The sequence below is a fragment of the Zobellia roscoffensis genome, assembly GCF_015330165.1.
Taxonomy (GTDB): domain Bacteria; phylum Bacteroidota; class Bacteroidia; order Flavobacteriales; family Flavobacteriaceae; genus Zobellia; species Zobellia roscoffensis.
In genome coordinates this window covers 4671695-4902380 of the sequence record NZ_JADDXT010000002.1, presented here as the reverse complement: position 1 = coordinate 4902380, position 230686 = coordinate 4671695, and the positions used below count along the sequence as shown (strand labels likewise).

Here is a 230686-nt window from a genome sequence, read left to right as displayed (position 1 = left end):
ATTCTGAACGATACCAGCTATACATTTTCTCAATACCTTCTTGAAGGTCTATACTATGTTTCCATCCTAGCCCGTGAAGTTTAGAGACATCCGTCAATTTCTTCATCGTTCCATCTGGTTTATCAGCGTTGAAATTTAAAGAACCTCCAAAACCGACCATGTCTTTAATCGACTCAGCTAGTTCTCGAATAGAAAGATCTATACCGGTACCAATGTTGATATGGGTATTTCTAATTTCTTTCTCTCCGGAAGCGTACGTATCTTCAAAATTTCTGCTTTTCATGATGAAAATACATGCATCCGCCATGTCTTCTGACCAAAGAAATTCACGCATTGGTTTTCCGCTGCCCCAAATCTCTACACTCATCTGTTCACCTGTCTTTTTAACACCGTATTTTTCAAGAATCGTATAGATGTCAGATTCACTGGAGTTTCCATCAACTCCTTCAATTGGGCGTTCGTTCAAATCTTTACGGACATTATCCCAATCTTGAGCTTCCAATGCTCTACCTAAATGCATTTTTCTAATTAGAGCAGGCAGTACATGTGACTTCTCTAAATCAAAATTATCATTAGGACCATAAAGGTTTGTTGGCATTACGGAAATAAAATTTGTTCCGTACTGTAAATTATAGCTTTCACATAATTTAATACCGGCAATCTTTGCAATGGCATAAGGCTCGTTTGTATATTCTAAAGTATCCGTAAGAAGATAATCTTCTTTCATGGGTTGCGGACACTCTTTTGGGTAAATACATGTGCTACCTAAAAACAAAAGCTTTTTTACATTGTTCGCATAACTATGATGAACAACGTTGTTTTGGATCATAAGGTTTGCATAAATGAAATCTGCCCTGTAGGTATTATTGGCTACAATACCGCCCACTTTTGCTGCAGCAAGAAAAACATATTCCGGTTTTTCTTCAGCAAAGAATGAAGCGACTGCGTTAGCATCAGTCAAATCAAGTTCAGAATGGGTTTTTAAAACAAAATTTGAAAACCCATCTGCTTTTAACTTTTTTAGAATGGCGCTACCAACAAGTCCTCTGTGGCCTGCAATATAAATTTTCGCGTCCTTGTTCATGCTATTCAAAATAGTTCATGATACGATAGCCACCATCTTTTAGGTAGGTGTCTTTCTTCATCAATTTTAAATCGCTTTGCATCATATCTTCAACCAAGTTTTTCAAATCATATTTAGGAATCCATCCTAATTTATTATTTGCTTTGCTTGGATCACCAATAAGTAAATCTACTTCAGTTGGTCTAAAGTACCTTGGATCAACAGAAACAACTTCTGTTCCTATTTCTACTTGATAATCAGGGTTACTACAAGAAACTACAGTTCCTTTTTCATCAACACCTTCACCTTTAAATTCAACTTCTATACCTGCATGAGCGAAACTCATTTTTACGAAATCACGAACAGTAGTGGTCTTACCAGTTGCAATTACCCAATCCTCAGCCTCATCTGCCTGAAGAATCATCCACATCATTCTAACGTAATCTTTAGCATGACCCCAGTCTCTTTTTGCATCAAGGTTACCCAAGTAAACTTTATCTTGAAGACCTAATGCAATTCTAGATGCAGCTCTTGTAATCTTACGAGTTACAAAAGTTTCTCCACGAATAGGAGATTCATGGTTGAAAAGTATACCGTTACAAGCGTACATTCCGTATGCTTCGCGATAGTTTACCGTAATCCAATACGCGTACATTTTAGCGACCGCATAAGGACTACGTGGATAAAACGGAGTGGTTTCCGATTGAGGTACTTCCTGTACCTTACCGTATAGCTCAGAAGTTGAAGCCTGATAAATTCTTGTTTTTTTCTCAAGACCTAAAAGACGTACAGCGTCTAGAATACGTAAAGTACCAATACCATCTGCATTAGCAGTATATTCTGGAGTTTCAAAAGAAACCGCTACGTGGCTCATTGCCGCCAAGTTGTAAATTTCGTCTGGTTCTATTTGCTTTATAAGGCGAATGAGGTTGGTACTATCCGTCATATCACCGTAGTGAAGATGAAGGTTTCTCCCTTCAACATGAGGGTCTTGATATAAATGATCAATTCTATCAGTATTAAAAAGAGAAGATCTCCTTTTAAGTCCGTGAACCTGATATCCTTTTTTTAATAAGAATTCCGCCAAGTATGCTCCATCTTGTCCGGTAATTCCTGTAATCAAACATTTTTTCATAATGTTGAGTTCTAATGGTTTTTATTTACTGGCGACAAAGATGTCGATTTAAATTCTTACAAGAGTAATATGAACGTCAAAATTATTTAGAAATGAGGATATTATGATTGTATTGGTTGTAGTTTGAGAATGTCTTATTATGAACGTGGTTTTTGTAAAAAAAAATGAAATAAATATAACTTTATGGTTTTCTAAGAGGTCTTTTACTATTCAAACATCTTAGGGTGGGGATGTTCCCAACCTTCTCTATAACCACGTTGAAGAAGTTTGGTAGCTTCCGGGTCATTCACTACAATTAACTGTTTTTGGTCATAGACCAACGGTCTATTGAGTTCCATGGCCATATTGGCTAGAATACAGCTGGCAGTAGAAATATGGGCTTCTTGAATATTGGCGATGGGCTGTGTTTTGTTTTCAATAGCCGCTAAGAAATCTAGCATATGAGCTCGGGTAGCAGGAGCAGCATGTAATTCAATGTCTTTTTCAGTAAGGTCTTCAGGAAATTTTTCTCTTTCATAAAGTACGTCACCATGTATTTTTTTACCATCGCCATGTGGTATAAAATCATATTTCTTGACATCGCCAGAAAGGGTTCCGTTTTCTCCGTATAACTTAAATGACCAAGGGTATTCTGGGTCCGCAGGAGTTCCCCATGACCTATGGTTCCAAACGCAGTCCAGTTCATCAAATTCAAAGATGGCGGTCTGCGTATCGGCAATATTAGATTTTCCATCCTTTTGAACATAAATGCCACCGGTAGAGCTGATTTTCTTTGGCCACCCCAGATCTAACATCCATCGTACGGTATCTAACATATGAACACACATATCTCCCATAATTCCGTTTCCATACTCCATGAAAGTTCGCCACCATCTTCTGTGGGGCAATCCATCATAAGGTCTTAAAGGAGCAGGACCGGTCCACATATCATAGTCGAAAAAATCAGGAACCGTTTCAATAGGTGGATTGCCATTCGCCCGCATGTGATAATAGCAACAAATTTCAACATGAGAGATTTTGCCCAATAGTCCGGCATCTACAATGTTTTTTTTGGCTTCCACCAAGTGTGGCGTGCTTTTTCGCTGTGTTCCTACTTGAACTACTTTTCCATATTTGTTAGCGGCAGCAATTAATGATTCGCCTTCCATTACATCAACACTTATGGGCTTTTGAAGGTAGAGGTGAGCTCCAGATTTCAATACATCTATTCCTTGAAGTGCATGCCAATGGTCTGGGCTTCCTACCAAAACAATATCTAAATCTTTTTCAGCAAGCATCTTTTTGTAGTTGCCGTAAAGACGGGGTGTTTTTTTAGATTTTTGTCTCAATGCGACTAAATTACCTGCTTCGGTTAGTAATTGTTTATCAACATCACATAAGGATACCACTTCAACATTGGCTACTTGCATGAGGCGAAAAAGGTCGCTTTTACCGTACCAACCCGTTCCTATTAGTCCAACTCTAAGCACCTTATCTTTTGAAGCGAAATCAAAACCATAGGCTCCAAAAGAGGATAACGCCATTAGACTAGAAGTACCTTTTATAAAGTTTCTTCTGCTTAAAACATCTTTTTTTTGGTGCATAGGTCTTTTGTTTGGTTCGCTTTCTAAAGATATTTAAATCATTACAATTATCATCATATTATGGAGGTACTTTAATAAAATGGTATATTTAAAACTTGATTAAAATAATATCGTTTTTATATGAAATCTAGATTTTTTATTGTTGCTTTTTTAATGATAATAGCCTATCAACCTATATGGGCAAAGATTGAGTTGCCTAACATCTTTTCAGATAATATGGTGATACAGCGAAATGAAAAAGTTTTGCTCTGGGGTTGGGCAAATACAGGTGAGGAAATTACAATTCATACCAGTTGGGATAACAAGGAGTACTTGGTAAAAACAACGATTGATGCCAAATGGAAACTTGAGATTGACACGCCAGGGGCTGGCGGACCATATAAAATTAGTTTTAAGGGAAATGAGAACGAGATTGCACTTAAAAATGTGATGTTAGGTGAAGTTTGGTTGGCATCGGGACAGTCAAATATGGAATGGAGTGCAACAACCAACAAGGGTATTGATAATGGCGAAGAAGAAATAGAAAATGCGAACTATCCCAATATTCGGTTTTTTACGGTGCCCAGGCGTACTTCAGATTTTCCACAGGAAAATATTCCTGGGTCTTGGGAGGTGTGTACTCCGGAAACGATGAAGGATTTTAGTGCCGTGGCCTACTTTTTTGCAAGGAGGTTACAAGGCGAACTAGATGTCCCCATTGGTCTAATAGATAATGCATGGGGCGGTTCTCCTGCTGAGGTGTGGACACCTAAATCGGTTTTTGACGCCCATGAGGATTTAAAGCTTTCCGCGGAGGGCCTTGAAGAAACTCCGTGGAGCCCCGTTTCTCCTTCGCAAGTTTACAATGGAATGGTACATGCCATAACTCCTTTTAAAATAGCGGGAACCATCTGGTACCAGGGAGAATCTAATAGGGGAAGAGCCAATATGTACGGCAAACTTTTTTCGGAAATGATACATTCTTGGCGAAATGCGTGGGACTCCCAATTCCCCTTTTATTATGTACAGATCGCACCTTTTAACTATAAGGAGCCGGAAGAAGGGGTTTTAATCAGAGATGTACAGAGACGAGTGATGCAAACCATACCAAATTCCGGAATGGTAGTAGTTAGCGATATTGCCACAATCGATAACATTCACCCTACAAATAAAAAAGATGTAGGTCTTCGTCTGGCAAATTTAGCGCTCAAAGAAACCTATGAAAGTTATGAAGGAGAGGTATATGGCCCCCTTTTTAAGGAAGTAAACCTGCAATGGAAAAAAATTGAAGTGATTTTTGACCACGCAGATGGACTCATGTTTACGGATAAAAAAGAAACTTATTTTGAAATTGCGGGAGCAGATGGGGTGTTTCACCCCGCGAAAGCGAAAATTAAAGAGGATACCGTTATTTTGACTTCCAAAGAGGTGAAAGCGCCCTTAAAAGTAAGGTTTGCATGGGATAATGTTGCAGAGCCAAATCTTTATAATGCTGCAGGTTTACCGGCTTCAGCTTTCATAAGTGAGTAGGCGGTAGACATTTTATCTTTAATTTCAACGCGCGGTATTAGGTTAATACCGTGGAGTAATAAGAGTACTATGATCCTAAGATTTTCAAGACTGATAACCAGTATTTCTATGCTGGCCTTTCTAATTATAATTTCCTGTAAAGAGCAAAAAACGAAGCAAGAAGTGGAAACCTATAAATACACAAATGCCCTTGCCCAAGAGACAAGCCCTTACTTGTTACAACATGCTCACAACCCTGTTAATTGGAGAGCGTGGAGCCAAGAGGCATTGGAAGATGCTAAAAAAGAAAACAAGTTGGTGTTGGTTAGTATTGGGTATTCCTCTTGCCATTGGTGCCACGTCATGGAAGATGAAACATTTGAAAACGAAGAGGTCGCGAAAGTTATGAACGAGAACTTCATTAATATTAAAGTTGATCGTGAAGAACGGCCGGATGTAGATCAAGTATATATGACTGCTCTGCAATTGATTTCTGGTAATGGAGGATGGCCTTTGAATGTGATTACATTACCCAACGGTAAACCACTCTATGGAGGAACGTACCATACTAAAGAACAGTGGGTCCAAGTGTTGACTAAAATAAGCGAGCTTTATAAAAACGACCCCAAAAAGGCCGAAGAATATTCGGATATGGTGGCAGCCGGTATTGCGGAAGCCAACCTAGTGGAGCCAGCAAAAGGGTTTGAATCTATAACCCAGGATGCCGTAAAAATCAGTGTTTTAAATTGGAGTCAGAATTGGGATTTGGAAGAAGGCGGAGAGAAAGGTGTTCAAAAATTTATGATTCCCGCCAATCTAAACTTTTTATTGAATTATGCAGATTTAACAAAGGACGATAAAGCAAAGAAGCATATTAAAACTACACTAGATAAAATGGCCTTGGGGGGCATTTATGATCAGATAGGTGGTGGTTTTTATAGATACAGTACAGATGCCTTTTGGAAAGTACCGCATTTTGAGAAAATGCTTTATGACAATGCTCAAGTACTTAGTCTTTATTCCAAAGCATACACCGTTTTTAAAGACGATGCATATAAAAATGTAGTTTGGGAAACTGTCGATTTTCTGGAAAGGGAAATGAAGGATGAAAATGGTGGGTACCATGCCGCTTTGGATGCGGATAGCGAAGGCGAAGAAGGTAAATTTTATGTATGGAAAGAAGACGAGCTTAAGTCGGTTTTAGGTGATGGTTTTGAACTTTTTGCTTCTTACTACAATATAAATAAAGAAGCGGTTTGGGAGCATGGTAATTATGTTTTACATCGAAAGATCAATGATGCTGAATTCATAAAAGAACATCAGCTTGAACAGAGCAAATTAAATTTCATAAAGTCCGAATGGAATAAAAAATTATTGGAAGCGAGAAGTAAAAGAGTACGCCCACGCAGCGATGATAAGATAATAACATCCTGGAACGCCCTTTTAATTAATGGGCTAGTGGACGCTTATAAAGCTTTTGGGCAAGATGATTTTTTAGAAAAGGCCAAAAGTGTATTCTCTTTCATAAAATCCAATTCTTATCAAAACGGCAAGCTTGTACATACCTTCAAAAAAGGGAGCCAACGTAAGGAAGGTTTTATTGAAGATTATGCATTTATGATAGATGCTTCACTGATGTTATACGGAGTAACTCTAAATACAGATTATCTAAATTTTGCCAAAGAATTGAACGGCATAGTTGAGTCAGAATTTGCGGATGAAACTTCAGGCATGTATCATTATAATGAAGGCAATGACCTTATTGCAAAAATCATTAAAACAAATGATGGCGTACTCCCTTCTCCAAATGCGGTAATGGCTCATAACCTTTTTCAATTGGGCCATTTGGAATATAATACCGATTACATAGAAAAGTCAAAGCGCATGCTTTCTACCATGGTTCCCGCCATAAAAGAAAGTGCGCCAAGCTACTCCAAGTGGAATGCACTTTTATTGAACAATACATATCCCTATTTTGAGATTGCCATAGTAGGTAAGGATGCAGGTATTTTGGTAAAAGCTTTAAACAAAATTCAATTATCAAATGCTTTGGTAGTAGGAAGTAAAATTGAGAGTGATGCTCCCCTTTTTAAAGATCGCTATGTTGATGAGGGTACTTTTATATATGTTTGTCAAAATACCACATGTAAGTTGCCTGTAAAGACTATAGACGAAGCTCTTAAGCAATTGAAAAACTTTTAGTTGCAGAAACGATAGTAAAACCCAGTGTTAAAAAAGTGGTAAACAAACACTTTTTATTTTTAAATTGTGCAAACAAACTAACAGACAACATATGCAGATTAAAGAAAACCCCGAGGAGTATGACGTTATCATTGTTGGCTCTGGGGCAGGTGGCGGTATGGCCACAAAACAGCTGGCAGATGCTGGTCTAAAGGTGGCTGTAGTAGAAGCCGGTCCTTTCTTCGATCCAGCGGACCCCAAGACCATGACTCAATTAAAGAACCCTTATGATTCCCCTCGTCGTGGCGCGGGTACCACGCGTGCCTTTGGGGAGTGGGATATGTCCTATGGCGATTGGAGTGTAGATGGAGAACCTTATACCGTAGAAGAAGGTACCAGTTTTAAATGGTGGCGTTCACGTATGCTTGGTGGGCGTACCAACCATTGGGGAAGAATTTCTCTCCGTTTTGGACCAAAAGATTTTAAAGGAAAAACCCGTGACGGTCACGGTGAGGATTGGCCAATTGGATATGATGATGTAAAGCCGTATTACGATAAAGTTGATAAACTAATTGGAGTATTCGGAACCAATGAAGGTTTGGAGAATGACCCAGATGGCTTTTTCCTTCCACCACCAAAACCAAGATTACATGAACTTTTTTATATAAAAGGAGCCAAGAAATCTGGGATACCCGTAATTCCGGGAAGGCTTTCCATGCTTACCAAGCGAATCAATAATGAACGAGGGGTTTGTTTCTATTGTGGTCAGTGTTCAAGGTCATGCTCCGTGTATGCAGATTTCTCCGCAGGAAGTTGTTTGATATTCCCAGCTCAGAAAAGCGGAGGACAAGTAAAGCTATACGTTAATGCTATGGTACGTGAGGTTACTACCAATGCAGAAGGCAAGGCTACGGGCGTATCTTACATTAACAAAGAAGATAGAAAAGAATACAAGTTAAAAGCTAAGGTGGTTGTACTGGCCGCTTCGGCCTGTAGTTCAGCACGAATTCTTTTAAATAGTAAAAGTAAACAACACCCAAACGGTCTTGGAAATAGCAGTGACCTAGTGGGTAAATATTTGCATGATTCAACAGGTAGTAGTGGTATGGCTTTCGTTCCAGATTTAATGGATCGTGATGTTTCTTATAATGAAGACGGTGTAGGTGGTATGCATGTTTATAGCCCTTGGTGGGGAGATAAAAAGAAACTTGACTTTCCAAGGGGATATCACATTGAAGTTTGGGGAGGAATGGGGCAACCCAACTACGGTTTCGGTTTTGACCAAGACAGTTTCAATAAACTGGTGGGGCAGCCTACTGGTGGTTATGGAGATAAGTTACGTGATGATGTAAAGAGATATTACGGGGCCGTTATAGGTTTCGGTGGTAGAGGAGAGGGTCTTGCGGTAAAGGAAAACTACTGCGAGATAGACCCTACTACGGTAGATGATTACGGAATACCGGTACTAAAGTTCAATTATAAATGGTCCGATATAGAAGTACGTCAGGCAAAACACATGCAGGATACTTTTGAGGAGATTTCGCATAATATGGGCGGAATCTATTTGAACAAACCGGGCAAGGACAAGGACTACGGCCTTCATGCGCCAGGCGAGATTATACATGAAGTAGGAACCACCCGAATGGGTAACGACCCAAAGACTTCGGTAACTAACAAATTCAATCAACTGCATGATGTTGACAATGTTTTTATTGTTGATGCAGGACCGTTTGTATCCCAGGCAGATAAGAACTGTACGTGGACCATCTTGGCTTTATCTTGGAGAGCATCGGATTACATTATTGAACAATTGAAACAACAAAATATCTAATGGGAATGGACAGAAGAAAAAGTATACAGACCATGATATTGGGTGCAGGAGCCAGTGCAATCGCTTTTCACGGATGTAAGACCGAAGGCGGAGAACCTGCAGTACCGGAAACAGCCGTTACCACGGATACCAATTATTTTGGAAGGACGCCCAAAGAATTGGAGCGCATAGAGAAATTGAATGCGGAAGAATTGTTCAATGCGCATGAAATGGAAACTATTGCTGTTCTGAGTACGGTAATCCTTCCTCCTAAAGAACCACATGGAGGCCCATTGGAGGCTAATGTTCCCGAATTTATAGAATTTATAGGAAAAGATATGCCCGATATGCAGAATACATTATTGGGTGGTTTAATGTGGTTGGACCACAAGTCGAACACGGATAACGGAATAGAGTTCAAAGGTGCTACTTTAGAGCAACAGAAGCAGATTCTAGACCAAATTTGTAACCAGGATTTGGAAGTGCCGTTAGATAACCAACCGCTGGAAATTCAATTTTTTGCGTTAATGCGCAATTTGGTGGTTACAGGTTACTATACCTCTAAAGTGGGCTTAGCAGATTTGGGTTACAAGGGCAATTCACCAAACGTTTGGGACGGTGTTCCTGATGATGTTCTCAAGAAACACGGAGTTGCTTATGACCCTGAGTGGATAGCAAAATGCGTGGACCAGAGCAAACGTAATGACATTGCCGAATGGGACGAGAACGGGAATTTACTAACATAGGCAGGCCTAGCTTAGAACAGCTATTGGCTTATAATTAATACATAAGAAAATGAGAAAAATTAATGTTTTTATCGCAACAGCTCTTTTTACGCTATCGCTATCGGCACAAGAAGTAGGTTTGCAACTTTATAGTTTACGTAATCAGTTTAAAACCGATGTACCAGGAACACTGGAGACCATAAAAGGTTGGGGCATTACAAAAATTGAAGGAGGAGAAACGTATGGTTTGTCTCTAGAGGAGTTCAAGAAGTTATTAAAAACCAATAGTCTTGACGTGGTGAGTGTTGGTGCTAAATTTGGTGATTTAGAAAACAACGCACAACAGGTTGTGGAAAATGCAAAAGCATATGGAGCAAAGTATGTAATGTGTGCATGGGTTCCTCATGACGACAATAAGTGGGATTTAGAAGAGACCAAGCATGCTTCTGAAGTATTTAATAAAGCTGGCAAACTTCTAAAAGAGAACGGTATTACATTGGCATATCACCCTCATGGATATGAATTTCGCCCGTATGAAGATGGAACTTTGTTTGATTATATGGTGAAAAACGCCACTGATTACACTTTTGAATTAGATGTTTTTTGGGCACAACACGGAGGAGCAGACCCATTGGCGTTGATGAAGAAGTACAAATCTAAATTCACTTTACTTCACCTTAAGGATATGGAAAAAGGTGTCAAAGGCAATAACACGGGACAGGAAGACCATGAGACAAATGTTGTTTTAGGTCAAGGTCAAGTAGATATTGCAGGAATTGTTGCTGAAGCTAAAGAGTTAGGTATTGAGTATATGTTTATTGAAGATGAATCTTCTAGCGTTGTAGAGCAAGTTCCTCAAAGTTTGAGTTATTTGAAGAGTCTGGATTAATATTTAAGATATTGTATAAACAAAGTCCCCTACCTGAAAAGATAGGGGACTTTGTTTTTGGCGAAGAAGTACAAATAATTTAAAAATGAAAGAAAATTAAACTTTATACATTCCGCGTCATGGAGGAAAGGTTTAGTTAATTATTTGGACAGAATATTACTAGTATGTTTATATAATCGATACTAAAAAATACTTACCTTATGGTCGCTTAAATCAAACAGCTACTTATGTGTTCCCACAGACCAATGAAGTTCTTTGTACTTATTAGCTCACTTGTATTTGTGCTAAGTTCGTGTACAAAAAAAGATAATAACAAGAACTATCTGCTAGAAGGCAGCCTAAAAAAATGGCAGCCACTAACTTTAACTTTTAATGGGCCAGAGGTATCGGAAATGGATTCTATAAATCCTTTTTTAGACTATTCCTTACTTGTTAATTTTTCAAATAAAGATACAACTTATACGGTTCACGGCTATTTTGCAACAGATGGTGATGCTGCCAATTCTAGCGCCGAAAATGGAAATAAGTGGCGAGCTAAATTTACTCCTGGTGAAACAGGGAAATGGAAGTTTAAAGCTTATTTGATGGAAGGTGAAAATATAGCCGTTAAACAATTCACTTTACCTAAGAAAAATAAAAGTATTTGGAATGTAAATGGAGAATTTCAGATTCAACCAGTAGACTCAACTGCAAATGGATTTTACCGTACAGGAATGTTGGTTTACGACAACGCGCATTATCTAAAGCAAAGTGAAACGGGAAAACCTTTTTTAAAAAATGGAGTAGGAAGTCCGGAGAATTTTTTAGCCTATTCTGAATTTGATGGTACTTACGATAATGGAGGTCCTGCCACACCAACATTGCATGAAGGTCTTCATGACTATTCGGCCCACGTTGATGATTGGAAAGATTCGGATCCGGTTTGGGGTTTTTACAATGGTAAAGGCATAATAGGGGCACTTAATTACTTGTCCGGAAAGGGAATGAATAGCCTTTATTTTCTTGCGATGAACGAAAATGGAGATGGTAATGATGTATGGCCATGGGTAGCACCCAATGAACAAACACGGTATGACGTGAGTAAATTAGATCAATGGGAAATGGTTTTAACCCATATGGATGAGTTGGGAATGGCCATGAATGTATTTACACAAGAAACGGAGAATGATACCATTTTAAACAAAGGAGAGCTAGGACTCGAAAGAAAACTTTTTTATAAAGAATTAGTAGCTCGTTTTGGTCATCATTTAGGTGTGGTCTGGAATTTAGGAGAAGAAACAAACCGTAGTCCTGAGCAGTTAAAAAGTTATGCCGATTACATTCGTAAAATTGATCCCTATAATCATCCCATTGCCGTTCATAATCATGTTAGGGTTACTGGTGAGCGTAGGGAAGGTAGACCTTTAGACCCTATAAAAGAAACATTTACGCCTATGTTGGGGTATCGTAATTTTGAAGTTCCTTCTTTACAAATGTACGATACTACAGAAGTGCATAAAGAAGTGAAAAAATGGTTGAATTTATCCGTACAGAAGAAGAAGCCGTGGATAGTTTATCTTGATGAAATTGGTCATTGGGATATTGGCGTTACGACAGATACGGCAGCAAATAATAATCATGACATGGTTATGCACAGCAGTCTTTGGGGTAGTTTAATGTCTGGTGCAGCAGGAACTTCGTGGTATTTTGGCGGTAAAGATGTTCCAAATAATGATATTTCGGCAGAGGATTTTAGGGCTCGTGATGCATGGTGGGATATTAGTAACAATGCCAAAAAATTCTTTGAAGACCATTTGCCGTATGAAACAATGCAGAATCATGACGAGTTGGTCAGTAATGATAAAGCATATTGTTTTGCTAAAAAGGATGAAATCTACGTAGTGTATCTACCAAAAAATCAAACCACTGATCTGACTATAGGCGATGGAGCTTTTACGATAGCTTTTTATGACCCTAAAGTAGGAGGTATGTTGTTTGATAAACAGAATGAGGGATGGAAAATTACCAAGCCCAACAGTGTTGAACTGTCTGCTTATAACGGTCAAAAAGAGAAAGATTGGGTTATTGTAATAGCAAGAAAGTAATAACTTGCATAAAACTTGAAAATCAGGTTGCTTACATCTTTATCAGAGATAGGTATTAAATTCATACTCTATCGATAAACTATTTTTATGAGGAATTTTTATAGTGCGATTGTTCTTTTAGTTTTTTTTATTTCGTGTGGTGAAAGTCCCAAGAATAAGAAGGATTTAGAGCAAAAAAAAGAGGTAGTTGTTCAGCAAGTTGATACGGTCGTAAATGAGAAAAGGCCAAAAAAAATATTCCGAACTTTTGATAAACTGACTGATACTACATTTGTGCGTTTAGCTGATTTTAGTGATGGCTTTGGGTATGAATTACGGTATGCCACTAAGAATAATTTTCTAAAAGAAAAAGTTTACGAATGTGCAGAATGTTATACCCGTGTAAAAACGGCAAAGGCATTATTAAAAGTTAATGAAGAGTTTAAAAAGAGTGGTGTACGGATTAAATTTTTTGATTGTTATAGACCAAATTCTGTTCAATATAAAATGTGGAAAATTGTCCCAAATCCTCAGTATGTAGCCAATCCAAAGAAAGGTTCTATTCATAATAAAGGTGGTGCGGTAGATATTACTTTAGAGTCATTGGATGGGGAGGAACTGGATATGGGAACGGATTTTGATTTCTTTGGAAAACGGGCTTACCATGATAATTTTGATCTGCCAAAAGAGATACTGGCTAATAGAAAACTTTTAAAGGAAACGATGGAAAAGTACGGCTTTTGGTCTACCAGAACAGAATGGTGGCATTATAATTTGGATGGAGCGCATAGGTATCCAATTGCTAATTTTAAGTGGAATTGTAACTAATGACAAAATTTAAGATGAATAAATTAATATTTCTTACCGTATTTGCAATGAGTATAAACGCTTTTTCACAAGACGTTATAATGCCGTTATGGCCAAAAGGTAAGATACCTAACCAGATAGTATCTAATGAAAAGGAGGTTCATGAGCAGAAAGACATTTTACGAATAAGTAAAGTACAAGAACCAACAATTGAAGTATACCTACCATCAAAAAAGAATGCCACGGGGCAGGCGGTATTGATTTTTCCTGGAGGAGGATATAGTATTTTGGCTTATGATTGGGAAGGAACCGATATTGCCAAATTTTTGAACAGTAAGGGTATAGCTGGTATTGTGGTTAAATACCGTTTACCATCATCTATTTCTCAGACGAACCAAGAGTATGTACCTTTGATTGATGTACAGCGGGCATTACGAATGGTCCGTAGTAAAGCCGAAGAGTTTCATATTGATGCGACTAAAATTGGTATAATGGGGTTTTCTGCGGGAGGACATTTAGCCTCTACTTTGGGTACCCACTTTGATGAAAAAATATACGACCCAATTGATGAGGTTGATAAGTTAAGCGCAAGACCAGATTTTATGGTATTGTGTTACCCAGTCATTAGTATGAATGAATCTTGGGCCCATAATGGTTCTCAGAATAATTTATTGACTAAAAAGCCAAGGTCAGGTTTGACTGATTATTTCAGTAATGAGAAGCAGGTAAATACTACCACACCTCCTACCTTTTTAGTGCATGCTTCTGATGATAAGGGCGTTCCTGTAGAAAACAGTTTGGTGTTTTACAGGGCGTTGATTAAAAATGAAGTTCCGGCGGCTATGCATATTTTTCCAAAAGGGGGTCATGGTTTTGGTTTGGGGTTAAAAGATAAGTATTTACGAACCTGGCCTGAACTGCTTTTCGGTTGGATGGAGAGTTTAGATTAGTTGGCTCTAGTATTTTTTATAAAAGATAGCAGAATATCTACCTAACTTTTATATTTTTGCAATCCAATTTCGGGATGTAGCGCAGTCCGGTAGCGTACACGGCTGGGGGTCGTGTGGTCGCAGGTTCAAATCCTGTCATCCCGACGAAATTATTTTAAATTATATTCTAACCTCATAGATCATTTGATGTATGAGGTTTTTTGTTTTTAAATAGTTAATTTAAGACATGGATTTATTTACTATTATTAGTGTACTTATGGTCTTGGTGGCGATTTTTGCATACCTCAATTCTCGGTTCTTAAAATTACAGACCACTATAGGAACTATGATTATCTCCATTGCTTTTTCTTTGGCAATATTAGGGTTGTCCAAGTTATTTCCAGAGCTAATCGAACTAGAAAAGAACATAGTGGGTTCCATCAATTTTAAAAAATTATTGATGGATGGACTATTGAGCTTTATGTTATTCGCAGGAGCAGTCCACGTAAATATTAATGAATTGAAATCCCAGAAATGGAAAATAGTTGCTTTTGCAAGTTTAGGCGTGTTGGTTTCCACAGCTTTTGTAGGAAGTATTTTTTTCTGGGTTTTACAGCAACTAGGCATGCCTTTACCTCTTGTACATTGCTTATTATTTGGAGCTCTTATTTCACCAACAGACCCAATATCTGTTTTAGGGATTTTAAAGAAAGTTGGTATTAAAAAATCTATGGAGACTACTATAGTAGGGGAAAGTCTTTTTAATGATGGAGTGGGAGTGGTTATATTTTTGACTTTGTTGCAATTTGCCAATGCCGGGAATTTAGACGGGATTGAACCGCTAAGCATAGCAGAGAATTTTCTGGTGGAAATTGGAGGAGGCCTGCTTTTTGGGTATGTTTTAGGACGTATTGCGCATAGGGCCATTTCAAAAATTAATTCCTACGAAACAGAGGTCCTTATTACCTTAGGCATGGTAATGGGCGGTTATGCTTTGGCGGGGAAAATTGGTGTTTCAGGCCCTATTAGTATGGTTGTAGCCGGACTTTTTATTGGGAACAAAACGTATCGTCAAGAGAAAAAAGAGACCACTGTAGATTATGTAGATAAATTTTGGCAGCTAATAGATATTTTAACTAATGCAGTGCTATTTGTTTTGATAGGTTTGGAAATAGTGTTAATTCCATTTACACAACAACTAATACTAGTTGGCATTTTGGCAGCTATTGTAGTTATAGTATCACGTTATTTATCTGTTAGTGCTTTAGTAATATTATTAAGAAAATGGTTGTCCTTTGATTCTAAAACATCTTTATTGATGACATGGGGTGGACTAAGGGGAGGAATATCAATAGCTATGGCTCTATCCTTACCGGTAGATGTTTCATGGGATTATATTGTACCAGTAACATATTTGGTGGTGATTTTTTCTATTATTGTACAGGGTTTGACTTTAGAGAAAGTAATTGTTCGTATAACAAAATAACCCTGGTTAGATTTCATAAATTGTTTAGCAAAAATCACAATTAGGAATTCTATTCTTTATCATTATTTTTAAAGTAAAATATGTCTGCAAATTTTTTTGTTGTTCTTCCTTTTCTTCTGTTGGTTACATTAATTGTTTGGCGAATTTGGTTCTATAAAAAAGAGATTGATTTAAAAGGTTTTACCCAAGATTGGCGAGATATACTGAATAAGAAAGTATCTTTTTATGCTGATTTGCCTCTTACGGATAAGTTTCGTTTTGAGGAGGAAATATTATATTTTTTTGATGATGTTACTATCACAGGTGTGAAGATTGAAATTAATGACCTAGATCGTTTATTAGTAGCTGCTAGTGCTGTCATACCTCTTTTCGGTTTCCCTGAATTACGCTACCGAAACATTAATGAAGTATTGCTTTATAAAGGTAGTTTTAATGAAGATAACCAGACGGAAGGAGAAGGACGTAATATTTTGGGTAAGGTGGGATCGGGAAATATGAATCGCCTGATGATTTTATCACTACCTGCACTTCGCGCGGGGTTTGAAAACGAAAACTCTAAATCTAATGTGGGCATTCATGAATTTGTTCATTTAATAGATAAGGCAGATGGTGCGGTAGACGGTATTCCTGAAAGTTTAATGCAAAAACAGTACGTTGCTCCTTGGTTAAAATTAATGCACAAAGAGATTGATAATATTAGAGAAAGAGAATCGGACATTAATCCTTATGGGGCTACCAATGAAGTAGAGTTTTTGAGTGTAGCTAGTGAGTATTTTTTTAACAACCCTAAGACCTTTCAAAAAAAGCACCCGGAACTTTATGACTTAATGAAGAAAATGTATCGGTTTACTCGATAATCGAGATTAAATGCTCCGAGGCTTGCCTCGAAATTAAGGTGTATTCCTTTTAATGTCTCGCGGGCTAGCCCCGAGGTAGTTTACTTCTTAATTTATAATTCCTATAGACGGGAACGTATAAAGTTGATTTTCAATATTTATATTTATAGTTCAAAGAAGATATATTAGTATGAAAACCACCAAACCACCATTAAATCAATACCTTTTTATTACACTTATTTTAATAAGTATTCTTCTCACGAGTTGTCAAACAAAAACTAAAAAAAACGAAAAAGAAGTTGCATTTTCTTCAGAAATAGAATTGCCCAAACGTCCTAATATTTTGTGGTTGGTTACGGAAGATATGGGTCCGTACATACCTTCTTTTGGAGACTCAACAATTGTAACACCTAATCTAAGTCGCCTAGCTAAAGAAGGTGTTGTATATCCTAATATGTATTCAATTTCTGGGGTTTGTGCCCCAAGTAGAGCAGCTATTACTACAGGAATGTATCCGTCTAGTATTGGAGCTAGTCATATGCGGACTACATCCTATACAGAGGAGACAGGTTTGCCATCTTACGGGGCGGTTCCTCCAGCAGAGGTTCGGATGGTTAGTGAGTTACTTCGTATAAATGGATACTACTGTACGAATAATGATAAAGAAGATTATCAATTTAAAGCTCCCAAAACGGCTTGGGATGAAAGTAGTCCTTACGCACATTGGCGAAATAAGGGTGAGGATCAGCCTTTCTTTTCAGTGTTCAATTTTACTGATACGCATGAATCCGGGTTATTTGAGCCTTATGGATTTAAACATATAGAAACAAGGCATTATCAATCAGGGAATAGAGATTATATTTGGGATTCGGGTAGGATGTCTGAAGAAGAAACTCCAGAACACTTGTCTAAAGACACGAAGTTTAATATTCCTCCGTATTTGCCGGATACGCCCAAGGTGCGTCGCGATATGTGGAAGATGTACAACAACATTGCAGAAATGGATAGGCAAGTTGGTGCGGTGTTAAAACAGTTGGAGGAAGATGGACTTTTAGAAAGTACCATTATCTTTTTCTATGGTGATCATGGAGGACCATTACCAAGGGAAAAACGTTTGGTTTATGATTCTGGATTAAATACACCTATGATTATAAGGTTTCCCGACAAACAGCATTCAGAAACTATAGATAAAGAACTGCTAAGTTTTGTGGATTTTGCGCCAACTTTACTGTCTTTAATAGGAATTGAACCGCCTAGTTATTTACAAGGTCAGGCTTTTTTAGGAGAATATAAGGCGAAAAAGGAACGTGAATATATCCATGGAGCAGCAGACCGTTTTGATGGATTTACGGACGCCATCCGTGCGGTACGCGATGGTCAATTTAAATATATAAGAAACTATAGACCTGATCAAGGTTATTACTTGCCTGTTGAATACCGGGAAAGGATTCCCACCATGCAAGAATTATTGCGATTACGGGATGAAGGAAATTTAGATAGTATTCAAGCCCTTTGGTTTAGAGAGCAAAAAGATGCTGAAGAATTATATGACTGTAAGACCGATCCGTACGAAGTGAACAATTTGGCAAAAGACCCTATTTATAAAAATAAGCTGGAAGAATTACGAATAGAAATGGACCAATGGCTCGCAATAATAGAAGATGAACCTAATCTTCCAGAAAGAGATTTGATTGCCAAATTATGGAAAGGTAAAGAAAACCAACCTGTAACAGCAGACCCGCAGATTGCAAATTCGAGTAATGAAATTACCCTTAAGTGTTCTACAAATGGAGCTTCATTAGGGTACAAAATTATAGACGCAGATGGAACTATCCCAAAAGTATGGTCCGTTTACCTAAAACCATTTAAAATTCCAGAAGGAAACAAAGTAATTGCGCAGGCCTATAGAATTGGTTTTGAGCCTAGTAAAGTGGTGGAGTAGGGAGAACATGGTACGGATAATATCTAGTCTTGAATGTATTGAGCTATCCATCATAATTTCTATCTGGCCGCTATTTTTTTGTAACCGTAAGTGAATCTGGTTTGATAAATCTTGTCAATCAGATTCGTAATATTTGAATTAGGGGATGATATTGGTGTATATCCTATAATGAAGTCCTTTTAAAACAACTGTTGGGAGTTACATGAATTTCTATAGATTTTCAAGTGCTAGGTGAAACAGCGGCCCGCTTGATTATGGGTAAGAAAAAATAGAAGGTAAAAAACCCATTTCACTTTATAGATAGGAATTCTATTTAATGAAATAGGTTTTAAATACTTTAAATAAATGTGTTTGGTGAAAGAATAATTATAAGTAACCTAAATACTCGATTTTGTCTAAATTTTTGTGAGTTTTTTGTTCATAGAGCTCATAGATTAAACCGTCTTTTAGTCCCACTTTGGGTACAAGAATTTGATCACTTGCCATTTCTTTTAGTACCCTCAAATAAATTTCGGAAGCAGGAATAATAACATCTGCGCGATCCGGATTCATTTTTAGAATGGACATTCGTTGCTCATATGTAAACTCGTTTACATATGCTCTTAACGCTTTCAATTCGGCAAAAGATATAGCCATATTAGAGGCTTTGTTGGCCAATCCGTAGAGTTTGTTAATATTTCCTCCGGTACCAATACCTACTATGTTTTTGGACTTGTAAAAGCTAGTAGAATGTATCCATTCTTTCATAGAAAGAAAAACGGCCGCACGTTCTTTAGTGGTTAACTGGCGGACCGATCCTATTTTAAAAGACCTACTTTGTAAAAGTTTTCCTCCTTCAAGTAAATTTAGTTCGGTACTACCACCACCCACATCAATATGCACGTATTTTCTATTTTGTAAAGTTGGTTTTATGGCTTTATTAAGAATAGTAGCTTCCTTCTTTCCGGTAATGATATTGATTTTCATTCCCACTTCTTTCATAATATGGCTACTAACTTCCTTTCCGTTGCTAGCTTCCCTCATGGCAGATGTAGCTACCGCGTAGTAATCTTCAACCTCATATAAATCAATGAGATGTTTAAAGGTGCTCATGAGCTTAATGAACTTTTCTTTTGTTGGTTCGGATATTTTTCCTTGAGAAAATACATCGTGACCTAAGCGTAAAGGGAAACGTAATAATTGTAGATTCTTAAAGCTGATTAAATCGGCTTCTTCATATACTTTTATGACTTGGAGCCGTATAGCGTTGGACCCTATATCTATTGATGCTAATTTCATATAGTTGTGTTTTATTTTTATGTCTTTTCCTAAACCATTAGACTAAACGGAATACAACAAGATGGTTTCTTAAAAGTACCTACTTACATTGAACATAGTTTAATAATTACAAATATGCAGAATCTAAAACATCCGTTTCTAAAATGTTCAACACTTTTTTGGAAGTTCAAGTACATATGGGACAGCCAATGAAAATGGAGGTTAGAAATATACGATTAAAGAATTTGTAGACGGTTTGTATTTTGTTTAAAATTATTGATCAATTAAGTCTCAGTTTTCCGTGAATTTGTAAATTCACGGAAATAGAGAATCTAAATTATCTTTAGGAAGATAAAAGAAACAAGAACAATGAGTGAATTACAAGATTTTCAAAAATTAGTAATAGCTAATGCTTCGCAAGTTAAAGGGTTAACCATAGGAGATAAGGCTCCTGACTTTACTTTGCCCAATGCAATGGGTAATGATGTTTCACTTTCTGAAATGCTTAAAACAGGTATTGTAATTATCAAATTCTACCGTGGTGAATGGTGTCCTATTTGCAATCTAGATTTAAGGGAAGTTCAAAATAACCTATCTGAAATAAAATCATTTGGGGCATCTTTTTTGGCAATAAGCCCACAAAAACCAGATGATGCATTAACAGCAAAGGAAAAGAATAACTTAGATTTTGAAGTTTTAAGTGATGCTTCTCAAAAAGTGATAAAAGCCTATAATCTTCAGTTTGATCCAGGAGAAGACTATCATAGCCGCAGAGACTTAACCCTTCTAAATGGAAATGGATTAAAAACCCTGCCCGTTCCAGCTACTTTTATAATCAATACGAGTCAAATAATTGAAGCCGCACATGTTGAAGCTAATTATACGGAAAGAATGGGTGTGTCTGAGATTTTAGAGACTCTTAAAGTATTGGTTAAAAAATCGTAGAATCATCAACTAGAATTAGTCGCATCAATTTGCAGGATAGAACAGGGTTTCAGAAGTCTATATACCGCAAATTTTAGAAATGTTTTAACCACTTAGTTTAATCTAAAAACCTAATTTAATTAGCTTACAGATAACCTGTGTATTTCTGTAATTTATTGTTCTGACTCTTTAGTTCTTCAATTTTAAACATTGTTATTGCCCACAGAGTATATTTTAGATTGCCCTTTACCTTCAAATTAACATTTGCATATAGCTACATAGAGGTGTTTTTTATTAACTTAACTTTTTTACAGTTAAGACATCTGTTCATATGCTGTTACTGTTTAGGGTTATTGACCAAACTTGAAACATGAAATCCGCGATACTCTTTATGAGAAAACTATTAGTATTGTATGTATGCCTTTTAAGCATATTAAATTGGCATGCTACCGCTCAAGAAATAAAGCAAAAATTAGATTTTTATAAGATTAAAGATGGTATATCTCAGGTAGGTGTACATACCATTACTCAAGATAAAGATGGTTTTGTTTGGATAGGCACCCATGGTTCGGGTGTTTATAGGTATGATGGAATGGATTATGTGTCGTATAAACCCAAAGATTATAAAAGCAAGACACTTACTAGTAACTTTGTGTACTGTAGTTATTTAGATGCTAAAAATAGGTTTTGGGTAGGTACAAATATAGGTCTTGCGCTCTATGATCGTGAAAATGATGAGTTTCGTCATATTCCTTTGGTAAATAAGGATAATATAAATCAAGGAAATATTGGTATAATAAGCCTGCAGGGAGATGGTAATGGAAACCTATATATGGGTACCGGAGAACAGGGTGTGTTTTTAATGGACTTAGATACGCTTATCCTTGAAAGGTTGCCGTTCAATAACCCTAGACCCGATAATTATCTTGCGGTTTCTGAAATAAAAATAACTGACCTTGGTACCATTTATGCAGCAACTAGTAGTGGTCTTTTAGAGGTAGATTCAAAAAATAAACGTGTTGATTTTGCCTTGTTTAGAGATGGGAACAGAGCACGTACCATTACTGCAGGTCTTCAATCGTTATTTATTGATACGGATGGAACTATATGGGCGGGATCTATTTCAAATGGAATTTACAAAGTAAAATTATCCAGTGAAAACCAAACGCCTACAGTTGAGAATTTTAAGGTCACAAGAAAAAACATCTTTGCTATTGCAGAATCTGCTGATGGCGAAATTTTACTTGGAACAGAGAATGACGGGCTCTACAATTTAAATAAAAATGGAGAAGTTGTTCGGCACTCTCTCTTTGACAAGAATGATGAGAAAAGTATTTTATCCAATTCCGTATGGTCATTATATCTCGATAAGGACTCAAGAATGTGGGTGGGTTTCTACAACAGAGGTATTGTGGTGTATGATAAATTTTACAATAAGTTTAGTGAAATTCAGAGTGTATATAATAAGCCAAATTCTTTGCAGATTAGTTCGGTTACGGCTATTGTTGAAGATGACCAAAATAGGATGTGGATAGCCATGGAAGGCGGAGGAATTGATGTCTGGGAAAGGTCAACCAACACTTTTACTCATATAAATACGGGTGATAGTTCTGAATATAATGGATTGACCAGTGATTATATTCAGACCTTGTTCATTGATAGTCAGTTTAATATTTGGGTAGGAAGTTGGGACCAAGGCTTGTTTTTTTTAAAGAAAGGTTCAAAACAATTCATCAATTATAAATTTCCGATTCTAAGCGATAGAAAAGGGTCTAGAGCTATCATGAGTTTCACGGAAGATGCAAAGGGCACAGTTTGGATCGGAACATTCAACCAGGGGTTATATTCTTTTCAGTTGAATGATGTAAGTGCCGCGAACTTTACGGATTCGTCTTTTGTATCACATCAATTGGTAAACAACTACATCAACAAGGTTGTGGTAGACAGGGAAAAAACAGTTTGGGTTGCAACTACCAACGGTCTGATAAAAATGAGAAAGGATAGCAGTGGTGCATACGAAGCCATTCTTATGAACCATTTTTTGCAGGACGACCCATCTATCAGTTCAAACCATTATGATATTGTATCGTTGTTTATTGATGATGATATATTATGGGCAGGCACTAGAGGCTTAGGCTTATTAAGGTTCGACACAGGAGAAAATACAGCTCTTTGGTATGGTCAATCCAACGGGTTAACCATGCCCAATATAATAGGCATAACAAATGACTCAAAAGGTAATTTATGGTTAGATGGTAATTCAGGCATAGTTATGTTTAATACAGCTACTAAAGAGTTTACCAATTATACCAAGAGAGATGGTCTTGTTTCCTATGATTATAACAAGAATGCCGTATACAAAGACAATAAAGGCAGATTGTATTTTGGAGGAAATGAGGGAGTTGATTATTTTAATCCGGATAACATCAATATTTTAGAAACACCGCCTTCGGTATATTTAAAAAACTTTAAACTGTTTAATGAAACCGTACTGCCGGACAATGATGACTCTCCTTTACACAAAGCATTTTCTCAAACCGACAGCCTTACGTTAAACAGTGAACAGTCTGTATTTACAATAGAATATTCAGGAATAAGTTTTACAAGGCCGGAAGAGAATCAATACGCATATTATCTAGATGGTTATGAAGAAGATTGGAATTATGTAGATGAAGCCCGTAGTGCAACCTATACAAACCTAGACGCGGGCCATTATATTTTTAAAGTGAAAGCGGCCAATAATGATGGTGTGTGGAGCAAGACCCCGGTAACCCTTCACATAGAAATCTTACCTCCTTGGTGGAGGAATAATTGGGCCTTGTTCGTTTATTTTCTAATTATTCTAGGATTTCTGAGTTTGTTGCGAAGGTTTGAGAAAAAACGAATTATAGATAAGCAGCAAGTTGAAAATGAACGGCAAAAAAGGGTTAGGGAAGAAGAGCTGCATAAAGAAAGAATACAATTCTTTACCAATGTAGCTCATGAATTTAGTTCTCCACTTACATTGATATTAAATCCGATAAAGGATATTTTGAGTGAGAAAGATGATAATTATTCAAACCGCCTAAGGCTAAAACATTTAACAATATATAAAAACACGGAACGCTTAATACGTTTAATAAACGAGTTACTGGATTTTAGTAAACTAGAGTCGGATAAGATTAAAGTTCAAGCAAGCAGGCTGAATATAGTTCCGTTCATAAAAGAGGTATCAAACCATTTTAAAGAAGAAGCACTTTCTAATCATATTGATTTGACAGTGAATACAGAAAATGAGGTGATATGGGTATGGGCGGATGAAGGAATGCTGGAAAAAATTGTTTTTAATTTACTATCTAATGCATTTAAAGTAACCCCTGACGGCGGAAAAATAGTAGTAGAGATAAAAGAAACTGACAATGGTATAGAATTTAAGGTAGCAGATACCGGTCCTGGATTAAAAGAAGGAGAGCTAGAGAAACTTTTTGAAAGGTTTTATCAAGGAGAACCTCTAAACAAAGGATATTATAGCGGAGCAGGAATTGGGTTGGAGCTCGTTCATAGTTTTGTAAAACTTCATAAGGGTAGTGTAGATGTAAAAAGTAAATTAGGTGAAGGGTCAACTTTTAGCGTAATTCTACCCGCTGGTAAGAATCATTTTAAAGCGTCCGAAATTAGTATTACAAACGGAAAGTTGTCATCAATAAAACCAGACCTTGTAAAAGCTACTAATGCGCAAGAATCTATATTTCCAACTAGAACGGAAAGAAAGGCAAAAACTCTATTAATTGTAGAAGATGATACAGAGCTAAGAAATTATTTAAAGAATGAGTTTAAAGGAGAGTATAAGGTTGTGGTGTCCAAAAATGGTGCCGATGGCTTAAAATTGGCACAGGAAATACTTCCGGATGTAATTATTACAGATGTAATAATGCCAGAAATGAACGGATACGATTTTTGTGAGGCCATAAGATCAGACATTAAAACCAGTCATATTCCAGTAATGATGCTTACGGCAAATGCGAAGATAGACGATAGAATTTCTGGGATAGAAAAAGGCGCAGACGTGTATTTAGTAAAGCCTTTTGATATGAAATTGGTAAGACATCATCTTAGTCAGCTTATTCATAGCAGAGAAGTGATTTATAAAAAGTACTTCAAATCTATGGGAGAGATTCAAGATGATGCCAGTATAACTTCCTTGGACAAAGCATTTATAGAAAAAGCCATTAATTATATTCATGAAAATATTACAAGTCCTTCCCTAGGGGTAGAATCTTTAGCTTCTCATTTAAACCTTAGTAGGAGTCAGTTGTATAGGAAAACAAAGGCACTTACCAATCAGACAGCAAATGAATTTATTAGGAACCAAAGGTTACAGAAAGCGAAGACGCTTCTAGAAAATGGGAATTCAGATTTGAACGATATTTGTAACCTTGTTGGTTTTTCATCTACTTCCTACTTCACACAAAGGTTTAAGGATTATTTTGGGGTTTCCCCAGCAGAAATAAAGCAGGAAAACGTTTAATAATCATTAGGAAGTCGCCTTAATTTACTTAGTTAAGAGTTAGGGTGTTTTCAGGTGCTTTTAAGTTATTGATTATTAAAATTTTGGCTTTTGTGTTCTTCTATTTTAACTTTTTGTTAGGTCCAACTGTCTTCTCCCTTTCTCCGGTTATATTTCTTAAAATAGCAAAGAAGAATGAGGTTGAATTGAGATATTGCTGTGCTACTAAATCAGGATTCAGTCTCAATAAGTGGTTATTTTTTAACAAAAACACATATTGATCATCTTATTTTTAGGAAATAGTGATCATAAACAGCCTACCTAACAATTCTATAAAATCACGAATGTTGCATAATTTTTCACAAATGTTGCGATCTGCATCAAATGAATAAAATTCGCAACAAATGAGAGTTAAGCGGCATCATTCCTGTTTTTGTTTATTTGATTTTTTTTTAACATTTACAACTCCAAATTCATAATTAACCAAAGTCGAAAATGGCATGTTCTAAATTTCACGGAATAGTCATGCATTTAAAACCCGTTTTAGGCTTAACGCTAACATCATGTTATTGTAATATTTATGGTTTGGAGAAGAGGAGTGATTGCTACATTCCTTTTTAATAAAGAGCATTTTTAAAAAATATCAACCCACACTACCGCGGTATGAAAAAACGGATTCCTTGTACAAAACAGTCTATATTGTGTTTTGATTTTTATATGAAAATCAAACTTCTGGTAATGGTTGTTTTGTTTTTCCCTATTGCACTTATAGCAAATGATCTTCCACAAGACCTTATAACAGTAACTGGAACAATTACCGAAGAAGATACAGGACAACCGATTATAGGTGCCAGTGTACTTTTACAAGGCACCACCAAAGGGGTTATGACCGATTTTGATGGTAACTATTCTATAGATGTTCCTGAGGATGGTACGTTAATAATCAGTTATATTGGTTACGCCAAGCAAATCATTAAGGTGGCGTCTCGAACCGGAATAGATGTGGTTATGGCATCAGAGGCTTCTGAGTTAGATGAGGTTATTGTGGTTGGTTATGGTACGCAAACCAAAGAAAGTGTAGTTGGCTCCATTGCGCAAGTTTCTGGTGCTGATCTTATGCAATCAGGTGGTGTGTCTACTGTTGGTCAGGCATTGACCGGTCGTTTGCCTGGTGTAACCACGGTGTCATCAACAGGCCGTCCGGGAGAAGAATCACCTCAGATATTCATTCGTGGGCAAAGTTCTTGGAACGGTGGAGGTCAACCGCTAATCTTGGTAGATGGTATAGAGCGTAGTATGAACGATATAGACTCTGGAGATATAGAAAGTCTATCCGTTTTAAAAGATGCTTCTGCAACGGCGGTGTATGGGGTAAAGGGTGCAAATGGAGTTATCCTTATCACAACAAAAAGGGGTAGACAAGGAAAGGCGCAACTATCGCTTACTGCAAGTTCAGCTATAAAAACACTTTCTAGAATCCCGGATAAATATGACTCTTACAACAGTTTGGTCGTTGCTAATGAAGCCATTGAGCGAACGGTGCCGGTGCGTGAAGAAGCATGGCGAAGTTATACGCCCGTGGATATCTTGGAGAAATACCGTAATCCTGCAAATGATTTAGAGCGGAGTATTTATCCAGATGTTGATTGGGTAGATGCCATGCAAAAAGATTTTGCCACTGATTATAGAGTAAACTTATCTGTTGCCGGTGGAACAAAATCAGTAAAATATTTTGGAGCTCTTTCCTATCAACACGTAGGTGATATTTTTGATGCGGGAGGTTTTGATAACGGAAGGGATTATAAAACAAACTTTAACTATAACCGTTTTAATTACAGAAGTAATATTGACTTTGATATTACGCCAACCACACGTTTATCGGTCAATCTTTCTGGTTACTACGGTTTACAAAATACAAACCAAGCGGATCCCCAATTACTATATAGTAGTATCTACTCGTTAGCGCCTAACTTATATACGCCTATTTATGAAGATGGTACCTACGGCAGGGCTATTACAGAGAATTTTGAATTGAGTAACCCTGCCGTAATACTAACCGCAAAGGGGTTTACTAAAAATCATAGAGTTCAAGTCAATAGTGACTTTATATTGGACCAAAAATTAGATTTTCTTTTAAAAGGTCTAAGCTTCACGGGGCGCTTGTCCTATGATAACAATTTTAGGGGAGAAGGCGGAATTGTAGAAGATAACCCAGGCGGATTGGATAACGTGGTTTATAAAATCTATGATCAAGATGGCACCGAGCAAATTGTTTCTCCAGTGGGTACAAATCAGTTTGACTTTGTTTTGAATCCTTGGGAACAGAACGGTCTTGCCATTCAAGACTGGGAAACTAGTAGACGTCTTTTCTATCAACTTTCCTTTAACTATAATAGAACTTTTGCCGAAAAGCATAATACTACGGTGTTAATGTTAATGAACAGGGAAGAGTATGCCATTGGTAGTATGTTTCCTAGATATCGTGAAGATTGGGTTGCTCGGGCAACATATAACTATGATAGTCGATATTTTATTGATGTAAACGGAGCTTATAACGGATCTGAGAAATATGGCCCTGGTTATAAATTCGAATTGTTTCCGTCAGTTGCATTAGGTTGGATGTTGAGTAACGAACCTTTTATGGAGTCGGTTTCCTGGTTGGATAAGTTTAAGATAAGAGGTTCCTATGGTGTTGTAGGAGATGATAGTGCTGGTGAAAGATGGGCTTACCTCTCACAATGGTCCAGTGGTGGTACGGCATTCCTAAATAACGTTAATCCATACGGTAATCAATCCCCGTATACTTTCCGCTCAGAGGATATTATCGGTAATCCTAATCTACAGTGGGAAACCTCGGAGAAAGCCAATATAGGTTTTGAATTATCCGTACTTAAAAATAGCCTTTCTCTAGAAGTGGATGTTTTTAAGGAAGATCGACATGACATCATCGTACCTGCCGATTCCCGTAGTGTTCCCAGTTTCTTTGGCTTCCAACCAGCAGATTTTAATATTGGGGAAACTACGGTAGAGGGAATTGAAATTTCATTGGATTATAAAAAGCAATTGACCCAAAATTGGGATGTCTGGTCAAATTTCGCTTTTACCAAAGCAAAGGATGAAATTATCTTTAAAGAAGATCCTTTATTAAAGCCCAGTTATCAAAAAGAAGAAGGTTTTGCAATTGGCCAGCCAAGAGTGAATATTAGGGGAGATATCTTAACATCTTGGGATGATGTGTATGGAGCAACCCCACAAGAGAATAGCCAGGAAACAAGAAGACCAGGGTATTATGATGAAATTGACTTTAATGGCGATGGGGTGATAAATGCAGATGATGCAGTGCCTTTTGGTTATACGGTAAGACCGCAAAACACCTATAATTTAACGCTGGGCACGGGATATAAGAACTTATCGTTTATGGTGCAGTTTTACGGGGTAAGCAATGCAACCAAAAACTATACGGATAGAACCTTTATGCTCGAAACCCCGTTATTCTTTGAAGAGAAATCTGATTATTGGAGTGTAGATAATCCAGATGGAGAAGAAGTGCTTCCGGCCTGGCTTGGAACTGGTGGTGGCACGGACCCGTATCGAAACTGGTACGATGCCTCTTTTGTGAGACTCAAAAATATAGAATTGGCCTATACCTTTAAAGCGAAAAATGGAAGTAATTATAGGGTTTACGTGAGTGGTAATGATTTGGCCTTCTGGTCAGATCTACCAGATGACAGGCAAGATAACACGGGGCCAACGGCATCGGAATATCGTGGTGACTACCCTACGTTCAAAAGATACAACATAGGTCTAAACATTAACTTTTAATATAGTAAACAATGCGTAAGATATTCAAACTGATATTTGGAATATGTTTTCTGGGAATATTCGCCTCTTGTGAAGATTACCTAGATAAATCCATAGAGACAGAGCTAACGGAAGAGGAAGTGTTTAAAAATTTTGATAGCGCTCAAGGTTTCGTGGAAGAAATGTATGCCATGATCGTAGATTACAGCACGGCGGCACACTGGCAACATTTTCACTGTTATGCAGAAGATGCAGTTGGTATTGATACATGGCAATTTGACTATGCCATAGACGAAGGACGGTACTGGGAATGGCAAAGAAGCGGTCCGGGAAGCATGTTTGACGGAAATACCAATACAAGTGCGGAATTACCTTTTGATAGGGCCAAGTTATGGCCAAGTAGTTGGGCCGGTCTTAGAAAATCAAATATTGTTATTGCCGATGCAGATAGTTTAATGACTGATGCCACGCAAATAGAGAAGGATGTGGTTTTAGGACAGGCTCACTTTTTTAGAGCGTTCTTTCATCATGAAATCATGAAGTTCTGGGGAAGCATTCCATACATTGATCGTGTGTTGGATGATGATTGGAAGATAGAAAGACCGGCAGATTGGTCGGAAACGGCACTAAAAATAGATGAAGATTTTCAAAAGGCCGTTGATTTACTTCCTGTTGATTGGGATGACCCAGACTTTGAGCCAGGCTTAAAATCAAGGGGAGAGAATATGTTCAGGCTCACTAAGGGTGCAGCGTTGTCTTTAAAAGCAAAGAATCTGTTATATGCGGCAAGTCCTTTAATGCAAAATAGCGCTAGTACGTATGATTATGATACAGAGTTGGCAAAACGCGCGGCGGATACGTTTGCCGAGGTATTAAAAATGTCTAGATATAGTCTAACGCCTTGGGATGAATATGAGAGTGTTTTCTATTCTACTCAAGGTAGATACCCATATTCCTCAGAATATATTTTTAGTCAAGCAGGGTCTGTGGGCTGGTTCCAAAATTTCCTGTCCACTAACTGGCAACTTGGGGCTATTGGTCAGAACAACCTAGCTTCATTCCCAACACACAATTACATTCAGGACAATTTTGGTATGAGTGACGGTTTGTCTATTGAGGATAGTCCGCTTTATGACCCTGCGAACCCTTGGGAGAATAGAGACCCTAGACTTTATAAATGGCTTGTTATAGATGGTGACCAAATGGTAGAAAATCTAGGTGCAGCTACAGGTGAAAATGAGGTACATCGGTACGCTCAATTCTATAAGGATGGTGCTCACCGTTACCCGAATAAAGGAAATGGCTCAAGAACGGGTTATGTAGCCAAAAAATGGTTCCCGGTTGGCTTCAACAATTTTGACAATCAAGGGGTTTTCGCATGGCGATTGCATGTACGGTTAACCGATGTATATCTCATGTATGCCGAGGCTGCTCTAGTTGCTTACGGAATTAATGGAAAACCGGCAGATTTTGATTTATCGGCGTTAGACGCTATTAATAAAATTAGGGAAAGAGCCGTACCGGACGGTAGTTTAAATGTAAAACCTGAATATCTAACAAGTGATACTGCATTTATGGACGAAATACGTCGCGAGCGTGCTGTAGAATTGTCGTATGAATCGCACCGTTGGATGGATATTAGAAGATGGAAGCTGGGTACTCAAGAAAAATATAAGCTTAAAACAGAGATAATTTTTGACCGTAATGCAGAAGGCAAACCTATAAATTTTGTCGAAAGGGTTCTAAGGACCAAAGTCTTTGAAGACAAGCACTATTGGCTGCCTTTCCCTAAAAATGATACTGAAATATATGAAGGTTTCCCACAAAACCCAGGTTGGTAATTAAAACTGTTTATACCACTAGTCAATAACCATACTTTATGATACAATTGAATATACTTACAAAACTTCTGCTCGGTGGATGCCTCTGTATGCTGTGCTGTCTATCGGTAACGGCACAAACTATAGATTCGACCAGTACGGTGGTTTTAGAGAACCAACCGGATGAGTTAGAGTCTAATTTGCAAGAAGAAGTACACTTAGGGTTCCAAACAACTACAAAACATGATATTATCGGTTCTTCCTCAACTGTTAAACCTGGTGATTTTCTAAAATTTGATACTACCCAATGGGTGCGTGATGCCTTAGGTGGTAGATTAACCGGATTAAGAGGAGGCAGCAGTATTCGCGGGCTGGGGGAAGCTTTAATAGTAGTAGATGGTATTCCTGGCCGTAGTATAGACCTTTTAAATATGGAAGAGATTGAGGAAATTACTATTTTAAAAGATGCTAACGTTTCCGCTCTCTATGGTGCAATGGCGCGTAATGGTGTTATAGTGGTAACGACCAAACGTGGTTCTACTGAAACACAATTTAATATTAGTGCCAGTACCGGGGTAAGATTACCTATTAGTATGCCCAATTATTTGAACTCGGCAGACTACATGGAGTATTTCAATGAAGCACGTGCCAATGATGGTTTAGGTGAAATATATAGTACTGAACAAATACAAAACCACAGAAGTGGTATCAACCCATACAGGTATCCAAATGTGGATTTTTATAATGACGGAAACTTTAATCCTCTTACACCATATTCAAATGTAACAGCGGATTTTTCGGGGGGTTCTGACAATACCAAATTTTATATTAACCTAGGTTTTAAATCTGATGGTAGTTTTCAATCGGTAAGCGAAGAAAATGATAAAGGGGCCAAACGGTTCAATGTTCGTGGTAATATAGATTTTAAAGTAAATGATTGGATTAAAAGTAGCTTAGATGTAGTTGCTATAATCGATAAGAAGAAAAGCTCACGTAGTAGTATTTATACTTTGGGTAGTATTATCAGACCTAATTTATATTCGCCATTATTACCTATTAGTGAGATAGATTATTCAGAAAATCCTGAGTTACGAGGTGTGGTTGATGCGGCCAATCAATATGACGGATTTCTTTTGGGAGGAACTCAGGTTTATAACGGAGGTGCCATCGCAGAAATTTACGCGGGCGGTTACCAAACGAACATGACACGTATGAGCCAAGTAAACAATGCTATAGATTTTGATTTAAGTGCAATCACTGAAGGGTTGTCGGCAAAAAGCTATGTGAGTTTTGATTTCTATAATGTGTACAATCTAAGTGTTCAGAATGAATATGCAGTTTATGAGCCTACCTGGAACGATGATAACAAAATCATCGATTTGGTCAATGTAAGAGATAACGATCTTAAAGACCAAGTGGAAAACGTGAATACAGATGTCTTTGCAATCAGGTACGGTTTTTATGGTTTGCTCAATTACGAAAAACAGTTAAATGAGGATCATGCCATAGATGCATCGCTAATCGGTTTTGCAAATAATACGTATGTGCGTGATGAGAAACAATCGGCTAAAAATAGTCATGTGGCTTTAAGCTTGAATTATGATTATAAGAAAAAGATTTACGCAAATTTTAGTGGAGCATATGTAAACTCGGTGAAATTGGCTGACGGTAATAGAGCAAAGCTTGCGCCTACAGTGGGTCTAGCCTATGTACTAACGGAAGAACCTTCTTTAAAAGACTCGTCTTGGTTGAATTATTTTAAATTGAGAACATCCATGGGTGTAGTGTACTCTGATTTAGGTATTCAAGACTATTTTCTTTATGATGCTATTTATCAGCAAGATGGTGGAGGCTACAGCTGGGGAGATACTAATGGTGCAGGGTACAACAATGCTTCTACAAAAATTTTACGGGGTCAAAATCCAAATTTAGACTTTGAAAAAAGAACCGACTATACTTTAGGTTTTGAGGCGTTGCTGTTCAATAAGATGTGGTTAGAGGGCAATGTTTTTCAATCTATTATAGGGGAGCAGGTGATAAGGGCTTCTACTTTGTATCCTGATTATTATAACTCGTTTAGACCCTACAGTAACTTTAATAAAGACCAGTACTCAGGTTTTGAAGTAGGGATGAATTATCGTACAAAAACAGAGAATTCTACTTTTGATATTGGAGCAAGGGCCTTATATACTACTTCAAAAAGAACTATAGTTGATGAGGTTTATGAAGATGAGTATCAGAATAGAAAAGGCACCCCTGTAGATGCCATTTGGGGGCTTGAATCCTTAGGCTTGTTCGGTGTTGATGAATTTAATGAAGACGGGAGTTTAACGGGAAATCTGCCCACACAATACGGAACGGTCAAACCCGGTGATATTAAATATAAAGACCAAAATGGGGATAATGTGGTCAATGATCAAGATATAGTCCAAATTGGGCGTTATGCAGCACCATGGAGCTTTGGGTCGGATATTACGTGGTCCTATAAAGCCTTTACCTTCTTTGCACTTTTAACTGCGGAAATTGGTGGTGACGGTATGTTGTCAGGAAATTATTATAGGCCACAGGGCGATGCAAAATATTCAGATGTAGTTGAAGGTAGATGGACGGAAGCAACTGCCGATACGGCAACCTTTCCTAGACTTTCTTCTACCGGAAACACCAACAATTTTGAAAAAAATTCTACCTATTGGATGTATAGCAACGATAATTTTAGAATACAGAGAGTTCAGTTAACTTTCGATCTACCTTCTCAATTGGTAGATAAATTGAAGATGAAGGATATTAATTTGTTTACTTCGGTCTCAAATCTTGCGGAGTTTTCTAAGAATAAGGATGTAAGACAATTGCAGCTCGGTTTTAATCCAATGTTCCGTTATTATTCCTTTGGGGCAAGAATGAAATTTTAATGTGAAAAATAATTTTCTAATGAAGAATATACTTAAAAATATAACCCTTTTCACGTTGTTTTCATCTATTGCGGCGTGTAGTTTGGTGGAACCTGTAGATGAAAATTTGTTAGGAGAGGAGCGTCTTAATTTTGACCCTGCTTTTGCAGAGGGGGTATTGCTCAATGCGTACGAGAATATGGTAGACCAGTTCGCTTTTACAGATGTAGCTACAGATGACGCCGTTCATAATTATTTAAGTGGTTATAGAAGAATGGCCACCGGTGAATGGAACGCCCAAAATGCTTTTACAAGCAGATGGTGGCAGTATGAACACGTGCTGTATGCCAATAAGTTTATAACATTAATAGATGAGGTAGTTTGGAAACGGGATGAAGAGACCAATGCACTTTTTAAAGAGCGATTATATGGCGAAGCAGTAGCATTGAGAGCGCTTAGACATTTTTGGATTTTACAGGAACACGGTGGGCGTGGCCAATCGGGCCAGCTTTTGGGAATCCCGTATATCACGGAATTTTATGAGTTTGATGCTGATTTCAACACCCCTAGATTAGGTTTTGAAGAAACGGTAACCCAGATTATTGCAGATTTTGATGAGGCTCTAGAATATTTACCAATGGATTATGATGGTGACTTGGCAAAGAGACCATCAAGATATAATGATTCCGATGACGACAAATATCAATTTGTATTCGGAAAAGACCAAGATGCGCGAATAAACGGTAGAATTATTAAAGCTTTTAAGGCAAAGTTGTATTTGTTGGCAGCAAGTCCGGCCTACATGAACGGACAGGGTGGATATTACCAAGATGCCGCAGATATTCTTGCTGAACTTTTGAACGATATTGGGGGAATAGGAGGTCTTGACCCTACGGGGCATTACAATTTTTATGAATTTCCAATTGGTACAAGAAATTTCCCTGAAGTATTGTGGCGAGGTAACGCTTCCGCTGGTATGACGTGGGTAGAAAGTCAACATTTCCCCCCTTCTTTAAACGGGAGTGGCCAACTAAATCCGTCTCAGAATTTAGTGGAAGCTTTTCCTATGTTAGACGGATTCCCATTTTCCGAATCACATCCTGATTACAATGCGACCAATCCTTTTGAAAATAGAGATACTAGACTACAGAGGTATATATTGTATAACGGTAATGATTTGAACGGAAGAGTAATAAATATTAATAGCGCAGGTGTTGACGGTATTGATCAGGTTTCTCAACGATCCACACGCTCAGGACACTATTTAAAAAAATTGCTTGACCAAAAAATCAATATTAGTGCAGATGGTAGTATTTCCGCTTCCGAAAAATTTAACGTTTATGTACGGTATACAGATTTATTTTTGATGCTTGCCGAAGCGGCCAATGAATTGGGTGGTCCTGATCAAATGGTAGGGGGAATGTCTGCAAGGAATATTTTGGCAGCCATTAGAGCACGAGCGGGTATCGGTCTTGAAAATTCAGATGCTTATTTAAGCAGTATAGCTTCCCAAGAAGACATGAGAAACTTAATTCGTAATGAACGTAGATTAGAACTTTGTTTTGAAGGACATCGTTTATATGACTTAAGAAGATGGAATATTTTTGATGAAACTCCAGATGCAATAGGCTTGCAGTTTAACGGCGGGGAGTATAATGAGTTTTCAGTAGAGCCAAGGCTGTACAATGCAAATGCCAATTATGCGCCAATACCTCAGAACGAGGTGGTAAGATTCAACCTTATTGAGCAGAACGAAGGCTGGTAGGGATACTTTAAAAGGATATAAATTTAAGCTTCGGCCAAGATGTTAATTTAATTTTTTCATTTTATGAACACAAGATATTTCATTGCCATACTTACAAGCCTGTTTATGGCGTCGTGTAGCAATACAGAACCTGAATTTGATGATTTTGAAACGCAATCGGTTTACTTTCCGTATCAAACTCCAGCTAGAACTTTGGTTTTAGGTAATTATGATCAGGGTATAAATGAAGGAGATAATGCGCACCGTTTTGAAATTACGGCTTTAATGACCGGTGTGTATTCCAACGATGAGGAAAGAAAGATTCATTTTGAAGTAGACAATAGCCTGTTGGCAAACGTTGCCAATGTTCAAGCCTTACCAGCGGATTATTATACTTTTGAGACTATTAGTCCGGTAAGTATTTCTTCAGGAGATACTAAAGCACGTATTCAGGTGCAGTTGTATGACGGATTTTTCAATGATACATTGTCTTTTGGCGAGGTGAATACCACTAACTACGTAATTCCGCTTAGAATTACACAAGCCGATAATATTGATAGTGTACACTCGGGCAGAAGCTTTGAGGGTATTCCGGATTTAGACAGGGTGAATGCGGCACATTGGGATATACTTCCCAAAGACTATACATTGTTCGGAATAAAATATATGAACAGGTTTCATGGCAACTACCTTAGAAGAGGAACCGACATGATTACTACCGGCAGCCCTATTTTAGGTAGGGAATACAATGCAGAATTTACGGTAGATGATGAAATAGCTTTTGTTGAAACTAGTGGGTTTAACAAAGTTCATGTTCAGAATATTATAGGAAGAGGAGAGAATTCTAGCCCTGGTAATGTAGATATGGAACTAACGTTTACAGATGACACTTGTATTATTTCTAGTTTCAAAGATGATCCTTATGGTATAAGTGGTACCGGTCAATTTGTGGAAGGTGGTGATACTTGGGGCGATAAGCCTAGGGATGTTATTTATCTAGATTATACCTACACGGATGCTGATAATTCAGAAACACATGCGGTTAAAGATACTTTGGTAATACGAGATAGAACTGCTGTTTTTGAAGAGTTTGAAATTGAACTAAAATAAAATTGGAAAATGAAATATATTCTAAATTTTACACTAGATAAAGTTGCGCTGCTGCTAATGGCATTGGTGATTTCTGTTTTTTCTTCCTGCGAAAGTGATGATGAAGGCGGCGAAGTAAATACAGCTTCCACAGTACGCATGAAAACGCTGCCTAAAGTAGCCTATGTATTAGGGGAAGCATTGGACCTTTCCGATATTGTGATTTCTATGGATAAGGATGGGGGGACGGTAGATGTTCCATTTTCCTCATTTTCCGCAGAAAACATTACAGTAGAACCCAATAATGGTACTGTACTAGACTTTGATCACCAACAGATTACCATAAAAATAGGAGATACCGGTAAAGGGTTGATACAGGCCATTAGCGTAACAAATAATGTGGTTGAATTAGAGGTGAAAACAAAAGCGACCGAGAACTACGTGGATGGTCAAAAGTTGGACCTTGCAGATATGGAGGTTACATTGGTTTATGAGGACGGAACTACAGAAGATGTAGTTTTTGATGAATTTGGTACGGAAATTCAAACTGTTCCCATGCATGGAGATATTCTGTCTACGGAAAACTCCGAAGTAACGGTGACGTATGTCTCTACAAAAGCAAAAGTAACACAGGACATACAGGTAGTACCGTTTGCTCCAGTAAGTGGTGTTTTGACAACAGAACCAGTTAAATCTGAATATGAAATAGGCGAAAGGTTAGAGTTGGCCGGTACTGTTTTGACCTATACCATGTCCTCTGGGGAAGAAGTAATTATTCCATTCGAAGATTTTGAAGCTTTTGGATTGACGGCATCCCCAGCAAATGAGGAAAAATTGAAGGCTACAGACGAAGAGGTGCAAATAATGCATGCATCTGGTGTTTCGGTTTCGGTTCCAATTACCGTCAATACCTTAGATGTTGCCGCAATGGTAATGGAAACCAAGCCAGAGAAGACTTTGTATGCAGCGGGCGAAACGATTGATTTAAAAGGGCTGACCCTGAGATTATCGTTGAATGGCAAAGATGATCTTATCGTTTCAAGTGAAGATTTTGATATCTACGGAATTATATCCACTCCTGCTCAAGGAGAAGTTTATGCCGAAGGTACTTCGGAGATTGTTATATCCTATCCTGATTTGGTGGATGCGGTTTCTATATCATTAGGTTCGGAAACTATCTATGAGTCGGATTTCTCAGGAGGTGAAGATGGTTGGGGTGCCAACCAAAACGGAGGAGGTTCAGTTAATTTCTTTGCAGAGGATAATGTATTAGTTGCTAAGGATATTGTTGTAGGGGCTAATCCTTGGGATGTGCAGCTATTCAGAGGAGGAATAGTTTTAGATAAAGATGCCAAGTATAAACTTACCGTAATTGTTAAAGCATATCCAGGACAAGGAGATTTCTGGTTCAGCCTCTCGGTCGGCGATGGCACAGGTAGGGATGGTTGGCAAGCGTATGGTGCAGCTGATGGCGTCTGGTTGGCCGGTGATACCGAGTACCAGACGTATGAGAGAGAATTTGTAATGGGGCAAGAAACTACGACCGGAGCCCGTATTTTATTGGATATTGGTAATCAAACGAACGGTATTATGGTACAGTACGTAAAGTTAGAGAAGTTATAGTTTAGAGTTGAGTAGTAGTTAGTGTAATCTTTTGACCCATTAGAATCAGTCATGGAGGTCAGAAGAGAAAAAAAGGCCGGTTTGTTTTGCAATTGACCGGCCTTACTATTGCCGTTTTATAATCCAGTGGATATTCGATAAGTAAAGAAGTAATTAAAGGCCGAAACTCGTCTACAGGGCGTTTTATATAACGCTAGTGCCGCAACACCCTAAAATTAGAATCAAATGAAAAATACAGTTTTACTATTTATAGCTTTTACCATAAACCTTGGTTTTTTTATTGGGTGCGCCCAGACAGACAACGTAGACAAGATAGCTGCGCCCGATACCGTAGAAAGTATAGATGATAGGGAAAACGAGGAAATGGGGCGTACTGAAGAAGATGATAATGAGGATATGCAAGAAATCACTCCCAAAGATTTTGTAATGGATATGGGTGCCGGTTGGAATTTGGGGAATGCTATGGATACCGAAGATGAAGATGAAACAGCGTGGGGTAATCCGTTGACTACTAAAGCCATGATTGATGAGATTGCTAAAAAAGGTTTTAAAACCTTACGGTTACCCGTTACATGGAGGTTTCATATGGGGTCCGCACCGGATTATGTAATAGAAAAAGAGTGGTTGGACAAGGTTGAGGCGATTGCCAATTTTGCTTTGGATAATGATATGTATGTCATCCTTAATATTCATCATGATGAAGCCTGGATTATCCCTACTTATGAAAAGGCACCGGCTGTAAAGGAGCAGTTGACAAAAGTTTGGAAACAAATAGCGCACAGATTTAAATCTTACAATGAACACCTCATTTTTGAGACTCTAAACGAGCCAAGGCATGAAGATACGCCTGAAGAATGGAATGGAGGAACTGCCGAAGGGCGTGATGCTGTTAATCAATATCATCAAGTTAGTTTGGATGCTATCCGTGCGACGGGTGGTAACAATGCAACCCGGAAAATTATGGTTTCCACTTATGCCGCAAGCACAAGTCAAAATGCCCTAGACGCCTATGCTGTTCCTAATAACGATGAAAATGTAATTGTTTCTGTGCACAGTTATTTTCCTTATTTGTTCGCTCTTGAAGGAAGTGACCCTACATGGGGCACCGAAGCGGATAAATCAGAACTCACCCAGGAGTTAAATAAAATTTACGAGAAATTTGAAAAAGAGGGTAGAGCGGTTGTAATGGGGGAATGGGGCTCTACATTTAGCGGTAATCCTGAAGATCGTTTGGCACACGCAGAATTCTATGCTAACGGCTGTGTTGAGAGGGGTATTTGCCCTGTTTGGTGGGACAACGGAAATCTTGATGAATTTGCAATATTTAATAGGAACACCTTGGAATGGAACTACCCGGAAATTGCAGATGCAATTGTTAATGCAGTTAAGGACCGTAACTCTATGGAGCAAACAGAGTAGTTACTTAAGCTTGCTAAATGATGTAATGTTCTGAGTTGCTATTAAGCTAAGCTTACGCACTAAAGACTCATCCCTTAAAAATTTGGTTTGTTGTGTGGGTTAGCATTCTTATTTGATTAATAACTAAACAATCAGAAAGGAGTGAGGTTGAAAATCAACTAAATTGTTTCTGCAAATACCTTCATCGGGTAGGAGGTCTATTGTATTAAACAATCTAAAAAAAAACTATTGATAGGCTTAGGTTATAAGAACTTTATAATTTGTACAGGGTGAGTTTCTTAATCTTGGAAAAGATATAATCTTGACCAAGATACGTTATCCGATTTGCTTTAAGAAGCCTTTTTAGCTTTGAGAAAAAGGGCTGTTCAGGGTAAAGTAGATACCATTAATTTTATAGTAGTTTTTAAGTATAGGTAATCAAAAGTTTAAGGGGAATTTTATATTTATGGATAATTTTTTTTATTTTTTTCTTGGTAGGTGTTAACCTTTTTTATCTACAGACATACAAAAGGGCAAACAATAAAAACTTTTACCAATTAAATTTTAGAATTATGAAAACTATGAAATTATTTACACTGTTATTTTTAGCAATGGGGATCGCTTTTACATCTTGTGAAGGCCCAGAAGGTCCGGAAGGAGAAATGGGGCTTACAGGTGCTGATGGTGCACAAGGTGAGGCTGGTGCCGTAGGTGAACAAGGGGATCAGGGTGAACCGGGTGAAGATGGCAATGCCAATGTTTTTGCATCAGATTGGATAGATACAGAATATGATGACGAAACGGTATCCTATACAAGTTTTGATTTTGAGATACCTGATTTTACAAGGTCTGAGATAGATGGGGCTGCATTCTTAGTTTACTTAACGGATGGCAGTATAATTTATCCGGAACCATACACAAGTAGATATCGAGCATTTTATTATTATTTGGTAAATAATAGTGATAACGGGTATGATATGGTGCAAGTTGGTACTTCTATGGACGGGAGCACCTATACTTGGGATTGGATGGAAGAATTTCGTTATGTAATTATACCGCAGGCGGCATCAGAGGCAGGTAAGGCAGCTGGGCTTAACTTTGAAAAGATGTCTTATGAAGAAGTAATGGATCATTTTGGTCTAGACTATTAAAACAAGAAAATTAAGTGTTGTTGAACCGGGGCAAAAGCTCCGGTTTTTTTGGTCTCAACTTAAAAAAATAATTCTCATGTTAACCTTTTCTAACCATATAGAAACAAAAGAGTGAACTTAAAAATATATATAATGCAACATTCAAAACAAAAATTAATTGGTGTACTCTTTTTTTTACTTGGGGTTACTCTATTAAACGCTCAAGAATTAAAGGAAAAACAATTACGTACCCTATCTAGTTTAGGAGTGCCTTATTTAAATTACGATAGGTCTAACGAGAATATCAATACCGATTTTCAAAACATACTAAAACTTGATAAAAAACAAAAAGTGCAAAGCATAGCTAGCAATATCTTAATTCCAATGGGCTTGGTAGCTGTAGGGTTTGGTGTTTCACTATTACCTAGAAAAACCAACGAAAGCGCAGATTACGAAGATGATATTGGGGGCCACGAAAGAGGACCGGGACTTTTAACTGGTCTTGCAAGTGTTAGTCTTTTAGCAATAGGGTCAGCTCAGATAGGCGTAGGTATTCCCTTATTCGTTTCGTCAAAATCTAAAAGAAAGAAGAGAGATATACTGTTGTCTAAATACAAGCAGATAAATAATTAAGAATATTGCTGAGCAAAATAAATGGACTTGTTATAATCTTTATAATCAAAAAGTTTAAAGTTATAGCTATGAGTGCTATTCTTGTAAGTTTTCTTCTTGCAGGACTGGAAGAAACTAGCAAATAGCAAGAGGGAATTAGAAATATGTAGAGGGAATTGAGATCAAGTTGAGCGGGAACTGTATATAGACAACAGAATGGTTCTGATTAAATAAAACAATACGAGATTATTTAAATATCAGAAATATAACTCTCTAAATTCTCGGATCGCTCCAGCCCCATTTTTTTACGAATTCTAGAACGGGAAACATGAACACTATGAGGTTCTATGTTCAGAATTCTCGCCATTTCCTTGGTGCTAAGATTTAACTTTATAAGGGCGCAGTGCTTCTGTTCAGTACTACTGAGTTTGGGGTGGAGTTCTTTGAGTTTGTCATAAAAAGCTGAGTTTACTTGGGTAAATTGTAGATTAAATTCGTTCCAAAGGTCTTTAGACCCTTTTTTGTATTTACTGAAAAGCGATTTGTATTTAGGTGAAGCTTCCGTTTTTAGCAGCTCTAAAAGTTCATCAATAGCACTGTCTTTATCTATTAATTGAAGCGCATAAGAAGTTAATTCCCTACTTTTTAGCTCTATTTGATTTTCGCTTCGTTCTTTTATGAGTTTGGAATTTAATTCTGCTTCTTTTTTATGGAGCATTGTCTTTTTTAATTTGAGTCGCATTTGGAATATTACCGCGACCACGAGCCCCAAAAGCACCAATAAGAATAAGATAACCTTTAGACGGAATTGAATAATGTTGTTCTTTTCTATAATTAGGTTTTTCTGTCCTAATTGCTCATTTTTTTCTGAAATAGACTTTAGATAAGTGTCTTTTATTTGAAAAAGATCACTGTTTGCTCTGTTTTTGGCCTGCAGCACACGGTTGGCGGTATTTGTAGATTCCACCAGATAATTATAAGCGCGTTTTGTTTGCCCGTTTGTAGCGTATACTTCGGATATTTTGCCAAGAACTTCTGCTTCCAAATCATTCCGAAGTCCGTGTTCACGGCTCAAGACCAAACTTTCATTGTAAAAATAGAGAGCACTATCATTTTGTTTTAAGTCCTTTTTTAAATCGCCCAAATACATAGATATATTGGGTCTGTAACTTATTTCTTTATGTAAAGTATGGATGCGGGCAAGGTGTAAGTAGGTGCTAGCTTCTTTAAATTCATGTAATTCTTGCATTATTTTTCCCTTTTCTGCATCCCAAAATGGCATTTCTACACTTTTCTCAATGTGAACCGATGGGTTTATAAAGCATGAATCTAAGTATTGGAGGGCTTTTTCATAGTTTCCAGATTTACGTTGTCTCACCGCCATATACATATAACCGGAAATGAGGTTTTGCACGCGGGTAGAATCCTGAAGGTATATTTTTTTCGATATTTTTAGGGCTTCCGTTAAATGTAGTACAGATTGTTCGGTCATATTAAACTCATCATACAAACGTGCCAAAGCAATACGGGTTTGCACTTTTTGAGTTTTGTTGGAGAAGTAATCGCCTAGATATTTTGCCTGCCAGAGGTGGTCAAAGGAAGTACTGAACCTCCCTTTTTTCTTTTCAATTTCTGCCATGCCCAACAGACAATTTACTATTTTATTGGTGTCCTTTTTTCTTTCAAAAAAGGCTTTGGAACGTTCAAAAATTAGATACGACTCATTGGGGAACTGATTAGAACCGGCCACCGCATTGCTTATTTCACTTGTATAATAGCTTGTGCTATCTTGTATATCTTTTTTACCTGCTCGTGGTTGCCCAAATGACGATGAGGAACATAGTATAAGTATAATCGATATATGTAAATAATTGTAAGACAGTAGTTTATTTCTTTTAGTGATTCTGTCATTCAAGATATTAAAATATAGGATGAATATAAGGCTAATGACCTAAAATTTCATGTTTGTATAATGTTTGTAAAGTGTCAATTTGGTGTTTTGTAGGTTTCAATACTTAGTTTTGAGGATGAGTGTGGTTAAAAGTCTCTCATGTAAAAATTGAGTAACTAATTATATAAATATGTTATCAAATAAAGTGTTTAAAAGTGTATTGAAAAGTATGCTTTTTATTTGGGTAGGGCTATTTGCTTTGGTCGCATTTTCTCAAGAGCAAAAACCAAATGTTATTTTGATTATGACCGATGATCAAGGTATTGGCGATTTGGCATGCCATGGTAATCCATGGATCAAGACTCCTAACATAGATAAGTTTTATAAGCAAGCGGTGCGTATGACAGATTTCCATGTCAGTCCTATGTGTACACCAACGCGTGCAGCTTTAATGACGGGAAGATATCCCATAAACAATGGAACTTGGGCTACATACAAAGGACGTGATGCTTTGGCTGAAGGCGCTCTTACCATGGCCGATGTTTTCAAACAAAATGGGTATAAAACAGCTATGTTCGGCAAGTGGCATTTGGGAGATAATTATCCTTCACGACCTACCGATAGTGGTTTTGATGTTGCCGTACACCATAAAGCAGGAGGTGTTGGGGAGCTATCTGATTATTGGGGAAATAGTTACAATGATGATGTATACTATGTAAACAATGAACCGCAACAGTTTTCAGGCTATTGTACTGATGTCTGGTTTCAAGAGGCTATGCAATTTATGGATAAGAACAAAGACGCTCCTTTCTTTTTGTACCTGCCCACGAATGCGCCTCATAGTCCGTTTATTGTTGATGAAAAGTATGCCGCTCCCTACCAACATTTGGTAGGTAATAAAATTGTGGGTGCCGAATTTTATGGAATGATTACCAATATTGATGAGAATTTTGGGAAGTTGGAGGCCTACCTTAAAGAGAAAAAATTAGCGGACAATACCATATTAATCTACATGACCGATAACGGTTCTGGCGGCGGTGTGAGTCCAGATGGTAAATTAGGTTTCAATAAAGGATTCAGAGGCAAAAAAGGGCAACGAACAGAAGGTGGTCACAGAGTTCCATTTTTCATTCGTTGGAAAGATGGAAGGATTAAAGGAGGAAAGGACCTGAACGAATTAACGGCACATGTGGATTTAATCCCTACGTTAGCCGGACTCTGTAATCTCAATATTCCTAAAGAGATGAGGTTGGATGGAATCGATTTTTCTCCCGTGTTGAAAAAAGAAGGAAAGCTTGAAGATGATAGAACTGTTTTTGTACATAACAGACAAGATTGGCGCACACCATACGATACGGATGAAATGGCTATACTTACCGAAAAATGGAGGTTAGTAAATGGTAAAGAATTGTATGACATTGAAGTTGATAAACATCAAGATACAGATGTTGCTGCCGCAAATAGAGATGTTGTAGAAGGTCTTTTATTGAAAAACAAGATGTTTCTAGATGTGGCAAAAGCTGGTTTTGAATATCAAGAATTTCCGGTGAGCATTGTCGGTAATGAGAACCAAAAAGAAATAAAACTAACCATTCAACATGCAATTGGGGAAGACGGTGGTATTTGGAAACCGGAGCAAGTTGCAGCGGGTATGAAAAATAGAAATAATACACATGCTATTAAAGTTGAAACAGCGGGCAAGTATAAGATTTCATGTATGCGTTGGCCTAAAGAATGTGCTGGCCCTATTTTAGGAATTCCAGGAGAGAACCCTAAAAATCAGTATGAATATAAAACCGTGCACCCCGAGAAAGTACGTATTCAGATAGCCAATCAAATTAAAGAACAAACCATTACTTGTGATATTGAAAGTGCAGATTTTATAGTGAATCTACAAAAAGGAAAGACCATGTTGGTTACTGATTTTATTGAGAAAGGAGAAGCCTTTGGCGTGTATTACACTTACATTAAATATTTAGGAAACTAGGAAAATTATAACCATAACAATTATGAGAAATATAGCAACAATAGTACTGTTACTTTTTGTGATAGGGGTGTGTAAATCGCAATCTCAAAAGGATGCAGTTTTAGAATCTAGTGAAGACCAAGGAGGTTTCCCTTTTATTTTGCCAAAGGAAAAACCAAATAGAAAGATGAGTGCAGCTATGGAACGTATCTATACGGACTATGAAGCACCGCAACCACAGCACAATGAACTTTTTAGTCAGTTTAAATATACAGAACTGAAGGGATTTGATTATAATGGAGGAGATGGGACAATCACTAGAAGAGATCCTTCAAAAACCATTATCCATAACGGAAAGTATTACGTATGGTACACTTATAGAAATACTTCTACACCACCAAGGGGAGCAGATAAAAGTAGTGACACGGTGCCGTCATCAGATTGGGACCTTTCTGAAATTTGGTACGCTACTTCTGTGGATGGGTTTACATGGGAAGAGCAAGGAGTTGCCATAAAAAGGCCGGAAAAACCTACGGTAGGCTGGCGGTCAGTAACTACAACAGATATTTTGGAGTGGAAGGGGAAATATTATCTCTATTACCAAGGATTTATGGAGGCAAGTGGAAAAAGAGGAGATGACTGTCCTGTAGCGGTTTCTTATGCAGATTCTCCAGAAGGTCCTTGGACACCATATAATAAGATTGTTATTCCAAATGGTAAAGAGGGGGAGTGGGATCAATATTCCATACATGATCCGTACCCGTTAGTTCATAATGGTAAAGTTTATATTTATTATAAATCTGATTTTGGAGAAAAGCCCGATAAGGTACGTATGCAAGGGCTAGCTATTGCGGATAACCCGTTGGGACCATTTACAAAACACCCGCTGAACCCCGTAATTACTTCTGGGCATGAAACTTCTTTATTCCCATTTCGGAAAGGTGTTGCAGCCTTGGTTTATAAAGACGGACCAGAGCATAACACCATTCAGTATGCAGAAGATTGGGTTAATTTTGAGATTGCTAGCATAACAGAATTGATGCCATATGCTGCGGCTCCTCATGTTCCAGATGCTTTTACAAATACTAAAGATGGAAGAGGAATTACTTGGGGACTTGCTCATTTTATTAGTTTAGGGGGAAAAGACCAATTCCATTCCAAACTAGTTCGTTTTGACTGTGATTTAAGCTTGGACCTTGATGACCCTGAAATGAAAGATCACCGGGTAAATCATAAACCTGATGTTTATTATAGCCAAGGACTGAGTAAGAAACAAATGAAGCGGTTAGAGTCGGGAAGCTTAGAGAAATAGTTTTTAAAACAATATATTTAGAAAGGAGCACCTAAGAGTGCTCTTTTTTATGCATAAACGTTAGAAAAAGTAGTGCGTCTGTTCAGATTTTATCCTATTTGTAGGTTTTTGAATGAAATTGATATGTTTTTTTGAAGGAAAAAACACTTCGTCTACTGATGATTGAAGTTCACATATAGATAAATGACGTCCACCGAAAGTGGACGTTTTTTTCTACATTGATGTAGTAATTTTGGAGTATACAAAACGAATAAACGGTTTCATATTTTAAGTTTTAGTTCATTGAAATGCGGACGATATATGTCTGATAGGAAGTTTAGGAAGGCCAATTACTGCTGTTCATGATAGAAATGATGATGACTATAGCCCCTTTGAGAACCAGTAATAGGCCTAGTTGAAAATATCGTTCGCATTTTATTATTTTATAGTGTAATTTCATGTACCTCCATCAGTCACAATTTACTACGGTGACCGTTATTTTTTAAATCCATCTTATATAGTAACTTTACCTTTATAACTTCATTATTTAGGTAATACATATGTCATTTTATAGCAATCTAGCTGATTATGGATCTCGTTTTATAGGTAAGCATAAGATATTTAAACACGGCTTTAACCTTTCTCCCATGTACCGGCGTAGTACAGCAAAAATAAAAAGTGTTTCCACGGACTTGAAGAAGGTTACCGTAAAACTACCTATTAGTTATAAAAACAGAAATTATGTTAATTCTATCTTTGGTGGAAGCCTCTTTTCTGCGGTAGACCCTATACCTATGGTTCAACTTATTAATATTCTTGGTGACGATTTTGTGGTATGGGATAAATCTGCTGAAATCTCTTTCAAAAGACCTGCTAAAGAAGATGTTTATGCAGATTTTGAATACAGCTCGGAAGAAATTGAAATTATAAAATCAAGAGTACAACAGGAAGCTGAGATAGATATCGTTAAAACTACATTTTTAATGAATGCAGAAAGAAATACCATTTTCTGCGAGGTAAAGAAAACCATCTACATAGCAGATAAGGAACATTACAAACGGAAACGCGCATTAGCAAAGGCTAAGAAAGCTCCTGTAAAGTAAGTATAGTAAATACTAACTATTGGTTTTCCTCAACATAAATATGAATACATCAACAGATTATTTTAAACTCCCACATGATTTACTAGGGCCATATTTCCTTTCCAACCTTTTTTGAATTGTAACATCAATTCTTTTACAAGCTCAGGATTATCTTTCGCAATATTTGTAGTTTCTGCAGGGTCTTTGACATGGTCATAGAGCTCTATGAAGATGGGCTCCGCATTTTTATCGGTATAGTCTTTCCAAACAATAAATCGGTAATCTTTGGTACGCATAGAATATCCCATCAATCGGTTTTCGAATAAATCACGATCCCATTTATCACCTTGTTGCTTTATAATACGTTCTTCAACTTCTTCTATTAACGGACCAAAAGAAGTTTCACGCATGCCTTTAGAAAGCGGATTGGCAGCCCATTCCCTAAGAGCCGGATTTGGAAATTGAGAAAAAACCGCTGTTTTCCATTCTTGTTCAGGATTAGAGAGAAGAGGAGCAAAGCTTTGACCTTCCAAAGTAGCTGGTTTTGATATATCTGCCAATTCGCATAACGTTGGATACATATCTACTAATTCAACCAAAGCATCGGTAGATTTACCCCTGTTTTCTTTTGCCATATCTGGAGTCCAAATAATTAAAGGAACTCTAGTGGCAATTTCGTAATTGGTAGCTTTTCCCCAAATACCCATATCGCCTAAATGCCAGCCGTGGTCACTCCACAAAATAACAATGGTATTGTCCTTAATTCCCGCATCATCAAGTGCAGTCAACATTCTACCAATTTGGGCATCAACATAACTCACACAGGCTAAATAGGCATGTTTAAGTTTTATAGCTTGTTCTGGAGAGATATCTCCTTTTTTAGGAATATCGGCTCTGGCCCTTAATTCAAAGGAAGCATGAAGTCCCATAGCGGCACCATCTTTGGGAGGTTGTTCGTGCTCAGCCAGTTTAATATCCGCTTCGTTGTACATGTCCCAATACTTTTTTGGTGCAACCCAATCTAGATGTGGTTTTTTCATTCCCATACCCAGGAAAAAAGGTTTATCAGGATTTTTCTGTAACATATCTTTCATGGTAGCGATGGCCAAATCTGTATTGAATCCGTCTTCATAAGCATTGTCCGGAAAATCAGCAAACTCATAAGAAGGGCCCTTACCAAGACCATTTCTCAATGCATTTTCTCCGTATTTAGCTACCATAGCGGCACTATTTTTCTTTTGCATTTTTATATTTTCCGGTAGTTTAAAACCGAACTTTACATCTGACTTTTCCATTTTAACTGGGGTTCTGCTCCAAGAAAGTTCAGGGTCGTTATACTTACCATGGTAAATTTTACCGGTATATACAGATTCATAACCATTGGCTTTAAAGTGCTGTGGTAATGTTGCTATATTGGGGTTTTTATCTCTGAAATAGGTGAAATTTTCAATTACCTGAATAGTTTCAGGCCGGGCACCAGTCATTAGACTAGCTCTAGAAGGGCTACAAATAGCTTGTTGGCAATAAGCATTGTTAAAGCGTAAACCGTCATTCGCTAAAGCATCAATGTTCGGTGTTATCGCAATATCAGAACCGTACACACCAAGTTCAGGTCTTAAATCGTCAATAGCCAGAAACAAGATATTGGGTTGCTTGGCTTTTTCCTTTTTCATGGTTTCCGTATTATTCTTACAGCTAAATAAAAGGCCAATGCAAAAAAGAGCGAGTAGACGAATGTTCATTTTAAGGTGGAGTTTAAAAGACAATTAAATATAAGTTGAAGAATTGCGAAAATTGACAATTCATATCATCTACAAATTAACCTTTAAAAATGGATTTTATAATTCTCGATTTTAACAAAGGTTAGCACTATTTTAACCTTACAGCAGAATAATTATTTTAAGGACAGTTATTAGGCGAAGCAAAATTTTTACCCGTTAAAAATAAAAATTAATTTACCTTTCCTTAGAATTGTTCTATTTTCAAAAACATGCTTAGAGCTCCTTCTTTTCTTTTCCTTTTTATTGCCGTTGTTAGAGTGGGTTTTCCTGCTCTAATCTATGGACAAGAGAATACTAATGATTTTGAAATCACCCATTTTCAGTTACCAATAGAGACCAGCACATCTCATATTCTGGAAGATCGCTATGGCTTCATTTGGATAGCCTCTACTAATGGATTGTGGCGTTTTGATGGCGGTAATTTTAAAAATTACAGCAAAAATGAGCACGAGCAAACCAGTATAACCGATAATCATATTTCCTATCTCTTTGAAGATAGTGCTGGTACATTGTGGATTGGTACTTACGGCGGCGGGCTTCTTAAATATGACCGTGAATATGACCGATTTCAACGATTTGTTCACGATGATAATAATCCAGAAAGTCTTAGCTTTAATGAGGTACGGGTTATTTATGAAACATCAGACCACTCCTTCTACATTGGTACGGATGGCGGTGGACTCAACCTAATGAATAGAGATACAGGTACTTTTAAAAGGTATCAACATGATGCAAGTGATAGGGGTAGTATCAGTCATAATAATGTGTTGGATATTCAGGAGGATGACAACGGGCGACTCTTTGTAGGTACTTGGATAGGACTGAATATTTTTGACCCAAATACAGGAAAGTTTAATCGCCTTACTCAAGATACACCAGGTGCTTTTCATGCGTATGCATTGTTGCAGTTTTATGAACAACTTTTGGTTTCTAATACCAAACTATATAGTGTTGATAAAAACAATCAATTTCATAATGTTGATTTCATTTTTAAACGTGCTAATGATATAGCTCCAGATAAGGAAAATAATTGTTGGCTAGTTAGAAATGATGAAATAGCAATAGTAGGGCCTGACTTTGACTTGAAAAAACGTATTTCATTAAATGATAGATTTTCAGAAGGACCATTTTCCTTAAATAGGATTTTTCACAGTACCTCAAAAGAAGATTCTTGGGTATTGGATTATGCGGGACATTTTTTTCACATTAAAAAATCAATTAAAATATTTGAGCCTTTTATGAGCTCAAACAATGGAAGTAAAATTTTACAAACGAAAGCTAACTATTGGATTTTTCAAGATGGCGATGTAAAAATATATTCAAAAAAAGACTTCACCTTCATAAAGGAACTTAAAGGGTTTGAACATAGAACTTATATGAGTTCCTATGATGAGGAGACCGTTTGGGTGGTAGATAATGATACCATTTATTCATTTACCGAAGACGGTGAGGTTTTAACAAAGGAACCAAGAAAACCCGCTGAACTTTTTGGTTTATTAGAAACCAGCGAAGGTCTTGTTTGGACGGGAGAAGTTCTTGGGGCACGTATATACAATCCAAAAACAAACGAAACGGTTTATTTTGACTGTGATCCAAACGACCCTGATGGTATTGGATATTTTCACAGGGCTAATGAGCTTTTTGAGGATTATAAAAACCAGATTTGGATAGGAACTAACGGAGACGGCGTAAAAAGATATGTGCCGAACGGCAATAAATTTGTTCATTATAGGCATGAAATAGGAAATACAGCTACCGTTAACAACAATTTTATAAATGTAATTTTTGAGGATAGAGATCGCAAACTATGGGTAGGCACAAATTCAGGGCTTTGTAGTTATGATGTGGAAAAGGATACCTTTATTCAGTATGATAATAGCCTTTTAAAAGATAGAATCATAAATAGAATAGAACAGGATTATGAAGGCAATTTGTGGTTAGGAACCAGAAACGGACTTATTAAACTAGATGCAAAGAATAATATAGTGCGTATTTTAAATGAGCAAGACGGACTCATATCGCAAAAAATAGGCGTCTCAAGTTTAATGACGGATGAGGGTCATTTGGTTTTTGCTACCAAAGAAGGGTTAATGACTTTTGACCCCAAAAAAGTTGTGCCTAGTAGCAAAACACCATCGGTTTATATTTCAAAATTATGGGTAAACAATGAATTGGTTTCGCCCAATAGTAGTTATATAGAAAAGAGCATTGAAGTAGAAGACCATTTACAACTGTCTTACAAAGATCAAAAGATAGAACTTGGTTTTCAAGCTATTCAGTATGAGAATGCACAACGTTGTCAGTACGCCTACAAACTAGAAGGATTTGATGAGGATTGGACCATTGCTAATGGAACTAGGGCCACCTATACCAATTTACCTTCTGGAAATTATAATTTTCTGCTAAAGGCAACCAACGAAGATGGTATTTGGACAGATAAATTAAAAAGTTTGAGCATTGCTGTAACGCCTCCATTTTGGGAACGCTTATGGGTGCAAATCCTTGCGGGCTTGTTGGTTTTATTAGTTGCATTTTGGGGTTTTAGGTTCTTCTTGTTACGGGAAAGAACAAAAAACATGTTTGAAATTGAAAAACAGCGAGTATATCAATTTGAAGAATTAGCACAGATGAAACTTCGGTTTTTTACGAATATCTCACACGAATTGCGAACGCCCTTAACACTAATTACTTCCCCGTTGGACAAGTACATTAGGAGAGGGGTAAAACCAGATACTAAGGTTTTGCAAATGATGCATAGGAACAGTAATCGTTTATTGGAACTGGTAAATCAGATTTTGGATTTTAGAAAACTGGAGGGAAATCAACAATTACGAATTAAACCACATGATGAACTTTTAGTCTGTACAAATATGAATACTGCCTATGAATATTGGGCAAAGGAGAAAAACATAGACTTTAATTGTGAAACCTCCGAGACGGATTGTACGTTATATTTTGATGAGGATATTATTGAAAAAATTGTCACTAATTTGGTTTCCAATGCGTTCAAGTTTACCGCGAAAAATGGAAGGATTAGTTTGAAAGCCACCTATGCTAATCTTGAAATTGATAAGGATGATAAAGTTCAAAATGGAGACCTTAAAATAGAAGTAATAGACAACGGAGCAGGCATTCCTAAAAAATACCAAGAGAAGGTTTTTGAGCGGTTTTATCAAATGGACGAAACCCCAAATAAAGGATATAGTAGTGGTATTGGGCTTTCCCTAATATCGGAATTGGTGAAATTGCATAAAGGTGATATACAGTTAGAAAGTGAAGAAGGGAAGGGTTCACATTTTACGATTACACTTCCTGTAGGGTATACTAATTATGAAGCGAATGTAGAGGAAGTGCCAGCTCCATCCGCTGAAATTGTATCTGGAGAAACGGTAATTTTAATAATTGAGGATAATGAGGATATCCGAAATTATTTGACAACAGAGCTATCTGATGACTATGTGATTCTTCAGGCAGATAATGGTAAAGACGGCTTTCAATTGGCTCTTGAACATATTCCTGATATTGTTATCAGTGATATTATGATGCCGGTTTTTGATGGAATTCAAGTAGCGAACCAATTAAAGTCCAATGAACTTACTGCACATATTCCATTAATGTTCTTAACAGCAAAAACTGGATTAGAAAATAAATTGAAAGGGTTGGAAACAGGAGCAGAGGATTATATAGAGAAGCCTTTTAATGTTTCCGAAATTAAGATGAAAATCCAAAATCGTCTAAAAACCAGGCACCGTCTAATAAAAAAATACCAAAAAGAGGAGTTGTTTGTTGAGCCGTCAACATCCGTAGACCAGTACTTGATAAAAGTAAACGAAGTTATAGATGAACATCTAGAAAACCCAGATTTTTCAATCGATTATTTGTGTGATCAACTAGCTATAGGTCGGTCGCAATTGTACCGAAAAATTCAAGCCCTCACCGGAAAAACTATTATAGAATATGTCAATTCGCACAAATTGTCTAAAGCTGTGCCAATGCTACAAGAAGGCACTCTTAGTATAAAAGAAATAGCGTTCAGGGTAGGGTATAATGACAACAGGTACTTCAGTCGTATATTTAAAAAAGAGTTCGGGCATCCGCCTTCATACTATGTGCCAAAAAAATAGGTTAAGTGTATTAGTTACACAAAAAGTACACCCTTTTGCACAATTAGTCTACATAAGGTTTTAAGTGGTTAGGTATTTTTGAGAAGCATATTTTATTGTGCATTTAAAATATATCTAATGATAAACTCCAGACGAAATTTTATTAAAAAATCAACTATTGCAGGTGCCGCCTTAACTGTTCCTACGTATAGTTTTGGGATTATAAATAGGCCAAAATTATCGGAGCAAATAATTGGTCACGGTAATTTTACGTATCGTGTTCATCAAGAGTGGGGTAATCTTAACCCTGCAACCACACCTATAAAGAATTGTCATGAAATGGTGATGGACTCCAAAGGCCGACTCATTATGGTTACCGATGAAGTTAAAAATAACGTCATTGTTTATGATAAATCCGGAAAGCTTTTAAAGACTTGGACGCATGATTTAAAATCAGCCCATGGCTTAACGCTTTTTAAGGAAGGCGAAGAAGACATGCTTTTTATAACCGATAATGATGGAGCTATTCTAAAAACGACTACGGATGGAAAAGTGTTGATGCAACTTTCCGATCCAAGAGAAACGGGAGTTTATAAGAAAGATCAAAAATACCGTCCTACAGAAACTGCAGTGGCTCCTAACGGTGATATTTATGTGGCCGATGGGTATGGTTCGGATTTTATTTTACAATACAATAAAGATGGAGAATTTATCAGAAAATTTGGCGGTCATGGGTTGGAAGACCATCTGTTCTCAACTGCTCATGGAGTAACCATTGATGATAGAGATCCTGATAATATTACGCTATTGTGCACCTCTCGAAAACATAACTCTTTTAAGCGTTACACCTTAGACGGGAAGTATTTATCCACTATTTTTCTTCCGGGTGCTTTTGTGTGCAGACCAGTAATAGATGGGGCTAACCTGTACTCAGGAGTATGTTGGTCTAGATTAAAATATTTAGAGCAAACGCCAGATTCAGGTTTCGTCACCATTTTAAATAAAGAGGATAAGGTAGTTTCCAATCCTGGCGGTACCGCTCCTGTTTATGAAAATGGTGAGTTACAACTTATGGTTCAAGACATACCTCTTTTTAATCACTGTCATGATGTGTGTATTGATAATGATAAGAATATCTACGTCTGCCAATGGAATGCCAATAAAACCTATCCTATAAAACTAGAAAGAGTATAGTTTATGAGAAAAGTTATTCTCCATATTGTCTTTCTATGTGTGCTTTTGATTTCTTGTAAAGAAGAAGGGCAGTACGCCTCTATTCCAGAGAAGAAAATTCCAGAATTGGTCGATTATAATTTTGATGTGCGTCCCATCCTTTCGGATAAGTGTTTTAATTGTCATGGTCCGGATGCGAATAAAAGGTCGGCAGAACTACGTTTAGATACTCCGGAAGGCGCGTACAAAGCATTGAAAGATTCGGAGAATGAATATGCTATAGTACCTAAGGATATTGAAAAATCGGTTGTTTATCAACGTATCATTGCCAAAGATAGCGCAGACTTGATGCCACCTTTAGACTCAAATTTAAAACTCTCTGAATATGAAATAAAGGTTTTAAAAAAGTGGATAGAGCAGGGTAGCGTTTACGAACCACATTGGGCATTTATTCCTGTTAAAAAACCTGAGGCTCCGCAAGTATCCTCTGATTGGGTAAACAATGAAATTGATCAGTTTGTTTTACGAAAGCTCAATGAGGTAGGTTTAGCTCCAAATGAAATAGCGGACAAGGAACGCTTACTAAAAAGGGTTTCTTTAGATATTACCGGGTTACCTCCATCGCCAGAAATGCGAGAAAAATTCATTCAAAATGATACTGACAACGCTTATGAACTCATTGTAGATGAACTATTGGCGAGCGACCATTATGGCGAAAAAATGGCGAGTCATTGGTTAGATGTGGCCCGCTATGCAGACTCACATGGTTTTCAGAATGATCAGTTACGAACCATGTGGCCGTGGAGAGATTGGGTAATTCATGCCTTTAATGAAAATTATAGTTACGAAAAGTTTGTTACCTATCAATTAGCAGGAGACTTGATGCCTCAGAAAAATATAGAGACTATTCTAGCAACTGGTTTTAATAGAAACCATAAGATCAATCAAGAAGCAGGTATTATTGAAGAAGAATTTAGAATTGAAAACGTAACGGATAGAACCAACACTTTTGGGAAGGCTTTTTTAGGATTGACCTTGGAGTGTGCTAAATGTCATGATCATAAGTACGATCCTATATGCCAGAAAGATTATTTCAGCACTTTTGCTTTTTTCGATAAAGTAGTACATCGCGAGAAGGCATTAGGAGAGGTCTTGGCAGAACCGCCCTTAATTACATTAACGGATGAGGTAATTGCGAAAGATCTTCCGTTTGTAAATAAAAAAGCACCAGAGAATGTAGATGTCATGGTTATAGAAGAGAAACCAGACATTAGAACTACGCATGTATTGAACAGGGGTGTTTATGATGATAAAGGAGAAATTGTTCAGCCAAGAACACCTGAATCGGTGTTGAAGTTTGATACGTTAGTTTTTGATAGCAATCGTCTTGGATTAACAAAATGGCTCTTTGATACTAAAAACCCATTGACCAGTAGGGTATTTGTGAATAGGGTTTGGCAGGAGATATTTGGGGAAGGAATAGTAAGGTCTTCCGGCGATTTTGGTATGCAGGGCGACTTACCTACACATATAGGTTTGCTGAACTGGCTTTCCGCAGATTTTATGGAGAATAATTGGGATATGAAACGATTGGTAAAACAAATCGTGATGTCTTCAACGTACAAACAATCTTCTGTGGTTACGAAAGAAAAATTAGCGGCTGATCCAGACAACAGGTATCTGTCTCATATGCCGCGTTTACGGTTTAGTGCGGAAACTATACGTGATCATGCTCTGGCCACAAGCGGATTATTGAATGATGAAATAGGAGGACGAAGTGTTAAGGTGTATCAACCAGATGGCATCTGGGAAGCGGCAAGCTCAGGCCGTGGTATTTTGGCAAACTATGTGCAGGATCATGGGAAAGACTTATACAGAAGAGGCATTTATATTTTTATAAAGCGAACGACATTACCTCCAGTGCAATTAACTTTTGATGCGGCTACAAGAGATCAATGCGAAGTGAAAAGGCAATCAACAATGACTCCATTACAAGCATTGATTGCTTTGAACGATCCTACTATTCTTGAGGCATCTAGAGTATTGTCAGAGAAGTTGGTAAAGGAAAAGGGCACGGTAGAGGAAAAAATAGAAAAAGCTTTTGGTAGAATATTATGCAGAAACATTAAACCGGAGGAAAAAGAAATGTTAGTGGATTACTACCATGATCAAGAAGCAGCGTTCAGTGCGGATAAGGATAAGGCCAGAAGTTTTATTGAAGTAGGGGAATACCCCATTCTAGAAGGTCGGGACGAGGTGAAAGTAGCCTCGTTAATGCAAATCATTCATACCATCTACAATCTAGAGGAAACAATTGTAAAAGGGTAAAGGTCAATCAAAAGATATGGATAAAGAAGTTTTTGAACATTATTTGAATACGAACCGAAGACACTTTTTGGGTAAAATGGCTATGGGAATGGGCGGTGTAGCATTGGGCTCACTTTTAATGCCTGATTTACTATCCAGTAAAAAAGCGGCTGAGGAGCAACTGCCTTTAGGGTTAAAACATTTTGCGGCTAAGGCAAAGCGTATTATACTTTTAGTACAAAACGGTGCTCCCTCGCAATTAGAGAGCTTTGACTACAAACCCAAGTTGAATGATATGTTTGGGCAGGAACTTCCACCTTCTATTAGGGGAGACCAAAAACTAACCGGTATGACCGCTGGCCAGGAATCCTTTCCGTTGGTGGGGTCAAAATTCGGTTTTAAACAATACGGTAAATCGGGTGCTTGGGTAAGTGACCTTTTTCCTCATATAGGTAAGATTACAGATGATATTTGTATCATTAAGAGTATGCATACAGATGCTATCAATCATGATCCGGCATTAACATTTATGCAAACAGGCGCACAAGTGGGGAATAGACCCAGTATTGGCTCGTGGTTTAGTTACGGCTTAGGTAGTGAGAACCAAAACTTACCGGCATATTGCGTTTTGCTTTCAAAAGGGAAAGGTAACGGGCAAGGGGTATACTCAAAATTATGGTCCAATGGATTTTTGGATAGTTCTCACCAAGGTGTGCAGTTAAGTGCAAGTGAAGATCCTATTTTGTATCTGAACGATCCAAAAGGGATGGACAGGGAAACACGTCGTAAGATGTTAGACCACCTGGCTTCTTTGAACCAGTTAGGGTATGATGAGTTTGGAGATCCGGAAATTCCAGCAAAAATTAAGCAGTACGAAATGGCATATAGAATGCAAACGGCTGTACCTGAAATTACGGATGTATCCAAAGAACCGGACCATATTAAGAAATTATACGGACCAGATTGTATGGTGCCCGGTACTTATGCCGCAAACTGCCTATTGGCTAGAAAACTGTCTGAATCCGGGGTGCGTTTTGTTCAACTATACCATCAAGGTTGGGATCAGCATAACAATTTGGTAGGAGAAATGAAGGGGCAAGCCAAAGATGTAGATACGGCATCTGCTGCATTGATAACCGATTTAAAACAACGTGGACTGTTAGACGAAACCTTGGTCATATGGAGTGGGGAGTTCGGTAGAACCAACTATTGCCAAGGTAAACTGACAAAGGATAATTACGGACGAGATCATCACCCACGCTGCTATAGTATTTTTATGGCCGGAGGAGGTGTAAAAGCCGGATTGTCCTATGGAAAAACAGATGAGCTTGGTTATAATATTGTAGAGAGTCCCGTTCATATTCATGACTTACATGCAACTATTATGCATTTAATGGGATTAGATCATGAAAAATTAACCCACAAACACCTAGGAAGAAGGTTTAGGTTGACCGATGTTCATGGTCATGTTGTTAAAGATATTCTGGCTTAGTTATATGAAAAAAGGAATCCCTATTTTTTTGAACTTATTGTTCTTTCTTCATGTACTATTAGCATTTTTGGTGCTTTTTGAAGGGTATCTTAAAATTCCATTTTGGTTGCAGCCGTTGGGAAGAATGCATCCATTGGTTTTACACTTTCCAGTGGCTTTTATCGTGCTTCTGGCTGTACTTAATTTGTTTGAAAAACAGCTAGACCCAGTTTCGTTTCAAAAGATAAACTTCACTTTAGTATTGGGAACTTCTTTTATGACAGTGCTGGCAACGCTCATGGGTCTCATGCTTTCACTGGAAGGGTACGACTCGGAAACAATGACATTTCATAAGTGGTTGGGTATTGCCCTTTGTTTTATTGTGTACGCGCTTGTTTGGTGCTACTCTTATCAAAAGGTATTTCAAGTAGTATTATATATCGGAGTAGTTGGAGTGGTTTTAGCAGGACATTATGGAGCGAGCCTTACCCATGGTTCGGATTTTATTATGCAGCCAATTACTGCAGCTAAGAAGGCTGTTGTAGATGAGGATACACCAATATACACGGCATACGTAGCTCCAATACTAAAGAAAAAATGTACTAGTTGCCATAATCCTCAGAAACATAAAGGCGATTTAGATTTGACTACTATTGAAGCAATAGTAAGAGGAGGTGAAAACGGAGATGTTTGGTTAGCACATAATGCCGATAAAAGTCTTTTCTTGAACAGAGTTGCATTACCGCTTGAAGATGAGGAGCACATGCCACCAGAAGGAAAACCGCAACTAACGAAAGAAGAAATAGAGTTGATGCAAACTTGGATTAATCACGGTGCGGATGCCCAGATTAGTTATGCTCAATTACAAGAGGTAGATACCTTAAAAATTTTAGTTGCTGAAAAATGGATAAAAGCTTTGGAAGAACCCAAATATACCTTCGGTTTTGCTTCCGCTGAAACTATAGGAAAGCTCAGTAACCCATACAGAACGGTAGTTCAAAAATCACCAACTTCACCGGCTATTGAAGTCGCTATTTTCGGTAGAGCTGCTTTCCAAGATCAATACTTGAGCGAACTTGAAAAAATTAAAGAGCAGGTAGTGTATTTGAATTTGGCAAATCTTCCTATTGAAAATAAGCATATGAATTCAATTGGAAAACTGTCTAATTTAGAACATCTGATACTTAACTTCACGAATATAGATAGCGGGGCTATTTCTTCCTTACAAAGTTGCAATCAGCTTAAAACACTTTCATTATCGGGTACGGCTATAAATTCTTCGGTGCTTGGGTCATTAAAAGGATTAAATGGTTTGAAGGAAGTATTTGTTTGGAATACTGAACTTAGTACGGAAGATATCCAGACTTTACGAAAGGAGTTGCCTCACGTTCTAATTAATGAAGGGTACATACCCAACCCAGAAGAAGTTTTGCCTTTAACGCCACCCGCTTTAGTGAATGACGGAAATATTATTAGTTCTGGAGATATGATTTCCTTAGGTCATAAAATGAGTGGGGTAACTATAAAATATACGGTGAATGGAAGTGAACCGGACTCTACTTCAACAATATTTGAACAATCGTTTCCTTTGGATTTAAAGGGAAAGAGAAAACAAACGGTCAAAGCTTTTGCATACAAAGAAGGATGGTTACCAAGCGAGCCAATTTCGTATGAGTTTTATGACAGAGGATTTGTGCCTGAAGCTGTACAGGTAGAACACCCTGGAGTCTTGAGCTCGTATACGGGAGAGGCGGCAAAAATATTGACAGATAATATTAGAAATAGCGAAAAAATAGGATACTCTAAGTTTTGGGCTACGTATAAAACAAGTCCCCTAATAGCTATTGTAGATTTTAGTAAAGATAATCCCAAAATAAGAGAAGTGGTCTTAAGTTGTGGTATTCACAATAAGCAGAAAAAATCCCCTCTTGAATTTGTTGAGGTTTGGACGTCTACCAACAAAGAAGACTGGCAACGTATTAAAAGAGAAAATTTTGAAGGTGAAACTGATATGGAGCAATTAAAAGAAATATCAATTCAATTACCGACGTCTTCAGAAAAGTATTTTAAAATTATTGCGCAACCGGTAAAAAAAGAAACCATAAGGGTTAACCAACTCTTCTTTTTTTAGTTGTCAGCCTTGTAATGGGGGGCTCTAAATAGTTTTTTGTTTAATGTGTGACTATCTTTGTTATTGCAAATATCTGCAGTAAACGCATTATCGTAAACACATATATGAAAATAAATATTGATGGATTTGTTCTGTCAGTTATCGCAATAATTGGCATTGCTTATGTATTCCCACAATGGGGAGTGCCCGGAAGTAATATTCCCATTAATACAATTAGTACAATAGGAGTTTCTCTTATTTTCTTTTTTTACGGACTTAAGTTGAGCCCTCAAAAATTAAAATCAGGGATTAAGAATTGGAAGCTACATCTATTGGTGCAGGCTTCTACTTTTGTGATATTTCCTTTATTGATATTAATTTTTAGACCATTGTTGCAAACCCAGGAGCAAGAAACCATTTGGTTGGCCTTCTTTTTTTTGGCAGCTCTACCATCAACCGTTTCTTCATCAGTGGTAATGGTTTCTATTGCGAAAGGTAATATTCCCGCAGCCATTTTTAATGCAAGTATTTCGGGAATCATTGGTGTTCTGATAACTCCTTTGTGGATGGGGCTATTTGTACAAAATGCACAATCCAACTTCGATTTTACGGACATTTATACCAAACTTATAGTGCAAATCATTTTACCGGTCATAGTTGGCTTTCTTTTGCAACGATTTCTGGGCGAATTTGCTCAGAAGTATGGTAAGCAGTTAACGTTGTTCGATAAATCCATTATCCTCCTTATTATTTACAAAAGTTTTGCAGAATCTTTTGAAGGGAGCGTATTTTCTTCAGTATCTATTTTGGATTTGGTATTTCTTTTATTGGGAGTGGTTATATTGTTTTGGGTTGTGTTTTTTTTGACGGGGTTTCTAGCTCGGAAAATGAGATTTTCTTTAGAAGACCAGATTACGGCACAGTTCTGTGGAACAAAAAAATCACTGGTACACGGAACCGTATTTTCTAAAATTCTTTTTAGCAATATGGTTTCTATAGGTATCATTCTGTTGCCTCTAATGTTATTTCATGCCACACAGCTATTGATTATAAGTGTGGTGGCTTCAAAAATGAGCAAGAAGGACGCTCTTGATTAGGACTTTGTATCCCTCTTGGAGAATTATAATTTGTTCACAATAAAGGCTATGATTAAGAGTTTTGCACTTCCTCTACACATTCTCGACATTCAACTACGGGTACTTGGTATCCATCGAATTTGCTCCTTGATTTATAGCTTGTTAGGGTAATTTTGGGGTATACAAAAGGACAAAGAATTAGGTCGCTTTGAAAATTTTGTTCATTGAAATGCGGACGGTATATGTCTGATAGAAAGTTTAGGAAGGCGTATTGCTACTGTTCATGATAGAAATGATGATGAATGTGCCCCCGGTAAAACAGTAGTTGGCCAAGTTGAAAATATCGTTCGCATTTTTTATTTTACAATATCCACTTTAAAATAAGGTTAACGTAGATTCTCGCTCAATCATTGTAGTTTTTATAACCTCGGTCTCAAAAGCTTTTCCCGTATCATTTTGCTCTATTCTGTTTACGAGTTGTTTTGCTGCTCTTTCACCCATATAATACCCATGCTGGCTAATAGAGGTTAAACTAGGAACCACATATTTTGGAAGAATTCCGTTGGTAAAACAAATGACGGATAGTTCTTCAGGAATTTTGATTCCCAAAGAATTAGCGGTAAGTAAAGAAGTAACACCTGCTTCTTCTTCTAAACCTAAAATGGCATCAACCTTTCCGGCGGATAGTAATTTTCTTATTTCAACCTCCATAAAAGACTTTTCTAGCTTTTCAAAAATCAGGCTTTGGTCCAATTCAATATCATGGTCTTGTAGGCATTGGTGATAACCGTTTATTCTTAAACGCGAAATCTCAAGATCTCCCAATAACGAAACTACGGCAATACGCTTGCATCCCGATTTTATGAGATGTTCCGTTGCATTATAAGCGGCTTTTGTATCGTCTATGGTTACTTTGTCGCAATGTAATTTTGAGGATACACGATCAAACATTACTACTGGGATACCTTTGTTTAAAAAAGGCTGAAAGTGCTCAATTTTATCTAATCGTCCGGTTTCTTCCGCAAGCGAAACTAGTAGTCCGGATATGGCGCCTTTGCGAAGCATTTCGGTAATAGCGACTTCCTTTTTATAGGATTCATTAGAGATACAGGCAATCATGTTATAACCACGGTCATTCAAAACTTTTTCAACGCCGCTAATGACTTGGGCAAAGAAATAATTTAAAATATTTGGAATAATAACACCTACTGATTGAGAAGGTTCTTTTCTAAGATTGATTGCGTTTAGATTCGGACGGTATTTATGCTCTCTAGCGTAAGCAATGATTTTCTCCTTGGTACGGGCGCTAATTTCATGGCTATCATTTAGTGCCTTGGATACGGTAGATTTGGATACCTTAAAATGCTTGGCGATATCGTCTAAACTGAGTTTTCGTTTCATAACCGTATCAAGATACTAAATATCATCAATAGTATTTTACCTCTTTTTTAACTTCCAGATTGCTAAAATAACATTTTGGTGCTACGCTTTTTACGAAACCCATTTCGAAAAATACAAATAATTGTAAATATCTGATTTTAAATAGGTTGTGGTTGTGAAATTTTGAATTTAAAAATGTTTCTATTTCGTATTTTTAGTACGGAAACGAATTATCTACAACTCGTTTTAAGTTATAGTTTAAATTTGACAAAAGGGCTTGGTTTTGAATTGAATAGGAACTGTTTAGGAAATTCGTTCAAAGAATAAAAGCACTTACAAACATCAAGAAATATGTATAGTATAGGTTATGATATTGGAAGTTCGTCTATAAAGGCTGCCTTGGTTGAGGTAAGTACAGGTAAACCTTTTGCTGTGGTGAGCGAACCCAAAAAGGAAATGGATATTCTTGCCATCAATAATGGTTGGGCAGAACAGGATCCTGATACTTGGTGGAAGCATGTTTGTACCGCAACAAAAACATTGCTGTCTGAAAATAACATTAAACCAGAAGAGGTTACCGGAGTTGGTATTTCATACCAAATGCATGGTTTGGTTGTGGTAGACCAGGACCTTAAACCGTTGCGTGATTCTATTATTTGGTGCGATAGTAGAGCGGTAGAAATTGGTCAAAAGGCATTTGATGCACTTGGCAATGACCGTTGCAGTGAGAATCTATTGAACTCACCTTCCAACTTTACAGCGTCAAAGTTGAAATGGGTAAAAGATAATGAGCCGGAGCTTTTTAAACGTATCCATAAGTTTATGTTACCTGGCGATTATATAGCGACTAGGTTAAGCGGTATTGCGAACACGACTTTATCCGGATTGTCAGAAGGAATTTTTTGGGATTTCAAAACCAATAGTCTAGCCACATGGTTATTGGATTATTACGGATTGAATGAATCTCACGTTCCCGAAATAGTAGATACCTTTTCTATACAAAGTAAAGTTTCGGAACAAGGGGCAAAGGAGTCAGGTTTAAATGTTGGTACGCCTATTTTATATAGAGCAGGAGACCAGCCCAATAATGCCTTGTCTCTAAATGTTTTTAACCCGGGAGAAGTTGCGGCTACGGGAGGAACATCTGGAGTAATTTACGCAGTAACTGATAATCTTTCGGTAAAGGAAAGCTCAAGAGTCAACAACTTTGCACACGTAAATTATAACCAGGATAATCGTTTTGTAGGGAAGCTACTTTGTATAAATGGAGCCGGTATTCAGTACCGTTGGATGTTGAATAACTTGGACGTTGCTTCGTATGATAAAATGAACGATTTGGCCAATTCGGTTCCACAAGGTTCCGATGGCGTAAAAATATTGCCTTTCGGTAATGGTGCCGAGCGTATGCTAAATAATAAAGATTTAGGTACGAATATTTTCGGCATTAATTTGAACAATCACACCAAAGCACATTTGTGCAGGGCTTCGTTGGAAGGTATTGCATTTTCATTCGTTTATGGAATGGAAATTCTAAGGTCTGACGGAATTACAGCGACTAAAATACGTGCGGGAAATGATAACCTTTTCCGTTCGGAGATTTTTTCAAATACAATAGCAACTCTTATTGATAGGGAAATTGAAATATATAATACCACAGGTGCCATTGGAGCAGCAAGGGCCTGTATTTTAAGTGATGGTGATTTTACAAGCTTTGGAGAGCAAATTATGGCTAATGATTATGTTATGAGCTATAAACCTTCCGAAGAAAAAGAAGCATTACAATCTGCATATTCTGCATGGAAAAAAGAATTAGAACAAGTATTAAAAAACAAGTAACATGGCATTATTAGGAGACAAAGAGTACTTTAAAGGAATTGGAGACATTAAGTTTGAAGGGAAAGAATCTGACAACCCTTTAGCGTTTAAATATTACAACCCAGACCAGGTTGTTGCAGGTAAGACTATGAGTGAACATTTTAAGTTTGCTATTGCTTACTGGCATACGTTCTGTGGACAAGGTTCCGACCCATTTGGTCCTGGTACGCAGAATTTTCTTTGGGATGCATCTTCAGATGCTGTTCAAGCGGCAAAAGATAAGGCAGATGCAGCCTTTGAATTTATCAGCAAAATGGGATTTGATTATTTCTGTTTCCATGATTTTGATTTGATTCAAGAAGGTCCAACTTTTACTGAATCAGAAAAAAGATTGGCTACTATTACTGAGTATATCAAAGAAAAGAAAGCTGCTTCAGGTATTAAGTTATTGTGGGGTACGGCTAACTGTTTCTCTAATCCGAGATACATGAACGGTGCTGCTACAAACCCAGATTTTGATGTGGTTGCTAGAGCAGGTGGTCAAGTAAAATTAGCGATGGATGCAACTATTGCGTTAGACGGTGAGAACTATGTTTTCTGGGGAGGTCGTGAAGGTTATATGTCTCTTTTGAACACCAATATGGGTCGTGAATTAGATCACATGGCACAATTCTTAACTATGGCTAGAGATTATGCTCGTAAGCAAGGATTTAAAGGTAATTTCTTTATTGAACCAAAACCAATGGAGCCAACCAAGCACCAGTATGATTTTGACTCGGCTACAGCAATTGGTTTCTTGAAAGAGTACGGATTGGATAAAGATTTCAAAATAAACATAGAGGTAAATCATGCAACTTTGGCTCAGCATACTTTCCAACATGAAATGGAAGTTGCAGCTAAAGCAGGAATGTTAGGTAGTTTAGATGCTAACCGTGGTGATTACCAAAATGGTTGGGATACGGATCAGTTCCCGAACAACATTCAGGAGACTACAGAGGCTATGTTGGTATTTTTACAAGCAGGTGGTCTACAAGGGGGTGGTGTAAACTTTGATGCTAAAATTAGAAGAAACTCAACTGATCTTGAAGATATTTTCTTAGCTCACATTGGAGGAGCGGATACTTTTGCCAGAGCATTGCTTACTGCAGATAAGATTATGACTTCTTCGGATTATACTAAACTACGCGAGAATCGGTACAGTTCTTTTGATTCTGGTAAAGGAAAAGACTTTGAAGCTGGTAAATTGAGTCTTGAAAACTTATACGATTTAGCAACTACAAACGGCGAGTTGCAGTTAAGAAGCGGTAAGCAAGAATTGTTTGAAAACATCATTAATCAACACATTTAAACTATATGAAGTTCTTTATAGATACAGCAAATTTAGACGACATTCAAAGCGCCTATGAGTTAGGTGTTTTGGATGGCGTAACTACAAACCCTTCTTTAATGGCTAAAGAAGGTATTACCGGAAAAGACAATATTTTAAAACACTACCTGGCAATTTGTGAAAAAGTTGAAGGTGATGTTTCTGCTGAGGTTATTGCAACCGATTATGCAGGTATGATCAAAGAAGGTGAAGAATTGGCCGCCTTACACCCTCAGATTGTGGTAAAATTACCAATGATAGCAGATGGTGTAAAAGCATGTAAATATTTCTCTGATAAAGGAATAAAAACAAACGTTACTCTAGTGTTTTCAGTAGGTCAGGCATTATTGGCGGCTAAAGCTGGCGCTACGTATGTATCTCCATTCTTAGGTAGATTAGATGATATTTCTACAGACGGTATGCGTTTGATCGAGGAGATACGTTTGATTTATGATAACTATGATTTTAATACACAAATTTTGTCCGCTTCTGTACGTCATACCATGCATGTTATCAACTGTGCAAAATTAGGTTCTGATGTTATGACCGGTCCATTATCTGCAATTGAAGGTTTACTAAAACACCCTTTAACGGATAGTGGTTTAGAGAAATTCTTAGCAGATTACCAAAAGGGAATAACTAAGTAAGTTCATTTCTGAGTTTAATTTAGAAATAATTTATTAAAATAAACTCTATTGCCGGTGGTATAACTACCGGCAATTTGGTTTAATCCCATTTCTATTTTTTTTACGTTAGGTGTATTTAATATGAAAGGAAAAATACTATTAGTTTTAGTAATGTGTGCTATAAGTTCATACGGACAAGAAACTAAATTAGACCAAGCTTCATGTTTAAAACGGTATGTGGGTGAATGGTTTAGTACCGCTTCAGCTGAATACAATCCTGTAGGAGATCGCTCAGAAATAAAAATGGTTAACGTTCCTAAAATGAATGGTAATTCAATTCAAGTTGAAGTATTTCAATTAGGAAATGAGGGATACGTTCCTATTTTGGTTGAATTGATAAGTTATGATGCAATAACCAATAAAATTGTTGCTCTTGGTCAAAATGAAAATGAAGTGTGTTTTTCAGGAGTGGGTAGTTTTTCGGACAAAAATAACTGGATTATGGTTGATTATGATTTTAGTGGGAACCATCAGCAAACGGTTTCTTTCCAGTTTCGGTCAGACAGGGAGGTGTATTTAGGAGGAAAAAATAATAGCGGTGAAATCCTTTGGAAAACTCGGTACATAAAAAAATGAATCCATATGGATCAGGATTAAGGTATTACTATATCATTTGCGTGAAATGAACAATTGAGCTATCTTCAAACGGGTTCAGAAATCAATTGTTTGCCTTTATATTATCCTAGTATAAAAATAAGATTTAACAATACACCTAGCAAAGTGGTGTAGGTATATGAAGAGTATTAAAATATTTTTAATTTTTGTTGTTTTTGTGTTTTCTACACAAGGTTATTTACATGCCCAAAATTCAAAATCCGAATATTCTTTCGTAAATATAGAACAAGAGAATACGCAAAGAGCTGTCTCTACCATAGTTCAAGACAGTATGGGGCTCATCTGGATGGGCACTAACGGAGTAGGGCTGAGGAAATATAATGGCATTGATATAACTACTTACACGCAAGATGTTAACGATTCAAAATCATTAAGTAATTCGTTAATATTCACTTCCTATATAGATAGTTCAGATAGATTGTGGGTGGGTACAGAGACAGGTTTAGATGTATATGATAGAGAGCTTGATATTTTCAATGCTGTACAATTAAAGGACGGAACAGCATTGGAGGGAGGTGTTCTTATTAATGCAATACAAGATGGTATTAACGGAGAGCTTTTAGTAGGTTCATATTATCATGGAGTGTTTAGAGTAGATCCAGAAACCTTAAGAAGTGAATCTATTCCTTTTCAGTCTACACTAGCAAAATCAGTAATTCAAGTTACTGGTATATTAAAAAGTGTTTCGGGTAAAATATTTATAGCTACCAATCATGGTCTTTTTGAATATGATGGGGTTAAGATTATGCCCTCCCAGATTCTGAATGATTATAATAAACGAATTAAAAACCCGAATAGAAACATTATAACAATGTTTCAAGATAAAGAAGGTGCAATTTGGTTGGGTACTTTTTCGGATGGGTTAATTAAGGTAAAACTGCAGCCTTCTGGCAACTACAAAATAAATAACTATCCTATCTCTCAGCAGCGGGTTTTAGCAATAGACCAGGCAGGTGATGGAAACATCATATGTGGTACAGAAAACGATGGGCTTTTTGTTTTAAGTACAGATGGAACCTTAATTAAGAACTACCGTTATGACAAGACAGATGTTCATAGTGTTAAGTCAAACTCCATATGGTCTGTGTTTGTAGACAATCAAGAACGTATTTGGATTGGATATTATAATAAAGGGGTAGGGGTATATGATAAGTTGTATGATAAATTCAATAATAACGAAAGCCTATATCATATTAACAATTCTCTTATTTTATCCTCAGTTACAGCTATTGTAAGTGATGAAGAGGGTAGGTTATGGTTTGGTTTAGATGGTGGTGGCATAGATGTATACGATTCTGTAGAAGAAAAAATTGTTCATTTAAAAGATAACCAAAACCCCATTGCAAAAAACCTTAATGCGGTAGCGGTTACGGGAATGTTTTTTGATAGTCAAAATAATCTTTGGGTAGGTACGTGGGATTCTGGTATTTATTTTCTTCCAAAAAACACATCAACTTTTATAAATTATACAACGTCAAATACAAACGGGGGGTTGACAAATAACCGTATAATGACATTTGATGAAGATAAAAATGGAATAATTTGGATTGGTTCATATGAAGAAGGGGTACATTCTTATGAACCAAAAACTAAAAAATTTACGTCTCATAATACTCAAATTTTCAATGACACACTTCCTAGCCATGGAGAAGTACGCAAATTGTTAGTAGATAGTAATGACTTTCTTTGGATAGGTACGACAGGAGGTCTTTTTAAAATACCTATTGATTTTTCTCCTGGGGAGAAGGTTATTTCTTTGGTAGAGCGTATGTACGCAGATACAGGACAACATCTACTTGTGGATAGGGTTGTATCATTATTTGAGGACAGTAGGAAGATAATATGGATAGGAACCAATGGTGGGGGAGTATGCAAATACAATTCGCAAGAAGATACATTTACATGGTATGGACAAAAAGATGGACTTGGCCAAGGGACTATAGCTTCAATTCAAGAAGATGATAATGGAGATATTTGGCTAAGCGGAAATAATGGGATTTCTAGATTGAACGTAGAAAAAGAAGATTTTAAGAATTTTAATGTACATGACGGCTTATTAGCTAATGATTTTAATTATAATTCTGCATATAAGGACGATTCTGGTATTTTATATTTTGGCAGTTATGAGGGTGTTAATTCTATAAATCCAAAAAAATTAAGTTTCAATAATATCTTACCACGAGTTTATTTTACGGACTTTAAGCTTTTTAATAAGTCGGTTATTCCAAATGTTGAAGAGTCGCCTCTAAAAAAAGTTATTGGCAAAACAGAAAGAATTACCCTAAACCATAAACAGTCTGTTTTTAGTATAGAATATGCAGGAATTAATTTCACAAGGCCCAAAAAGAATCAGTATGCTTATTTCTTACAAGGTTTTGATAACCGCTGGAATTATGTTGGGGAAAATAGAAGTGCTACCTATACGAATCTTCCACCGGGAGATTATGTTTTTAAAGTAAAGGCGGCCAATAATGATGGTGTGTGGAACGAAACACCAAAAACGTTAGGACTTACTATTTTGGCTCCGTGGTGGAGTACCAATCTGGCTATTCTAGGATATGTTTTGATACTGCTACTTATCACTTATTTTTTAGTAAATCTTACGAGCCAAAGAATACGCGAGAAAAGAATGGTTCAGTTTGAGCGAGAAAAACGATTACAAGAAGAAGTATTGAACGATAGGAAAATTCAGTTTTTCACCAATATTTCGCATGAGTTTAGAACGCCACTTACCCTTATTTTAAACCCTCTAGAAGATATTCTTGGTGAATCCGGACCTGCATTCTCTAAAAAGGTAATGGAGAAATTAGGAATCATCTACAAAAATACCAACAGGTTAAAACGGTTGATTGATGAGTTGATGGATTTTAGAAAACTAGATATCAATAAACTCAATGTTAAAGTGTCAGAATTGGAAGCCGTAGGTTTTGTAAAGGAAATCACCCATCACTTTGAAGAAGAGGCAATGCAAAAGAACATACAGCTTTTGGTGGAGTCAGAAGAACCGCCAATAACGCTGTGGAGTGACCCTTCTATGCTGGAAAAGGTTATTTTTAATATACTTTCTAATGCGTTTAAAATTACACCTGAACAAGGAGAAATAACGGTAAGTGTTTTTAAGACCATAAACAAAATTGTATTTCCTCACATAGATGAGAATGAGATGTACCAAGCCTTGGAAATAAGTGTCGAAGATACGGGGAGTGGTATTGGACAGGAAGACCTGAAAAAAGTTTTTGAACGTTTTTATCAAGTGGAAAAAATGAACAGCCAGTATTACGGTGGTACAGGTATTGGTTTGGAAGTGGTAAAAAGTTTTGTTGATCTTTTAAAAGGTAAAATAGAAGTAGAAAGTGAAGAAGGCGTGGGTACAAAGTTTGGGATTTTTCTTCCCATGGGCAATGCTCACTTTAAACCTAGTGAATTGTTTTTGAGCCCAAAACCCGTAAGTGAAACCATGCAACCAATCGTGGCAACAGAAGATATTGTTGACCGGTTTGTAAGTCCAGGTTCTGCTATCACACTGCTAATTGTTGAAGACAATGCAGAACTACGGACGTATTTAAGAAATGAGCTCAAAGAGTTTTATACTGTAATTGAGGCTGTAAATGGAACCGAAGGGGTAAAGGCCGCTGAAAAAAGAACTCCGGATATTATTCTTACAGACGTAGTTATGCCAGAAATGGATGGTTTTGAGTTTTGTAGGCGAATTAGAGAAGACCTTAAGACAAGCCATATACCCATTCTCATGTTAACGGCCAAAACAATGACAGATGATTGGGTTAAAGGAATAGATAGTGGGGCAGATATTTATTTGACCAAACCTTTTGAGATGACTGTACTAAAGGCACAATTAAAACAGATATTGAGCAGTAGACAGGTCTTGTTCAATAAGTATTTGAATGATTCAGGTAATGTAAAAGTACCGGAGAATACTTCAGAACTTGACAAAAGTTTTATTGCTAAGGTGTTAAAGTACATTACGGTTAACCTCTCTGATGAAAACCTAAATGTGGAACAATTGGCAGAAGAGGTAAATCTTAGTAGAAGCCAATTATATAGAAAAATAAAAGCACTTACTGGGTATTCCGCAAATGAATTCTTAAGGAATATTAGACTTGAAAAAGCAAAGCAGATGATAGAAACGGGGAACGAGTCTATTAGCGAAGTATGTTTTAAAGTCGGTTTTTCTTCACCTTCTTACTTCACAAAGTGTTTCAAGGCTCATTTTGGTTTTCTTCCTACCGAGGTTAAGTAATCATTTGATAATTTTTTATTGTAGTACAAACCCTAAGACTTCGGTAGATTTAATTAGATTACAGGAACACTAGAAGTATATGTACTGTTTTAGGTAAATCCATATCTTTATATGATTAAATATACTGGATTGGAAATAGTAGAAACACATAGAAATGATTATACCATTTCAACTGATAAGGATAAATTGGATATTCTTAGTATTCACAAATTCCTTTCAAAAGAAACTGATTGGGCTAAGGGAATTCCAATGAATACCGTAAAAACATCCATTGAAAACTCTTTGAATTTTGGACTGTATCATAATAACAAACAAATAGGCTACGCCAGAATAATTTCAGACTATTCCACAATTGCCTATTTAGGAGATGTATTTGTTCTTAAAGAATATAGAGGAAATGGATTAAGTAAATGGTTGATAAATGAAATCATGGAACATCCAAAGCTACAAGGATTAAGACGATGGATTTTACTAACTGACACTGCAGAATGGCTTTATAAGAAATTTGGATTTACAGAATTGCCCCATCCTGAATTTTACATGGAAAAGCATAATCCAAATGTATATAAAGGAATAGAAACTACTAAAGGCAATGCGGAAGAAACCTAAAATAGGGTGGTTTAGCAATGAATTGACCCTATTAAATCTTAATTAAAACCCCTCATTTTCTACATTTAAAAACTTGAGTTTTAATCACTCGCAATTTCTGCGTCATGCCCAATTACTTAAAGCTCATCGCTTTTATGAGGCAAAATGCCACAAATGTTCTATACAGCGCTTCATTTGTAATATAGGTAACCTAGTAATTTCACGACTTTTATCATATTCATAGTCAATACAATTGACTAGTTGTATTATAGATTTCTCTATTTAACCATTTTAATTTAATGATATGTTTAAAACTGTTGTGTTATTTTTTGTAATCCTGTTGTTTTTGTTCGGTTTTGGAAAAATTAAGGAAAGTGCATTTCAAACCGAAGACGATGCTGACAGTCTTAAAAAAGTTTACAAGAAAGAGTTTTATATAGGAGCAGCTATTAATGACAAGATTATTACTGGAAAAAATAAAAAAGCTCTTGAAGTTTTAAAGAGAGAATTCAATACTATTAGTCCAGAAAACGTCATGAAATGGGAAGAGGTTCATCCGTCTCCAGACACGTTTTATTTTGATATGGCCGACAAGTATGTGGCTCTTGGTAAAGAAAATAACATGTTCGTTATTGGTCATACACTTTTATGGCATAGCCAGATAGGGCCATGGATGAATACCGTAAATGATAGTGCTACCATGGCAAATTATATCCGTGATCATATTACGACAGTAGCAAGTAGGTATAGTGGTAAAATTGATGGTTGGGATGTGGTAAACGAGGCTTTAAATGAAGATGGTTCGCTAAGGGAATCTGTCTTTTTAAAGGTGATGGGAGAACGGTATTTAGAATTTGCATTTAAGCTTGCAGAAAAAGCAGACCCATCTGCAGAGTTATATTATAACGATTATAATATGTGGAAACCCAAAAAGCGGGAAGGGGCTATACGGCTTATAGAAAATCTTCAAAAAAGCGGAGCTAAGATTAACGGAGTAGGTATGCAGGCACATTGGGGTTTGACAGAACCTTCATTAGAAGAAGTAGAGAATAGTATTGTGGCCTATGCAAAACTGGGTTTAAAGGTTTCCATTACAGAATTGGATGTTACCGTTTTACCAAACCCTTGGGGATTGGAGGGCGCAGAAATTGGTCAAAACTATGAGGAGAGCGAAGAAATGAATCCTTACCCAAATGCTTTGCCAGATTCTGTAGAAGTGCAGTTAGCCCAGCGTTACAAGGATATTTTTAAACTCTTTTTAAAACACAGTGATAAGATTGATAGGGTTACTTTCTGGGGTGTGAATGACCAAAGTTCATGGCTTAACAATTGGCCAATTACTAATAGAACTAATTACCCTTTACTTTTTGATAGAAAATTTGAAGCGAAAAAAGCATATCAGGCGGTAATGGAACTTAAAACAGATTCAACCAACCAACAGTAATTCTTATGAATCTAGAATCTCAAAAATTATCTGTAAAGGAGAAAATCGGTTACAGCCTAGGTGATTTAGCGGCTAACTTGGTCTTTCAGACTTTAATGACTTATCTGGCCTATTTCTATACAGATATTTATGGTTTGGAAACTAGCCATGCATCGGCCATTATACTAACGGTTGGTCTTATTGCGGCATTCGGTTTCAACCCTATCATAGGTGCTCTTGCGGATCGTACGACTTCTAAATGGGGCAAGTTTAGACCTTGGATTTTATTTACGGCGGTTCCTCTGGGTGTTGTAGCTCTTTTGGCTTTCAGCACACCTGGTTTTAATTATAAGGGCAAGGTTATTTATGCGGTGGTTACGTATACATTTTTACTGCTTTTATATGCGGCTAATAATTTGCCGTACTCTGCATTAAGTGGCGTAATTACAGGCGATATGGGCGAAAGGAATAGCCTGTCCGCTTATCGCTTCGTAGGTGTGATGTTCGCACAGTTTTTTGTGCAGGTATTTATGCTGCCTATAATTGAATCTGCAGGTAATGGAGATAAAGCTATGGGTATAGAGGTTGTTATGACTTGGTTGGCTATTATTGGCACGGTCATGCTCATTATTACTTTTTTAACTACTAAAGAACGTATTGTTCCTACTGCGGAGCAGAAATCTACCTTAAAAGAAGATTTGGGTGATTTATTCAGTAATATACCATGGATTATTATGTTGGTGCTTACCACGCTCGTATTTGTGACCTTGGCAATGAAAGGTGGGTCTTATGTGTATTACTTTGAGAACTATGTGGATAAAGAAAGTTTGACGATTTTTATACAACCTATTTTAGATGCTCTAGCATCTATTGGTGTCAATTTTTTTGGTGAGAATCCGGTTTCTGCGGGTTTTGGACTTTTTAATGCCGGTGGTATTATTTTTATGATTTTTGGTATTACGCTATCAAAAAGATTTGCCGATAAATATGGAAAGCGAGATGTCTTTATGGTAGCGCTTTTTATATCAACGCTTTTTATTATTTTCTTTTACTTCTTTTTACCAACTTCGGTCGGGCTTATTTTTACTTCTCAGATTTTTCATGGCTTCTTTTATGGGTTGACCATACCCTTATTATGGGCTATGATTGCAGACGTAGCAGATTTCTCGGAATGGAAGAACAATAGAAGAGCCACAGCCATAATTTTCTCTGCTATGATGGTGGGATTAAAAGGAGGTCTAAGTATTGGGAGCTCATTGGTTACTGGTATTTTAGGAGCGTATGGTTATATTTCAAAAGAAGCCATGGTTGCGGGAGAAGCTATTGTGCAACCAGAAAGTGCAGTTCTAGGAACAAAAATGCTAGTTAGTATTTACCCGGCAATTCCGTTTTTATTGGGAATTGCTTTGCTATTTTTATATGAGATAAATAAAAAGATGGAAACTCAGATAGAGGTAGATTTAAAGAAACGAAGACTAAAATAAATAACGCATAACATAATACGAATATCACATGCCAGAAGAATCTATAGAAAATATCGATTTTGATAAGTTGAACGAAACAGCTATTTCTCAGCCGTTGGTAAAGAATATATACACTGCAGATCCCTCCGCTCATGTTTTTAATGGAAAAATATATATCTACCCGTCCCATGACATAGAAGCAGGGATTCCCTTTGATGATTTAGGGAGCCATTTTGCCATGGAGGATTATCATGTGATTTCTATGGATGGAGTACATAGTGAAGCAGTTGATAATGGTGTAGCGCTTCATGTTGATGATGTGCCGTGGGCAGAAAAACAAATGTGGGCACCAGATGCAGCACATAAAAATGGTAAGTATTATTTATATTTTCCTGCGCGAGGTTATGACGGAATTTTCAAAATAGGCGTAGCTGTAGGTGATGCTCCAGAAGGGCCTTTTGTGCCACAGCCTGAAGCAATACAAGGAAGTTACTCTATAGACCCTGCAGTTTTTGAAGATGAAGATGGTAGTTATTATATGTATTTTGGTGGAATTTGGGGCGGACAGCTTCAAAAATATCGTAATAATACATACGATAAAAGCAATGAAATGCCAGAACCAGAAGAAGTGGCGCTATTACCTATTGTAGCCAAATTAACGGACGATATGCTAGAGTTTGCAGAAGAGCCAAAAGAGGTGCAAATTTTAGATGCAGATGGGAAATTACTTTTAGAGGCCGATAATGATAGACGTTTCTTTGAAGCTTCTTGGATACATAAATATGATGGTAAATATTACTTTTCCTATTCTACGGGAGACACCCATTTTATCTGCTATGCGATAGGAGATAACCCATACGGACCATTTACCTATACTGGACGTATATTGAATCCTGTTGTAGGTTGGACCTCTCATCATTCCATTTGTGAGGTAGAAGGTAAGTGGTATTTATTCTATCATGATTCTAGCCTATCTAAAGGCGTAACTCATTTACGTTCTGTGAAGGTTGCAGAAATTACCTATAATTCAGATGGGAGCATAGTGACTTTAGATCCTTATACGCAAAAGTAAATTGAATATTAAAATAAGAAAAAGGGACTATTGAAATAATAGTCCCTTTTTCTTTTCTTATTTCTTTTTCAATTCAATGAATTGAAGGTGGTCATTATTTTTTGCAGCGATGATATAAGGCTGTGAGTTTAATTGTATGCTAGACATATTCTTCACATCACCAGAGACAAAAAAACCACTGTCTGATGCGGGAATTGCTGTGAACTCTCCTTTACCATTTCCTTCTAAAAATAATCCATGACCGGCATCGTTACGCGGGGTTTCAACTTCAGAAGCATAAAGGTTTCCTGCTACAAGGATATCCAGATTACCATCTAGGTTATAATCATCTATTAGTATCTCATTAATGCTAGAAGTTTGGGCTAAAATCGGAAGCTCGCGAACTATGAATTTTCCATCCCTATTTTCTAAATAGATACTGGCAAAAGATTTCACTTGATAATGAAGTGCGGACTCCAGAGATTTTTCGGTATACACATCTTCTAAAGTAGCTTCTGCAAAACTCTCGTAATTCTGAAATTTTTGTTTTATGGCAGGAATCTGCTGCGATGAACAGCCTCGGCCACGCACGGGATATTGCTTGCCGTCATTGTAATAACTTAGTACAATGTCTTGGTTGTTATCTTTGTCAAAATCACTTACGAAAATATCAAAAGTTTCTTCTTCGGTGGCTTTGTATTTGTAGTTTTGACCATTATTGCCAACTACATAATCCATATCGCCATCATTGTCAAAATCCCCCTGTTGTACGCTCCACCACCAGCCAGTGGTATCTTTTGTTAACCCTAAAGATTCAGAAACTTCTTCAAACCCTGTTTTGGTATTATGGAACATACGTATGGGCATCCATTCTCCAACAATCATAATATCCTGTCTGCCATCATTATCATAATCTGTAATTACGGCACTGGTAGCCATCCCTAGATTTTGAAATTCTTTGGGTTGTATTTCTTCAAAGATTTCAAAACTAACCTTGCCATTACTACTCATGTTTTTTAAAATGTGACTCGTAGCAGGGCTGGGAAAGTTTTTAGGAACTTGTCTACCTAATACCAAAAGGTCAGGTTTACCATCACCATTAAAATCGGATTGATAGACCTTGGAACCGCTTATTTTTAAATCAGGTAGAGCAGTAGCGTTTGCTTTAGTAAAATTTCCTTGACCATCATTTAGGTATAATCGGTCTTGGAGAGCTTCGGAATTATTTGAAAATTCATACCCACCGCTTACTACGTACAGGTCATTATCTCCATCACCATCGGCATCAAAAATTAAAGAGCCAGAATCTTCACTTTTAATATCGTCCTCTAAAAAGGTAGAAGGGTGTTTTTGAAACCCGGTTGAAGTTTGCATAAATAGACTACCTATATTACCGGAAGAACCTCCAACAAAATAATCTTCTAAGCTATCGTTATTAAGGTCTCCCACCGCTAAAGTTGGACCAAAAGATGACATTTTATGTGGAAGTAAAACCTGGTCCTCAAAATCATCGTACTCGTTTTCGGTATGTTTGTATGCAGGAAATTTTGAAGTTTTATCTGTGGCGAATATTTTGGATTTAGTGATGTTTTCATCGGTGTCTACAATAGCATTGTTAAAATCTAGAGTCAATGCTTGATTAGCCTCAACGGTATTTAATTTTTGGATTTTACCATTAGGCCATACTACTTTTAGCTCGTCTACTTTTGAAGCAACTCCCAATCCAAAATGAAGCATAGGAGCAACGGAAGATTGAAACCCTCTCGAAAGCGTCAATTCTTGCATTTGGGTTTTCCCGTCAACGGTAACATAAACGCGAGACCCAAGACCAAACTGGTTACTCTGATTACCTTTGAATTTTATCTGAATATAATTATTGGTTTCTGAAGCATTGTTTTTAAAGATTGAAGCTTCATCATCTATATTATTGGTAATAAGTTCTAGATCACCATCATTATCAAGATCGGCGTAAGCTACGCCATTGGAAAAACCTTTGAATTCAATGCCCCAATCTTTGTTGGCTCTTTTGAATTCTAGATTTCCCATATTTTTGAAAATGAAATTATCAATTTTCTCCGATGGTATTTTTTGACTTAACTCTAATAGCGTATCGCTTTTTATTTTGATAGATTTCAGCTTATTGAAATAATCATTATTGTTAATCTCACGACGCGTACCGTTAGATACGAAAAGGTCTTTGTGCCCGTCATTATCAAAATCTGCAAAAAGGGGTCCCCAGCTCCAGTCAGTTGAAGAAGTGCCGGTTATTCTGGAAACATTAGAAAAATGTGGAATACCATCTTCAAAAACTCCCGAGTTAACCTGCATACAGTTATGCATGTATTGGTAATGGAACCCGGCATTGACTACATCCCAAAAAAGTTTAGGATTCATGCTGGCCATATTGGCTTTCTTTCGTCGGTTTGATTTGGCATCCATATCTACCTGAAAAATATCTAGGTTGCCATCATCATTAAAATCGGCTATATCTGCACCCATACCATAAAATGCGGTTTGCGATGTGGCTTGTTTTACAACCTCTTTAAATGTGCCATCTTGGTTATTGATGTACATAAAATCAGGAGAATTAAAATCATTGGAAACATAAAGGTCAGGCCAAGAGTCATTATTGAGATCGCCTGCCGTGGCACTTAGTGAAAGTCCGTAAGCCTTTAAGCCAGAAGCTTCGGTAACATCTGTAAACGTATTTCCGTTATTTTGGTACAAATGCCCAGACTCATGGTCTTTGACATTTGCCATTTTATAAACATAGGCAAAAGTGGGAGAATCAAATTGAGTAGGAGGGTAGTTGGCTACAAATAGGTCTAGGTCACCATCTTTATCATAATCAAAAAAAGTAGCTTGCACACTATTTCCAATGTCATTTAGGCCATATTCTGCAGCCTTTTCAGAAAAGGTTTCATCTCCATTATTGATGTATAGTTCATTGTCTTTTGGTCCAAATTTACCACCTACGGAACAATAAATATCCAAAAGACCATCCGCATTTACATCTGCCATGGTTACGCCAGTATACCAGCGGTCATCTCCAGAAATACCTGCATTTTCTGTAATATCTTGAAATTTAAGCTCGCCTTTATTTAGGTATAGCTTATTGGAAACTTGGTTACCGGTAAAAAAGAGATCTACTAAGCCGTCATTATTGATGTCGCCACTTGCCACACCACCGCCCATATATAAATAGGAGTAGGTGAAATAATTTAAGGAATCATTTTCAGTAAGGGTATTGTTGAAATTAACACCTGTTTGGTCAGATTTTAAGCCAGTAAATATCTTACTATCCGTTTTGATTTGTTCTTCGGTACAACTTGCGAAGAGAAGAATAAAAAACGAGTATACTAAGGTTTTACTGTAAATATTTATATCCATTTGTTCGTGTTCAAAAATTTAAGATACAGTTTTTTAAAAATAGAATAGAAACAAAAAACAGTGTGTCGACCAAAACACACTGTTTTAAAATTACTAACTCAAAACTAACTAAAATTAAGCGTTTTAATACCCTGCATTCTGGTCAGATGCAGAGATGTTTATGTTTGCATCTATTTCAGGTTGAGGTATTGGTAAAAGCTCATGTTTACCAGCTTGAAATTGGGTGTTGGCTAATTCTGTACTAGCAATTCCCCATCGGATAATATCATTAAATCTGGTTTGCTCTCCTGCCAATTCCACTTTACGTTCGTGCACTAAAGCTTCAAATACTTCAGCTTGTGATAAGCCCGTAGCCAATGGAGCTAATGTAGCCCTTTCGCGGACTTCGTTAATATAGCCTACAGCAACATCTTGGTCACCACCTGGTCTCATGCTCTCGCACTCCGCCATCATTAACAATACATCTGCATATCTCAAATACTTAAAGTTAATACCTGAAGTTTGATCTTCGTTCGCATCTTTGTAGTAGTTGTTGTATTTAGCCCATCCGGCATTACCACCGCCATTACTTGGAAAAGCATCTACAGTTAATGAACCATCAGGCCCAAAAGTATCACCGTTTACATAGAAAGATTGCTCAAAACGAATGTCTCCAATTTCATACTCTTCTAATAAGTCATCTGAAGGAAAAACATTAAACCAATCATTAAAACCATATTCCTGACCTCTAAAGGTAGCCTCGTTAGGACCTTGACCGCTACGGTCAGAATTCCATTGTGCACTGGTACCAAAATCATCATTGTATTCAATTTCAAAGATAGACTCTTCACCATGTTCAGTTTCTTCCATGAAATTGTCAAAGTAATTGTCTTCTAAGCTATAACCGTTTAAAGCGGAGAATTGGGTTAAAGCATCATCATATTGCTCCAAGAATAAATAAACCTTACCCAGTAAGGCTTGTGCAGCTCCTTTAGTGGCACGTCCGTTCTCTTCATCGCCTTTTGATTTTAAAGTAGGTATAGCCTCTTGTAAGTCTTTAATGATTTGCGCATATATTTCAGAGCTAGGACTTTTACCAGGACCAGTGCCATCATCAGGTGGTAAGGTGGTAACAAGAGGGGCATCACCATATCTGGTTACGATAAAGAAATGAAATAATGCACGCAAGAATTTAGCCTCACCAATTGCCTTTTTCTTTAAGTCGTCGCTCATCTGAGAAGGTAAAATCTCATTAATTTTGGTCTCATTTTCTATAACGAAATTTGCTTTATTAATGCCTCTGTAGCAACTTTCCCAATAGGCTCCAATAGCACCATGGCTGGAGTCGAACGAGAAATCTAAATATTGACGTTTATCTGCTTCTAACTGGTTGTTCCCCCCATTTTCGTGGGACATATTATCCATCATAAAAAACATATGACGGCTATATAGACCTCTGGTTTGTAGGTTGGAGTATACGGCATTTACGGCAGACTGAACCTGAGTTTGGTTCGCAAAGAAAGTGTCTGGCGAAAGCTCGTTTGGATTCGTTAATTCTAATGAGTCTTCATTACACGAAAGCACAAGGCCGATCGTTGCTAAGACCGTTACTAGTATTTTAGTTTTTTTCATAATCTTTTTTTTTAAAATGATAGTTGTACTCCAAGTAATACTGATTTAGGCTGTGGATAGTTTCCTCTATCGATTCCTAATTCGTATTGGCTGTTTCCACCATTGTTTGTCAAAGGGTTCCCTATTTCTGGATCTAAACCAGAGTAGTCACTAATAGTAATCAAGTTCTGACCACTGATATATATTCTACATTTGGAGAAATATTCCTCTAAAGCTGGATTATCCAATGTATATCCCAATGTTATATTCTTAAGTCTAGCATATGAACCATCTTCTACAAAACGATCTGAAATAGAGTTAAAATTCTGATCATTTCCTCCTGCTGCAGGTACGCTGTTGGAAGTTCCTGGACCTGTCCATCTATTCAACACATTCGTTCCTGCGTTAAATAATCTAGGCATGCCTTCTAAGTCATAAATATTAGTATTGTAAACATCAACGCCAGATACACCAGATATAAATAGATTAAGATCTAACTGCTTGTAGTTTGCGTTTAAATTTAAACCGTATGTGAAGTCTGGATACGGATTTCCGATTTTTACTCGATCATCTGCGTTAATTTGGCCATCTCCATTTTGGTCCACAAATCTTATATCTCCAGGGTTTACAGGAAATACCCCGTCAACAGCTGTTTGAGTTAGATTAGCATCTACTTCGGCTCGTGTTTGGTATATACCATCTGTTTCATATCCGAAGAAAAAGAACAAAGGCTCGCCTACTTCAATTCTAGAAATATTCTGTGATTCAAACGTACCCCCAGAAAGTGATTCGTTTGACCCTAAAGACTTCACTTCATTGCTTGAGGTACCAAGGTTAAGGTTGGCCGACCATGTGAAATCTCCATCATAATCATTATAACCAAGACTAAATTCAACACCGCTGGTTTCAACAGAACCTACATTTTCTGTTACAGAACCTGAGTTAATACCTAGTGAGCCGGCCAATGGGCGACTCATTAATAGGTCATCACTTGTATTATTGAAATATTCAACGGCACCCGTCAATTTCCCATCAAAAAGCCCAAAGTCCAATCCAATATTTTTCATGGTGGTTTCTTCCCATTTTAAATCTGCGTTGGCAAGGCCTCCAGGTGTAGTACCTGTAGCGAGAACGTCTCCAAATGGATAGAAGAACTCGGAAAGCAACGTAGAACTGTATTGGTAATCACCAATTCTATCATTTCCTGTAATACCCCAGCTACCTCTTAGTTTTAGCGTGTTAAATGCGGTATCTGTTAGAAAGCTTTCTTTCGCAATATTCCATCCTAATGCAACAGAAGGAAAAGTACCCCATCGATTGTTTTCTCCAAAGCGTGAAGAAGCATCTCTACGAATAGAAGCAGCAAAAATATACTTTTGATCAAAGTTATAATTTAGTCTGCCCAAATAGCCAATACGATTGTATTCAAAAGTCTGAGACTGTAAAAACGATTTTTCATTTGATACTTGATTTAAATCGTCTGTAATGGGGTTTTCACTATTACTATTTAAAAGGTCGTTTTTAGTTTCTTGTTTTTCTGCAAGAACCAATAAATCAAAATTATGCTTATCACTTAAGGTGAATGAATAATTTAGACTGTTAGTAATTGTTATAGACTTCCTTATGCTAGAATTTTTTGTAATTGTAGCAAAGGTTGAACTGTGCGTAGCTCCTTCACTATCGTCGTTATACGAGGGTACAAAAATATCGGTATTAGAATTTCTATAATCTAGACCAACCTGGCTTTTAAACTTCAGCCCATCAATGATTTCAAATTCACCAAAAACACTTCCAATAATTGATGAAGATTTATTGATTTGTTCGCCAAGGGTTTGAACTCTAATTGGATTTTCGGCATCTTGACCATCTAAGGCACTGTTTGGCCCTTGAAATCCTTGTAAGTTATTAGGATTATATATTGGTAAATACGGAGCGGCTTTAATAGCATGCTCTAATAAAGAACGCGTGCCCAGGTTTCTTTCTGGATTTTGCGTTTGGAATGAAACTGCCATAGTTTCACCAAAATTGAATTTACCTACAGTAAAGTTGCTGTTAGCTCTAAATGAAAATCTTTCAAACCCAGTTTCTATTATAGCACCTTCTTGGTCCATATATCCAGCAGAAAATCTAAAATTATTGTTTTCGCCACCACCCGATAGAGCAAAATCCACTTTTTGCATAATACCTGTTCTAAAGAGAGCATCTTGAAAATCTGTAGTATTACTGTTGGATTGTGAAAGAGGAGAAGTTGGTGTAACACCAAATGCATCTTGAGCATACTGTAAATATTGCTGCGTATCTAATAAATCATACCGTTGGTTTGAATAATTAACACCTGTATAGGCATCAAGATTAATAATTGTCTTACCTGATCTATTTCCTTTTTTTGTAGTAACCATTACAACACCATTAGATCCTAAAGAACCATAAATGGCAGTTGTAGAAGCATCTTTTAGTATGTTTATGGATTCGATATCATTAGGATTTAAATCTCCTAAACCACCAGCAATGATACCATCAATAACATATAATGGGTCATTGTTGTTCATAGTACCTAGGCCACGAATACGGACTACTGGTGCACTACCAGGAGAACCAGTGTTCAAAACCGTTACACCGGCAGCTCTACCTTGTAAGGCTTGATCTGCACTAGCCACAGGTAATGCAGCTAATTCTTCAGAACCTACTGTTGCTATGGCACCAGTTACTTCTGCACGCGACTGCGTACCATAACCAACTACAACCACCTCATCTAAAGCTTCTGCGTCTTCTTGTAGACTAACATTTATAGAAGTTTGACTCCCTACTACGATAGTCTGAGTGGTCATCCCTATATAAGAGATCACTAACTTATCGGTAGAATTCACGTTAGAAAGAGCGTAATTACCATCAAAATCTGTAGTTGTACCATTAGTTGTACCTGCTACTATTATTGTAGCACCTGGCAAGGGAGTGCCGCTATCATCAGAAACTACACCACTTATTGTGGAAGTCTGTGAATAGGCAAACTGCCCAATCATTACAAGACATGCAATGACCGCATGTTTAAGTTTAATCATAATCTTTGAGTTTAGTTGGTTAATTATTAGATTACTGGCCTAGTGAAGACCCGACTCTAGCAAATGTATATGAAGGGCTGCATGAGCAATAGAAGATTTGATGCATATAGTGAAAATTATGTTGCAATACCATGTAAGTCTCAATATTTTGAGGTTAAAACAATGAATTTGATATTTTTAAACTATGAAATTTATCAATATAACATATGCGTTGTAAGGGTCAATATGAGGTAGAAAACCATATGTTACTCCAATTATTTGCTTTGAGTAATACATTTGTTGATTACCTTTTGGTTATTCTAAGATTACAAGAGTAGAGTGTTGGGATTTATGCTGTAATAAATACGTTTTAGTTTAAACTTAGAACACTTGGTATTTCATAACTAAACATTAGAACAAGCAGGAGGTAAAAGATAGCAGATCTTTAAGGAGGGATAGTTAATGAATTAGGGGCATAAAAAAGCCCGATATATACCGGGCTTTTTAATATCAAAATGTAATGCTTAAGTTTAAGCAACTTCAGCTTCCGGGTTTTCTTTTTTCTTTTTCATCCAGAAATAAAGTACTGTAAAAAGGACGATTAAAATACCGGGAAAGATGGTCATTGTAAGTAAGGTAGCTTGCCCAGATACTAAATCTAGTTCATCTCCTGTAAAACCTTCGGCAGCAGCTTTAGCTTTATCAGAATCAATCCATCCACCAATAATTGGTTGAAATATAGAGCTAGAGAACATACCCACCGCACCAACAATCGAAAGACCTAATGCACCACTTTTTGGAATTTTATCGGCAACAAAACCAATCATATTTGGCCAGAAATAGGCAACACCCAAAGCAAAGAAAATTGCAGCAACGTAAGCCATTGTTCCTGTTTGCGTACTGAACAAATATATACCTAATGTGGCAAGAACTGCAGAACCTAAAAGAACCCCGGTTTGGTTGAATTTTGCCACCATACTACCACCAAAGAATCTGGCTACGGCCATTAAACCTGCAGTTAAGGCTAGGATAATCATAGGATTAGCTCCGCTTTTAGATAAGATAAGGCCCACCCATTGGTTTGGTCCGAATTCTGAAATGGCGGTCAATGCCATACAAACAAGCATAAATATAAAAAGAGGAGAAAGCATCGCTTTAAAGTTTCCTCCAATAGTAGCAGCTTCTTCCACTTTGGCTTTTGGCCAAGATTGTCCAAAGAACAAATAAGCGTATACTAACGTTGGTATAAGAATCAACCAGATTTGACTTTCCCAGCTAAATGACATATCGGTCATAAAACCAGAAATAAGACTTCCTATAGCAATACCACCTGGGAACCACATATGAAAACGGTTCATCATGGTACTCATTTTGTTTCCTTGGTAAGCATCTGCAATCATAGGGTTACAAGCCGCTTCAGTACAGCCGTTACCCAATCCAATAAGAAGAGTAGAGATAAGAAGACCTACGTAGCTTCCTGAATAGATGGTTAATATAATACCAATGGCATGGGCAAAGAATGCAAATTGCATAATTGCCTTTCCACCTACTTTATGATAAACCAACCCGCCTACCACCATAGACAAAGGAAATCCTAAAAACCACATAGAGTTTATAAAGCCTAGTTGTTCACCACTTAAGCTTAACTCCTCTCCTAATTGAGGCAAAATACCTGCTCTAATACTAAAAGAGAATGCGGTAGTAATTAACGCAAAGCAACTTGCGTAAAAAAGTCTGTTGGCGTTTGAGGCCATTTCAGTTGTTTTTGTTTCCATAAAAAATTGGTTTGTTGTTTAAGCTGAAATTCGTAAAAGTAACTTTTGATAAATATTTATTGCGAAAATCGAAACGAAAGATAAATCAAAAATATGTAATTGATAAAAAAAATCAGAATTTAACAGCCCGGTACATCATAATAAAAAACCAGAAAAGGAACGGAAAATTTATTTTTTAACCTAATCATGTGTTAAATGTACACTTATTTAAATTAACTATACTACCTTCAAGGTGCCAAATGTCAGATGGTTAGGTGTTAAAAGGAGTGGGATTCTTCGGAAGGCCCTGCTAATTAATAAATCTAGGATATAAATATACAGTGGTAGGTTGGGAAGTATAAAAACTAACAATATTGTATTTCTTTGATAAAAATAGCTTTGTTAAAGTGAGAAAAACGCAATTTTTTACTTAATAAGTTGCCTTATTATTTTTATATTCACACCTGCTTTGTAGAAAGGTTATAACCTACAATTAATTTCAGAAATATTGAGAAAATGAAAGAAGACAAGACCAAAACCAGTATGATCAAAAAATCAAGAAGAGATTTTGTAAAGAACACCGCATTATTTACCGGTGGAGCTATGTTATTGCCAAACCTACATATGAGCGGTATGGCAAATGTGTTAGGAGATAAGAAATTAAAATTGGCGCTTGTAGGTTGTGGTGGTCGTGGTACTGGTGCAGCGGTACAGGCATTAACTGCAGATGAGAACATAGAGCTTGTAGCAATGGCAGATGCTTTTGAAGATCGTCTGAAAGGTAGCTTGGCCAATATTTCTAAAGCCATGGGTGAAACCAAAAAAATCAATGTAAAAGAGAAAAATCAATTTGTTGGTTTTGATGCTGCAACCAAAGCAATGGATTTGGCTGATGTGGTTATTCTGGCAACGCCACCAGGTTTTCGTCCGCAACATTTTGAGTATGCAGTAAACAATGGGAAACATGTGTTTATGGAGAAGCCGGTAGCAACAGATGTACCTGGTGTTCGTAAGGTTTTGGCAGCAGCAAAGAAAGCCAAAGAAAATAAATTGAATGTAGTAGTAGGTCTTCAAAGACATTATCAAGACAGTTATCTGGCGGCCATGGACCAGATTAAAAAAAATTCTATTGGGAAAATAGTTTCAGGACAAGTATACTGGAATAGTGGTGGAGTATGGGTCCGTGAGCGTCAAGCTGGACAAAGCGAGCTTGAATATCAAATGCGTAACTGGTATTATTTTAACTGGTTGTGTGGCGATCATATTTTAGAGCAACACATTCATAATATAGATGTAGCAAACTGGTTTGTTGGTGAGTACCCTATTTCTGCACAAGGTATGGGAGGTAGGCAAGTTCGTAAGGGAAAAGATCACGGTGAGATATATGACCATCATTTTGTTGAATACACTTATCCTAGTGGAGCTGTAATTGCTAGTCAGTGCCGTCATCAGCCAGAAACTATGAGTAAGGTTTCAGAATTCTTCCAAGGAACAAAAGGTACGGTGTACACTAAAGGTGATAATGCCACTTTAACAGATTGGAATGGTAATTCAATATTTGAACATAGAGGTAAAGATGATCCTAACCCATACCAAGTAGAGCACGTAAAGCTTTTTGAATCTATACGGAACGGAGGTGTAATTGCCGATGCCGAAAATGGAGCAAAAAGTACCATGAGTGCTATTATAGGTAGAATGGCTACATATTCAGGTAAAGTTATTAAGTGGGATGAAGCGATGCAATCTAATATAGACTTGGCACCAGATGAATTAACTTGGGATTCTCCTGCTCCTGTTCAACCAAATGCTGATGGTACGTATAACATACCAAAGCCAGGTGAAACAGTCGTAATTTAATTTATGGATATCAGAAAATAAAAGTGTCCCCGTGTTTTAGGGGACATTTTTTTGTTTCCGTTTTAAAAGAAACCTAGGGTTTCTAATATATGGTAAACCGGAAAATAGAATTAACTTTGTTTTCCATTTTTGAAATATAATTATGCATAATACGATTAAAATTTTTGCTTCTGCCGCACTTCTTTGTCTGTCAATAGCATGTAAGGAAGAGAAAGCGCAGAAGGCAGAAGTAGTTAAAACTGCTGAAAAGATAGGTGCCTCAAAGACCGTAGAAGTAGACACTACGGTTATAAAAGAAAAGCCAGAAGGTGTTACCGCTCCTAAGGGAATGGTTTGGGTACCTGGGGCTGTATTTTCTCAGGGAGCCGTACCTCAGGATAAAGGAGCAATGGAGCATGAGAAACCGGCACATAAGGTTGCTGTTGATGGGTTTTTTATGGATATCACTGAGGTTACTAATGATGACTTTAAGAAATTTGTAAAAGAAACAGGCTATGAAACTGTAGCAGAGCGTCAAATAGATTGGGAAGAGATGAAGAAACAACTTCCTGAAGGTACTCCAAAACCTCATGATAGTATCATGCAACCGGGCTCATTAACTTTTAAGCAAGCAAAAAGTGCGGTTCCCAATCTTTATGATTTTTCACAATGGTGGAGCTGGACTATAGGTGCCGATTGGCAACACCCTAATGGACCTAGTAGTTCTATAAAAGGAAAAGGAAATTATCCTGTGGTTCACATTGCATATGAAGATGCTTTAGCATATTGCGAATGGGCTAACAGGCGTTTACCTACAGAAGCGGAATGGGAACGTGCTGCTCGTGGTAACCATTTAACAACTACTTATTATTGGGGTGATGAGGACACCAAATTATCTGATAAGGCCAATACGTGGGAAGGAGAATTTCCGGTAACTAATGTGGAGACTGATGGTTTTGGACTCCGCGCACCGGTAAAATCATATCCTGCCAATGATTTTGGTTTGTATGACATGGCTGGTAATGTTTGGGAGTGGACAAATGATTGGTACAATACCAATTATTATAAAGAATTGAATGCGACTTATCCTGTAGCAAAAAATCCGGTAGGGGCAGATCAAGCCTATAATGAAAGAGATCCATACGCGAGAGAAAAAGTTATGAAAGGCGGGTCGTTTTTATGTAACGCCAGTTACTGTGCTAGTTATAGAGTTTCATCTCGCATGGCTACTAGTTTAGATTCATCGTTAGAACATTTAGGTTTTAGGACCGTTGCCACGCCAGAAATGGTTCGTAATTCAAAATAAATAATTTCTCTTATGCAGTTTTTAGAAAATTTTAAGCCAGAATTGGTCATATCATCCCCAGGTAGAATTAACCTTATAGGTGAGCATACCGATTATAATATGGGGTATGTATTGCCAACGGCTATAGAAAAGAACATCACTTTTAGTTTTAAAAAGAACGGTTCAGATAATCAATGCCATGTATATAGTAAAACATACGATACGGGTTTTGAAATAGATTTGAATACAATAGCCGTAAGTAAGGTAGAGTGGGAGAATTATATTCTTGGTGTATTAAATGAAATCTCAAAACGAACGGATAAGGTAAGAGGTTTTGATTGTATTGTAGAAAGTAACTTACCTACAGGGTCAGGACTAAGTTCTTCCGCGGCATTAGAGTGTGGATTGGCTTTTGGTCTTAATGAGATGTTTGATTTGGGCCTGTCCAAGATAGAAATGGTACAACTCTCACAAACTGCAGAGCACACCTACGTGGGTACGCAATGTGGTATTATGGATCAATTTGCTTCCGTTATGAGTGAGGCTGGAAATGTTATTCTTTTGGACTGCCGTTCTTTAGAATACAAGCATATTCCAATAGATTTAAATCCGTATAAAATAATACTTCTTAATACTAAAGTTTCCCATAATCTAGCTTCAAGTGAGTATAATACGCGTAAGCAAGAATGTGAGCAAGGTGTTGCTGTTATTCAAAAGAAAAATTCCAATGTAAAATCTTTGCGAGATGTTGATGAAGAAATGCTTCTTGCATTTAAGGATGATATGAATCCCATAGTTTACAATAGATGTTCTTTTATTGTAAAGGAAAATGATAGGGTGTTGGAAATGGTTGAGGCATTAAAGCAGAATAACCTTAAGGAGGTGGGTCAAATCCTTTATAAGGCCCATGATGGGATTAGTAAAGAGTATGAAGTAAGTTGCCCTGAATCTGATTTCTTGGTAGATTTCTCAAAAAATAATAATCAAGTTCTAGGAGCGCGACAGACCGGAGGAGGCTTTGGTGGATGTACATTGAACATCGTACACGAAAGTGCGGTAGGAGATTTTGTAAGCGCAGCTACAAAGGCGTACAAAGATAAGTTCGATATTACTCTGGAAGCTTTTGAGGTGCGGCCAAGTGGAGGCACAACAAAAATATAAGCTAAAAGGCCAATCTTAAGATTGGCCTTTTTGTTTTTTAGGAGAAGACTAGTGAGCTTGGGAGTTCAATAATGCGTCTTCTAATGCTAGTTTTTTATGTCTACTTAGCGGAATTGAATGTCCACATACTTCAACTTGAGATCCATTAAATTTCTCAACCTTATCAAGGTTAATAATATATGATTTATGAACCCTTAGGAACCTGTCTTCCGGAAGTTTTTCCGCAAAAGATTTCATGGTAGACAAGATTAAAATATTTTTTTCTTCCGTGATGACTTTAATATAATCACCAAGGCCTTCAACCCATTTTATGTCACCAAGAGGTAATTTTACTTTTTTGAGTTTGCTGTTTACAAAAATATAGTCGTCCTCATTTTCTTCAACTTCAATATTATTTTGAAGTGCTTTTTTAATGGCGGTGTTAAAACGATTTTGGCCAATAGGTTTTAGAAGATAATCCGTTACATCATAATCAAAAGCCTGCATGGCATACTGTTCTTTAGCAGATATAAGAATAATTTGCGGACGGTTTTTTAAAGAGTCTATAAATTGAAACCCATTTATTAGGGGCATTTCTATATCTAGAAAAACGAGGTCAACATTATTTTCTCCCATATGTTTTTGTGCATCCACAGCGTTCTTGTAGTCGGCAATAAAACGGAGATTGATATGATTTTTTATAAGTTTGGCAACTGCCGTGCGTTGCGTTTTAGAGTCGTCTATAACTACACACGTTAATTTTACAGAGTTCATAATAAGAGGATTTTTTAAAAAGTATATAACTTCTTAATGAGGTTAAATATTCATTAATTAATCACCTTCTTTTTACAGTTGTGGGGCCAGAAAAAAATAGGTTAGTGATTACAAATATATAGTTTAAAAATTTACTGGCTCAAAGGCATTCTTAAAATAAGGAATGATTTTAAAATTTGGTAATTTTTAAGTGTAAAACTGATAGATGTCATGTTTTCTCTCTTTAGAAGATTATAATTTTATAAAACAAATCAAAAGTCATGCTAAAAGTCCTTTTGCCCACCGATTTTTCTGAAAATTCTAGAAATGCCATAGATTATGCACTGCATTATTATAAAGATGATGAATGTGTTTTCTATATTTTACATACATATACTCCTATGGCTTATAGGGTAGATTATATATTGGGATCACCGGCGTACGTTGGGCTTGGCGATAACTGGCAATCAGAAACCGAAGCTCAAATAAATGAGTTCTGCAGTGAAATAGAGCATTTGAACCAAAACGAGAAGCATAAATTTGTAACGCATATAGCATTAGAATCTTTATTAGTTGAGGTGTTAAAAGTTACATCAAAAGAAGAGATAGACGTGATTGTAATGGGCACTCAAGGAGCAACTGGAGCAAAATCTATATTTTTAGGAACCAGGACAAGGAATGTTTTAAAAGTATCAAGGTGTCCCGTATTGGTGGTTCCTGAGGGTTGTTTTTATAAAAAACCTGAAAAATTGGCTTTGGTAACAAATTATAAAAGAAATTTCTCTGCAGATATTTTGGCACCCGTAAAACAAGTTCTTTCTCGTTTTAAATCATCAATGCATATTATGCATATAAATGAAGAAAAGCAATTAGATTCTATCCAGGCGTCTAATAAAAATACATTAGATGTTTACTTAAAAGTGTTTAAGCCAAACTATCATTGGATGCCAAACTTTACCAATAAAACAAAGAGCATACAGGTTTTTATAAAGGAGTTAGATGTAGATTTTTTGACAATGATTAAACATGAGCGAGATTTTTTTGGAAGTATAATGAGGGAGCCAGTTATTAAAAAAGTAAGCTTCTGTGTTGAAATCCCTTTTTTAGTAATACCCGTAAACGATTGAGGTAAGGCAAAATTTAAGAGGTCCCAATAGCGCTCATAAAAGAATCTCTCCTGCTTCTGCTTAAAGTTATTTTCTTACCTTCAACTTCCACCATAGTATTATTGAACTTCTCTATTCTTTTTAGGTTGATAATATATGATTTGTGAATACGTACAAATTGTGAATTGGGTAACCTTTCTTCAAAAGCTTTCATTGAAGATAGTACAATGTGGTTAGACTTTTCAGTAACTAATTTTACATAGTCTCCTAAGGCCTCTATCCATTTTATATCCTTATAATTTACTTTTACTTTCCTAGAGTTACTTTTAACAAAAAAATGCTCTTCATCTTTATTGTTTGTATTTAATTTCGCGTTACGCAGTACTTTATCTACTGATTTTTGAAACCTTGCGGGTAAAATGGGTTTTAATAAGTAATCTGTTATATCATAATCAAAAGCTCTAAAAGCATGGTCTGGTGTATTGCTCACTAGAATAATTTTGGGACTTTCTTTAAAAGTCTCAATTAAGTCAAAACCTGTAATTAAAGGGAGTTCTACAGTTAAAAAAAGAAGATCTACCTCCTCATTTGCTTTGTGATTTTTAGCATCTATTCCGTTTCTATATACATTTTTAAGACTTAAATTCGGGTTCTGGTCTATTAACTGTGCTAGCTGATTAGAGTGAAATGGAGAGTCTTCTATAATTGTACTTGTCAATACTAAATCATCCATAGTCTAGGTATTTTTCAATAAGTATTTACGAGAAGCTTGTACCAAGGGTTTGGTTTTTGAATAACTTTTTGTTGATAGTTATTTTGATTCACATGGAAAACCTCTTGTAAATGCCTGTTTATAGTAGGTTTGGACTGTTGTAAGTACTGGGGACAAATACGACCAAATGCTAAAAGTTTTAATAACTTTTAGAAGGGTCTTTTTACAAAAAGGCTATTTTTGTTTTTTAACTATTTAAAAAGAGTATTTGATTATGTCTGATAAAATAGAAAGGCTTAAAACGATGATTATAGGATCGGGACCTGCAGGTTATACAGCGGCAATTTATGCGGCTCGTGCAGATTTAAAACCGGTTGTATATACAGGAATGGAACCTGGAGGACAATTGACCACTACAACAGAGGTTGATAATTTCCCTGGCTATCCAGAAGGAATAGATGGCCCTAGTATGATGGTGCAGTTACAACAACAGGCAGAACGTTTTGGAACTGAAGTTCGTATTGGTATGGCAACGGCCGTTGAATTGAGTGATAAAGTTGGTGGCATTCATAAAGTAACTATAGACGATAATAAAACTATAGAAGCGGAAACTATAATTATTTCTACAGGTGCATCAGCAAAATATTTGAACATCCCTAGTGAACAACGTTTGCGTGGTGGTGGTGTTTCTGCATGTGCGGTTTGTGATGGATTCTTTTACAAAGGTCAAGATGTGGCTATTGTTGGTGCAGGAGATACTGCTGCAGAAGAGGCGTCTTATTTAGCTAATATCTGTAATAAAGTAACTATGTTAGTCCGTAAGGATCATATGCGTGCATCCAAAGCAATGCAACATCGCGTTGAAAGTCTAAGTAATATAGAGATTAGATATAATACGGAGGTAGATGAAGTTCTAGGCGAACAAGTTGTTGAAGGTCTGCGTATGGTCAATAACCAAACTGGGGCTAAGGAAGATATTGCCATAACAGGTCTTTTTATAGCTATTGGTCATAAACCAAGTACAGATATATTCAAAGGACAGTTAGATATGGACGATACAGGGTATATCATTACCAAAGGAAAGTCTACTAAAACTAACAAGCCTGGTGTTTTTGCAAGTGGAGACGCTCAAGATAGAGAATACCGCCAAGCGGTTACAGCTGCAGGTACGGGTTGTATGGCTGCGTTAGATGCAGAACGCTATTTGGCTACTGTAGAAACACCACAGGAAACGGTTTAAGTAAGCCATATAAGAGGACTAAAAAAAGCTGCATATAATGCAGCTTTTTTTAGTCCTCTTAATTAAATTTTCAATCCAAACGCCTGTAATTTTCAGAGTTGATTCTATTTCCTTCCTCGTCTCTAAAAATCTGACTATATCTATTCTTTTCCAATTGAAGTTCCATTTCCCATTTCATATCAGAATTGGCAATTTTCCTCATGGAGGCGGACATATATTCTAGTTTTTCAGTAAGAGTACGATCTGTAGTTTCATAAGAACCATATCCAAACCATTCCACAGAATCGTTGGGTACATAACGAGTCCACATAACTTTACCATTGTAATACATTTTAATTTGACGATACCCATCTGCAACCAATAATGTGTCTGATGGGTGAATACCATCGTTATAGTTATAATGGCTAACTAATTCCCATGTACCCTCAATAGTAGGATGGTAGGTAGCTTCCGGAGCTTCATATTTTGCAGCGGAGACAAGTAAGAAAGAAACACAGATTACGGTAATTATTTTTTTCATTGCCAAGTGTTTTTTAAGGTTATCATATAAGATTCTGTAACATCGGTCTAAAATAAACCGTTAGGAGCTTTTTTAATCAATACGATGATAGTTCTCAGAGGCAATACGTCCCCCATCTTCATCTAGTGAAATTTGGGTAAAAGTATTGTTGTCCAATTGTAGTTCCATGTTCCATTGCATATCTTCATTGGCAATTTTTCTCATGGAAGCAGACATGTATTCTAGCTTTTCTACTAAGGTATTATCCGTAGCTTCGTAAGAACCATATCCAAACCACTCTACAGTCTTATTGGGTGTGTATCGTGTCCACATAACTTTACCGTTATAGAACATTTTGATTTGGCTATATCCTTTTACAGGAGTAAGTGTGTCAGTAACATTTTCACCGTCATAGTTGTAGCGGCTAACAAGTTCCCAGGTTCCTTCTATTGAAGGGTGAAGTTCAGATTCAACAGATTTTGTTCCTGTTGCGGAGATGAGCAGAAGCATCAATAATGCCAATCCTAATAGTTTTTTCATAATAGTGTAGTTTAAGTGGATAAGCGGTTTTGCATCAATAAGTTACAACAAAATTTGTTAAAATAGTATTTTTTGTAACAATAAATTACGATATTCTTAGTGTAGGTAAAATCTTCATAATTGGGTATTTCAAAATCAAAAAAGGATAAAATAGAGAGATTGACAAAAAGAAGAATGTATTTTACGGATGTGTGATTTCTCTTCGCGAGCGCTGTGTTTTAGTTAATTATTTGCTAATTTTAGTAGATAAACTAACTCCAAATAAATATGAAGAATATTACACTCGTAATGTTTGCCCTACTTTGTTCGTATACATCGTTCGGTCAAACGATTTCAGGAAATGTCACTGATACAAAAGAGGTACCCTTACCAGGTGTTTCTATCGTAGTAGAAAGAACCAATAAAGGTGCTACAACGGATTTTGATGGCAATTATATCATATCAGCTTCCGAAGGTGATGTACTCAACTTTACTTATATAGGTATGAAAAGTAAGACCGTCACTATAGGTGGGGACCAAACCATTAATGTGGTTTTAGAAGAAGATGCCCAACAACTTAATGAGGTTGTGGTTACAGCTCTAGGTATTAAAAAGGAGAAGCGCTCTGTTGGTTATGCCATTCAAGAAATTGGCTCTGATGAGCTTAACCGAGATAACAACGGAGATGTTTTAAGTGGAATACAAGGTAAAGTTGCCGGGGTTAACATCAATTCTAGTAGTGGTGCTGCCGGCGCAGGTTCTAGTATTATCATTAGGGGAATCACCTCTTTAAATCCTTCGGCAAATAACCAGCCATTATTTGTTGTAGATGGTATACCTATAAGTAATGAAGCTACAACGGGTAACCTTTTACCGAGTACAGGGTCCAATGCACCCTCGTCTTCGGAGCAGTTTTCCTTCACTAACAGAGGGGCGGACATCAACCCTAATGATGTAGAAAGCGTTTCCATATTAAAGGGTCCCGCTGCTACCGCTTTGTACGGTGTAAGGGCTGCAAACGGGGTTGTTGTCATTACTACTAAGAAAGGAAAGAATGGCGAAACCAAGTTCAACCTTAGAACAAGTATTGGGTGGCAAGAGGTAAATAAAACACCTGATGTTCAAACAAAATGGAGAGAAGGTAGAGGCGGTGAAATCGTATCTACATCAAATAACAATGCTCCGGATGGTTATGATTTTGCTGATGACCGCACTTTTGGGTTTTGGACATTAGGACCTGAATATGGCCCGAACGACCAAAACTATGATAACTTCAAGAATTTTTTCAATAGGGCTTTTACTACGAATAACTCTTTAAATATAAGTGGAGGTGGTGAGAGCTACACCTATTTTGGTTCCATATCCCGGTCTGATGATGAAGGCTTGGTACCTAACACCTATTTTGACAGAACGTCACTTAAACTTTCAGGTACTTTTAACGTTACCGATAAATTTACGGTAGAACCCTCTATTTCATACATTGTATCAGATGGAAGATTACCAAATGGTGGAGATAAATCCATTATGAGTTCTCTTTCTTATTGGTCTCCAACTATAGATATAAATGATTATGTCTTACCTAATGGAAATGAAAAAAATTACACGGCAGGTGTTGTAGATAACCCTCGTTATTTTGCAGAAGTAAGCTATTTGGACAGTAGGGTCAATAGAATTTTGGCCAATACAAAATTCAATTATAAATTTAATGATTGGGCATCCGTGCAATACCAGTTGGGAGTGGATAATTATCATGATTCAAGACTCCGTTTTGTTCCACCAGATATTGACCCTGGTTCTGCAACCCAAGGTTTTATTGTTGATGAAGCTTTAAATTATAATGAGTTGACATCTAATTTGTTCGTTACCCTATCAAAAGATTTTAACGAAGATTTTTCTGCGTCTATCCTGGTAGGAAACCAAATATCGGATACAAAAACTAGAAGGCTTACTTTGCGTGCCGAAGGTCTTGATCCGAACAATCTAACGGCTTTTGGTCAAGCAAATAACTTCTTTGAGGATATTGGCGGAGCCGAACGTAAAATTGTTGGTTTGTTCGGAGATGCAAGGTTAGAGTACAAGAATACGTTATTTTTAAACGTAACAGGAAGAAATGACTGGTCATCCACACTGCCAAAAGAGAATAGAAGTTTCTTTTATCCGTCGTTCAATTTAAGCTACGTTCTATCTCAAACCCTTCAGGACGCAGGAAGCTTACCGGACTTTTTAACCTATGCCAAATTTAGGGCCTCTTATGCAGAAGTGGGTAAGGATGCCCCTGCCTATGTAGGAGTTTATTATGATCAACCTTCTAATTTTCCGTTTGGAACTGTAGATGGTCTTTCCCGGGATAGCTCAGGAGGGTCAAGTACATTAAGACCAGAACGTACAGCTTCAATTGAAGTTGGTGGGGAGCTCAAGTTTTTCAATAATCGTTTCGGAATAGATTTTACCTACTACAAACAAAATAGTAAGGACCAAATTTTGCCCGTACCGGTTGCTCAATCCTCTGGTTTTAATACGTTTGTTTTGAATGCAGGCGAAATTGAAAATAAAGGATTGGAAGCATTGGTAAACATTGTTCCTGTAAGGAACGATAACTTTCAATGGGATGTTACTTTGAACTGGTCGAAGGTTGAAGCGGAAGTTATTTCATTACCTAACGGAATAGATGAAATTATTTTTGCCGATAGTGGTTTTCCCGGGGTAGTTTCCAAACTGGAAGTTGGTGGAGCTCCCGGAGACCTTTTTGGATACGTTTATGCAACACATGAAAATGGTAGTCGGTTAATTGGTGATGACGGTTTTCCTATCATCGTGGCCAATAACCCTTCCGATCGGGTTAAAGTGGGGAACGCACTTCCAGATTGGTTAGGAAGTGTTAGTAGTACTGTTAAGTATAAAGGGTTGGCATTATCATTTTTGTTGGAAAGAAAAGAAGGTGGTGAACTTTATGACTCAGGACAACGAAATGGTATCCGTAACGGAGTTTTGGCTATTACAGAATTCCGTGATGCCGAAATTGTATTGGACGGAGTTCTGGCTGATGGTTCCCCAAATAACATTCCGGTGTTAATAGATGAAAATTACTATAGAAGTTCTTCCGTGTACAATCGTGCTTCGGAAATATTGGTTCAAGACGCTTCCTGGTGGCGTTTGCGGAATGTTACTTTGTCTTATGACCTTCCTAATAAACTGATAAAAAATACTCCTTTTACAACAATGGGTTTCAGTTTTACAGGTACTAATCTATGGTTAGATACGCCTTTCAGGGGGTATGATCCAGAGGGTAGTCAGTTTAGTGCCGGTACAAATGCTTATGGTTTTACCGGGCTTAACATACCTAATACAAAGTCGTTCATATTTGGTCTTAACCTTAATTTCTAGAAAAATGAAAGTTTTAAAATATATATTATCGATTACGGTAACGACCGCTTTTTTAATTGGTTGTGATGATTATTTGGGCGATAACGTAGATCCGAACAAAGAGCTTCCTGAAAATGTCACGGAAGCAGATTTATTGACTACGGCTATTTACAATTCATCCTCTGCACATTATAGTATAGCCTTAAGTATATGTCAATATTCGCAGCAATTGGCCTCTTATTTTGAGCCTGGGGCAGATACGCAAGAAGAAGTTCAGATCAGTGGGGGGTGGAGCAATATTTATTTGCAGGCATTGGCAGATTTGAGCCAAGTAGTTACAATTGCCGAAGAAAGTGGTGCTACTCATTACTTGGGTGTGGCAAAGGTGTTACAGGCATTTAATTTAGGGCTTGCCACGGATCAGTGGGGAGATGTACCTTTTTCTTCGGCCTTACAAGGTGAAGACGATTTTAAGCCTTCATATGATTCGCAAGAAAGCATTTACACTCAAATAAATAGTTTGTTGGATGAGGCAATTACTTTGTTGGAAACCTCGGATACCAGTACCATAGGTGAAGACGATTTGATTTACAACGGAGACCTCTCAAAATGGACTAAAACGGCTTATTTCTTAAAGGCTAAGTATGCGCTTCATTTATCTGAGGTAAACCAAACCGAAGCAATTGAGGGTGTATTGGCTAATGTATCTTCTAGCTTTTCAAGCAATGAAGATGATTTTCAGCTAATGTACAATGAAAGGAACTTCAACCCGTGGAACTCAGGGGTTGTTTTGCCTAACAATACCGGAAACTTTTCAGTTTTATTATCTGATCAATTGGTAAGCCTTATGGATGGTACCTCTATACCTTTTGCTGCTGTAGCACTTGATCCACGTTTACCTCTTATCACAACAATAGGTGATGATACGGAATATAGAGGAGCTATTAACGGTTCTGCGGGAAGTCATGAAATAGCAGAATCGGAAGAAGATGACGGGGTGAGTGCTAACACAGACCTTGGAGCGAATAATTTTTATTCTTCTCAAACAGCTCCGGTACTATTAGGAAGCTATTCTGAATTAAAATTTATGGAAGCGGAAGCCTTGTTCCTTCAGGATGGTGGTGACGCAACTTCTGTTGGTGGTTCCATCGAAGCTTATAATGCTTATTTGGAAGGAATTGAAGCGAATATGGACAAGCTTAGTGTTTTGCCAGCCGATAAAGCAACCTACTTAACCGATGCATCCGTTGCTGTTGGTGCCGATAACTTAACAATGGCTTTAATTATGCGTGAAAAGTTTATTGCTACTTTTTTAAATCCAGAATCATTTGTTGACCTAAGAAGATATGACTTTGACCCCAATGTGTTTATAGGCTTGGAATTGCCCGTGGGACATAACGAAATATTAAATGAAGAATGGGTAAGAAGAGCTCAGTACCCGGCATCGGAACAAACCAGAAACGGTGAACAGGTTGAGGCGGTAACCAAAGATATAGGAGACCCTGTTTGGTGGGATAGGGATTAAAAATTGACCAAAATTCCTAAGGAAGGATATTGATGCAATGTAATACGTGCTCAATATCCTTTTTTTTATGGGCAGCACTCAATACAATTCTGCTCATAAGCGGCGCACTTTCATCTGGATAAGGAAAGCTGGTAACAATAATTCGGTTGGCTTCAAGGTATTCGGTTAGTTGTATGTCCGAAAAGGAGTAGGCGGGATGGCCTTCCATAAAGTGGAATTTTTTTCGCTTTTTGAGATGACTAGAAAAATGATGCATATTTCGTTGCAGTCGTTTTCTTTTCACATCGTAAATAAAATTGGCTTGTAAAAGAGTGGCCATAGCAGCTGGCGTTGCAGGACTTGCGCCTCCATAGAAAGAAGTTTCGGTTAATGATTTGATGCGCTCACTTGTTCCAAAAATGGCCCCTGCTTGAATTCCGAAACCCTTACCCAATGATCCGCAAACTATGAGTTCTTTTATATTTAATTTTGATAAAATGGAATGCACACCGCCTCCGTTTTCGCCAACTACACCCAAACCATGGGAGTCATCTACTACTAAAACAATCTCTTCTAAAGGTAGTACTTGTAAAGCTTCAAAACTGGGGTAGTTGCATCCAGAAAAATCTATGCTGTCTAAAAATACTATTGGGGTAGTTTTGTTGGAGGTTAGATGTTCGCGAACGGCTATGTTCAATGCGGCAAAGGTCGTGAACGGTTTTCTCTTAATTTGGTACAGCGCGGAGTGTGTGTTGGGTGCATAGAAAAAATAATGTTCCTTGGAATTGAGTGCCTGAGCTAAAAACTGACCGGCCAAATACCCAGATGATAGGGTAATACATCCTTCGCTACCAATTAAATTAGCCAAATAATTCTCAGCTTTTTCAAATACCGATAGCCGGATGTTAGATTTTCTGGAAGCCCCGTAATTGGTGCCGTATTTTTTAATATTGTTAATGAACAGTTTTTGAAAATCATTGTCCATCTGCAGTGCAAGATATGAAGTGCCTCCAAAATAAAGGTGAGGTACTTCATTAATGATAATTTTTCTTCCAGGAAATGTATCTATATAATGGTTCATGACCTTAGGCTTACTCCGGTTCCATTCAGTTTTGGAAAAATGAGTTTTCCGTCCGCTAGTATTTTCACACCATCTGCAATATCATTTTTTAGTAATAGGGGGCCATCCATATCAACATAATCCAATTGAGGTACCAATTGCGCTATGGCAGAAATACCAACGGTAGATTCTGTCATACAACCTATCATTACTTTAATTCCCATTTCTTTGGCTTCGGCAATCATGCGTAGGGCAGGAGTAATGCCTCCACATTTTGTTAGTTTAATATTAATACCACTATAGTGCAATGCACACTTTTGAACATCACTTTCTACAATACAACTCTCATCTGCAATTACGGGAAGTACACTATGATGCATCACTTTTTCCATTCCCTCCCAATTATCGGCTTTAAGCGGTTGCTCTAAAAACTCAACACCCAATTCTTTTAGTAAAGGAGCGTTGGCAATAGTTTCTTCGGCAGACCATGCACAATTGGCGTCTATTCTAAAAATAGAATCTGTATGCTCACGGAGTTCTCTTACTATAGCAACATCATTTTCAGTGCCCAATTTTATTTTATAGATGGGCCATGGCATTTCTTTCATTTTCTCTACCATTTTTTCAATGGGAGCAATGCCTATAGTGTAATTGGTTATAGGATAAGAAGTGTTGCCGGTACGCCAAATATCGTAAAGCGGTTTTTTGTTGAGTTTTCCATAAAGGTCCCAAGCGGCAAGATCCAATGCACAAATGGCAAAATTAGATAAGTTTTTGGTCGTTAAAAAAGCATGGAATTTTTCAGGATGGTCTATGTGAAACGCTTCAATTTCACTCCTTATTTTTTCAATTTCAGCGGTTAAAGATTCAACTGTAATTTTATAATAAGGGTTTGATGTGGTTTCTCCATATCCTGTTTGTCCATCCAAAGAAAGACTAACAATAAGCGTATCTTGAAAATCGTGGGATTCACGACTAATACTAAAGGTATGTTTTAGGGCTAAAACATATTTTTTTAAATCTAACTGCATGTTCCAATTCTTTCTACTAATATAAAAAGAGAATAAGGGTTTGAGCTCATCTCTCCTCATTTTTTTCGAAAGGAGAAAAGATTAACACTAATATCTATTTAAACCAAAAACAAGCTGCCGAAAATTCGACAACTTGTATTTAGGATTGTTCGTTTTTTTGATTTTAATATTTGTGAACGTTACCCGAAACGGATTTTTTAGTTTTTACCGTAGCGTTACCGGAATAGGCAACATTACCACCACTACTGGCACCTGCCTCAAGATTTTCCGAAACAAGAACTTTTACGTTCCCGCCACTGCTGGCATCTGCTGTACAAGTTTTAAGAGAAAGCGTTTTTGCATTAATATTTCCACCGCTACTGGCGTCTATATTTCCACGGATGGCTTGTCCGGATATATTTATACCGGCACCACTGCTTACATCTATGTCAATGACATCTGCAACAACATCAACGTTAATTTGGCCTCCGCTACTACCGTCTAACTCAAGATAATCACTTTCAATAGTATTTTCAACATTTAAATGTGAACCGCTTGAAGCTCTTAAATCTGAAATAACAGGAAGGGAAACATAAATTTTCTTGGTGGCGTCACCTATATTTTTGGTGGCATGAATACGCAACTTTCCGTTTTTAATATCTGTGGCGATAAGGTCTATGATATTCTCATCTGCCTCAACTTTTATATTAAATTCATTTGATTGGGTTACATAAACGGATAGGCCTTCAGAAGCGGATACTTCTGTAAATTGGTCTGTAACTTCTCTATTGTCCGTAACTACAGTTCCGTTGCCTTTCTCACCGTTACCAAAGTCACCAATATTAATGTCAAAACCACAGGAGGATAAAAATAATGCTACTAAAAATGCTATTGCAATGCGAATTAATGTTGTCATGATTGTTGTTTTTTGATTGATGTAAAATTGCGCTATTAGTTGTTTTCTCGCCAGATTTTCAGACCCAAACGTCATATTTTGGTACTGAATTGATTACACGGGCAATACGTATTGAAAATGATTTGAATTATATGGTATCTTCTCGTTTTGAACGGTTGTCGTCAACATCGATATCTATACCATTTTCATCAATATTTATTCGGTTTTTACTATCAGCGCTGCGTTCGTCTGCGTTTATTTGAATCCCATCTTCACCTATTTTCATTTTAAAGGATTCACCGTCATCTTGAATATCAATATCAATTCCGTCTTCGTTAATTTTGATTTTGTTTCTTCCGTTATTGTCATTTTCAAAATCATCATCGTTCTCGTCAACTAAATCAGGACACTCTAGACATTTTAATTCTCCGTCAGAACCCATTTTCCAGGTATAATCGCTTATATCGCAAGCATCTAGATTTCTATCGTTTTGAATATGGAAGCGCCAGCATCTATAATCACTATCATTTACATAGTTTAAGACGGTACCCTCGGGAATGTAGAGGTTTATCCGAACCTCTTGGTTCATCATTTTATTCTTTCTAGCAGTTGTCAAAAAGTCTTGCAGATGCAAGGTGTTGTTTTCAACCTTGTAACTATAGTTAATAGCTTCGGCAAATTTTTCTGCTTCCTCAAAGGATGAACCATCGGATTCTTTTATAATCTCTATTCTAGTGATTGTATCTTTTGATTTTTCTAGATAGAAACTTACCTCGTCTAACACCAGTACCTCTTCACCAGATTCGTTTCTGCTAATCGTAACTCCGTTGCCCATTTCAACTTTACGCTTGTTACGGAACTTTCGGTTATAGGATTCCAAGTTGATTTCTAAGGTATCTACCGTGGTTGGGAAATGAATATTCTCAGTAGTTACAGTAGATTCAGAAAATGCCCGAGCAGAAGCTTGTTTTATCCCAAAGACAATCAATAGTATTATAGAAATCAGCCAAAGGCCTAATAATGAGAATTTAGCAATACTTCCAATAGATTTAAGGTTGTTGACCAAGATTTTCAGTCCTAAATAAAGAAGGAAGAAAAACGGAATCCCAATGGCAAAAAATCCAAGTAGGGAAATCAACCAAATAGACATATCACTGGCATCTACAATATGGTACATATTAATACCAGGTACATGAACCATATCTGCAATTCCTACGGTAATCATCCCTATAAAGAGACCAATAATGGTAGCAGCACCTATAATAATCAAGAGAATACCAATAAATTTTCCAAAGATTTTGAAGAAAAACATGATAATATCTCCCAAGGTGTCAAAAAATGACTTACCGCCACTTTTAACCTTGTTACCTACACCTTCATAATTGACGCTCTTAATTTTTTGGGCAACATCATCAAAGCCTTCCTTGACCTTGCGTTCTATATTGCTGATGTTGATGTCCTCCCCCCGCATATCCAATTTTTGCGACGTAGTAACGGCTTCAGGTATCAATAACCAAAGTAGGCCGTAGATTAAAATGAATCCACCCGAAGAACCAATGGTCAAAAGAATCCAGACCAAACGTACCCAAAGAGGGTCTATATTAAAGTAGTGCGCTAAACCAGAAGACACCCCGGCAACATATTTGTGTTCCGTATCCCGGTATAGCTTTTTGGATTTTCTAGGTTCGGAATAGTTCTTTTGAGTATTTGGCTCATCTTCAAAAATATCCTCATCCACCATATAATCTTCTGGCTGACCCATAATAGCAATGACTTCGTCTACCTGTTTTTGGGTAATGACCTGGCGTTCATTGTCCAGTTTTTCATGGAACAGTTCTGCAATACGCGCCTCAATATCTGCCAGTATCTCATCGCTACCGGGTGTGTTGGCAAAAGAGCGCTTTACGGACTCTAGGTAGCGCTGCATTTTGTTATATGCATCTTCATCCATATGGAAGAGCATATTCGCTAGATTAATATTTATAGTTTTGTTCATTTTAGTTGTTTTTGTTCTGTAATCACTTAATAAGGTTACAGGTAGTTTTTTAGGTTATTTATTGTTGGTTACCAAATTAGTTGCTGTTCTTAGTTCGTCCCAAGTACTGTCCAGTTCCTTTAGAAAAAGTTTTCCGGTTTCAGTCAATGCGTAATATTTTCTTGGGGGGCCAGAGGTTGATTCTTCCCAGCGATAGCTAAGTAATCCCGCATTTTTTAATCGGGTTAATAAAGGGTAAATAGTACCCTCTACCACAAGCATTTTCGCATCTTTTAGCGTTCCGAGAATTTCAGAGGCATATTTGTCTTTTCCGTTTAGGATAGACAGAATACAGTACTCCAAAACGCCCTTACGCATTTGTGCTTTTGTATTTTCTACATTCATAATTTCCTTTTGCTTTTTATGCAGTTCCTTTAAATTGGGGGAACGTGTCTGTTCGTAAATGGTACGCTGCATAGAGTGATTGTTCGTTTTTTTACTACCCCAAGCTTGTTATTGGTTATTGCCCCGTGATTAGTGAGACCCTTTTGCAAATCTGGAATAATTTGATTGATGAATAAACTCCTTTTTGACCAGGGTGTGATGAGTACCCGTTTCTATATTAATGAAGGCTGATGACCCTCGTGATTTTCCAATTAGATTCTGTTTTTTGCCATATCATAATAAATTTTCCAGGCTTTGAAATGGCATTGGGTTCTTGATTGTTGTGAAATTTGTGCAAACCTATTTCTACCGCGCCAAACCCGTTTATAGGGTAAACTTCAATACTACCTTCTACTAATTCTCTTGTTACCTTTCCGCAAATATTTTTCTCCAAACTTTCCAGTAAATCTTGTTTTGATGTGGATAATCCTCCCTTGTCATGATAGAATTCTAAATCTTCGGCATACATATCTGCCTGCTTTTCCATATCACAAGTATTATAAGCTTCAAAGTACTCAGTATCTAACTTAATAATGGTTTCCTTTAATTGGTCTTCACTAGTAACTTGTGCTGCCATTTCAAAAAAACTTGAAACGAAAACTATTGAGATGAAGAGGGTAGCGGATTTCATTATTTTAAAAATTTTATAGTAATAGGATAAGAAAACTCTTGCCCCTCGTTAGTGCGAATGGCTGCTTGAATAGTATAAACAATGTTTACTATAAATAATGCTCCGTGCGCAAGCCCCGCAATACTTAATGGAAACAACCAAGAGCTAAAGCTAAAAACATCACTAAAGTTGATATTCAAATTGTTATAATCGTTCAAATGGTTAAAACCAAAAAGACTGCTATTCAATAGTTCAGGAAAAAAACCTACAAATAATGGTATACTAATAGCCCCCAAAACAATAGAGTAGAGCAGTAGGCTAATCTGAAAGTTCAAAACCTGTTTTCCGTTGTAATCTACAAAAGCGTAATCCTTTTTATTAGCAGACCATAAGACCAACGGAATAATGAAATTCCCGAAGGGAATAATGAATTTTGAAAAGGCCGATGCATGTAGCATAGCTGCTAAATTTCGCTCGTGTTTTGTTAATGTACTTTCCATGGCTTAGTAATTTCTTATGCAAATATATGTCTAAAAGAAGGTACTATGCAAAACAAAGTACTAAATATTAACATTATATTAACAATTGTAAAAACGAAAAATTTCAATACATTTAAGGAAAATATATAAGACAATGGCAGTATCTGCGGGCAAATTCAACACATTTACATTCTTTAAATTACCATCTGCATGGTGGAGCGGCGTACGCTTACGTTCTATAGATGAAAAGAGGGCAGTGGTAACAGTAAAGCACAAATGGTTTAATCAAAATCCGTTTAAAAGCATGTTTTGGGCCGTACAAGGAATGGCCGCGGAGTTGAGTACGGGCGCTATGGTTATCACTCAGATTAAAGAAAGCGGAAAGAAAATATCTATGCTTGTGGCTAATAACAATGCCAATTTTTCTAAAAAGGCAACAGGAAAAATAACCTTTACTTGTGAGGATGGTCATCTTATAAAAGAGGCTATAGATAAAACCATAGCTACTGGAGAAGGGCAAGCTTTCTGGATGAAATCTGTTGGTGTGAACGAAGATGGAGTAGTGGTGTCTACTTTTAATTTTGAGTGGACGGTTCGGGTGAAGAAATAGTAATTTTTTAATTATTCTTGTAACATTTCTACACTAGAAGTCAACTAACAAGCATCAACAAAAAACGTAAAAAGATGAACGCACACGAAATAGATTATCAGATTTTTGGAGAAGAAATGCAGTATGTAGAAATAGAACTAGACCCGCAAGAGGCTGTTGTTGCCGAGGCCGGAAGTTTTATGATGATGGAATCTGATATTAAAATGGACACCATATTTGGTGATGGGTCTAACCAAGATACAGGAGTTTTGGGAAAGATTTTTTCCGCTGGAAAAAGAATTCTTACAGGAGAAAGCCTGTTTATGACCGCATTTTTGAATATAGGACAGGGGAAAAAGCTTGTCAGTTTTGCTTCGCCTTATCCAGGAAAAATTCTACCTATAGATTTATCCGAAAAGCAGGGCAAGTTCATTTGCCAAAAAGATGCTTTTTTATGCGCCGCTCAAGGAGTATCCGTTGGAATTGAATTTTCAAAGAAACTAGGGCGAGGCCTTTTTGGAGGTGAAGGCTTTATAATGCAGAAATTGGAAGGTGATGGTATGGCCTTTGTTCATGCGGGGGGTACTTTGGCGAAGAAGGAACTTGCCGCTGGTGAAGTCCTCAAAGTAGATACGGGGTGTATTGTTGGTTTTTCCCAAACCGTAGATTATGATATTGAATTTGTAGGAGGTATAAAAAATACGGTTTTTGGTGGCGAAGGTCTATTCTTTGCTACACTTAGGGGGCCAGGAACAGTTTATATTCAGTCCTTGCCATTCAGTAGACTTGCAGGAAGGGTGTTGGCTTCTATACCCAGAGGAGGTAAAGATAAAGGCGAGGGTAGTATTCTAGGTACTTTAGGTGATATTGTTGGCGGTGATAATCGCTTTTAAGAATAACATCTATATCAAATTATATAACGTACAATAGGGTACATATTGATGATAGTTTTTAAATGGATTTCAACAACCTTATAGAATTTTTAAAAGCACTCAATTCCAATAACTCTAAAGAGTGGATGGATGCGAATCGCAAATGGTACAAAGAGGTACGTAGTGAGTTTGTAGAATGGTTGGATCATATGAATGTCACCTTAGCCGGTATAGATGAGGAATACTATGATACACCGGGCAAAAAGGGAATAAACCGTATCAATAATAATTTAATGTTTCATCCAAATAAACCAATTTATAAGGACCATTTTGGGGCTGGGTTGGACAAACGGCCCTTTACAGGTGATTTTTATGTTGAAATAGGTATTGAGAGATGTATTATGGCAGGTGGTTTTTGGCGTCCGGATTCTACAACATTAAAAAGCATACGTGATGCCATAGATTATGATGGTGACGAACTTCAGAAAATAATTGACAGAAAATCGTTCAAAAAAGTTTTTGGAGGGCTTTATGAAGATTCTAAGCTTATAAAAGCACCCAAAGGCTTTTCTAATACGCACCAGCATATTGAACTTTTAAGAAATAAAACGTTTGCTGTTGCACACGAATTTTCTACAAATGAAGTGTTTATGGATAATTTTGACAGGAAAGTTATTGATGTGTACAGAAAAATGCTTCCTTTTAGAAGATATCTTAATAAAGCGGTAAGTGTAGCATGAAAATGAAGAGAAAATGAATATTTTATATATTTTTATTATATATTTAAGTTATTTTTTCTTTATTTGAAGGATTTTTCTTACTATATTTTGCGGCACTATGGAATTTGAAAATGTTACCCCACTGACGGTTTGGATTATAGATGATGACCTTGTGTCTTTGTTTGCAGCACGTTACGGAATAGTACAGTTGGGGAAACCCTATAATGTTATAGATTTTGATAGTGCAGAAGTTGCTCTTAAGGTTTTGGCGGATAGTGTTGAGGGTGACTCCAAATTACCAGATATTATACTTTTAGATTTAGTAATGCCTAAGATGGATGGATGGCAATTTTTAGAAAAACTAGAGGATATGCCAGGACATGTCAAAAACACCCATGTTTACATTCTTTCTGCATTTTTAAGTACCAAAGAGAGGCAACGGGCATCACAACATCCCGAAGTAAAAGGTTATTTTGATAAACCTATTTCAAAAAGGGCACTTAGTCGTATTTTTGGAGAAAAGGAAGAAGCTCAATAATAGTATTCTCTTAAATACTATTAGCTTTATGCCCATATAAATTTACGAACGAATCTTCTATAGTGAAAAACGGTAAAATAAAGAACATTAAAAAAGAGGTCTTATCTGATAATTGGTATACGCTTAACAAATACGTATATGAGTACCAGAAGGAAGATGATTCTTGGGAAACTCAAGAACGAGAAGCCTATGACCGTGGTAATGGTGCGGCAATTTTATTGTACAATCAGAAAAAAGGAACTGTAGTCCTCACGCGTCAATTTCGTATGCCTACCTATGTAAACGGAAATAGTGATGGAATGATGATCGAGGTCTGTGCCGGCTTATTAGATGGGGATAACCCTGAGGATTGTATTCGTAAAGAAGTGGAAGAAGAAACAGGGTATCAGATAGAAAACGTACAAAAGGTTTTTGAATCGTATATGTCACCGGGTTCGGTTACTGAAATACTTCACTTTTTTGTTGGGGTCTATGAGGAAAAAATGAAAATAGGAGATGGTGGAGGTGCAGAAGATGAGACCGAAAACATTGAAGTTTTGGAATATCCGTTTGATGTGGCTATGAGCATGATAGCTTCCGGTGCAATCAAAGATGCAAAAACCATTTTGTTGTTACAATATGCAGCGGTCCACAAGTTATTATTGCCTTAGTCCATTTCAGCTAAGTCTTAAATTATATTAATAGCTGTCTGCTATTTGCCTTAGAACTTGTTGTATTCTCTTTTTTACTTCTGAGGTAGATTGCTGGTAATGGTTGTTCATAAAACTAAATATCAATGTTTTTCCTGTTTTGGTGATGAGGTATCCGCTTAGGCAATAATTGTTGCTCAAGCTCCCGGATTTGGCGTAGAGTTTTGGATATCCTCCATCATAATCCCATGTTTCTAGCGTTCCTGAAACTCCACTTTCCGGAAAAATTGAGAACAGGCGCTGCTTTGGCACATTTCGGTATATTTTATTAAGCACAGCAACCATAGATTCCGGTGAGAATAAGTTGTAGCGTGAAAGTCCCGAACCATCAACCCATCTTGGCGGCTGTCTAAGATCTGCTAGTTTATTTTCAAGAATATATTTCCTTGTTTTTTTGCCGCTCAGTGTATCGGATAGGGTTGAGGATGATACAACCAGTAATTGTTCAGCTATGAAATTATCGCTTTCATGCATCATTCGCACATAAAGTGAGTCGGACAGTTGTCCATAGAGTATTTCCTTTTCACCAGGGATAAGTTGTTTGGACAAAGTAATTTTTTTGTTCAGTGCAGATTCTAATAATTGTCTGGTCAAAACAGAATCTGTTCGGTAGGGAATTTCAATAGTGTCCTTACGAGATGGTGAAAAGTAAAATGTATTATGTTTTAACTCTCGATTCTTTTTATACCACGTACGCACCACAGCTTCTTTAAATAGGTCTGGGGTAACGTTCAGTCCGTTTGTATTTGAGATACTTGTAACATTCCCGTAAAGTGGTAAAGGGGTTATTTCTGGTTGGTAGTAATATTGGTAATCGTCCCAAGCCCAACCTTGACCTAACTTTTCGTCTTCTAAATTATTTAGGTCAAAAACTATGGTGTTATATTTTTTTAAAAAATTGAAAGCTGTACGGTCTTCAAAGTGCGGGTGAAGCAAAGAAGGGTCTCCTGTTCCCTGTACATATAAGGTGTTATTTTCTACAGTGTATTTTAGAGCGGGAACATTTTCCGGCAATAATTGTAGAGAAGCAAAGAGCGTAAATATTTTGGTGTTGCTTGCAGGTGTAAAGTATTTCTCACTTTGGTGCGTGTACAGGGTGTCGTTAGTTTCTGGGTCCAAAACCAATAAACCCACGAATTGATTTTTATAAAAATCGGATGAAACAACACTGCTCGTAGATTTTTGTATGGTCTTTTTGGTTGAATTACAGCTAGTTGCAATAATAAGAATAACGAAGGCAAATAGAATTTTTTTCATCTTTTTTTAGTCTGGGACCGCCCGTTATACGGCTATTTAACAAGAATTTAGCTAAGATTTAACTACACGGATGCAATATAGTAAATGCATAATTGTTTAACTTTATGAAGAGAGAATATCTCTTAAGACAACTAATAACTTAAATATTTTGAAATATGGCTAGAGCTATGCTTGAATACTCTAAAACAGTATTGAGAAAAGTAAGTTTTGACTCAAGATTATTTATTAAAGAATTACAAAAAGCAATATCAATGCTACTTCCAGAAGAAGTAGATGAATTAAAACTCTGGTTACAGCAATTCATTACAGACAAACCAGAACTAAAACAAACACTTATTTATATTAAGTCATAACAAAAAAGCCCTCCATTAGGAGGGTTTTTTTAGTATTGGTGCTTTATCACACACTAGTATAGCACAAAAAGTGTGGCTAATAAAGGGAATAAAGTCTATTTATTAATAGGGCTTATAATCTGCACATCCTGAAAAGCGATAGCTCCTCTTACAATGCTAGAGATAACATCCCTTAAAGCATCCGTAATTTGAATTTTTAATTCACTTTTGTGATAAATTAAACTTATTTCACGTGCAGGTGAAGGAGCTTCAAAATACTTTAGTTTACTTTTCTTTTTCTCATCCAGTACCAATGTATTTAAATAGGGTAGAAGTGTCATCCCTAAATTTTCATCGGCTAAATTAATTAAGGTCTCAAAGCTGCCACTTTCTAAACGAAACTGCTTAGTATCTAAGTTTCTGGGTGCTTTACAAAGATTAATGACATTGTCTCTAAAGCAATGCCCATCTTGTAATAAGAGTACATCGCTAATATCTAAATCTTCGGGCTTTAGTTTATCGGCATTACCAAGTCTATGTTCTTTGGGAACATAGCCTACAAACGGTTCATAATATAACGGACGCTCTTTAATAAACTCAATCCCCAATGGTGTAGCTGCAATTGCCGCGTCTATATGCCCATCTTGAATGTTCCTAATAAGGGTTTCCGTGCTTTGTTCCTTTATTATTAAGTTCACTTTTGGATACTTATTAATAAAGGATTTGAGAAACATGGGCAGCAATGTGGGCATGATAGTGGGAATAATGCCTAAAGTAAAATCCCCTCCTATAAATCCTTTTTCTTGGTCTACAACATCTTTAATTCTACTGGCTTCATTTACAATGTTTTTGGCTTGGGCTACTATTTTCTCTCCAACCTCCGTAATTGAAATAGGTTTTTTACTCCGGTCGAAAATTAACACGTCTAGTTCGTCTTCTAACTTTTGCACTTGCATGCTTAAAGTAGGTTGCGTAACAAAGCTTTTTTCTGCTGCTAGGGTAAAGTTTTTATACTCGGCAACTGCCAGTACATATTGTAATTGAGTAATTGTCATTTGCTATAAGTTCGAATGATAAAAATATAAAAACTATCAATGATATCAATCATATAGCGGGGTCTAATATTCAGTACCTTTGTACTATATTTTAAACAACAAGAACCATGAAACTAAATAGTATAGGATTAAGCGAAAAAGATTCAAAATCACTAAGTGAAGATTTGAATGAATTATTAGCAAATTTTCAAAGATATTACCAAAATTTAAGAGGTATTCATTGGAATATAAAAGGGAAACGTTTTTTTGAACTTCACCCAAAATTTGAAGAGTTATATACAGAGGCAAATCTTAATGTAGATGAAATTGCTGAGCGTGTACTTACTCTAGGAGGAGTACCGTTACATACTTTTGAAGATTATATTAAAAATGCAAAAGTTCCCGTAGGTAAGAATATTACCCAAGACGAAGATGCTATTCGGTTGATAGTAGATTCATTAAAAGAACTTTTGGTAATCGAAAGACGTATTCTAGATGCTTCGGACAAATCTGGAGACGAAGGAACCAACTCTATGATGAGCGATTTTATCACAGGTCAAGAAAAGACCGTTTGGATGATGAAAGCTTGGTTGGCAGAAGAAATATAATTTTAGTGTTTTAAATGAAGAATCCCTGATGGACAATTGCGTTCGTCAGGGATTTTTTTATTTCTTGTTTTTCTTTTTGCTGCTTTTGGCCAAAGGATTGAAATCTAGGCAGAGTTGAATCCATTTTGCTAAATCTTCATCCGTATCCAATCCATCGGCAAAAACGTAGACATACCCTTTCATGGCACGACCGGTAAAGTTCATTGGCCCGCAATGGGGTTGTTGCAACGCCTTTTCGTAATTTTCTGTTCCTACCCTTGCCATCATACGAGACTCCCCGGATTTTTTATCGGAATCAAGTCCAAAACACATTTTTTCATCGACCATAAAACAAAGACCTCCCATCATTTTCTTTTCTTCAAAGAAGACATGCTTTTGTTTTAAGATTTGTCTGGATCGGTCGGCTAAATATTCATCGTAGGCCATAGTTTTAGTTTTTAAGCATTTTCCCCTTTAATCAAAAATACGCTTTAAAGAGTAACAGTTCATTTATTTCAGGATCTACCCGGCCTGATTATGATGGGTTATGTTTATATTCGAGCAACGAAAAAGCAATAGCGAAATGAAGGTTTTATTTATAGGAGGAACAGGGAATATCAGTACGGCATCTAGTCGTTTGGCCGTAGAGAAAGGTATTGAATTGTATCATTTAAACAGAGGTACGAATAAAGCAGGCATGGAAGGTGTCAATACTATTTTTGGTGATATCAATAAACCGGAAGAACTGTCCGAACTACAAAAACATTCTTGGGATGTGGTCGTAAACTGGATTGCTTTTACACCGGAAGATATAGAGCGTGATATTCAATTATTTCAAGGGAAAACCAAACAATATATTTTTATCAGTTCTGCATCATGTTACCAGACTCCCTTGCAATATCCTATTATCACGGAATCCACCCCACTTTGTAATAATTTATGGGATTATTCTCAAGAAAAAATTAGAAGTGAAGACCGTTTAATGCAAGCGTATAGGGAAACAGGTTTTCCTATAACCATTGTTCGCCCATCATTAACCTATGACACGGTAATTCCTATTGCCATAGGTGGTTTCAGAGAATGGACAACAGCCAAACGTATTATAAATGGCGAAGAAATTATTATTCATGGAGATGGCACCTCTTTATGGACGGTTACCCATGCAGATGATTTTGCAAAAGGGTTTGTAGGTCTTTTGGGATTAACAACTGCTATTGGTCATGCCTTTCATATTACGTCCGACGAAATATTGAGTTGGAATATGATTTACAAAATTTTTGCTGATGCGCTGGGGTTTGAGGCAAGGGTAGTACACATTGCATCCGACTTTATTTGTAAGATGGAGCCCTCTTTTACAGGTACTTTATTAGCAGATAAAGGTGAAAGTGTAATTTTTGACAATTCCAAAATCAAAACATTTGTGCCTGACTTTAAGGCAACCATTCCTTTTTCAGAAGGAATCAGAAGAACCTTAAAATGGTTTGATGAAACTCCTGAACGTAAAGTTGTAAATGAAGATAAAAACCAAAAAATAGAGCGTATTCTTAAGGCGTACAAATCGCTCTAAGAATTATTTTTTTTCATGGCTTTAGCAATTTCAATACGCATTGGAACTTTGGTATCCTCCAGTTCTTCAATGATTTTGGGGTGGTCTTGTTCTCGGTTTTTAGATAATTTGTACTGTGCTTGAATATCAGTTATTTCTATTTCAAACCCTACCACACCCTTAATTTGTTTCAGCGTGTGGGGTGACATATTATCAAGAGAAATGGGGTTTTTTGAATTCGCTTCGTACTTGTTTACCAATCTGCGCATAGAGGCCATAACTTCTTCTTCACTTAAAACCTTCAATTTTCCATATACATGAACTGCAATATAGTTCCATGTAGGAACTTCTTCCTTTTTATACCAAGATGAGGATACATAGGAATGCGGACCATTAAAGATACAGAGTACTTCTTCATTTTGGTCAAATTCTCGCCATTGTGGGTTGGCTTTGGCAATATGAGCGGTGAGTACTTCGTTTCCAACTTTGTTCACCTCTAGTTCTAACGGAATGTGTGTTGCCCATGGTTTGTTTTGATATTGGCTTACCAGAATGCCAAAACTGTTTGCTTTCAAAAAAGCTCTAATTTCTGAAAGATTTTCGTTGCGGTGGTTAGTAGGTATGAACATGAAATAAATACGTTTTTAATTATTTTAGAACGGCGAGTTAAAATATTGTAAAAAGCGAATTTTAATCGGAATGGAGCAACATCTATTGCGAACAATCTCGTAATTTTAAATTCACTTTAAAAATAAACATATGCCATTTATAAAGAACAATAAAGGAAAGGAATCTGTAGATATCTTTTATGAGGATTATGGTACGGGACAACCGGTAATTCTTATTCACGGTTGGCCCTTAAGTCATAAAGCTTGGGAGCAACAAGTCTGGAAAATTGTAGAAGAGGGGTATCGCTGTATAGCGTATGATAGAAGAGGTTTTGGTGCATCTTCAAAACCTTGGGAAGCTTATGATTATTCTGCTTTGGCTAGTGATTTGAATGCTATTATTGAAGGTTTAAGTTTAGAGAATGCTATTATTGTAGGCTTCTCTATGGGAGGAGGAGAAGTGGTACGCTATCTAACAGATTATGGAGACGATAAAATAGCCAAGGCTGCATTGATAAGTTCTATTATTCCTTTAGTAAAAAAGAAAGAAGATAATCCTGATGGGGTGCCGGAAGATATTTTAGATTGGATTAAAGACGCATTGCAGACTGATAGAGCGGGATTCTTAAAAGAAAAGTTCCTTACAGGATTTTATAATTACGAGGATAACAAGGATAAGGTTAGTGAGGCGCAACTGGATTATGATTTCAGTATAGCTTCACATGCTTCGCCAAGAGCGACTATTCAAGCTGCCTTGGCTTGGATGCACACCGACTTTAGACCTGAATTGAAAAATGTTACGGTACCAACGCTTATTGTTCATGGCGATGCGGATGCAACGGTGCCTCAGGCTACATCTGCGGATCAGGCGGCAAAAGGTATTGCTGAAAATCAATATGAAGTCATTAAAGGAGCACCGCATGGTTTAAACCTTACCCATGCTGATGAGTTGAATAAAATTTTAATTACCTTCTTAAAGAAATAAAGAGAATTAAAAAAAATCAAAAAGCCCAAACCTTTTAAGGTTTGGGCTTTTTTATGCATTGATGTTAGTTATTTTTTTAGTATAGCCATTACTGGAAGATGGTCGGAAATATGTTTGTTATTTTCCATTCGGTCGTCAATATGAATATAGTTCTGAACTTTGAAACCTTGCACAAAAATATAGTCAATACGATGGTCGAGTATTCGAGAGTGGTCAAAACCATTAAAAGTTCCAGTGGGGCCATAGAATGTAGATAATGAAGCTTCTCGTCCATCTATCATTTCTTTTTTTAGAAATTGAATCGGTTTAGTTTCTGGTGCTAAATTTAGGTCTCCCGTAAGAACAACCGGAATTGCATCGCTATTAATTTCTTTAATCTTCTCTATTATTAGCGCAGCTGATTTTTCACGAGCTTCCGTTCCTATATGGTCAAAATGGGTGTTAAACACCCAAAGCTTTTCTTTATTCTCTATGTTTTCAAACAGCCCGTACGTGCAAATACGCTCCATGGCAGCATCCCAACCCACACTGATTTTATCCGGCGTAGGTGATAACCAAAAGGTATTTGATTGTAGTACTTTAAACTTTTTGCTATTAAACAGAATAGGGGAGAACTCACCTTTTTTCTTTCCATCGTCTCTACCAACGCCAATGTAGTTGTAATTTTCAAGAGCGTCGTCCAAGTAAGTCAGTTGGTTGAAGACTACTTCTTGCATGCCAATAAACTCGGGGCTGTAGTGTTTTGTCAGTCTTACCATATCCGATTTCCGGTCGTTCCAATTATTGACCGTGTCGTTCACATTGTCATATTTAATATTGTAACTCATGACCTTTAGGTCTTGTGCTTGTGCGATATGCAGGGTTAGAAACAAGATTGAAGCAAGAATAGTTCTGAGAGCCATTTTGATTTGAAAATTAGTTCGAAAGGCAATTTAAGTATTTCACGACTCAATTCTTCGAATGGAAAATTATGAAATCATTATTTCTCAGAAAACTTTCACTTTTGAACAAAGAAAAACCGCCAATAGAAAAGAAGTCTTGTCTATTGGCGGCAAATCAGTTGAGTCGCTAGTATTTAATCCTCCCTACGAGATTTATTGGAATTATTACGATTTCGGTTTCCCGAATTTCGGTTACTTGAATTTCCCGAGTTGTTGTTTCTGTTCCTATTTCTATTGCGATTCCTGTTTCTATTATTGTTTCTGGAATTGTTGGAATTAGGTCTTTGCCGCGGTTTATTTTCTTCTGCAGATGCTTCACCTTCATCACCATCTACAAACGGATGCTCTGGCATACGAGGTACTTGTTGTTTAATGAGCTTTTCAATATCCTTCAAATAAGCGCGCTCTTCCTTATCGCAAAAAGATAATGCAATACCACTGGCACTGGCACGGCCTGTTCTCCCGATACGGTGTACATATGTTTCTGGTACATTTGGCAAATCGTAATTTACAACAAGAGAGAGTTCCTCTACGTCAATTCCCCTTGCTGCAATATCGGTCGCAATCAAAACACGGAGTTTTCCGTCCTTAAATTCGCCTAATGCTTTCTGTCTGGCAGTTTGCGACTTATTACCGTGTATGGCCGCGGATTTAATATCGGCCTGGGCTAATTTCTTTACAATTTTATTTGCGCCATGTTTGGTACGTGAAAACACCAAAACGGAATCCGTAGGACGCTCATTGATAAGGTGGACCAGTAATTTTGGTTTGTTAGGTTTCGTAACGAAATAAACCCCTTGTTCAACTTTTTCGGCCGTAGCCTGTTGAGGTTTAATGGTTACCCTTTCAAAATCACCCAATAACGTTTTTGAAAGTTCAACAATACTGGAAGGCATGGTAGCCGAAAAGAAAAGTGATTGTCTTTGTTTGGGCAGCTTCGCAATAATTTTCTTGATATCGTGAATAAAACCCATATCCAGCATTTGGTCGGCTTCGTCTAAAACCACAAATTCAATATCCCGCAAAGAGATAATGTTCTGGTTCATTAAATCCAACAACCTTCCTGGTGTTGCAATTAAGGCATCAACTCCATTACGCAATGCGTTTACTTGTCGTTGCTGTTTAACGCCACCAAAAATCACCGTGTTCTTAATACGGGTATGTTTGCTGTAAGCTGTAAAGTTATCGGCAATTTGAATGGCAAGTTCTCGAGTAGGGGTTACAATCAGCGTGCGTATGCGGCGCTTACCTCTAGTCTGCTCTTGATCCGTATGTAAATGATGAATAATAGGAATGCTGAAAGCCGCCGTTTTACCGGTTCCTGTTTGAGCAACTCCTAATAAGTCTTTTTTGTTAAGTAAAATGGGAATGGCTTGTTCCTGAATGGGGGTGGGATTTGTATATCCTTGTTCCTCAATAGCTTTGAGTATAGGCAAAGCAATACCTAAATCTTTAAATGTCATGTATTTTTAATATGCTGCAAAGATACGTCTAATGTTTGGATAACCACATAAGTAGGGGCTATAGCCCCGCAATCGCAGCCTCGGCACAACGCTCGCCATCCATAGCCGCAGAAACAATTCCACCGGCATAACCACCGCCTTCTCCACATGGAAAAAGACCTTCAATTTCCGGATGTTCCAGTTTTTCGGTTCTGGGGATGTTTACCGGTGAAGAAGTGCGGGATTCTACGCCTACGATATTCGCTTCGGCGGTGTAGTAACCTTTCATTTTATCGCCAAAAGCTTTAAAACCCTGACGTAGCCTTCCACCAATTAGCTTCGGTAATAGCGAATGCAAGGGAGCGGAATTCAACCCGGGTTGGTAGGAGGTAGGATTGAGGTCGGCTGAGAGCTTGCCTTCCACAAAATCCGTTAAACGTTGCGCTGGTGCGGTCTGGGTTCTTCCGCCTGAGGTAAAAGCCAATCGCTCTAAATCCTTTTGGTATTCCAATCCTTTTAAAACTCCAAAACGTTCGTATTTGTATAAGTCTTCATCGGCGTTGATTTCTACTACAATTCCAGAATTGGCAAACTTATTATTTCGTTTGGAAGGTGACATGCCGTTTACGACCACTTCACCAGGTGCAGTGGCTGCGGGAACGATAAAGCCACCCGGACACATACAAAATGAATACACACCTCTATTTTTTACTTGTTGGACCAAGCTATAGGCAGCTGCCGGAAGCAATTCGTTTCGCTCTCCCGAACAATGGTATTGAATGGAGTCTATAATATGTTGCGGATGTTCTACCCGAACGCCCATGGCAAAAGATTTTGCTTTTAGGCTGATTTTTTTGTCGTTCAATAAATAGTAAATATCACGTGCTGAATGTCCTGTAGCGAGAATTACCCTGTTCGCCTTCATTTCATTGCCGTTCTGCAATTGAAGGCTTTCAATCTTATTGTTTTTTACAGTAAAATTCGTCAGGCGCGTATTAAAGTGAACCTCGCCACCATGCTCAATAATTGTTTCCCGAATGTTTTGAACAATCTTAGGCAGCTTGTTTGTACCAATATGAGGGTGCGCGTCTACCAGAATTTCTTCCGTGGCGCCATGATGCACCAAACTTTCAAAAATACGGCGCACATCGCCTCTTTTTAAGCTTCGGGTGTATAGTTTACCATCGGAATAGGTTCCCGCACCGCCTTCGCCAAAACAATAGTTGGAATCTTCGTTTACGGTATGGTCTTGGTTAATGGCCTTTAAATCTCGTCTTCTATTTTGAACATTATTGCCACGCTCTAGAACAATTGGTTTAAACCCTAATTCCAGACAGCGCAATGCGGCCCACATTCCTGCAGGGCCGAAACCGACGATGTGGACTTCCTTCGCTTTTGAAACATCTTGGTATTTAAAAACGTAGTCGGCCTTTTTAGAAGGTTCTTCGTTGATGTAGACCTCCATTTTGTAATTGAAGTAAATAGCAGGTTTACGGGCGTCAATGGACTTTCTCAACACCTTAATAGTGATGTTGTTTTCGTCTTCGCTTAAATATTTAGCTGTTTTTTTTAAGAGGATGTTGGGTTGACTTTCCTCTTTTAGCGATACCCGTAACTGAATTCTTCTGACCATGGTGCAAAGCTACTGCGCTTTACGGTATAAAAAAATGCATCCCGAAAATTGTGGGATGCATTTTAAAAACTGATTTGGGTATCGTTAAGCTAGAACCGAACTTTTTTCACGGCATTCCCTGGCGGCTGCTACCATTTCTATAAGCGCCTCCCTGGTTTCTGGCCAATGTCTGGTTTTTAATCCACAATCCGGATTGATCCAAAGTTGCTCCACAGGAATCTGTTTGGCGGCTTTTTCCATTAAAGCGACCATTTCTGCTCTTTCTGGAACTCGTGGCGAGTGAATGTCATAAACACCTGGTCCAATTTCATTAGGGTATTTAAACGTTGCGAAAACGTCTAACAGTTCCATCTGGGACCGTGAGCATTCAATGGTGATAACATCGGCATCCATATCGGCAATGTTGGAAATAATATCATTGAATTCAGAATAGCACATGTGGGTATGAATCTGAGTTTCATCTTTTACTCCACTGGCGGAAATTCTAAAAGCTCTTATGGCCCAGTTCAAATAGGTATCCCACTCTTCTTTGCGTAGCGGAAGTCCTTCGCGAATAGCAGGTTCATCAATTTGTATCACCTGAAGTCCGGCAGCTTCTAGATTTACAACTTCATCTCGTATCGCCAATGCGATTTGGGTGCAGGTTTCTGAACGTGGTTGATCGTTTCGTACAAAGGACCATTGCAGGATAGTTACAGGTCCGGTGAGCATTCCTTTCACCGGTTTTTCCGTCAACGATTGTGCAAAAGCCGACCATTTAACCGTCATTGGAGTATCTCTTGAAACATCACCGAAAATGATGGGAGGTTTTACACATCTGCTGCCGTAACTCTGTACCCAGCCAAAGCTGGTAAAAGCGAATCCGTTTAGCTGTTCGCCAAAGTATTCTACCATGTCGTTTCTTTCGAATTCACCGTGAACCAGGACATCTAGTCCCGTACGTTCTTGGAATTCTATGGTTTCCTTGGTTTCTTTTTCAAGGAGAGCGTTGTATTCATCAATGGACAGATTGCCTTTTTTAAAATTGGCCCTCCAGCTTCGCACATCTTTTGTTTGGGGAAAAGAACCAATGGTTGTGGTTGGGAACAGCGGAAGGTCTAGTGCTTCTTTCTGAAGTTTCTGTCGTGTTGGGAATGTGCTTTCTCTTTGGTCATCTTTGGCAGATAGAGCACCAAGCCGTTGCTTTACTTGTTGATTATGTATTAATGCAGATGTTGCTCTGTTGGCATGCGCTTCACTGTTCTTTTTAAGTTTTTCTAAATTCTCGGAAAGGTTTTCTTTATTGGCCAACTTTTTAAGAGTAGCTACTTCTCCTAGTTTTTGTTTGGCGAAAGCGAGCCATTGCTTGAGTTCTGAGCTTAAGTTTTCTTTGTTAGTCTCCAAATTTAAATCGATTGGGGAGTGTAACAAAGAGCATGAAGGAGCAATAAGAATGCGCTCGGCACCTATAAAATCGATTGCTTTCTGAATCAATTTCAACGATTTTTCATAATCGTTTTTCCAGATATTTCTTCCATCAACTACCCCTAGAGATAAATGCGTGTAACTGTTTAATTTTCCAGATTCTATAATGTCATCTAATTGAGATGAGCAACGTACAAGGTCTAAGTGCAGGGTGTGTACGGGAAGGCTTAAAGCAGTCTCTATATTATCCCCAAAACAATCAAAATAATTGGCTACTGTAATTTTTAAATTCGGAAATTTTGTAGTGAAATAAGCATACGTTTGGTGTACGGCGCGTTGTTCTTTTTCGGTAAGATTAAGGGCTAAATATGGTTCATCCAATTGTACATGTTCCGCATCGATATCTGAGAGTTGTTGAAGTATTTCTTCATATGCAGGGAGCAACCGTTCTAGTAAGTCTATCCTGTGGAAATCCTCTTCTTTCTCTTTTCCAAGCAGAAGAAAAGAAACAGGGCCTATTAATACCGGTTTGGTTTTGATACCTAGCTCTAAAGCTTCTTTATATTCATTTACAATTTTATCCGAAGAAACATTAAATGTTTGGTTTTTAGTGAATTCCGGCACAATGTAATGGTAGTTGGTGTCAAACCATTTGGTCATTTCCATTGCTGTAATATCTACGCCTTCCTTTTGAATGCCTCTCGCCATGGCAAAATATAAATCGTGGCTAGAGAAAGCAGGGTTGTTGGTCAAGGCGGAATAACGTTCAGGGATACATCCCAGGGTTACGGATAAGTCCAATACCTGGTCGTAAAGGGAAAAATCATTACTGGGAATAAGGTCAATACCTTGTTCTTTTTGTAATAACCAATTTTCTTTCCGAATAGATTTTGCCGTATCTAATAGGGATTCAACGTTTATTTTGCCCGACCAGTACTGCTCTAGGGTTTTTTTCAATTCTCTTTTACTTCCAATTCTGGGATAGCCAAGGTTGGTAGTTTTCATGCTGTGTTTTTTGAATTAATATCTATGCAAAGCTATTGTAAAGGTTGTTTTATCCATAGTAAGGATATTAATTAAGAGTATTTAACTGAAAATTGGTATTTTTAAAGTTTTAATACAAAGTGAATGCTCTTTGGTGGGTGTTTTAAAGATGATTTATCTATGGAAAATTTAGATTTGACCGATTTAGAGTTGTTAAAGCAACTTCAAAAAAACTCGAATATTACTACAAAAGAGTTGGCAGCCACAGTTAATTTATCACCCACTCCGGTTTATGAAAGAGTCCGGAAACTGGAAAAAGAGGGGTATATTAAAAGATATTCGGCTTTGTTGGACGCCGAAAAAATGGGACTTGAGCTCATTGTTTTTTGCGACATCACCTTAAAACAACATACAAAAGATATTGGAAATCAATTTGTTAAAGATATTTGTGCGGTGGATGAGGTAACGGAATGCTACAATATATCCGGTGATTATGACTTTAGGTTAAAGGTCTTGGTACGGGACATGAAGCATTATCAAGACTTTGTAATCAATACTTTGGGAGCGGTGAATAATATAGGTAGTGCGCACAGCACTTTTGTTATCGGAACTATAAAACAGAGTTACGGCGTTCCGTTTTAGTGGTTGATGGATACAGTTTAGGACGGTTTATTTACAATTGGGTAGTATTGATTTTAAATATGGCGCTTTGTAAGGCATCTTTGTGTCAGTAAGAAGGGTAATACAAGTCTTTTTCGAAAACAGAAAAAATGGAAGGTAACAGAATTTTAAAAGACCTCTTTTGGGGTTTTATCATAGGAAACTTGGTCTTCTTTGGGTTTATCTCCTATAGCTATTTTTTAAATGAGCAGCACTTTGAATTGATTTATGAAGATATCTGGCGGGAGTATTTTACGAACATTGTGTTTTCAATACTCTTGTACTTTGTTAATATGTCTTGGCTGTATTTTCTTCTGAAAAAATTTCAAAGAAACATATATACTTTCAAGCGCATGGCTCTGGCAATTTTGGGTAATGTGGTAGTTACCTGCTTGGGCGTCTTTGTGGCTATTTCTGTGGTTTTGGTGGCACTTTATAATGTGCCAATTGAAGAGACTTTGGCATATCATACCACAATTAATTATGTACGTTCCATACTTATTTCGCTAGGTGTTTCTTTAGTTTTTTATGCTATCTTTTATTATAGGTATCGGCAGGAAAATAAAGTTAAAGAGCAGAAAATAATAGCCAATACGGCATCGGCAAAATTTGATGCTTTAAAGAATCAATTAGACCCTCACTTCTTGTTCAATAGTCTAAATGTGTTGTCTAGTCTAATTGAAGAAGACCCGTATCAAGCGCAGAAGTTTACGTCTTCCTTATCAAAGGTTTATCGTTATGTACTTGAACAAAAGAGTAAAGATTTAATAGGGCTTGATGAAGAGCTCCAATTTGCTAAAACCTACGTAAGGTTGTTAACTATGCGGTTTGAAAATAGTTTGGTTTTTGATATCCCGGAAGCAGCTTTAAATCCGGAGTCTAAGATTGTTCCTTTGTCGCTTCAGTTGCTTCTTGAAAACGCTGTAAAGCATAATGTGGTGGCTTCAGGAAAGCCGTTGCATTTAAAAGTTTATGAAGAGGCGGGGGAGTTGGTGGTGGTTAATAACCTTCAAGAGAAACAAGTGGTAAAGAAGAGTAGTGGTGTTGGTTTGCGTAATATTCGGGAACGCTATGCGCTTCTGACAGATAGAAGAGTTCAAATAGATAAAACGGCTTCCGAGTTCGTTGTAAGGTTACCTATACTTTTAAAACAAATTTCAACTATGGAAATACAACATGAATATATTGAGGATAAACGCTATAAGAAAGCAAAAGAACGGGTGGAGGCTATTAAGGGGTTTTATGGTAATTTGCTGGCATACTGTATTGTAATTCCTTGTCTAGCTTTTTTGAACTATAAAACTACAAGCTTTCCATGGGTTATTTTCCCTATTTTAGGTTGGGGCTTCGGGATTGCAATGCATGCTATGGAAGCTTTTGGGACTAATCCGCTTTGGGGGAAACGATGGGAGGAGAAAAAGATGCAAGAGTATATGGATGATGAGAACTTCTAAGTACGGTTTTGGGTAGTCGGTTGTAGTTTTGAATTGAGGTCTACGATTCAGCTGTAAAAAATTACAGTTCAGAAAGTAACATTTAGAAAATAGAACCCTTTTAATGAAATTTGACCTGTAATCAATAACTAATAAAGTAGTATAATTATGGAGCAAGAAAGCAAATATATCAGAGCGAAAGAAAGAGTTGAGAATGAGAAAAAGTTCTATAGTGGGTTAATTTCTTATGTGGTAACCATAAGCTTCTTGGCGGCTATTAACTATTATACGAATCACTTTGCGTACGCTTGGTTTTTGTGGGCTGCATTTGGTTGGGGAATAGGTATTATAGTTAGTGCTATAAAGACTTTTGGGTTTAATCCGCTTTTTGGCCGTGATTGGGAACAGCGAAAAATAAAGCAGTTTATGCAAGAAGATGAGGGGAGAGCCAAATGGCAATAACCTTTGTGTACGTTAGGTTTTAATAAAAAAGATAAAGAAATGGAAACATCAGGATTAGATAGAAGAAGTAAGCAGGTAAGGGCCAAGAAAAAAATAGAGCGGTTAAAAGGGTTTTACATTCACTTGGCAGTTTTTATAATAGTGAATATTATGGTTATTTCCGGGTCGGTTGTGGGGCATATGAACAATGGGGATAGTTTTGTGGAGGCGTTCTTTAATTTTGGGACCTTTTCAACTTTTATTTTTTGGGGAATAGGTGTGCTGTTTCATGGGACTAAAGTGTTTTCGTATAACCCGTTCTTTAGTAAGGCTTGGGAGGAACGTCAAATTCAAAAGTATATGGATTCGGACAGGGAAAACATGAAAAAATTCATGTAGCTTATCAACCATCAACCATCAACCATCAACCATCAACCATCAACCAACCTAGAGTATGAAAACCATAATTATAGAGGACGAGAAGCCTTCGGCAAGGCGCTTATCACGTTTATTATCAAATTTGGACGTAGAAGTGTCGGAAATGTTGCATTCTGTAGAAGAGGCGGTAGAATGGTTTTTGAACAATCCGCATCCAGACCTTATTTTTCTCGACATTCAGCTTTCAGATGGACTTTCGTTTGAGATTTTCGACGCTGTAGAGGTGAAAAGTGCCATAATTTTCACGACTGCTTTTGATGAGTATGCTTTGCAAGCTTTTAAGTTAAATAGTATTGATTATCTATTAAAGCCGATTGATGACGAAGAACTGGAAGCTGCGGTAAATAAATATCGGTCATTTAAGCCCGAGAAGCAAAACATGACCCTCAATTTTGACGATATTAAAAACCTTTTGGTTAACCCGTTGGAACGTGAGTATAAAAAACGATTTACCGCTAGAGTGGGGCAGCATCTAAAAATTATAAATGCAGATGAAGTAGAAAGTTTCTATAGTGAGAATAAGGGGACGTATGCGGCAACTTCGGATGGTAGAAATTACCTTTTAGATACGACTTTAGAAAACCTCGAAACGGAGCTGGAGCCACAAACTTTCTTTCGGGTAAGTCGCAAATTTTATATCAACATAAATCATATAAAAGATATCGTTTCGTACACTAATTCAAGGCTTCAAATCAAGCTAAATCATTTTAATGAGCAAGAAATAATTGTAAGTAGAGATCGTGTAAGAGACTTTAAGTTATGGTTAGAGTAAGGTTGTTTATTTAATTGACTTTACACTTATTAATTGGCACTATAGATTTTTCTTATAATGCTTATTTTAGTTAAAAACCTATTATTTTTCTATTCGGTTCTCATCAAAAGAGGAAGGAAGTAATTTTGGAATCAATTTTATGAAAATAGGCAGAAGAACCGCTCCACCAGGAAGAATGAAAATAGCTAATGAAGGGATGCTTTTAAAAATATCTATTAGTTGATTTTGCACCTTTTTCTTCTCTTCCGGAGTAAGGTCTTTTAAAGTGGATTTTGAAATGAGATAGACGAGTTCTTTACTTTCTGCAAGTTCTTTTTGTAGTCGTTTGCTATTTCTTAAAATTAGTTTATTTACCATTTTGGACATGTTATCATAAAACTGAATAGCTAAATTCGTGTCCTTTAAAAATGGAATTGTTTTGGAATTTTTAAGGAAGAATGCCTGAACATTTTCAAGAGAATCCTTAATGTAATCCGAGTGCAGTCCTAGGTCCTTTCCCAGTCCAAAAATGAATTCGGATTCTTGGTATTCCAAAGACTTATCTTCCCACACCGCCAGACATGCAACATCTAAAAAATATCTGTTTTCCATTTCTGACCGGTTCTCAAGTAGTTGTTGCCGATAAGAACCGTCAAAATCCTGAGCGTCACTTTCAATAAAGGTTAATGAAGAACCAAACAACAGCGCTAGGCGTTCATCATTTTTATTCTTTTCTTTAGAGCTCAGTGCATGGTAGGTGATATTTATAGTTAAATACTCTAGTAGTTGAGCTTGTTCTTTTATGTCTTTAGGGTCGTTCAGATAACATTTAAAGAGTAGTACATCTATAAATAATAAGGAGTTGGTAATGACGCTATTGAACGTCTTATTAATGAGTGTATCTCCTAATGATACTCTGGTTTCAATTAGTTTTTCTAGTTGCGCCGATGTTTTTGAGCCTGTGAGGATTTTGCTTAAGAGTGAAAAATGAGCTAGTTCCAGCACTTTGTAGAATTCAAATATCTTCTCTAGAAAAGTTACGAATTCATGGTCATTTGTCTCAAGAGTATATGTGCCATATAATGCATGAAGCAAATTTATTTTTGCCTTCTCATCTTCAGATAGTTTGTACTCGGGAGAAATGAAATCAGGTATCTCCATATTAATACCATATACAAACCCCGTATTACGTAAATCACGGTAATGCGACTTGAAATCGGTGTAAAGGCCCGGCTCTTTTTCTATAAGAGAACCGTATTTGTTAATCCAACCTGAGGCCGAAGGATTCATATAATATTGGTTTTGAAAGTTCAAAATTACGTTAAAAGGAGCAAACCAAAACGTCATTTTCATTAGAATTCTATTAAGAAATCCGTTTTTAAAAAGATTGAAATTTACAAGGTTCATTATTGTCATTTATTTAATAGTCAATAGGTTAAAGATGTTACTATGGGTTGATGTAGTGGTTATATAAGCGAGTGAGGCCTCATATTTTAGTTTAACATTTTTTTAACATTTTAAACCAAACCCTCGGATAAAAGTCCCGTAAGTAGGGGTGAATTAATAATCATTAAAAACTTAAAAATGAAAAAGACAAAACTTTTATTCGGCATGGGAATCCTTGCTGTGGTTGGTGCGGTTTTAGTGGCAGCGGATCATATTGATGCGCCAGGTACTACAGGCAATACTGCGGATATTGCTGATTTCTACGGATTTGAATCTCCATCCAATCCAGAGAACACCGTATTTATAGTAGACTTACAGACGGATGTGCTTCCCGATTTGGCATATGGTCCTTTTGACGAGAATGTATTGACTGAGATTAATATTGATACAAACGATGATTTAATTGAAGATTTGGTAATTCAGGCAATTCCAAGAAAAGATACTATGTATTTCTTTGGTCCTGTTATTCCTGCAGAGACAGGTAAGATGAGTGAAGTAATGGTAGGTTCTCCGTTAGGACAAGTTGCTATATCCGGAGAAAGTGCTTTAACAACAACCACTGAGGATGGTATTTCTCTTTTTGCGGGACCAAGACAAGATGCGTTCTTTTTTGATTTTGGACAGTTTAATAAAGTAATTGGTGGTACCGCTCCAGAAGGATTTTTACCAGAAGGTGAGGCCGTAGATACTTTTGATGGGGCCAATACTATGGCTTTGGTAATAGAAATCCCGAATAGCATTTTGGGCGAAACTACAGCTAAGAACGCTTTAGGTTTAACGGTTTATAAGACTTGGGTAACTACCAATAGAAAACAATAATAACTAATCTAAAAAATACAAAATAATGAAAATACATACTTTAAAATATATGTTCTTATCACTTTGTGCAGCTACTATGTTTGTTGCTTGTGATGATGATGACGCTTTGGAAATGGTAGAGACCACCTGTACTGATGGTATCATGAACGGTACGGAAACTGGTGTAGATTGCGGTGGAACTTCTTGTCAGCCATGTGAAGATGGTGGCGGAGATGCAGATGGAGATGGTGATGATATGATGGTAACTCCTCCTGATTTTTCAGGTACTTATGCTCAGGTAGATTTTATGGGTAGACCAGGAATTAATACAGTATTGAGTATTCCTGATTTTAAGGACCCGTATAACCAAGCTGTACCCTCTACAATTGCTGAATTTTATCAAAAAGATTTTGAAAATAGATTAGAAGGTTTACATGATGTTTATGCTGAGTTATTAGGTCTGAATCCTGAGGATGTAAATTACCAGCCTAATATTTTAGGAGATATTCTAAACGGACCTGAAAAAGATGGTTTTACGGATAACCCTGTGAGTGCTGAGCTGTTGACTACAATTTTGGCTAACGATGTTTTGGAGGTTGCTCCAGATTTGCCAACTACATATTTTAATCCGGGAACTGGTGCTCCAAATTACGAAGGAGCTATTGGTTTAACGGGTAGAACGCTACAAGATGATGTTATTGATGTTTCTCTAATTCTTCTTTTCGGAGGAGGGGACGGTGCACGTTTCAATGGTCAAGAAGTAGAAGGAGTAGGTACATTCCCAAGATTGGTTTCTGATGGTGTGGCTATTACTGCAGAGCCTACAAGTACATTCCCATATTTGGGAGCTCCTGAATAAGGCGCAAGTCTATGAAAAAGAAGGAGTGGGGGAGGATGGATTTCCCGTCCTCCCTTTTTTATCAAATAAAACAAACCGATTTCCAAACTTTAAAATTTTGAAGATGAGATACATTACTATTTGCATTGTGTTATTTTTTCTTTCCTCATGCAAAACAGAATCAGAACACCTATTGACCAATAAGGAGGATTATGATAAATATTTGGCCTCAGAGCCATCTCAAACCACTTCAAAATATTTTGAACTTTGGAATTCCAAGATAAAACCAGATAGTTCTCAGTTAATGAGCTTTGGTATAGTAGGTGGAGAGTACGACCGCTACTTTAAGAGCACTGGTGATATACAATATTTAAAAAAGGCAGAACAAGTCTTAAAAAAAGCGGTAGACATAGCTGCCATTGGTAAGGCAGGTTACTATAGGGCTTTAGCCAGAAATTATATTTCTCAGCACCGTTTTAGAGAAGCGGCGCAACTTGCAGATTCTGCCCGTACAATAAATAGTGGTATTGATCAAACACTAGGGCTTATGTTTGATGTAAATATGGAATTGGGGAACTATGATAAGGCCAAAACATATTTGGATAGCCTTAAAAATATGAATGATTTTGCATATTTGATTCGAGTATCAAAATGGAATGATCACAAAGGTGATTTGGATACTACCATACGTTTTATGGAAAAAGCAAAGAAGAAAGCCGAAGTTGCAAAAAGTGAAAGTTTAAGATTGTGGTCTTACACTAATCTTGCAGACTATTACGGTCATGCCGGAAGAATTAAAGATTCTTATGAGCATTATTTAAAAGCATTAGAACTAGATCCTGGAAACGCCTATGCAAAGAAGGGAATAGCATGGATAGTCTTCTCATACGAAAAGAAAGCAGGAGAGGCCATGCGCATCCTAGATTCTGTCACAAAAAATTATAAAGCTCCAGACTATTATTTGCTTAAAGCTGAAGTGGCGGACTTTATGGGCGATGATTTAAAAAGCCTATCAAATTTTGATACTTATTTTGAAATGGTTCAAAACCCTGCATATGGAGATATGTACAATACGTATAATGTTTCGCTTTATTTAGATAGAACGGATCAGTTTGACAAGGCGTTAAAACTGTCAAGAAAAGAAGTGGGTAATAGGCCAACACCAGAATCATATAGTTTGTTGGCGTATAGTCACTTTAAAAAAGGAGATAAAGAGAAGGCATTAGAAATTGTTCAAGAGTATATTGAGGGGAAAACATTTGAACCAGCTATACTACTCTATGCTGCTGAGATTTATAAGGCTACAGGGCAAATTGAGAAAGCTGAAGCCATTAAAACAGAATTAGCCGAAGCAATTTATGAATTGGGACCTTCCTCGGAAGGGAGTATCGCAAAATTATAGGTAAAGATGTGGTTCAAGTCTTACTGTGTAATGGTCTGATAATGATTTGGGTTTTAGATTAAGTTGTTCTTTAATGAGTCAAAACGTTAGTTTTGGCTCTTTTTTATTAATGGCAAAAACAAATTATTTGTGTTTTTTTTAACTTTAGTGTAGGAAAATCCAAAAGTAATTATTATGTTTATCTTCCAAATAGTACATATGCTATTCTATGTCACTGTAAATGTGGCTAGAATCAAAGAGATTTAACCTAACATAGTCCCCAAAATTAGTATCGTTATGGAGTACATTCTTTTCCTCGCTTGGCTTTCATTCATGTCCATTTTATTATATCGAGTTATAGTTGCTCGGAAAGAGCTTAGAAAATCCCTTAAAACAGAAAAGTAGACTTCAATTAGAAGTTTATAAAGAATAATGATAAGCCACTTGCTTATTGTTTTTCAATTGGTTGAAGTTTGTTTATGTGTAGACTTCGCCCTTTTGGGAAAATTCTATCTAAGCCATTTTCTAATAAGTACTGGTAGTAATAACAGGTCTAATACCAGAGCTGTTAAAAGGGTAATACTTACTAGTAATCCTATGGTTACACTAGGCGCATGCGCCGAAAAAAGTAGTATTAAAAATCCAAAGAACAGGGTTGTCGTGGTTATGATTAGAGCTCTACCCGTCTTTAAAAAGGTAACTTCTAGGGCAGCCTCCTTACTTAAGCCACCATCTCGGCTTAATTTGTATCTTCCTAAAAAGTGAATAGTGTCATCTACCGCAATGCCAAAAACAATGGCAAAAACAACTGAAATTGTTGATTCTAAAGGGATATTTAAATATCCTAACAATGCTCCCGCAAATAAAAGTGGAACCAAATTTGGTAGCAAGGAAATTAAAAGCAATTTCAGGTTTTTGAATAATAGTGCCATAATTAATGCTACCATTAATAAACCGGCCAGCAATCCAGAAATTAGGCTGTCTTGAATGTAATAGGAGTTTTTGTCTAGAAGTACACCACTTCCGGTTAGTTTAAATTTTACTTGACTAGAATCTGTTTGTGCTGCCGTAAATCTGTCAAACCTCTCATATAGTTGGTTTAAGGTGTCTGTGCCAACATCAAGTACCCTGGCTCTTATTCTAGATTTCGTTTCATTCTTATTTACAAATTTGGCGTATTGTTTACGGGCCATTTTATTAATATCTGCTTTATAACTTTCAAAAGTCACAGAGTCTTTAGGTAAAACAAAGAAATCTGATTTATTTAGGTTGTGTGCTTTGTGTAAGGTTTTGTAGAATGATGATATTGAATTTATGTTTTTAATAGGAGCTTCCGTTCTTAATTGTTGTTCAACTTTTTCAATTTGTTGAATTACGTCAAAGTCAGATATTTTGCTCTCGCCTTGAGTCATAACGGCAACTTCCAACGGTCTAAAACCCGAGTAATGGTCTTGAAAAAATTTGAAATCCGATGCAATAGTACTATTCGTGGGTAAACTCTCTTTTATTTGATAATTGGTATCTATTTTAGTGATTCCATAAGTACAAACCAAGGTAAATATAAGGCTACCATAGAGTATTGGGCGATGGTGTTTTTTGGTGTAGTTGTTTATGCCTGAAAGCAGTTTTGGCCATTTTTTTGAAGCCTCTCTTTTAGGTAATAAATATTCTTTCTTGGGGAGTAATATAAGTGCACTCGTCAGAAAAATAACGGTAACAAAAGCCGTTAGGACTCCAATAGCGGCGTTTAAACCAAAATCACTAATACTACTAGATTTGGAAGTTAAAAGCGAAGCGAAACCTATGGCAGTGGTTGCAGATGTTAAAAGGGTTGAAGTGCCTACTTCTTTAAGAGTAGACCAAAGTGCTTTCTCTTTGGGCAGTCCGGTTTTTAACTTGATTAGATAATCATCAACAATATGAATAACATCTGATGTTCCTACTATAAGCATTAAGATGGGGTAGAAAGCCGCCATGGCGTTCAGTTCCTTGCCCAATACAGATAACAGTCCTAAAAACAGTAATAGCGCAATGGTAATAGAGAATAGCGCAATAAAAACAATAAGTATTCTTCTATAAATAAGCAAAAGCACTAGAAATATAAGCAAAATTGAAGCGATGCTGGTTACTGTAACTTCATGTTTTTGCATAGCTACAAGGGCTTCATAGAAATACGTACGCCCAAGAAGATGATGGTTTTTAAGCCCATGTTTATTCAACAAAGACCTAACCTTGGTTAATAGGACAATACTTTGCTCATAATCAAGTTTATCTTCTGTTTCTAAGGCAAGGACTAGAGAAGTACCATTCTCATCTATTAAAGCATTTGTATAAAAGTTATCTTCTTTTAGTTTCTCAAAATCCGAAGCATATTTAGTGGAGTCGTTTATATGAATGATTGGTAGTTTTGTGTATCCAAAAGAGGTTTTCAACGGGTAAAAAAGAGTAGTAAGAGATTGAGATTGGGTTACGAACGGAAGTTTTTTAGCTTCTTTTGAAAGCGCATCAAACCGCTCTAAAAAAGCTTGGTCAAAAACCGTTGATTCATTCTCAATGGCAATAAGAAGAAAATTATCATCGGTTCCAAACTCTTCTATAAATTCATTATAAAATATAAGGTCAGGGTCGCCTTCTGGAAAAAACTGACTAAAATCAAAAGAGAATTTTAAGTTTCCTAAGGCTAGCACGGCAAAAACACTCAGAATACCAAAAATAACAAGTATGGTTTTCTTTAAGGCAAGTATTTTGTGCATATGAAATATTGAATAATTTATTATTGTGCTAAATTACCCATTCATAAATGATAATCAATTACTTTACTAAACATAAGGTAACTTAAAACCAAGAATGATCAACTTAAATAGAATAGTGCCATTCGTATTACTTTGCTTTTGTACAAATTTTATAATGGCGCAAAAAAAGACTAAGGTTAGTCAAGACTCCATTGTTGATCATTTAAAGATATCTGCTTTTCCTGTGGTATTTTACACGCCAGAAACTGCTTTTGGATTTGGAGGTATTGGTATCGCTAATTTCTGGTTGAAAGATGAAAAAAAGACAACAAGACCATCGTCTTTGCAATTAGGAGCTAGTTATACGACCAAAAATCAGATTTTGGTATATGCGCCTTTTGAATTTTATAAAGATGATGAGAAATGGCGTTTGTCCGGAGAGTTTGGCTTTTATAAATACTTCTATAATTTTTTTGGTGTTGGTATTGATAGTAGAGAAGAAGATGAAGAAACCTATGAAGTTACTTTTCCTAGAGTGCGGCTGGCTTTAATGCGAGAATTTTTACCTGATTTTTATTTAGGATTAGGCTATGAGTTTGATAGCTACAGTAGCCTTAGAATTGAGGAAAATGGAATTTTAGAAGCTTCAAACGTTCCGGGAAAGCAGGACGGTACCATTTCTAATGTGGGTTTGCAGGTATCCTATGACACTAGGGATAATAACTTTTTTCCCACCAAGGGATTTTATATTCAGGGTAACGTGTTTACTTCTAGTAAAATCTTGGGTTCTAGTTTTGACTATTCAAAGTTTGAGTTGGACAATCGTTTTTATCAGAAAGTAGGAGAGAAACAAGTTCTTGCTGCCAACGTGTTCGTAGGTAGCAGTAGTAAGAGTACCCCTTTTTATGATTTATTTTATTTAGGTTCCAAACGAACTAGAGGTATTAATAACAGAAGGTATCAGGATAATGCTGAGTTAAGTATGGCATTAGAGTACCGTTTTCCTATTGCAGGCAGATTTGGAGGTGCTGTGTTCGGTTCTTCAGGAACCGTTGCCCCAGCTTTAAATAAGTTACTTTCTTCGGCTTACAAGAATGCAGGAGGCATAGGGCTCCGTTATATTATAAATAAAAGAGATGGCGTTCGTATACGGGTAGATTATGGCATGTCTAATGAAGGAGGGAACTTTTATTTTACCATAAAAGAAGCATTTTAAAGGTCTATCCAGTTATCCAAATCTAGCGTCCAGTCATAATTGTTATACTTTAAATCAATTTTTTTGGTAGTAGAAATAATATCAAACTCTTTTAGAATATCCTTCACACCACTTTTACATCCAAAATCACCTCTAAACCAATTGAACAAAGAGGTTACGGCAACTTCTTTGGTTTGATCGTTGTAAATAGAAGTTTTCTTTAAGTATTTCTCTGTTCCCTTATCTAATTGTTCGTTTAAGTGCTCTGCACTATAGATAGCTACAGGCGGACAATCCTTTGCCCCACAATTCAACGCAAAATGCACTCTATAATCTCTGTCATCAACTCTTAGTTTACGCTCAAACTTATTCGGAAACCACTTTCTAACTAAGCCAAGACCTAATTTCCATTGAGATTTTCTAATAATACCGTGTTCTATTTTTTCAAAAGAAACCAGTCTACCTGCTATCGGAATCTGTTCAGCGCTAAAAAATGTTCTCCGGTCATTATATTTTTCTGGGTTTTCAGATAAAACAACTTGAATGTAGGCATTGTAAATATTTATCCAAAAAGCCAACTTTTTATCATCTGTGTTTAAACCTTCTTCAAGTTCTTCAAGTGTAGTGTTGTATAGTTGAGTCCGTATCTTATTAGTATCTTGATTGTTGCGAACTTTTATTAAAAATGATTCAGAGAAGGTGTTCAAATCCAAAATTTTAGAATTATCCACTTGTCCATATGAGGGAAAAACCCATATTACTAGTAAGAATAGAATAACAGGATATTTAAATGTGATTGCGCTCATGGGTTTTGCTTTAGAGTTGTAATATTGCTATATACGTAAAAGTTGAAGCGAGGGTTTGGTCGCATCTTTTTTTGAAACCTTTCTTTTAAAGTTACGTAGATGTGGTTACCAGGAGCAGCTTTATTGAATAATATATTAGCGCTTCAACAACCTATAAAACACTTTATGATATCTATTATTATACCTGCCCATAATGAAAGGCAGAATCTTTCAAAACTATTGCCATCACTTCTTGCGAATACCAGTAAGGTTGATGTTGAGGTAATTGTTGTGCTTTCTTGCGATAGTGAGGATGATGCAGAAAATTTAATTTCTGAATCATCTAACATAAATTTTATTAAATGCGAAAGAAAAGGCAGAGCCGTGCAAATGAATACAGGTGCTTCTTTAGCTTCTGGTAGTATTTTGGTCTTTCTGCACGCAGATGTGAAACCACCTGAGTCATTTTTGAAGGATATAGAATTTACTTTAAAGGATGATTATGAAGCTGGATTTTTTTCATACCGGTTTGATAAAAGAAGTTTTTGGTTGGATATAAATGCTTCTTTTACGGCTAAGGACGGTATTTTTACAGGAGGAGGAGATCAATGCCTTTTTATAAAAAAAGATACTTTTAATGCTTTAGGTGGGTTTGATGAAAATCAAGTTTTAATGGAAGATTTTGAATTCTTCAAGCGAATGAAAAAAAACAAAATACGCTATAAAATCATAAATAACGATTTAATTGTTTCGGCTAGAAAATATGAGAGTAATTCTTATTTGCGCGTAAACCTATCCAATTTATTACTTGTAGTTCTTTTTAAGTTGGGGTTTTCTTCGGAGAAACTTAAATCTATTCATAATAAACTTCTTAAAATGCCTTACCAGCATAACGCGTAATCACTTAAGAATGCAAAAAATTATAAACGGAATTCAACAGATAGGTATTGGTGTCACAGATGCAAATGCTGTTTTTAATTGGTATAGGGTGCATTTGGGTTTTGATATTATGGTATTCAATGATGTGGCTACCGCTAATCTAATGACCCGGTATACGGCAGGTACGCCAGAACAACGCCAAGCTATTTTGGCATTGAATATGACCGGTGGTGGCGGATTGGAGATTTGGCAGTTTAGAAATAGAAAGCCGCAGCCACCACAAAATTTAGTTCAATTTGGTGATTTAGGAATTAACGCTATAAAAATCAGATCAGCTAAAATAGAGCAGATACATAAGGCCCTGCAAAACTCTACCGTAACCGAGCTTTCTGAAATTTTAGAAGGAAATCATTTTTACTTCAAAGACCCTTGGGATAACTGGGTACAACTGGTTAATGAACATTATTATTTTGCTAATAAAGATAGCGATAGCGGAGGAGTTTTAGGGGTTATTATAGGAGTTTCCGATATGGATGCTTCGCTCTATTTTTATGATAAGTTACTTGGTTATGATACGGTTTCAAGCGATTTTTCCGGTGTTTTTGAAGAGTTTTCAAATAGAGGAGGAAATATATACAGGCGGGTTTTGCTTACACGAAGTAATAAACGCTCAGGCGGTTTTGGTGAATTATACGGTCCATCTCAAATTGAATTAATACAAGCATTAGATAGAGTTCCTGATATCATATTCAAAAATAGACTTTGGGGAGATTTAGGTTTTATTCATCTGTGTTTTGATGTATCTGGATTGGATGTTCTACGTCTTGAAGCAGAAAAAATAGGTCATTCGTTCACCGTAGATAGCGCCAATAGTTTTGATATGGGCGATGCAGCTGGCAGGTTTGCATATATGGAAGACCCAGATGGCACATTAATTGAACTGGTAGAGACCCATAAAGTTCCTGTATATAAGAAATGGGGAGTTTTTATCGACTTAAAAAAGAGAAACCCGCACAAACCTTTACCCAAGTGGATGGTGAAACTAATGGCTATACATAAGGTGAACAAAGATTTATAATTCCAGTTACGGAACTTTTATAATTTACTCGATAATTTAGATTAAATGCTCCTAGGTTTGCCTCGAAATAAAGGTGTATCCCTTCTAATGCTTCGTGGGCTTGCCCCGAGGTAGTTTGCTATCTACAAATAGAAAGAGCTTTACAAGTAAATGTAAAGCTCTTTTTAAGTTTAAGTGATACTACTTTAAGAAGATGCTACTGCCCCTAAAGTGTATAGCTGTTCTAAATTAGGTGATTCACTACCACCTGCGGGTTCAAGTGTAATACCAAACGCTTCCGTTTGGTTAGGATTGTCCAAAGTAAATACTTTGTTTTCGTCTTGAGCAAAATCCTCAAGAAGCCCCATACTTGTTGGTGTTAATGGATCTAATTTTAAAGACCATACTTGGTATACCATGCCATCTGGTGGTTCTGGCAATCCTTGAGCATCTATATATACTTTGTCTTCTGATTTATTCCAGTAGGCTTTGGCATACGATGTAGGTGAAACTTCTTGCCCTCCTAATGGAGTTAAGGTTACATCTTTATCTCTTAAGTTGTTCAATAGTTCGTTAGTACTGGCCAATGAGCCTCGCGCTTCAAAAATCTGTTGTTCCAGAAGTTGTTTTTCTTGCTCAACAACATTTATGTTAGATTTAAGTTCTGTGTTCTCATTATAGAACCATGCCAAACCAACGCCCAATAAAATAGCTGCAGCCCAACCTGTATACGTACTCCAATTCGATTTTTCTCTAGGAAATTGAACAACTTGGGTATCTTTTCTTTCTCCTATACGAACTTTAACGTCATCAAAACCTTTTCTTTTGGCAATTGATGGAGCTACCGATTTGGTCAGTTCTAATATAGAAGCTTCTATAGCCAATATCTCTTCTCGTATTTCTGTATACTCACGTGCATACTGAAATACTTCCATATTTTGTTCTTCCGTTAGCGTTCCCGCCACGTAAAGTTCCAAAATTCCCGATGCTATGTATTTGTCTACTTCCATTCTAATGTAACATTTTCCCGTAATTGAGAAATACAACTTCTATTTCTCGTTTTAACGGTACCTAGGGGAATATCTAATTCTTGAGAAGCTTCTGTTTGGGTATATCCCTTAAAATAAAGCATTTCAATGATTTCAAGACATTTTTCCTTTAGATTCAATACTAGTTTTTTAAGTGCGGAAGTGTCTATCTCCTCTTTATCTTCTTCAGGATTATCCGCTCTGTTCAAAATACCTACGAAGTAATCTGCGGACAGGTTCTTTTTTTGGTCTTTATAGGATTTTGAGCGCACTTTATCGATTGCCGCATTACGCGCAATGTTTAAAATCCAAGTAAAAAAGCGCCCTTTTGAAGCATTGTAGCTATCTGAGTTGTTCCAGACCTTTGCAAAAACGTCTTGAGAAATTTCTTCTGCTAAACCTTTGTCTTTTACGATGGTATGAACAACGCCGCATATATTTTCCCAATACATATCATACAGCTTCTCAAAAGCTAGAATATCCTTTTTTTGGAAGCGAACGACCAATGTATCTAAATCCATATATTTTATTAGTTGAGTTAAAGATAGAAAAAACCGCTCTTCATAGCGGTTTTTAATGTTAAAGTGTTGTTTAAGGTTATTTGGTAATGCTGGCACAACCAACTCTAGATCCAGCATCTCCACTTGGTTGAGATGTAAAATCATCTGAGCCTTGGTGTACAATTACCGATCTCCCTATAATGTTCTTAGTGTCATCATCGCAACCTATGCACCATTGGTCGGTAGAAAAATCTACCATGGCATTACCATTGGCATCGGCTTCAAAATTACCTATATCTCCTTTATGGTATCCTTTTTCATCTCCCCATTTACCATGGCGTTCGTCTACAGGGTTCCAATGACCACCGGCAGATTTTCCATCATTAGAAGAGCAATCGGCATTTTCATGAAGATGAATTGCGTGAGAGCCTTCTTCTAGTCCGGTGAATTCTGCTTTCATAACAACTTCATCATCGTTTTGAGTAAAGGTTATTTCACCTTTCATTTTGCTGTTATTTTTAGCGGTCATCAGTACGGTAAGAGATTCTCCCATAATATCTTCCTTCATTTCTCGGGCACTTGCTTCCATCTGGTCTACACTTTTGTCAAGTCCTTCTGTTGATGAATCTGCTGCATTTTTTTTAACTTCTTTGCAATTTACCATTGTCATGGCCAGTATAGCTATGGCTCCTATTTTTATATGTTTCATTGTTCTTGTATTTATGATTTGGTTGAAATGTAATAAGAAATTTGGGTGCTTTCAATCCTTACCATCGTATGCGGCATGATTCTAAGGTATTGAGTTAAAAAAAGGGAGTGCATTAAAAAATCCACTTATCAATATAATTTGATAAGTGGATTTTTTAAAGGAAGACTTAAATGTCTTTGTTCTGAAAGTCTAGTTTTTCTGAAGCAATACTTCTGCGTGAACCGCAACCTCGCTCCATGTTTTACTAACACCATCTTTACCCGTGTGCAAAGCTTCACAAGCTTTATTTATTGAAGCAACGGCATCAAGTGCGTCCCAGTTTTCAAGGTTCATAACACCATCAAAAGTAAGGGCGTTATCCGAAACAATTTTATGTGTAAGTGCTATATTTTCTGTATTTCCGTTTAACGTTACATCAATAGAACATGAGTTGTCCGCTGCAACTTTAAATACTCCAGAGATAAGCTCTGTGTTGTCCATTGCACCAAAGAAGAATTCCAAAATTTTTGGATCCCTTGTGCCCGTAGCGTCATTCGTAAACAAGCTACTTACAGGAATACTGAACTCAGTTCCGTTTAGAGCCTCAATAGCAGAACCGCCCTCACCAGCTTTGGTAATATTTATCTTTTTGAATTGACCACCAACCGGTAATTTATCAGAGGTTTTATAAGCGGTGAAACTAACCTTTGTAGAGTCTTGTACCAAGCTATAAGTTTCCGTTACAGCTTGTGCTTCTGTGCTTTGTTCAGTGCTTTCTTTTTTGGCGTCTTTACAGCTAAAAGCACCAACTAACAGTAGCCCAAGGGCTATAAGTTTAATTTTTTTCATGTTCACTGTGAATTTTTTAGGTTTGGCATCAAAGTTAAACATTCTTACAGCCAAATCAAGTTCGTTCTAAGACGATTTTAACACATAAAAACTTATATGCCCGTAGTTCTATTAATAAAGGCGAACAATGGGTTATTCCACTAATTTGGTAATGACCTGTGTTTCGTTGTGTAAGGTCTTGTGTACCGGACATTTATCGGCAATTTGAAGAATGCGTTTTTTCTGTTTTTCATCTAAATCTGCTGTAAGCCTTATATCTCTTTCAAAAGTATCTATTTTGGCTGCATCTGATTCACAGTCTGCACAATCTACTGCATGGCTTCTGCTATAGGAAGTATGAACCTCTATATTATCTATTTTCCAACCTTTTCTTTTGGCATACATCTGTACGGTCATAGCAGTACATGCAGATAGCCCTGCAGAAACAAATTCGTAAGGAGAAGGTCCAAAATCATTGCCTCCAACATCTTTAGGCTCGTCTGCGGTTAAGAAGTGATTGCCCACTTTCATTTGTGTAGTAAATCCTTCGGAATCATCTAGGCTTGCCACAACTTGATGTTTGGTTTTAGGTGTTTCCTGTTGTTCCGTATCTAGTGCTAAGTATCGCTTAGCCCACCCTGAGATAATCTCGCCAGCGTAAAAGGAGTCTTTTTTATCGGATAATAAATGGTCAGCATCATCTAGAGAGACAAAACTTTTTGGGTGATGTGCCGCTACATAAATTTCTTCGGCATTTTTAATTTCTACAGTGTTATCTTGTGGTGAGTGTAGAATTAGGATTGGTTTACGGAGTTTACCCAGTATTTGAGCGAGTGGCTTGTGTTGTAAATCATCTAAAAATTGTTTCTTAATGGTGAAATCCCTGCCACTAAGGTTAACTATCGCTTTTCCTGTCTCCTCAATCTCAGGAATTCCGCTTTGCAACAAATGTTCTATGTGAACAGGGTTAGATGGAGCACCTATGGTAGCTAGAGATTTTATAGAATCTATTTTTTCAGCAGCAAAAATTACGGCCGCACCACCAAGTGAATGTCCAACTAAAAGAGTAGGAGCTTTATAGTTTTCTTCTAAATAATGGGCAGCAGCGACTAAATCTTCAATATTACCGGAAAAATTGGTGTCAGCAAAATCGCCCTCACTTTCTCCTAAACCTGTAAAATCAAAACGTAATACGCCAAATCCGTTTGATGTTAACGCTTTACTGATATTACGAACAGCCGTGAGATTCTTATTACAAGTAAAACAATGGGCAAAAATGGCAAAATTGTGAGGATGTCTGTTAGCTGGTAATTCTAATCTGCCGACCAATTCTTGTCCGCTTTTGTTTTTAAAAGTAATTTTCTGAAGGTTCATGTTTGCCTATTTTTATTTTGACGGATAGAGAGGTTTGTATTAACTACCGTTATCGTCCTTTTTGAATATATCCCTTAAGTCGGGATTATATATGACACCTATCTGTAAACGGTCAAAATTTGCAGATGGAAAATGGTTTTTTAAATAGCCTGCCTGTACACTTAGATTATGGGTTACATTTACTCCTAGTGCCGCATACAAGCGGTTTTGGCCAAAAACATCATCTTGTAAGTTCAGAAAAATCTCATCATAAAAATTTAAGAAAAATACACTTGTTAACGGTAATGTTACTTGTAATCTATACCTAGCGCGGTGTTGCGTATCCGTTCTGTCTCCAAAATCTAGAAAGCGTTGTTCTAGCCTATATCTGTGTTCAAAAAGAAAGTCGCCAACTTTGTTTTTAAGGATAAGCTGTTCAAAAATACGATGTTCTTTGGAGTTGGTCTCGTCTGGAAATTCTTCAAAAGTACCATCTGTGGTTATGTAACCATATCCCATTGTAGCTATAGCATTAGGGTTTATATGATAGTTTAATCCGGTACGTAATAATAACTGATTAAAGTTTTTAGCATGTTCGTAATACCTTAATTGACCCTCTGTATGGATACTGAATTTATCAGAAACCTTATTGGTTCCAAAATACATATGCCACGTACCTAGGCTACTTTCTCCTGTTTCTTGGGCACTAGATAAAATTGTGCATACTAATGCTAAGCTGAGTAAAATTCGTTTCATTAAAGTTTAGGGATTGGGTTTTCCTGAGAAAACAAGTTGAGTTATTCGGAATAGCGATAAATATACCAAAACTTTAAATTATAATTCTTAAAAGCTTGTTAAGGACAAAGGGAGCATTTGTCCTCCAAGCAGAATTTTCGGTTTTTTAATCATGTCATAAAGCACTTTAATTTTTAGTAGTAATGAGATAAAAATTGATAAAAGAAAAGTCCTGCTTACCAATGACTATCAAACATTGAAAACAGGACTTTAAACAAAAAAAAGTACTTTCTATAAATTAATATTTACATAGACCGAAAGCCGGTTATGTAATTCCACCTTATCACTATTTAAGTTTTGACTAATTGGCAGCATTCCGGTTAAACCTAATGCGTATCTGTTATAGCTAGCCTCTACACTTAATTTTCCCAAGAAAATATCACCTTTTGTGTCGGCTACTTCAAAGCCTAATTCTTTATTGGTACCATAAATTTCTTCGGCAACGCCAATAATAGGAGTTAGGGAAACATCACCTACGTAATAAGTTTTAAATGCGTTGATGCCTAAATTTAATTGGTTTCCAAATTGATAATTCTTAGGGTTTTTAGTTTTTACGGTATAATTGACCATAGAGGTAATACCCCAGTTTCTATATGTAAAACCATAATTCATAGCAAGAATATAATCCCAACTACCATTACCTAATTGAAAACTAGGGTTTACACTTCCTTCGTTATTATCCTTGTCATATTTACCAGTTGGCATTTTAATTCCCCCTCCTAATTGTAGAAAATGTTGAGGTTTTATGGTTACAACGCTATCTGGTCTAGCTTTGATTAAATTATAGTAACCAAGTACACTAATATCACCTATACCATTAATGTTTTGCTCTGTATTATCCGGTAATATTCTGTTGTGAAATTGATAAGGAACTATAACATTTAGAATAACTCTTTTGGTAACCGGTATATTGGCCCAAGCCTGTACGGTATTGAAGTTTTCGGTTATCCAAGGAGAGTCTGCAAAAATACCATCACGGGAACGGTACTCTTGTCCAATATAACGTACACCTATAAAATTATTATTCAATCCGGTCCCGTAGCCCATACTGCCACCGCTACTTCCACAACCACACGTATCGCAAAAATCAAAATATTCACTATTGTAATACAGTAATTTTGCACAATCAATTGGGTCTGGGTCAATCGCTTTAGGATTGTCATTTCCATAAGAAAGCGTGGTGTTGAGACTTATACCTATTATGGTTATAAACCAAAACAGGATTCTAATATTCAGCAAATCGTTCGTCATTTATATAAGTTTCATCTGTTAATGTACCCAAAAAGGCCAGCAACGTAGTTTTTTCATTATCAGTTAGGGCAATTCCTAATTCACCGTCTTGTTTTAAAATGGGGTCCAAAGTAGGGGAGTCCGTTACTGAGTTACTATAAAAATCAAGTACCGCTTCTAAAGTGCCGAACCTACCATCATGCATATAGGGAGCGGTAAGTTCCACATTTCTTAGGCTAGGTACTTTAAATTTGTAACGATCAGTTGCATCTCCGCTTACTTCTTCTCTACCTATATCATTAAGAGAAGGGTTTGGTGCCAAACCATTGTTTCTAAAAGCGTCATCGCTAAAAAGATCTGAGGTATGGCAGGAGGCGCATTTGTTGGTAAAAACAGCAAAACCTTCTATTTCTTCATCGGTAAACGTTCCGCCTTCTTCTTGGCGTACATATTTATCGTATTTAGAATCTGCCGAAACCATCATTACCATAAATTGAGCAAGGGCTTTTAAAAAATTCTCGTTGTTTACTTCACCATCTTCAAAAGCCGAAGCAAATAGTTTTTGATACTCCTCATCACTTTTAATTTTAGTAAGAACACCACTTACCGTTTCCCCCATTTCTACTTCATTGGTAATAGGGATAATCGGAAATAAATCTAAATGATTGGTGGCGCCATCCCATGCAAATTCTTTCATGAATGCCGCGTTCTGAATGGCAGGTGTATTTCTAACTCCTTCTAAATCATCAATACCATGGCTAAATTGGTGACCATGATGGGTAAAGGCCGTTCGTTGTTCGTGACAAAACCCGCAAGAGATAAACCCGTTACTCGATAGTTGGCCATCATAAAAAAGTTTTTTACCTAGTTCAAAACCTATAGTTGTTGGCGGATTTGTCTCCAGGTTATAAACAGCATCTGGGAAATTAGAGGGCACAGAAAATTCTAAAGGTTCATTTATGGTCTCGTATGTATCATCAGAAGAATTACAAGACCAAAAAACCAGCGATAGAAGTGCCGTATATAGGGTTGCTTTAAGCATTTTAATCTAATTATGACAACCGGCTTTTGTGAAGCCGGTCGTCAATTATTGTAGACTTAATAGTCGGTCTAATTAGTGACCGTTACCATTGTGAATATGGTCAACTACGAACATTTCAGAAACATTAACTGCAATCTGAGGAGATTTTTCTGCATCTACCATGATTACAGACTTTTCAGTAAGTTCAATATCAGTAGTAGCACCTGCTAATATTTTTGAAGCATCGATTTTTAAGTGGATATTAGAGTCAATTCCATCTCCAACAACAACGTTTTCAGGTAGTGCTAAAGAAACCTCTTTGTAGTTATCAAGACTAGACCCATGACTACCCATATGAATTTTGAATTCGGTAGCTTCAGTTATTGTTTCTGAAGTAAATGTGCCTTCAAAGTTTAAAAACTTGTAACCTGCTTGCCATGACCACATCATGTTGTTTTCTTCGGCAACAGTTAGGAAGTCACCTTGACCTTCAGCTCCTTGTAGGTATTTTTCTTGATCAACACCAATTCCGAATTTTAAAGTAGTGTACTCACCAGCAGGAACATCTGCAAGGGCTACACGGTCTTCTTCATTTTCTTGGTTGATGATGAAATAGCTATCATCTTTAGCATAGGCAAACTCTTCTCCATCTTTGTTAACCAATCTAATATTACTTACAATATAATTAAAGCGGTTAACGGTAATGGATTCTCCGTTGGCATTCGCTGCATTTGCGGTACCTAAAACCAAGTCGTTACCATTAAAGCCATTGTCATAGGTTAGGGAAACTTCGCCACTTCCTGTTAGAGTTTCCTCACTGGTAGCATCGTCATCATTTGAACAAGAGGTCATAAAAAGAGCGAATACAGCAGAAAGAGTTAATAAAGAATTTTTCATCAGTAAATATTTTATAGATATGGATTATCTAAAGGCCTGTTATTTTAACCTATTTAAGGTAGGCTAGATAAATCCGTTTTTTAGAATTTTGTTTGTGAGACAATGTTTTACAACCGTAATTGGTTGAAACATGTCCATTTTGTCAATGACAGCATAGCTTCGGGTCTTTTTAGACTCAAATAAGCGTAGCTTGGATGTAGAAGGGTATTATGCCAATTCGGGCGGTTCAGAAATATCTGAAGTAAGAAGTGTGGATTTCAAATGGGAATCCATCTTAAAAATTTCTTTTTCTTGAAGGTCAATGACCAAATCAAAATTGATATTGAAAAGAGATTGAAAGTAAACTGTTTGCTGTATTTCTAATTTAGAACTTTTTTCTCCAAAAGGGTTTTTGCTGTTCTCTTCTGATTCTTTAGCAAGTTGCTTGGCGAGATAACATTTACCATCGCAATTAAGCATTGGCTTATCTTTATTTACACACAATACGTTTTTAATATAATCGTAGTTGGCAATATACTCGGCCACTGGCCAAAGTGGTTTGACCATCATTATAAAAGCTACGAAAAGTATTACGCATTGCTTCATTTGCCAAAAGTACTATCTTTTTTCTTTTAAGGAAATATAAACTCGTCAAAAATCTACAACCATCGCTTAATAAACCACTAGTTTTAAGTTGGTAAGAATCTAAAACTCGCAGGAACACTGAATCTCATTATATCTTTTGAAAAATTCCAAAAAGCTCATTCTCTTTTCTTGGAGGAATAGAATTGTAGCAACTTTCAAGAGTTATAGTTTTAAAAAACGGACTCAAATACTTCAAATAGATTTCTCTGTTGCCACCAAAAGGCCGTTTTTCCATATCGCCTGTTAAGGGAATATTAAACCAAACACCTACTAGTTTGCCTTTGGGTTTTAGAAGGGAGACCATTTTTTTGGCGTATGTATTTCGGTTTTGATCCGTGGGTACAAATGAGCAGAAGAATGTCTGTTCTAAAATAAGGTCATACTGCCCTTTATGTTCAAAGAAGTCTTCAAGTAGTAACTGCGTCTTGGGAAAATCAGGATTTCTTTCTCCAAACTTCTCCAAGGGAACTTCGGAAATATCCATCACGTAAATATTCTTGAATCCCTTTTTCCAAAGATACTCCGCTTCATAGGCATTACCTGCACCAGGTATTAAAATAGAAATACTCTTATCCGTTAGCTGATTTATGTATTCTTTAATGGGTGTAGAAGGATGGCCAATATCCCATCCCGTATTATTTTCTTCATAACGTTTGGTCCAATATGCACGCAAATTGTTCATCGTTTTTTTGCTGTGAAATTAATCCGAAATTTTCAATGACTATAAAATTTGGGTCAAAGTATATAAATTTTATCTCAAAATTGTATTTCTAACACTTCATTTTGGGCAATTCAATAGCTAATCATTACATTTAAAACTTGTTTCAAACTAAACCAAATATTTTCAAGCATTCCTTTATGAAAAAAGTAGTATTAATTATGGTCCTTGTTATGGGACTAGTCCTTGCCAGTTGTGGCGATGGTAGTCACAAGAGAGAAGGTAAACCTAAAGTTTTAGTTTTTTCCAAAACAGTGGGTTGGCAACACAAATCAATTCCAGCAGGTATTGCTGCTATCCAGAAACTAGGAAGCGAAAAAGGCTTTATGGTAGATACTACCAAAAATTCTGAACTTTTTAATGAAGACAATCTAAAACAATATTCTGCGATTATTTTTCTAAGTACTACGCTAAACGTTTTAGATGCCAAACAAGAGGCTGCTTTTGAAAGATACATTCAAGCTGGCGGTGGTTTTGTTGGCGTACACGCGGCGGCAGACACAGAATATGATTGGGGTTGGTATACTAAATTAGTGGGAGCTCAATTCAGAAGCCACCCAAAAGGTACGCCAGAAGCCGATTTTATAGTAACCGATAAAAACTTTGGTGCAACCGAATTTTTTACTGACTCCGTTTGGCATAGAAGTGATGAGATTTACAACTACAATAAATTAAACCCAGATGTTCATGTGGTGATGACCGTAGATGAATCTACTTATGAGGGAGGAACAAATGGAGATTACCACCCATTTGCTTGGTACCATGAGTTTGATGGTGGTAGGGCATTCTATACAGGTGCAGGTCATACAGACGAAACTTTCTCAGAAGACCTTTTCTTAAAACATTTGCTAGGAGGTATTAACTATGCGATTGGTAAGAATGAGGTTTTAGATTATTCCAAAGCTACTACACAAATTCCACCAGATGTGGATCGTTTCACAAAGAAACAGCTAAGCGTAGGTGAGTTTTTTGAACCTACGGAAATGGCGGTATTGCCAAATAATGATGTGCTAATTGCGCAACGTCGTGGTCAGATTGCCTTATATAGCGATGCTACTCAAGAACTTAAAGAAATTGCATCTTTAGATGTGTATTATAAGACTTTGAAGACACCGGGTGTTAATGCCGAGGAAGGTTTAATGGGGCTTCAGAAAGACCCTGATTTTGCAACGAATAACTGGATATATCTTTATTATTCCCCAACGGGAGATAAGTGGGTGAACCGTTTATCTCGTTTTCAATATAAGGATGGTGTTTTTGATTTGGCTTCTGAGCAAGTCATTTTAGATGTAGACTCACAACGAGAAATCTGTTGTCATACTGGTGGTTCTATCGCTTTTGGGCCAGATAAGTTGCTATACCTTTCAACAGGAGATAATTCTACTCCGTTTAATGAAAAAGGAGTGAAATATGTAAACAATGGGTACGCACCGTTAAATGATATTCCGAGTCGTGAGCAGTATGATGCTCGTAGATCTTCTGGTAATACTAATGACCTAAGAGGAAAAATTATCAGAATAAAAGTAAACGAAGACGGTAGCTATGATATTCCTGAAGGTAACTTATTTGCAGAGGGAACGGAGAAAGCACGCCCTGAGATTTATACTATGGGTCATAGAAACCCGTATCGTATATCGGTAGACCAAAAGAATAGTACATTGTATTGGGGTGAGGTAGGGCCTGATGCCCGTAATGATAAGTTTGAAACCCGTGGACCAAAAGGGTATGATGAAATGAACCGTGCTACCGAGGCAGGAAACTTTGGCTGGCCATTATTTATAGCGGATAATAAGCCGTATGTAGATTACGATTATAAAACAGGCGAAAGCGGAATTACTTTTGACCCGCAAAAACCCATCAACGACTCTAAAAACAACACAGGACTTCGTGAGCTTCCTCCTGCAAAAGAAGCTTATATCTATTATCCATATGTAGATTCTAAAGAATTTCCAGAAGTAGGTACAGGGGGTCGAAATGCTATGGCGGGGCCAACTTATTATTCAGATTTATACCCTAACGGAGGTGGTCTTCCTAATTATTTTGATGGTAAAACCATTATCTATGATTGGATGCGCGGATGGATGAAAGCGGTAACTTTCTTTGAAGATGGGACGTTCAACAAAATGGAACCTTTTGCTTCAGATATAGAAGTGAATAGTTTAATTGATATGGAGATGGGCCCTAATGGTAGAGTATACTTATTAGAGTACGGTAGTGGTTGGTTTACCCAAAATGAGAATTCGGCTTTAAGTTATATTGAATATAATGGAGGCAATCGCCCACCAGTTATAGATGATATGATTGTTGATCATACCTCAGGTAAATTACCACTTGCTGTTACTATTAAGGTTGATGCAAGAGATCGCGAAGAAGATGCTATTTCTTATGTATGGAACTTGGGCAATGGTGAAACCAAAGAAACTACTGAGCCACAGATTAGTCATACTTATGATACAGCGGGTCAATATAGAGTCTCTGTTGAAGTTAAAGATGCGCAAGGCGATGCGGCAACTAGTAATGTAATTTCTATTGTTGCAGGTAACTCCAGACCAGAAGTGGCTATTACTATAGATGGTAGCACCGTTTTTGAAAAAGGTGTTCCCGTAAAGTATGAGGTAAAAGCAACCGATGCTGATGGCGATGCTATTGATTCAAAAAATATTTTTGTGTCTGTAGATTATCTGGAAAGCTTTGATGAACAAAATATGTCATTGGGTCACCAACAAGTTTCTGCATCAGTTATGGGTAAAGCGTTAACGCAGGGAATGGATTGTAAAACCTGTCATAAAGAAGCAAGTCCATCTATTGGTCCAAATTATAAGGCTGTCGCCGATAAATATAAAAACGACAAGAAAGCAAAGTCTTATCTACAGAAGAAGATTGTTGCCGGTGGTGGTGGTGTTTGGGGTGAAGTTGTAATGCCAGCGCATCCTAATATTACAAAGGATGAAACCAGACAAGTTGTTGAGTACATCATGTCTTTGGCAGATACAGGAGAGAAGGCAAAATCGCTTCCAGCTTCTGGTAGTATAGTGCCTAAACCTACTAAAGATGATAAGGTAATGGTTATTACCGCAAGTTATACAGATGAAGGTCAAGAAGGAGCCATCCCGCTTACCGGAATGAAAACTGTTGTTCTGAAAGAAAAAGGAACGGATAAACCTGAGTAAAACGTTTCTTTACAATAGAAAAGCGGCCCACATGAAAATGTGGGCCGCTTTTTTTATAGAGTATACTCAATTATTTCATCTCTTTGTGGTCTACATAATAATTGCGATCTACTTCTAAAGTAGAGAGGTCGCCGTCTAGTTCTTGTGTTTTCCATTCTACTGTAGGGCTAAGAGTATGTGCCTTTTCATCAATCCAAATGCTAAGTGGCATGTGAAAACCATCAACGATATTTGAGTATCGGTATTTTACCTTATTTCCATCAATCTTATATTCAAAAACAGGAGTTTTGGTAGTGCGTAAATACTGGTCAAATACTTTGGAAAGGTCTATTTCAGTTTTCTCCGAGACATAATCTTCAATCTGCTTTGATGTCACAGTCTGAAGGTGAAAATCAATATTTAGTCCACGTAAAACCTGGCGCCATTTTTCGTCATCGTTTACCAACTGTCTTATGGTATGTAACATATTGGCACCCTTAAAGTACATGTCTCCAGAACCTCTACTATTAACGTTATACGTTCCTATAATAGGTTTGTCATTTTTTATATTCTTACGTAAACCGATTACATAATCGGCTGAAGCCTCTTTGCCATAGTAATAGTCTATAAAAATGTTTTCCGTATAGGTGGTAAAGCTTTCATGAATCCACATGTCCGCAATATCTTTATAGGTGATATTATTGGCGAACCACTCATGACCCGCTTCGTGAATGATAATATAGTCGAATTTTAATCCATGACCCGATCCGGAAAGGTCTCTTCCCATATACCCTTTCATATACTGGTTTCCGTAAGTAACAGAACTTTGGTGCTCCATTCCCAGATAGGGTACTTCCACCAATTTAAAACTATCTTCGTAAAAAGGGTAGGGGCCGAACCAATGCTCAAAAGCCTTCATCATTTTTGGAGCATCTTTAAAATGCTCTTTTGCCTTTTCTAGATTATCACGAAGCACATAGTAGTCCATATCCAGAGGGCCTTTTTCTCCCTCGAATTTTTCCCCAAAATGTACATAATCACCAATGTTGATGTTTACACCGTAGTTGTTTATGGGGTTGGCAACAAACCAGTGGTAGGTATTGGTGTCTTTATCTACTTTTCTCAATCTCCCGTTAGAGACATCCATTAACCCCTTTGGCGTTTTTATGCTGATGAGCATACTATCTACTTCGTCATACATATGGTCCTTGTTGGGCCACCAAACACTGGCACCCAGGCCTTGGTTGGAAGTAGCAACAAAGTCTTTTCCTTTGCTATCTTTTTTCCAAGAAAAACCACCGTCCCAAGGTGCGCGTACCGCTTCTTTTGGATGCCCGGAGTAGAACACTTTTATTTCATTGAAATCACCCTTTTTCTGTTTTTTCTTTAATTGTACAAAATGGGCATTTCCGTTATCTACAACCTCAAGTTTTTTTCCGTCTTGTGTCACCTTTTCAATAGTAAGAGGTGGTTGTAAGTCAACTTGCATTACCTGGTTTTTCTCCAACACTTTATAGCGAATAGTATTGCTACCTGAAATGAATTTTTTATCCGGGTCTACAGACACATAAAGATGATAATAGTTGAGGTCCCACCACTCGCGTTGAGGGGTGATGCTTCCACGTAGGGTATCTTGTTCTGTAAATTCTTGTGCAAAGGTTGAGGTGGCAACCATTAGGAGCGTTACTAGAGTTATCCGTTTCATTGTGATTTGATGTATGAAAATGAAAATAAGCTCAATATAGTAGTTTGTATAATTTTGAGGAACTTCTTTTAAGAAATTTTAATCTTAAAACCCTATAAGTTTAATACTTAAACGGTGTTTATAGAGCCGGAAATAGAGCAAGATTGTTTTAAGGTATTGTAAATGGTTCCAAATTTTTCAATATTCTTTTTTAGAAGCTCTGTATTTAACTTTTTGTCATTGCTGTAAATAGTTAATTTATATATTATTTTATCCATTCTAGGAGGGTTCTCAAGCCGACTAGCATTCACTTCAAGTAAAGTTTTGTCATAGCTAAACTTCATCATAACCGAAAACCGCTCTACGTTTTTAAGTATACAAGCGGCAAACGACGTCAAAAATAATTCGGCAGGATTTGGTAGGGTTTTAGACGTAGTCCCGAAATTTATATGCGATTCTCTTATATGAACCATGGCATCATCATTGGAAAAGGAAGAAGCTTTTATATGATAATTCATAACATTCTTTTGTTAATTTGTATCGTAAAAATAAGATGTAACTCTCTTGAAAAATGTGATAAAAGTCAGGTTTATCTTAAGTTTTAGACGTAATTACTTCTAATATGATTGCCATTGGGAGAATGAGATGGTTGGAAGTAGAGTTAATTTACTGAAGCTTATAAGAATAAGAATTTCATCAGATCAATAAAGTTAAGATCTCTACTCAGTTTTTTTTAGATGGTCTATAATACCACTTCTAAATACAGTCTTTAAAGTTCTTTCGGGTTTGTTTTCGTAACCGACTATAATGGAGCTGTGTACAATCATTTTTTTGAAATCAAAAACCAAGGTCAAATAGTCTTTTTTTCCAGCTTCATGCCAATTGATTAAGTAAAGGTCGTCACCAATTATACGGGATCGGTAAGGAATGTCCTGGTTTCCATTTCCTTTTGCAGGTCCGGCTACCCATTCATACTTTGCTTTACCATTGTTAAATTCCATATGAATGGCGGTTCCATTCTGATATTGAAAATTGAGCGAATACCCATCTATAAAGTGTTCCGGTACTCCAAATTCAAATTTATTCTCTACTGATGTGTTGTTTTGCGAAAAAGCAAATACAGTACCTAATAGGGCAAGACAAACGCATGTAATTAATTTCGTTTTCATTTTCTTTAATTAATATTTGCTGCAAATTTCGGTCTTTACTACCTGCTCCGGTAGGTTAATCTTTGGCAAATTTTGGTAAATTTGAGAACGAAGGGCTGTTACATTTTATATAAAATTTTTGATATTCTGGTTCTAACTCAAAAGGTCAATAACAACGTTCCCTCTTTTATGTCCTTGGTCTACGTAGGTATGTGCATCAACTATGTCATAAATAGAATAAACTTTGTCAATAAAAGGTTTTAGTTCTCCAGTTTCAGCTAGTTCTTTAATTTTTTTGAGATGCTCTGGTTTTTCTTTGGTTAGCATTTTAACGGAGATAAATTTTCCATCTTTTTTTAGGACTTTTTTAGCATGTGATTTAGAGGTTTTTCCAACGGCATCAAAAATAATATCGAATTTATCTTCTAGATTAGAATAGTCGGTTTTCTTGTAATCGATTAAATGGTCTGCACCAAGCGATTTTACCATTTCAAAATTTGAACCGCTACATACGCCCGTTACAGTGGCCCCGTGATATTTTGCTAATTGAGCGGCATAACTACCTACGCTACCAGAAGCGCCATAAATCAGTACCTTTTGATTTTTGGATAGATTTGCTTTTTCTAATAAAAACATAGCCGTCATAGCTCCAATTGGTAATGCGGCAGCTTCTTGGAAATTTATATTTTTAGGTTTGTGAGTAACCACACCGTGTTTCCACTCTTGGGGTAAACAAACATATTCTGCATAGGAACCACCAGAAAGCATGGTTGTAGTTCCAAAAACGTGGTCACCAACCTCAAACTTTGTTGCATTTTTTCCTTTGTCTTCGACCACTCCGGATAGTTCATGTCCTAATATGCTTTTTTTCGGTTTAAAGAGCCCAAAAATCAGTCTAGCCGGTAACCAAAAAAGTGCTGGAAAGTCGGAGCTACGAAGCCGTACATCTCCCGAGGTTACCGTTGCTGCATGTATTTTGATAAGAACTTCATTGTCTTTTGGAAGGGGTTTTTTTACCTCGGTGATTTTAAAAACTTCTGGTGGACCATATTTTGTATAAATGGCAGCTTTCATATGGTTTTTTGTTTGAATGATTTTTTTTGAATACCGTAGTAATTTATGAAAAAGGCTTGATATTTTGTTTGAACGGATATATTATTCCGCTTTAATTTTCATCATTCTATAGGGTTCTAGCTTGTTAAAGTATAGAATCTTATTGGTGCTACCGTTTAGATTATCTATTTGCGTATTCATAATAAAATAGATATAACCGTTACAAATATCAAAAGTGGTAGGAATTCTGAAACGCTCTGTGAACTCCATTAATTTTTTGCTCTTTAAAATTTCCGTTCCAGTAGAGTTAAGCTCAAATTTAAACAATCCGTTTTGTGTAGTATCTCCCCAACCGTTTACGATTCCGTATAATTTGTTTTCATAAAATTTTAGGCCATCTACACTGGAATATTCCTCTTTAGGTTTGTTGAGTACTTCTTTGGATGCAATGTCAACAACGGCAATTCCGTTATTCGATGCCAAGTATAAATAGTTGTCATTAGGAGAAATAGTAATCCCGTTGCAGTTTGGAATAGCTACAAATCATTCCAAAGTTAGAAAAATGCCGATAAGAACAGGTATCAAAAATAGCAAAAGAAATATGACGACAAATTTCAAAAACTTTAATAACAATTGGCCAAACGTTAGTCGATACAGCTTTTTGTAAGTATAACAATAATACAAAATCGGAAGCAGCATTATAAAGCTAAAATATAGGTTAACACCTATTGTGAGGCTTAGAATAAATAGCAAAAGGCCTAAAAAAGATAGTATGCTTTGTAGATATATATTAATTACTAAATGCTCACCAAAATTATACGGCTTACCAAAAGTAATACGTGCAATGAATGTGTAAATGGGTAAAAAAAGAAAAGCTAAAATATTGAAGTACTTTAATGTAATATCTAAGAAGGAATTATTGAAATCATCTTGATTTTTATACCCAAATATAGGTACGTCTTTATTTTTGTTTATATCATGTATAGGCTTTTCAGACTTCTCGATTTGTTCTGGACCTAGGTTCTTTGACATTAGCCGGTATTGATTCGAATACTGACTAAAAGCAAATAAAGAAAGAGCAGTAATTATGGCAAATAGAGAAAAAGGGTTTGCGAACTTCTTTCTTGTACCATTTAGGTATTCTTCAATAACTACTTGGGGTTTATATACTAAGTATCTTAACGTGACAACAAAGTTACTATCCCAACCTAATGCAATTAGTAAATTTGAGAACAGACTTTTTAGCGTTATTCTATCTTTAATAACTTGTGCCCCACATTGACTACAATAGTTGTTTTCTTCGTTTATCGTAAAGTTGCAATTTCTACAATTGGTCATGTATAATTTTTGTGCAGACCGTAGCTAAACTGAAATATTAATTAGTAAGCTATAATTTTTTTAGCAACTAAAATACAAATTTATTTTACTTGAGAAAGTGCTAAATTCTTACAGTTAATTTGAAGGTTAAGATTACTTACGACCAACTAAGCCCAGCAGACCGAAAGCTGGACCAACAGCCAAAATGATAAAGAGAAATCTAGCGTCTATATATACTACAAGTGCGGATAACAACTGAATACTAAAAATACTAACGGCAAAGCCAATACAGTTTACGAGTGTTAAGGCTGTACCTTTTAGTTCAGAAGGTACAGAGCCTGCCACCAAATTAGAAAATTGAGGAGAATCTGCTGTCACCGCCATACCCCAAAGTCCCCATCCTATTAAAAATAATTGCACAGGAAGTGAAAAGAGTAGGGGAGAAAGCAAGCAGAAAAGACCAGAAAGGAGTAATGATATCACCGCTACTTTACGGCTGCCAGTTCGCACGGATATTAATCCACCTAAAACACATGAGAGTCCGCCTAAGGCTATAATTATACCCGTAGACAAGGCAACGGAAAGCTCGGAGCCGCTAATTGCATTGTACGTCTGAACGGCAAGTGGGGTAAAGGCCCAAAAGGCGTAAAGTTCCCACATATGCCCAAAATAGCCAAAAGCGGCCTGTCTAAAACTATGGAGTTTAAAAAGCAAGGGGCCAGCCCCTAAAGAAAGTTTAGCACTAGGTTTACAAAATGGTCCATTAGGCACAAAAAACCACAAGACCAGACCGCCTGCAACAGTTAGTGCCGAAGTTATTTTTATCACTAAAGTAAAATCCCTTCCCAAACTCGTACCGCTTACAAAATACGGAAATGCAGTTCCTAAAACGAGTGCTCCTACCAAATATCCCAAAGCTTTACCTAGTCCTTTTTGGTAATAATCTGCTGCTATTTTCATCCCTACAGGATAAATGCCGGCAAGAAAAAATCCCGTACCAAAGCGAGCGAATAGGAGCGTCCATTTGGATAAGGTTTCGGCCAGTAGCAGAAAGTTGCAAAGAGCCGCCAAGATGGAGCAAATCATAAATACACGTGAAGGTGAAAACCTATCGGCAATCATAAAAAGGCCAAAAACCAGAGTACCAATGATAAAACCAAATTGTACAGAAGAAAGTACATAGCCAATAATTTCAGAACCTAATCCCGTTTTTAGGGTAAGCTCGTCTACAATAGCATTGCCAGCAAACCATAAAGACGTACAGGCAAATTGCGAGAGGATGATGATGGGGAGTATATGGATGCGTGGCTTCAATAGACTTTAACGAACAAAAGTTACCTTGGCAATTTTGCCGTTTTCAACTTCGTAAATGGCAACCACCCAATGAATTTCTCCATTAATAGTAACTTTTTCCTTGTCTATAATTTTATTACCAATGATAATGCGGTTTTTAATTTTGCAGTGTAGGTCCGGAGTCGATTCAAAAAGTTTTTTATAGCCGTTTCTTAAAGCATCTTTGCCCTCAAAGCTAAGCTCGTTCGGAAAATTAAACACTTGTATATCCTCAGAATATGTATTTACAAAAGCTTTTAGGTCTCTGGCATTATAGGCATCTAATTGATTCTGCACAATAGCTTCGGGAGTTTGCTCAACAACAAGAGATAGGTGGCTTCCGTTTGGACTTACGGCAATACGGCTAATGTTGTTCAATCCTTTTTTATCCAATCGTAAAAAGCGTTTCCATTCTTTACTTTCCTCCGGAGCTATCTCCATTAATGTTTTATTATCGGCGGCAATAATATGTCCGTTACTCAGCCAACATACATCATCAGTATTTTTGAACATATTGGTGATGGTTTTAATTTTACCCGTTTTTGGGTCTAGGGATTTTACCTCCCATTGGTCGCTATTTTTACTAATAAAACTGATAAGATTCTTACCGGGAATTTTATGTAGAGAACGGCCTACGTTATTGTAAATGGTGTCATGACTGCCATTCTTGATGTTCGAAACAACCAAGTTTAGACTTTCATTACCCAATGCTGCGGAAACAATTGTTTCTTCATCATACCAAACATGATATCCTATATTAAGGTCCTTAAGAATTTCTGTATAGGTACCGTCCCAAATACTGTACTCGTAGAGGCGTTGTAAACCCGTAGTATCCAATCGAATTGCCGATGTTGAATTTTTACCAGGAATTTTTAAAGGTGAATATTCACTGCCCTGTGGTGTATCGGAAATATAAGTTAGTGCGCCGGATTTAACGTCATATTTGGCTATATCCGTTTGGCCCCTCCTAGTAGATGAGAATAAAATAGTGTTCTCATTGTAGAATGAAGGTTGGTTGTCATACCCTTCATTATTGCTAATATTTCTTGGGTTGACCATTTCGGTCTTACCGTTTACTGTTTTTATATCCAAAAGATATACTTCCGTATTCTGTTGGGCATGAATATTTGGTAAAGAAAACAGCAAAGCTATTAGCGGAACGTATTGTATTCTCATCTGGTGGGTCGGCTTTTACAATTCTGCAAATTTCTGCAAAAGATCTCTAACTTTTAGGGTATTCTCCACGTAATATTTAGCAGAGGTTTTTTGGCGTCCCACTTTTACGGTAACTGTACTTTCTGGTAGTTCTTGGAACATGAACTCATCCGTCCAATCATCACCAATAGCAAAAACAAAATCATACTCGTCTTCACCAAGAATACGGGTAGAGGCACGGCCTTTGTTTACATTACTGCTTTTTACTTCAACAACCTTATTCCCGTTAAGCAAACTCAGATCGTCAGTTCCAATTAGGCTAGTAAGGGTTTCTGAAAGTTCCATTGCTCTTTTGTTTCCAAAATCAGGGTCTGTTTTTCTGTAGTGCCATGCTAAGCTATAGTTTTTTTCTTCAATAAAACTTCCTGGTGTACGGTCAACAAAAGACTCCAATACGGGGCGCACATGCTCCATCCAATCGTTCTTTACGTTTTCTAGCATCCTAAATGGCTCGCCCTCTTGGGAAATCCATACACCGTGCTCAACGATCATGTTGTACTTTTTTGGTAAGAACCATTTGGTGAAGGTGTCTTTGTCTCTTCCGCTGATTAAATAAAGTACGGTGTTGGGTTGATTGTGAAGTGTATCTAAAAGTTCGTAAAGCTGTTCATCCGGAGCCGCTTTTTGTGGGTCGTTGTGGAAGCCGGCAAGGGTTCCATCGTAATCTAGGAACAACAACCTTTTATTAGCATCTGTATATTTTTGTAATATGGAATCTAAACGTTTATCCGTTAACTTATGAGAAACATTGGCGGCTTCACGGTCATTTTGAGATTTTAAGGAAGTCATGAAATCGTTCGCCCATTTTTCAACATTGTATCTGGCCAACCTTTTCTGAAGTACTTCATTTCGCGATTTTTGTTCTTCAACGGGCATATTTATAGCCTCGTGCAAAGCATCTGCCGTTTGTTCAAAATTATTAGGGTTAATGAGTAGCGATTCGTTCATTTCGTTTGCAGAACCTGCCATTTCACTTAAAATTAGAACACCGGTCTTATCGGTTCGTGTGGCTATATATTCTTTAGCAACAAGGTTCATACCGTCACGTAGTGGTGTAAGCCAGGCAATATCACTAGAAGTATATAAATCAATAAGATTTTCAAACGGCATAGATCGGTAGAAGTACCAGATAGGCGTCCAGCTAACTGTTGAGAATTCACCATTAATACGACCAACTAATTCGTCTATTTCTCTTTTTAATAATTGGTATTGTGGTACATTAGAACGAGAAGGAACGGCTAGAATAATCAATCGTACTTTTTCTTTGTACTGCGGATATTTATTTAGGAAATACTCAAAAGCATAAAGGCGTTTAGCTATTCCTTTACTATAATCCAAGCGATCAATAGATAGGAAGAACTTTGCATCTAGGTCGGTTTTTTTATGTGTGTTTAATCGTTGTTGTAGCTCAGACTGTTCTCCTTCGGCTTTGTTGTAGTGTATTTTGGCGGCATCACTAAACTTCTTGTAATCGATACCCATAGGAAAAGAGTCTACCTTAATAACATGATCACCCATGGTAATATCATTAAAGCTTACTTCTAGTCCTAACAAACGTCTAACGGAACTAAGAAAGTGTCTTTCATAATCGTAGGTGTGAAAGCCAATTAAGTCAGAACCAAGAACACCTTCTAATAATTCTTTACGCCAAGGTAGTGTCCTGAAAATTTCAAAAGAGGGGAAAGGTATATGCAAAAAGAAACCGATAGAAACATTAGGTCTTTCTTTTCTTACCATTTGCGGAACTAACATGAGCTGGTAATCATGAACCCAAATAGTATCACCATCTTCGGCATTTGCTAAAATAGCGTCGGCAAATTTTTGGTTCACTTTCTTATAAGTGTTCCAATAATCCAATTGAAACTCAGAATACTCCAAGAAATAATGAAATAGAGGCCAAATGGTTCTATTACTAAACCCATAGTAAAAACCATCTACTTCTTCTTCTGTTAGCTTTACCTTTGAAGAACCATGCTCAGCAAGGGCTTCATCTATTTTAGGTTCCAATTCTGGAGAAATATCTTCCTCGGTGAGGCCACTCCAGCCTATCCATAGGCTGTCACCGCCTGAATGTACTGATTTCATACCTGTAGCTAACCCGCCAACACTTGGTATTGCAGTAATGGCTCCGTTGCTAATTTGCAACTGAACAGGTAGTCTATTTGAGATTATGATAGTTTTGCCCATAAATTGGATATTTTGCTGTGTTTTATATTTAATTTCTCTAAATTTCGTGAAAAAGAAGGGTAATTACAATATGTTACTCTATTGAATTAACAATTTTATTGAATGGATAATTTAGACTACGGAATAATAGGAAATTGCCGAAGCGCAGCGTTAATATCTAAAACAGGAAGCGTAGATTGGTGCTGTTTGCCAGAATTTGATTCTCCTTCAGTATTTGGAAAACTTCTGGATGAAGAAATAGGAGGTAGTTTTGAATTTTTGGTAGATGAAAGTTATACCACTAGCCAGAAGTATGAACCAAGGACCAGTATTTTAATAACTACGTTTACTGATGGTGAAAATAGTTTTGAAATTCACGATTTTATGCCACGTTACCACAAAGACGATGGTACATATGTGGCTCCCCCTGAATTTGTAAGATATATAAAATTGATTACAGGTGAACCCAAATTTAAGGTACTATACAATCCAAGGTTAGAGTATGCTGCTGGTGAGACCAAAAGTTATATCAAAGAGAATTTTATTGCCAGTTTAACCCATGAAGTTAAGTTTGATACTGTTTTTCTTTACACATGTTTTGATAAAGAAGCAGTACTTAATGGAAAGGAAATTACTTTAAACGAAGATGGATATTTCTTGTTGGGGTACAACGAAAAAATATTTTTACCTACCACGGCTAAAGCATATTTAGAGCTTGAAAAAACAAAAGTGTATTGGTTAAATTGGTCTGCCAAGACCCCAACATATAAGAAATTTAACGAAGAAATTACAAGAAGTGCTTTAACTCTAAAGCTTTTAAGTTATGATAAAACGGGAGCTGTATTAGCTGCAGCTACCACTTCATTACCTGAAACCATAGGAGAGGTAAGAAACTGGGATTACCGTTTTTGTTGGATTCGCGATGCATCTATGGTGATAAAAGTAGTATCAGAACTTGGGCATAAAAATATAGCAAGGAGGTACTTGAAATTTATAATTGATTTGATTCCTGATAAAGCAGAGAAGCTGCAAATCATGTATGGAATCAACAAAGAAAAAAAATTAACAGAGGAAACACTTGAGCACTTAAGTGGGTATAAAGGGTCTAAACCCGTCCGTATTGGTAATGCGGCGTATCATCAAAAGCAAAATGATATCTACGGAATATTGATGGATGTCATCTACGAACAAATGGTAAAGTTTAGCGTAGATATTGAAAACGGCGAAGATTTATGGTCCATTACAAAAGGTATTGTTTGGATTGTTGGAAATAATTGGAAAGAAGCCGATAAAGGGATATGGGAATTTAGAACGGAAGATAGACACTTTACCTTTTCAAAAGTGTTATGTTGGACGGCCTTAGATAGAGCTATTAAAGTAGCTGAAATGTTAGGTAAGAAGCATAAAATTGAAAAATGGAAGCCACTTCGTGAAGAAATTTGGAATGATATCTATGAGAATGCATGGAATGAAGAAGTGGGAGCATACACCCAATCCTATGGTTCCAAACACTTAGATGCATCTGTTTTACTTATGGAATCCTATGGTTGTGTAGATGCGTCTGATGAGCGTTACAAGAAAACAGTTAAGGCAATTGGTAAAGAGTTGAGCAACGATGGGTTGTTGTATCGTTATAAAAATGAAGACGATTTTGGTTTGCCTTCATCTTCCTTTACCGTCTGTACTTTTTGGTATGTAAACAGTTTGTTCAAGATAGGGGAGCATGACGAAGCCCTGAAGCAATTTGAAAAATTACTAAGCTACAGTAACCATTTGGGTCTTTTTAGTGAGGACTTAGACTTTAAGACGAAAAGATTATTAGGGAATTTCCCGCAGGCATATTCGCATTTAGCTTTAATTGAGTGTGCTGTGAATTTCTCTAAAAAAGAAAGCGCAGAGGGGATTAGAGAATCTATGCGTAGCTAACATTGTGCATAAGAGGATATAAAAAAACACCCCAATTGGGGTGTTTTTTAGTTATTCAAACACTTAGGTTATATACTAATCAAAGGTATATGCGTTATCAGCAGCAACTTTGTCCGCAATTTCTGTACGAAGTGCTACTACATTAGGGTTGTTTGTGTATTTGGTAAAGCGCTTCAAGCCCATTAACATCATACGTTGCTCATCGCCTTCAGCAAAAGAGATAATAGCTTCTTTTCCTTTTTGGATGATAGTTTCAGTAGCATTATATAAGTACAATTGAGACATTGCTATTTGGGTTTTTTGAGAGTCTTCGCCAGAACGCTTAGCATTCTTTTCAGTTCTCAAAATGGTACTTTCGGCCATATAGACCTCAATAAGAATATCTGAGGCAGCAAGCATTAGTTGTTGATGTTTCTCTAATTCAGGACCATATTTTTGAACTGCACTTCCTGCAACCATCAAAAACACTTTTTTCAATCTCTTAATCAAATCTTTTTCTTCGGCAAAGAGCTCAGAGAAATCGGGCGTATCAAAAGAAGGAATGCCCATTAACTCTTCTCCAACAGCTGTAGCGGGTCCTAATAAGTCTACATGACCTTTCATGGCTTTTTTAACCAGCATACCTACAACGAGCATTCGGTTAATTTCGTTAGTGCCTTCATATATTCTAGAGATTCTAGCATCTCTCCATGCTTTTTCCATAGGTGCATCGGCACTAAAGCCCATTCCACCAAAAATCTGAACACCTTCGTCTGTAGTGTTTTGAACATCTTCGGAAACAGCAACTTTTAAGATAGAACATTCTATAGCGTATTCTTCAACACCTTTCAATTCCGCTTCCTGATGCGAATTGCCTTCCGCCTCACGCATAGCAATACGGTCTTCAATATTTTTGGCTGCACGGTAACTAGCAGATTCACCAGCATAGGCATTGGTTGCCATGTTGGCAATCTTTGCTTTAATAGCACCAAAGTTTATAATAGGTGTTTTAAACTGAATACGCTCGTTAGCGTATACAACCGCCTCCTTGATTACTCTCCTTTGAGCATCTAAACAAGCTGCCGCCAATTTAATACGACCAATGTTTAGAGCGTTCATAGCAATTTTGAACCCGTTGCCACGCTCAGAAAGCATATTTTCTACAGGTACTTTTGTATCGCTAAAAAATACTTGGCGAGTAGAGGAGGAGTGAATACCCAATTTCTTCTCTTCATCACCTAATGAGATTCCGTTATCAGGTTTGTTCTCAACAATAAAACCTGTAATATTCTTATCATCTCCAATTCTTGCGAAAACAATGAACAAACTACAAAAACCGGCATTTGAAATCCACATTTTTTGTCCCGTGATACTGTAATGTTTTCCGTCATCGGATAGTACCGCTTTTGTTTTACCGGAATTAGCATCAGAACCTGCGCCAGGTTCCGTCAAACAATAAGCACCAAACCATTCGCCAGAAGCCAATTTAGGAACATATTTTTGTTTCTGCTCTTCGGTTCCGTACAATGTAATTGGCATAGTACCAATACCTGTATGCGCACCAAAAGCTGTACTAAATGAACCGGTAGCGCCAGAAATGTAATCACAAACTAACATGGTAGAGACAAAGCCCATACCCATTCCGCCATAAGATTCTGGAACGGCCACACTTAAAAGACCAAGTTCTCCGGCTTTGCGCATACATTCTTCGGTATAGGCATAGTCCTTTTTTTCAAAACGTTCCCAATGTGCCCAAAGTTCGCGATCAACAAATTCCTTGGTGCTGTCACGCATCATTTTTTGCTCTTCGTTTAAATCTTCTAAAGTGAAGATGTCTTCGCAATTGGTTTCCTTGACGAGGAATTGGCCACCGCGTAGAATTTCTTTGTCTGTTGTTTTTGTGCTCATGTTGTTAAGAGTATTTAGAATTCAGAAAATAGAATAAAGAGTAATGGAACTATTCGAGGCGATTTTGAAAACCCATGGTCATCCGTTGCCATTCTTCTATTTTATCCTCTAGTTTTTTTAATGTTTCAGTATTGATATATTTTCGATGATGTGCTACTAATAATTGTGTTCCTAATTCAAATAAAGAACCCAAAGAATATTTAATGAAGTTCTTAAAACTTTTATCGGTTCGTCCTGAACCCTCGGCAATATTACTTGGCATTGATACCGAGCAACGGCTTACCTGAGAACTTAAATCGTATATGTCATGCTTAGGGAAATCAATCAATATATCTGATACATCATTTACGATTTCCAAACCCAGTTTCCATATTTTTAAATTCTTATAATTGTGTTGCTTGGCCATTCAGTCCTTATTCTATTTTCTTTCCTCTTCTTAAGAAAGAAATTCAAAGATGCCCGCAGCTCCTTGCCCTGTACCTACACACATGGTTACCATGCCGTATTTGCCTTGCATATTTCGTTTTCTCATTTCATCAAAGAGTTGCACTGATAACTTACCTCCAGTACAACCTAACGGGTGACCAAGAGCAATAGCGCCTCCATTTACATTTACAATATCTTGGTTTAATCCAAGCTCACGCATTACAGCAAGTGATTGCGAGGCAAAAGCTTCGTTCAGCTCTATAAGTTCAATGTCGTTTTGTTTAAGACCCGCTTGTTTCAAGGCTTTTGGAATAGCGGCAACCGGACCAATACCCATAATTCTTGGAGGGACACCAGCGGCAGCATAATTTACCAAACGAGCAATTGGTTCAAGGTTGAGTTCTTTGACCATGTCTTCGCTCATTACCATTACGAATGCTGCTCCATCACTCATTTGCGATGAGTTACCTGCAGTAACACTTCCGCCAGCAGCAAAAACTGGGCGTAATTTGTTTAAAACTTCTATTGAAGTTCCTTTTCTAGGTCCCTCATCTTTGTTTACCGTATACTTTCTAGTGGCTTTTTTTCCATTTTCATCAATGTAAGTTTGCTCTACTTCAATAGGCACGATTTGATCTTGAAAACGGTCTTCCGCCTGAGCTTTTAAAGCCTTCATGTGAGAATTATAGGCAAACTCATCTTGATCTTCACGGGATATTTTGTACTCGTTCGCTACTGCTTCCGCAGTGTTTCCCATTCCCCAGTAATAATCCTCATGACCTTCACTTACTAAATCGTAGTTCAATTCAGTCTTGTATCCCGTCATAGGTACAGAACTCATACTCTCAGCACCACCGGCAATGATACAATCAGCCATTCCCGATTGAATTTTTGCAGTAGCAATACCAATAGTTTCTATACCTGAAGAACAAAATCGATTCACTGTAACCCCGGGAACATCAACAATGTCTAATCCCATTAATGAAATCAATCTAGCCATATTCAGACCTTGCGACCCTTCTGGCATGGCGTTACCAACGATAACATCATCAATCCGTTTTTTATCAAAATCGGGCAATTCTTTCATCATGTACTCTATGGTCTCTGCGGCGAGCTCATCTGTCCGCTTAAACCTAAAAACACCTTTCGGAGCTTTTCCGACAGCCGTTCTGTATGCTTTAACTATATATGCAGTTTTCATTTTAAATGGTATTGAGTATTGAGTTTATTGTATTGAGATCTATAATGTTTTTTGAAACGAATAATTCATTTTTTGAATTTCAACACAAACGTCAATTACTGGTTTTACTTTTTCTTTTTTTATTAAGTTTAATTCGATTAAGAGTATAAGCTGAGTTTGAAGTTCATAAGCTGAACTATTTGCAATACTCAAAAAATGTTTAAACTCTTTTTGCGAATTTCTACCAGTTCCTTCTGCTATATTTGAAGGAATTGATACAGAGCATCTTTTAATTTGAGAAACTAGCCCGTATTTTTCTTTGGAAGGCAAATCAGCTGCTAGTAGATAAATGGATTTAGCTAATTCAATAGCCTTCTTCCATATTTTTAAATTTTCTACTTTATGCATTATATCTAATTTCCCAATTCTAATATCTCAATACTTATTTATAATTAATTTCTTAAAGGTTTACCTGTCTTTAACATGTGTTGGATACGCTCGAGCGTTTTACGTTCGGTACAAAGCGATAAGAAAGCTTCTCGCTCTAAATCCAATAGATATTGTTCGTTTACCAAAGTAGGTTCCGATAAATCGCCACCGGCCATTACATAGGCCAATTTATTTGCGATTTTCTTGTCGTGCTCACTTATGTAGTGGCTAGCTTCCATAGAATCCGTACCTACTAGGAACATGCCCAAAGCTTGTTTACCAAGTACTTTAATATCTGTTCGTTTAACCGGTTGCGTATACCCAGATTCAGCCATTAATTTTGCGTGTGCTTTTGCAGTTGCGATCTGACGGTCCTTGTTTACTAATACGATATCTTTGCCATGTTGAAGAATACCTAAATCATAAGCTTCATAAGCCGAAGTAGAAACTTTGGCCATACCAATGGTCAAGAAGTATTCTTGTAAGACATTCAACTCAACATCGTTCTTTTTAAAAGTATCCTGTGCTCTAACGGCAAACTCTTTTGAGCCACCACCACCAGGGATAACACCAACACCAAATTCTACAAGACCAATATAAGTTTCAGCCGCAGCTACGACCATATCCGCATGAAGTGAAAGCTCACATCCGCCACCAAGGGTCATACCATGAGGAGCAGAAACAGTTGGAATTGATGAATAACGCATACGCATCATCGTATCTTGGAACATTTTAATAGCCATGTTAAGCTCATCATATTCTTGCTCAACGGCCATCATGAATATCATACCAATGTTGGCACCAACGGAGAAGTTAGCCGCTTGGTTACCAACAACCAAACCTTGAAAATCTTTTTCAGCAAGGTCAATGGCTTTATTAAGACCGGCAAGTACGTCACCGCCAATAGTGTTCATTTTCGACTGGAATTCAACATTTAAAATGCCATCACCCAAATCTTCTATAACAACACCACTATTTTTAAAGACCTCTTTGGATTTTCTGATGTTATCCAAAATGATAAAGGCATCTTGACCAGGGATTTTTTCTGCGGATTTTTTAGGAATATCATAGAAATAGGTAGCGCCATCTTTCACGGAATAGAACGAATCGTTTCCAGATGCTTTCATTTCAGTTACCCAAGAAGCAGCGTCTAAACCTTCTGCTTTAACGAACTCCAATCCTTTTTCTAAACCAACGGCATCCCAAATTTGGAAAGGCCCGTGTTCCCAGCCAAAACCGGCTTTCATGGCATCATCAATTTTATAAAGTTCTTCCGTTATTTCAGGAATTCTATGCGAAACATAGGCGAACAACTGTCCGAAGCTCTTTCTATAGAACTCGCCGGCTTTATCTTTTCCTCCAACTAATACGGCAAAGCGGTCCACCACCTTATCAATGGTTTTGGTAAGCTCTAGCGTGGCGAACTTGGCACTTTTCTTGGCACGATAGTCCATAGTGTCCAAATCCAACGTTAAGATTTCTGTCTTTCCGTCTTTGTCTTTTGATTTTTTGTAGAAACCTTGTCCGGTTTTGCTTCCCAACCATTTATTTTCCATCATGGTATTGATGAAATCAGGAAGCTCAAAAAGTGCTAATCGTTCATCATCCTTGCAATTTTCGTGGATACCATTAGCCACATGAACCAAAGTATCCAGACCTACTACATCAACCGTTCTAAAAGTGGCGGATTTAGGTCTACCAATTACAGGTCCGGTAAGCTTATCAACTTCTTCAACGGTCATGCCCATATCTTTCACGGTGTGAAAAAGGCTTTGAATACTGAAAATACCTATACGGTTTCCAATAAAAGCAGGAGTGTCTTTGGCTACAACGGAAGTCTTTCCTAAAAACTGTTCTCCGTAGCCATTTAAAAAGTCAAGTACTTCTTGCGATGTTTCCGGACCAGGAATAATTTCGAACAATTTTAAGTAACGCGCTGGGTTAAAGAAATGTGTTCCACAGAAATGCTTCTGAAAATCGTCACTTCTACCTTCTGACATAAACTTGATAGGAATACCCGAAGTGTTAGATGTTATTAAAGTGCCTGGTGTACGGTGTTTTTCAAGATTTTCAAAAACCTTTTTCTTGATGTCAAGACGTTCTACAACCACTTCAATAATCCAATCTACCTTACTCACTTTTGCAATATCGTCTTCAAGGTTTCCCGTTGAGATACGCGAAGCGAATTTTTGATGATAGATAGGTGAAGGTTTAGATTTTAAGGCTGCTGTTAGCGAATCATTTACTAAACGATTACGAACTGCCTTGTCTTCCAAGGTTAATCCTTTTGCTTTTTCTTTATCGTTCAATTCTCTTGGAACGATGTCTAGCAACAACACTTCTACTCCGATATTTGCGAAATGGCAAGCAATGCCACTACCCATAATTCCGGATCCGATGACTGCTACTTTTTTAATATGCTTGTTCACGATGTAGTTATTGGGTTATTAATTAATCTGTTTCAGAATCAAGAGTATCTTGACCGTTAATCAGGTTATCATTAGTATATATATTTTTTTCTGCTATGAGCTCATTAATAGTTTCCATAACGTCAAAAAAGCTGTTTATTTTTTCTTCGGAAACATGATTTCTAACTGACTCATTGAATCTCAAGACCACATTTTTTGAATCATTTCTTTTCTCTAGTCCAAACTCCGTCAAATAAATCAAAACCCCTCGTCCATCCTTAGGGTTGGGCTTTCTTTCAATTAGACCTTGCTGTTCCATCCTTTTTAGAATACGCGATAGGCTTGTAGCTTCCATTCCCATTTTTGGCCCTAGAGCCGTAGATGGCGTGCCTGTTTTAGGGTCAACACTTAAAAGTGTAAAGCCAACGGCCATGGTAGAGTCAAATTTTTTTGCTTCTTCGTTGTACATGCGAGCTACTGCTTGCCAAGTGGCGCGTAACGCATAGTCTATTGTAATATCTTTCATAAGTAAGGCGGGTTCTCGGTTATCAAATATACAAAAAATATATTATGCATGCATAATATATTTTTTGTTTTTTTAACCAGACTTGCAATTCTAGGACGAAGAAATTACCTTATTCGTAAGGGGTGAGCTCGTTTTTTAAGAAAAGGTTATTTTTTTCTGAAATGTATGCACTAGGGAGGTTATTTATGAACGGTCGTAAATATCATTGTAAAGAGTCATATATTTTTCCTTTACGATTTTACGTCTAAGTTTAAGGGTGGGGGTAAGATGGCCTTCACTAATACTCCAAATATCTGGAGTTAAACGGAATTGTTTTACTTTTTCCCACTTCGCAAATTTTTCATTGGCTTCGTCTACCTCTTGTTGGTAACGGGCTAAAACTTGTTCGTTTTGAACTATATCTGAGTTCTCAGGTATGGTAATGTTATTTTTTGATGCCCATTGGTGTAAGAAATCAAAATCTGGTTGAATTAAAGCCGCTGGCATTTTTTCACCTTCACCAACCACCATAATCTGTTCAATGAAACGAGATTGCTTAAACCGGTTTTCCAACAGCTGTGGCGCTACATATTTACCTCCAGAGGTTTTGAACATTTCTTTTTTACGGTCCGTAATTTTTAAGAAACCGTCTGCATCTATTTCACCAATATCACCGGTAAGGAAATAACCATCTTGCATAACCTCTCCTGTTTTCTCAGGGTCCTTATAATACCCCATCATAACTTGCGGCCCTTTTATACAAATTTCGCCATCGCTGGCAATCTTTACTTCGGTTCTATCAATTGGTTTGCCTACAGTTCCAATGCGGAACCCTCCATCGCGCATATCATTAACCGAAATCACGGGAGACGTTTCAGAAAGACCATAGCCTTCCATAAGACCAAATTCTGCAGCATTAAATATACGAGATAATCGGGGTTGCAAGGCAGCGCTTCCTGAGGCAATGAGGCTAAGGTTCCCACCTAAGCCTTCTTTCCATTTACTGAAAATTAGTTTTCTTGCAATAGATAGTTGCGTTTCATACCACCAACCATTCTTTCCATAAGGCTCAAATTTTAGGCCTAAATTTACAGCCCAAAAAAAGAGTTTCTTTTTAATGCCAGAAAGTTCAGTTCCTTTGGCGTAGATTTTATCATATACTTTTTCTAAAAGTCTTGGTACTGCCGTCATTACATGCGGACTAGTTTCTTTTAGGTTGTCACTAATTTTATCTAAAGATTCGGCATAGTAAATGGTTACACCTCTGTATTGATATAGATATATTAACATGCGCTCGTAAACATGACATAAGGGTAGAAAGCTAAGGGCTTTTGTATTACCGTCTTCTATGGGGAAACGTTTTGAGCTTTCCAAGGCATTGCTTACCAGGTTATTGTGAGATAACATTACACCTTTTGGTTTCCCTGTTGTTCCAGAGGTATATATTAAGGTAGCAAGGTCATCTGCCTTGACTGCATCTTTTAGTTTTTCAACCTCGTCTTGGTTAGAGTTGTCGGCTCCTAATTCAAGTACCTTTTCCCAACTATCGCAATCAGATATGTCATCAAAAGAATAAACATGTTCCAAACTTGGTATTTGGTCTTCAACGGATTTTACTTTTTGATACACTTCATCGCATGACACAAAACAGAATTTTGCTTCAGAATGATTTAAGACATAGGCATAATCCTCTTCTGATATGGTAGGATATACAGGAACATTTTGAGCCCCTAATTGAAGAATACCTATATCCATGATATTCCATTCCGTTCGGTTAGTCAATGAAATTACAGCAATCTTATCATTGGGTTGTACTCCCAATCGCAAGAGACCCCTGCTTATAGTATTTGCTTTGTTAATATACTCTTGTGTAGAGGTGCTGACCCACTGACCATCATATTTTGAAACAAGGGATTGCTGTAGGTTATGTTTTTCCAATTGATAATAAGGAAAATCAAATAGTCTGGTAACGTTCTGCATATGCGTTTATAAATGTCGTTGCAAAATAGTGAAAGAACACGGGATTTTAAAATTACATTAATAAATAATGTGTGTTATGATCACAAATTTCATAACGGAATTTATGGAGATGTAGTATATCGATTTTAACCATTCGTCTACAATAAATTGTAAACGAACGGGTTATGATAACATCTTGATCGAATGTAAGAAAATTCCTTGAAAATCTAAGTTAACTTTGCTCCATATCCTGTTAATTCCAAATCGCAGAAATTATGAATAAAAAATACACTATAAGTTGGGTCGCCAGGTTTTTTACGGTGTCCGTACTTCTTTTATTTTTAAATACTAAAGCAGAAGCGCAATCCACACCTTTTGATTGCGACTACAATGCCTACTTATTTCAATACAACGATATTTATGCATTGGACCTTGCTTCCGGTAGTTCTTATCTTGTTTCAGAGAACATTACTCCTGGTAATGTAAATGCTGTTGCTTATAATACAACAGATGGTTATATCTGGGGATATTTGTCTACACCATCTAAATCTATTGTTAGAATAGGTAAAGATTTTACAGTAGACCAATATGAAATTCCTGAATTACCAACAGGTAATAAGTATGTTGGAGACATCTCCACAGATGGTATTTATTATTTTAAGGCAGGTGGAGCTTCATATTATAAAATTGATTTAAACCCTGAGTCTGATACGTATCTAGACTACCTGGGGCAATTTACATTGAGCCAAAGCCTTTCTATTGCAGACTGGGCCTTTAATGCTCAAGATAATAAATTGTATACCGTAGAACGTGGTTCCAATATGCTTTACAGGATTTCAGCTGATACCGGAGAGGTAGAGGCTTTAGGTGTCGTGCCTATTCTACAAGGTTTAAACTACGCTTTTGGAGCGGTTTATTTTGATGTAGATGGTAATTTTTACATATCTGCCAATCAAACCGGAGCGGTGTATAAAATAGATAAGGTTCAGGATATTAGTCTTGGCGTAATAAAGTCCAACATTTTTGCATTCGGTCCTGCTGCATCTAGTAATGACGGTGCAAGATGTCCTACCGCACCTGTGCCTCAAGAAGATTGTATTAACGGTATTGATGATGATGGAGACGGCCTTGTAGATTGTGATGATCCTTCTTGTTCGGGTGTTGCTACGTGCCCCACAATAACTTTGACATCTGGTGCTAATGATGGTGGTTTAGAAAGTAATGACCGTTTGTCGTCGCTTATCGGTGAAAGAAATTATAACCGAGCGAAAACCAATTATAAATTCAATAAGCATACCGCCAAAAAGGTTATGAAAGGTGCTAGTTATGCCAAAGCAGGAAAGTCTACTCCAGGTGAAATACCATTAACACAGTTAGTACCTCTAGATGTTGTTGGTGAGTCCAGTACCATTGAGTCTTCCCCGGCAGATTTATTAGATCTTACCAATGCTTCGGACATTTATTCTGTAGATTATCTTAGGAAAGATGATAATATTGGTGCGCTTATGGTTATTAAGACGGATAATAAGGTTTATGAGCACAGTAAATTTATATGCGATAGATTCCTTGGAGCGCAATTACTGTCTGTTTCTAACATTCAGTTAAGGGAAAAAGATTTTATAAAGTCGATTATAAAACAACCAGATGGGAGTACAGAATTTGCATTGACCTTTTCAGCAAGATTAGACACTAATGATGAATTCATTATTGAATCCCATTGGAATATTGATGCGTATGCAGATGATACAGCATTTTACAACTTTCAAATCTGGTCCAATACGGTAGATGATCTACTATTGCTTGGCGATGAAATTTTAAACCTGTTAGAGGTGCATAGCCCTATTTCAGAATATAAGGGCTCAACACCACCGCCCGTTTTTGTGAAGTCTGCTAAATATGTAAAAGGAGAGGTGATTTTGAATTTGGTCAACAATAACAAAACAGAGCAAATTCAGTTAGAAGGCGGACTGAAAAAGACAGAGACCAGTACAACCGAAACTATGAAATTAGCAGCTCCTATTGACGGGTATTTAGATTCTGTAGCTTTAAGTACAGGAAATATTTTTGACTTTGGATTTAGAGTGAGTCATGCTAATGGTACTCCAGATGACCTTTTTGTGGCAGATGCCCCGTGGGGATTGGATAGTTCTTCTGAGGGAACCACTATAGAAAACTATAAAGTTACACCTGTGCAGGCACCTTATACAGAAGGTGGTTATCCTGTAGAACGAAATATTGAACTTAGCGGAAAGACCTCTAGTTATGTTGGGGTTTACCGCGCACTGAGCCCACGGTTTACACCGGTTAATTTATCCAATTATGAGAAATTATCTTTTGAGGCTAGTGGTACAGGAAAATTAGAAGTGAAAATATTGAAAGGGGATGGACAAACGTATTCTACAAACGTAAATTTGACTACGGATATACAAACGTTTAATCTGTTAGATGCAGATTTTAAGAATGAGGCAAATGCTACAACAGACTTTTCAAGCTTAAAGGTGATAAATTTCAATTTGTTAGCTGAAGGTGGGAGCGTTGAAGAAAAGCAAATGAGTCTTTCTAATGTGTCTTTTAACAACAATGAAGAGAAACGAGTTTTTATATCGGATGATACTTCAGAGTCAATAATGTATCCTAACCCTATGCAGGCAGAATCTAGCCTTTATTTTTACGAAGAGAATGCTGGTAGTTTTACTTTTGAATTGTTTAATATGGCGGGTAAAAAAATCTCATCTCACGATATGAGCGGAGATTCCAAAGCAGGTCAGAATATGATTGTAGTGAAACGGAATAATTTAACCTCCGGACTATATTTCTATAAAATAACCAGTAGTAATGATAAAACGTGGAGTAGTAAATTAATGGTGAAATAAGCTCCTGAATGAAGTCAGAGGTGTAATTTCATCCCCTCATGACTAGTTTTAAAACCTAAATTCTCATAAAATTTAAAAGCTTCCGGACGTTTTTTGTCCGTGGTGAGTTGTACAACGTGTGCGCCTTTTTGCCTTGCACGTTGTATAGCCCATTCAAACAATTGCTTTCCAATGCCTTTGCTTCTGTAATTTTCATGTACCCGAACGGCTTCTATCTGAGCACGAATACCACCTTGGTAAGTTAAATAGGGAATAAAGGTTAACTGAAGTGTACCAACAACTTTCTGAGTATCGTCTTCAATAATTACCAATTCTTGGTTATGATCTTGACTTATAGCATCAAAAGCATCGTAATATTTTTCGGGTAGCGGTTCTCTATAATCTTCCCGCAGTTTGCCCAATTTATCATTGCTCAATAGTTGCACGATTTCAGGAATATCCTTTCGGTTAGCTTTTCGGATTTTCATTTTCAACTAAACTACAAAAAAAACGGCGTGTACTTTTAAGTACACGCCGTTTTAGTTTACTATGTGGTTGGATTATTTTGTTTTCAAAACCCAATTTCTAGCATTTACAAAAGCCTCTAGCCATGGCGAAACTACATCCGAGGAACCTTCTGGGTAATACGCCCAGTTCCAAGGAAAAATAGAGCGTTCAATATGCGGCATGGTAACCAAGTGACGACCGGTGGCATCACATAACATGGCTGTATTAAAATCACTTCCGTTGGGGTTGGCAGGGTAGCCTTCGTAACCGTATTTGGCAACAATGCCGTATTGGTCTTCATTATGTGGCAAACTGAATTTACCTTCGCCATGAGAAATCCATACGCCTAAAGTTGTGCCTGCTAAACTTGAAAGCATTACAGAATTATTTTCTTGAATTTTTACAGAAGTAAAATTACTCTCGTGTTTATGAGAATCGTTATAGGTTAACCTTCCGTGCGTTTCGTGTTCTGGGTTAATTAGGTCCAACTCCATAAACAACTGGCAACCGTTACAGATTCCGATAGATAGAGTGTCAGGTCTAGCAAAGAAATTTTTAAGGGCGGCGTTTGCTTTTTCGTTGTACTTAAAAGCACCGGCCCAGCCTTTGGCACTGCCCAGAACGTCCGAGTTTGAGAACCCGCCTACGGCACCAATGAACTGAATATCTTCAAGCGTTTCGCGACCGGAAATTAAATCGGTCATATGCACGTCTTTTACATCAAAACCGGCCAAATACATGGCATTGGCCATTTCGCGTTCAGAATTACTTCCTTTTTCACGTAGAATGGCAGCTTTGGGTCTGTTTCCGGTGTTTGATGGAATACTACTCAAATCAACGTTTTTAGGGAATTTATATTGAAGCGGTTGATTTTTATAGTTGTCAAAACGGTCTTTTGCCAAGTTATTGGCTGTTTGTTTGCTATCTAATAAATAGGAAGTTTTGAACCAAGTATCTCTTAAAGAATCTATATTCAGACCCATTTCCATTCCGCCGTTTTTGATTTTTAAAACGGTACCTGAAACTACATTTCCTATTTTTTTGAAATCAATGTTGAGGTCGACTAATTTTTGTTCTACTGAATCATCTTTTGCTTGAAAAACGATTCCTGAATTTTCAGAGAAAAGTAATTTAATAGTATCGGCTTCGCCTAAACTGGATAAATCAAATTCTGCAGATAAATTGATGTCGGCAAAACACATTTCTAACAAGGTAGTTATCAATCCACCTGAAGCAACATCGTGCCCAGCAACTATTTCGCCGTCTTTTATCAAGTTTTGAATAGCGTTGAAAACTGTCTTAAAGTAGCCTGCATCTTTAATAGTTGGTGCTTCCGTACCTATGGCATTACGAACCTGAGCGAAAGAAGAACCGCCTAATTTATAGCTGTCTTTTGATAGGTTGATGTAGTAAACCGAACCGCCTTTTTTCTTGAATACGGGCTCTACTACCTTGGTTATATCGTCACAATTTCCAGCAGCGGAAATAACAACTGTACCAGGAGCGATAACATCACCATCTTTATATTTTTGTTTCATGGAAAGGGAATCCTTTCCAGTGGGTACGTTTATTCCAAGAGCAATAGAAAAGTTGGAAACTGCTTCTACCGCTTCGTATAAACGGGCATCTTCACCTTCATTTTTACAAGGCCACATCCAGTTAGCAGAAAGCGAAACAGATTTTAAATTTTCTTTTAGCGGAGCCCAGATAAGGTTGGTTAAAGATTCCGCGATACTGTTCAAACTACCGGCAGCGGGGTCAATCAGCCCAGAGATAGGGGAGTGGCCAATACTGGTGGCAACACCTTCCTTTCCTTTAAAATCTAACGCCATAACACCACAATTATTCAACGGGAGTTGCAAAGGTCCGGCACATTGTTGTTTGGCAACACGGCCTCCCACACAACGGTCTACTTTGTTTGTTAACCAATCTTTAGAACCAACTGCTTCCAGTTGAAGTAATTGCTCTAAATAATCATGGAAAAACTCCAATGAATATTCAGGGTTAGTATAATTTCTTTGAACGGTAGTATCGGTCATTATAGTTTTTGGCGAACTACCGAACATATCCTCTAAATTCAAATCCATTGGTTTTTCACCGGTTGTAGCGGATTCAAAAGTAAATTTAAGGTCACCCGTTACATCACCCACTTCATACATAGGAGAACGCTCACGATCGGCAATACGGTGCAACAGATCAACATCTTCTTTACCGATAACCAAGCCCATACGTTCTTGGGATTCGTTACCGATGATTTCCTTGGCCGATAGGGTAGGGTCTCCCACAGGAAGTTTATCCAAGTCTATTTTTCCACCAGTGTCTTCTACCAATTCAGAAAGACAGTTAAGATGGCCACCCGCACCGTGATCATGGATCGAAACTATAGGGTTTACATCATTTTCTACCATACCACGAATGGCATTGGACGCTCTTTTCTGCATTTCCGGATTGGAACGTTGTATGGCGTTCAGTTCTATGGCAGAACTAAATGCACCTGTATCCGCACTGGAAACGGCGGCACCACCCATACCAATACGGTAGTTGTCACCACCTAAGATTACAATTTTATCACCATCTTTAGGTGTGTCTTTTAAAGCTTGCTCTGCTTTTCCGTACCCGATACCACCGGCTTGCATGATTACTTTATCAAAACCTAATTTTCTGGTATTTGTATTATCACTGTCTTTAGATTCGTCATGCTCAAAAGTCAATACGGAACCTGCAATAAGAGGTTGTCCAAATTTATTTCCAAAATCCGATGCACCATTAGATGCTTTTATAAGGATGTCCATTGGCGTTTGGTACAACCATTCTCTTTCTGGAAAAGCTTTTTCCCAAGGTCTGTCTTCTTCCAAACGGGAGTATGCTGTCATGTAAACAGCGGTTCCGGCCAATGGTAATGAACCTTTTCCACCGGCTAAACGGTCACGAATTTCACCACCGGAACCTGTTGCAGCGCCATTAAAAGGTTCTACCGTTGTTGGAAAATTGTGTGTTTCTGCTTTTAAGGAAATTACCGAATTAAATTCCGTTTCTTGGTAAAAATCGGGTTTATCGGCACTTTTTGGGGCAAATTGGGTCACTTTTGGCCCTTTTACGAAAGCTACGTTATCCTTATATGCAGATACAATATCGTTAGGAAACTCTTGTGACGTCTTCTTGATCAGTTTGAAGAGCGAAGACGGTTTTTCAACGCCATCGATTACAAAAGTACCGTTGAATATTTTATGGCGACAATGTTCTGAATTCACTTGGCTAAAACCAAAAACCTCGGAATCGGTCAGTTTTCTACCCAATTTTGTAGCGAGGTTTTCTAAGTAAGTTACCTCTTCGTCGCTTAAGGCTAAACCTTCTTGTTTGTTGTACTCGCCTATATTTTCTATGCCTTGAACAGCGACAGGCTTTACATCAACTTTAAAGATAGACTGAGATAAACCATTGAATTTTTCAGAAAGCATGGGGTCAAAATCGGTAAAGTCTTCGCTTGATGCTTTGAACTCTTCTATTCTGATGATGCTCTCAATACCCATGTTTTGGGTGATTTCTGTGGCGTTGGTACTCCATGGCGTAATCATTGCCGCCCTAGGGCCAACAAAAAAGGCGTCTATAGACGCCGTATTTATTTTTGGTAGGTTGCCGAACAACCACGTTAATTTATTTATGTTTTCCTGCGAAAGTTCTTCAACCGTTTGAACGGCATAAACTTTATTGGCTGCATCCCCGAAGAAGTGAATCATCTAGCTTGTAAATTGATAGGTTTGAGAAAGCGCAAATTTAGCCTTTAAAAGGCTCTTTTTAAAGGAGTATTACAAATTTTTCAAACTAAAAGTTAACAGCCTGTTGATTACTCGATAATCGAGATTAAATTCTTCTCGGTTTAGTACTAAATGAAAGTGAATTCATTCAATACTATCAATGGAACAAAGTTTAAAAACCTATGTTATGCAAATTGAATAACTAGCTTTTCTTTTCTAACAATGCCATATAAAACCCGTCAAAACCACTTTTTGAAGCGAAAATCTTCTTCTCTTTTACCAAACTGAAGTCCTTTCCTTCTTCAGATGCAAGAAATGAGGTCACTTGGTCATTGTTTTCCTGCGGAAGAATTGAGCAAGTCGCATAAACCATTTTTCCGCCTGGCTTTACTATTTTGCTATAGCTGCGAATGATATCATGCTGCGTTTTCGTAATTTTTTCAAGAAACTCGGGTTGCATTTTCCATTTACTGTCCGGGTTTCTACGTAACACCCCAATACCTGTACAAGGAGCATCTATCAAAACACGGTCTGCGCTACCGTATAACTTTTTAAATACTTTGGTAGAATCTATTTCACGGGTTTCAATATTATGAGCATTATTCCGTCTAGCACGTCTTTTTAACTCTTTTAACTTACTACCATAGATGTCCATGGAAATAAGCTGACCTTTATTTTCCATAAGCGCAGCCAAGTGAAGTGATTTTCCGCCGGCTCCGGCACAGGTATCTACTACACGTTGTCCTGGTTTTACATCCAGATATTCCGCTACAAGCTGAGACGAGGCATCTTGAACTTCAAAATAACCCTTCTTAAATGATTCGGTAACAAAAACATTGGCACGTTCTGGTAACCTAAGTGCACTGGCGTACCCTTTGATCGGTTCAACAACTATACCCTCATCAAGTAAAGCTTTACGAAGGGCTTCTTTGTTTGTATTTAAGGTGTTGGTTCGTAGAATTACTTCTGCTTGCTCGTTAAGTGCAGCACTTTCTTCGTTCCACAGTTTTTCGCCCAAAGCCTCCAAACAAATCTCATCTATCCAATCCGGAAGTGATTCGCGGAATTTTCTAATATTGGAAAGTTCATCAAATCGTCCTTTAATACGGCGTTCCGGGGTAGGTTCTATCTGTTTCCAATCCGGAAGTTTTATTCCTTTTAAAACAGCCCATACCGCCCACATTCTAAAAAGGTCCGGTCTGCTGAAAGGTGCCTTTACTTCGGCAATTTCAGAATACAGACGCTTGTAACGTACCATTTCATAAGTAGTTTCGGCAATAAAACCACGGTCGCGAGAACCCCAGCGTTTATCGAACTTTAGTACTTTCTGTACTACCTTATCGGCATATTCTCCTTCGTTAAAAATCAAGTTCAAGGCATCGATTACGGCGAAAACCAAGTTTCTATGTAGCTTCATTACAAAAAATTAAGGCTGCAAAGGTATTGTTTTGCTGTTGGATTACCTTTATTTTTGAGAAACTTTGTACGTATGCGATTTCTATTCCCTCTTTTGACTGCCATTCTTTTTATTTCTTGTGCTGAAAAGCAAAAAAATCAACCATTTACTTCCGTTGAAATTGAAACCATTTATGAAGATTCCGTAAGTATCCGTGCGATAGAGATTATGGGAAACAGTTTAGGGTATGCTGGCAGTAACGGTATATTTGGAAATGTGGATCTAGCTACGGGTAAGGTTAGGGAAAGTATACAAAAATATGATTCTATTACTCCGGAGTTTCGAGCTATTGCCCATACTTCGACGGATTTTTTTATGATATCTATTGCAAATCCGGCATTGTTATATAAAACAGGTGAAAACGGACAGATGGAATTGGTATATACCGAGGAAGACGATAGTGTTTTTTATGACGCTATGACTTTTTGGAACGATTCTGAGGGTATTGTGGTTGGAGATGCAATGAACGGTTGCTTAAGTATTCTGATAACCAGGGACGGGGGAAATACATGGAGTAAATTGCCGTGCGAACAACTTCCGAGGAGTGTAAGGGGAGAAGGGGCTTTTGCGGCTAGCAATACGAATATTAAAGTGCTGGGTGACAAAACTTGGATAGGGACAACTAAAAGTCGAGTTTATTTTTCGGGTGATAAAGGAAAAACATGGGAAATTCAAAACACTCCGGTGAGCTGTGATGTAGAGACCCAGGGCATTTTTTCAATCGATTTTTATGACGAAAATATAGGTTTTGTTATTGGAGGTGATTTCACAAAACCAGAAATCAATACGGCTAATAAGGCCATAACAACTGATGGAGGAAAAACTTGGCAGCTAGTAGCCGATGGTCAAAATCCGCAATACAAAAGTTGTGTTCAATTTGTTCCCGGATCCGATGGCAAAGGTCTTGTAGCCATTGGGTTTACAGGTGTCTCTTATTCAAACGATAGAGGAACTACTTGGAAACAACTGTCCGATGAATCCTTTTATACAATTCGTTTTCAGGATGAAAATGTGGCCTATGCCGCCGGGAAAAATAGAATGGCCAAACTGACCTTTAAGTAAAGTTAACATGTTTTAAGGCATGTTTTTATCGCTTTGGCCGCGCTGCTTTTGATGATATTTTCTAATGAGCTGGCGTTTAAATTCTTCTTCTGAACGTAAGAGTAAAAGTGTTTTCTTAGCTGTAATAACTCCTGAAGCTTTTTTGATGAAGTCCTTTCTAATATCTTCCTCTTGCTGTTCAAATTCAAGAAATAGCTCTATGATAGAATGCGCTTCTTTTTCTGAAAGTTTTTCAGATTCTTTTACCTTGTTACGAATCTGGTTGTGTTCTTTCTCTCTAAGAGCTCCACGTTTATCTTCGTATTCATTATAGATAGGCCAAAAAGCCTGCGCTTCTTTGCTACTCAAGTTTAAGCGTTCTGTTAGATAAGCGATTTTAAGGGACTTTATTTTGTCGTAATCATGGGATTTCTGAGCATAAAACTGCGCAGAGACTAATAAAAGTACCATGGTTACTATTATTTTTTTTAATCTATTCATTGTTTTCAAGATTTAATTCGTCAAAATAATCTGTGTTCTCATTTAGATAATCAAGCACGTTTTCGTCGCTAAAATTACTCTCGAACATATCTGTCATTTCAAGCTCACTTATGGGCATTACCTCTGCTATTTCATAGCTGGTAAGATCTAATTCATTTTGGTCAAAATAGTTTTCGATGTCTGATTGCGCCAAATCATCAAAACCAATTTCGTTTGTTTTGTTTAAATTCAAATTTAAAGCCAAGGCAACTACTAATATTGCAGCTACGGCCACTACTGCGTAATAATACTTCTTGTAAGGTTTTAACGGAATGACCTTGCTTTCTTGTTCTTCCTTTAATTTATTTAAAAGCCTGTCATTAAAAGAATCAAAGTAACCATCAGGAAGTTCAAAACCTTCCTTTTTAGGTATGGCGGTACCTTCGCTAGCGAGCTTTTCAAAAAGGTTTTTATCAAACTTTTCAAAATAACCTTCTGGGGCTTTAAACGGATTTTTTTTATCGAATGGCTTCATACGCTATACTGCTAAAGATATTCTTTTTGTTCTTTTAAATGTGCTTCAATCTTCTTGGTTGCCAGATGATAAGAGGCTTTTAGACCTCCGACCGATGTTTCAAGAATCTCTGAAATTTCTTCGTATTTAAGCTCTTGGAAGTATTTCATGTTGAAGACTAGTTTTTGCTTTTCTGGCAGGGTTGCTATGGCCTGCTGTAGCTTTAATTGTATTTCTTCACCTTCAAAATATACGTCCGCTTTAAGATTTTCGACTAAACGGTCTTGTAATTCTCCATCACTGACACCCATCATCCTGGATTTGCTTTTCAAAAATGAAAGCGCCTCGTTGGTAGCTATCCTATAGATCCAAGAATAGAGTTTACTATCTCCCTTAAAATTTGAAATGTTTTTGTAAACCTTTATAAAAGTATTCTGTAGCACATCATCTGCATCATCATGGTTTAACACAATTCTACGAATATGCCAGTATAGACGCTCTTTATAAGTATCTACCAATACCCCAAAAGCGCTGGCCTGCGTTTCTGTCTGTTGTAACTGATTTACTAAGGTTTCCTCTGCAATCAAATGGATTGGGCTTAAATTCTTATAGTTAAGACTATAAATTTAGCAAAAGGTTTAATTGCTTAGCCCAAAGATTGCATTTGCACTAGTTTTTTATAAGCGCCATCTTTAGCGATGAGTTCGTCGTGAGAACCTTGTTCTACTATTTCTCCTTTTTGAAGTACCACAATGGTATTGGCATTCTGAATGGTGGAAAGTCTATGGGCGATAACTATGGAAGTTCTATTGCGCATCATTTTCTCCAAAGCATCTTGTACCAGGCGTTCGCTCTCCGTATCTAGGGCAGAAGTGGCCTCGTCCAATATCATGATGGGAGGATTTTTTAATACCGCTCTTGCAATGGATAAACGTTGCTTTTGACCACCACTGAGTTTGTTGCCGCTGTCGCCAATATTGGTGTCATAGCCTTTAGGTAGGTCTGCTATAAAATCGTGGGCATTGGCAATTTTTGCCGCCTCTATTATTTCTTCCTTGGTAGCATTTTCTTTGCCCAAGGAAATATTGCTAGCTACGGTGTCATTAAATAAGATGCTATCTTGTGTAACAAGGCCAAGAAGACCTCTTAAAGACTTTTTGGATATGTCTTTGATGTTGTGACCGTCTATGGAAATCTCACCTTCATTAACGTCATAAAAACGGGTCACCAGGTTCGCAATCGTACTTTTTCCACTACCAGATTGCCCAACAAGCGCTACGGTTTCTCCTTTAGGAACTTTTAAATTGAAGTTTTTTAATACATATTCATCTTCATATTTAAAAGATATATTTTGAATTTCTAACCCTTTGTCAAAAGTTTCCTTGACCAAAGCATCTGGCTTGTCTACGATAGGGTTTTTCGTTTCAAGGATTTCTATGACCCGCTCTGCGGCAGCGTTTCCTTTTTTTACACTGTATGAAGCTTTGCTAATTGCTTTTGCAGGCGTTAAAATCTGATACGAAAGCGTCATGTAGGTAATGAATAGCCCAGGCTCCAAAGTCTGTTCTACAAGAACCATTTGCCCACCGTACCAAAGGATAACACCAATTGCGGCAATACCAAAGAACTCACTTGTAGGTGAAGCTAAGTTTTGTCTGTTGAGTAGGCTATTGGAGAAATTAAAAAATCTTTTGGTGGAGGCTTGAAATGTTTTTGAAAACCTAGATTCTGCATTAAAAGCTTTTATAACCCGTAAACCACCTAAGGTCTCTTCTAAGATAGATAAGAAAAAGCCTTGTTCTTTTTGAACCTTGGCGGATTTTCTTTTCAGCGATTTTCCTATTAATGAAATTAAAAAACCAGAAAGCGGAAGGAACAAAAATACAAATAGTGTTAGTTTAGGACTTATGGATAACATGGCTATAATAGTGAATAGTATAGTCAATGGTTCTCTAACGATAAGCTCTAATATGGATAAAAAGGAATGTTGAATTTCTAGTACATCCGAAGTAATACGGGCAATAGTGTCCCCTTTTCTCTTTTCCGAATAGTATGAAATGGGCAATTCTACTGTTTTGTCATACAGTTCATTCCGTAAATCTTTAAGTACCCCGTTACGCAAAAAAGTAATAAAGTACATGGCGAGGTAATTAAATACGTTCTTCATGAAGAACATACTAATAATTAGAATTACCATTAGCATGAGGACATCGCCGGCATCGCCTTGCTGACTTCTTTCGGTAACGAAAAAATTTAGGTATTCCGTAATATAGTCCTTGGCACTAGACAGTCCTTTCCATTCCGGCTTTACGTAAAGCGGTTCAGTTTTATTGAAAAGGACCGTTAACATAGGGAACAACGAAATCATTGCCAATGTTGAAAACAAGGCATAGAGAATGTTCGATATAATATTTAAAAATGCAAATAATTTATACGGCTTTGCAAACCGAAGGATTTTTTTGAAATACTCCATTAACCGAGATTAAGTTCTCTAAGAATATCCTGGATTTTATTATCCAATTCTTTAGAGACTTTTTTGAAATCTTCTGCTTTTTCCAATTTTGTATTTGTACTGATATAAAATTTCACCTTAGGCTCGGTTCCACTTGGCCTTGCAGCAATTCGTGTGCCGTCTTCAGTTTCGTATATTAATACATTGGATTTTGGGATATCGATAGCTTTCTCTTCACCTGTAAGCACATTTTTAGCGATAGAAGTGTTGTAGTCTTCAATCCATTTTACTTTAGAACCAGCAACAGAAGAAACAGGGTTCTCTTTAAAGTCTATTAGCATTTGTTTGATTTCCTCGGCTCCGCTCATTCCCTTTTTAGTAATGGAAATCAGTTTTTCTTTATAGAAACCATAATCAACATAGCAGTCGATCAACTTTTTGTAAAAAGAACTACCATCTGCTTTAGCCTGAGCAGCAATTTCACAAGCTAGTAGGGTAGAGGTAACGGCGTCTTTGTCACGAACAAAATCACCTACCATATAACCAAAACTTTCTTCGCCACCACCAACAAAATTGGATTCCGGGAAGTCTTTTATCATTTTTCCAATCCATTTAAAGCCAGTAAGTGCTGTTTTGAATTCAATACCATAAGCTTTTGCCATAGCCTCCATCATAGGGGTTGAAACAATAGTAGTAGCGATAAATTCATTGCCTTTAAAACCTTTTTCTTTTTGCTTTTCCAAAAGAAATTTGGTCATTAAAATCATGGCTTGGTTACCATTTACTATTTCCATTTCTCCGTCAAGGTTACGAACGGCAATACCCAAACGGTCACTATCCGGGTCGGTACCTACAACCATATCAGCTCCTATTTCCTCGGCTTTTGCAACTGCCATTGAAAGAGCTTCTGGCTCTTCAGGGTTTGGAGATTTCACCGTTGGGAAGTCACCATCAGGTTTGGCCTGCTCTTCAATAATGGTTACATTTTTGTAATCGGCTCTTTTTAACACTTCTGGAATAGCAGTAATGGATGTACCGTGAAGCGAAGTAAAAACAATTTGAAAATCATCTTTACCTGCAGCGTTAAAGTTTCCATTAGCTACCGATTCTGTTATGAAAGCTTCATCAACTTCTTTGTCAATAGTTTCAATTAGACTATCATTGGCCTCGAACTTAATGTCCTCAAAAGAAAGCGAATTGATTTCTGATATAATCTCACCATCTTGCGGTGGAACAATTTGTCCGCCGTCGGTCCAATATACTTTATAGCCATTATACTCTGGCGGGTTGTGAGAAGCAGTAAGGACTATACCAGCGTGGCAACCTAAATGTCTAACGGCAAAAGATAATTCTGGAGTGGTGCGTAATTCAGAAAAAAGAAAAACTTTGATTCCGTTTGCAGAAAGTACTTCAGCTACGGTTCTTGCCAAGGTGTCGCTATTGTGACGACAATCAAACGCGATAACTACTTTTATTTCTTCGTTACTGTATGTTTTTTTAAGGTAATTGCTTAAACCTTGAGTGCTTTTACCTAAAGTGTATTTATTGATTCTATTGGTGCCAACACCCATTACACCTCGCATGCCGCCGGTTCCAAATTCCATATTCTTGTAGAATCTGTCCTTTAGCTCTTCAGTATCGTTATCAATTAGGTGTTGAACTTCTTTTTTTACTTCTGGGTCAAAAAAATCGGTCAACCAAGTTTTGGCAGTATTTAGAATGGCATCCATAGTAGTGTCTGTGTTATATGTGTTATTTAGCGCTTAAACTTACGAAGAATATTCTTTTGCTTTTGACTCCGGGCCTATTTCTTCGGAAATGGTATAACGTGTTTCGTTTTTTCGTGATCTTATCAAAATTTCGCCTAAAAATCCAGCTAAAAATAATTGAGTACCAATTATCATTGCGGTAAGTGCAATGAAAAATTGTGGGCGATCAGTTATTAATCTTCCATATGGGTTGATAAATAGCTTATCTACACCTAAATAGATGGCAAATCCAAAGCCTATAATGAACATGAGAACACCCAATGCACCAAATAAATGCATAGGCTGACGACCAAATTTAGATACAAACCAAATGGTCAACAAGTCTAGAAAACCGTTTATAAAACGTTCCATTCCAAATTTAGTGTGTCCATATTTACGTGCCTGGTGTTTTACAACTTTTTCTCCAATATTGCTGTAACCAGCGTTTTTAGCCAAAACTGGAATATATCTGTGCATTTCACCAGATACCTCAATGGTTTTGATGACTTTTTTATCGAAAGCCTTGAGGCCACAATTAAAATCATGTAGTTTTACACCAGAAGTCTTTCTTGCCGCCCAATTAAACAATTTGGAAGGCATATTTTTAGAAAGTACCGAATCAAATCTTTTTTTCTTCCAACCCGAAACTAAATCGTACTTATCTTCTTTTATTAATCGGTACAATTCAGGAATTTCTTCAGGATCATCTTGAAGGTCGGCATCCATAGTAATAACTACATTGCCTTTTGCTGCTTTAAAACCAGCGTGTAGCGCTTGAGATTTTCCGAAATTAGTTCTGAATCGCAGCCCGTTTACACTAGGGTTTGACTCAGAGAGTGCTGTAATTATTTTCCAAGAATCATCGGTACTACCATCATCTATGAAAATAATCTCATAAGTGAAATTGTTGGAACGCATAACGTTTACAATCCACTCATGAAGCTCTTTTAGAGATTCTTCTTCGTTAAGTAAGGGTATAATTATGGACAGATCCATTCACAGTTTCTATAAAGTCTGACCAAAAATACAATTTTGATCTTGAAGTCATTTAAACTTTTATGCTATAACGCTTCTTTCTTTAGTGTAGACTTCCTCTGGTTTATAGAAAATACAATGTTGTTTAATGGTAAAGTGTTGATAGTTAAAAAATTATATAATAAAAAATAAGTCAATAGGAACGAAGGTCTAATATGCAGGTTTGTCTTTTTTTAGGATTAGACCTGTAATAACACCAACCACCAGGCCAATAAGGATGTTCATGACCAAAATTATGGGGTAAGTCATCCAAGAGAACGACTTCTGCATTTCTATACCTTGGTCAATTTGTTCTTCCGTAAGTTTAGGATTGTCTATTAAAGCTTGCTGTTTTCCAATTTCATACATATTATCCATGAAATCAGGTTCTATAAAATTAGAGAAGATGTAAAAATAGAGTATGCCTAAAAGACCTGCAATAAGGGCGACTCCTGCACCAACTTTTAAAGCTTCGGAAATTGTTAGGAAGTTAGAATTTGCCTTTTTAAATTGATAAATGCCCAATACAATACCGGCAACTAAAATTAACGTTTGTGTACCTTGCACGGCAAAGCCACGTTCATAGTGCATATCCATCGTGTAGAGCATAATGCCAAAGGCAATGCCAACAGCGCCTACTAGTAGTCCGTAATTAAGAGAAAACTTTCCCGTTTGAGCTTGAGTATCTTCCATCTTATCTATAGTCTTTTTGGTTGTTTTCAAAGTTAGTACTAGTTTTTGTTACTTTGTTACAGATAAAAATATCTTTTTTCTTTCTTTTTTTACAATTAGATTGCGAATTCAGGAAAATTAACTAAATTTGCAGCCTTAAAATGAGTGCCTGTCGGAATGGGTGCGTTAAATTTTATTTATAATGAAGAAAGATATACATCCAGAAAATTATAGATTAGTTGCTTTTAAAGACATGTCTAACGACGAAGTTTTTTTAACTAAATCTACAGCAGTTACCAAAGAAACTATAGAAGTTGAAGGTGTTGAATACCCAGTGGTAAAATTAGAAATTTCAAGAACATCTCACCCGTTTTATACTGGTAAGGCTAAACTTCTTGATACTGCCGGACGTATTGATAAGTTCAAAAGCAAATACGACAAGTTCAAGAAGAAACCTGCAGCAGCTAAAGCTGATAAAGAAGAAAAATAAATTCTTGTTTAAGATATTTAGAAAGCCTCCACAATTGTCGGAGGCTTTTTTAGTTTATAATCTTACCTATATTTCTATGGGTGAACAAATGGATTAAAAAAAGAGAATACCTACTTTAGCATAAAATTGCCAGCCATGAACTATATTCTTTTTGACGGTACGGTACGGGATAACCTGCTGCCTTTCACTTTTACACGGCCTGTTGCGGATATCCGTGTGGGTATATTAACGATACGTGAAAAATGGGAAAAGTATCTCGGAAACACTACTACGACCATAACGGAGGAGTATCTGTCCGAAAAATTTCCTATGGTAGAAATGGAAGAAAATGTATTGATTAATGCGTCCTATTTGCCAAATCAGAAATTGGTAGACCTTGTTCAGGATTTAAAAGAGAACGAAGCCATTTTTAAAGGAGATGAAGTCATTGCTTTTTTTACGAATGAAAGCCAGGAAGAGGTGGATTTTTCTTCATATAAGCAAATTGAGTTTGATGATGACCTAATCCAAATAGTGAATACGTGGGATATTTTTTCAAAAAATGGAGAAGCTATCCAGGCAGATTTTGATTTCATAACCGAAGGGAGAAAAAGTGCCCCTATCCCTAAGAGTAATACCTTGATCCATCCAGAACGTATTTTTATGGAGGAAGGGGCTCGAGTTGAGCATAGTATCTTGAATGCAACGGATGGTCCTATTTATTTGGGTAAAAATTCAGAAGTTTGGGAAGGAAACCTTATTCGTGGCGCTTTTGCTTTGTGTGATAATGCCGTGGTGAAAATGGGAGCTAAAATATATGGGGCCACAACAATAGGTCCTTATGGCAAGGTTTGTGGGGAAATTAGTAACTCTGTTATTTTTGGTTATTCAAGTAAAGGGCATGAGGGGTATTTAGGAAATGCCGTTTTGGGCGAATGGTGTAATATTGGTGCGGATTCTAATAACTCCAACCTTAAAAATAATTATGCAAAAGTTCGTTTGTGGAACTATGCTACGGAAAGTTTTGAACAAACAGGTTTGCAATTTTGTGGACTAATGATGGGAGACCACAGTAAGACTGCAATAAACACCATGTTTAATACGGGTACAGTAATTGGAGTGAATTGTAATATTTATGTTCCTGGCTTTCCACGTAATTTTGTACCAAGTTTTAGTTGGGGTGGTGCCTCAGGCTTTTCTACGTATAGCACATCAAAAGCATTTGATGCTGCCAAGGTAATGATGGCAAGAAGAAATATGGAGTTTGATGATCAAGAAGCTCGGATTTTGGAACATGTTTTTGAGTTAACCAAAAAGTGGAGGAACTATTAATTTTCACTCAATAATGGAGATTAAATACTCCAAGGCTTGCCTTATAATCAAAGTATGTTCCTTGTGGACTTGTTCTAAGGTAGATTACAATTTGTTTTGAGAGGCTGCTAATCTCTTGAGAATCTCTACGATTTTTTTCGCATTTTCAATTGTAGGTGCTTCAATTTCAATTTTGTTTTCATAATTCTGGACTTTGCCGTCTTCATAAACCTTTACTAACTTTTCGCCAGATTTGGTGCCAATTTCTGCCCAGACCCTTTTTCCTGACACCTTAACCTTGCTGTTTTGTTTGTTCAGGTCTTGGGCGCTGAATTCAAAAACATTTTCAATAGTTTTTTTGGAGGTAGAGAGTACTTTAATAAATCTAAAAGTACTGGTTTCGGTTTCTAAAAGTTCTATTTGTTGTTCGTGTTGAAGGTTGTCATTATATACAGGTTTTATTTCATTGCTAAGTAATGATAACGCATCTTCTAAACTTGTTTCAGGAGCTTCAGTTTCTTCTATCTCGTTTTCATAGTGCTCAATCAAGAACTTCAGTGCTTCTTTGCCAATTATGGCGTCATCATAAGAATTGAAATAAACAAAAAGTTGTTTTTCGTAGTTTTTGGCTTCACCGTTCCGGGAGTGGCCAATGTAATAAGCACCTTTATTTGTATTCAATACTAGGTAAAGTCTGGTTTTCTTGTCTTTAAAACTAATTCCATTTTGATTAATATCGGTTAGGTTAAAGAAGTTTAAATGTTCTTCATTTTTGTCCGATACCGTTTCTTTTAAAGAAAAAGTGGCCATATTTTCCTCTAAGGCTATATTTTGTGTTGTTGTTCTTCCGTCTGACTCTATGGCATCAATGTGTTTGTTTAGAAAACTCAGTGCATTTTCAACAGAGCTAATGTCAGGTTTAGAAGAATTAAATTCAGTTTCGGCTAATGGAACAACTCCTTTCAAGACTTTATGAATGTTTTTTCCGTTTGCCAAAGAACTGGCGTAAAAAAGAACCTTATCAGTATACCCTTTCAGAATATCTTCGCTAAAGTGTTTTATGCCTGCAATACCTCTTTTAGTTCCTATTTCAATAAGAAATTCATCACCTGAAATTTTATAGTTTACCGAGTTAGGGTTTAATAGAGATAGATTGAATTCAAAACGTTCTTTTTTAGAACCAGGAACTTGCTCTAATACTACGAAACCAGGTATTTGCGTATCTGTAGTAATTTGTTGGGTTATTTGCTGCTTTGGTAAGCTCACATTGCCAATATTGTTTTTTAGCCATTGCAAATGTTCAGGGTAAGAGTTCAAAACAAGTAAGCTTTCATCAAGCTCATTTGCTATAGGAATGGCATCTTCAATGGCATTCTCTAGGTCGCGACCGTTATCCGCATTTAAACCATACATGGTAAGGCTTGGTAAATAAACGACCTTGTCTCCTCCGTCTGTTGTTCTTTTGATTAGTTTCTGTTTTCCTTTAACCGTAAGCTCAATGAGAATAACATCTCGCTTTGTAAAAGACCGAACTGAGTTTTTGTTTACATCAGACAGGGCAAATGAGTATGAGGTTACTACCTCGTTTCCTTTACTATTCACTTCGTTAACGGTAAAATCATAATAACCGGGAGAAGTGGTTTTTAGTACTTGGTTAAAAGTTAATTTGTTAGCTTCCACAGAAGTCAATAACTCTTGAATGGCCGAGATTTTCTGTTGTAAAGCAGCTTCTTGTGCAAGCATAGTTTTTGAAGAGAAGAGCGATAGAAGCAAAAAGGTAATCGTAAGGTGATAATATATATTTTTAAGAGTAAGAATCACAATGATGGTTGGTTTTCAGGTGTTAGTGGCTAGTTGTTCTGTAAAAAGCTTAGAAACAGGCATTTTTATTTTCGTCCAAATATAGAATATTTGAGTAAGAGCAGCAGGTAGAGATGTGTTTTTTAATACGTTAATAAATTGATACCCTAGATGTTTGCAATGGGCTAGGTACAAGTTTGTATATTTGCATTCTCTAAAAATTATAGCATCAATTGAATACGAAAGCGGAAAGAGATAAGAATATGAAAAAGAAAGTAGCCTTCTATACATTGGGTTGTAAACTCAACTTTTCCGAAACATCTACCATTGCCAGAGGTTTTCAGGAAGATGGTTTTGATCGAGTAGATTTCTCTGAGCATGCAGATATGTATGTTATTAATACGTGTTCCGTAACTGAAAATGCGGACAAAAGGTTTAAAACCATTGTGAAGCAAGCTCAGAAAATAAATCCTGAAGCTTTTGTGGCGGCTATTGGTTGTTACGCACAGTTAAAACCTGAAGAACTAGCTGCTGTAGATGGTGTTGATTTGGTGTTGGGTGCTACAGAGAAATTTAAGATTACAGATTATATTAATGACTTGACCAAAAACGATTTTGGAGAGGTTCATTCTTGTGAGATAGAGGATGCAGATTTTTATGTTGGTAGTTATGCTATTGGTGATCGTACGCGCGCCTTTCTAAAGGTTCAAGATGGATGTGATTATAAGTGTACCTATTGTACTATTCCTTTGGCAAGAGGTATCTCTAGGAGTGATACGTTACAGAATGTGTTAGATAATGCTGCCGAGATTTCTGCAAAGGGAATAAAGGAGATTGTATTAACTGGTGTAAATATTGGGGACTACGGCAAAGGTGAATTTGGTAACAAGAAGCATGAACATACATTTTTAGATTTAGTAAAGGCTTTAGATGATGTGGCAGGTATACACCGCCTTCGCATATCTTCTATAGAGCCCAATCTGTTAAAGAATGAAACTATAGATTTTGTCTCTAAGAGCAATTCGTTTGTTCCACATTTTCATATTCCACTGCAAAGCGGTAGTGATATTATTTTAAAGTTGATGCGTCGCAGATATATGAGCGGTTTGTATGTTGATAGAGTTGCTAGAATAAAGGAAACCATGCCTGATGCCTGTATAGGTGTTGATGTTATTGTTGGTTTTCCTGGTGAAACGGATGAACATTTTTTGGAGACTTATCATTTCTTGAATGAACTAGATATATCTTATCTACACGTTTTTACCTATTCTGAACGAGATAATACGGCCGCTGCAGAAATGGAAGGTGTTGTTTCTAAACAGATAAGAAACAAGCGTAGTAAAATGCTACGCGGACTTTCCGTTAAAAAGAGAAGGGCTTTTTATGAAGGTCAATTAGGAAAGACGCATCAAGTACTTTTTGAAGGAGAGAATAAAGAAGGATATATTCATGGGTTTACCAGTAATTACGTAAAAGTAAAAGCACCTTGGAATCCTGAGTTGGTTAATACCTTGTATAATGTAGAATTGAAGGAAATAGATGAAGATGGACTGGTGCGTTTTGATTTCCAACAAGATATTATAAAAATTTAGTGCAAAAAAAATCCCGCTAGTTGCGGGATTCATCTTCAAAAAAACTCTGAAATTCGGTTAGATTCTAATGCCTACGGGCAACATCTCTTTGTACTGTCTGTTTTTGCGTAAAAAACCGGCAATTTGAGGACTCGTAGGGACTACTCTAAGATTCTGCTCCTGAATGTGGTGAAGAACCGACTTAATAAAATCTTCTTTGAAACCCTCTTTAGTGATTTCTTCAGGCACTACTAATTTTGTTAGAAATACTTTGCGTTCTTGCGAAGAATACTCGATCTTGGCTAAAATACCTTCAATCGTAGTTTCGAATTGACGCAAGAAACTGTTGTCAATAATTTCTACTTCATTCATATAGTTTGATTTTAGATGACGGCAAGAGGTAAGAAAATCACGGTGTTCTCAAATCGTAATTTTATATACTTTTGCTCAGATTTGTATAAACAATGGAATTCCCCCAAAGTCGATAGCAAAAGTAGTGAAAATAATGTTAATTTCCTAACAATTCCTATGTATAGTGATAATGAGTGATTCTAGGATTCATATATATTTTATGCCGGGAATGGCAGCTAACCCTTCTATTTTTAGACATATTGCACTGCCTAAGGACAAATTTGCACAACATCTTTTGGAATGGTTCGTGCCTGAGAAGGATATGTCTCTAGAGGCATATGCTAAAAAGATGAACGAGAATATTCATCATGAGGATGCCGTTTTAATAGGGGTTTCGTTTGGAGGTATGCTAGTTCAGGAAATGGCTAGGTTTAAATCTTTTAAAAAAGTTATAGTAGTTTCTAGTGTTAAAGATGCGGCAGAGTTGCCTAGACGTATGATATTTGCAAAATATACCAACATACATAAACTTTTGCCAACAGGTCTAGTCAATAATGTAGAGCTTTTGGCAAAATATGCTTTTGGGGAGACAGTAAATAAGCGCCTTGCGCTTTATGAGGAGTATTTATCAATTAGAGACAAATACTATATAGATTGGTCTATTGACCAAATTGTTAATTGGCAACGTGTTGAGACAATTCCAGATCTTGTTCATATTCATGGAGACAAAGATGTTGTTTTTCCTATTGACAATATTAAGGGTTGTATTACCGTAAAAAATGGTACACATACCATGATAATCCATCGAGCAAGATGGTTTAACGAGCATTTGCCCACAATTATTTTGCAATAAATGAGTTGTAGTAAAGGGCTCGTTTATTCCTATTTGTAGTAATTGTGTGTTCAGCATTTGTTTTTAACGAAGATATTTCTCGTTAACTTTTGTAGTTTTAAAGTTAAAGCAGAACTAGAGTGCATTTAGTGTAGAAAAATTAGGAAAGAGTTTACTAACTTTGAATAAACCGTACAATACCAAAAAATGAAGATTTTAAAGAATGTATTGATGCTTTTAGGCGTCTTTTTTGTTGTAAGCACTTTGATATTTGCAGTACAGAGTAATGTTGAACCTACCAAAGGCGATGCTGATGTTACCGAAAACGAAAAGCAAGAAATAGATAAAAACGTTGCGGAAGGGTATCGTATTTCTGCAATAGAAATACCTGAGGATTTAAACTTTGCAGGAGAGTCAGTGCCCCAAGATGACCCAGAGGTTATGGAGCGTATTGACCGTGAATTTTTGGTGAACACCTATTGGCAGTCAAATGCGGTATTGTTAATCAAAAGAGCAAATATGTATTTCCCTATTATTGAACCAATTTTAGCGAAAAACGGTATTCCAGATGATTTTAAATATTTGGCTGTTGCTGAAAGCGGACTTCAAAATGTAGTTTCTCATGCCGGTGCGGCGGGGTTTTGGCAGATAATGAAAGCTACTGGCCAGGAGCATGGTTTAGAGGTAAACAGAAATGTAGATGAGCGTTACAACTTGGAAAAATCTACGGAGGTGGCTTGTGAGTATTTAAATAGAAATTATAAGAGATATGGTAGCTGGACGTTGACAGCTGCGTCATACAATGCCGGAGCAGGTGCTATTAACAAGTATTTAGGTATTCAGCAAGTAAGTGATTATTATGATCTTCTATTAGGGCAAGAAACGGGTAGATACGTGTTCCGTATTATGGCTATAAAAGAGATTTTAAGTCACCCGGAAAAATATGGTTTTGATATCGATAAAAAAGATATGTATCAAGCTGTACCTACTTTTAAAGTAGAGATAGATGAGCCTGTATTGAGTTTTGCAGATTTTGCTCAGCAGTATGAAATCAATTATAAGATATTAAAGAGGCATAACCCTTGGCTTAGAGAAGCGCATTTGAACAATAGTTCTCGTAAAAAATACACCGTAGAAATACCCAATAAAGGGTATTATAGAATTGGCAAGTAATTAAATAAAAATATTAGGCCTCAATGTGGTTATATTAAAACCGTATTGAGGCCATTTTTCTGCACTTTATTTACCATCTTTAACTGCAATAAATAGTTCAGGTAACCCTTAGGTCTGTGCGATGGTAATAAAGATGGACTCAGTATTAAGCTTCTTTAATGATAATCTATGGTTGATCCTTTTAATGATTAACTACGGACTTGTTATTGTGCTTTCTTTCTTTATTCTTTTAAAGAATAAAAACCCGGTTAAAACACTTTCTTTTCTTTTTGCTCTTGCGGTGTTGCCATTTTTAGGATTGATTGTTTATTATTTTTTTGGACAGGATTATCGGAAATCCAAAATTTTTGAAAAAAAATATTTTTTGGACAGTCAAAAAATAAAAGAATGGCGAAATCAATTCAAGTTGGACAGTAACGAGAGGGAAGATTTTGAAGAAACTTACGGAGAGGATATCTTTAAAGTGTATAAGTTGCTGAAAAACAATGAAAAAGCAGTTCTTACATTTGATAATGATGTTGAAATATTACTAAATGGAGAAGAAAAATTTAACCGTTTATTTGAAGACCTTAAAAACGCCCAAAATCATATTCATCTAGAATATTTTGTTCTTTTTGATGACCAACTGGGCAGTAAGATTATAGAGATACTAATCAATAAGGCTCAGGATGGGGTTAAGGTTAGGTTGGTCTATGATGATGTGGGTAGTAAGATTTCAAATTCAACTAAAAGGAAAATGACCAAATCTGGAATAGAACATTATGCGTTTATGCCAGTTCTTTTTTCTAATTCTACAGGTAAACTAAACTATAGAGATCATAGAAAAATTGTTGTTATTGATGGGGAAACGGGATATGTGGGAGGAATAAACTTAGCGCAACGATATGATAATACATATGAAAATCCTCGCTATTGGCGTGATACACATTTAAGGATTCAGGGTGGGGCAGTGGGGGCCTTGCAATCATCGTTCTTATTGAACTGGAACTTTGCATCCGGAAGTGAGGTAGGGATAGAAAAATCATTTTTCCCAGAGAATAAACCCGAAGCTGAAAAACCAGTTGCGGTGCAAATTGCAGCTAGCGGTCCAGATACGGATTGGGCCAATATTATGGAAGCTATTTTTTGTGCAATTAGCTCGGCAAGCGAACGTATTTATATTACATCGCCGTATTTCATGCCCAATGATGCTATTTTAACGGCTCTGGCAACTGCCGCTAGAAGCGGAATAGATGTAAGGGTAATTGTTCCCTATGAATCTGATTCATGGGCGGCACAGTATGCCGGAGACTCTTATTTTGAATACTGTTTGGAATCCGGTATTAAAATTTATAGGTATTGCAAAGGTTTTATTCACGCTAAAACCATGGTTATAGATGACCTGTTTTCAACAGTAGGTACAGCTAATTTAGATTATAGAAGCTTTTCTATTAACTTTGAAATAAATGCAATGCTATATAACAAAGGTCTTAATAATGAACTAGCAGCAACTTTTTTTGATGATCTAGAAGAGTGTGAGGAAGTTGATTTAGACCGATGGCAAAACCGTGGTATCTCACGAAAGTTAAAGGAGTCTTTCAGTAGACTTTGGGCTCCTCTTTTATAGGATATTAGATTCAGAAACTAGAATTAGTATTTTTTTACTAACCACTAACCACTAACCACTAACCACTAACCACTAACCACTAACCACTAACCACTAACCACTAACCACGTTAGATTTTCTTCATTTGTTGTTGCATCATTTTTATTTGATCGGTAAGCATATTGCTCTTATCTAGTTTTTTGGCCTCCTGTAAAAGTGTAGTTGCTTCTCTTTTTCTTCTTTTCTGCATGGCTATACCTGCAAGGCTCAATTTTGCCATTGCAATATCATAATCCATTGTAAGACCTAGTTTTAAGGCTTTTTTGAAATACTTCTCAGCTTGAGTCAAGTTTTTCTGAGAGTGTATAATGCCATGTAGATAATTAAAGTAACCTTGCTGTTTTGTGACTAAAGCTGCTTCAGGATTTTTAATTTTACTAAGCCATTTTTGGGTTCCTTCTAAATCTTGTTTTCTCATACGAAGGAAAGCCAATAGAATTATTTCGTTCCTGAAATAAAGAAAAATAAAAATCAGCGATAAAAGAATTAAAAAGATTCCATTACCTATATTACCTTCAATAAATTGATATATGGCGTAAGCTATAATTAGTCCTGCAATGACCAGTTTAAGATTTTTGTTGAACATGTGTATTAATTGTTGATCGGTTCGTTTAAATTAGAAATGAGTTCGTACGTAATGGAAGACTGTATAGTGGTTGGTATTTCTTGGTCTCCCATTTGAGTCATGGTAGATGATCCTTTAGAAACCCCTTCTACGGTCATTTTTTTTATAAAGCCAGTTACGGCATTGGTAATAATATTAGTTTGTTGAGTGCCTTTAAGTTTCATGGTTGTTGCAGCTTCAGTTACATTCATGGTAACTTCTGCTGTTCCTGTAATATTTGCCGTATTGGCAGTAATTGTTTTTAGCGTCCAGATGTTATTGGCTTGCAATTTACCTGAATATGTGTTTTTCCATGTATCCGCTACTTTTACTTTTTTAGCAGGATAAATGAATGTCATTTGTTTGTAGCTGTTGGATAAGGCCTCTGACCCAAATTCTTTCTGCAAAGATTTTTTCATCATATTTAAAGAGAATTCATCTTCAAGGCCAGATGCTTCGGCCATTTTTACAACAAGGCTATCACCACCTTTAACCTCAAGAATATCTCCTGTTTTTGCAAGAATAATATTTACAGGCCTATTCAATAGACTATTGAAAATTTGTGATTGCATATCACTTTCGTTCACCTCTTGCGCATGTACATCCATCAATTCACCTTGTATGCTAGAAGTCATATTTAGGTTTAAGTCTTTAAATTTAAGAGCTATCATATACGTGGTATCTCTTACTTCTAGTACTTTAAACTCTAAAACACCATCAATTTTATTGGTAAGTATATGTGATGCTCCATCTAACTCTTGCGTAATGATTTGTTCAGCACTTTGCTTTACCGTGAAGATGGCATTTTTCTTCAATTTGTATTCAAGTTGCGTCTGAGCTAAAGAAACGGTACTTGAAAGAACAATAAAAAGAATGCTCAAAAAGTTTCTCATAGATTGATTTTGTTGCTAAAATCCGATTTTGGCAAAAGTAATAAAAACCAATCGCTAGGCGGCAGGCATTCAATAAAAATATTTTTCAAAATGTATTTGCCAAAGAGAAAAGTCTTTGTATATTTGCGCCCAGTTTTAGCGAGCGGTTTCGCAAAATTGTATCACACAAAGAAAAGGATAATATAATGCCCGGACAGAAAAGAACATATCAGCCTTCAAAGAGAAAGAGAAGAAATAAACATGGATTTAGGGAGCGTATGGCATCCGTAAATGGAAGAAAAGTTTTAGCTCGTAGAAGAGCTAAAGGAAGAAAAAAACTTTCTGTATCCTCTGAACCGAGACATAAAAAATAATGGTATTATTTTTTAAGAAATATATAGGTGTTACTTTTTATAAGTAACACCTTTTTTTATGTCAGATTTGTACTGATATTTGTAACAATTTATAGCCAAAGATTTAAAGAATACAACGAATGCCAAAAAGAAAAGATTTAAAATCCATACTACTGATCGGCTCCGGTCCCATTGTTATAGGTCAAGCTTGTGAGTTTGATTATGCAGGTTCTCAATCCTTACGTTCATTGCGTGAAGATGGTATTGAGACCATATTGATAAATAGTAATCCGGCTACTATTATGACGGATCCTTCAATGGCTGATCACGTGTATCTGAAACCATTGACGACCAAGTCCATCATTGAAATTCTAAAAGAACATCCTCAAATTGATGCTGTGTTGCCAACTATGGGAGGACAAACTGCTCTTAACTTATGTATAGAGGCAGATGAAAAAGGAATTTGGAAAGATTTTGGAGTAGATCTTATAGGTGTTGATATTGATGCGATAAACATTACCGAAGATCGCGAGCAGTTCCGTGAGTTAATGCTTAAGATTGGTGTTGGTATGGCGCCACAGGCTACAGCTACCTCTTTCTTAAAAGGAAAAGAAATAGCTCAGGAATTTGGCTTTCCATTAGTAATTAGAGCTTCCTATACATTAGGAGGTGCTGGAGCGGCAATAGTTTATAAACCAGAAGATTTTGATGAATTATTAAGTCGTGGGTTAGAGATTTCTCCTATTCATGAAGTAATGATTGATAAGGCTTTAATGGGCTGGAAAGAGTATGAATTAGAGTTGTTACGAGATAATAATGATAACGTAGTTATTATTTGTGCAATAGAAAATATGGATCCAATGGGTATTCATACGGGAGATTCTATTACAGTTGCCCCAGCAATGACCTTATCTGATAGAACATATCAGAAAATGCGTGATATGGCAATTCATATGATGCGTAGTATTGGGGATTTTGCAGGAGGGTGTAACGTTCAGTTTGCCGTGAGTCCTGATGACGAAGAGGAAATTATTGCAATTGAGATTAACCCAAGGGTTTCGCGTTCTTCAGCATTAGCTTCAAAAGCAACTGGTTATCCTATTGCTAAAATTGCTACAAAATTGGCAATCGGTTATCGTTTAGATGAATTAGAAAATCAAATTACCAAGTCAACATCGGCATTGTTTGAGCCAACTCTTGATTACGTGATTGTAAAGATACCAAGATGGAACTTTGATAAGTTTGAAGGTTCTGACCGTACTTTAGGCCTACAGATGAAATCTGTTGGTGAAGTTATGGGTATTGGTCGGTCGTTCCAAGAAGCACTGCATAAAGCAACACAATCTCTGGAAATCAAAAGAAACGGCCTAGGTGCAGATGGTAAGGGGTATAGCAATTACGATCAGATTATTCAAAAACTGACCATTCCAAGTTGGGATCGTGTTTTTGTAATTTATGATGCCATTCAATTAGGTATTCCGTTGAGTAGAATTCATGAGATTACTAAAATTGATATGTGGTTCTTGAAGCAATATGAAGAACTCCATTTGCTAGAGAAAGAGATTTCTACGTATACCATTGCTACGCTTACCAAAGATTTAATGTTGGAAGCAAAGCAAAAGGGTTTTGCCGATAGGCAAATTGCGCATATGCTAGATTGTTATGAAAGTGAAGTGCATAAGAAGCGTACCGAAGAAATGAATATCAACAGGGTTTACAAATTAGTAGATACCTGTGCAGCCGAATTTAAGGCGATGACACCGTACTACTATTCTACTTTTGAAGCAGAGATAGAAAAACCAGATGGTACGCGTTATGTAGAGAATGATAGTATTGTTACCGATCGCAAGAAGATTGTAGTTCTTGGTTCTGGCCCTAATAGAATTGGACAGGGAATTGAGTTTGATTACTGTTGTGTGCACGGTGTACTTGCTGCTGCGGAATGTGGTTATGAGACCATCATGATTAATTGTAATCCAGAAACGGTTTCAACCGATTTTGATACAGCTGATAAATTATATTTTGAACCCGTATTTTGGGAGCATATCTATGATATTATCCGTCATGAAAAACCAGAAGGAGTTATTGTTCAGTTAGGTGGCCAGACCGCTTTAAAATTAGCAGAGAAACTTTCTAAGTACGGTATAAAAATAATAGGTACTAGCTTTGAAGCCTTGGATTTAGCAGAAGATAGAGGTAGTTTCTCTGAGATGCTAAAACAAAATGATATTCCTTTTCCACAGTACGGTATTGCTGAAACGGCAGATGAGGCTTTAACACTTGCTGATGAGTTAGACTTTCCGTTGCTGGTAAGACCATCCTATGTATTAGGAGGGCAGGGAATGAAGATTGTAATTAATAAAGAAGAGTTAGAGTCGCATGTTGTAGACCTTCTTAGAAAAATTCCGAATAACAAGTTGTTATTGGATCATTACTTAGATGGTGCTATTGAGGCAGAAGCCGATGCCATTTGTGATGGTGAAGATGTGTACATTATTGGTATAATGGAGCATATTGAACCTTGTGGAATACACTCAGGCGATTCTAATGCAACCTTGCCACCGTTTAACCTTGGAGAGTTTGTAATGCAGCAGATAAAGGACCATACCAAGAAAATTGCCTTGGCATTGAATACGGTAGGTCTAATTAATATTCAGTTTGCTATAAAAGATGATATGGTCTACATTATTGAGGCCAACCCTAGGGCATCTAGAACGGTTCCATTTATTGCTAAAGCGTATAAAGAGCCGTATGTAAACTACGCAACTAAAGTAATGTTGGGCGATAAAAAAGTGAAAGACTTTGATTTTAAACCAGAACTTAAAGGTTTTGCAATAAAACAACCTGTCTTTTCTTTTAATAAGTTTCCAAATGTAAATAAGAATTTGGGGCCTGAGATGAAGAGTACAGGAGAAAGTATTCTTTTTATTGATAGCTTAAAAGATGATGATTTCTATAATCTTTATGCTAGAAGAAAAATGTATCTGAGCAAGTAATTAGTCTCAGCTTAAAAATAAAAAGGTCATAACAATTAATTGTTATGACCTTTTTTTATAACTTATCTTGAGCGTAAAGCCTTCGTATTTCTTTTTTATCAAATTTTCCTACACTCGTTCGTGGTACTTGGTCAATGTATACATATTTGTCAGGAATTTGGTAGTTGGCAAATTCATGGCTTAGGAAGTTTTTAAGCTCTTCATCTGAAACTCTTTCGTTTTTGGTATTTAAAACCAAAACGGCTAAAGGTCTTTCTGCCCATTTTTCATCTGGAATAGCAATTACGGCCGCTTCTTTTACTTTTGGGTGTGCCATGAGTGCAGATTCTAGAGCAACACTAGATATCCATTCGCCGCCACTTTTGATGAGGTCTTTAGTTCGGTCTGTAATATGCATGAAGCCATCATTATCTATTGTACTTACGTCCCCTGTCCTGAACCATCCATCGTCCGTGAAATTATCTCGATTATTAGTCTTGAAATATGATTTAATAACCCAAGCACCTTTAACTTGTAGTTCTCCCATACTTTTCCCATCTCGCTCGGTTACAGAGCCATCATTACCAATAACGCGCATTTGAACTCCAGGGAACTCAATACCTTGTTTTGCACGTATTTTTAGTTTTTCTTCTTCGGTTAGACTGTGGTGATGGGGCTGTAAGCGACTTACCGTACCCAGAGGCGAGGTTTCTGTCATACCCCAAGCTTGTACGCCTTTAATACCAAAATCGTCTTCCATTCCTTTTATTAAACTTGCAGGGAGAGCGGAACCGCCCACTAAATATTCTTCTAATTTTAGTTTTGGTCTGGGTGGGTTTTTCTTTAAGGCATTATAAACACCCATCCATATGGTGGGTACGCCATTGGCTTTTGTAACTTTTTCTTTTTGTAAAATTGAAATAATAGCTTCTGGCTGTAAATTAGAGGACGGTAATACCATATCTGACCCAGTTATTAAACATAAATAAGGGTACCCCCAGGCCATAACATGAAATTGAGGTACAATTAGCAATACAATATCCGAACTGTTGTAGTTGGCTGCATTGGGTGTGGAAATGGTTAACGCATGTAGGTATGTAGACCGGTGGGTGTAAAGGACTCCTTTTGGAAGACCTGTAGTGCCACTAGTGTAGCACATACCGCAAGCATCATTTTCATTTAATGTTGGCCATTCAAATTCCTCTGGTTGGTCTTCTAATAAATCTTCATAATGAATTGTGTTGATAAGAGTAGTGCTAAAGAGTTCCGAAGCATTGATTATTACATAGTGCTCTACTGTTTCCAGTTTATGGGCTATTTTTTCTAATAGAGGAACTAATGATGCATCAACAAAAATAACTTTGTCTTCTGAGTTATTAATTATAAATTCAATTTGTTGTGAAGAAAGCCTGATGTTTATAGTATGACAAATAGCGCCCAGACTGGGTACGCCGTAGTACAGTTCAACATGTTGATAGTGATTCCAAGCAAAAGTACCTATCATATCACCTTTTGTAACGCCTAGTTTATTGGTAAGTGCATTTGCTAATTGTTTGCAACGTTTATAGAGATTACCAAAAGTGTATTCATGTCTTGTGCCGCTTGGCAAATGACTAATTATTCTTTTGTATTTAAACGCACTATTGCCATATTCAAGAATGGTAGTTGTGGTCAGTGGGTAATCCATTATCAATCCTTCCATAAGTTTAGGTTGAAGTATTAAGTGGTTGTGACGTACTTCTCTAAAGTTACTAAATTTTTGAAATGAACAAGAAAAAGAGGGGAGTTGTGTTCAGTTAAATCATATTGAGTAACGCTTTTGGAGGGGCCTTGAGTGCTAGTTTTATCCCATTTAAAGCGTAGATTCTTGACGAATGATTGGATTATCAGATTGTATAGACTTAGTGGTAAATATGCTAGGTATTTTTTAATGAGACAAATCTGTTTTTTTGGTAAACTAGTTTTAATCGGTACTTTCAGGAACTATATCATTATCTACCATATTTTGTATCTGTTGGCCCACAACGTTTGGCAGGATTACATTAAAAGATGTTCCTTTTCCTTTCCCTTCAGATTCGGCATAAATAGTACCATCGTGTGATTCAACAATTTGCTTGATCATATACAGGCCTAATCCGGTACCTTTTACGTCAGAATGAAATCTTTCAAAAGGAGAGAAAAGCTTTTTTAAAGATTTTTCATCCATTCCGGAGCCATTATCAGAAACAGAGAATTGTATTTTTTCTCCGTTTTCTTGAGCTTTGATATAAACTATGGGTTGTTTTTGGTCGCCCATATACTTTATGGCGTTATCTAGAAGATTGCCAAAGACTTGTATAATTCTATTTCTATCACCATAAATATTTGGTAGGTTTTCCTCAACTATGAGTTTTACTTTAGATACTTTTAATTTTCCTTTAACCAAAGTGGTTGAGAGGGCTACAATTTCATTGGTATCAAGAACTTCATTTTTATTCTCGATTTTACCAATTTTTGCAATTTTGGTGATATCTGCAATAAGGTTGTGCATCGTATCACAAGATATATTAATCATATCTAGGTATTGTTCCAGTTCAGGAAAATCTTTCATAACAAACTCCATAGGAATTAGACTTGCAATACCTTTAATACCGCTTAAAGGACTTTTAAGGTCATGAGAAACAGCAAAAGTAAAACGTTGAATTTCTTGATTTTTTGTGGTTAGTTCATCTGCTGCTTTTTCAAGTTCTTTCTTTTGTTGTTGTAATTGTTGCGTACGTTCGTCTATCTCTCTTTCTAGTGTTAATTGGTACTTTTTTATGGTTCTAACCCGAAGATAGAATATTAAATAAATACCTGAAATTAACAAAACTATCATGAGTAAACGAAACCACAAAGTTTTCCAAAAAGGAGGGGTAATCGTAATATGGAGGGTGGTTTCATTACTATTCCATATACCATCAGAATTGCTGGATTTTATTCTAAGTGTATATTTTCCAGGTTCTAAATTGGTATAATTAGCATTTTTTTTGTGCCCTATATAATTCCAATCGGTTTCGAATCCATCTAGAAAATAGGCATAGTTTACCTTGTCTGGATGACGAAAAGTTAAAGCATTAAACTCAAAATTTATAGCACTAGTATCATACGATAGGGTAATTGAATCTACTTGTGAGATATGATGCTTTAATATATTGGATTCATCACCTGGATAAACTGGTTTGTTGAATATTTTGAGACTGGTAATATTTACTTTAGGTTTATCTTCTCTTTTCTTAATGTTCTTTGCTTCAAATATATTGAAGCCATTACTGCCTCCAAAAATCAACTCGTCATTTTTTGTTTTGTAGAAAGAATTGGAGTTGAATTCATTGCCTTGTAAACCATCATCAATATCATAATTTATAGATGTTTTACTTTTGGGATCAAAGTGAACAACCCCAATACCTGTGCTAAGCCATAACCAATCGTCAGAATCTTCTATAATTCCTTTTATGGCATAATTTTCTAATCCGTTTTCTTTGGTGATAGTTTTGAAAGAATCGGTTTGGTGATTATATTTATCTAAACCAGCTTGAGTGCCAACCCATAAAACACCCTCATTATCTTCTATAATAGCATTGATGAAGTCATTACTAATGATGTGTTCATTTTCTAGGGTGTTATAACTTGTGTATTGCCATTCCTCATTTCTTTCAACTAGTTTAAAGAGCCCTGAAATTTGCGTTCCAACCCAAACATTTCCTCTTTTATCTTCGGTTATGGTTGTAATGGTAGAAACTTTAGTATTAGTAATATTGTTCTTTAGGTCTATGTTTTTATGAGTCTTGGTTTCAGGATTATAAACTTGTAAACCACCGTGAAAAGTGGCAATCCATATACGATCTTTACTATCCATCATAAGGTTAAATACATTATTCGATAGCAAAAAGGAATTTTCTTTTGTTAGTACCTCATAGTTTTTGTTCTCTGTGTTAAACACAGTAATTCCTTTGCCCCAAGACCCTAACCATATTTGATTTTTTTTATCTTGTAATAAGCTTAGGACTACATTGGTATTGAGGTTTTTATTATCTAAACTGTATTTTATAAAAGAATTAGAGACTCTATCCCAATAGTTCAATCCACCACCATCCGTTCCTATCCAAAGATGGTCATTAGCATCATTTTTATCTTGAATAAAACAGTTTATATTATCGTTGTTTAAAGATTGGTCATCAAAAGGTTTGTTTTTTATATGTTGAAACTTATAATGAATTGGGTCGTAAAAGCTCAGACCTTTTTTATAAGGTCCTAGCCACATGATTCCTTTATTATTATATATAAACCATATAGAGTTGCTTGAGACTGATTCTAAATTTTTACTGTCATACTTTAAGTTCGATAATTGTTTGGAGCTTTTTGAGTAGATATAAAGCCCATCATTTTCACTGCCTATCCAATAATCGCCATTTGGTGCAATTGATAGGGATAAAATAGGGTAGCCATCACTTATTTTTTTTCTTTGGACGCTTATTGAATTGTTATTTTCAATTTTTAATTCAATTAGTTCTCCATTGTGTAAACCAATTAAAAATTGAGATGAGTTTTGTTGTATTACGCTACGTATTCTCTGTTTTTCATGAAGTTTTGATAAAACTTGCAACTCATTGTTTAACACCCAAATGTCATTATCGATTATGATTGCAGTTTTTTGATTATCTAGTTTTGCAATTTTCACAAAAAAGTTGTCTTCTGCTTCTGGGTATTTGAATTCTTTAGTTTCCCCGGTGGGGATATGGTACCGGAATAGACTAGTAGTGGTTCCTAACCAAAGAAAATCTGTAGATTTAATAACGGAATAAAAATGTTCTAACGCTAGTTTTTTGCCTTCACCAATGAACGGATAAGACTTTAGAATATCCATTTCTCGATGATAGAGATTTAAACCTTGAACCGTGCCAATGTATAGTTGTCTATTATCATCTTCATAAATATCCTCTATATACCCATTCGTTAGCCCTGGTTTACCATCTACGCTCTGTTCATATATTTGAAAATTTTTACCGTCGTATCTGTTAAGCCCATTCCTTGTTCCAATCCATAAATAACCATAACTATCTTCATACATTACGTTGGCAGAGCTTTGGGACAGACCTCCTGGCAAGTGTTGAAAAGATATGGTGGGTTGATTCTGCTGAGCAAATACAAAATCACAACACCATAGTAGTAAACAGAACCATAAAACTAGTGCAGCCGATTGCTTTGATAAAGTCATAATAACAGAATATGCAAATAATAAGTAGGTTAAAACTTACAATATATAAATGTTATACTGACGATTTGAATTTTTGTTGCCTGTAGGCGGTATGTTGTTGTGAAAAGCTTATTTAAAGGAAATCAGGAGATTATACAATCAATTTTAATTAAACCAAACGGCATAACCTTGTCTTCTAAGTTCTAAGGCTAGAGTTTCTTCCCTTTTTAAGGCTTGGGCTTTAGTAGATAATGGAGCAATATGATGAAAAAGACTGCCTCGTAAATATAGGCCGTATTTTTCAACAAGATTAGCAGATAGTTTGTGTCCTTTTTTATTTACATACCCCGTTTTATGTTGTTCAAAACGTTTTTTAGGAGTCTTGCTGGTCATTCCTACATAAAGGCACTGTAAAACGCCATTAAATTGAGGGTTGGCTTCACGGAAACGCCTATTTTCCGTAAAAACTTTTTTAGAAAGCTCTATTACGTAAACATGATATTCAACTTTAGCCATTTTGAAAGGGATGTTTTTAGTGAGATAAATCCATTTCTTCTTTGGGTAGATGTTTAAAAATGGTACTTAAGAATTCAGGAAGGTTATAGGGCTTGTGTATGATATCATTCATACCGGAATTTAGTATTTCTTTTCTTCCTTCATCCAACTCAACCGCCGTCAACGCTATAATTGGAATGTCCTTGTTAAATTTTCGAATCATTTTAGTGGCCTCCATTCCGTTTATATTAGGCATGTTTATATCCATTAAAATCAAATCATACGTATTCGTTTTGGTTAAAGTTACAGCCTGTGCACCATCATCGGCCAAACTAGAATGAATATGATGTTTTTCTAGAGTTTTCTGAGTTACTTTTTGATTTATTTTGTTGTCATCAACAATAAGAACATGTTTGTTGGGGCTATTTTTAGAAGTATCCAATGCATCAATGATACTCTTGGTATTAGATGTTTTGTTGTTTTTTTTATGTTCTTTAATAGTTAGTTCATAACTGAATTCTGCCCCTTTGTTGGGTGAGCTATTCAAATGAATTTCACTTCCGTAAATGTCAAGAATTTTTTTAACTATAGTAAGGCCAAGACCTGTACCTGTGTAACTATGGTTTTTATTTTCAATTTGTGTAAACTCATTAAAGATTTCTTTTTGCATATTTTTAGGTATGCCAGGGCCATCATCTTTTATAGAAAATTTTGTTCTGTAGGTTCCATTTTCTGTCGCTTCAACTAAGGTTAGTTTCAACCATATATTTCCTTTCTCGGTAAATTTAATAGCGTTGCCCATTAGGTTTATAAGAATTTGAGATAGTCTTATAGGGTCACCAATAAGTTGATTGGGCAGTTTTTCATCTATATGAACGTGCAGTTTATTGCTATTTTTTTGTAATGTAAATTCAAAAGAACGAACAATGTTCTGGATAAGGGTATCCAATTCATAAGGGATTTTTGATAAGGTAATGGCTTCAGCATCCATTTTACTTAAAAGAAGAACATCATTGATTAGAGCGAGTAAATAATCTGCCGAAAATTTTAAAGAGTTGAGATCGTCTGCATAGGCTTTTAATTTTTCATCTTCTTTTAGTAACGTAGAAATACCAATAACGCCGTAGAGTGGGGTTCTTAATTCATGGCTAACCGTTGATAGGAATTTAGTTTTTACCTTAGATAATTTTTCGGCTTTTTCGTTAGCAATACTAAGTTCCTTATTTTTTAATCTTAGGTTTTGAATATACCGTCTTCTTGTTTTGAAAAAGATAATAATGCCGATAAGGGTGAAAACCAGAATTACAATAGCAACAACAAGAGCGGTAGTAAGAGATTTTGATTTAGAAATTAATTCATCTGAATAGGCTTGTTCTTTTAAGGCGGACTGCAGGTCTTTGTGAGCTTGCTCTAAATTAAATTTGGCCATTGCCTTTTCTGTCTCTTCCAGTTTTTTTAGAGTATACGCTTTTTGTTTAAACTGGTTGTGCTTGTCTAAGTTTGCAAATGCTTTTCTATAGTCATCGGTTTCACTATAAAGCTTAGATAAATCTTCATAGGCTTCAATGGCCAAATCCGTATTGTCATTTTCATCTGCAGTTGATGCAATTTTTTCTAATTTTTTTGCTGCAGCATCGTATTTTTTCCTTGCTAGGTAGTATTTGCCATATAGGAGATCCATATATAATTTATCAATTGAATCTACTTTTTGTAAAGAAAGGGTTTCTGCTTTTTGAAGAAAGGTATGAGCATCATCAATTTGGTTGTTTTCTAAATACGTCCAAATAAGGTTTACATAGGTTAAATAAACCTCGTCATAATCTTGATTTTTTTCGTTTATCTCTATACTCTCTTTTAAATATTTTATGGCTTTTACATAGGTCTGTTTATTTTCGGAATAAAGAATGCCTAAATTTAAAGCGCCCCAGGCAATTAGGCTGTCAGACTGTGTAGATCTAGCTAATTCTAACGCTTTCTCAGAATAAATTTTACCTTTTATGGTGTCCTCGGTTTCGGCATAAATACCGCCTAAAATATCATACCCTAAAAACTCATAATAGTCATAATTATACTCATGTCCTTTTTCAATTAATGTAGAGGCATATTTTATAGCCTCTTTGTAATTGTATTGGTCATAGGCATCATTTGATCTATTCACATATGATTCTAAGGTGTCCCGTTGCCATTCTGTTGTATTTTGCGCTAGTACATTAGATAAATGGGAGAGAAAAAAAATAAGTAAGAATGGTCTTAATATAGTCATGAGAACATTGGAGGTCAGTATAAAATTCAGGGGGTGACCTTATTGACAAGCTAATATAAGAATTTACTTCACAATAGATTATGAAGTTCGCAATTGATCGATGGAGGGCACTCTATGTTAAGGCTTAAGCTGATTTTTAAAGGCGATTAAGGCGTTTCTACCTCAATTCCTTCAGTTGTAAAGGAAAAAGCTTGGGCACCTAATCCGCCAACCATTACGGCTTGGAATAAAGGGTTAAGTGGGTGTTTGGAATACCAATCTATTATAAAATTAGCGCCACTACCACCAGAGGTGTCCTGTTGTTCTATAACGTAATCAATGGACTCCATTGGTTTAAGGTAAATAGCCTGGTCTATATAACTTCTCACCAAATCACCACCAGTATTATAGTAATCTATGGTGGTAATAAACAAACTGTCCTTTAAACTGGTATTTCTGATACTTAATGTAGCAGTTAATAATGTTCTAGAATCTCTTGTTTGGTTGTAGATGTCAGAATAAATGGGTACATAGACTTGTTTGGTAAGAGGGCCGACAGTGTTACCATCGACCCTTCTATTTAGAGTATGTTCGTCTAGTATCTTTACCGGTTTTTCATCGGTTGGTCGTTTACAAGAAACGACCAGGGTAACAAAAATAAGAATGCAGGCAATAGTCCAAATAAATTTTACAATGAAAAAATTTCTATTGTTGTATTTGTTCATAGCTATTAACACTCTAACCTTATTATGTTTAGGTACTGACAAATTAATTTTCTATTCCCATTCTGTATGAAAAATACCTTCTTGGTCTAATCGCTCATAAGTGTGCGAACCAAAGAAATCTCGTTGTGCTTGAATAAGGTTCAAAGGTAACCTACTAGATGTGTATGCATCAAAATAAGTAAGTGAATTTGAAAGTCCAGGCAACGGAATTCCGTTGGCAGCTGCATGCGCTACCAATTTTCTTGTGGAGCCCACCGTACTTTTTACTTTGTCTACAAATTGGCTTGATAGTAAAAGGTTTGGTAAATCCTTATCAGCTTCAAAAGCTTCTGAAATATCAGCTAACAAACCGGCTCTAATAATACAGCCTGCACGCCAAATTTTAGCAATTGTGGTAACATCTAAATTGTAGTTGTATTCTCTGGAAGCATCTGCCAACTGATGAAGACCTTGAGCGTACGTAATAATAAAAGAGAAGTAAAGTGCTTCTTCGGCCATTTTGGCCAATTCTTCTTTATCTAGTAACTCAACTTCTGGGCGATCGTATAATTTATCGGCCTTTATTCTTTCGTCTTTTAAAGCGGATACTTCTCGCATACTTACGGCAATATCAATAGAAGGAATAGGTATGCCTAGGTCCATCGCATTTTGGCTAGTCCATTTTCCTGTGCCTTTTTGCTTAGCTTTGTCTAAAATTTGATCAACAAGATCGCCTTTTCCAAGGTCATCTTTTTGTTCAAGAATTTTAGAAGTAATTTCTACTAGAAAAGATTGTAAGCGACCTTCGTTCCATTTAGAAAAAGTAGAGTGAAGCTCCTCGTTAGAGAAGTCTCCTGCTTTTTTAAGCAAGTCATAAACTTCAGAGGTAAGTTGCATCAACCCGTACTCAATACCATTGTGAACCATTTTTACATAGTTACCAGATGATTTAGGCCCTAAATATGCAACACAAGGTTCTCCTTTGTATTTTGCAGAAACAGCTTCAAAAATCGGTTTAATATGTTGGTAGGCAGATTTTGAGCCACCAGGCATGATACTTGGTCCTAAACGAGCCCCTTTAGCCCCTCCAGAAACACCTGCTCCAAAGAAGTTAATAGCCTTGTCATGAAGATAAGCCTCACGACGGTCCGTATCCGTGAAAAACGAATTTCCACCATCAATTATAATATCACCCCTATCTATATACGGTAAAAGACTTTCAATTACTCCATCTACAATTTTACCAGCAGGAACCAAAAGCATAATCTTTCTAGGCTCTTTAAGAGATTTTACAAATGTCTTAATGTTGGTAGAGGCATTTACTTTGGCTAGGTGACTGCCTTCTTCTTTTAAAGCAGCTACTTTTTCAGCATCTAAATCATAACCGTAAGCAGAAAAACCATTATCCGCTACATTCAATATAAAGTTACGCCCCATAACACCGAGGCCTACCAATCCAAAATCATATTTTTCTTCCATGTTCTAATTTTAAAATTACTAGGGTGACCATAAAATTGATTTTTTTGGTCAATAGAGTCAAAATTAAACCAAATTATTGAAATGTGAAGTTATCTTAGGGTAAACTCGTTGGTATTACTGCATCTTTTCGATACTTTTGCTCTCTCAAATAGTATTAGGATACCATCTCATTATGAATAAAACAGAAAATCAGATTCTTGTTATATTTGGCGCTTCTGGCGACCTTACAGCAAGAAAACTTGTACCCGCACTTTTTAATCTTTATCAGGCAGATCAGCTTCCTGATAATTTTGTGGTACTAGGGGCAAGTAGAAGTGATATGACAGATAGCGCTTTTAGGAATAAAGTGGTATTAGAAAGCACCTACTTAAAAAATAAGCTAGAAAATTTAGAGGACGATCGTGTAAAGGATTTTGCGAGCAAGTTCTTTTATGAAGACTTAGGCGGGAGTTATGATACGGATTATGGTCGTTTACGCAAAAGGGTAGAAGACCTTAAGAACAAATACCAAACATCTGGTAATATCATATATTACCTTTCTACACCTCCTACTTTATATGAAACAATAGCCCAGAGGTTGTCAGATGCAGGTATGGGTACGCAGAACAATGGCTGGAAACGCTTAATTGTTGAAAAACCATTTGGTTATAGTCTAGATACCGCTAAACAGCTGAACAGAGGTATCCAGAAGTTTTTTAAAGAAGATCAGATTTATAGAATAGATCACTATTTGGGTAAAGAAACGGTTCAGAATCTTTTAATAACCCGTTTTGCCAATAGTATTTTTGAGCCTCTTTGGAACCGTAATTACATTCACCATGTAGAAATAACCAATGCAGAAAGTGTTGGTGTAGAAAAGAGAGGTGGATATTATGATACATCTGGAGCGCTACGTGATATGTTTCAGAACCATTTACTGCAGATTGTTTCATTAATTGTAATGGAGCCACCTATTAGTGATGCTCCGGAAGATATACGTAATGAAAAGGTAAAAGCACTTAAGTCGCTTAGAGTAATGAAAACTGATCAAGAATTGTTTGATCATACTATTCGTGCTCAATACACAAAATCTGTAATTGACGGTAAAGAGGTAAAAGGCTATCGCGAAGAAGAAGGGGTTGATAAAGATTCTACCACTGAGACGTACGCTGCCATTAAGTTTTTTGTAGATAACTGGAGGTGGAAGGATACTCCGTTCTATGTTCGTACCGCTAAGCGAATGCCTACAAAAGCAACAGAAGTGGTAATTCACTTTAAAACGCCACATCACCAAGTTTTTCAGGACACAGGACTGGATAGCAAGGATAATAAATTGGTTATCCGCATACAGCCAGATGAAGGTATATTGATAAAATTTGGAGTAAAAGTACCGGGGCAGGGTTTTAAAGTGGAGCGCGCCAATTTAGATTTCTACTATTCTAGCTTAGCAGAAACTCACGTTATGGAGGCTTATGAGCGCTTGTTGTTAGACGCTATGCAAGGAGATGCTACGTTATATGCTAGAGCAGATGAGGTTGAAGCTGCTTGGGAATTTGTAGACCCAATTTTAAAGTATTGGGAAAAAGGAAAAGATGTTAGAATGTATGGGTATGCCGCAGGTGTTTGGGGCCCTGAAAATTCTAATGAATTAATAGATGGTATTGGCGAATGGAGAAATCCAGGACCTAGCTTAACAGATGACCCAGGTTTCTGTGTTATTTGTTAGATTGTATAATCTTTTTTAAAGGGTACCCATAGGGTACCCTAATTTATTTACATATAATTATGGAGTTAAAGATATATCAAGATAAGAGTGAGGTTGCCCAAGAGTTTTCAAACTATTTTGCAGAGAAAGCAAATGGAGACGAAGCCTTTCATGTAGCACTTTCTGGAGGAAGCACGCCAAAAATAGTTTTTGATGTGTTGGCAAAAGAATTTGGAACACATATAGATTGGAAATTAGTTCATTTTTATTGGGGAGATGAACGTTGCGTACTTCCTACTGATGATGAGAGTAATTATAAAATGACGGTAGAACATCTATTGTCAAAAATTGATATTCCTGAAGAGAATATTCATAGAATTAAAGGCGAAGATGACCCAGCGGAAGAAGCCGTACGTTATGCACAAGTGCTAAAGCAAGAGCTTCCTGCTAAGAATGGTTTCCCACAATTTGATTTGGTTATTTTAGGTATGGGCGATGACGGTCATACCGCTTCAATTTTCCCACATGAGATAGAACTTTGGGAGGCCGAAAGTTTATGTGCAGTAGCTGTTCATCCAGATTCAGGGCAAAAACGAATTACAATAACCGGCAATGTTATTAATCATTCTAAAACAGTAGTCTTTTTAGTGACCGGTGCCAGTAAAGAGGAAAAAGTTGGTGAAATAATCAATAGCGAAGGTTCATGTAGTACCTATCCTGCTAATTTAGTAGCTCCCACATCGGGAGATTTACTTTGGTTTTTAGACAAGGCCGCAGCTGCAAAAATTACCGAAGGTCAAGTTTAACGTTTTCGTTGGTTAGACTTTCTAAATGCATTTCCATTTTAAATTGAGAAGAGTCAAATTGAGTGTCTCTTGAAAATGCCTCTTCTTTACGTTGCTTACTTCTAGAAAAACGTCTTACACCTTGTTCGTTTTCTAAAAGTAAGCCGGGAATGGGTACTCCTTTTCCGTTTTCATCTTTGGCAACCATGGTAAAATAGGATGAGTTACAGTGTCTTTTAGTACCCGAGGTAATGTTTTGCGACTCTACGCGAACTCCTACTACCATTGATGTTCGTCCGGTGTAATTGATAGAGGCGCGAAGGGTTAGTAGTTCTCCCACTTCTACGGGATGTAAAAAATCTACACGGTTTACAGAAGCTGTTACACAATACATTTGCGAATGTTTTGAGGCACATGCAAAAGCAATTTGATCCATGAGGTTTAAAATATGACCCCCATGGACCTTACCTCCAAAATTAGAATGGGAGGGTAGCATTAGTTCTGTAATTGATACCCTAGACTCGTTAGCACTTTTAAATTTTTCCATTAATTTTTAAAATGAGGTGATTGTTCTTTCTCTACTTTGGTTACGAAATATTTACTGTCGCCTAGCCAAAGAAACGTGGCAAAACGTTCAACGTAGTGTAATTTAACGTATTGTCCTTGATACTCTTGTAATTGCTCAATGACGTCTTTGTCCTTATCCAATACAGAAAAAGAAAAAATTTGAGCCCCAGAGATTCCTTGGCTGATTTCTCCTTCCCATGTCTTAATGAGAACACCTTTGTGACTTATTTTAATAAGTTCTCCCGAGCGTATACCATCACTATAGGTAACGAAATATATAAATGCGTAAACGATACCGAATAGGGCAACAATAAGGCCCAAGGTTACAAAAAGCGACTTTTTCATGGTTTTAGTTTTAGTTCGCTTTCAAAATCATCATCTTGAGCGCGTTTTAATATGGGTTCTGGAATGGATTTTTTAGCTTTCGCACCCATTTTTTTCAATTTTTCTATGCTAACAACTATATTGCCACGACCCTCAACAAGTTTGTTCATGGCGCCTTTGTATTCAGACTTGGCCTCGTCCATTTTCTTGCCCACTTTCATGAGGTCGTTTACAAAACCTTCAAACTTATCATAAAGAGCGCCCGCTTGTCTGGCTATTTCAATGGCGTTACGTTGCTGCTTTTCGTTATTCCACATACTATCAATAGTCCGCAATGTAGCTAATAATGTAGAAGGGGTAACAATAACTATATTTTGTTCAAACGCTTTGTTGTAAAGAGTAGGGTCATTGTTTATGGCAATGGCAAAAGCAGGTTCTATGGGAACGAACATCAGTACAAAATCTGGACTTTCCATAGCATAGAGGTCTTCGTATTTTTTTGCGGAAAGTTGGTCTACATGTCTTTTTAGGGAGTTAATGTGGTCTTTTAGAAATTTATCACGCATATCATCTTCTGCGTTAACAAAACGTTCATAGTCTGTGAGTGAAACCTTGGAATCCACGACCATCTTTTTCCCATCTGGAAGATTAATGATAACATCTGGAAGTACTCTGGAACCGTCTTCTCTGGTAAAACTTTGTTGTACGGTGTATTCACGGTCTTTTTCCAAACCTGATTTTTCCAATACGCGCTCCAATACCAATTCGCCCCAATTTCCTTGCATTTTACTATCACCTTTTAAGGCTTTGGTAAGATTTTCGGCCTCTTGGGTGATTTTTAGGTTTTGGCTTTGTAGATTAAGGAGTTGTTCTTTTAAAGCGGAATGTATACTGATATTCTCTTTCTGACTTTCTTCTACTTTTTTCTCGAACAGCTGTATTTTTTCATTTAAGGGAGATAAAATATCCTTGATATTTTTTTCGTTACGCTCCGTGAATTTTAAGCTTTTTTCCTCTAAAATTTTATTGGCAAGATTTTCAAATTCTTTGGTGAATTTCTCCTGAAGCTTTTCAACCTCGTCTTTCTGTTCGGTGTTTTTAAGCTGAAGATTTTCTAAATCCGCCTGATAACGAACGATTTGATTGCCTAATTGTTCTTTTTCGGACTGTAGCCCAATTTTTTGATCTTCACTATCTCGCAAGCGCTGCTCTAACAAAACCAGGTTGGAGTGTAATTGCTGTTCACGTTCTTCTAGCGCACTTTGACTGGATTTGGTTTTTAAATTTTGAATGTAATTCCCGAGGAAATAACCCACGGCAAGGCAAATCAATCCTATTAATAAATATACGAGGTAAATGTTCATTTTTAAAGTAAAGCGTTCGGGGTAAAGATACAAGATTGGTGTGAAAACCAAACACTACTCCGATGTTACTTTTTTATTCTAAAAGAACCTGTCTTAGGCTCAAAGGAGACAGTGTCAGAAGGAAATAACGACTCAAATGCTTTTTGTTCAATAAGTTCACAGGGTTGTCCAAAGTAGTTTTCTTTGCCATCTAATAAAACCATTTTATCGCAAAGCTGAATAGCCATTTCAATCTCATGGGTAGTAAAAATCACGATTTTTTTTGTAGTATGTGCAATGGACCGGAGCAGTTTTAAAATCTGTATTTTATGGTAGAGGTCTAAATGGGTTGTGGGCTCATCAAGTAGAATAATAGAAGTGTCCTGAGTCAAAGCTCTAGCAATCATTACCCGTTGTAATTGCCCATCACTCAATTCGTAACATTTTTTATGCTGTAATTCTTCTAGCCCTAGTGATTTGATAGTTTCTTTTATTTTCTGTTTGTCAGTAGCAGTCAGTGTACCCAGCCAATTGGTGTAGGGCTGTCTTCCTAAGGCCACCAATTCTATCACGGACAGATTTTTTGAAGCGATGGGTTCCGTAAGTACCATACTTATTTCTGATGATAAATCTTGCGGCGAATAAGCAGCAACCGGTTTGCCTTTCACAGCTAAGCAACCTTCTAGATGCGGTTGCGCATTACCCAAAGTGCGCAATAATGTAGATTTTCCAATACCATTAATACCTACTATTGCTGTAAGTTCACCAGGTTCTAAACCAAAATTAATGTTTTTGGAAATAGTTTTTTCGCCATACCCAATAGATAGGTTGGTAACAGAAAGGGTACTATGTTTTTTATGAAGACCGACGACGATTTTTGATTAAAGTTGTTTCTTGATGTTCTTAGGTAATTTACTGATATTCTTTATTTTGATATTTTTGTAGTATACTTCACAAGCTTCAGATTGAAATTGAATTTTTCCTTTGGTCAGTGATTTGGCAATTCCCTCTTTTGTGTATTCCTTGGCATTTTCAAGCACCATAACTACTTTTCCGTTTACGATATGATAGGCTTTATCATTTATGCAAATAAGCTCTAAACGGCTCCATTCGCCATGTGGATTTTCAAAATTAGCAATTCTTCTACAGCGTCCGTCACCTCCGGTCTTAAAAGTTCTCATTTCTCCCTTTGGATCATAGAACCAAAAGTCTTTTCCGTTATCATTTTTCTTTGTGGCTTTGATATCCATGCTTACACCTGCCAATGGAAAAAAGTCGCCACAGTCGGTTTCTTGTACTTGCATTTCAGGGGCACGCATCCAAACGTTCCAAAATTGTCCGTGAGGTTCTTGCGCATGATAAAGTACACCACTGTCCCTTTTATCTTTTAGGCGTGGTTCGTATTTTTTGGTTCCCCATTTGATATCAAAGACCAAATGGTAGTTTTCATATTCCTTTTTGGTGCTTAATCCTCCATAAATCTCACCGCTTACATTTAAGATGGTTTCTCCGTTTTCCTGAGTAGTTGTAAAGATATATAAAGGGTCGTTATTCAGGCCTATAGGTGTTCCGTGCATTCCATCTCCTTTTTCATAACCTTCTAGGTCTAAAGATGTGTGTGGCACGCCAATAAAAACATCCCAATAGGTAAGGTCTTTGTCAAGCAGGTTCTCCCATTCTTGATCGTTCTTTTGAGCGTTTAATAAATTAGAAGTAAGCGCAACGAGTAAAATCAGGTAAGTTAGTTTGGTTCTCATAGGGAAGGGTATGGTTTATTTTAATATAACTAGCAGAACTTTTTTGTCCGTTGGTAAAACTAGAGAATTAGAACTATGGAAACTATAACATATGATCAGATATGTATAAATTAAAGTTTCTAAGAAAACGGATTTCATCAAAATACCATTTTTCTTTTTCTTACTAGCAACCAGATAACTACTGGAGCACCTAAAATACTAGTTATTGCATTTATAGGAAATACTTCGGCACTATTGGGTAGTTGCGTTATGGTATCACATATAAGCATGAGAATAGCACCGTAAATCAAAACTGCAGGAACCAATATACGATGTTCTGTAGTATTGAATATTTGTCGTGTTAAATGTGGTACGGCCAATCCTACAAAGGCAATAGGACCGGCAAAAGCAGTGATAGCCCCTGCCAATAAGCCGGTTGCAATTATAATTTGATAGCGTGAACGTATTAAGTTTACACCCAAACTCTTGGCATAGTTTTCACCAAGTAGAAAGGCGTTCAAAGATTTTATTGAGAAAATAGAAAGGAGTATTCCCAGAAAGACAATAATGAACAGTAACCCCAGTTGATGCCATGATAGATTACCTACACTACCAAAAGACCAGTATACAAACTGTTGTAGTTTTTCGGCATTGCTAAAATAAGAAAGGACACTTACTATTGCTGCACTAATACTGCCAAACATTAGGCCAATAATCAAAAGTGCCATGGTATCTTTTACTTTTGAAGCTACAGTTATGACTGCCAAAAGCACTAAGAAACTTCCAATACTGGAGACAATGGCTAGTGATACATCTGTAATAAAACTGAATCCGAATAAAGATGTGAGCGTTGCCGAACCCATAATCAGAAAGGCAGCTCCTAAACTTGCTCCTGAACTAATGCCCAACACAAAAGGACCAGCTAGTGGGTTTCTAAACAAGGTCTGCATTAGGAGTCCACTTAAAGATAATCCAGCGCCTACCAATACCGCCGTGAAAGCTTTGGGAATTCTGTAATTCCAAATAATATATTCCCAAGCTGTATTTTCTAGAGTTTCTCCAAAAATAGAGCGTAGTGTTTCTGTAAAAGGAATAGAAACTGACCCCAAGCAGATATTTACACTTAATGCAACTACTAAAGCAGCAAGTAAAAAGATGAAAGAATAACGGTATGTTTTAGGGTCTTGCAATTATTCTAGAGGCTTAAAAAAGAAAAGTTGATGGTCAGGTAACAATTCAGGATGAAAAATATGAATAAGGTCTTTTAAAACTAAATCAGGCCGCATAGGTCCCAATTCATAATACAGCAACCCACCGGTAGCTCCTTTAGCAATAGTGTTGGAGAATATAGTTTTGTTTTTGTAGGCGTCAAACTGAGTGTAATGCTCGTTGGATTCCTCAACTTCTGCGTATGAGGTAAGTATAGAAGGGTTTAACCAAAAATCGGCATGTTGTGCCGTAGCAAGAACAGTCTCCAAACTTTGGCTAATACCACCGGTTTCTTGCGTTTCTTTCCAAAGATAATCAGTTTTGGCATCCTGTAGGAATTGTGCCATCCAGCTTTTTCCTCCGGCCACATGCCACACATCCTTATAAAGACCTCCGGTAAGTACGGTAGGTTTTTTAGTGACGTCTTTTACGATGGCTTTGGTTTGTTCGTATGACTTTTCAATAGACTTAAAAATACTATCCGCTTTAGTTTCCAATCCAAAAAATGGCGCAAAGAACTTAACCCATTCTGCCTTTCCCAAAGGAGACTCTTCCGTCCAGTCTCCATTATAGACTACAGGAATGTTAGAGCGTATTATGGTTTCGTATGCTTTGTTCTGATTGTTGATTCCAAACCCTACCAAAACTTCGGGCCTTAGGCTAATGGCTATTTCTGTATTTAAGGTCTCATTATTTCCTAATTCTTTTATATGCCCTGCGTCTATTAGTTTACGGGTGTTTTCCGAAGAAATTAAAGAGGTCTTGGGAAAACCTACCAATTTATTGGTAACTCCCAAGGCATCAAGAGACGGAATATGCGTTGTGGAGGTTACTATTAAACGTTCTATTGGTGTTGCAACAATAGCATCATATTCTTCTTTATTGAGCGTTATTGATGCCATTTTGTTTTTTGGAGCCAGTGCGTATTTAAAGGAAGTAGTAGCACCGGGCCAGGCAGATGACACTTCAATAATTGTTAGGCCGTTATTTGTTGTCTCTATTGAAAAGCCTTTAGCATGGTTAATTTCAATTTTTGTGGGAGGGGCGCTTTGTAAAGGGGAGTCATTTTTTTTATCGGTCTTGCAAGCGATGAATAGACAGAATACAAGTATTAAAATGCTGTTTTTCAAGTGTTTGTTTTTGTGCTAGGTGTGTGGCCTCGTTTTGTTTCGGCAATAAAGGTAATGTCTTTATATCCTAAGAGGAAAGAGCTTGGGGAATTATTTTTTAGATTTTGTGCATATAACCCTTTGGTTATCACTGTCCTGTTAAATTAATAATCAGCTAGGGTTAAAATAGTTTAAGTCCCATAATTAGTTCATTATATTTGAGGCTTAAAAAATAATAGTAATGAAGAAAGTTTTATTTGTTTTAGCCTTGGTCGTATTCGTTTCTTGTGGAGATGATGATAAAAATGAACCTAAGGAGGTTATTGATTATACGGTTCAAAACGAAGAGGATATTAAGGCGTATGTTGAGGCAAACGGTTTGGATGCCACCAGAAGTGACTCTGGTTTGTATTACGTTATTGAAGAAGAGGGCACTGGCGAAAACCCAACGACTACCTCAGATGTTACCGTAGCTTATAAGGGATATTATTTAGACGGTTCTGTTTTTGACGAGAGTAGTTCAGAAGGAATCACTTTTAATTTACAACAAGTCATTGCAGGTTGGACCGAAGGGATTACCTACTTCAAGGAAGGTGGTAACGGTATTCTTTTAGTTCCTGCGGCATTGGGTTATGGAAATTCGGACAACCGTGGAATTCCAGGAGGTTCGGTACTTGTTTTTGATGTTAATCTTCTAGAAACGAATTAATTTAGTTTTTCTGGAGATTATTTTTTTTCTTCTTATTCGGGTGAAGGTCATCATTTTTTTGAGTTGCATATATCAATGAATTGATTACCTTCGCCGCGAATTTTGGTTTGATACGGCAGTATGTTTCTGCTTTATCGATTAAAAGGGAATCCGGTTAAAATCCGGAACTGTTCCCGCAACTGTAAGTTCATGCCAAGAAATTCTTGGTACCTCTTAGGAGGGTGTTATTTTCTTCAACACCACTGTCTATAAAAAGATGGGAAGGTAAGATAACATTGAACAAGTCAGGAGACCTGCCAATTTCATAACCTTAAATAAGACTTTCGGGTAAAAGGTCTTTAACGGTATGAGAGATTATAGACCATTTTTGATTATTCTTATTTTATTATGCACTTTGTTTGGCAATGCCCAACAGGATAGCATAACAGTTTTGGACGAAGTAATTCTTACTGATGTTCGGCTTTTACATTTTTCTAGTGGAAAGGTAAATGTTCTGAAAGATTCTTTAGTTGACCGTAATGGTAGCTCTTTGACTGATCTTTTACAATTTAACTCTAGTATTTATTTAAAAGAAAATGGATTAGGAATGATTTCTTCTCCATCTTTCCGTGGTACTAACGCCTCACAAACAGCTGTTATTTGGAATGGAATCAATATTAATTCACAACTGACGGGTCAGGTTGATTTTAATACCATTGTACCTAGGAATTACGGTTCCATTAGTATTCGTAGTGGTGGCGGTAGTGTACAATTTGGTAGTGGAGCTATTGGCGGTAGTATTCATTTAAATGATGTTTTTCGATTTAATAAGCATTCAGATCATGAGTTGTTATTGGGTTATGGAAGTTTTGATACTAAAAATATCAATTACCGTACTTCAGTTGGATCAGAAAAAACAACAATAGGTTTCGGTGTAAACTATCAGGTATCTAATAATGATTATAAATATTTAGATACCGATAAAAGAAATGAAAACGGGGCCTATGAAAACGTCAATATTAATGGAAATATAGGGCATCAACTTTCTGAGAAGCAATTACTGAAATTTTATCATAACACTTTTATAGGAGACCGTGATTTTTCAGGTACGATTACGGCCCCATCAAACTCAAACTACAAAGATATTAATGTTCGAAATCTATTGGAGTGGAGCCATTTTAACCAAAATAGAATTCACCGTGTTAAAGCGGGGTATCTTTATGAAAAGTATAAATATTTTGATAACAAAGACCGTGAAGATTTTTCTTTTGGAAATACCAATACGTTTTTAGTTAATTATGACTATAAAGTCCATTTTAAAAATATCCTATTAAATGGAATTGCCGATTACAGCCATATCACAGGAGACGGAACTTCTATTGAAAATGTCAAAAGAAAAACACTGGCTACCACATTTTTGTTCAAGCAGAATTTAAGTGAAAAGATTAGTTATGGTGTCAATCTTCGAAAAGAGTTTGTTAACGATTATAACAGCCCTCTCGTATATGGGTTAGATGTTAAGTATGTGTTGAATTTGAGCCATTCAGTTCATCTCAACGCCTCAAAAAACTATAGAATTCCCACATTTAATGAGATTTATTGGGTATTAGGAGGTGGATCAGGGGGCAACCCGGATGTTAAGCCTGAATCTTCATTACAAGCCGAAATAGGGTATACCCTTAACAAGGAGAAATATACTTTTCATTGGGCCGCTTTCTATATTGCTTCCGAAGACTTGATTCAGTGGCGGCCAAATAATGATGGAATCTGGACTCCTACTAATATAAACGATGCATCTAATTATGGGCTAGAAGTTTCCTTGAAATTAGAAGAGAAATGGGGAGCACATCATCTGAGTTGGAAAAACGGTTACGGGTTTACTAAAGCAATGAACAATGATACAGAAAATACTTTAATGTATGTGCCTGAACATAAGGCAAACTCAAACCTAAGTTACGCATTTGGAGATTGGCTATTGTTCTACCAACTATCCGTAAACGGAAGTGTCTTTATCACTTCGGACAATTCAGAATCATTACCCGGATATTCTATTTCAAACTTAGGTGTTGGTAGAAACATAAAAACGAAAGGGAAATTGATTGTTGAAACTATGTTGCAGGTCAATAATCTTTTCAATAAAAATTACCAGAATGTAGCTTATCGGCCTATGCCAAACAGAAATGTACAATTAAAACTAAAATTTAAAATTTAAAAAAGAGGATAATGAAAATTAAACAAATATCAATTTTAGCTGCTTTGTCAGCCTTATTTACTGTTAGTTGTTCCAATGATGACGGTGGGGTTACGATGGAAGAAGAACAAGATGCTAAGGGAGCTTACGAAGACGGAATATTGATTACAAATGAAGGTCCGTTCAATAATGGTACGGGAACGGTAACTTATATATCCAACGATTCCTTACTTGTAGAAGATGAAATTTTTAATCTAGAGAATAATGAAGACCTTGGAAACATAGTACAGTCCATAGCGTTTGATGATGAACTAGCGTACATAGTTGTCAATAATTCACATAAGATTCATGTTGTAAACCGAAATACCTTTAAAAGTGAAGCGGTAATTGATGAAGGACTCTTAAATCCTAGGTATATGACTATTGCCAATGGAAAGGGTTATGTTACTAACTGGGGGGAAACGGCAGATGAAACTGATGATTTTGTCGCCATTATCGATTTAACTACGAATACTGTTTCAAAACCCATTCCTACCGAGTTAGGACCGGAAGCGATAACCTCTAATACGGATTTTGTATATGTTGCACATCAAGGGGCATTCGGTCAAAATAACAAAGTTTCAGTAATAGATACTTCTACGGACACCGTGTTATCTACACTTGTTGTTGGAGATTTTCCAAATTCAATGCAATGGGATACTGCTGGTAATTTATGGGTATTAAGTAGTGGAGCACCGGAATACACAGGAACAGAAACTAATGGGACACTTACAAAAATTAGTACATTTGATAATAGCATAGCACAAACTTTTGATTTTGAAACTACTCAACACCCCGGTGATTTGAGCGTTGAAGATGATATATTTTATTTTGGCATGTCTAATGCAGTTTATTCTTTTAGTTCCGATTCAGATGCTTTACCAACCGAAGCTTACATTAGTGATGTTTCTTTTTATAGTATGACTGTTAATGACGGAAAATTATATGGCACCGATGCAAAAGATTATGCCAGTAAAGGGGATCTGTACATTTATGATTTAACATCAAAAGAATTAACTAATACTATTCCTGTAGGAATTATTCCAGGAGGTATATATTTTAATTAAATCTGATGCTCAAAGTTTGCTCTTTTATGCCAGCGGTAACTCAAATGCTCTATGATATGGGTCTGGAAGACCATTTGTATGGTATTACGTTTGAGTGTCCGCCGCAGGCATTAGAAGAAAAAAGACCGGTGGTACGATGCATTCTGGAAGGTAAGAATTATACAAGCAAAGAGATAGATGTATTTTTCTCAGAAAGTAAGAAAGAAGGGAAAAAGCTGTATTACGTAGATGAAAAGGCATTAGCGGAAATAGCGCCAGATGTCATATTTACACAAGACATGTGCGATGTTTGCCAGATTGATACGGAATGTACAGCAGCTGCTGTGGCTAACCTTGAAAAACAGCCGGAACTCATTTCAATTAGCCCTTCTGGTCTTAAAGATGTTTTTGATAATGCAGTTTCTATTGCCAAGGCATTGAATAAGGAAGAGGTGGCTTATGAGTATTTGGGAAAACTGAATGAAAGAATAGATTATGTAGTGGACCAACTAAGAGCAGCTAGAGTTCTTACAAAGAGAGTGCTGTTGTTGGAATGGATAGAGCCTATTTATAATTGCGGTCATTGGATACCTCATCAAATAGGATATGCAGGTGGTGTGGATATGCTATCTAATCCTTCTGGAAATAGCGGTGTTCTTTCTTGGGATAAAATAAAACAGTATAATCCTGAAGTAATTGTGATAGCTCCATGTGGATTTAGCATGAGCAGAACCTTAAAGGAAATGTACCTATTGCTTTTAAAAGAGGGGTGGACCTCATTGGAGGCTGTGAAGAAACAACAGGTATATATAGCCGATTTTGATTTGTTTACGCAATCTTCTGCTGCAACTCTGGTAGATGGTATAGAATTGTTGGCAGGATTGTTTCATCCGGAAGCGATTTCTGTTCCTTCGCATTTGAAGCGTAAGTATCAAAAGTTTTACGAGTACTAAGAAGCGTTCGATTATCAAACAAAAAGCGGCCTGTTTAATGCAGGCCGCTTTTCGCTTTTAAGAATAATGTTCACCAAATTATAGGAGGATCGGTAACGTACATATTATCTTTTAAGGGCGTAAACATTTTTGAGCTTGTCAAGGTTTCTATAGGTAGTTCCGTTTTTTGAATGCCCTTTGCGGAAGAACCGGTTATAAGCTCTATTGCCTTTGCAAGATATGGCTCATTAAGATCGCCTAATACGCCTAAATTGGCAAGGTCTTCTTGTAACGGTTCATTTGGAACTAAACCGTCAGTGAAATCAGAAAACCCTTCTGCATTTTCATTTCTTCCCAATAAGGGCTGAATGGCCCACTTATTATTTTTGTTTATTTTACTTACTCTTTCTGCATTGTAGATATAGTTATTGCCTCTATCGTCTACCATAGTTACAGAAAATTCATTTTTTCCACGTGTGGTTTCACCTATTTGAATAACATCCATATACGGTTTTAATCCGTTTATCACCAATTCACTGGCAGAAGCCGTTCCTGAAGTAGTTAAAATATATACTTTCTTAAAATTCAATGAGTTGATCGCTGTTCCTTTTCCTGTCTTTTCGGCAAAAAACTGTCTTAGTTCAGTATCGTTATCATCTAATATTTTTTGATATTTATCATTATAAAGAGCCTTTAGGAAAACATCTTTGGTATTGGTTCCGTATATCATACTGGACAAGAGAACCGCCGTATTAACAGAGCCACCGGGATTGTACCTAAGGTCTAGCACCAATTCGTTTATTCCACTTGCCTTAAATCTAGTAAATACATTGTTGAGTTCCTCGTCATATTCATTGGTAAACCCAGTATATACAAGGTAACCAATTTTGTCGTTTTGTATTTCTATAACCTCATTAAGAAAAATGGGGTCTTCTCTAAGCCCTACTTCTTTGGTTAATTGTATATCTATGCCGTTAGGTTCCACATTTCCGTCAGCAATGCTTGCCATATTTAGCGTATAGGTATCACTTTCTCCAAAGAGCAAGGATATGTAATTTTGATCGGTAAGCGTGGTTCCGTTTACACCTGTAAAAAGATCTCCTCTTTTTATATTTTTAGTGGTCGCGTTTGAGTTTGGAACTATGTACTGCACATATCCGTAAAGTTCACTATTGTTTTGTGCTTGCCGTGCTAGCCCAAACATAAGTCCGTTACTTTTGGAAATACCAGCTAAAGATTGCGTGAGTTCAACATAGTCATCCGAAAAAAAACTGAATCGGTCTTCTGAGAACAGTAGTTTTTCGTCAAAAAACTTCCCGGGATCTGATTCAGAGGCAAGAAATTGAGTGTAGGCTACGGAGCCTTCTTTTGTATTAGGGAATTTTGCATCAGAAAGGTTTTCAACATCTGCCTGCCAGAAATACCAGAAATTCATGGCTTTCCACATAAAATCTTGTACATCAACACCTGCATCTGGATCAGGGTCTACCGTGTCAGGAATGGAGAAATCATCACTTTTGGAACACGAAAGAATTAAAAAAAGTGAAAGAAACAATCCTGCTGTTAGGGTTTTTTTCATAGCTGTTGATATAAGTTATAGTGGGATTTAGGGTAAGCCCTATTTGAATATCACAACGTAAAAATAGTGATCTTATTTTGAGGATTTTAGTTTTAACGGTTTTGTAAGTCCGTCCATAAGCATCTTGTTCGCACCAGGCTTAAAATCTTTTGAATTTGAGATGTAGTCAACACTTAAAATAGGCTCAAAATTTCTTTTTGATGTTTCTCCGGAAATCACAGACAGGGTCTTGGCTAAAAGTGGTTCGTTAGGGTCTCCTAATGTACCTAAAGTAGCGACATCTTCATCTAAAGGGTAATCAGGCATCAAGCCATTGGTGTAGTCTGAAAAACCGTCAGCATTTTCATTTCGACCTAACAAAGGTTGTAAACCCCATTGATTTTCTGTATTAATTTGATTTTCACGATTAGGATCATAGAAATAATTATTCTCACGGTCATCAACAAAAGTATTCGAGAACTCATTTTTTCCCACGGTAGCAGAACCTATATGTACAACATCAACATATGGTTCTAGTCCATTCATCACTAGTTCACTTGCTGAGGCAGTTGCACCAGTTGCAATTACGAAAACTCTTTTTAAATTAAGGCTGTTTAATGGTGTTTTGGAATCAAAAGTGGTATCGACAAAATTATCCTCTCCATCGCCGGGATCAAAGGTTTCCATTATTTTATCATTATAACGTGCTTTTAAAAAAAGCTTGTCGGTCGCGGTACCATACACTGAACTGGCTATTTGTATGGCGGATGTAACGCGACCACCACCATTATATCTAAAGTCAAGAATGAGTTCATCTATATTTTGAGCTTTTAAATCTCCAAAAATAGTATTCAGTTCGTCATCATAAGTGGCCACAAAAGCGTTGTACATAATGTACCCCACTTTAAATCCATTATGTTCGATTACCTTAGAGAGAAGTATTGGGTTTTCTGCTAGGCCCTCTTCTTTGGTCAAAGTTACATTTCTGTCATTTGGAGTAATGGTCCGGTCAACAATATCCGCCATACCTAAAGTGTAGCTGTCGCTGGAAAATAAATCAAAATTGTTGTCTGTGGCCGAATTGTAAAAGAGTTGTACTCCATCTACGGTAGTAAAAATATCACCTCGTTCAATTCCTTGTTTTTCGGCGTCGGAATCATTTACGACGTATTCAACATAACCAAAAACATCATTGTTATCACCAAAATATGAAAGACCATACTCCATTCCGTTGCTCTTGGAGATACCTTGTAGAGAGCTCACAAGGTCTTGATAGTCCTCTGTTAAAAAAGTAAACCTATCTTCTGAAAACAACAAATCATTAAAAAAGGTTGTAGGGTCAGACTCGGAAGCTAAAAAAGAAATATAATCAGGGTCGTCAAGACTTTCAAATTTACTATCATCCAAAGCAGGTACGTCCCCTTGCCAAAAATAAAAGTTATTCATCACCTGATACATAAAATTTTGTACGGGGTAATCGTTTGCTGTTTTTGATTCCTCTTCAACAATTTCCTCCCGGTCATCAGGAAAAATATTATCATCGTTGGAACAACTGGTGAATATAAACGCAGAGAGTAAAAACAATAAGAGATACTTTTTCATAGTTTTTAGTTGTAGTACAAAACTACCAAATCAATTATCGTTCCAAAGAGAGGTGATAATATAACGGGGGAGTTTAATTAAACTTATAAATTAATATACGTAGGGAGTTAGTTAAAAGTTGTAGTACTAACTTACAAGTATAAAATTAAAAAAAATATTGTAACATAATTAAGAGTATCTCGTCTTCCTTATGTAGCGCCTTATAAAGGCATTCAAAAGTAACCTAACCAGATAATGCAACAGGCAGATTTTTTAAAAATTGTTGGTCCTTTTCAAGATAAGTTATTCCGTTTAGCCAAACGGTTGCTAACATCTAGAGAAGAAGCCGAGGATGCCACGCAGGAGGTGTTATTAAAGCTTTGGAACAAGAAAAAAAATATGGGCGAGTATAATAACGTAGAGGCGTTTGCAATGACCATGACCAAAAATTTCTGTTTAGACCGGTTGAAATCCAAACAGGCAGGAAATTTAAAACTTGTTCATACCAATTATGAGGAGAAAGGGAGTTCGTTGCAGAAACAAGTAGAAGCCAACGATAGTGTTTCATGGGTAGAAAAAATAATGGAAGATTTGCCCGAACAGCAAAAAATGGTTTTACAGTTACGGGACGTAGAAGAATATGACTATGATGAGATTGCCGATATGTTAGAAATGAAGCCTACGGCAGTTAGGGTAGCCTTATCTCGGGCTAGAAAAACGGTGAGAGATAAATTAATAAAAAAACACAGCTATGGAATTGGATAAAATAGAAAAATTGCTTGAAAAATACTTTGAAGCAGATACAACGGTTGCTGAAGAAAATCAGCTAAAGGACTATTTTTCTAAAGATGATATTCCTGAAAGCTTACAACAATATGCGCCCATGTTCAGATTTATGGGTAGTGCTAAAAAAGAAGAGTTTGATCAAGAGGTTGTTTTAGAGCTTGAGGTTAAAGAGAGTTTTAAAGTTTCCTATAAGTGGATGTCGGTTGCAGCGGCAGTATTAATGATGTTTGGCCTGTATTTTGGCAAGACGTATTACGATGAAAAAGAATTAGAGCAAGAGCAGGCTTTGTATGCTTACAATGAAACAATAAAAGCATTGGATATGTTAGCTCAGAATATGGAAAGAGGTACGGAGAAGATGGCGTATTTAAATGAGTTTGAAGAAGCAAAAGAAAAAATTTATAACAAGAATTAAAATTAAAACCTGAAAAATGAAAAAGATATTAATTGTACTAATAGTAGCGGTGTTGCCGGTTATGGGCTTTTCACAGTCCCTATTTGATAAATACGAAGACCTAGATAAAGTAAGTGCAGTGGTAGTGAACCGTAGCATGTTCAATTTGTTAAGCAAAATAGATGTTGAGGTAGATGATCCGGAGGCCAAGGATTTTATGGATATAGCCAAGAGTTTAAATAATCTAAAGGTTTTCATTACAGAGGACAAGGCTATTGCTGGCGATATGAAGTTGTCCGTAGATAAATATCTGAAGTCTGCCAAGTTAGAAGAACTTATGCGGGTCAAAGACAAAGAAGCCAATGTTAAGTTTTATATCCGTGCAGGTAAGGATGATGATCATGTTAGCGAGCTTCTAATGTTTGTTACTAGTATGAATAGTGTAAACGTTAATGGAAGAAAATTTGAAACTGTTCTGTTGTCGTTAACAGGAGATATAGATTTGAACAAAATTGGTTCCTTAACTAAAAAAATGAACTTACCGGAAGAATTGAACGAGGCAGGTAAGAACAGGTAATTAATCATCATCAATCAATAATCAAAAAAGAATCATTAATCTTAAAACGAACAATCATGAAAAAATTAAGTGTATTATTAGTGTTAGCAGTGTTGCCATTTTTTGGAATTTCCCAGTCCTTATTTGATAAGTATGACAACATGAAGAATGTAGGGTCTGTAACCGTAAACAAAAGTATGATTAGGTTGGCAGGCAATATTGCCGCTTTTGATGAGAGTGACCAAGATGCTCAGGATTTTGCAGACATAGCTCAAGGCTTAGACGGTATTAAAGTTTTTATTACAGAAG

At 36.9% G+C, this 230686-nt stretch carries 179 protein-coding genes, 1 tRNA gene and 1 riboswitch (2 of these 181 cut by a window edge); of the genes, 90 read left to right on the top strand and 90 right to left on the bottom strand.

Annotation, left to right across the window (positions count from 1 at the left end; translation table 11 throughout):
- From IWC72_RS19915 to IWC72_RS19905, 3 genes are all read right to left on the bottom strand, one after another.
- Window positions 1-1084 carry the 5' portion of a GDP-L-fucose synthase family protein gene (locus IWC72_RS19915; RefSeq protein ID WP_194531011.1) on the bottom strand. 2 nt of this gene lie to the left of the window's left edge, so only the first 1084 of its 1086 coding nucleotides appear in the window; its start codon is at window positions 1082-1084; its stop codon straddles the left edge of the window (only 1 of its three bases is visible, at window position 1).
- 1 nt (window position 1085) lies between these two features.
- Window positions 1086-2198 carry a GDP-mannose 4,6-dehydratase gene (gene gmd / locus IWC72_RS19910; protein ID WP_194527964.1) on the bottom strand — a complete coding sequence of 371 codons (1113 nt, stop codon included), beginning with the start codon at window positions 2196-2198 and terminating at the stop codon, window positions 1086-1088.
- Between the two features lie 206 nt (window positions 2199-2404).
- Complete coding sequence (locus IWC72_RS19905; protein WP_194531010.1) at window positions 2405-3781, bottom strand: Gfo/Idh/MocA family protein; 1377 nt, start codon at window positions 3779-3781, stop codon at window positions 2405-2407.
- 120 nt (window positions 3782-3901) lie between these two features.
- On the opposite strand from IWC72_RS19905, the gene IWC72_RS19900 reads away from it, so the two are divergent.
- From IWC72_RS19900 to IWC72_RS19845, 12 genes are all read left to right on the top strand, one after another.
- On the top strand, window positions 3902-5290 hold the full coding sequence (locus IWC72_RS19900) for a sialate O-acetylesterase (protein WP_194531009.1): 1389 nt from the start codon (window positions 3902-3904) through the stop codon (window positions 5288-5290).
- A 108-nt stretch (window positions 5291-5398) separates the two neighbouring features.
- Window positions 5399-7471, top strand: coding sequence for a thioredoxin domain-containing protein (locus IWC72_RS19895; protein WP_226979649.1), 2073 nt, complete (start codon window positions 5399-5401; stop codon window positions 7469-7471).
- 91 nt (window positions 7472-7562) lie between these two features.
- Entirely contained in the window at window positions 7563-9281 is a 1719-nt protein-coding gene (locus IWC72_RS19890) for a GMC family oxidoreductase (RefSeq protein WP_194527960.1), read from the top strand.
- A 5-nt stretch (window positions 9282-9286) separates the two neighbouring features.
- On the top strand, window positions 9287-10006 hold the full coding sequence (locus IWC72_RS19885) for a gluconate 2-dehydrogenase subunit 3 family protein (RefSeq protein ID WP_194531007.1): 720 nt from the start codon (window positions 9287-9289) through the stop codon (window positions 10004-10006).
- Between the two features lie 49 nt (window positions 10007-10055).
- Entirely contained in the window at window positions 10056-10874 is an 819-nt protein-coding gene (locus tag IWC72_RS19880; protein WP_194531006.1) for a sugar phosphate isomerase/epimerase family protein, read from the top strand.
- A gap of 227 nt (window positions 10875-11101) precedes the next feature.
- Window positions 11102-12958 (top strand): DUF5060 domain-containing protein, encoded by a 1857-nt coding sequence (locus tag IWC72_RS19875; protein ID WP_194531005.1) that lies wholly within the window; start codon window positions 11102-11104, stop codon window positions 12956-12958.
- Between the two features lie 87 nt (window positions 12959-13045).
- Entirely contained in the window at window positions 13046-13765 is a 720-nt protein-coding gene (locus tag IWC72_RS19870; RefSeq protein ID WP_194531004.1) for a M15 family metallopeptidase, read from the top strand.
- 14 nt (window positions 13766-13779) lie between these two features.
- On the top strand, window positions 13780-14694 hold the full coding sequence (locus IWC72_RS19865; protein ID WP_194531003.1) for an alpha/beta hydrolase: 915 nt from the start codon (window positions 13780-13782) through the stop codon (window positions 14692-14694).
- A gap of 70 nt (window positions 14695-14764) precedes the next feature.
- Window positions 14765-14838: transfer RNA gene (locus tag IWC72_RS19860), tRNA-Pro, on the top strand.
- An 82-nt stretch (window positions 14839-14920) separates the two neighbouring features.
- The gene (locus IWC72_RS19855; RefSeq protein WP_194531002.1) at window positions 14921-16159 is read left to right on the top strand and encodes a cation:proton antiporter; all 1239 of its coding nucleotides are present in this window, start codon (window positions 14921-14923) and stop codon (window positions 16157-16159) included.
- An 80-nt stretch (window positions 16160-16239) separates the two neighbouring features.
- Window positions 16240-17016 (top strand): M90 family metallopeptidase, encoded by a 777-nt coding sequence (locus IWC72_RS19850; RefSeq protein WP_194531001.1) that lies wholly within the window; start codon window positions 16240-16242, stop codon window positions 17014-17016.
- A gap of 169 nt (window positions 17017-17185) precedes the next feature.
- A complete protein-coding gene (locus tag IWC72_RS19845; protein ID WP_194531000.1) occupies window positions 17186-18937 on the top strand; it encodes a sulfatase-like hydrolase/transferase in 1752 nt (583 codons plus the stop codon).
- 366 nt (window positions 18938-19303) lie between these two features.
- Here the strand turns inward: IWC72_RS19845 and IWC72_RS19840 are convergent, their stop codons facing one another.
- Window positions 19304-20215, bottom strand: coding sequence for a Ppx/GppA phosphatase family protein (locus IWC72_RS19840; protein WP_194530999.1), 912 nt, complete (start codon window positions 20213-20215; stop codon window positions 19304-19306).
- 348 nt (window positions 20216-20563) lie between these two features.
- Between IWC72_RS19840 and IWC72_RS19835 the strand changes: the two genes are divergently transcribed.
- From IWC72_RS19835 to IWC72_RS19785, 11 genes are all read left to right on the top strand, one after another.
- Entirely contained in the window at window positions 20564-21139 is a 576-nt protein-coding gene (locus tag IWC72_RS19835) for a peroxiredoxin-like family protein (protein ID WP_194530998.1), read from the top strand.
- 370 nt (window positions 21140-21509) lie between these two features.
- Entirely contained in the window at window positions 21510-25625 is a 4116-nt protein-coding gene (locus IWC72_RS19830; RefSeq protein WP_194530997.1) for a hybrid sensor histidine kinase/response regulator transcription factor, read from the top strand.
- A 696-nt stretch (window positions 25626-26321) separates the two neighbouring features.
- Window positions 26322-29426 (top strand): SusC/RagA family TonB-linked outer membrane protein, encoded by a 3105-nt coding sequence (locus tag IWC72_RS19825; protein ID WP_194530996.1) that lies wholly within the window; start codon window positions 26322-26324, stop codon window positions 29424-29426.
- An 11-nt stretch (window positions 29427-29437) separates the two neighbouring features.
- Complete coding sequence (locus tag IWC72_RS19820; protein WP_194530995.1) at window positions 29438-31246, top strand: RagB/SusD family nutrient uptake outer membrane protein; 1809 nt, start codon at window positions 29438-29440, stop codon at window positions 31244-31246.
- Window positions 31247-31284: 38 nt separating this feature from the next.
- Complete coding sequence (locus IWC72_RS19815) at window positions 31285-34134, top strand: SusC/RagA family TonB-linked outer membrane protein (RefSeq protein WP_194530994.1); 2850 nt, start codon at window positions 31285-31287, stop codon at window positions 34132-34134.
- Window positions 34135-34153: 19 nt separating this feature from the next.
- A complete protein-coding gene (locus IWC72_RS19810; RefSeq protein ID WP_194530993.1) occupies window positions 34154-35878 on the top strand; it encodes a RagB/SusD family nutrient uptake outer membrane protein in 1725 nt (574 codons plus the stop codon).
- Between the two features lie 63 nt (window positions 35879-35941).
- The gene (locus tag IWC72_RS19805; RefSeq protein ID WP_194530992.1) at window positions 35942-36967 is read left to right on the top strand and encodes a DUF5627 domain-containing protein; all 1026 of its coding nucleotides are present in this window, start codon (window positions 35942-35944) and stop codon (window positions 36965-36967) included.
- A 9-nt stretch (window positions 36968-36976) separates the two neighbouring features.
- Window positions 36977-38569: a carbohydrate binding domain-containing protein gene (locus IWC72_RS19800; RefSeq protein WP_194530991.1), complete on the top strand. Its 1593-nt coding sequence runs from the start codon at window positions 36977-36979 to the stop codon at window positions 38567-38569.
- A 225-nt stretch (window positions 38570-38794) separates the two neighbouring features.
- A complete protein-coding gene (locus IWC72_RS19795) occupies window positions 38795-39988 on the top strand; it encodes a glycoside hydrolase family 5 protein (protein WP_194530990.1) in 1194 nt (397 codons plus the stop codon).
- A 551-nt stretch (window positions 39989-40539) separates the two neighbouring features.
- The gene (locus IWC72_RS19790) at window positions 40540-41118 is read left to right on the top strand and encodes a collagen-like triple helix repeat-containing protein (RefSeq protein ID WP_194530989.1); all 579 of its coding nucleotides are present in this window, start codon (window positions 40540-40542) and stop codon (window positions 41116-41118) included.
- A 132-nt stretch (window positions 41119-41250) separates the two neighbouring features.
- On the top strand, window positions 41251-41730 hold the full coding sequence (locus IWC72_RS19785; RefSeq protein WP_194530988.1) for a hypothetical protein: 480 nt from the start codon (window positions 41251-41253) through the stop codon (window positions 41728-41730).
- 229 nt (window positions 41731-41959) lie between these two features.
- Here the strand turns inward: IWC72_RS19785 and IWC72_RS19780 are convergent, their stop codons facing one another.
- The gene (locus tag IWC72_RS19780) at window positions 41960-43624 is read right to left on the bottom strand and encodes a helix-turn-helix domain-containing protein (protein ID WP_194530987.1); all 1665 of its coding nucleotides are present in this window, start codon (window positions 43622-43624) and stop codon (window positions 41960-41962) included.
- 166 nt (window positions 43625-43790) lie between these two features.
- Here IWC72_RS19780 and IWC72_RS19775 point away from each other — a divergent pair, with 166 nt between their 5' ends.
- The 3 genes from IWC72_RS19775 (at window position 43791) to IWC72_RS19765 (ending at window position 47960) form a co-directional block, all read left to right on the top strand.
- Window positions 43791-45587 carry an arylsulfatase gene (locus tag IWC72_RS19775; protein WP_226979647.1) on the top strand — a complete coding sequence of 599 codons (1797 nt, stop codon included), beginning with the start codon at window positions 43791-43793 and terminating at the stop codon, window positions 45585-45587.
- 22 nt (window positions 45588-45609) lie between these two features.
- The gene (locus tag IWC72_RS19770; protein WP_194530986.1) at window positions 45610-46878 is read left to right on the top strand and encodes a glycoside hydrolase family 117 protein; all 1269 of its coding nucleotides are present in this window, start codon (window positions 45610-45612) and stop codon (window positions 46876-46878) included.
- A gap of 539 nt (window positions 46879-47417) precedes the next feature.
- Window positions 47418-47960, top strand: coding sequence for a DUF4442 domain-containing protein (locus IWC72_RS19765; RefSeq protein WP_194530985.1), 543 nt, complete (start codon window positions 47418-47420; stop codon window positions 47958-47960).
- A 62-nt stretch (window positions 47961-48022) separates the two neighbouring features.
- Here the strand turns inward: IWC72_RS19765 and IWC72_RS19760 are convergent, their stop codons facing one another.
- Complete coding sequence (locus IWC72_RS19760) at window positions 48023-49612, bottom strand: sulfatase (protein WP_226979645.1); 1590 nt, start codon at window positions 49610-49612, stop codon at window positions 48023-48025.
- A gap of 317 nt (window positions 49613-49929) precedes the next feature.
- On the opposite strand from IWC72_RS19760, the gene IWC72_RS19755 reads away from it, so the two are divergent.
- From IWC72_RS19755 to IWC72_RS19730, 6 genes are all read left to right on the top strand, one after another.
- A complete protein-coding gene (locus IWC72_RS19755) occupies window positions 49930-53844 on the top strand; it encodes a hybrid sensor histidine kinase/response regulator transcription factor (RefSeq protein ID WP_194530983.1) in 3915 nt (1304 codons plus the stop codon).
- 117 nt (window positions 53845-53961) lie between these two features.
- Window positions 53962-55017: a twin-arginine translocation signal domain-containing protein gene (locus tag IWC72_RS19750; RefSeq protein WP_194530982.1), complete on the top strand. Its 1056-nt coding sequence runs from the start codon at window positions 53962-53964 to the stop codon at window positions 55015-55017.
- A gap of 3 nt (window positions 55018-55020) precedes the next feature.
- A complete protein-coding gene (locus IWC72_RS19745; RefSeq protein ID WP_194530981.1) occupies window positions 55021-57324 on the top strand; it encodes a PSD1 and planctomycete cytochrome C domain-containing protein in 2304 nt (767 codons plus the stop codon).
- Between the two features lie 16 nt (window positions 57325-57340).
- On the top strand, window positions 57341-58795 hold the full coding sequence (locus tag IWC72_RS19740) for a DUF1501 domain-containing protein (RefSeq protein WP_194530980.1): 1455 nt from the start codon (window positions 57341-57343) through the stop codon (window positions 58793-58795).
- Window positions 58796-58799: 4 nt separating this feature from the next.
- Entirely contained in the window at window positions 58800-60905 is a 2106-nt protein-coding gene (locus IWC72_RS19735; protein ID WP_194530979.1) for a c-type cytochrome domain-containing protein, read from the top strand.
- A 104-nt stretch (window positions 60906-61009) separates the two neighbouring features.
- Complete coding sequence (locus IWC72_RS19730; protein WP_194530978.1) at window positions 61010-61981, top strand: bile acid:sodium symporter family protein; 972 nt, start codon at window positions 61010-61012, stop codon at window positions 61979-61981.
- 354 nt (window positions 61982-62335) lie between these two features.
- On the opposite strand, the gene IWC72_RS19725 is transcribed toward IWC72_RS19730, so the two are convergent.
- Window positions 62336-63361 (bottom strand): LacI family DNA-binding transcriptional regulator, encoded by a 1026-nt coding sequence (locus IWC72_RS19725; protein WP_194530977.1) that lies wholly within the window; start codon window positions 63359-63361, stop codon window positions 62336-62338.
- Window positions 63362-63691: 330 nt separating this feature from the next.
- Between IWC72_RS19725 and IWC72_RS19720 the strand changes: the two genes are divergently transcribed.
- The 9 genes from IWC72_RS19720 (at window position 63692) to IWC72_RS19680 (ending at window position 76626) form a co-directional block, all read left to right on the top strand.
- Window positions 63692-65176, top strand: a complete 1485-nt coding sequence (locus IWC72_RS19720; RefSeq protein WP_194530976.1) for a xylulokinase — start codon at window positions 63692-63694, stop codon at window positions 65174-65176.
- A gap of 1 nt (window position 65177) precedes the next feature.
- Window positions 65178-66503 (top strand): xylose isomerase, encoded by a 1326-nt coding sequence (xylA, locus tag IWC72_RS19715; RefSeq protein WP_194527877.1) that lies wholly within the window; start codon window positions 65178-65180, stop codon window positions 66501-66503.
- Between the two features lie 5 nt (window positions 66504-66508).
- On the top strand, window positions 66509-67168 hold the full coding sequence (gene fsa / locus IWC72_RS19710; RefSeq protein WP_194530975.1) for a fructose-6-phosphate aldolase: 660 nt from the start codon (window positions 66509-66511) through the stop codon (window positions 67166-67168).
- A 120-nt stretch (window positions 67169-67288) separates the two neighbouring features.
- A complete protein-coding gene (locus tag IWC72_RS19705; RefSeq protein ID WP_194530974.1) occupies window positions 67289-67783 on the top strand; it encodes a hypothetical protein in 495 nt (164 codons plus the stop codon).
- A gap of 157 nt (window positions 67784-67940) precedes the next feature.
- Window positions 67941-72080 (top strand): hybrid sensor histidine kinase/response regulator, encoded by a 4140-nt coding sequence (locus tag IWC72_RS19700; protein ID WP_194530973.1) that lies wholly within the window; start codon window positions 67941-67943, stop codon window positions 72078-72080.
- A 111-nt stretch (window positions 72081-72191) separates the two neighbouring features.
- On the top strand, window positions 72192-72689 hold the full coding sequence (locus IWC72_RS19695) for a GNAT family N-acetyltransferase (protein ID WP_317171420.1): 498 nt from the start codon (window positions 72192-72194) through the stop codon (window positions 72687-72689).
- A 283-nt stretch (window positions 72690-72972) separates the two neighbouring features.
- A complete protein-coding gene (locus tag IWC72_RS19690) occupies window positions 72973-74112 on the top strand; it encodes an endo-1,4-beta-xylanase (RefSeq protein WP_194530972.1) in 1140 nt (379 codons plus the stop codon).
- Window positions 74113-74117: 5 nt separating this feature from the next.
- Window positions 74118-75575 (top strand): MFS transporter, encoded by a 1458-nt coding sequence (locus tag IWC72_RS19685; RefSeq protein WP_194530971.1) that lies wholly within the window; start codon window positions 74118-74120, stop codon window positions 75573-75575.
- A 28-nt stretch (window positions 75576-75603) separates the two neighbouring features.
- Window positions 75604-76626 carry a glycoside hydrolase family 43 protein gene (locus tag IWC72_RS19680; RefSeq protein ID WP_194530970.1) on the top strand — a complete coding sequence of 341 codons (1023 nt, stop codon included), beginning with the start codon at window positions 75604-75606 and terminating at the stop codon, window positions 76624-76626.
- Window positions 76627-76683: 57 nt separating this feature from the next.
- Here IWC72_RS19680 and IWC72_RS19675 read toward each other — a convergent pair whose 3' ends face one another.
- The 4 genes from IWC72_RS19675 to IWC72_RS19660 form a co-directional block, all read right to left on the bottom strand.
- Window positions 76684-79995, bottom strand: coding sequence for a VCBS repeat-containing protein (locus tag IWC72_RS19675; protein ID WP_194530969.1), 3312 nt, complete (start codon window positions 79993-79995; stop codon window positions 76684-76686).
- A gap of 123 nt (window positions 79996-80118) precedes the next feature.
- A complete protein-coding gene (locus tag IWC72_RS19670) occupies window positions 80119-81606 on the bottom strand; it encodes a RagB/SusD family nutrient uptake outer membrane protein (protein ID WP_194530968.1) in 1488 nt (495 codons plus the stop codon).
- Window positions 81607-81617: 11 nt separating this feature from the next.
- A complete protein-coding gene (locus IWC72_RS19665) occupies window positions 81618-84644 on the bottom strand; it encodes a SusC/RagA family TonB-linked outer membrane protein (RefSeq protein WP_194530967.1) in 3027 nt (1008 codons plus the stop codon).
- Window positions 84645-85153: 509 nt separating this feature from the next.
- A complete protein-coding gene (locus IWC72_RS19660; RefSeq protein WP_226979643.1) occupies window positions 85154-86398 on the bottom strand; it encodes an MFS transporter in 1245 nt (414 codons plus the stop codon).
- Window positions 86399-86893: 495 nt separating this feature from the next.
- Here IWC72_RS19660 and IWC72_RS19655 point away from each other — a divergent pair, with 495 nt between their 5' ends.
- The 3 genes from IWC72_RS19655 (at window position 86894) to galK (ending at window position 90659) form a co-directional block, all read left to right on the top strand.
- Entirely contained in the window at window positions 86894-88234 is a 1341-nt protein-coding gene (locus IWC72_RS19655; protein WP_194530966.1) for a Gfo/Idh/MocA family protein, read from the top strand.
- A 142-nt stretch (window positions 88235-88376) separates the two neighbouring features.
- Window positions 88377-89519, top strand: coding sequence for a formylglycine-generating enzyme family protein (locus tag IWC72_RS19650; protein ID WP_194530965.1), 1143 nt, complete (start codon window positions 88377-88379; stop codon window positions 89517-89519).
- Between the two features lie 12 nt (window positions 89520-89531).
- Window positions 89532-90659, top strand: a complete 1128-nt coding sequence (galK, locus tag IWC72_RS19645; protein ID WP_194530964.1) for a galactokinase — start codon at window positions 89532-89534, stop codon at window positions 90657-90659.
- 48 nt (window positions 90660-90707) lie between these two features.
- On the opposite strand, the gene IWC72_RS19640 is transcribed toward galK, so the two are convergent.
- On the bottom strand, window positions 90708-91412 hold the full coding sequence (locus tag IWC72_RS19640) for a LytR/AlgR family response regulator transcription factor (protein ID WP_194530963.1): 705 nt from the start codon (window positions 91410-91412) through the stop codon (window positions 90708-90710).
- Between the two features lie 260 nt (window positions 91413-91672).
- Between IWC72_RS19640 and IWC72_RS19635 the strand changes: the two genes are divergently transcribed.
- Entirely contained in the window at window positions 91673-92518 is an 846-nt protein-coding gene (locus IWC72_RS19635) for a universal stress protein (protein WP_194530962.1), read from the top strand.
- 13 nt (window positions 92519-92531) lie between these two features.
- Here the strand turns inward: IWC72_RS19635 and IWC72_RS19630 are convergent, their stop codons facing one another.
- On the bottom strand, window positions 92532-93230 hold the full coding sequence (locus tag IWC72_RS19630; RefSeq protein WP_194530961.1) for a LytR/AlgR family response regulator transcription factor: 699 nt from the start codon (window positions 93228-93230) through the stop codon (window positions 92532-92534).
- Window positions 93231-93483: 253 nt separating this feature from the next.
- Between IWC72_RS19630 and trxB the strand changes: the two genes are divergently transcribed.
- Complete coding sequence (trxB, locus tag IWC72_RS19625) at window positions 93484-94449, top strand: thioredoxin-disulfide reductase (protein WP_194530960.1); 966 nt, start codon at window positions 93484-93486, stop codon at window positions 94447-94449.
- Window positions 94450-94519: 70 nt separating this feature from the next.
- Here the strand turns inward: trxB and IWC72_RS19620 are convergent, their stop codons facing one another.
- The gene (locus IWC72_RS19620) at window positions 94520-94969 is read right to left on the bottom strand and encodes a hypothetical protein (protein ID WP_194530959.1); all 450 of its coding nucleotides are present in this window, start codon (window positions 94967-94969) and stop codon (window positions 94520-94522) included.
- 72 nt (window positions 94970-95041) lie between these two features.
- A complete protein-coding gene (locus IWC72_RS19615) occupies window positions 95042-95488 on the bottom strand; it encodes a hypothetical protein (protein WP_194530958.1) in 447 nt (148 codons plus the stop codon).
- Between the two features lie 267 nt (window positions 95489-95755).
- Between IWC72_RS19615 and IWC72_RS19610 the strand changes: the two genes are divergently transcribed.
- Both IWC72_RS19610 and IWC72_RS19605 read left to right on the top strand, forming a co-directional pair.
- Window positions 95756-98851, top strand: a complete 3096-nt coding sequence (locus IWC72_RS19610) for a SusC/RagA family TonB-linked outer membrane protein (protein ID WP_194530957.1) — start codon at window positions 95756-95758, stop codon at window positions 98849-98851.
- A gap of 4 nt (window positions 98852-98855) precedes the next feature.
- A complete protein-coding gene (locus IWC72_RS19605) occupies window positions 98856-100355 on the top strand; it encodes a SusD/RagB family nutrient-binding outer membrane lipoprotein (RefSeq protein ID WP_194530956.1) in 1500 nt (499 codons plus the stop codon).
- A gap of 16 nt (window positions 100356-100371) precedes the next feature.
- On the opposite strand, the gene IWC72_RS19600 is transcribed toward IWC72_RS19605, so the two are convergent.
- From IWC72_RS19600 to IWC72_RS19570, 8 genes are all read right to left on the bottom strand, one after another.
- The gene (locus IWC72_RS19600; protein ID WP_194530955.1) at window positions 100372-101415 is read right to left on the bottom strand and encodes an aminotransferase class I/II-fold pyridoxal phosphate-dependent enzyme; all 1044 of its coding nucleotides are present in this window, start codon (window positions 101413-101415) and stop codon (window positions 100372-100374) included.
- Window positions 101412-102425, bottom strand: a complete 1014-nt coding sequence (locus IWC72_RS19595) for a dipeptide epimerase (RefSeq protein ID WP_194530954.1) — start codon at window positions 102423-102425, stop codon at window positions 101412-101414. Before IWC72_RS19595 ends, IWC72_RS19600 begins: the two co-directional genes overlap by 4 nt.
- An 87-nt stretch (window positions 102426-102512) precedes the next feature.
- On the bottom strand, window positions 102513-102593 hold the full coding sequence (locus IWC72_RS20490; protein ID WP_394370077.1) for a hypothetical protein: 81 nt from the start codon (window positions 102591-102593) through the stop codon (window positions 102513-102515).
- A complete protein-coding gene (locus tag IWC72_RS19590) occupies window positions 102589-103320 on the bottom strand; it encodes a head GIN domain-containing protein (RefSeq protein WP_194530953.1) in 732 nt (243 codons plus the stop codon). Before IWC72_RS19590 ends, IWC72_RS20490 begins: the two co-directional genes overlap by 5 nt.
- A gap of 127 nt (window positions 103321-103447) precedes the next feature.
- Window positions 103448-105295: a PspC domain-containing protein gene (locus IWC72_RS19585; RefSeq protein WP_194530952.1), complete on the bottom strand. Its 1848-nt coding sequence runs from the start codon at window positions 105293-105295 to the stop codon at window positions 103448-103450.
- 54 nt (window positions 105296-105349) lie between these two features.
- Window positions 105350-105679: a PadR family transcriptional regulator gene (locus IWC72_RS19580; RefSeq protein ID WP_038239293.1), complete on the bottom strand. Its 330-nt coding sequence runs from the start codon at window positions 105677-105679 to the stop codon at window positions 105350-105352.
- A 217-nt stretch (window positions 105680-105896) separates the two neighbouring features.
- A complete protein-coding gene (locus tag IWC72_RS19575; protein WP_194530951.1) occupies window positions 105897-106349 on the bottom strand; it encodes a nuclear transport factor 2 family protein in 453 nt (150 codons plus the stop codon).
- Window positions 106349-106828: a DUF4870 domain-containing protein gene (locus IWC72_RS19570; RefSeq protein ID WP_194530950.1), complete on the bottom strand. Its 480-nt coding sequence runs from the start codon at window positions 106826-106828 to the stop codon at window positions 106349-106351. The genes IWC72_RS19575 and IWC72_RS19570 overlap by 1 nt, the downstream gene beginning before the upstream one ends.
- Window positions 106829-106961: 133 nt before the next feature.
- Between IWC72_RS19570 and IWC72_RS19565 the strand changes: the two genes are divergently transcribed.
- The 5 genes from IWC72_RS19565 (at window position 106962) to nudK (ending at window position 110175) form a co-directional block, all read left to right on the top strand.
- Window positions 106962-107417 (top strand): DUF4442 domain-containing protein, encoded by a 456-nt coding sequence (locus IWC72_RS19565; RefSeq protein ID WP_194527855.1) that lies wholly within the window; start codon window positions 106962-106964, stop codon window positions 107415-107417.
- A 74-nt stretch (window positions 107418-107491) separates the two neighbouring features.
- Window positions 107492-108289, top strand: coding sequence for a TIGR00266 family protein (locus IWC72_RS19560; RefSeq protein ID WP_194527854.1), 798 nt, complete (start codon window positions 107492-107494; stop codon window positions 108287-108289).
- Window positions 108290-108351: 62 nt separating this feature from the next.
- On the top strand, window positions 108352-109008 hold the full coding sequence (locus IWC72_RS19555; protein WP_194527853.1) for a DUF2461 domain-containing protein: 657 nt from the start codon (window positions 108352-108354) through the stop codon (window positions 109006-109008).
- A 97-nt stretch (window positions 109009-109105) separates the two neighbouring features.
- Window positions 109106-109525 (top strand): response regulator, encoded by a 420-nt coding sequence (locus tag IWC72_RS19550; RefSeq protein WP_194527852.1) that lies wholly within the window; start codon window positions 109106-109108, stop codon window positions 109523-109525.
- Window positions 109526-109587: 62 nt separating this feature from the next.
- Complete coding sequence (gene nudK / locus IWC72_RS19545) at window positions 109588-110175, top strand: GDP-mannose pyrophosphatase NudK (protein WP_194527851.1); 588 nt, start codon at window positions 109588-109590, stop codon at window positions 110173-110175.
- 27 nt (window positions 110176-110202) lie between these two features.
- Here nudK and IWC72_RS19540 read toward each other — a convergent pair whose 3' ends face one another.
- On the bottom strand, window positions 110203-111471 hold the full coding sequence (locus tag IWC72_RS19540) for a D-alanyl-D-alanine carboxypeptidase/D-alanyl-D-alanine-endopeptidase (protein WP_194530949.1): 1269 nt from the start codon (window positions 111469-111471) through the stop codon (window positions 110203-110205).
- A 155-nt stretch (window positions 111472-111626) separates the two neighbouring features.
- Between IWC72_RS19540 and IWC72_RS19535 the strand changes: the two genes are divergently transcribed.
- Window positions 111627-111824, top strand: a complete 198-nt coding sequence (locus tag IWC72_RS19535) for a hypothetical protein (RefSeq protein ID WP_194527849.1) — start codon at window positions 111627-111629, stop codon at window positions 111822-111824.
- Between the two features lie 95 nt (window positions 111825-111919).
- Here the strand turns inward: IWC72_RS19535 and IWC72_RS19530 are convergent, their stop codons facing one another.
- A complete protein-coding gene (locus IWC72_RS19530) occupies window positions 111920-112858 on the bottom strand; it encodes a LysR substrate-binding domain-containing protein (protein ID WP_194530948.1) in 939 nt (312 codons plus the stop codon).
- A 107-nt stretch (window positions 112859-112965) separates the two neighbouring features.
- On the opposite strand from IWC72_RS19530, the gene IWC72_RS19525 reads away from it, so the two are divergent.
- Window positions 112966-113445, top strand: a complete 480-nt coding sequence (locus IWC72_RS19525; RefSeq protein WP_194527847.1) for a Dps family protein — start codon at window positions 112966-112968, stop codon at window positions 113443-113445.
- A 57-nt stretch (window positions 113446-113502) separates the two neighbouring features.
- On the opposite strand, the gene IWC72_RS19520 is transcribed toward IWC72_RS19525, so the two are convergent.
- Window positions 113503-113871, bottom strand: a complete 369-nt coding sequence (locus tag IWC72_RS19520; RefSeq protein WP_194527846.1) for a TfoX/Sxy family protein — start codon at window positions 113869-113871, stop codon at window positions 113503-113505.
- 136 nt (window positions 113872-114007) lie between these two features.
- Between IWC72_RS19520 and IWC72_RS19515 the strand changes: the two genes are divergently transcribed.
- Complete coding sequence (locus tag IWC72_RS19515) at window positions 114008-114991, top strand: NAD-dependent epimerase/dehydratase family protein (RefSeq protein WP_194530947.1); 984 nt, start codon at window positions 114008-114010, stop codon at window positions 114989-114991.
- Here the strand turns inward: IWC72_RS19515 and IWC72_RS19510 are convergent.
- On the bottom strand, window positions 114988-115599 hold the full coding sequence (locus IWC72_RS19510) for an FMN-binding negative transcriptional regulator (RefSeq protein ID WP_194530946.1): 612 nt from the start codon (window positions 115597-115599) through the stop codon (window positions 114988-114990). The genes IWC72_RS19515 and IWC72_RS19510 overlap by 4 nt on opposite strands.
- A gap of 130 nt (window positions 115600-115729) precedes the next feature.
- Here IWC72_RS19510 and IWC72_RS19505 point away from each other — a divergent pair, with 130 nt between their 5' ends.
- Window positions 115730-116563, top strand: a complete 834-nt coding sequence (locus tag IWC72_RS19505) for an alpha/beta fold hydrolase (RefSeq protein ID WP_194530945.1) — start codon at window positions 115730-115732, stop codon at window positions 116561-116563.
- Between the two features lie 68 nt (window positions 116564-116631).
- On the opposite strand, the gene IWC72_RS19500 is transcribed toward IWC72_RS19505, so the two are convergent.
- The 4 genes from IWC72_RS19500 to metE form a co-directional block, all read right to left on the bottom strand.
- The gene (locus IWC72_RS19500) at window positions 116632-117465 is read right to left on the bottom strand and encodes an endonuclease/exonuclease/phosphatase family protein (RefSeq protein ID WP_226979642.1); all 834 of its coding nucleotides are present in this window, start codon (window positions 117463-117465) and stop codon (window positions 116632-116634) included.
- A gap of 173 nt (window positions 117466-117638) precedes the next feature.
- On the bottom strand, window positions 117639-118967 hold the full coding sequence (locus tag IWC72_RS19495) for a DEAD/DEAH box helicase (protein ID WP_194530944.1): 1329 nt from the start codon (window positions 118965-118967) through the stop codon (window positions 117639-117641).
- Between the two features lie 58 nt (window positions 118968-119025).
- Window positions 119026-120579 carry an NAD(P)/FAD-dependent oxidoreductase gene (locus IWC72_RS19490; RefSeq protein WP_194530943.1) on the bottom strand — a complete coding sequence of 518 codons (1554 nt, stop codon included), beginning with the start codon at window positions 120577-120579 and terminating at the stop codon, window positions 119026-119028.
- A gap of 84 nt (window positions 120580-120663) precedes the next feature.
- A complete protein-coding gene (gene metE / locus IWC72_RS19485) occupies window positions 120664-122988 on the bottom strand; it encodes a 5-methyltetrahydropteroyltriglutamate--homocysteine S-methyltransferase (protein WP_194530942.1) in 2325 nt (774 codons plus the stop codon).
- Window positions 122989-123147: 159 nt separating this feature from the next.
- Between metE and IWC72_RS19480 the strand changes: the two genes are divergently transcribed.
- The 5 genes from IWC72_RS19480 (at window position 123148) to IWC72_RS19460 (ending at window position 126711) form a co-directional block, all read left to right on the top strand.
- Complete coding sequence (locus IWC72_RS19480) at window positions 123148-123609, top strand: Lrp/AsnC family transcriptional regulator (RefSeq protein WP_194530941.1); 462 nt, start codon at window positions 123148-123150, stop codon at window positions 123607-123609.
- A gap of 128 nt (window positions 123610-123737) precedes the next feature.
- Window positions 123738-125081, top strand: a complete 1344-nt coding sequence (locus IWC72_RS19475; protein WP_194530940.1) for a 2TM domain-containing protein — start codon at window positions 123738-123740, stop codon at window positions 125079-125081.
- A gap of 147 nt (window positions 125082-125228) precedes the next feature.
- Entirely contained in the window at window positions 125229-125522 is a 294-nt protein-coding gene (locus tag IWC72_RS19470) for a 2TM domain-containing protein (RefSeq protein ID WP_194527835.1), read from the top strand.
- Between the two features lie 39 nt (window positions 125523-125561).
- Complete coding sequence (locus IWC72_RS19465; RefSeq protein ID WP_194527834.1) at window positions 125562-125900, top strand: 2TM domain-containing protein; 339 nt, start codon at window positions 125562-125564, stop codon at window positions 125898-125900.
- A gap of 55 nt (window positions 125901-125955) precedes the next feature.
- Entirely contained in the window at window positions 125956-126711 is a 756-nt protein-coding gene (locus IWC72_RS19460; RefSeq protein WP_194530939.1) for a LytR/AlgR family response regulator transcription factor, read from the top strand.
- Between the two features lie 81 nt (window positions 126712-126792).
- On the opposite strand, the gene IWC72_RS19455 is transcribed toward IWC72_RS19460, so the two are convergent.
- The gene (locus IWC72_RS19455) at window positions 126793-128043 is read right to left on the bottom strand and encodes an LETM1-related biofilm-associated protein (protein WP_317171419.1); all 1251 of its coding nucleotides are present in this window, start codon (window positions 128041-128043) and stop codon (window positions 126793-126795) included.
- Window positions 128044-128274: 231 nt separating this feature from the next.
- Here IWC72_RS19455 and IWC72_RS19450 point away from each other — a divergent pair, with 231 nt between their 5' ends.
- The 3 genes from IWC72_RS19450 to IWC72_RS19440 all read left to right on the top strand — a co-directional run bounded on the left by IWC72_RS19450 (window position 128275) and on the right by IWC72_RS19440 (window position 131174).
- Complete coding sequence (locus IWC72_RS19450; RefSeq protein ID WP_194527832.1) at window positions 128275-128955, top strand: DUF4331 family protein; 681 nt, start codon at window positions 128275-128277, stop codon at window positions 128953-128955.
- Window positions 128956-128980: 25 nt separating this feature from the next.
- A complete protein-coding gene (locus tag IWC72_RS19445) occupies window positions 128981-129793 on the top strand; it encodes a DUF4331 family protein (RefSeq protein ID WP_226968095.1) in 813 nt (270 codons plus the stop codon).
- Between the two features lie 103 nt (window positions 129794-129896).
- Window positions 129897-131174, top strand: a complete 1278-nt coding sequence (locus IWC72_RS19440) for a tetratricopeptide repeat protein (protein WP_194527831.1) — start codon at window positions 129897-129899, stop codon at window positions 131172-131174.
- Window positions 131175-131662: 488 nt separating this feature from the next.
- Here the strand turns inward: IWC72_RS19440 and IWC72_RS19435 are convergent, their stop codons facing one another.
- Window positions 131663-133906 (bottom strand): efflux RND transporter permease subunit, encoded by a 2244-nt coding sequence (locus IWC72_RS19435; protein ID WP_194530938.1) that lies wholly within the window; start codon window positions 133904-133906, stop codon window positions 131663-131665.
- A gap of 154 nt (window positions 133907-134060) precedes the next feature.
- Between IWC72_RS19435 and IWC72_RS19430 the strand changes: the two genes are divergently transcribed.
- The gene (locus IWC72_RS19430) at window positions 134061-135101 is read left to right on the top strand and encodes a BamA/TamA family outer membrane protein (RefSeq protein WP_194530937.1); all 1041 of its coding nucleotides are present in this window, start codon (window positions 134061-134063) and stop codon (window positions 135099-135101) included.
- On the opposite strand, the gene IWC72_RS19425 is transcribed toward IWC72_RS19430, so the two are convergent.
- Window positions 135098-135886: a DUF547 domain-containing protein gene (locus IWC72_RS19425; protein ID WP_194530936.1), complete on the bottom strand. Its 789-nt coding sequence runs from the start codon at window positions 135884-135886 to the stop codon at window positions 135098-135100. The genes IWC72_RS19430 and IWC72_RS19425 overlap by 4 nt on opposite strands.
- Window positions 135887-135985: 99 nt before the next feature.
- On the opposite strand from IWC72_RS19425, the gene IWC72_RS19420 reads away from it, so the two are divergent.
- Together IWC72_RS19420 and IWC72_RS19415 are read left to right on the top strand one after the other, a co-directional pair.
- A complete protein-coding gene (locus tag IWC72_RS19420) occupies window positions 135986-136765 on the top strand; it encodes a TIGR04283 family arsenosugar biosynthesis glycosyltransferase (RefSeq protein WP_226979640.1) in 780 nt (259 codons plus the stop codon).
- Between the two features lie 10 nt (window positions 136766-136775).
- On the top strand, window positions 136776-137822 hold the full coding sequence (locus IWC72_RS19415) for a VOC family protein (protein WP_194530935.1): 1047 nt from the start codon (window positions 136776-136778) through the stop codon (window positions 137820-137822).
- A gap of 185 nt (window positions 137823-138007) precedes the next feature.
- Here IWC72_RS19415 and IWC72_RS19410 read toward each other — a convergent pair whose 3' ends face one another.
- The 11 genes from IWC72_RS19410 to IWC72_RS19360 form a co-directional block, all read right to left on the bottom strand.
- On the bottom strand, window positions 138008-138811 hold the full coding sequence (locus IWC72_RS19410) for an anti-sigma factor (protein WP_194530934.1): 804 nt from the start codon (window positions 138809-138811) through the stop codon (window positions 138008-138010).
- On the bottom strand, window positions 138802-139350 hold the full coding sequence (locus tag IWC72_RS19405) for an RNA polymerase sigma factor (protein ID WP_194527825.1): 549 nt from the start codon (window positions 139348-139350) through the stop codon (window positions 138802-138804). Before IWC72_RS19405 ends, IWC72_RS19410 begins: the two co-directional genes overlap by 10 nt.
- Before the next feature lie 76 nt (window positions 139351-139426).
- The gene (locus IWC72_RS19400) at window positions 139427-140038 is read right to left on the bottom strand and encodes a superoxide dismutase family protein (protein WP_194530933.1); all 612 of its coding nucleotides are present in this window, start codon (window positions 140036-140038) and stop codon (window positions 139427-139429) included.
- 189 nt (window positions 140039-140227) lie between these two features.
- Window positions 140228-140866: a hypothetical protein gene (locus IWC72_RS19395; RefSeq protein ID WP_194530932.1), complete on the bottom strand. Its 639-nt coding sequence runs from the start codon at window positions 140864-140866 to the stop codon at window positions 140228-140230.
- Between the two features lie 132 nt (window positions 140867-140998).
- Window positions 140999-142219, bottom strand: coding sequence for a bifunctional alpha/beta hydrolase/OsmC family protein (locus tag IWC72_RS19390; RefSeq protein ID WP_194530931.1), 1221 nt, complete (start codon window positions 142217-142219; stop codon window positions 140999-141001).
- A 39-nt stretch (window positions 142220-142258) separates the two neighbouring features.
- Complete coding sequence (locus IWC72_RS19385) at window positions 142259-142954, bottom strand: DUF2490 domain-containing protein (RefSeq protein WP_194530930.1); 696 nt, start codon at window positions 142952-142954, stop codon at window positions 142259-142261.
- A gap of 270 nt (window positions 142955-143224) precedes the next feature.
- Window positions 143225-144244, bottom strand: a complete 1020-nt coding sequence (locus tag IWC72_RS19380) for a transporter family protein (RefSeq protein WP_194527820.1) — start codon at window positions 144242-144244, stop codon at window positions 143225-143227.
- Window positions 144219-145265: a cytochrome-c peroxidase gene (locus IWC72_RS19375; RefSeq protein WP_194530929.1), complete on the bottom strand. Its 1047-nt coding sequence runs from the start codon at window positions 145263-145265 to the stop codon at window positions 144219-144221. The genes IWC72_RS19380 and IWC72_RS19375 overlap by 26 nt, the downstream gene beginning before the upstream one ends.
- Window positions 145266-145337: 72 nt before the next feature.
- Window positions 145338-146141 (bottom strand): MbnP family protein, encoded by an 804-nt coding sequence (locus IWC72_RS19370; RefSeq protein WP_194530928.1) that lies wholly within the window; start codon window positions 146139-146141, stop codon window positions 145338-145340.
- A 207-nt stretch (window positions 146142-146348) separates the two neighbouring features.
- On the bottom strand, window positions 146349-146726 hold the full coding sequence (locus IWC72_RS19365) for a hypothetical protein (RefSeq protein ID WP_194530927.1): 378 nt from the start codon (window positions 146724-146726) through the stop codon (window positions 146349-146351).
- A 127-nt stretch (window positions 146727-146853) separates the two neighbouring features.
- A complete protein-coding gene (locus IWC72_RS19360; RefSeq protein WP_194530926.1) occupies window positions 146854-147447 on the bottom strand; it encodes a methyltransferase domain-containing protein in 594 nt (197 codons plus the stop codon).
- 176 nt (window positions 147448-147623) lie between these two features.
- Here IWC72_RS19360 and IWC72_RS19355 point away from each other — a divergent pair, with 176 nt between their 5' ends.
- The gene (locus IWC72_RS19355) at window positions 147624-150653 is read left to right on the top strand and encodes a ThuA domain-containing protein (protein ID WP_194530925.1); all 3030 of its coding nucleotides are present in this window, start codon (window positions 147624-147626) and stop codon (window positions 150651-150653) included.
- A 70-nt stretch (window positions 150654-150723) separates the two neighbouring features.
- Here the strand turns inward: IWC72_RS19355 and IWC72_RS19350 are convergent, their stop codons facing one another.
- From IWC72_RS19350 to IWC72_RS19310, 9 genes are all read right to left on the bottom strand, one after another.
- On the bottom strand, window positions 150724-152337 hold the full coding sequence (locus tag IWC72_RS19350) for a M1 family metallopeptidase (RefSeq protein ID WP_194530924.1): 1614 nt from the start codon (window positions 152335-152337) through the stop codon (window positions 150724-150726).
- A 107-nt stretch (window positions 152338-152444) separates the two neighbouring features.
- Window positions 152445-152834, bottom strand: a complete 390-nt coding sequence (locus IWC72_RS19345; protein ID WP_194530923.1) for an OsmC family protein — start codon at window positions 152832-152834, stop codon at window positions 152445-152447.
- A 201-nt stretch (window positions 152835-153035) separates the two neighbouring features.
- Window positions 153036-153485 carry a MoaF-related domain-containing protein gene (locus IWC72_RS19340; protein WP_194530922.1) on the bottom strand — a complete coding sequence of 150 codons (450 nt, stop codon included), beginning with the start codon at window positions 153483-153485 and terminating at the stop codon, window positions 153036-153038.
- Between the two features lie 132 nt (window positions 153486-153617).
- A complete protein-coding gene (locus tag IWC72_RS19335; protein ID WP_194530921.1) occupies window positions 153618-154538 on the bottom strand; it encodes an NAD(P)-dependent alcohol dehydrogenase in 921 nt (306 codons plus the stop codon).
- A gap of 81 nt (window positions 154539-154619) precedes the next feature.
- Window positions 154620-155000 carry a hypothetical protein gene (locus IWC72_RS19330; protein ID WP_194530920.1) on the bottom strand — a complete coding sequence of 127 codons (381 nt, stop codon included), beginning with the start codon at window positions 154998-155000 and terminating at the stop codon, window positions 154620-154622.
- Between the two features lie 60 nt (window positions 155001-155060).
- Window positions 155061-155855 (bottom strand): DUF3667 domain-containing protein, encoded by a 795-nt coding sequence (locus IWC72_RS20485; protein WP_194530919.1) that lies wholly within the window; start codon window positions 155853-155855, stop codon window positions 155061-155063.
- 132 nt (window positions 155856-155987) lie between these two features.
- A complete protein-coding gene (locus IWC72_RS19320) occupies window positions 155988-157148 on the bottom strand; it encodes an MFS transporter (RefSeq protein ID WP_194530918.1) in 1161 nt (386 codons plus the stop codon).
- Window positions 157149-157154: 6 nt separating this feature from the next.
- Window positions 157155-158342: a nuclear transport factor 2 family protein gene (locus tag IWC72_RS19315; RefSeq protein WP_194530917.1), complete on the bottom strand. Its 1188-nt coding sequence runs from the start codon at window positions 158340-158342 to the stop codon at window positions 157155-157157.
- 15 nt (window positions 158343-158357) lie between these two features.
- Window positions 158358-160568 (bottom strand): bifunctional alpha,alpha-trehalose-phosphate synthase (UDP-forming)/trehalose-phosphatase, encoded by a 2211-nt coding sequence (locus IWC72_RS19310; protein WP_194530916.1) that lies wholly within the window; start codon window positions 160566-160568, stop codon window positions 158358-158360.
- A gap of 102 nt (window positions 160569-160670) precedes the next feature.
- Here IWC72_RS19310 and IWC72_RS19305 point away from each other — a divergent pair, with 102 nt between their 5' ends.
- The gene (locus IWC72_RS19305) at window positions 160671-162473 is read left to right on the top strand and encodes a glycoside hydrolase family 15 protein (protein ID WP_194527805.1); all 1803 of its coding nucleotides are present in this window, start codon (window positions 160671-160673) and stop codon (window positions 162471-162473) included.
- Between the two features lie 75 nt (window positions 162474-162548).
- Here the strand turns inward: IWC72_RS19305 and IWC72_RS19300 are convergent, their stop codons facing one another.
- The 7 genes from IWC72_RS19300 to IWC72_RS19270 all read right to left on the bottom strand — a co-directional run bounded on the left by IWC72_RS19300 (window position 162549) and on the right by IWC72_RS19270 (window position 171288).
- A complete protein-coding gene (locus IWC72_RS19300; RefSeq protein WP_194530915.1) occupies window positions 162549-164360 on the bottom strand; it encodes an acyl-CoA dehydrogenase family protein in 1812 nt (603 codons plus the stop codon).
- 49 nt (window positions 164361-164409) lie between these two features.
- Window positions 164410-164766 carry a four helix bundle protein gene (locus tag IWC72_RS19295; protein WP_194530914.1) on the bottom strand — a complete coding sequence of 119 codons (357 nt, stop codon included), beginning with the start codon at window positions 164764-164766 and terminating at the stop codon, window positions 164410-164412.
- Between the two features lie 30 nt (window positions 164767-164796).
- Window positions 164797-165987 (bottom strand): acetyl-CoA C-acyltransferase, encoded by a 1191-nt coding sequence (locus IWC72_RS19290; RefSeq protein WP_194530913.1) that lies wholly within the window; start codon window positions 165985-165987, stop codon window positions 164797-164799.
- A gap of 39 nt (window positions 165988-166026) precedes the next feature.
- Window positions 166027-166374: a four helix bundle protein gene (locus IWC72_RS19285; protein ID WP_194530912.1), complete on the bottom strand. Its 348-nt coding sequence runs from the start codon at window positions 166372-166374 to the stop codon at window positions 166027-166029.
- Window positions 166375-166418: 44 nt separating this feature from the next.
- Window positions 166419-168824: a 3-hydroxyacyl-CoA dehydrogenase/enoyl-CoA hydratase family protein gene (locus tag IWC72_RS19280; RefSeq protein WP_194530911.1), complete on the bottom strand. Its 2406-nt coding sequence runs from the start codon at window positions 168822-168824 to the stop codon at window positions 166419-166421.
- A 22-nt stretch (window positions 168825-168846) separates the two neighbouring features.
- Window positions 168847-169329 carry a MarR family winged helix-turn-helix transcriptional regulator gene (locus IWC72_RS19275; RefSeq protein ID WP_194527801.1) on the bottom strand — a complete coding sequence of 161 codons (483 nt, stop codon included), beginning with the start codon at window positions 169327-169329 and terminating at the stop codon, window positions 168847-168849.
- 183 nt (window positions 169330-169512) lie between these two features.
- The gene (locus IWC72_RS19270) at window positions 169513-171288 is read right to left on the bottom strand and encodes an AMP-dependent synthetase/ligase (protein ID WP_194530910.1); all 1776 of its coding nucleotides are present in this window, start codon (window positions 171286-171288) and stop codon (window positions 169513-169515) included.
- Between the two features lie 254 nt (window positions 171289-171542).
- On the opposite strand from IWC72_RS19270, the gene IWC72_RS19265 reads away from it, so the two are divergent.
- On the top strand, window positions 171543-174140 hold the full coding sequence (locus IWC72_RS19265) for a T9SS type A sorting domain-containing protein (RefSeq protein ID WP_194530909.1): 2598 nt from the start codon (window positions 171543-171545) through the stop codon (window positions 174138-174140).
- A gap of 14 nt (window positions 174141-174154) precedes the next feature.
- Here the strand turns inward: IWC72_RS19265 and IWC72_RS19260 are convergent, their stop codons facing one another.
- The 3 genes from IWC72_RS19260 to IWC72_RS19250 all read right to left on the bottom strand — a co-directional run bounded on the left by IWC72_RS19260 (window position 174155) and on the right by IWC72_RS19250 (window position 179798).
- Window positions 174155-174607 (bottom strand): GNAT family N-acetyltransferase, encoded by a 453-nt coding sequence (locus IWC72_RS19260; protein ID WP_194530908.1) that lies wholly within the window; start codon window positions 174605-174607, stop codon window positions 174155-174157.
- Window positions 174608-174679: 72 nt separating this feature from the next.
- Window positions 174680-178363, bottom strand: coding sequence for a phosphoribosylformylglycinamidine synthase (gene purL / locus IWC72_RS19255; protein ID WP_194530907.1), 3684 nt, complete (start codon window positions 178361-178363; stop codon window positions 174680-174682).
- Window positions 178364-178583: 220 nt separating this feature from the next.
- A complete protein-coding gene (locus IWC72_RS19250; RefSeq protein WP_194530906.1) occupies window positions 178584-179798 on the bottom strand; it encodes an RsmB/NOP family class I SAM-dependent RNA methyltransferase in 1215 nt (404 codons plus the stop codon).
- A gap of 72 nt (window positions 179799-179870) precedes the next feature.
- Between IWC72_RS19250 and IWC72_RS19245 the strand changes: the two genes are divergently transcribed.
- Window positions 179871-180899 carry a WD40/YVTN/BNR-like repeat-containing protein gene (locus IWC72_RS19245; protein WP_194530905.1) on the top strand — a complete coding sequence of 343 codons (1029 nt, stop codon included), beginning with the start codon at window positions 179871-179873 and terminating at the stop codon, window positions 180897-180899.
- A gap of 12 nt (window positions 180900-180911) precedes the next feature.
- Here the strand turns inward: IWC72_RS19245 and IWC72_RS19240 are convergent, their stop codons facing one another.
- The 7 genes from IWC72_RS19240 to IWC72_RS19210 form a co-directional block, all read right to left on the bottom strand.
- Window positions 180912-181379: a hypothetical protein gene (locus IWC72_RS19240; protein ID WP_194527794.1), complete on the bottom strand. Its 468-nt coding sequence runs from the start codon at window positions 181377-181379 to the stop codon at window positions 180912-180914.
- Window positions 181372-181893: a hypothetical protein gene (locus tag IWC72_RS19235; protein ID WP_194527793.1), complete on the bottom strand. Its 522-nt coding sequence runs from the start codon at window positions 181891-181893 to the stop codon at window positions 181372-181374. Before IWC72_RS19235 ends, IWC72_RS19240 begins: the two co-directional genes overlap by 8 nt.
- 11 nt (window positions 181894-181904) lie before the next feature.
- On the bottom strand, window positions 181905-182459 hold the full coding sequence (locus IWC72_RS19230) for an RNA polymerase sigma factor (protein ID WP_194527792.1): 555 nt from the start codon (window positions 182457-182459) through the stop codon (window positions 181905-181907).
- 59 nt (window positions 182460-182518) lie between these two features.
- Window positions 182519-184345 (bottom strand): ABC transporter ATP-binding protein, encoded by a 1827-nt coding sequence (locus IWC72_RS19225; protein ID WP_194530904.1) that lies wholly within the window; start codon window positions 184343-184345, stop codon window positions 182519-182521.
- Window positions 184345-186054 carry a phospho-sugar mutase gene (locus tag IWC72_RS19220; protein ID WP_194527790.1) on the bottom strand — a complete coding sequence of 570 codons (1710 nt, stop codon included), beginning with the start codon at window positions 186052-186054 and terminating at the stop codon, window positions 184345-184347. Before IWC72_RS19220 ends, IWC72_RS19225 begins: the two co-directional genes overlap by 1 nt.
- Window positions 186055-186093: 39 nt before the next feature.
- Window positions 186094-187068: a glycosyltransferase family 2 protein gene (locus IWC72_RS19215; protein ID WP_194530903.1), complete on the bottom strand. Its 975-nt coding sequence runs from the start codon at window positions 187066-187068 to the stop codon at window positions 186094-186096.
- Window positions 187069-187257: 189 nt separating this feature from the next.
- Window positions 187258-187809, bottom strand: coding sequence for a DUF4199 domain-containing protein (locus IWC72_RS19210; protein WP_226968092.1), 552 nt, complete (start codon window positions 187807-187809; stop codon window positions 187258-187260).
- A gap of 151 nt (window positions 187810-187960) precedes the next feature.
- Here IWC72_RS19210 and IWC72_RS19205 point away from each other — a divergent pair, with 151 nt between their 5' ends.
- Both IWC72_RS19205 and IWC72_RS19200 read left to right on the top strand, forming a co-directional pair.
- A complete protein-coding gene (locus IWC72_RS19205; RefSeq protein ID WP_194527788.1) occupies window positions 187961-188248 on the top strand; it encodes a type B 50S ribosomal protein L31 in 288 nt (95 codons plus the stop codon).
- 135 nt (window positions 188249-188383) lie between these two features.
- Complete coding sequence (locus IWC72_RS19200) at window positions 188384-189559, top strand: GlmU family protein (protein WP_194530902.1); 1176 nt, start codon at window positions 188384-188386, stop codon at window positions 189557-189559.
- Between the two features lie 84 nt (window positions 189560-189643).
- Here IWC72_RS19200 and IWC72_RS19195 read toward each other — a convergent pair whose 3' ends face one another.
- Window positions 189644-191281 (bottom strand): hypothetical protein, encoded by a 1638-nt coding sequence (locus IWC72_RS19195; RefSeq protein WP_194530901.1) that lies wholly within the window; start codon window positions 191279-191281, stop codon window positions 189644-189646.
- Window positions 191282-191601: 320 nt separating this feature from the next.
- Between IWC72_RS19195 and mtaB the strand changes: the two genes are divergently transcribed.
- Window positions 191602-192930 carry a tRNA (N(6)-L-threonylcarbamoyladenosine(37)-C(2))-methylthiotransferase MtaB gene (mtaB, locus tag IWC72_RS19190; RefSeq protein WP_194530900.1) on the top strand — a complete coding sequence of 443 codons (1329 nt, stop codon included), beginning with the start codon at window positions 191602-191604 and terminating at the stop codon, window positions 192928-192930.
- 57 nt (window positions 192931-192987) lie between these two features.
- On the opposite strand, the gene IWC72_RS19185 is transcribed toward mtaB, so the two are convergent.
- Window positions 192988-193281 carry a GNAT family N-acetyltransferase gene (locus tag IWC72_RS19185; RefSeq protein ID WP_194527784.1) on the bottom strand — a complete coding sequence of 98 codons (294 nt, stop codon included), beginning with the start codon at window positions 193279-193281 and terminating at the stop codon, window positions 192988-192990.
- Between the two features lie 169 nt (window positions 193282-193450).
- On the opposite strand from IWC72_RS19185, the gene IWC72_RS19180 reads away from it, so the two are divergent.
- The 3 genes from IWC72_RS19180 (at window position 193451) to cls (ending at window position 196871) form a co-directional block, all read left to right on the top strand.
- Window positions 193451-194113, top strand: coding sequence for an alpha/beta fold hydrolase (locus IWC72_RS19180; protein WP_194530899.1), 663 nt, complete (start codon window positions 193451-193453; stop codon window positions 194111-194113).
- A gap of 186 nt (window positions 194114-194299) precedes the next feature.
- A complete protein-coding gene (locus tag IWC72_RS19175; protein WP_194527782.1) occupies window positions 194300-195265 on the top strand; it encodes a lytic transglycosylase domain-containing protein in 966 nt (321 codons plus the stop codon).
- Window positions 195266-195398: 133 nt separating this feature from the next.
- The gene (gene cls, locus IWC72_RS19170; protein ID WP_194530898.1) at window positions 195399-196871 is read left to right on the top strand and encodes a cardiolipin synthase; all 1473 of its coding nucleotides are present in this window, start codon (window positions 195399-195401) and stop codon (window positions 196869-196871) included.
- 109 nt (window positions 196872-196980) lie between these two features.
- Here the strand turns inward: cls and IWC72_RS19165 are convergent, their stop codons facing one another.
- The gene (locus IWC72_RS19165) at window positions 196981-197496 is read right to left on the bottom strand and encodes a DUF2892 domain-containing protein (protein WP_194527780.1); all 516 of its coding nucleotides are present in this window, start codon (window positions 197494-197496) and stop codon (window positions 196981-196983) included.
- 5 nt (window positions 197497-197501) lie between these two features.
- Window positions 197502-198407 (bottom strand): DUF6263 family protein, encoded by a 906-nt coding sequence (locus tag IWC72_RS19160; protein WP_194530897.1) that lies wholly within the window; start codon window positions 198405-198407, stop codon window positions 197502-197504.
- A 185-nt stretch (window positions 198408-198592) separates the two neighbouring features.
- Between IWC72_RS19160 and rpmH the strand changes: the two genes are divergently transcribed.
- Window positions 198593-198760, top strand: a complete 168-nt coding sequence (gene rpmH, locus IWC72_RS19155; protein WP_072991142.1) for a 50S ribosomal protein L34 — start codon at window positions 198593-198595, stop codon at window positions 198758-198760.
- A 119-nt stretch (window positions 198761-198879) separates the two neighbouring features.
- Entirely contained in the window at window positions 198880-201735 is a 2856-nt protein-coding gene (gene carB / locus IWC72_RS19150; RefSeq protein WP_194527778.1) for a carbamoyl-phosphate synthase large subunit, read from the top strand.
- A gap of 55 nt (window positions 201736-201790) precedes the next feature.
- On the opposite strand, the gene IWC72_RS19145 is transcribed toward carB, so the two are convergent.
- The 6 genes from IWC72_RS19145 to gndA form a co-directional block, all read right to left on the bottom strand.
- Window positions 201791-203416 (bottom strand): long-chain fatty acid--CoA ligase, encoded by a 1626-nt coding sequence (locus tag IWC72_RS19145; protein ID WP_194527777.1) that lies wholly within the window; start codon window positions 203414-203416, stop codon window positions 201791-201793.
- Window positions 203417-203677: 261 nt separating this feature from the next.
- Window positions 203678-206950, bottom strand: a complete 3273-nt coding sequence (locus IWC72_RS19140) for a ligand-binding sensor domain-containing protein (RefSeq protein WP_226968091.1) — start codon at window positions 206948-206950, stop codon at window positions 203678-203680.
- 144 nt (window positions 206951-207094) lie between these two features.
- Window positions 207095-207445, bottom strand: coding sequence for a ribose-5-phosphate isomerase (locus tag IWC72_RS19135; protein WP_194527776.1), 351 nt, complete (start codon window positions 207443-207445; stop codon window positions 207095-207097).
- Window positions 207446-207461: 16 nt separating this feature from the next.
- Window positions 207462-209582, bottom strand: a complete 2121-nt coding sequence (locus tag IWC72_RS19130; protein WP_194530896.1) for a hybrid sensor histidine kinase/response regulator — start codon at window positions 209580-209582, stop codon at window positions 207462-207464.
- 251 nt (window positions 209583-209833) lie between these two features.
- Window positions 209834-210391, bottom strand: a complete 558-nt coding sequence (locus IWC72_RS19125) for a DUF3124 domain-containing protein (RefSeq protein ID WP_194527774.1) — start codon at window positions 210389-210391, stop codon at window positions 209834-209836.
- A 51-nt stretch (window positions 210392-210442) separates the two neighbouring features.
- Entirely contained in the window at window positions 210443-211849 is a 1407-nt protein-coding gene (gene gndA / locus IWC72_RS19120) for an NADP-dependent phosphogluconate dehydrogenase (RefSeq protein WP_194527773.1), read from the bottom strand.
- Between the two features lie 172 nt (window positions 211850-212021).
- On the opposite strand from gndA, the gene zwf reads away from it, so the two are divergent.
- A complete protein-coding gene (gene zwf, locus IWC72_RS19115) occupies window positions 212022-213554 on the top strand; it encodes a glucose-6-phosphate dehydrogenase (RefSeq protein ID WP_194527772.1) in 1533 nt (510 codons plus the stop codon).
- Between the two features lie 59 nt (window positions 213555-213613).
- Complete coding sequence (gene pgl, locus IWC72_RS19110; RefSeq protein WP_194530895.1) at window positions 213614-214339, top strand: 6-phosphogluconolactonase; 726 nt, start codon at window positions 213614-213616, stop codon at window positions 214337-214339.
- Here the strand turns inward: pgl and IWC72_RS19105 are convergent.
- From IWC72_RS19105 to IWC72_RS19075, 7 genes are all read right to left on the bottom strand, one after another.
- Window positions 214320-214865, bottom strand: coding sequence for an acyl-CoA thioesterase (locus IWC72_RS19105; RefSeq protein ID WP_194527770.1), 546 nt, complete (start codon window positions 214863-214865; stop codon window positions 214320-214322). The genes pgl and IWC72_RS19105 overlap by 20 nt on opposite strands.
- Window positions 214865-215230, bottom strand: coding sequence for a 6-phosphogluconate dehydrogenase (locus IWC72_RS19100; protein WP_194527769.1), 366 nt, complete (start codon window positions 215228-215230; stop codon window positions 214865-214867). The genes IWC72_RS19105 and IWC72_RS19100 overlap by 1 nt, the downstream gene beginning before the upstream one ends.
- The gene (gene rmuC, locus IWC72_RS19095; RefSeq protein WP_194530894.1) at window positions 215227-216573 is read right to left on the bottom strand and encodes a DNA recombination protein RmuC; all 1347 of its coding nucleotides are present in this window, start codon (window positions 216571-216573) and stop codon (window positions 215227-215229) included. The genes IWC72_RS19100 and rmuC overlap by 4 nt, the downstream gene beginning before the upstream one ends.
- Before the next feature lie 65 nt (window positions 216574-216638).
- Complete coding sequence (locus tag IWC72_RS19090) at window positions 216639-217340, bottom strand: ABC transporter ATP-binding protein (RefSeq protein ID WP_317171430.1); 702 nt, start codon at window positions 217338-217340, stop codon at window positions 216639-216641.
- Between the two features lie 93 nt (window positions 217341-217433).
- Entirely contained in the window at window positions 217434-218309 is an 876-nt protein-coding gene (locus tag IWC72_RS19085; protein ID WP_194530893.1) for a 3-keto-disaccharide hydrolase, read from the bottom strand.
- A gap of 137 nt (window positions 218310-218446) precedes the next feature.
- A complete protein-coding gene (locus tag IWC72_RS19080; RefSeq protein ID WP_194530892.1) occupies window positions 218447-219478 on the bottom strand; it encodes a FecCD family ABC transporter permease in 1032 nt (343 codons plus the stop codon).
- Window positions 219479-220627: an ABC transporter substrate-binding protein gene (locus IWC72_RS19075; protein ID WP_194530891.1), complete on the bottom strand. Its 1149-nt coding sequence runs from the start codon at window positions 220625-220627 to the stop codon at window positions 219479-219481. It abuts the gene before it with no gap.
- Between the two features lie 220 nt (window positions 220628-220847).
- On the opposite strand from IWC72_RS19075, the gene IWC72_RS19070 reads away from it, so the two are divergent.
- The 4 genes from IWC72_RS19070 (at window position 220848) to IWC72_RS19055 (ending at window position 225523) form a co-directional block, all read left to right on the top strand.
- Entirely contained in the window at window positions 220848-221315 is a 468-nt protein-coding gene (locus tag IWC72_RS19070; protein WP_194530890.1) for an FKBP-type peptidyl-prolyl cis-trans isomerase, read from the top strand.
- 86 nt (window positions 221316-221401) lie between these two features.
- Window positions 221402-221630: riboswitch (cobalamin riboswitch) on the top strand.
- Window positions 221631-221661: 31 nt separating this feature from the next.
- A complete protein-coding gene (locus tag IWC72_RS19065; protein ID WP_194530889.1) occupies window positions 221662-223506 on the top strand; it encodes a TonB-dependent receptor plug domain-containing protein in 1845 nt (614 codons plus the stop codon).
- Between the two features lie 11 nt (window positions 223507-223517).
- A complete protein-coding gene (locus IWC72_RS19060) occupies window positions 223518-224591 on the top strand; it encodes a YncE family protein (protein ID WP_194530888.1) in 1074 nt (357 codons plus the stop codon).
- 26 nt (window positions 224592-224617) lie between these two features.
- A complete protein-coding gene (locus tag IWC72_RS19055; RefSeq protein ID WP_226979638.1) occupies window positions 224618-225523 on the top strand; it encodes an ABC transporter substrate-binding protein in 906 nt (301 codons plus the stop codon).
- Between the two features lie 70 nt (window positions 225524-225593).
- Here the strand turns inward: IWC72_RS19055 and IWC72_RS19050 are convergent, their stop codons facing one another.
- Window positions 225594-227081 (bottom strand): S41 family peptidase, encoded by a 1488-nt coding sequence (locus IWC72_RS19050; protein ID WP_194530886.1) that lies wholly within the window; start codon window positions 227079-227081, stop codon window positions 225594-225596.
- A 72-nt stretch (window positions 227082-227153) separates the two neighbouring features.
- Window positions 227154-228662, bottom strand: a complete 1509-nt coding sequence (locus IWC72_RS19045) for a S41 family peptidase (RefSeq protein ID WP_194530885.1) — start codon at window positions 228660-228662, stop codon at window positions 227154-227156.
- Between the two features lie 234 nt (window positions 228663-228896).
- Here IWC72_RS19045 and IWC72_RS19040 point away from each other — a divergent pair, with 234 nt between their 5' ends.
- The 4 genes in view from IWC72_RS19040 to IWC72_RS19025 are tightly spaced (at most 56 nt apart) and all read left to right on the top strand, a layout consistent with a single transcriptional unit that may run on beyond the window.
- A complete protein-coding gene (locus tag IWC72_RS19040) occupies window positions 228897-229406 on the top strand; it encodes an RNA polymerase sigma factor (protein WP_194530884.1) in 510 nt (169 codons plus the stop codon).
- Complete coding sequence (locus IWC72_RS19035; RefSeq protein WP_194530883.1) at window positions 229393-229842, top strand: hypothetical protein; 450 nt, start codon at window positions 229393-229395, stop codon at window positions 229840-229842. The genes IWC72_RS19040 and IWC72_RS19035 overlap by 14 nt, the downstream gene beginning before the upstream one ends.
- 16 nt (window positions 229843-229858) lie before the next feature.
- Window positions 229859-230398, top strand: coding sequence for a DUF4252 domain-containing protein (locus IWC72_RS19030; protein ID WP_194527756.1), 540 nt, complete (start codon window positions 229859-229861; stop codon window positions 230396-230398).
- Window positions 230399-230454: 56 nt separating this feature from the next.
- Window positions 230455-230686, top strand: the 5' end (the start) of a protein-coding gene (locus IWC72_RS19025; protein ID WP_194527755.1) for a DUF4252 domain-containing protein. It continues 314 nt past the right edge of the window; 232 of the gene's 546 nt are visible here — the first part of the coding sequence; it begins with the start codon at window positions 230455-230457; the stop codon falls past the right edge of the window.

Excerpts from the sequence above, each read along its gene's own strand:
- IWC72_RS19520 (WP_194527846.1), bottom strand. The coding sequence starts at position 113,871 with ATGGCCTACGATGAATATTTAGCCGACCGATCCAGACAAATCTTAAAA.
- IWC72_RS19555 (WP_194527853.1), top strand. The coding sequence starts at position 108,352 with ATGGATTTCAACAACCTTATAGAATTTTTAAAAGCACTCAATTCCAAT.
- IWC72_RS19040 (WP_194530884.1), top strand. The coding sequence starts at position 228,897 with ATGCAACAGGCAGATTTTTTAAAAATTGTTGGTCCTTTTCAAGATAAG.
- metE (WP_194530942.1), bottom strand. The coding sequence starts at position 122,988 with ATGAAAACTACCAACCTTGGCTATCCCAGAATTGGAAGTAAAAGAGAA.
- rmuC (WP_194530894.1), bottom strand. The coding sequence starts at position 216,573 with ATGAACATTTACCTCGTATATTTATTAATAGGATTGATTTGCCTTGCC.
- IWC72_RS19830 (WP_194530997.1), top strand. The coding sequence starts at position 21,510 with ATGAGAAAACTATTAGTATTGTATGTATGCCTTTTAAGCATATTAAAT.
- IWC72_RS19395 (WP_194530932.1), bottom strand. The coding sequence starts at position 140,866 with ATGAAAAAAATTAAACTTATAGCCCTTGGGCTACTGTTAGTTGGTGCT.
- pgl (WP_194530895.1), top strand. The coding sequence starts at position 213,614 with ATGGAGTTAAAGATATATCAAGATAAGAGTGAGGTTGCCCAAGAGTTT.
- IWC72_RS19475 (WP_194530940.1), top strand. The coding sequence starts at position 123,738 with ATGGAAGGTAACAGAATTTTAAAAGACCTCTTTTGGGGTTTTATCATA.
- IWC72_RS19410 (WP_194530934.1), bottom strand. The coding sequence starts at position 138,811 with ATGGAAGTAGACAAATACATAGCATCGGGAATTTTGGAACTTTACGTG.
- IWC72_RS19650 (WP_194530965.1), top strand. The coding sequence starts at position 88,377 with ATGCATAATACGATTAAAATTTTTGCTTCTGCCGCACTTCTTTGTCTG.
- IWC72_RS19085 (WP_194530893.1), bottom strand. The coding sequence starts at position 218,309 with ATGAGAACCAAACTAACTTACCTGATTTTACTCGTTGCGCTTACTTCT.
- IWC72_RS19355 (WP_194530925.1), top strand. The coding sequence starts at position 147,624 with ATGAAAAAAGTAGTATTAATTATGGTCCTTGTTATGGGACTAGTCCTT.
- IWC72_RS19165 (WP_194527780.1), bottom strand. The coding sequence starts at position 197,496 with ATGTTCAACAAAAATCTTAAACTGGTCATTGCAGGACTAATTATAGCT.
- IWC72_RS19200 (WP_194530902.1), top strand. The coding sequence starts at position 188,384 with ATGAACTATATTCTTTTTGACGGTACGGTACGGGATAACCTGCTGCCT.
- IWC72_RS19820 (WP_194530995.1), top strand. The coding sequence starts at position 29,438 with ATGCGTAAGATATTCAAACTGATATTTGGAATATGTTTTCTGGGAATA.
- IWC72_RS19875 (WP_194531005.1), top strand. The coding sequence starts at position 11,102 with ATGTGTTCCCACAGACCAATGAAGTTCTTTGTACTTATTAGCTCACTT.
- IWC72_RS19340 (WP_194530922.1), bottom strand. The coding sequence starts at position 153,485 with ATGAAAACGAAATTAATTACATGCGTTTGTCTTGCCCTATTAGGTACT.
- IWC72_RS19465 (WP_194527834.1), top strand. The coding sequence starts at position 125,562 with ATGGAAACATCAGGATTAGATAGAAGAAGTAAGCAGGTAAGGGCCAAG.
- IWC72_RS19270 (WP_194530910.1), bottom strand. The coding sequence starts at position 171,288 with ATGCAGAACGTTACCAGACTATTTGATTTTCCTTATTATCAATTGGAA.
- IWC72_RS19895 (WP_226979649.1), top strand. The coding sequence starts at position 5,399 with ATGCTGGCCTTTCTAATTATAATTTCCTGTAAAGAGCAAAAAACGAAG.
- IWC72_RS19070 (WP_194530890.1), top strand. The coding sequence starts at position 220,848 with ATGAAGAAAGTTTTATTTGTTTTAGCCTTGGTCGTATTCGTTTCTTGT.
- IWC72_RS19505 (WP_194530945.1), top strand. The coding sequence starts at position 115,730 with ATGCCATTTATAAAGAACAATAAAGGAAAGGAATCTGTAGATATCTTT.
- IWC72_RS19275 (WP_194527801.1), bottom strand. The coding sequence starts at position 169,329 with ATGAAAGATATTACAATAGACTATGCGTTACGCGCCACTTGGCAAGCA.
- IWC72_RS19530 (WP_194530948.1), bottom strand. The coding sequence starts at position 112,858 with ATGACAATTACTCAATTACAATATGTACTGGCAGTTGCCGAGTATAAA.
- cls (WP_194530898.1), top strand. The coding sequence starts at position 195,399 with ATGGACTCAGTATTAAGCTTCTTTAATGATAATCTATGGTTGATCCTT.
- IWC72_RS19585 (WP_194530952.1), bottom strand. The coding sequence starts at position 105,295 with ATGAACAAAACTATAAATATTAATCTAGCGAATATGCTCTTCCATATG.
- IWC72_RS19885 (WP_194531007.1), top strand. The coding sequence starts at position 9,287 with ATGGACAGAAGAAAAAGTATACAGACCATGATATTGGGTGCAGGAGCC.
- IWC72_RS19810 (WP_194530993.1), top strand. The coding sequence starts at position 34,154 with ATGAAGAATATACTTAAAAATATAACCCTTTTCACGTTGTTTTCATCT.
- purL (WP_194530907.1), bottom strand. The coding sequence starts at position 178,363 with ATGATTCACTTCTTCGGGGATGCAGCCAATAAAGTTTATGCCGTTCAA.
- IWC72_RS19345 (WP_194530923.1), bottom strand. The coding sequence starts at position 152,834 with ATGAATTATCATATAAAAGCTTCTTCCTTTTCCAATGATGATGCCATG.
- IWC72_RS19610 (WP_194530957.1), top strand. The coding sequence starts at position 95,756 with ATGAAGAATATTACACTCGTAATGTTTGCCCTACTTTGTTCGTATACA.
- IWC72_RS19260 (WP_194530908.1), bottom strand. The coding sequence starts at position 174,607 with ATGAAAATCCGAAAAGCTAACCGAAAGGATATTCCTGAAATCGTGCAA.
- IWC72_RS19620 (WP_194530959.1), bottom strand. The coding sequence starts at position 94,969 with ATGAAAAAAATAATTACCGTAATCTGTGTTTCTTTCTTACTTGTCTCC.
- IWC72_RS19250 (WP_194530906.1), bottom strand. The coding sequence starts at position 179,798 with ATGAAGCTACATAGAAACTTGGTTTTCGCCGTAATCGATGCCTTGAAC.
- IWC72_RS19670 (WP_194530968.1), bottom strand. The coding sequence starts at position 81,606 with ATGAAAAAAACTAAAATACTAGTAACGGTCTTAGCAACGATCGGCCTT.
- IWC72_RS19570 (WP_194530950.1), bottom strand. The coding sequence starts at position 106,828 with ATGGAAAGTACATTAACAAAACACGAGCGAAATTTAGCAGCTATGCTA.
- IWC72_RS19370 (WP_194530928.1), bottom strand. The coding sequence starts at position 146,141 with ATGAAAAATTCTTTATTAACTCTTTCTGCTGTATTCGCTCTTTTTATG.
- IWC72_RS19850 (WP_194531001.1), top strand. The coding sequence starts at position 16,240 with ATGTCTGCAAATTTTTTTGTTGTTCTTCCTTTTCTTCTGTTGGTTACA.
- IWC72_RS19050 (WP_194530886.1), bottom strand. The coding sequence starts at position 227,081 with ATGAAAAAAACCCTAACAGCAGGATTGTTTCTTTCACTTTTTTTAATT.
- mtaB (WP_194530900.1), top strand. The coding sequence starts at position 191,602 with ATGAAAAAGAAAGTAGCCTTCTATACATTGGGTTGTAAACTCAACTTT.
- carB (WP_194527778.1), top strand. The coding sequence starts at position 198,880 with ATGCCAAAAAGAAAAGATTTAAAATCCATACTACTGATCGGCTCCGGT.
- IWC72_RS19245 (WP_194530905.1), top strand. The coding sequence starts at position 179,871 with ATGCGATTTCTATTCCCTCTTTTGACTGCCATTCTTTTTATTTCTTGT.
- IWC72_RS19575 (WP_194530951.1), bottom strand. The coding sequence starts at position 106,349 with ATGAAATCCGCTACCCTCTTCATCTCAATAGTTTTCGTTTCAAGTTTT.
- IWC72_RS19515 (WP_194530947.1), top strand. The coding sequence starts at position 114,008 with ATGAAGGTTTTATTTATAGGAGGAACAGGGAATATCAGTACGGCATCT.
- IWC72_RS19550 (WP_194527852.1), top strand. The coding sequence starts at position 109,106 with ATGGAATTTGAAAATGTTACCCCACTGACGGTTTGGATTATAGATGAT.
- IWC72_RS19750 (WP_194530982.1), top strand. The coding sequence starts at position 53,962 with ATGATAAACTCCAGACGAAATTTTATTAAAAAATCAACTATTGCAGGT.
- IWC72_RS19815 (WP_194530994.1), top strand. The coding sequence starts at position 31,285 with ATGATACAATTGAATATACTTACAAAACTTCTGCTCGGTGGATGCCTC.
- IWC72_RS19240 (WP_194527794.1), bottom strand. The coding sequence starts at position 181,379 with ATGAATAGATTAAAAAAAATAATAGTAACCATGGTACTTTTATTAGTC.
- IWC72_RS19695 (WP_317171420.1), top strand. The coding sequence starts at position 72,192 with ATGATTAAATATACTGGATTGGAAATAGTAGAAACACATAGAAATGAT.
- IWC72_RS19525 (WP_194527847.1), top strand. The coding sequence starts at position 112,966 with ATGAAACTAAATAGTATAGGATTAAGCGAAAAAGATTCAAAATCACTA.
- IWC72_RS19630 (WP_194530961.1), bottom strand. The coding sequence starts at position 93,230 with ATGGATGATTTAGTATTGACAAGTACAATTATAGAAGACTCTCCATTT.
- IWC72_RS19755 (WP_194530983.1), top strand. The coding sequence starts at position 49,930 with ATGCTTAGAGCTCCTTCTTTTCTTTTCCTTTTTATTGCCGTTGTTAGA.
- IWC72_RS19595 (WP_194530954.1), bottom strand. The coding sequence starts at position 102,425 with ATGCAGTTAGATTTAAAAAAATATGTTTTAGCCCTAAAACATACCTTT.
- IWC72_RS19420 (WP_226979640.1), top strand. The coding sequence starts at position 135,986 with ATGTGGTTACCAGGAGCAGCTTTATTGAATAATATATTAGCGCTTCAA.
- IWC72_RS19790 (WP_194530989.1), top strand. The coding sequence starts at position 40,540 with ATGAAAACTATGAAATTATTTACACTGTTATTTTTAGCAATGGGGATC.
- IWC72_RS19430 (WP_194530937.1), top strand. The coding sequence starts at position 134,061 with ATGGCGCAAAAAAAGACTAAGGTTAGTCAAGACTCCATTGTTGATCAT.
- IWC72_RS19470 (WP_194527835.1), top strand. The coding sequence starts at position 125,229 with ATGGAGCAAGAAAGCAAATATATCAGAGCGAAAGAAAGAGTTGAGAAT.
- IWC72_RS19775 (WP_226979647.1), top strand. The coding sequence starts at position 43,791 with ATGTTATCAAATAAAGTGTTTAAAAGTGTATTGAAAAGTATGCTTTTT.
- IWC72_RS19905 (WP_194531010.1), bottom strand. The coding sequence starts at position 3,781 with ATGCACCAAAAAAAAGATGTTTTAAGCAGAAGAAACTTTATAAAAGGT.
- IWC72_RS19560 (WP_194527854.1), top strand. The coding sequence starts at position 107,492 with ATGAACGCACACGAAATAGATTATCAGATTTTTGGAGAAGAAATGCAG.
- IWC72_RS19605 (WP_194530956.1), top strand. The coding sequence starts at position 98,856 with ATGAAAGTTTTAAAATATATATTATCGATTACGGTAACGACCGCTTTT.
- IWC72_RS19825 (WP_194530996.1), top strand. The coding sequence starts at position 26,322 with ATGAAAATCAAACTTCTGGTAATGGTTGTTTTGTTTTTCCCTATTGCA.
- IWC72_RS19840 (WP_194530999.1), bottom strand. The coding sequence starts at position 20,215 with ATGAAATTAGCATCAATAGATATAGGGTCCAACGCTATACGGCTCCAA.
- IWC72_RS19900 (WP_194531009.1), top strand. The coding sequence starts at position 3,902 with ATGAAATCTAGATTTTTTATTGTTGCTTTTTTAATGATAATAGCCTAT.
- IWC72_RS19180 (WP_194530899.1), top strand. The coding sequence starts at position 193,451 with ATGAGTGATTCTAGGATTCATATATATTTTATGCCGGGAATGGCAGCT.
- IWC72_RS19795 (WP_194530990.1), top strand. The coding sequence starts at position 38,795 with ATGAAAAATACAGTTTTACTATTTATAGCTTTTACCATAAACCTTGGT.
- IWC72_RS19045 (WP_194530885.1), bottom strand. The coding sequence starts at position 228,662 with ATGAAAAAGTATCTCTTATTGTTTTTACTCTCTGCGTTTATATTCACC.
- IWC72_RS19135 (WP_194527776.1), bottom strand. The coding sequence starts at position 207,445 with ATGGCTAAAGTTGAATATCATGTTTACGTAATAGAGCTTTCTAAAAAA.
- IWC72_RS20485 (WP_194530919.1), bottom strand. The coding sequence starts at position 155,855 with ATGACCAATTGTAGAAATTGCAACTTTACGATAAACGAAGAAAACAAC.
- IWC72_RS19455 (WP_317171419.1), bottom strand. The coding sequence starts at position 128,043 with ATGAAAATGACGTTTTGGTTTGCTCCTTTTAACGTAATTTTGAACTTT.
- IWC72_RS19055 (WP_226979638.1), top strand. The coding sequence starts at position 224,618 with ATGCCAGCGGTAACTCAAATGCTCTATGATATGGGTCTGGAAGACCAT.
- IWC72_RS19495 (WP_194530944.1), bottom strand. The coding sequence starts at position 118,967 with ATGACATTTAAAGATTTAGGTATTGCTTTGCCTATACTCAAAGCTATT.
- IWC72_RS19305 (WP_194527805.1), top strand. The coding sequence starts at position 160,671 with ATGGATAATTTAGACTACGGAATAATAGGAAATTGCCGAAGCGCAGCG.
- IWC72_RS19350 (WP_194530924.1), bottom strand. The coding sequence starts at position 152,337 with ATGAAACGGATAACTCTAGTAACGCTCCTAATGGTTGCCACCTCAACC.
- IWC72_RS19835 (WP_194530998.1), top strand. The coding sequence starts at position 20,564 with ATGAGTGAATTACAAGATTTTCAAAAATTAGTAATAGCTAATGCTTCG.
- IWC72_RS19740 (WP_194530980.1), top strand. The coding sequence starts at position 57,341 with ATGGATAAAGAAGTTTTTGAACATTATTTGAATACGAACCGAAGACAC.
- IWC72_RS19665 (WP_194530967.1), bottom strand. The coding sequence starts at position 84,644 with ATGATTAAACTTAAACATGCGGTCATTGCATGTCTTGTAATGATTGGG.
- IWC72_RS19890 (WP_194527960.1), top strand. The coding sequence starts at position 7,563 with ATGCAGATTAAAGAAAACCCCGAGGAGTATGACGTTATCATTGTTGGC.
- IWC72_RS19390 (WP_194530931.1), bottom strand. The coding sequence starts at position 142,219 with ATGAACCTTCAGAAAATTACTTTTAAAAACAAAAGCGGACAAGAATTG.
- IWC72_RS19745 (WP_194530981.1), top strand. The coding sequence starts at position 55,021 with ATGAGAAAAGTTATTCTCCATATTGTCTTTCTATGTGTGCTTTTGATT.
- IWC72_RS19145 (WP_194527777.1), bottom strand. The coding sequence starts at position 203,416 with ATGGAAGGATTGATAATGGATTACCCACTGACCACAACTACCATTCTT.
- IWC72_RS19105 (WP_194527770.1), bottom strand. The coding sequence starts at position 214,865 with ATGGAAAAATTTAAAAGTGCTAACGAGTCTAGGGTATCAATTACAGAA.
- IWC72_RS19385 (WP_194530930.1), bottom strand. The coding sequence starts at position 142,954 with ATGAAACGAATTTTACTCAGCTTAGCATTAGTATGCACAATTTTATCT.
- IWC72_RS19705 (WP_194530974.1), top strand. The coding sequence starts at position 67,289 with ATGAAAGGAAAAATACTATTAGTTTTAGTAATGTGTGCTATAAGTTCA.
- IWC72_RS19580 (WP_038239293.1), bottom strand. The coding sequence starts at position 105,679 with ATGAATGTAGAAAATACAAAAGCACAAATGCGTAAGGGCGTTTTGGAG.
- IWC72_RS19640 (WP_194530963.1), bottom strand. The coding sequence starts at position 91,412 with ATGAACTCTGTAAAATTAACGTGTGTAGTTATAGACGACTCTAAAACG.
- IWC72_RS19140 (WP_226968091.1), bottom strand. The coding sequence starts at position 206,950 with ATGACTTTATCAAAGCAATCGGCTGCACTAGTTTTATGGTTCTGTTTA.
- IWC72_RS19425 (WP_194530936.1), bottom strand. The coding sequence starts at position 135,886 with ATGAGCGCAATCACATTTAAATATCCTGTTATTCTATTCTTACTAGTA.
- IWC72_RS19785 (WP_194530988.1), top strand. The coding sequence starts at position 41,251 with ATGCAACATTCAAAACAAAAATTAATTGGTGTACTCTTTTTTTTACTT.
- IWC72_RS19720 (WP_194530976.1), top strand. The coding sequence starts at position 63,692 with ATGTATAGTATAGGTTATGATATTGGAAGTTCGTCTATAAAGGCTGCC.
- IWC72_RS19735 (WP_194530979.1), top strand. The coding sequence starts at position 58,800 with ATGAAAAAAGGAATCCCTATTTTTTTGAACTTATTGTTCTTTCTTCAT.
- IWC72_RS19365 (WP_194530927.1), bottom strand. The coding sequence starts at position 146,726 with ATGAAGCAATGCGTAATACTTTTCGTAGCTTTTATAATGATGGTCAAA.
- IWC72_RS19265 (WP_194530909.1), top strand. The coding sequence starts at position 171,543 with ATGAATAAAAAATACACTATAAGTTGGGTCGCCAGGTTTTTTACGGTG.
- IWC72_RS19460 (WP_194530939.1), top strand. The coding sequence starts at position 125,956 with ATGAAAACCATAATTATAGAGGACGAGAAGCCTTCGGCAAGGCGCTTA.
- IWC72_RS19220 (WP_194527790.1), bottom strand. The coding sequence starts at position 186,054 with ATGGATGCCATTCTAAATACTGCCAAAACTTGGTTGACCGATTTTTTT.
- IWC72_RS19500 (WP_226979642.1), bottom strand. The coding sequence starts at position 117,465 with ATGGCTCTCAGAACTATTCTTGCTTCAATCTTGTTTCTAACCCTGCAT.
- gmd (WP_194527964.1), bottom strand. The coding sequence starts at position 2,198 with ATGAAAAAATGTTTGATTACAGGAATTACCGGACAAGATGGAGCATAC.
- IWC72_RS19535 (WP_194527849.1), top strand. The coding sequence starts at position 111,627 with ATGGCTAGAGCTATGCTTGAATACTCTAAAACAGTATTGAGAAAAGTA.
- IWC72_RS19215 (WP_194530903.1), bottom strand. The coding sequence starts at position 187,068 with ATGGATCTGTCCATAATTATACCCTTACTTAACGAAGAAGAATCTCTA.
- IWC72_RS19375 (WP_194530929.1), bottom strand. The coding sequence starts at position 145,265 with ATGCTTAAAGCAACCCTATATACGGCACTTCTATCGCTGGTTTTTTGG.
- IWC72_RS19590 (WP_194530953.1), bottom strand. The coding sequence starts at position 103,320 with ATGACAACATTAATTCGCATTGCAATAGCATTTTTAGTAGCATTATTT.
- IWC72_RS19310 (WP_194530916.1), bottom strand. The coding sequence starts at position 160,568 with ATGGGCAAAACTATCATAATCTCAAATAGACTACCTGTTCAGTTGCAA.
- IWC72_RS19315 (WP_194530917.1), bottom strand. The coding sequence starts at position 158,342 with ATGAGAATACAATACGTTCCGCTAATAGCTTTGCTGTTTTCTTTACCA.
- trxB (WP_194530960.1), top strand. The coding sequence starts at position 93,484 with ATGTCTGATAAAATAGAAAGGCTTAAAACGATGATTATAGGATCGGGA.
- IWC72_RS19125 (WP_194527774.1), bottom strand. The coding sequence starts at position 210,391 with ATGAACAAATACAACAATAGAAATTTTTTCATTGTAAAATTTATTTGG.
- IWC72_RS19660 (WP_226979643.1), bottom strand. The coding sequence starts at position 86,398 with ATGGAAACAAAAACAACTGAAATGGCCTCAAACGCCAACAGACTTTTT.
- IWC72_RS19490 (WP_194530943.1), bottom strand. The coding sequence starts at position 120,579 with ATGGTCAGAAGAATTCAGTTACGGGTATCGCTAAAAGAGGAAAGTCAA.
- zwf (WP_194527772.1), top strand. The coding sequence starts at position 212,022 with ATGAATAAAACAGAAAATCAGATTCTTGTTATATTTGGCGCTTCTGGC.
- IWC72_RS19285 (WP_194530912.1), bottom strand. The coding sequence starts at position 166,374 with ATGCATAAAGTAGAAAATTTAAAAATATGGAAGAAGGCTATTGAATTA.
- IWC72_RS19290 (WP_194530913.1), bottom strand. The coding sequence starts at position 165,987 with ATGAAAACTGCATATATAGTTAAAGCATACAGAACGGCTGTCGGAAAA.
- IWC72_RS19185 (WP_194527784.1), bottom strand. The coding sequence starts at position 193,281 with ATGAATGAAGTAGAAATTATTGACAACAGTTTCTTGCGTCAATTCGAA.
- IWC72_RS19480 (WP_194530941.1), top strand. The coding sequence starts at position 123,148 with ATGGAAAATTTAGATTTGACCGATTTAGAGTTGTTAAAGCAACTTCAA.
- IWC72_RS19400 (WP_194530933.1), bottom strand. The coding sequence starts at position 140,038 with ATGAAACATATAAAAATAGGAGCCATAGCTATACTGGCCATGACAATG.
- IWC72_RS19730 (WP_194530978.1), top strand. The coding sequence starts at position 61,010 with ATGAAAATAAATATTGATGGATTTGTTCTGTCAGTTATCGCAATAATT.
- IWC72_RS19175 (WP_194527782.1), top strand. The coding sequence starts at position 194,300 with ATGAAGATTTTAAAGAATGTATTGATGCTTTTAGGCGTCTTTTTTGTT.
- IWC72_RS19870 (WP_194531004.1), top strand. The coding sequence starts at position 13,046 with ATGAGGAATTTTTATAGTGCGATTGTTCTTTTAGTTTTTTTTATTTCG.
- IWC72_RS19685 (WP_194530971.1), top strand. The coding sequence starts at position 74,118 with ATGAATCTAGAATCTCAAAAATTATCTGTAAAGGAGAAAATCGGTTAC.
- rpmH (WP_072991142.1), top strand. The coding sequence starts at position 198,593 with ATGCCCGGACAGAAAAGAACATATCAGCCTTCAAAGAGAAAGAGAAGA.
- IWC72_RS19065 (WP_194530889.1), top strand. The coding sequence starts at position 221,662 with ATGAGAGATTATAGACCATTTTTGATTATTCTTATTTTATTATGCACT.
- IWC72_RS19690 (WP_194530972.1), top strand. The coding sequence starts at position 72,973 with ATGTTTAAAACTGTTGTGTTATTTTTTGTAATCCTGTTGTTTTTGTTC.
- IWC72_RS19380 (WP_194527820.1), bottom strand. The coding sequence starts at position 144,244 with ATGACGAACGATTTGCTGAATATTAGAATCCTGTTTTGGTTTATAACC.
- IWC72_RS19675 (WP_194530969.1), bottom strand. The coding sequence starts at position 79,995 with ATGGATATAAATATTTACAGTAAAACCTTAGTATACTCGTTTTTTATT.
- IWC72_RS19445 (WP_226968095.1), top strand. The coding sequence starts at position 128,981 with ATGAAAATACATACTTTAAAATATATGTTCTTATCACTTTGTGCAGCT.
- IWC72_RS19060 (WP_194530888.1), top strand. The coding sequence starts at position 223,518 with ATGAAAATTAAACAAATATCAATTTTAGCTGCTTTGTCAGCCTTATTT.
- IWC72_RS19405 (WP_194527825.1), bottom strand. The coding sequence starts at position 139,350 with ATGGATTTAGATACATTGGTCGTTCGCTTCCAAAAAAAGGATATTCTA.
- IWC72_RS19655 (WP_194530966.1), top strand. The coding sequence starts at position 86,894 with ATGAAAGAAGACAAGACCAAAACCAGTATGATCAAAAAATCAAGAAGA.
- IWC72_RS19540 (WP_194530949.1), bottom strand. The coding sequence starts at position 111,471 with ATGAAAAAAATTCTATTTGCCTTCGTTATTCTTATTATTGCAACTAGC.
- IWC72_RS19450 (WP_194527832.1), top strand. The coding sequence starts at position 128,275 with ATGAAAAAGACAAAACTTTTATTCGGCATGGGAATCCTTGCTGTGGTT.
- IWC72_RS19615 (WP_194530958.1), bottom strand. The coding sequence starts at position 95,488 with ATGAAAAAACTATTAGGATTGGCATTATTGATGCTTCTGCTCATCTCC.
- IWC72_RS19225 (WP_194530904.1), bottom strand. The coding sequence starts at position 184,345 with ATGGAGTATTTCAAAAAAATCCTTCGGTTTGCAAAGCCGTATAAATTA.
- IWC72_RS19100 (WP_194527769.1), bottom strand. The coding sequence starts at position 215,230 with ATGAAAAAGTCGCTTTTTGTAACCTTGGGCCTTATTGTTGCCCTATTC.
- IWC72_RS19335 (WP_194530921.1), bottom strand. The coding sequence starts at position 154,538 with ATGAAAGCTGCCATTTATACAAAATATGGTCCACCAGAAGTTTTTAAA.
- xylA (WP_194527877.1), top strand. The coding sequence starts at position 65,178 with ATGGCATTATTAGGAGACAAAGAGTACTTTAAAGGAATTGGAGACATT.
- IWC72_RS19030 (WP_194527756.1), top strand. The coding sequence starts at position 229,859 with ATGAAAAAGATATTAATTGTACTAATAGTAGCGGTGTTGCCGGTTATG.
- galK (WP_194530964.1), top strand. The coding sequence starts at position 89,532 with ATGCAGTTTTTAGAAAATTTTAAGCCAGAATTGGTCATATCATCCCCA.
- IWC72_RS19635 (WP_194530962.1), top strand. The coding sequence starts at position 91,673 with ATGCTAAAAGTCCTTTTGCCCACCGATTTTTCTGAAAATTCTAGAAAT.
- fsa (WP_194530975.1), top strand. The coding sequence starts at position 66,509 with ATGAAGTTCTTTATAGATACAGCAAATTTAGACGACATTCAAAGCGCC.
- IWC72_RS19360 (WP_194530926.1), bottom strand. The coding sequence starts at position 147,447 with ATGAACAATTTGCGTGCATATTGGACCAAACGTTATGAAGAAAATAAT.
- IWC72_RS19440 (WP_194527831.1), top strand. The coding sequence starts at position 129,897 with ATGAGATACATTACTATTTGCATTGTGTTATTTTTTCTTTCCTCATGC.
- IWC72_RS19845 (WP_194531000.1), top strand. The coding sequence starts at position 17,186 with ATGAAAACCACCAAACCACCATTAAATCAATACCTTTTTATTACACTT.
- IWC72_RS19435 (WP_194530938.1), bottom strand. The coding sequence starts at position 133,906 with ATGCACAAAATACTTGCCTTAAAGAAAACCATACTTGTTATTTTTGGT.
- IWC72_RS19865 (WP_194531003.1), top strand. The coding sequence starts at position 13,780 with ATGAATAAATTAATATTTCTTACCGTATTTGCAATGAGTATAAACGCT.
- IWC72_RS19770 (WP_194530986.1), top strand. The coding sequence starts at position 45,610 with ATGAGAAATATAGCAACAATAGTACTGTTACTTTTTGTGATAGGGGTG.
- IWC72_RS19805 (WP_194530992.1), top strand. The coding sequence starts at position 35,942 with ATGAACACAAGATATTTCATTGCCATACTTACAAGCCTGTTTATGGCG.
- IWC72_RS19510 (WP_194530946.1), bottom strand. The coding sequence starts at position 115,599 with ATGTTCATACCTACTAACCACCGCAACGAAAATCTTTCAGAAATTAGA.
- IWC72_RS19760 (WP_226979645.1), bottom strand. The coding sequence starts at position 49,612 with ATGAAAAAGGAAAAAGCCAAGCAACCCAATATCTTGTTTCTGGCTATT.
- IWC72_RS19300 (WP_194530915.1), bottom strand. The coding sequence starts at position 164,360 with ATGAGCACAAAAACAACAGACAAAGAAATTCTACGCGGTGGCCAATTC.
- IWC72_RS19725 (WP_194530977.1), bottom strand. The coding sequence starts at position 63,361 with ATGAAACGAAAACTCAGTTTAGACGATATCGCCAAGCATTTTAAGGTA.
- IWC72_RS19600 (WP_194530955.1), bottom strand. The coding sequence starts at position 101,415 with ATGAACCATTATATAGATACATTTCCTGGAAGAAAAATTATCATTAAT.
- IWC72_RS19880 (WP_194531006.1), top strand. The coding sequence starts at position 10,056 with ATGAGAAAAATTAATGTTTTTATCGCAACAGCTCTTTTTACGCTATCG.
- IWC72_RS19035 (WP_194530883.1), top strand. The coding sequence starts at position 229,393 with ATGGAATTGGATAAAATAGAAAAATTGCTTGAAAAATACTTTGAAGCA.
- IWC72_RS19205 (WP_194527788.1), top strand. The coding sequence starts at position 187,961 with ATGAAGAAAGATATACATCCAGAAAATTATAGATTAGTTGCTTTTAAA.
- IWC72_RS19295 (WP_194530914.1), bottom strand. The coding sequence starts at position 164,766 with ATGGCCAAGCAACACAATTATAAGAATTTAAAAATATGGAAACTGGGT.
- IWC72_RS19195 (WP_194530901.1), bottom strand. The coding sequence starts at position 191,281 with ATGCTTGCACAAGAAGCTGCTTTACAACAGAAAATCTCGGCCATTCAA.
- IWC72_RS19765 (WP_194530985.1), top strand. The coding sequence starts at position 47,418 with ATGTCATTTTATAGCAATCTAGCTGATTATGGATCTCGTTTTATAGGT.
- IWC72_RS19565 (WP_194527855.1), top strand. The coding sequence starts at position 106,962 with ATGGCAGTATCTGCGGGCAAATTCAACACATTTACATTCTTTAAATTA.
- IWC72_RS19700 (WP_194530973.1), top strand. The coding sequence starts at position 67,941 with ATGAAGAGTATTAAAATATTTTTAATTTTTGTTGTTTTTGTGTTTTCT.
- gndA (WP_194527773.1), bottom strand. The coding sequence starts at position 211,849 with ATGGAAGAAAAATATGATTTTGGATTGGTAGGCCTCGGTGTTATGGGG.
- IWC72_RS19160 (WP_194530897.1), bottom strand. The coding sequence starts at position 198,407 with ATGAGAAACTTTTTGAGCATTCTTTTTATTGTTCTTTCAAGTACCGTT.
- IWC72_RS19680 (WP_194530970.1), top strand. The coding sequence starts at position 75,604 with ATGCCAGAAGAATCTATAGAAAATATCGATTTTGATAAGTTGAACGAA.
- IWC72_RS19855 (WP_194531002.1), top strand. The coding sequence starts at position 14,921 with ATGGATTTATTTACTATTATTAGTGTACTTATGGTCTTGGTGGCGATT.
- IWC72_RS19415 (WP_194530935.1), top strand. The coding sequence starts at position 136,776 with ATGCAAAAAATTATAAACGGAATTCAACAGATAGGTATTGGTGTCACA.
- IWC72_RS19800 (WP_194530991.1), top strand. The coding sequence starts at position 36,977 with ATGAAATATATTCTAAATTTTACACTAGATAAAGTTGCGCTGCTGCTA.
- IWC72_RS19235 (WP_194527793.1), bottom strand. The coding sequence starts at position 181,893 with ATGAAGCCATTCGATAAAAAAAATCCGTTTAAAGCCCCAGAAGGTTAT.